Source organism: Pantoea sp. ABR1s, from assembly GCF_057812235.1.
This window is the reverse complement of sequence record NZ_CM173823.1, coordinates 1,203,603-1,434,288: the sequence shown is the minus strand read 5'-3', so window position 1 is coordinate 1,434,288 and position 230,686 is coordinate 1,203,603. Positions and strand designations below refer to the sequence as shown.

Here is a 230,686-nt window from a genome sequence, read left to right as displayed (position 1 = left end):
GGATACGCGATGCGGCCTGTGTTGCATCGTTGATACCTGCGATGGTCGGTATCAACTGCCCAATCACTCGGTTCCAGCGCGTCAGCGGCGTAGAGGTGACATAAACGATGTCGTAAGGCTGGAGCTGGAAATCGGTTCCCATCACCATGGATGCCGCATCTTTGGTGTTCAACTGATAGATGTTGGCAATCTTGTTGCGATCGGTGCCGTGCAGTGGACGGATAACGAATACACCGGTGGCGTCAGAGGTGGTTTGATCCATCCCGGCCGCATTGCCCAGTGCTTCCGCCAGCGTCATGCCGCTACGGTCCATTTTCAGGGTGGTCTGCTGCTTCACTTCACCCATCACGAAGATTTTCAGATCATCGTTACGCGGAACGTAAAGAATATCGCCTGGATAGAGGAGGTGGTTCTGGCTCAGGTCACCATTCTGCATCAATGCCTGCAGAGAGATACGCTGTTCACGACCGTTGTGCGTCAGCACCACGTTGCGCCAGTCAGCATCAGCGGCCAGGCCGCCAGCGGCGTTGATCGCATCCAGCACCGTCAACGGAACGTTGGTGATGGGCTGCTGACCAGAAGTGGTCACTGAACCCGTCACATAGGTTTTCTGTGATTTGAACGAGGCGATGCTGACATCAACCTGTGGGCTTTCAATGTACTGAGCCAGACGACGTGACACTTCGTCACGCACTTCGCCGACGGTACGGCCCGCTACACGCACACGACCGATGTAGGGATAGAAAATGGTACCGTCAGAATGCACCCAGTTACCGGTGTCGCTGGCGCTACGGTACTGACCCGCTGGGGTGGTCAGTTCCGGGTGGTCCCAGACCGTTACGGTCAGGACATCGCCCACACCGATACGGTATTCGTAGTTCTGAATTTCGTTCTGCAGGGCAGGATTCGTCTGAGCCACCAGTGGCTTCGGACGCATCCTTTCAACCAGTGAAGGCGTTAACGGGAAGACGTTGACATATTTATCGATGTCAAAGTTGCTATCCTGCTGTTCAACAACATCTTTTCCTGATGTAGAAAGGTGAGAACCTGGTTCGATCGTACACCCGCTAAGGAATGTGGCGGATACCAGCAAGGGTATCAATTTCATTTTGATTGTAATCATTTAGATCTTCGCTATCAGTTATTTATTGATAGAGGCGAAACCGCCGCTGTGTAAGCGTCCAACAAAAAGTAAATCCTACCTGACTTAAGCACTGAACCTGTCGTTCATTATCCTTGCTCCACTTGTTATAAGTAGCGGCCATCTACCAGGGTGTACCCTGAACGCCACGCATCATAGCGGACTATGGATGCACAGCGATATCCCTGATGATGGCCACTATCAACGACACGCCTGACAACGGCAAAACACCTCTGAGCGCGCATTAACGCGCTCATTCCGACTCACGATTAATAGGCACCATCGCGTTTCAACACCACGCCCACTGTCTTAAACAGAATCGCGATGTCGTTCCACAGTGACCAGTTTTTCACGTACCACGAGTCGAAATAGACGCGGGTTTCATAGTCAACATCATTACGACCGCTGACCTGCCACAATCCCGTCATGCCTGGCTTTGCCATCAGGTAATAATCAACATCACCGGCATAACGACAGAGTTCATCTTCAATGACCGGACGCGGTCCGACCAGACTCATATCACCGCGCACCACGTTCCAGAGCTGAGGGAGCTCATCGAGGCTTGTTTTACGGATGAAGTGGCCCACTTTAGTAATACGTGGATCATTTTTGAGTTTGAAATCTTTATCCCATTCCGCACGGGCAATCGGATCAGTGCGCAGCACCTCTTCCAGCACTTCTTTTGAATTAATGACCATCGAGCGGAATTTCAGGCATTTGAATTTACGGCCATTCATTCCCACACGCTCGTGACCATAAATCGGTGGTCCACCGTCACGACCCACCAGGAAGCCCAGTACCAGCAGCGCTGGCATCAGCATCAGGATAATCGAGAGCGCACCCACGATATCGAATGCCCGCTTCAGGAAGCGCGACGTGCGTTTAGCCAGGTTGTTCTGAACCCGCAGGATCATCACTTCATGGCTGAAGATATAGGCCATGTCGGTACCGTAGAGCGGTACACCACGCAGGGTTGGGATCACTGACACTGAACGGCAGTTGTGCATCGCCAGCGATTTAAGCCAGACATCACGGTACTGACTCTGCTCATACTCAACGGCAACGATAAACTGCGTTTCGCTGTTGGTGAGGCTCCAGAGTTCTTGCTCGTCGCGCAGCACCGGCACGCCGTTCATGATCTCCTGCGGACAGGTTCCATCAACGTCATAGAAGGCGATAACGTCAAAACCCATGACCTCTTCGCTTTGCAGTGCCTGCCAGGCTTCGTGCGCATTTTTGCTGCTGCCGATAATAATGGTCTGTTTTTTCCACAAGCCATTTTTATTCAGCAGACGTTTAGAAAGCGCGCGGCAGGTCGGAATTAAAATCAGCGCCAGGATCCAGGTCAGTAACCAGACGAAACGCGACATCTGCCACTGCGACAGGGCGGTAATCGACAGGTCGATAACAGAAAATATAAGAATGGTACGAAAAACTTCTTTTAATTCGAACCAGAAAGGTTTGCGGTAAGTGTAGTGACGCAGCCTTACCCAGAACCAGCCAATACAAATTACCGACAGACAAATGTGTGTGGCAATTTTTAAATTCATTTCTTTTTCAGAAATATCTGCCAGCGGCGAATCTGACTGCAAATTAATTAGCATCATCGCCAAAAAGAACGCTGCGTTGAAACAAATTAAGTCTGAACATGCCAGCATTAATTTGGTAATAAGACTTTTAAACGTAAATTCTGTATCGCGCATATTTAACTCTTTATTTTATTTCCTTAAACCCGCAACGGCTATCGCCTGTTTAATCATTAAGCGACGAAACCTCTCCAGAGTGAGCCGTTTCTAAGGGGAGCTCCTGCGGCGTTTACGCCAATGATCTTAACCATGAAACCAATAATATCGTGATGAATACCAACAGATTACTCTGACTTAACCACCGCCAGCGCTGCTCACTTTATCAACAAAAACGCGATTCGGGCACGCTACCGCCCTTGGCTGTCGCTGCCAATATCGCTGTCATCATTCATAATGCTCCCCGTAATGTGTTAGCGTTACCGCAACGCATCATACAGACGTTCACAGGCGAATTACTCATTCGTGACATTGCGATTAATGTCGAATAGGTACGCAGATTACGACTCTGGGGCAGAGTTTGCTAACTTGTTGCTATACTAGTTATTACTGGCTTGTTTACAAGCAGGTCCCGCCATCCCTGGACTATTTTAGGAAAAAGACTACCAGCAATTAGTATTGAGGCCTGACGGGCAGTGCAATCCTTTCTTCACAATTCGGATTAATGCCATACTCCCGATGAGATAAATCGCATAAGCCCGACAGGTGAATATCTCTTTCCTGTCAGCCAATGACTAAGAATTATCTCTACTGCGCCCTGTGAAGTTAATCAAAGCGTCACACTATTATGTTCATATTTTGCACGATATAGCGCGGTTATCTGAGAACATGCCCCCTGCCCTGCCATTTGTACGTGGCTTCGCACTCCACTATCATCAGAGAAAACTCAATTTAAGACATTCAGGTGAACAACGCATGCTGGAGGTAATTGCAGATCCCTCGCTATGGGCGGGATTAGTAACGCTAATCGTTCTGGAACTGGTTTTAGGCATCGACAATCTGATCTTCATCGCCATCCTGGTGGAGAAGCTTCCAGGGCCGCTTCGCGACCGCGCGCGCGTGATTGGACTGCTGCTGGCGTTATTGTGCCGATTATTGCTGCTGGCATCGCTTTCCTGGCTGGTTACGCTGAAAGAACCCTGGATTACGCTTATGGGCCACCCCTTCAGTGCGCGCGATTTACTGTTGCTGACAGGCGGGATTTTCCTGCTATTTAAAGCCACCACAGAGTTGAATGAGCGTCTTGAAGGGGATGATGAGGCGTCCGGTCAACAAAAAGGCGGCGCTAAATTCTGGCCGGTGGTGGCGCAAATCGTGGTGCTGGATGCCATCTTCTCGCTGGATGCGGTGATTACTGCCGTCGGCATAGTTAATGACTTACCGGTCATGATGATTGCGGTCACCATCGCCATTCTGCTGATGCTGCTCGCCAGCAAGCCGTTAACCCGCTTCGTGAACAACCATCCGACGATTGTGATCCTCTGCTTAAGCTTTCTGCTGATGATCGGCTTCAGCCTGGTGGCGGAAGGCTTTGGTTTTGTGATTCCCAAAGGCTACCTCTATGCGGCAATCGGCTTCTCGGTGGTGATTGAGGCACTGAACCAGCTGGCGCACTTTAATCGTCGTCGGGTGCTGTCGGCCGGTCGTCCGCTACGCCAGCGCACGGCGGAAGCGGTGTTACGCCTGCTGCGCGGCGCGGCAGAACCGGCCGAGCTGGATGCGAAAACTTCGTCACTGATTGCTGACAGCGATGACAGCATGCTGTTTAACCGGCAGGAACGGGTGATGATTGCCCGCGTACTGGGCATGGGTCAGCGCCACATTAACAGCATCATGACCTCGCGCCACGACGTCGAACATATCGATCTCAGTGATGATCCGGCAGAGATTATGTCGCGCCTCGACCGCAATCAGCACACGCGAATACTGATCACAGATCACTCCAGCGAACCGCTGGGCGTGGTTCATGTTATCGATCTGCTGCACCAGTCACTGCACCACAATTCCCTCGATTTACGCGCCCTGATTCGACAGCCGCTGGTCTTTCCTGAACGGCTGACGGTGCTGCAGGCGCTGGAACAGTTTCGTCAGGCCCATACTCACTTCGCCTTTGTGGTTGATGAGTTTGGTTCGGTGGAAGGCGTGGTGACGCTGAGCGATGTAATGGAGACCATCGCCGGCAATCTGCCGAATGAGGCGGGTGAAATCGATGCTCGCTACGATATTCAGATTCAGGATGAAGGTCACTGGATTGCTAACGGTCATATGCCGCTGGAAGATCTGGCGCTCTATGTGAAATTGCCGCTCGATGAGCAGGGTGACTATCATACGCTGGCGGGATTACTGATGGATAAGCTGCAACACATCCCTCAGGAAGGCGAAGTGTTGCAACTGGGTGACTATCTGCTGCGAACGCTGCAGGTCGAAAATCATCGGGTGCAGAAAGTCGAGATCCTGCTGCAGCACGATATCAGTTACGAGGTCTGAGCGATTAGCAGGCAGAAGGAAATGCGCCCGCTACGGGCGCATGATTTTCTTCAGGTTCTCTTTGTTCTCGCCATCTTTCTGGCGATCGATCCACTGATTCAGCCGTGATTTCGCCTCACTCTGCAGCCGGTTACGCAGAACGTCATCCACCGGCAGAGAGTATTGCAGGCTGTCCCAGCTACCATACATGCGCAGCGGAACCGGCTGACTGGAGAGCGCCTTCACCAGCGCATCATCGCCACGCCAGCCGCTGATTTTCAGCCCCAGGGTCATATCCAGCTGTTGCTGCACCATGTCAACTTTGCCCGCACCCTGCAGGCCCAGATTCTGTCCGTTGCCATTGATATCGCTGAAGCTGAGTACGCCCTTATTCAGCGCCACCTGTGCGCTAATCGACTCAATCCCCTCATCCACCGCCTGATCGCTGCTGACCTTATCGCTGACCCGCGCCACGGCACGCTGCACCATCTGCTGCAGATTCAGCTGTGCCAGCTTCAGGTTGCTGGCGCTGATGGTCGCCCTGCCCTGCCAGCGACGTTTGGCTGCTTCGACCGTCAGCGTATCGCCAGACAGGTCGCCATCCAGACTCAGGTTCCCCTGCACGCTTTCCGGCAGTTCAAACGCTTTAAGCAGCGGCTGAATCGCAATTAAACGGAGTTGGGGTTTAAGGCTGACCCGCGTCTCTGGCTGACGGATATCGATACTGCCGGGAATGGAGAAGCTGCCATTGCCCAGCTTGCCGCTGAGCGTCTTCAGCGTCATCACTCCCTGCTGATTGCTGGCGTTCACCGAAAGACTGGTCAGAGAGAGTCCGCGCCATACCGCATTGTCAGCCTGTAACTTCAGCGCCAGATCCAGATCATTCAGCGGAGAGTCGGCGTTGCTGCGTTCCCGCGGCGCAGCTATTACCGGCGAACGGGCCACGGTGGCGTGCTGCACGCCAGGTGCGTCAGAGACGGGCGCACTGGTGAGTAAATTATCGACGTTAAGGTTGCTGGCTTTCAGATCCAGCGCCAGCTGCTGCGGTGGCGCAATATGGCCACTGCCCTGCCCGGTCAGGGTGCTGTCATTGGCGGTGAGCTGCAGATTACTGAAGGAGAGCTGCTGGCGGTCACCATCCCACTCGCCCTGCAGGCTCAGCGAGCCTTTGATCCCCTGGGCCGGAATGTCGGCGCCGGACAAGGTGTAATCAAGCTGCTGCAACTGGCCGCTGAGGCGATGGGGATATTGCGCGGCATCCAGCTGGCCTTTGAGATTCAGTGTGGCGTTGCGCTGGTTGCGCATCAGCGTGGTGCTCAGCGACAGGGTGGCCAGCTTGTTCGCGTCCTGTTCCATATTAATGTTGAGGTCGCGGAAATTATATTCGTCGCCGCCTGGCTGCTGCCAGATCAACAGACTGTCTGCTACCCGCAGTTTAGCGATATCGAATGACCAGCCGCTGGAAGGCGAAGCCGGCTCCGCATCACGCGGACCCTGGGGCGCATTTCTGGCACGCTGCGCGCGGCTATCTGGCGTCACCCGCACTATCGCATTTTTCAGCATCACCTGGCTGACGCTGAGCTGATGGGATAACAGTGGCCAGAGATCAACATCCAGCCGCATGTTTTCCGCCGAGACCATTGGCTGGCTGGCGCCCGGCGCGGTAAGACTCATCCGGCCGGCCAGAATGCTGAGCTGAGGCCAGACGTGCCAGCGCAGATCGCTGCTGACCTCAAGGCGATAACCACTGCGTTGTTCGACCTGCTGCACCATATAGGCACGAAAGTCGTTGGGATTGACCAGCAGCACCAGCGCGCTCATTCCCGTTACGACCACCACTAACAGGATGGCCAGCGTGGTTATCACTCTTTTCATTACATCCTCAGATCAGTCTTTGTCGATACGGCTGGCATCAGCGCCCTGCTGACCGCGATATTTCGCATCTTCACGCCGGTTGTAGGGACGCGCAGCCGGGCCTGAAAGCGGTTCAAAACTCAGCGCGCCGATCAACATGCCGGGACGCAGAGCCAGCGGCAGTTTACCTGAATTGTAGAACTCCAGCACGATACGGCCCTGCCAGCCAGGATCGATGCGGTGAGCCGTAACGTGTACCATTAACCCAAGTCGCGCCAGCGATGAACGGCCATCCAGCCAGCCGACCAGATCGTCAGGCAGCGTCACGGACTCCAGCGTCACCGCCAGCGCCAGCTCTCCCGGATGGAGGAAAAAAGCTTCGCCATCAGGCAACACGATCTCATCGCTCATGACCCGATCCAGTGCCGCGCTCACTTCCTGTTTCGGGCCGCTCAGATCGATAAAGGCCGCGGTATGACCGCTGAAGGTGCGGAACTGATTACCCAGACGCACATCGACGGTCGCCCCGTTAATGCGCTCGACCGGCGGGCGTGGCTCAATGGCCAGTTTGCCATTGTCCAGCCAGGCTTCAATATCGCGATCGCATAATCTCATTGCGGTAACTCCATGGCATAAGTGTAGCAAACCGGCATGCGTGCCTGCCGCCGGTCTGCACCACGTCCGGACGGACGTGCGTTATTCAAAAAACTGGTTGATTTTCGCCTTGAGGATATCGATGGCGATACGGTTTTTTCCGCCGCGCGGCACAATGATATCGGCGTACTGTTTTGATGGCTCGATAAACTGCAGGAACATCGGACGCACGGTCTTCTGATACTGACTCATTACCGAATCCATTGAGCGGCCACGCTCATTGACGTCACGTTTCATTCGGCGCATCAGACAGATGTCGAGCGGCGTGTCCACGAAGATAGAGAAGTTGAGTTCCTGGCGCAGACGGGCATCGGTTAACAGCAGAATGCCTTCAAGGATGATGACCTTTTTTGCGCTCAGATGATGCGTTTGCTGGGTGCGGGTGTGCTCAACGTAGCTGTAAACCGGCAGCTCAATATCCTGACCGGCTTTGACCGCCTGCAGATGCTGCAACAGCAAATCATGATCCATCGCGCTCGGATGGTCATAATTGGTTTTAACCCTCTCTTCCATGGTGAGGTGACTTTGATCTTTGTAATAAGCATCTTCCGGGATGACCCCGATGTGCTCGCCACCTACCTGATCACGGATTTCACGATAGAGCGTGCTGGCAATTAAACTTTTACCGGATGCGGAAGCGCCGGCAATGCCTACAATCACGCACTGATGAGACTTGTCAGTCATACTTTTTTAAGACCTGATAACTGGAGCCTGCCACTGGTCACACATTACGCGGGCAGCGGACGGGCCGAAATGGAGAGGGTGTGTTCGCGCTAAGTATAGGGATTTCGGCCTTTTGATGCCAGAGAAATGGCGTCGGCGACTTTTCAGACTTTCTCCTTTGGACGCCACTCATTTCACCGATAAACTAACGGCACACCATACTATAAAAAAAATGGCCTGCGCGGCACGCTGTTCAGACAACGCGTGTCGCTAACGTGACGACCGAAGATGCATCAGGAGTGGTATGCACTGGAAGACTTTGACCTATTTTGGCGACAGCATGCTGTTGATTCCAACAGCGGTGATTATTGCGCTGATTTTGCCGTGGAAGAGTGATAATCGTCATACGGTCTTTTACTGGATTGTGGCATTTGGCCTGGCTGGCCTGACCGTCAGCATCTCTAAAATTCTGTTTCTGGGTTTTGGCATCGGCAGCGCCCGCTTTAATTTTACCGGTTTCAGCGGCCACAGCGCCATGTCCGCCACGCTGTGGCCGGTCATGCTATGGCTGATTTCCGGGCGCTGGTCCGCGATGTGGCGCATTGCGGCGATTGGGGTTGGTTATCTGATTCCCCTGATGGTCGGTTTCTCCCGCCTGGTCATCCACGCACACTCAAAAAGTGAGGTGGTCACCGGGCTGCTGCTGGGCTTCACGCTGAGCACGGCGTTTCTGATCTCCCAGCGTCGCACCTCGCTCAAAGGCTTCAGCTGGCCGCAGGTCGGTGCTGCGCTGTTAGTGCCGTTTGTATTGATGAGTCACGGTCGTGTCGCCACCACGCAGCAGTTCCTGGAGCGTTTCGCCGCCAGCCTTGCGGGCATGGAGAAACCCTATACCCGCGCCGATCTTTTCCGCCAGTAATCAACGTGCTGGCAATCAATCTTAGCGTGCCCGTCAATTCGCCGAATAACGGGCAATATTGATTTCACCCCTTTTTTCTTTGCCGGATGTGCTAGCATGCAGTGAGAGAATGACTGGTGCCTGATACGCCATTGTGGAGCGCTGCACCCTGCCGGAAGTCCGCATGACGATAGAGATCCTGTCCCCGCAAAATAGCACGCCAAACCGCTGGCTCTCGGCGCTGCTCCTTGGCTGCGTGGTGTTTGTCCTGACACTCTTCTGTCTGGAACTGATCGTCGTCAGCGGCAAAATCTCCCCGCTCTGGTTTCCGACTACGTTAATGACCGTCGTGGTTTTCCGCTGCCCGTCACGCCAGCTCCCGCTGCTGCTGACAGCCTGCGTGCTTGGCACCGCCGGGGCTAACGCCATCATCATCGGGCCTGCCCTCTCGAACATTAAATTCGCCCTGCTCAATCTTATCCAGGCCGGTGTGGGTGGCATGCTGCTGCGCGCCCTGCTGGATCGGCGCGCGCCGCTGGATTCACTGCATGACTGGGCACGGATGGTACTGTCGGTGGGCATCGTGACGCCGGTGCTCGGCGGCCTGCTGGCACTCTGGACGCTGCAGGTCAGCGGCCACGCCTCGTTTCCCTTCTTTTATACCTGGGTGATCTCCGAAATCATCGGCATGCTGGTGTTAGGCCCGATGCTGTTACTGCTGCCGTGGCCGCTGCGTCGCACGGGGTTCAGCAATCTGCGCCTGGCCGAAGCTCTGCTGACGCTTCTTCTCACCCTCGGGGCCAGTTATCTGGCGCTGCGCTTTTTGCCGTGGCCCTTTACCTTTATCGTGGTGATCCTCTTCTGGTGCGCGGTCCGCCTGCCCAAGCTGCAGGCGTTCGTGCTGTTCTTCCTGAACGCCAGTTTTATCTCGATACTGCTCGCCTTTGATCTGGTCAGCGTGGTGAACAACAACAGCGCGCTGGGCCCGGTCTCCAGCTGGCTGCCGTTCCTGCTGGTGCTAATCCCCAGTCACATTATGTCGCTGGTGATGGATGCGTTCCGGCGCGAAAAGCTCCATATCACTGACAGTGAAACCCGCTTCCGTCACGCCATGGAGTACTCCGCCATCGGGATGGCGCTGGTGGCGCCCCACGGCAGCTGGTTGCAGGTCAACCGCTCGCTGTGCCAGATCCTGGGCTACCCGGCTGAGGAGCTGAAGCGGCTGACTTTTCAGCAGATCACCCATCCCGACGATCTCAGCCTCGATTTGCAACATGCGAACCGACTGCTGGCGGGTGAGATTGATACCTACACCTTTGAGAAGCGCTATTTCCGCAAAGATGGCGAGATTGTCTGGGCGCGGCTGACGGTATCGCTGGTGCGCGATGGTAACCAGGAACCGCTCTACTTTATTGCGCAGATTATCGATATCTCTGAGCTGAAGCAGAGCGAGCAGGTGAATCGCCGGCTGATGGAGCGTATTACGCTGGCCAACGAAGCGGGTGGCATTGGCGTATGGGAGTGGAACCTGCTGACCGGCGAGATGTTATGGGACAAGCGCATGTACGCGCTGTTTGGTCTTGCCCCGCATGAGTCACCCAGCTATGACCTCTGGATCCATCTGCTGCATCCCGCCGATCGCGAGTATGCCGCACTGACGGTGCAACAGGCGATTGAGCTTCGCAGCGCGTTTCACATGGAGTACCGCGTGGTCGATGACCAGGGACATCGCTGGGTGCGCACTCAGGCCAACCGGCTGCTGAGTAAAGAAGGCCGCATTGAGCGTATGCTGGGCATCTGTCAGGACATCACGCCGCTACGCAATCTTAACGAGGCGCTGTTTCAGGAGAAAGAGCGCATGGCGATCACCCTGGATTCGATCGGCGAAGCGGTCATCAGCACCGATAAAGAGATGCGCGTTGCCTTTATGAACCCGGTGGCGGAGAAAATGAGTGGCTGGTCGCAGGAGCAGGCCGCCGGTCAGCCGCTGAGTGAGCTGCTGCATATCACGCAGGGACGAAACGGCCCTGAGGTAGAGAGTTTGCTGTTATGCCAGCTGCCGCCGGAAAAAGTCACCCCCGGTCTCGCTGAAGATCTGGTGCTGCATACCCCGGACGGCGGCCATATCGATATTCACTACAGCATCACGCCGCTGCGTTCGGAAGCGGGTCTGGAACAGGGGGCGGTGATGGTCATTCAGGATGTGAGTGAGTCACGCAAACTGATGAAGCGCCTGAGCTACAGCGCGCTGCATGACACCCTGACCCGTCTGCCTAACCGCGCCAGCTTCGAACTTCAGCTTAAGCGTCTGCTGTTTGATGCCGCTGAACATCAGCATCAGCATGTGCTGGTGTTTATCGACCTTGATAAGTTTAAAGCGGTCAATGACAGCGCCGGGCATGCTGCAGGCGATGCGTTACTGCGCGAACTCTCCGATCTGATGCAGCACCCTCTGCGCAGCAGCGATTTCCTTGCGCGACTGGGCGGTGATGAGTTTGCACTACTGATGCCCGATTGCGATATCGCACAGGCACATGATGTGGTGCAGCGCATTGTCGCCGCGGTAAATAATTACCGGTTCCAGTGGCTGGGACGCCTCTATCAGGTCGGTGCCAGCGCGGGCGTGACGCAGATTTCAGCAGAAAACTATCAGAGCAGCGACGTGCTTTCGCAGGCGGACATCGCCTGTTACAACGCCAAACGCAGCGGGCGCGGACGGCTGGTGGTCTACGAACAGCATCGCTTACCGCTGTCGGGCAACCATCAGGGCATGGATGCGGCGATGATTGATGCGCTGCAGATCGAACTGCCCGCCTGGGCCGTTGCCCCGCCAAAAACGCCGCAGGCAGCCTTTATCTGGCTGCTTGAGGTGCAGCTGTTAACCGCTGACGGATTGCTGCTGGATGAGACACTGCTGCGCAATAACCTGCCTGATGAAACGCTGCGTCGCCGGCTGGATAATAATATTCTTGAGGCTTTTTTCCGCCACGACGTGCAGCGGCTCAATAACAAAGGCATTCCGGTGATTCTGCCGCTCAATGCCCAGGTGCTGAGTGATGCCGCCTTTGTGCAGCAACTCTGCCAGCGCTTTGTTGCCGCCGGTCTCTCCAGCAGCGGCTGTGGTTTTGCTTTCCCTGCAGCCAGCGTGCTGAGCCAGGGTGATCAGCTCTATGCCGCGCTGCTGCAACTGCGGCAGTGCGGCTGCCGCATCGTATTGCAGCATTTTGGCCGTAATCTGGATGCTTTTAATCTGCTGAGTGACGAGGTGGTCGATTATCTGGTGCTGGCACCTGAACTGGTTGCCAACGTTCACAATAATCTGATGGATGAGATGCTGCTGACCATCATTCAGGGCCAGGCCACACAGCGCAATATCTCGGTGCTGGCCGGTCCGGTTTCGGTACCGGCCCTGCTCAGCACCCTGGCTAACCTCGATGTTAATGGCGTCTGGGGCAGTGCCGTGGCGGAGCGCCAGCCGTTGCGTTCACTGGCTGAAGATCACATCTTCGCTATTCGTTAATTCCGGCGCTGCCCGCTTGCCACCCTGCTGAAGCTGCGCTAAAGTCGCCCCCTTTTTTCCGGCATGGGGGCGAAAATGTTCATAGGATTCGATTACGGCACGGCTAACTGCTCTATTGCAGTCAGCGAAAATGGCACGCCACGTCTGTTAACGCTGGAAAATGATCAGCGCCTGCTGCCGTCGATGATCTGTGCGCCGACCCGCGAGTCGATCAGCGAATGGCTCTATCGTCATCATCAGGTCGCGACACCTGACAGCGAAACCACGGCGCTGCTGCAGCGCGCGCTGCGATATAACCGCGAAGAAGATATCGACGTCCAGCCCAATAGCGTGCAGTTTGGCCTCACCGCGCTGCAGCACTATATGGTCGATCCCGAAGATGTCTGGTTCGTTAAATCCCCCAAATCGTTCCTCGGTGCTACTGGCCTGAAGCCACAGCAGATTGCCCTGTTTGAAGATCTGGTCTGCGCCATGATGCTGCATATCCGCAAGCAGGGTGAAAGCCAGCTTGATCAGGCTATCGATCAGGCGGTAATCGGCCGACCAGTCAACTTCCAGGGTTTAGGCAGTGAAGAGTCTAACCAGCAGGCTGAAGGTATTCTGCTGCGCGCCGCTCACCGCGCCGGTTTCCGCGACGTGGAGTTTCAGTTCGAACCGGTGGCGGCCGGACTCGATTTCGAAGCCACGCTACAGCAGGAGACGCGGGTACTGGTGGTGGATATTGGCGGTGGTACTACCGACTGCTCAATGTTGCTGATGGGGCCGAAGTGGCGTGATAAAGCTGACCGCCGTGAAAGCCTGCTGGGCCACAGCGGTTGCCGTGTCGGCGGTAACGACCTGGACATCATGCTGACGTTTAAGACCCTGATGCCGCTACTCGGTCTGGGCGGTAACACCCAGAAAGGCACCGCCCTGCCTGCGCTGCCGTGGTGGAATGCGATCGCCATCAATGATGTGCCGGCACAAAGTGACTTTTACAGTCCCGCCTGCGGAAAGTGGCTGCGGGATTTAGTGCGTGATGCGGAACAGGGTGACGTAGTGGCTCGCCTGCTGAAAGTGTGGCAGCAGAAGCTCAGTTATCGCCTGGTACGCGCAGCGGAAGAGAGCAAGATTGCGCTGTCAGCCAGCCCGGCGCATACCGCTTCCCTGGACTTTATTGCCGCCGCATTAGAGACAGAGATTGGCGTGGATCAGCTGCAGGACGCCATCAGTCAGCCGCTGGAGAAAATTCTGGAACAGGTGCAGCTGGCATTAGCCACCAGCCAGATTAAGCCTGATGTGATTTACCTGACCGGCGGCAGTGCGCGTTCGCCGTTGCTGCGCGCGGCGCTGCAGCAGACGCTGCCGGATACACCGATTGCGGGCGGCGATGATTTCGCCTCCGTCACCGCAGGGCTGGCCCGCTGGGCGGAAGTGATGTTCCGCTAGGCTTGCACTGCAATAACAAAGACGGCACCTGAGGGTGTAATGCCAGTCAGTTAAGCGACAGGTGATAACGCAGTCTGGTGCCGGGCCCCGGCCTGCTCTGAAGCTTGAGTGCATGTTGTCAGAAAGGGCACGAGAGTGGAGGCCTGAGCGCCTCTGCTGCTGAAAGGGCTATCCGCAGCGCTGAGGCGTGACGCCGGGCCAGAAGTCCACGCCGGGAAGCGTGGACAGTTCGGGGCCGGCCAGGGAGGGCCGATCCCCGAACGGTTCGTCGGCACGACGTCAAAGCCGAAGGTACCGCGTGAGCGGCGCGAGGACGGCCCGGCAGCAGCAGAGGTGCTCAGGCCCGTACTGCGGCTCGCTCGCCCGGAAAATCAGAATGCAATATTGGCGCTGATACCGCCGATAAACGCATCTTTCACTTCACTGACTGCGCCTGGTGCAACCACATACTGCAGGTTAGGTCGCAGTGACATCCAGTTAGTTACTTTGGCGTTGTAGTAAACCTCATAGTTGTACTCTGAACCTTCCTGAATCGGCAGATAGGTCGGGCTGTCAAAGCGGCTCTCGCCATTAGCCTGATTCTGCTGACGCAGTGAGCGGGTATAGTCGCTGTTCACATGAATCCGTGACGCGCCCACGCCGATCTCATCCTGAGGACGGGCATCAAACGGGCCTGTCCAGGTAAACGCAATAGACTGGTAGTTGTCGGTCTTTGAGGTCTTGTGATCGTTCATCACCGCCTGCACCCGCACGCCCAGACCGCGATTCACATCGCCATCCTGCGCGGTCAGCTGTTGCTGTAACAGCAGATAGCCGCCATAGGAATGGGCCTGATCCTGATAGCCGCCGTTGCGCCAGCTGCCATAAACATCGCCATCCACTGAGGAATAGTAATAGCCGATGCGGTAGTTACCCGGTAATTTCTCCGGCCCGAAGGTTGGTTTCCAGCCCAGTTCGACCGGCACCAGATTCCCTTCTGAATTGCTGGTATCCAGACGGAAACCATCACCGCGATCGTAGTTAGCGCTGTTCTGATTATAGAAACCGACCTGGAAGAAAACGTCCGGCGTGATATTGAATTTCACCCGGCCGCCCCACTGCGAGACCGGCCAGTTAAACCAGCGATCGCCGCGCCAGTTACCCGCCTGCCCGCTGCCCAGAGCCAGGTTCTGGAACAGATTGCCATCGAAGTTATCGAAGTCTTCCCCTACCGTCACCCGCCCGGCTTTCACATCGACCACATCGTTAAACAATCCTTTGCGCAACCAGAACTGGGTCAGACGCCAGGTCTGGCCGCGACCGTAAACCTCCTGCACCGAGGAGAGCATACCGGTGCGTTGATCCGCGACCTGTTCAGAAAGATTCTGTCCGTTACGACTGGTCACGGTCATCTGGAACTCGGCATCCTGCCAGTCCAGCAACTTCTGCAGATCGAAATTGGTGCCAAACGACCACTGATCGCTGTAGCGCATGGTGGTATTGGTATCTGCCCCGCCGCCTAAATTCGCGGCGCTTTCCATGGTGTAGTTAACGTCAAACTTAATGCCGTCGTCCTGCAGCTGCGTTCGGTACCCGCCCCAGTCACCAAACATCCATTCGGAGTCCGGGCTCAGGGCGTCAGCGGCAAACGCCTGCGCGGAAAACATGGCCAGGATCAGGGTGCCGGTTGCCACACGGCGCAGCGGGAAACGCTGCTCTGCTTTTCTGTTTTTCATCTTGCTTATTCTTATGTAAGTTACGGAAAATGACGCGCAGAGGATAGTGCTGGATAACCTCTGTTTTTTGTAAATACGTGCGCATAATTACCCGTAACATCCGTTTATTAACGCATTTGTGATCGGGATCGCTGATTGGTTATTCTCTGGGCGGGGTGCCAATTTTTTGACAGGTGTAGCGTAAAAAGGGGCGCTATCGCCCCTTGTGTTTACTGGCTTGCCTGATTCAGTTGTTCAATCTGCGCCGGGGTCAGCGTCAGCTGCATCGCGCCAGTCAGATCGTCGAGCTGTTTCAGCGAGGTGGCACTGACAATCGGTGCGGTGATGCCGGGACGGGCGATCAGCCAGGCCAGCGCCACCTGCGTCGGCGTCACCTGATGCGCTTCGCTGATAGCGTCCAGTGCGTCCAGGATCCGCAAACCGCGCGGGTTAAGGTATTTATCTACGACACCCTGACCGCGCGCGCTTTTACCGGCATCCGCCGCCTCGCGGTATTTGCCACTGAGAAAGCCGCTGGCGAGTGAATAGTAGTTAATAACGCCCAGCCCCTGCGCCATCACCACCGGCTCCAGCTCCGATTCATAGGGCTGGCGGTCATAAAGGTTGTATTCAGGTTGCAGGGTTTCATAGCGCGCCAGCCCCTGCGTTTCACTGACCTGCAACGCCTCCTGCAGCCGTGCCGCGCTGTAATTGGAAGCACCAATCGCCCGCACTTTGCCCTCTCTGATCAGGCTGTCAAAGGCGCTCAGGGTTTCTGCCAGCGGCGTATCCTGATCGTCGCGGTGCGCCTGGTAGAGATCGATATAGTCGGTCTGCAACCGGCGCAGTGAATCTTCAACTGCCTGACGGATATATTGCGGTTTCAGCCCGGTTTTCTCCGGCGACAATTCCATGCCGACCTTGGTTGCCAGCACGATCTGGTCGCGTTTGCCGCTTTTTTTCAGCCATTCACCCATAATGGTTTCCGATTCACCGCCTTTATTGCCCGGTGCCCAGCGGGAATAGACGTCGGCGGTATCGATAAACCACAGGCCTCGATCCACCAGCGCATCCAGCAGAGAAAAGGAGGTGGTTTGATCCACTGTCCAGCCAAACACGTTGCCGCCAAACGTCAGCAACGGCACCGCGATACCACTGTCACCCAACTGCCGGGTTTGATTCTGACTCATTTCCTGCTCCTTATTTGCCTGAAAAAACCGTCTGTCTTTCAGCATAGCAAAGTGATTTCACGGCTTTATGACGATTGTGATGCGATTAATGAAAGAACAGGCATAATTACCCCGCCCTGACAGATATCCTTATTTCCTTCAACTTCTGCCCGTCAGAGGCGGCTACACTCTGTCGTTTGCAGGCTACCCATTTGATGCCTGCGCCTGGGACTACGTCACTGCTGGAGAGCACCAACAATCATGAGCACCCGACATCCTGTTATGAAGAAAACCCTTATCGTGCTGGCCCTGATCGCCGTAGCCGCTGGCGGCTATTATGCCTGGCAGCGCCATGCCCAGCCGCAGAGCAGCAGTCAGAGTGACGCACCTGCGCCACGTGGCGGCAAAGGCGGCGGTGACGGCGCCCGTCGTCCCCTCGCGCCGGTTCAGGCCGCTACGGCCACCAGCCAGAGCGTGCCGCACTATCTGAGTGGACTGGGTACGGTGACCGCGGCTAACACGGCCACGGTGCGCAGCCGGGTCAATGGCGATCTGCTGGCAATCCACTTCACCGAAGGGCAGCAGGTAAAAGCGGGCGAGCTACTGGCAGAAGTCGACCCACGGCCTTATCAGGTGGCGTTAACGCAGGCGCAGGGCCAGTTGGCGAAAGATCAGGCGACGCTGGCCAACGCCCGTCGTGACCTGGCGCGCTTCGAGAAGCTGGCAAAAAACTCGCTGGTGTCGCAACAGGAGCTGGATACCCAGCGCTCACTGGTCAGTGAAACGCTCGGCACGCTGAAAGCGGATGAAGGAAGCGTCGCCAGTGCGCAGCTCAATCTTACCTACAGCCGGATCACTGCGCCGATTGCCGGCCGGGTCGGGCTGAAACAGGTGGACGTCGGCAACTACGTCACCAGCGGCGACACCACCGGTATCGTGGTGATCACCCAGACGCACCCGATTGATGTGGTCTTTACCCTGGCTGAGAACAGCATCAGTTCCATACTCAAGGCGCAGAAGAGCGGTGAGTCGCTGCTGGTGGAGGCCTGGGATCGCAGTAATCAGAATCTGATCGCCAGCGGCAAACTGCTGAGCCTCGATAACCAGATTGATGTCACCACCGGCACCATCAAAATCAAAGCGCGTTTTGATAATCAGGACGACACGCTGTTTCCTAATCAGTTCTTGAATGTGCGGCTGAAGGTCAACACCCTGCAGGATGCGATTGTTATCCCACCTGCCGCGCTGCAGATGGGCAACGAAGGCAACTTTGTCTGGGTGGTTAACAGTGACAACAAGGTCAGCAAGAAAAGCGTGATTGCCGGCTTGCAGGATAGCGAGAAAGTGGTGGTCAGCGCCGGTCTGGAGGCGGGTGAACGCGTCGTGACCGATGGGCTGGATCGCCTCACGGAAGGCGCAAAAGTCGAGGTGGTCGCGCCGCAGAGCAACGCACCGCGCGCTACCCGCGCCACCCTGCCGTCAAAAGGAGAGCGTGAGTAATGCAGGTCATGCCTCCCGATCACAGTGGCGGACCGTCACGCCAGTTTATCCTGCGGCCGGTCGCCACCACGCTGTTGATGATTGCGATCCTGCTGGCCGGGGTGCTGGGCTACCGCTTCCTGCCGGTCTCGGCGCTGCCGGAAGTCGACTATCCGACTATCCAGGTCGTCACGCTCTATCCGGGTGCCAGCCCGGATGTGGTCACCTCCTCCATCACCGCGCCGCTTGAGCGCCAGTTTGGTCAGATGTCTGGCCTGAAACAGATGGCGTCGCAAAGCTCCGGCGGTGCCTCGGTGGTGACGCTGCAGTTCCAGCTGACGCTGCCGCTGGATGTGGCAGAGCAGGAGGTGCAGGCTGCCATTAACTCCGCCACTAACCTGCTGCCCAACGACCTGCCTAATCCGCCGGTCTACAGCAAGGTGAATCCTGCCGATCCACCGATCATGACGCTTGCCGTCACCACGCGCAGCATGCCGCTGACGCAGGTGCAGGACATGGTGGAAACGCGGGTGGCGCAGAAAATCTCTCAGGTCAGCGGCGTCGGACTGGTGACGCTATCGGGCGGTCAGCGTCCGGCGGTGCGGGTGAAAATGAATGCGCAGGCGCTGGCTGCGCTGGGTCTGACCAGCGAAACGGTGCGGACCGCCATCAGCAATGCCAACGTAAATTCGGCCAAAGGCAGCCTGGATGGTCCGACCCGCTCAGTTACCCTGTCAGCCAATGATCAGATGAAATCAGCGGAGGATTATCGCCAGCTGATTATCAGCTACAAAAACGGCGCACCGGTGCGCCTTGGCGACGTGGCGACCATAGAACAGGGAGCAGAAAACAGCTGGCTCGGCGCCTGGGCCAACCGCGATGCGGCGATTGTGCTCAACGTTCAGCGTCAGCCTGGTGCCAATATCATCGCCACAGCAGATAATATCCGTGCCATGTTGCCCGCCCTGACCGCAGCCCTGCCGAAGTCGGTGGAGGTTAAACTGCTCACCGACCGCACCACCAATATTCGTGCTTCGGTCAACGACACGCAGTATGAGCTGATGCTGGCGATGGCGCTGGTGGTGATGATCATCTATCTGTTTCTGCGCAACGTGCCCGCCACGCTGATCCCGGCGGTTGCGGTGCCTCTGTCGCTGATCGGCACCTTTGCGGCGATGTACTTCCTCGGCTTTTCAATTAACAACCTGACACTGATGGCGCTGACCATCGCAACCGGCTTTGTGGTCGATGATGCCATCGTGGTGATTGAGAACATCTCACGCTATATCGAGAAAGGGGAAAAGCCGCTCACCGCCGCGCTGAAAGGTGCCGGCGAGATCGGCTTTACCATTATCTCCCTCACCTTCTCGCTGATTGCGGTCCTGATCCCGCTGCTGTTTATGGGCGACGTGATCGGCCGTCTGTTCCGCGAATTTGCCGTGACGCTGGCGGTGGCGATTCTGATTTCAGCGGTGGTCTCACTGACCCTGACGCCGATGATGTGCGCCAGGATGCTGAGCGCGGAGTCGCTGCGCAAACAGAACCGCTTTTCGCGGGCCAGCGAAGCGATGTTTGATCGTATCGTGGCCGCCTATGGCCGCGGCCTGAAACGGGTACTTAATCATCCCTGGCTCACGCTGTCGGTGGCGCTTGGCACCCTGGTGCTGACGCTGTTGCTGTGGATGATCATCCCGAAAGGCTTTTTCCCGCAGCAGGACAACAGCATTATTCAGGGCACGCTGCAGGCACCGCAGTCAGTCTCCTATGCCAGCATGGCGCAGCGCACCCGCGACGTCGCCTCCATCATCATGAAAGATCCGGCAGTGGAGAGCATGACTTCGTTTGTCGGCGTGGATGGCACCAATGCCTCGCTGAACAGCGCGCGTCTGCAGATCAACCTCAAACCGCTGGATCAACGCGACGACCGCATTCCTGCCATTCAGCAGCGCCTGCAACAGCAGGTCAGTGAGGTACCGGGCGTGCAGCTGTGGCTGCAGGCGGTGCAGGATCTCACCATCGATACCCAGGCGAGCCGCACTCCCTATCAGTTCACGCTGCAATCGGGTTCACTGTCTTCACTCAGCACCTGGGTTCCGGCGCTGCTGACCCGGCTCAGCACCCTGCCACAGCTGCGCGATGTCAGCAGTGACTGGCAGGATCAGGGACTGGAAGCCTATGTCAAAGTGGACCGCGACAGCGCCAGCCGCCTCGGCATCAGCATGGCGGATGTCGATAACGCGCTGTACAACGCCTTTGGTCAGCGGCTCATCTCCACCATTTATACCCAGGCGAACCAGTATCGGGTGGTGCTGGAGCAGGACAATAGTGCCACTCCAGGCATGGAGAGCCTGAATGCGATTCGCCTTAACAGCAGCGACGGCGGCAGCGTACCGCTGAGCGCCATTGCCCGCATTGAACAGCGCAACACGCCGCTCAGCATTAATCATCTCGACCAGTTCCCGTCGGCGACCTTCTCCTTCAACGTGGCTGACGGCTATTCGCTGGAAGATGCGGTGAAAGCGGTGTCGCAGGCTGAAGCCGAGCTTGGCATGCCCGCAGAGCTGATGACGCAGTTCCAGGGCAGCACGCTGGCGTTTGAGGCGGCGCTGAGCAGCACCGTCTGGCTGATTGTGGCGGCCATTGTGGCGATGTACATCGTGCTGGGCGTGCTTTATGAAAGCTTTATTCACCCCATCACGATTCTCTCAACGCTGCCCACGGCGGGTGTCGGCGCGCTGCTGGCGCTGATGCTCAGCGGCAATGAGCTGGATATCGTAGCGATAATCGGCATCATCCTGCTGATCGGCATCGTGAAAAAGAACGCCATCATGATGATCGACTTTGCGCTGGCGGCCGAGCGTGAACAGGGTATGAAGCCTGTTGATGCCATTTATCAGGCCTGCCTGCTTCGCTTCCGCCCGATTCTGATGACCACGCTGGCCGCCCTGCTCGGCGCGCTGCCGCTGATGCTCAGCACCGGCGTCGGTGCCGAACTGCGTCATCCGCTGGGGATTGCCATGGTCGGCGGGCTGATTCTGAGCCAGGTGCTGACCCTGTTTACCACCCCGGTGATCTACCTGCTGTTTGATCGACTTGCGCACGCCACCCGCCGCCGCTTTGCCCGCACGGAGGCCGCAGAGTGAAGTTCTTTGCCCTGTTCATCAACCGGCCCGTCGCCACTACCCTGCTGACGCTGGCCATCGCACTGGCGGGGATGCTGGGTTTCCGGCTGCTGCCGGTGGCGCCGCTGCCGCAGGTTGATTTTCCGGTGATTGTTATCTCGGCTTCGCTGCCGGGTGCCGCACCGGAGATCATGGCGTCGTCGGTGGCCACGCCGCTGGAGCGCTCGCTGGGACGCATCGCGGGCGTCAGTGAAATGACCTCAACCAGTTCGCTGGGCAGCACCCGCATCATTCTGGTGTTTGATTTTGATCGCGACATCAACGGAGCCGCGCGCGATGTTCAGGCCGCGATTAACGCGGCGCAAAGCCTGCTGCCTACCGGGATGCCGTCGCGCCCGACCTATCGCAAAGTGAACCCTTCAGATGCGCCGATTATGATCATGACGCTGACTTCGGATACCTATAATCCGGGTCAGCTCTACGATTACGCCTCGACCCAGCTGGCGCAGAAACTGTCACAGATTGAGGGCGTGGGCGACGTCACCGTGGGCGGCAGCTCGCTGCCTGCGGTCCGCGTGGCCCTGAATCCACAGGCGCTGTTTAATCAGGGCGTCTCGCTGGATGCAGTGCGCACCGCCATTTCCAACGCCAATCAGCGACGGCCGCAGGGCGCACTGGATGATTCGCAGCAGCGCTGGCAGTTGCGTACCAATGACGCGCTGCAGACCGCCAGTGAGTATCAGCCGCTGATAGTGCATTACAACAACGGCGCGGCGGTCAGGCTGTCGGATGTGGCGACAGTCGAAGATTCAGTGCAGGACGTACGCAACGCCGGGATGTCGCGCGGTAAACCGGCGGTGCTGCTGCTGATCCGCAAAACGCCTGAAGCCAACGTCATCGATACGGTGGACCGCATCCGCGCCGAAATGCCGCTGCTGCATGAGGTGATCCCGGCCGCCATCGATCTGCAGATCGCTCAGGATCGCTCACCCACCATTCGCGCCTCGCTGCATGAGGTGGAGCAGTCGCTGGTGATCGCCGTGGCGCTGGTGATTCTGGTAGTGTTTGTTTTCCTGCGTTCAGGCCGCGCCACGCTGATCCCCGCCGTCGCGGTGCCGGTTTCACTGATCGGCACCTTCGCCGCAATGTACCTGTGCGGCTTCAGCCTCAACAATCTGTCGCTGATGGCGCTGACCATCGCCACCGGCTTTGTGGTGGATGATGCGATTGTAGTGCTGGAGAACATTGCCCGGCACGTGGAAGCGGGCATGAAGCCGCTGGCCGCCGCGCTGAAAGGGGTGCGGGAAGTCGGTTTTACCGTGTTGTCGATGAGCCTGTCACTGATTGCCGTGTTCCTGCCGCTGCTGATGATCGGCGGACTGATTGGCCGCTTCTTCTCAGAATTTGCCATTACGCTGTCGGTGGCTATCGTCATCTCGCTGTTTATCTCGGTTACCCTGACGCCGGTGATGTGCGCCTATCTGCTGAAGCCGCACGCGCCGCGCAGCCAGCCGCGTCAGCGCGGCGCGGGCCGCCTGCTGATGGCGATCCAGCAGGGCTATGGCCGCTCGCTTAGCGTGGTACTGAACCATGCGCGCTGGGTGATGGTGCTGTTTTTCGCCACCATCGTCCTGACCGGCTGGCTGTTTGTTCATATTCCAAAAACCTTTATGCCGGAGCAGGATACCGGACGACTTTCCGGTTTCATCTCTGCCGACCAGAGCATTTCGTTTCAGGCGATGCGCAGTAAGCTGCAGGATTTTATGGAGATTGTCGGGGCCGATCCGGCGGTAGAGAGCGTGGTGGGCTTCACCGGCGGGATGCGTACCAACAGTGGCTCCATGTTTATCTCGCTGAAGCCGCTGTCGGAGCGGAAAGAGAGCGCAGTGGAGATTATCGCCCGCCTGCGCAATAAGCTGGCGAAAGAACCCGGGGCGAGTCTCTATCTGAATGCGGTGCAGGATCTGCGCGTCGGCGGTCGGGAATCGAATGCCGGTTATCAATATTCCCTGCTGTCGGACGACCTTAAAGCCCTGCGTGAGTGGGAGCCAAAAATCCGTCAGGCGTTCTCTGCCCTGCCGCAGCTGGCGGATGTGAACTCCGATCAGCAGGATAAAGGCAGCGAGATGGCGCTGACCTATGACCGGGAAAGCATGGCGCGGCTTGGCATTGATGTCTCTCAGGCCAATGCCCTGCTGAATAACGCCTTTGGTCAGCGTCAGATCTCCACCATCTATCAGCCGCTTAACCAGTACAAAGTGGTGATGGAGGTCGATCCGCGCTACACCCAGGATATCAGCGCCCTGTCGCAGATGTTTGTGATAAACAGCGAAGGTAAAGCGATTCCGTTGTCGTGGTTCGCCCACTGGCAGCCCGCGAATGCGCCGCTCTCGGTCAACCATGAAGGGCTGTCTGCCGCCTCGACCATCTCATTTAACCTGCCGGAAGGTGTGTCGCTGTCGCAGGCGTCGGAGGCGATTGAACGCACCATGACCGCGATTGGCGTGCCCTCCAGCGTGCGCGGCAGCTTTGCCGGTACGGCGCAGGTGTTTCAGCAGTCGCAAAGTAATCAGCTCTGGCTGATGCTGGCGGCGATTGCGGCAGTCTATATCGTGCTGGGGATCCTCTATGAGAGCTATGTCCATCCGCTGACTATCCTCTCTACCCTGCCCTCGGCGGGTGTCGGTGCGCTGCTGGCGCTGGAGCTGTTCGATACGCCCTTCAGCCTGATTGCGCTGATCGGTATTCTGCTGCTGATCGGAATCGTGAAAAAGAACGCCATCATGATGGTCGATTTTGCGCTGGAGGCAGAGCGCAACGGCCAGCTCAGCGCGCGGGAGGCGATTTTCCAGGCGTGCCTGTTGCGCTTCCGGCCGATTATGATGACGACGCTGGCGGCGCTGTTTGGCGCGCTGCCGCTGGTGCTGACCAGCGGCGACGGCGCAGAGCTGCGTCAGCCGCTGGGGATTACCATTGCAGGCGGACTGGTGATGAGCCAGTTACTGACGCTCTACACCACGCCGGTGGTCTATTTAATGATGGATAAGTTGCGCCGTAAAAAACGCCCGCTGGCTGCCGCGCAGCAGCCGTAACAGATATGGCGGCAGCAGGCATCGGACGTGACGCCTTTATCGGGGGGATCGATGAGTACGCAAAGCACTAACGTCCGCTGGCAACTGTGGATTGTTGCCATCGGCTTCTTTATGCAGACGCTGGATACCACCATCGTGAATACCGCGATCCCGTCGATGGCGCACGATCTGGGTGTCAGCCCGCTGCACATGCACTCGGTCATCGTCTATTACGTGCTGACGGTCGCCGTCATGCTGCCGGTCAGCGGCTGGCTGGCCGATCGCTTTGGTGTGCGCAACATTTTCTTCTGCGCGATTGTGCTGTTCAGCCTGGGATCACTGCTGTGCGCCCTTTCCGGCACTCTGGATCAGCTGGTGCTGTCGCGGGTGGTTCAGGGGATTGGCGGGGCAATGATGGTGCCGGTGGGTCGCCTGACGGTGATGAAAATCGTGCCGCGCGAGCAGTATATGTCCGCCATGACGTTTGTCACTCTGCCCGGCCAGATCGGTCCGCTGCTGGGTCCGGCGCTGGGCGGTGTGCTGGTGGAGTACGCCAGCTGGCACTGGATCTTTCTAATCAATATCCCGGTCGGCATTGCAGGCGCTATCGCCACCCTGATGCTGATGCCCAACTACAGCATGCAGACGCGCCGCTTTGATTTCGGCGGTTTTATCCTGCTGGCCGCCGGAATGGCAACCCTGACCCTGGCGCTGGATGGTCAGCGCAGCAGTGGCGGCTCTCCGCTGCTGCTGGGTGCCATGATCCTCATTGGCATGTTCTCTCTGCTGTTCTACCTGATGCATGCGCGCGGCAATGATAATGCGCTGTTCAGCCTGAAGCTGTTTGATAATCGCATCTACTCCATCGGCCTGCTCGGCAGTTTTACCGGCCGCATCGGCAGCGGCATGCTGCCCTTTATGACGCCTATCTTTCTGCAGCTCGGCATGGGTTACAGCCCGTTTCACGCCGGTCTGATGATGATTCCGATGGTGCTGGGGAATATGGGGATGAAACGCATTGTGGTGCGCATCGTCAATCTTTATGGCTACCGCAACGTGCTGGTGATGTCGACCGTGGCGCTGGCGCTGGTGGTCCTGCTGTTCCCGCTGGTGGCAATTCTGGGCTGGGTCTGGCTGCTGCCACTGGTGCTGTTTCTGCAGGGCATGGTCAACGCCATCCGCTTCTCTTCAATGAATACCCTGACGCTGAAGGAGCTGCCCGATGAGCTGGCGTCCAGCGGCAACAGCCTGCTGTCGATGATTATGCAGCTGTCGATGAGTATCGGCGTGACCGTGGCCGGGCTGCTGCTGGGGGCATTTGCTCAGGAAAGCGCAGCGAACAGCACGGCGGAACATCAGATGTTTATTTATACCTACCTTTGCATGTCGCTGATTATCATCCTGCCCGCGCTGGTGTTCTGGCGCGTGCCGCCACAGGTGAGTACCAACGTTGATTTGCGACGCCGGAGAAAAAAATGAGAGATAACCTGCGCCTGGGCATCGGGGCCAAACTGTTTATGGCGATTTTCGCCACCTGCATGCTGGTGCTGATTACCATGCACTGGGGGGTTCGCCTCAGTTTCGAGCATGGCTTTGTCGACTACATTAAGCGCGGCAACGAGCAGCGGTTAAATCTGCTCAGCGATGCCCTGGCCGATCAGTATGAGCAGCACGGCAACTGGGATTTTTTGCGCCACAACGATCGGCTGGTGTTCACCATGCTGCGCTCGCTGGAGCAGAATCCCGACAGTAACAGTCAGCTGCCGCCGCACGGCTGGCGCACCCAGTTCTGGATCCTCGATCAGCAATATAAAGTGCTGGCCGGGCCAAAATCGCCGGTGCCGCCCGAAGGCACGCGACGCAATATCACCACCAGCAATAATAAAGTGGTCGGCTGGGTCATCGGCTCGCCGCCGGAGCGGCTGACGCGCAGCACCGACATTAACTTTGATCAGCAGCAGCGGCGCACCAGCTGGATTATCGTCGGGCTGTCTACGCTGCTGGCGGCACTGGCGACCTGGCTGATGGGGCGCGGTCTGCTGGCTCCGGTCAAACGTCTGGTCGACGGCACCCATCATCTGGCGGCCGGTAATTTTGCCACCCGCGTTGAGGTCAGCAGCCGGGATGAGCTGGGCCAGCTGGCCAGGGACTTTAACCTCCTTGCCAGCTCGCTGGAGAAAAATGAGAGCATGCGCCGCGCCTTTATGGCCGATATCTCCCATGAGTTACGCACACCACTGGCGATCCTGCGCGGTGAACTGGAAGCGATGCAGGATGGTGTGCGCAAACTGACGCCGGAAGCGATCGCCTCGCTACAAAGCGAAGTGGTGGTGCTGACCAAGCTGGTCGACGATCTGCACCAGCTGTCGCTGTCCGATGAGGGCGCCCTTGCCTACCGCAAACAGGCAACCGATCTGGTGCAATTGCTGGAAGTGACGGCAGGCAGCTTTGCCGAACGCTATCGTGCACACGGGCTGACGCTGAAACTCAATCTGCCCGATAACGCCCCCTTCTTTGGCGATCCCGACCGCCTGATGCAGTTGTTCACTAATCTGCTGGAGAACAGCCTGCGCTACACCGACAGCGGGGGCTGGGTTGAAGTGACGCTGAACTATGAGGCACCCAACTGGCGCATCGAGTTTGATGACAGCGCACCGGGCGTGGATGGGGAACATCAGGCCCAGATTTTTGAGCGCTTCTTCCGCACCGAAGGCTCGCGCAATCGCGCCAGCGGTGGCTCGGGCCTGGGCCTGGCCATCTGTAAAAATATCGCTGACGCGCATGGCGGCGATATTCATGCGGCGCACTCTGATTTAGGTGGACTGAAAATCGCGCTACACTTGCGCTATGTTCCCCTTGTGTAGACGCTTATGAGCCTGGAAAACCACGACCCGCTGATTCTGGTGGTCGAAGATGAGCCGAAACTGGCGCAGCTGATGATCGATTATCTGCATGCCTCGAACTACCGTACCCATCACATCGCCGACGGTAACGCGGTGCTGGAGTATGTGCGCCAGACGCCACCCGACCTGATGCTGCTGGATTTGATGCTGCCAGGCACCGACGGTTTAACGCTGTGCCGTGAAATCCGTCGTCATTCCGAACTGCCGATTATTATGGTCACCGCCCGCACCGAGGAGATCGATCGGCTGCTGGGGCTGGAGCTGGGCGCGGATGACTACATCTGTAAACCCTTCAGCCCGCGTGAAGTAGTGGCGCGAGTTAAAACGATTCTGCGCCGGGTAAAACGGTCGGCGGAAGAGCCGCAAAGCGCCTCGTTACTTCGCGTCGATGAGAGCCGCTTCTTCGCCAGCTGGCGCGACAAGCCGCTGGATCTCACGCCGGCGGAGTTCCGTCTGCTGAAAACGCTGTCGCTGGAGCCGGGCAAGGTCTTTTCACGCGAACAGCTGCTTAACCATCTCTATGATGACTACCGCGTGGTCACGGACCGCACCATCGACAGCCATATAAAGAACCTGCGGCGCAAGCTGGAGACTCTCGATAGCGAGCAACCTTTTATCCGCGCCGTCTACGGCATGGGCTATCGCTGGGAAGCCGATGCCTGTCATTTGATCTAGTTTGATCCCGATCAATTTACTTCCCTTTTCTCACTGCCTACAATTCCGCACCTTTTGCAGGGCTTAACTGCCCTGCACCTGCCGCCTGAGGCGACATGCTGACCTGACATCAGTGAGAAAATCATGAAACCCGAACTGCTTTCCCCCGCTGGCACCCTGAAGAACATGCGTTACGCGTTTGCTTATGGTGCCGATGCCGTTTATGCCGGCCAGCCGCGCTACAGCCTGCGGGTGCGCAACAACGAATTCACCCACGAAAACCTCGCACTGGGCATCAGTGAAGCGCACGCGCTGGGTAAAAAATTCTACGTGGTGGTGAACATTGCGCCGCACAACGCCAAGCTGAAAACCTTTATTCGTGACTTAGCGCCGGTAGTGGCGATGCAGCCCGACGCGCTGATCATGTCCGATCCCGGCCTGATCATGCTGGTGCGCGACGCTTTCCCGACGATGCCGGTTCATCTGTCGGTGCAGGCCAATGCGGTCAACTGGGCCACGGTAAAATTCTGGCAGCAGATGGGGCTGAGCCGGGTGATTCTGTCACGTGAGCTGTCGCTGGAGGAGATCGCCGAGATCCGCCAGCAGGTCCCGGAGATGGAGCTGGAAGTCTTTGTCCATGGCGCGCTCTGCATGGCCTACTCCGGTCGCTGCCTGCTCTCCGGCTATATGAACAAACGCGACCCGAATCAGGGAACCTGCACCAACGCCTGCCGCTGGGAGTATAAAGTGGCGGAGGGTCAGCAGGATGAGGTGGGGAATATCGTTGGTATCCACACGCCTGTCGCCGTACAGGATGTGACGCCAACGCTGGGCGTTGGTCAGCCCACCGACAAGGTGTTTCTGCTGGAAGAGAAGATGAAGCCCGGCGAGGTGATGAGCGCGTTCGAAGATGAGCACGGCACCTACATCATGAACTCGCGGGATCTTCGCGCGGTCGCGCACGTGGAGCGGCTCAGCGAGATGGGCGTTCATTCGCTGAAGATCGAGGGACGCACCAAGTCCTACTACTACTGCGCCCGCACCGCTCAGGTTTATCGCCGGGCGATTGATGATGCCGCTGCCGGTAAGCCGTTTGATCCCTCACTGCTGTTAACCCTGGAAGGCCTGGCACATCGTGGCTATACCGAAGGTTTCCTGCGCCGCCACACTCACGACAGCTACCAGAATTATCAGCAGGGCTTTTCGGTGTCCGACCGCCAGCAGTTTGTCGGCGAATTCACCGGCGAACGCCGGAGCGAATGGGCTGAAGTGGCGGTGAAGAATAAGTTTATGCTGCACGACAGCGTGGAGATCATGACGCCTCAGGGGAACCTGAATTGCCAGCTGGACGCGCTGCAGAATGCGCGCGGCGAACCCACTGAAGTTGCGCCGGGCGATGGCCATCGCGTCTGGCTGCGGGTGCCAGAGGAGGTGGATCTGCGTTTTGCACTGCTGCTGCGCAACTTTGATCATGGTGAAGATACCCGGGACCCTCATAATCGTTTACCAACGGAAACATTTTGAGGAAATCAGAACAGGATCACAGACCCCTGCGCGGCGCTGCTTTATAGTCCCGCCTGCTGCTAACGAGTAACAATAAACGGCAGAATTACCAGGAACCACCTCATTTACCCGCCCGGCTCCCCCGTGCGGGTTTTCTTTTTTCTCTCTTTCGCCAATAATTTACTGCTGGCAGCTGTGTTATAAATCCCTTCTTACTCTGTAGATCTTCAAGGAACGCAAAATGGATAATAAACCGCTTACGCTGCTCATCCTGAATGGGAAAGGCGCGGGTAATGATGATCTGCGCGAAGCTATTACGACCCTGCGTGAAGAAGGCTTCGACATTGCGGTGCGTGTCACGTTTGAAAAAGGTGACGGCGATCGGTACGTCAAAGAGGCCATTGCGCTGCAGGCCGCGACCGTGGTGGCCGGTGGTGGAGATGGTACCATCAATGAAATTGCGACAGCGCTGGCTTCTTCTGAAGCGGATCATCGCCCGGTGCTGGGCATCCTGCCGCTGGGTACCGCTAACGATTTTGCCACCAGCGTCGGCATCCCGGAAGAGATGGAACCGGCACTGCGACTGGCGATTCAGGGCAAAGCCAGTGCCATCGATCTGGCCAGGGTAAACCAGAGCCACTACTTCATCAATATGGCGACCGGCGGGTTTGGCACCCGTATCACGACTGAAACCCCGGAAAAGCTGAAGTCGGCGCTGGGTGGCGTCTCCTACTTTATTCACGGCCTGATGCGCATGGATACGCTGAAACCGGATACCTGCGAGATCAGCGGCCCCGATTTCGCCTGGCAGGGTGATGCGCTGGTGATCGGTATCGGTAATGGTCGTCAGGCAGGCGGCGGTCAGCGGTTATGCCCTTCTGCCCTGATCAACGATGGCCGACTGGACGTCAGTGTTGTCACCGCGCAGGAGTTGCTGCCTACCCTGCTGCACTCGCTGACCGGCGACGATGACAATCCCGGCATCGTCACCACGCAACTGGAGTCACTGACGATCCGTTCTCCGCATGAGATGACCTTTAATCTCGATGGCGAGCCGCTTTCCGGGCGCGAATTCGTGATTGAGGTGATGGCGGGCGCGCTGAGCTGCCGCCTGCCGCCGCAGTGCGCGCTGCTTGCCTGAACCGACATCAGGGGCGAAAGCCCCTTTTTCTTCTGCTCCCATTGGCGCCCATTTTCTCCGTAACATCCCTCCTGCTGCCTCGCTTTATCACGCCTTAACGGGCGTTTTCAGGCAATGTAAACACTCTGTGATTCCGTTCACAACTCTGCCACCCTAACTTGTATGGTAGTATTAAAGAGCGTACTTTTTCATCATTGAACGCTGACTTAAGGCAACCAGGATGAAAATTGTTAAGGCAGAAGTATTTGTAACCTGCGCAGGCAGAAACTTTGTCACCGTAAAGATCACCACCGATCAGGGTCTGACCGGCATTGGCGACGCAACGCTGAATGGCCGTGAATTACCGGTCGCCTCCTACCTGAAAGATCACGTCTGCCCGCAGCTGATTGGCCGCGATGCGCATCAGATCGAAGACATCTGGCAATATTTCTACAAGGGCGCTTACTGGCGTCGTGGCCCGGTCACCATGTCCGCTATCTCGGCCGTCGATATGGCACTGTGGGATATCAAAGGCAAAGCCGCCAATATGCCGGTGTATCAGCTGCTGGGTGGTGCATCCCGTACCGGCGTGATGGTCTATTGCCACACCACCGGTCACTCCATTGATGAAGTGATGGATGACTACGCGAAGCACAAAGAGCTGGGCTTCAAAGCGATTCGCGCGCAGTGCGGCGTTCCGGGCATGAAAACCACTTACGGCATGGCGAAAGGTAAAGGTCTGGCCTATGAGCCTGCAACCAAAGGTAACTGGCCGGAAGAGCAGCTCTGGTCAACCGAGAAATACCTCGATTTTACCCCGAAACTGTTCGCGGCCATCCGTGACAAGTTTGGTTTCGACGAGCACTTGCTGCATGACATGCATCATCGCCTGACGCCAATTGAAGCGGCGCGTTTTGGCAAGAGCGTGGAAGATTATCGCCTGTTCTGGATGGAAGATCCGACGCCTGCTGAGAATCAGGAGTGCTTCCGCCTGATCCGCCAGCATACCGTTACGCCGATTGCCGTGGGTGAAGTGTTCAACAGCATCTGGGATTGTAAGCAGCTGATTGAAGAACAGCTGATCGACTACATCCGCACCACCATTACGCATGCGGGCGGCATCACCGGTATGCGGCGTATTGCTGATTTTGCCTCGCTCTATCAGGTGCGCACCGGCTCGCACGGTCCTTCTGATCTCTCCCCTGTTTGCATGGCGGCTGCACTGCACTTTGACCTCTGGGTGCCGAACTTCGGTGTGCAGGAGTACATGGGCTTCTCCGAACAGATGATGGAGCTGTTTGATGCAAACTGGACCTTTGACCAGGGCTACATGCATCCAGGCGACAAACCCGGTCTCGGCATTGAATTCAACGAGAAACTGGCGTCGAAATTTCCCTATGAACCTGCCTATCTCCCGGTCGCCCGTCTTGAAGATGGCACCCTGTGGAACTGGTAAGGAGAAGCTGATGAAAAGCGTTGTTATTGAACAGCCGGGTGAACTGGTGGTGGCTGAACGTCCACTGCCACAACCTGCGGCGGGCGAAGTCCGGGTCAAAGTGGCTTATGCCAGTATCTGCGGCTCTGATGTGCATATCTGGCACGGGCATAACCCGTTCGCGAAATATCCACGGGTAATTGGTCACGAATTTTTCGGCGTCATTGACGCGGTGGGCGACGGTGTTGATACGGCCCGGCTGGGCGACCGCGTGGCGGTGGATCCGGTGGTGAGCTGCGGCAGCTGCTATCCCTGCTCGGTGGGCCGTCCCAATGTTTGTACCACACTGCAGGTGATTGGCGTGCACCGTGATGGCGGCTTCAGCGAGTTTGCGCTGGCTCCGGCAAAAAATGCCTTTTCCCTGCCGGACAGCATCCCCGATCGGCTCGCCAGTCTGGTTGAGCCTTTCACTATCGCCGCCAATATCACCGCGTTTCTCAAGCCGCAGCCAGACGATGTGGCGCTGATTTACGGTGCCGGTCCGATGGGGCTCACTGCGATTCAGGTGCTGAAGGGCGTCTATAAGGTTAAAAAGGTGATGGTGGTGGATCGCCTGCCGGAAAGGCTGGCACTTGCAGAGCAGAGCGGTGCGGATCAACTGTTCGATAACAGCGAAATCCCGCTGGCGGCACAGCTTGAGGGCGTGCAGCCTACGCTGATTATCGACGCGGCCTGCCATCCCACCATTCTGGCTGAAGCAGCTGCCCTCGCCTCACCGGCCGCGCGCATTGGCCTGCTGGGTTTCTCCGGCGAGCCGTGCAGCATTACTCAGCAGAGCCTGACCAGCAAGGAGCTGTCGCTGTTTACCTCACGTCTTAACAGCAATCGTTTCCCCCAGGTGATCGAATGGATGGAAAAAGGGTTAATCCAGCCAGAGAAACTGGTCACGCACTACTTCCCGCTGCAGGAGATTGAGCGTGCGATGACCCTGTTTGAAAAAGATCCGCGCACCTGCTGCAAAGTCATACTTCAGATGGGTTAATTATCCGCTGAACACCAGGTCTCCTCAGCCGGTGCGTACCCGCCGGCATGACTATAAAGATAAAACAGATCACGGAGTTTGTATGTTCAAGAATCTGCGCTGGACCCTCGTTTTGCTGCTGTTCCTGGTTTACATGATTAACTACCTCGATCGTGTCGCCCTGTCGCTGACGGTGCCGCTGGTGGAAAAAGATCTGGCGATCAATGCTGAGCAGTTTGGCATGATCTTCGGCAGCTTTTTCTTTGGCTATGCCCTGTTTAACTTCCTTGGCGGCCTTGCCACTGACCGCTATGGCCCTAAAATCGTGCTGGCCGTGGCGGTAGGTGCCTGGTCCATTTTCTGCGGCATGACCGCACTGGCCACCGGCTTCTGGTCACTGCTGATCCTGCGTGTGCTGTTCGGCATGGCTGAAGGCCCGATCTGCTCCTCGGCCAACAAAGCGATTAACGGCTGGTTCCCGAAAAAACAGGCCGCGACGGCCATGGGCTTACTGAGTGCCGGATCACCTTTAGGTGGTGCGGTCGCTGGCCCGATCATTGGTTATCTGGCGCTCGCCTATGGCTGGCGTCCGGCGTTCGTGATTGTCTGCTGCATCGGTCTGGTGTGGATGGCGTTCTGGCTCTTCTTCGCCGCTGACAATCCGGCGAAGAGCAAGCGCGTCAGCGAAGAGGAACGTCTGCTGATTGATCGCCTGAAAGCAACGAACCCGAATGATGAAGTTGATCTGTCGGAAACGTCACATCCGTTTGGCTACTACCTGCGCCAGCCGATTATCCTGGTCACCGCTTTTGCCTTCTTCTGCTACAACTACATTCTGTTCTTCTTCCTGAGCTGGTTCCCGGCCTACCTGGTGCAGGCGCACGGCCTGGATATCAAATCAATGAGCATCACCACCATGATCCCGTGGATCGTCGGTTTCGTTGGCCTGGCGCTGGGTGGCTGGATCTCCGATAAGATCTTTAACATCACCGGCAAGCTGTTGTTGTCCCGCAAAATTGTGCTGGTGGTCTCACTGCTGGCCGCCGCAATTTGTGTGGCGCTGGCGGGTACGATAAAAGATGTGGTGCCTGCGGTAATTATGATGTCGGTGTCGATTTTCTTTCTCTATATCACCGGCGCAATCTACTGGGCGATTATTCAGGATGTGGTGCACAAGAGCCGTATCGGCAGCATCAGCGGCTTTATCCATCTGGTGGGTAGCCTCTCCGGCATCATCGGGCCCATCGTCACCGGGTTTATTGTTCATCACACCGGTAAATTCGATAGCGCCTTTATCCTGGCGGGTTGTGTCGCCGCGCTGGGTGCCTTCCTGGTGTTATTTGTGATTCGCAGTCCGAAAACTCAGGATAAACCGGTTTCGGTCTGAGTGTTGTTTCGCTAACAGATGTATGATTTCGGGGCGCTTTGCGCCCCGTTTGCCATAAGGATGGACTATGTTACAGATTGATCGCCTGCCCGCTGAGGTCAAGCGCCCCGCTTACGACCGCAGCCAGTTAAAAACCCGCATGGTACATATCGGTTTTGGTGCATTTCACCGCGCCCATCAGGCGCTCTGCAGCGATAAGCTGGCTGAACAGGGCAGCGACTGGGGTTATTGTGAAGTGAACCTCAACAGCGGCGCGTTGATTGAGGCCCTGCGAGAGCAGCAGCTGCTTTATACCCTCACCGAGATGGCCGATGATTCATTGCATACCCGGGTGATTGGCGTCATTACTCAGGCACTGCACGGCAAAAGTGACGGTATTGAGGCGGTGATCAATGCCATGAGCCAGCCTGAGGTAGCCATTGTCTCCATGACCGTCACCGAGAAAGGCTATTGCCACCAGCCTGCCAGTGGCAATTTAAATCCCGATCACCCTGACATCGTGCATGACCTGCAGAATCCGCATTCGCCGCGTTCGCTGCCCGGTCTGATTCTGGCCGCGATTCGCCGCCGACGGGATCAGGGCTTACCCGCCTTTAGCGTGATGTCCTGTGACAACATGCCGGAAAACGGTCACGTGACCCGCAACGTTGTTGTACAACTGGCACAGCATCAGGATCCGGCACTGGCAGACTATATTCAGCAACACATTACCTTCCCCTCCACCATGGTGGATCGTATCGTTCCGGCCATGACCGATGCAGCGTTTGCGGCACTAAGCGAGCGTCTGGGTTCCGATGACCCGGTTGCGGTTGAAGCGGAGCCCTTCTTTCAGTGGGTGATTGAAGATAACTTCGTCAATGGCCGTCCGGCATGGGAAAAAGCGGGCGCAGAACTGGTCAGTGACGTTCTGCCCTATGAAGAGATGAAACTGCGCATGCTGAATGGCAGCCACTCTTTCCTGGCCTATCTCGGCTTTCTGGCCGGTTATGAGTACATCAGTGACTGCGTGGCCGATCCCCATTTCCGCGCAGCCACCCGTTCACTGATGATTGATGAGCAGGCGCCGACGCTGCGTACCCAGGGCGTGGATCTCAACGCCTATGCCGATTCGCTGATCGCCCGTTACGAAAACCGTGCCATTAAACATCGCACATATCAAATCGCCACTGACGGATCGCAAAAATTGCCACAACGCATGCTCGATAGTCTGCGCTGGCATCTGCAGCGCGGTAGCCGCTGCGACCTGCTGCTGCTGGGCGTGGCGGGCTGGATGCGCTATGTCGGCGGCATCGATGAACAGGGTCAACCGATTGAGATCCGCGATCCGCTGAAAGCCACGCTGTCAGAGACGGTTACCGGTAGCGAAGAAGGCGAAGCGCGTGTCCGTGCGCTATTGGGTCTGCGCGACATCTTTGGCGAAGATTTAGCGCAGAACGCCGATCTGGTGGCCCGACTGACGACGTATTACCAGCAGCTGACGACTCAGGGCGCGCGGGCGACGGTGCAACAGTGTATGAGCCAGGCATAACAGCCTGGTGACAAAGCGCTGGCGCAGATGCAGCGCGCTGATTAGACTGACACTTTCCCATCGCGCTGGCCCCTGCCAGCCGTAATATGGATATTGCTGCATGTCGATCGCCTATACCATTACTACCAGCGAACCGGTAAATCAGCAGATTTACCGGTATCTGCGCAAAGATATCGTCACCTGCGCAATTCAGCCGGGCTCGCTGCTCTCGGAAAAAGAGGTATCCGCGCGCTTCAACGTCTCACGCCAGCCGGTGCGCGAAGCGTTCATCAAGCTGGCCGAAGCCGGACTGGTACAGGTATTGCCGCAGCGTGGCACTTTCGTGCGCAAAATCTCCGCTAAGCGGGTGGCGGATGGCCGCTTTATCCGGGAGGCCGTTGAGGTGTCGGTGGTTCGCCGTGCGGCACTGGAGATTGATGATCCGGCTCTGATGGCGCTGGAGCATAACCTGCAGCTGCAGCGCATGGCCGCTGAGCGGCATGACAGCCAGGCTTTTCTCACTCTGGACGATGAGTTTCATCGCCTGATTGCTGAAAGCATTGACTGTAAGCTGGCCTGGGAAACGGTGGAGAACATCAAAGCGGCCATGGACCGGGTGCGGTTTCTGACGCTGAGTGAAGTCTCTCCACCGGACAAGCTGATTGAGCAGCATGAAGAGATTTTTGCGGCGCTGAAGCGTCATGACGCCGATGCAGCCGAAGCGGCAATGCGTCGTCATCTGCAGGAGATGATCTTCTCTATCACCCCGATTGCCGAGCGTAACAGCGCCTGGTTTGAAGCACCCTGAACCTGAAACCGCCCGCACCACCTGATTACCAGGTCGATGCGGGCCTTCGTCATTACCACCATTGATGAAAATGGTGAACCGGTCCGATACCCTTCCCGACCTCCAGCGAATCCGCCTGCAGCAGCGCCTGCTGTAACCAGTTTTTGGCTTCCCCAATCGTCTCTGCCCAGTCAGCATGACGTGGTCGCAACGCGGCTAAGGCTGCCGACAGCGTACAGCCGGTGCCGTGCGTATGACGGGTATTTACCCGCGGCGTACTGAATCGCTGCTCTGCTGAGTGCGTGATCAGCCAGTCCGGGCTCTCCGCCGCCGCAAGGTGACCGCCCTTCATCAGCACAGCCTGACAGCCCAGTGCCAGCAATGCCCGTCCCTGCTCGCGCATCTCCTCTTCATCTGCCGCAATGGCGCAGTCCAGCAACGCCGCCGCTTCCGGAAGATTAGGCGTGATCAGCGAGACCTGCGGCAATAACAGCTCTCGTACACTGGCTACGGCGTCTGGCGAGAGCAGCGCATCACCACTTTTCGCAACCATGACCGTGTCCAGCACGATAAACGGGATTGCCGCATTGCTCAGCCGGGCCGCAACCTGCTCCACGATAGCCGTTTCTGACAGCATGCCAATTTTTGCGCTGTCGATGCGCACATCACTGAGCACCGAATCGAGCTGGGCAGCAACAAAGTCAGGCGTAATGCGATAAACCGAATGCACGCCGCAGGTGTTCTGTGCCACCAGCGCGGTGATGACGCTGGTGCCATAGGCTCCCAGAGCCGAGAAGGTTTTGAGATCGGCCTGAATCCCTGCGCCGCCGCTGGGATCGGTACCCGCAATCGTCAGAGCGTTAATACGCTTCATGATTACCCTCCAGCGTCCAGAGTGCATCAATAAACGCCGTGGCAAAGCTGCCGGGTCCGGCAGCCTGCGCCGCCGCCTTTTCACCCGCCAGCGCCATCACCTGACAGGCGGCCGCGACATTCATCAGCCGATCGCCAGCCAGAGAGCTGAAACCCGCCACCACTGCCGAGAGGGCGCAGCCGGTCCCGACTATCCGTGTCATTAAGGGGCTTCCACCGTGTACAGCAAGGAGTCGCTGACCATCGGTGGCGTAGTCCACTTCACCGGTGACGACCACCAGCGTGCTCCAGGTTTCCGCGAGCTGTTGGGCCGCATCGAGTGCTGCATCCGCCTGATGCAGCGTGTCGACACCGCGCCCGCCGCTGGCCTGTTGTGCCAGCGCCAGAATCTCTGACGCATTCCCCCGAATCACCGCCGGTTGCTGGCTTAACAACTGCTGGCAGAAGTCACTGCGCAGCGTCAGCGCGCCGACGGCAACCGGATCCAGTGTCCAGGGCGTGCCCGCCTGATTAGCCGCGGTGACCGCAGCCTGCATCGCCTGCTGGCGATCGCGGGTTAAGGTGCCCACGTTAATCAGCAGTGCATCGGCCATGCTACTGAACTGGGCAGCCTCAGCGGCATCGATCACCATCGCCGGTGAGGCATGGAGTGCCAGCAACACGTTGGCGGTGAAGTTCTGGACCACGTCATTGGTCATACAGTGCACCAGCGGTGACTGGCGCCGGAAAGCGTGCAGAATGGGCGCGAAGTGCGCGGCAGAAAGGTGTTGAGATTGATGTGTCATCGTAGCTCCCAACCGGCGAACAAGAAGGCGAATGCGGTCAGGCATCAGACTTCCCTACGCTGGCATTATCCAGTTCAGGTCAGCGGGTTTTTCTCAGCCCTTTCCGTGTGGAAAGCGGCACCCCGAGTCGTGTTACGGCTTGCAGCATAGGCAAGCCGCGCAGCGAAAGCAAGCGACTCCCGCCTGGGAAATAATCAGAGCTGAAACAATTCACATGATCCCGATCAACGCCTGAGGGTGCAAAAAAAGGCTTAATGCTGCGGGTTAACGAGATACCTCTTTATAGGTAGCCCCGCTTATTACCCGGATGGGTAATATTTCCCGCAGTGACTCTGGTTACCCCATAATAATTAACCTGCTCGCAGCATCATCGTAAAAAACACTTTATTTCATGGAGTCAGAAAACTCCTGAAGCGGAACTTCATACTATTCAGGATGTATGATGCGATTTTTAGCGCTTATTCCACACCGCCATCGATGGCAGGATATTAATATTGAACGCAGGGGTGCCGTGGCACCCAATGGCAGACAGTACCTCTCCACCTATATCTCCGCCCGTTGCACAGGCTGTGGCGAAATTATTCATCGGGTCTATTATCGCGACATCAGCGATCGGCAGGCGCGCCGCTGGTTAGGTTAGCGTCCCGGCAACGGTCATTCCGGACACAGTTCAGGTTAACAGTTAGTTAGCAATTTGTTAGTCTGGTAACTAATCATCGTCTGACCAGACTCTCTCTATGCCACTGCTGTTTGAAAGCTTAAGCCATCAAATTTACCTGTCAGCCCCGCTGTTTATCCTCATCCTGCTGGGGTACTGCCTGACGCGCCTCGGGAAATGGCCCGCCAGCATCAGCGAAGGGATGAACCGCTTTGTGTTTAACGTTGCCCTGCCCTGCATGCTGTTTCGGGTGATGAGCACCTTCTCGCAAAGTCCGCCGGTGGATGCGCGCCTGTTGCTGGCCTTTTTCGGCAGTTGCCTGCTGGTGTTTATCGTGGGGCGACTGCTGGCAACAAGGCTGTTTAATCTGGATGGCGTAGCGGCGTCGGTTTTTGCGCTGGGCGGCATCTTTTCCAATAACGTCATGCTGGGGATCCCGGTGGCCACGGTGCTGCTGGGGCCAGAAGCCCTGCCCCCGGTGGCGCTGGTGCTGGTGTTTAACAGCCTGATCCTCTGGACCTTACTGACCGTTTCGGTCGAGTGGGCAAAACAGGGCAGCTTCTCGCTGGAAGGACTCTGGCGCACCCTGCTCGGCGTGCTGAAGAATCCGCTGATCATCGGTATTCTCAGCGGTACAGCCTGGAGCTTTCTGCAACGTCCCTTGCCGCTGCTGGCCGCTGAACCGCTAAAGATGCTGGCCTCACTGGCCGCACCCTTGTCGCTGGTGACGCTGGGCATGAGCCTGGCGCACTATCGGGTGCGGGATGGCTTAAAAGAGAGCTATACCATCTGCCTGCTGAAGCTGGTGCTGCAACCGATGACGGTATGGGCTATCGCGTGGCTGACCGATCTGCCGCCGCTGGAGAGTAAAGTGGTGGTGCTGCTGGGATCGATGGCAGTCGGGGTTAACGTCTATCTGATGTCGCAGAAGTTTAATGTCATTACCGGCCCGGCGGCGGCGAGCATGCTCTTTTCTACCGTGTTTGCGGCGGTCACAACGCCAATCTGGATGATGCTGATGACGCTGGCGGGCTATTAACAGCCTAAAAAAAGCCCCTCAGCACACGTGCTAAAGGGCTATTGTCTGAGTGGCGAAAATTTACTCTGCCGATTTGGTACGAATCAGATAGTCAAAAGCGCTCAGTGAGGCTTTAGCACCTTCGCCGCTGGCGATGATGATCTGCTTGTACGGTACGGTGGTGCAGTCGCCCGCGGCGAACACGCCTTTCAGGCTGGTTTCGCATTTACCATCGATGATGATCTCACCCATTTTGTTGCGCTCAACCGCACCTTCCAGCCATGGGGTGTTTGGCAACAGACCGATCTGAACGAAGATACCGGAGAGCGGCAGCTCATGAGTGGTCTGCGTCGTGCGATCGATATAGTGCAGGCCGGTGACTTTGGTGCCGTCGCCTTTCACTTCGGTGGTCTGGGCGTTCAGGATCACATCCACGTTCTTCAGGCTGCGCAGCTTATCCTGCAGCACCTGATCGGCGCGCATCTCACCAGCAAACTCCAGCAGCGTAACGTGTTCAACGATACCGGCCAGATCGATGGCCGCTTCCACGCCGGAGTTACCGCCGCCGATCACCGCCGTGCGTTTGCCTTTAAACAGCGGGCCATCGCAGTGCGGGCAGTAGGTCACGCCTTTGGTGCGATACTCTTCTTCACCCGGCACACCCATGTTACGCCAGCGTGCCCCGGTCGCCAGGATGATGCTGCGTGATTTCAATACTGCGCCAGAGGCGGTTTCGATGGCGTGCATTCCGCCCTCTTTCGCTGCCGGGATCAGTTTGATGGCGCTCTGGCTTTCAATGACGTCCACGTTGTAATCATCCACGTGTGCGCGCAGTGAACCGGCCAGTTTTGCCCCTTCGGTTTTCGGTACGGAGATATAGTTTTCGATATCGACCGTGTCCAGCACCTGGCCGCCAAAACGCTCACCCAGCAGGCCGGTACGGATACCTTTACGTGCTGAGTAGATGGCTGCCGCTGCGCCCGCCGGGCCGCTGCCGATAATCAGGACTTCATACGCGTCACGCTTGTTCAGCTCTTCCGCTGCACGTTTGTCGGCATTGGTATCCACTTTGCTGACGATTTCCGCCAGGCTCATGCGACCCTGACCAAACTCTTTACCATTGAGGTAAACCGCTGGCACGCCCATCACGTTACGTTCCTGAATCTCGTTCTGGAACAGGCCACCGTCGATAGCGGTGTGGCTGATGCGCGGGTTAATCACCGCCATCAGGTTCAGCGCCTGTACGACGTCAGGGCAGTTATGGCATGAGAGTGAATAGTAGGTTTCGAAATGGAAGTCGCTGTCCAGCGCGGCAATCTGATCCAGCAGGCTTTGTGCTTCTTTCGACGGATGCCCACCGGTCTGTAACAGTGCCAGCACCAGTGAGGTAAATTCGTGACCCAGAGGTGAACCGGCAAAACGCGGGCCGCTGTTCGAACCTGGGTTGGTGATCAGAAATGAGGGCTTACGCACCTGACGATCGTTCTCTTCGCGGAAGCTGACTTTGTCAGACAAACCGGCGATATCAACCAACAGTTCACGGATCTCGGTTGATTTTGCACCTTCGTCCAGCGTGGCAATCAACTCAACAGGTTTGGTTAATTTCTCAAGGTAAGCCTTGAGCTGGGTTTTCAGATTTGTGTCGAGCATAGTGATATCCTGGTCAAAAAATCGGGTGCCGCAGCACCCGATTGGAGAATGGTCGAAAGGCCGAAGCGGAATTAGATTTTGCCAACCAGGTCCAGAGACGGAGCCAGTGTTGCATCACCTTCTTTCCATTTAGCCGGGCACACTTCACCTGGGTGAGAAGCCACGTACTGAGCCGCTTTCACTTTGCGCAGCAGGTCAGAGGCGTCACGGCCAATGCCTTCAGCAGTGATTTCGATTGCCTGGATAACGCCTTCCGGGTCAACGATAAAGGTACCACGGTCAGCCAGACCTTCGTCTTCGCGCATGATTTCGAAGTTACGGGTCAGCGCGCCAGTCGGGTCACCGATCATCGTGTACTGGATTTTCGCGATGGTGTCAGAAGAACCGTGCCAGGCTTTGTGGGTAAAGTGGGTATCGGTAGAAACGGAGTAGATATCTACGCCCAGTTTCTGGAACTCTTCGTAGTGATCAGCCACGTCGCCCAGCTCGGTCGGGCAGACGAAGGTGAAGTCAGCTGGATAGAAGAAGAACACACTCCATTTACCTTCAACGTCTTTCTCGGTTACGTCGATGAATTCGCCGTTTTTGAATGCTGCGTTTTTGAACGGCTTGATTTTGGTATTGATAATAGACATCTGGTGGCCTCCGTTAAAATATGTGATGCAGGTTACATAATTTCCGGGCCAACATCTAATATGCAGTCGTTATCAATTTGATTAACGAAAGCTATCAAACGCTAAGAGCCTGATGCTCTCTGGCCCGGCAGGCAGTGTACAGCGATTTACGTGACATTTAACCCGCTTTATCTTTTCCGCCCCTCTCCGCGAATCGCTGCTAGTTTTGTAAGACCGGATTAAAAGGGAGCTGACTTGTGGAGATTCGTCCGTTTACTGAAGCCGATCGTCCTTTTCTGCGTACGCTGTTTCTGGCGGCGCGTCGGCATAACTGGCGCTGGCTGGACGGCAGCGAGTGGCAGCTGGAAGATTTTGATGGGGTAATCCTGGGTGAAACCGTGCTGGTCGCGGAAGCTGATGGACAGCGGGTCGGATTTGCCGGCCTGCTGGAGAACGATAACTTCCTGCACAGCCTCTATGTCGATCCTGACTGGCAGGGGCGCGGCGTGGGCAGCGCTTTGCTTAAGGCGGCAGAGGCGCGCTTTACCTCAACCGGTGCGCTGAAGTGCCTGCAGAAGAATAAAGCGGCGCAGGCCTTTTACCTGAAACATGGCTGGAAGATGATTTCACAGGGCGAAGGCGAACATGGCGGCTACGTGTTAATGCACTACCCGCTGGCCTCGCAATATGCCAGCGGGTCGGGTCGGGCTTAAAGCGCGCGGAACGCGATATCGCCGGGGATGACTTCGCCCTGCCAGTAAAGCTGGGCAGCAACGCGTCCGGCCAGCTGGCGATAAAGCGCAGTAAACTCGCTATCGGGCCGGCGAATCACCGTCGGCTGACCTTCATCGAGATCTTCGCGCAGGTCAATGTGCAGCGGCAGCTGGGCCAGCAGCTGCGTCTGGTAATCCTCTACCAGTTTTTGTGCGCCACCGGTGCCGAAAATCGGCTCATGGAAGCCACACTGACTGCAGACATGCAGGCTCATGTTTTCCACCACACCAAGTACCGGCACATTGACCTTTTCAAACATCACCAGCCCTTTGCGGGCATCAATCAGGGCGATATCCTGCGGCGTGGTCACCACCAGCGCGCCGGTGACTGGTACGTTCTGCGCCAGCGTCAGCTGAATGTCACCGGTACCGGGTGGCATATCCAGCACCAGATAATCCAGCTCAGGCCACAGCGTCTCGTTCAGCAACTGCATCAGCGCTTTGCTGGCCATCGGCCCGCGCCACACCATCGCATTATCGTCCGTGACCAGATAACCAATAGAGTTGGTTGCCAGCCCGTGCGCCATGATCGGCGCCATGTGGGTGCCATCCGGCGAGGTAGGCCGTTGATCCTGGGTGCCAAGCATGTTCGGCACTGACGGGCCATAAATGTCGGCGTCAAGAATGCCGACCCGCGCCCCCTCTGCTGCCAGCGCCAGCGCCATGTTCACGGCGGTGCTGGATTTACCCACGCCGCCTTTGCCAGAGCTGACCGCAATAATATTTTTCACGCCGTTGACGCCCGGCTGGTTTTTCACCCGTTTCAGGGTGGCAATGTCATGGCTGAGTCGCCAGTCGATGGCACCTGCACCGGTCTGACGCAGCAGTTCGGCGCTGACCTGCTCTTTCAGGACGTCGAACCCGCTGGCCCAGGCAAACGGCATCAGCAGCTCCACATGCAGCGTACCGTCAAGCTGTGCCACGTGATGTAACGCCTTCAGGGCGGTGAGATTCTGCTTAAGGGTCGGATGCTCAAAGCTTCTCAATACGCCAGCCACGATGGCGCGCAGGCCTTCTGGCGTCTGCGGTTCCCGGGATTGTGCTGTCATCCCCTACTCCTTATTTCTGCTGTGCTTACGCTGTGTTTCAGCGATGTATTGTCAATGATATCAGATGCTCGTGGATCTGCGGTGACCGGAGGGGGTGAATCCCTTGTGTTTACGCAGGAGAAGCCTTCAGTTACCATCTAAGCCCGTTTTTTCAATCAACAGAAAGCTACGCAAACTATGACTCAAGTCGCTAAAAAAATTCTGGTAACGTGCGCACTGCCTTACGCGAACGGATCAATCCATCTCGGCCATATGCTCGAGCATATCCAGGCCGACATTTGGGTGCGTTATCAGCGAATGCGTGGCAATCAGGTTTATTTCATCTGCGCCGATGATGCGCACGGCACGCCTATCATGCTGAAAGCTCAGCAGTTAGGGATTGCACCGGAGCAGATGATTGCAGAAATGAAAAGCGAGCATGAAGCCGACTTTGCCGGTTTCAACGTCAGCTATGACAACTATCACTCGACCCACGGCGACGAAAACCGTGAGCTTTCTGCGCTGATTTATGGCCGTCTGAAAGAGAACGGTTTTATTAAAAACCGCACCATCTCCCAGCTTTACGATCCGGAAAAAGGGATGTTCCTGCCTGACCGTTTTGTGAAAGGCACCTGCCCGAAATGTAAATCTGCCGATCAGTATGGCGATAACTGCGAAGTGTGTGGCGCGACCTACAGCCCGACCGAGCTGATCGAGCCAAAATCGGTGGTCTCTGGCGCGACACCGGTTCTGCGCGACTCTGAACACTTCTTCTTTGATCTGCCCTCGTTCAGCGCAATGCTGCAGGCCTGGACCCGCTCGGGTGCGCTGCAGGATCAGGTGGCGAACAAAATGCAGGAGTGGTTCGATTCGGGCCTGCAGCAGTGGGATATCTCCCGCGACGCGCCTTACTTCGGCTTTGAAATTCCGGACGCGCCAGGCAAATATTTTTATGTCTGGCTGGATGCGCCTATCGGCTACATGGGCTCGTTCAAGAACCTGTGCGACAAGCGCGGCGACATCGACTTCGACGAATTCTGGCGTAAAGACTCTACTACCGAGCTCTATCACTTCATCGGTAAAGATATCGTCTACTTCCACAGCCTGTTCTGGCCAGCGATGCTGGAAGGCAGTAACTTCCGCAAGCCGAACAACCTGTTTGTGCACGGCTATGTCACCGTCAACGGTGCCAAGATGTCGAAGTCGCGCGGCACCTTTATTAAAGCCAGCACCTGGCTGCAGCATCTGGATGCGGACAGCCTGCGTTACTACTACGCGGCGAAACTCTCTTCACGTATCGACGATATCGATCTGAATCTGGAAGATTTCGTCCAGCGCGTAAACGCCGACATCGTCAACAAAGTGGTTAACCTGGCGTCACGTAACGCGGGCTTTATCACCAAACGCTTTGACGGCAAACTGGCGGCTGAGCTGGCCGATCCGGCGCTCTATCAGACCTTTGTGGACGCGTCAGAGAAGATTGGTGAAGCCTGGGCCGGTCGTGAATACAGCCGTGCTATTCGTGAGATCATGGCGCTGGCTGACCTGGCGAACCGTTATGTCGATGAGCAGGCTCCGTGGGTGGTGGCGAAGCAGGAAGGCCGTGATGCCGATCTGCAGGCGATCTGCTCAATGGGCATTAACCTGTTCCGCATTCTGATGACCTGGCTGAAGCCGGTGCTGCCGTCACTGAGCGCCCGTGCAGAAGGCTTCCTGAACTGCGAACTGAGCTGGGATGCTATCGCGCAACCGCTGCTGGACCACCAGGTTGCGCCATTCAAAGCGCTCTACAGCCGCATTGAGATGGCAAAGGTTGAAGGACTGATTGAGGCCTCGAAAGAGGATGCCGCTGCCGCCAGTGCACCGGCCGCTAGCGGCCCGCTGGCAGATTCGCCGGTAGGTGACACCATCACCATCGACGATTTCGCCAAAGTTGATATGCGCGTGGCGCTGATTGAGCAGGCTGAACTGGTTGAGGGTTCAGACAAGCTGCTGCGCCTGCAGCTCGACCTGGGCGGTGAAAAGCGTCAGATCTTCTCGGGTATCCGCGCCGCCTATCCCGATCCCTCTGTGCTGGTCGGTAAAATGACCATTATCGTGGCCAACCTCGCGCCGCGTAAAATGCGCTTTGGTATCTCTGAAGGCATGGTGCTGTCAGCGGGTCCTGGCGGCAAAGATCTGTTTGTGCTGTCCGTCGACAGCGGTGCTGTACCGGGAATGCCCGTTAAGTAACACTCTGCATTCTGCGGCTTTAACCGCTTAGCGCAGTGCCGTTCTCAAACCCTTCGTGCCTCATCACGGGCGCGAAGGGTTATCACTCCTCGCTCTGAATGTGCACCGCTTCCATTCCACTCCCGCCCCTGAAAATCTGTATCTGCTACGGCCACACCGCTGCATAAATGTGATCGCTAGCACGCTAAGCGGTTAATGCGTATGATGAAGCTCAGTGAAAACAGGAGCCTGCCATGCTCACCGTGCTGTCTGTCTGCGGGCGCTATCTTCGCGCCTTTATCATCATTTATCTCTGTTTATACGCCGGAATCGGCATCGCCTCGCTGCTGCCCATCAAACTGCCCGGCAGCATCCTTGGGATGTTAATTCTGTTTGCCCTGCTCGCCTCGCAGATCCTGCCGGTCAGCTGGGTTAAACCGGGCTGCCATCTGCTGATTCGCTATATGGCGCTGCTGTTTGTGCCGATCAGCGTCGGGGTGATGAGCTACACCGATATTCTGACCGCGCAGTTTGGCCCTATCGTGATCTCCTGCGTCGTCAGCACCTTCCTGGTTCTCTCTATTGTTGGCGTAAGCGCCCACCAGCTTCATAGTCGCCGTCCGGCCGGGGAGTCAGGCGATGAGTGAAATATGGTGGTCACTGCCACTGACCCTGGCGGCATTTTTTCTGGCACGCAAACTGGCGATACGGCTGAAAATCTCGCTGCTCAATCCGCTGCTGGTGGCGATGGCGATTATTATCCCGATTCTGCTGCTGTTGCAGCTGCCCTATTCGCGCTATTTCGCGGGCAGTCAGATTCTTAATCAGCTGCTGCAACCGGCTGTTGTCGCGCTGGCACTGCCGCTGTATGAGCAGATGCATCAGATCCGTGCCCGGTGGAAATCGATTATTGGCGTCTGCTTTATCGGCAGTGTGACCGCCATGACCTCTGGCACCGCTATTGCTCTGTGGATGGGTGCCACGCCTGAGATCGCCGCTACCATCGTTCCTAAATCCGTTACCACGCCCATTGCGATGGCCGTCTCCGGTTCGCTGCACGGTATTCCCGCCATCAGCGCCATCTGCGTGCTGATTGCCGGGGTACTGGGTGCGGTGTTCGGACTTACCGTACTGAATCTGCTTGGCGTGAAATCTAAGGCAGCGCGCGGACTGGCGATAGGTAACGCGTCGCACGCACTCGGCACAGCGCGCGCCGCTGAACTCGACTATCAGGAAGGGGCATTCAGTTCACTGGCGTTGGTGATCTGCGGCATCATCACCTCACTGCTGGCGCCGTTTATTTTTCCGCTGCTGCTGCACTGGTTTGGCTGAAAGTTTGCGAGAGATCTCGCAAAGTTGAAACATGCAACACAGGTTACATTGTCAGAGCGATGTGGATCACATATAAACCGGTGACTGGCACATCGCCCTGCTGAATCTAATGAGGCTCACATGCAATCCCGTTTCCTCTCTGCCTTTGAGGCATTGCCGTCAACGCTGCAAACCGCACTCGCTCCGCTGCTGGACGATCCTGGCTTTCAGGCGGTGCTGAGCGCCGACCAGGTCGCCTCACTGCAGCAACAGACACAGATGGATGCCGATGCTCTGGCGCTGGCGCTGCTGCCTCTGGCGGCGGCCTGTGCCGTTGCTACCGTGTCGCATTTTAACGTCGGGGCTATCGCCCGTGGCGTCAGCGGCAACTGGTACTTCGGGGCCAACATGGAATTTATCGGTACGCCTTTGCAGCAGACGGTTCACGCCGAGCAGAGCGCCATTACTCATGCATGGCTGCGTGGCGAAAGTCAGCTTGAGACGATCACCGTTAACTACACGCCGTGCGGTCACTGCCGTCAGTTTATGAACGAGCTGAACAGCGGCACGAACATTCGCATCAGCCTGCCACAACGCGCGATCAGCACCCTGGCCGATTATCTGCCGGATGCCTTTGGACCGCGCGATCTGGACATCACGACCTTCCTGATGGACAGCGTGGATCACGGTTATGTAGCCGAAGGCGATGAACTAGTGCAGGCCGCGGTTGCCGCTGCCAATGCCAGCCACGCGCCTTACAGCCAGTCACACGCCGGTGTTGCGCTGCTGACCGCAAACGGCGCGATTGTCACCGGGCGCTATGCGGAAAATGCCGCCTTTAACCCGAGTTTCCCGCCCCTTCAGGCGGCGCTGGTCCTGCTGAACATGCAGGGTGGCGATGTTCGTCAGATAAAAAAAGCGGTATTAGCCGAAGTAGAAAATGCCACGCTAAGCCAGTTCGCCGCCACACAGGCGACACTTGAGACATTTGGTTGCGGTGAGCTGCTGCAGGTGACGCTGTACAAAGCATAACCCGCTGTCAGAGAGGCCACAGTTTTGTGAGCTTTTATGAACAAACGCTGTACTTCTGCGGGAAATTTCATAGGATCTGGCGCCAGAATTCACGTGATTACAAATTACTCTGAATAATTCAGGTTGCAGGATGGCAGCACGGTCGTGAATGTTTCTGCAGCGGTTACCCTGCCGCTGCCAGGCCTGCAGTCTGAGCTATAACGAGTAAGAAAACTGGCGCTACCTTTCCGGCGTGACGCCAGACAACACTGCAACCGGAGCATTACCGCATGGAACTCGACTACGAAAGTAAACGCCCGCTGTATATCCCTTATGCTGGCCCGATTTTGCTGGAATTTCCCCTGCTGAACAAAGGCAGCGCCTTTAGTATCGAAGAACGTAACGAATTCAACCTCAACGGTCTGCTGCCAGAAGCAGTGGAATCGATTGAAGAGCAGGCGCAGCGAGCCTGGCGTCAGTTCCAGGACTTCAAAAACAATAACGATAAGCATGTCTACCTGCGTAACATCCAGGACACCAACGAAACGCTGTTCTACCGCCTGCTGGATAACCATCTCGAAGAGATGATGCCCATCATCTACACCCCGACAGTCGGCGCAGCCTGCGAACACTTCTCTGAAATCTACCGTCGTGCGCGTGGCGTGTTCATCTCCTACCCTAACCGCGACCATATCGAAGATATGCTGCAAAACGCCACCAAGCAGAATGTGAAGGTGATCGTGGTGACTGATGGCGAGCGTATTCTGGGCCTCGGCGATCAGGGCATCGGTGGTATGGGTATCCCGATTGGTAAGCTTTCACTCTACACCGCCTGTGGCGGCATCAGTCCGGCTTACACCCTGCCGGTGGTGCTGGATGTTGGTACCAACAACCAGCAGTTGCTGAACGATCCGCTCTATATGGGCTGGCGTCATCCGCGCATCACTGGCGAAGAGTATGATGCGTTCGTGAACGATTTTATTCAGGCCGTTAAACGCCGCTGGCCGAAAGTGCTGTTGCAGTTTGAAGATTTCGCCCAGAAGAATGCCATGCCGCTGCTGAACCGCTATCGCGATGAAGTCTGCTGCTTTAACGATGATATTCAGGGCACTGCCGCCGTGACCGTGGGTACGCTGATTGCCGCCAGCCGCGCCGCCGGCAGCCGCCTGTGCGAGCAGAAAGTGGTGTTCCTGGGTGCCGGTTCCGCAGGTTGTGGTATCGCTGAACAGATCATCGCACAGATGAAATCCGAAGGTCTGAGTGACGAGGAAGCGCGTGGCCGGGTAATGATGGTGGATCGCTTTGGTCTGCTCACTGACAAGCTGCCTAACCTGCTCGATTTCCAGAGCAAGCTGGTGCAGAAGAGCGAAAACCTGCAGCAGTGGGATGTCACCAATGATTCCATCTCGCTGCTGGACGTGGTGCGCAATGCGCAGCCCGATATTCTGATTGGTGTCTCTGGCCAGCCGGGCCTGTTCACCGAAGAGATCATCCGCGAGATGCACAAGCACTGTAAGCGCCCTATTGTGATGCCACTGTCGAACCCGACATCACGCGTGGAAGCGACGCCAGCCGATATCATCGCCTGGACTGACGGTGCCGCGCTGGTCGCAACCGGCAGTCCGTTCTCGCCGGTGAGCTGGAACGGTAAAACCTATCCGATTGCGCAGTGCAACAACTCCTACATCTTCCCGGGCATTGGTCTGGGTGTGATTGCTTCGGGTGCCAGCCGCGTTACTGATACCATGCTGATGACCGCCAGCCGCGCGCTCGCTGACTGCTCTCCGCTGGTGAATGAAGGTGAAGGCCCGGTGCTGCCTGAGATTAAAGATATCCAGGGTGTATCGAAAATCATTGCGATGGAAGTCGGTAAAGCTGCTCAGCTGGCGGGTGTCGCCGTAGTGACCTCTGAAGATGTGTTGTCACAGGCTATCGCCAACAACTTCTGGCTGCCGCAGTACCGTCATTATCGTCGTACCTCGATTTAATCTTCAGACTGCCGGATTGCATCCGATCCGGCAGTGTTCAAAAAGAGCACAGCCAGCCGGCAGTAACTTGCTTCACAGTGACAGCTCAAGTAGCCTTGTCCCATCTCACTATTCTGACATCGAGTCTCCAGGCGCATGCTGAAACGCGTTTTCATTGGTCTGCTTTTCATCATCTTACTGATGATGGCAACGGCGCTCGGCCTTGATCGCTGGATCAGCTGGAAAACTGCGCCCTTTATCTACGAAAATGTCGCCTCTTTGCCACATCGTCAGGTCGGTGTGGTACTGGGTACGGCGAAATATTATCGCACCGGCGTCATCAATCAGTATTACCTCTATCGTATGCAGGGCGCGCTGAATGCCTACAACAGCGGCAAGGTCAATTATCTGCTGTTAAGCGGTGATAACGCGCTGCAAAGCTATAACGAGCCGATGACGATGCGCCGCGATCTCATCAAAGCCGGTGTCGATCCGGCTGATATCGTGCTGGACTATGCCGGTTTCCGCACGCTGGATTCGATTGTGCGCACCCGCAAAGTGTTTGATACCAACGACTTCATTATTATCACGCAGCGTTTCCATTGTGAGCGTGCCCTGTTTATCGCCTTACAGCTGGGTATTCAGGCGCAGTGTTATGCGGTGCCCTCACCGAAGAACATGCTTAGCGTGCGCTTCCGTGAGGTAGGTGCCCGGCTGGGCGCGCTGGTGGATCTCTTCCTGCTAAAGCGCGAACCCCGCTTCCTGGGCCCACTGGTGCCGATCCCCGCCGTGCGCGATGTCCCTGAAGATGCGCAGAGTTACCCGGCAGTGACGCCGGAGCAGCTGCTGGAGCTGGAACAGAAGCTGCGGAAATAGCTCACGCGCTGCGGCTTATTTATGCTGGTTACTGCTGTGCCGAAGTCTGGCAGTGACGTGCAGGGCTCAGGGAGCTGACGGTAATATGCTGGCTCAGGGAGCATACGTTTAGTCGCCGTCTGTTACTATGCAGCGATCATTAAGCTGATTAATTACATGACTACGGTAGATAATTCAGTGCTACTTCCCCTCTGAAAGCCGACTTAGACTGCTGAGAGATCTGAAGAGGGTGAATCTTATAACAATGAATAAGCTCAACGCGCAGGGAACACGGTCAGAAGAGGAAAGCGTCCCACGCCAGGGACAAAAACGCCGGGAGCGTTTTTGAACAACGCAAAGCGTTGGCCCGGAAACGGGCGCACCTCAGGGATGAGGTGCGTAATCGCGTGGGCCGAGCGTGTCATGGATGACGGCTTTTGCGACTTTCCGATCTGACCGTGTTCCCTACGCATACTCGATCTCACAGCAACGACCCCAGCACTCTCCGCTATAAAAAGCGTTCTGCGGGGGGAATGACACGGGCAGATCATTTACTGGCCTTAGCGTCTTTCCGATCTGACCGTGTTCCCTTCGCAGCCTCGACCTCATAGCAGCTCCCCCTTGACTCCCCATAAAAAAAGCGACCCGAAGGTCGCTTCTTTAGCGTGGAGTTGGACTTACTTCTTACGGGAATATTTCAGGGAATCCAGCGCCACGGCGAAGATGATGATGCCGCCTTTAATGATGTACTGCCAGTAAGGGTTAACGCCGATATAGGTCAGACCATAGTTGATGACGGTGAAGATCAACACACCGGTCACTACGCCCGCCACGCTACCCACACCACCGGCGAAGGAGACACCGCCGACCACACAGGCCGCAATCGCATCCAGCTCATACATAAAGCCAAGGTTGTTGGTGGCCGAACCGATACGACCCGCTTCCAGCATCCCGCCGAAGGCATAGAACACACCTGACAGGGCATAAATCATGATCAGGTTCAGGTTGACGTTAACGCCTGAGACTTTCGCCGCTTCCGGGTTACCGCCGATAGCAAAAATGTTCTTGCCGAAACGGGTTTTATTCCACAGCACCCAGACGAAAATAATGGCAATCACGGCGTAAAAGGTGATGAACGAAAGCTTGAAATCACCAAAGCGTAAGAAGCCCTGGGTAAATTTCGAGAACCCTGTATCAAAACCGGCAATCGGTGATGCGCCAACAAAGTCGTAATAGAGTGAGTTGATACCGTAAACGATGATCATGGTGCCCAGCGTGGTGATAAATGGCGTTACCTTGAGGTAAGCAATAATCACACCGTTGACCAGACCAATCACGCCGCCGATGATGCACACGGTCAGAATAACCAGTGGAATCGGCACCGTATCCAGCGTCGGGAAGACTTTGTTCGCGTTATCCATCGCCTGCAGCAGCGTCGCGGCGACCACCGCCGCCAGACCGACCTGACGTCCGGCTGACAGGTCAGTACCCTGCGTCACAATCAGACCCGCCACACCCAGTGCAATAATAATGCGCACCGAAGATTGGGTCAGAATATTACTCAGGTTCATTAAACTTAAAAATGAGGGGTCCTGGAAAATAATAATAGCCAGCAATACCAGCAGCACGACATAAATGCCGCCCTCTTTTAACCAGGTTAGCGCATTCTTTTTTGTAGTCGCTTTCATGTTAACAGCCCTTGCTTCATTAAAGGTGTAATGACGCTAAACGCAATATTTCGTTCTGCGTGGTCGTTTTGGTATCAACTATGCCTGCTACCAGACCATTACTCATTACCAGAATACGATCGGTAATGCCTAACAGCTCCGGCATTTCGGATGAGATAATAATGATGCCCTTTTCTCTTTTCGCCAGCTCAGCAATTAACTGGTAAATTTCGAATTTTGCACCAACATCAATACCGCGAGTGGGTTCATCAAGCATCAGGATTTCAGGCTGGGTCAATAACCAGCGGCCAATAATCACTTTTTGCTGGTTACCGCCCGAAAGCGAACCAATCTGAGTATGGTGGCCTGGCGTTTTTACACGCATAGAATCGATCACCCATTGGGTATCACTCTTCATGCGTTTATTATCCAGCAGTCCCATACTGTTTTTATATTTTTTGATATTGGAAATAAGCGAGTTAAAACCAATGTCGAGGAAAGCATAAATACCGGTTGAGCGACGCTCTTCAGTCACCAGCGCAAAACCGTGGTTAATGGCTTCATTGGCGCTGTGATTATTAATCGGTTTGCCATGCAGTTTAATGGTGCCGCCCGATTTTTCGCGAATGCCAAACAGCGTTTCGACGATATCGGTACGTTTGGCGCCCACCAGCCCGGCAATGCCGAGTATCTCCCCTTTACGCAAATCAAATGAGATGTCGCGAATCGATGGCTGACGCAGTGACGTCAGATGACGCACCTCAAGAATCGTCTCGCCTGGCACGTTGGTACGGTCAGGGAAACGCTGGTTCAGTGAACGGCCGACCATCATGGAGATGATCTTATCCATATCCAGCCCTTCCAGCGGCTGAGAGGTGATCCACTGACCATCACGCAGGATAGTGATCTCATCACACAGCTGGAAAATCTCTTCCATTTTGTGCGAAATATAAACAATGCCACAGCCGCGATCTTTCAGCTTACGAATAATCGTGAACAGGTGATTAACCTCTTTCTCGGTTAACGAGGAGGTCGGCTCATCCATAATCACAATTTTCGCGTCATAGGAAAACGCTTTGGCAATTTCAATCATCTGCATCTGCGATACAGAAAGATTGGCAACTTTGTCGCGCGGATCGATATCGATATCCAGCTCGTCAAAAATCGCTTTAGTATCCCGGTACATTTTATCCTGATCGACAAAGAAGCCTTTGCGCGGATAACGCCCAAGCCACATGTTATCCATCACGGTACGCTGCAGGACCAGGTTTAATTCCTGATGCACCATCGACACGCCATTTTCCAGCGCCTCTTTGGAACTTTTATAGTCGATCTCTTTACCCTGAAACAGGATACTGCCGGTATCTTTTTTATAAATACCAAACAGGCATTTTAATAAGGTGGATTTCCCGGCACCGTTCTCGCCCATTAATGCATGAACAGAGTGAGGCCGCACTTTTAAATTCACATTATCTAACGCTTTAACGCCGGGAAATGATTTTGAGACATCCGTCATTTCCAGCAGATATTCTCGCTGCGCGGTCGTATTATCACTGGCCATATTTTACCTGGCTAAAAAACGGTGGTGACATAAAAAAGGCGCGACAGCGGTCGCGCCCGTAATCGATCTTATTTCACGAACTGAGACAGATTTTCTTTATCAACCGGCACGTAAGGAACGCGGACGATCTTATCAACCATCTTGAAGTTTGTTCCGTCGGTGGCGGCTTTGCCGTTAGCCAGATTGTTGGCAATATCCAGCGTTGCTTTCGCCTGGTTTTCCGCATCGTTCAGCACGGTACCGGCCAGCGCACCGGATTTCACCAGCGCCAGCGCTTCTGGCAGTGCATCGACGCCGAAGACCGGGATTGAGGTCATGTTGTGCGCTTTCAGCGCTTCAACCGCACCCATCGCCATCGCATCGTTGTTGGCAATCACCACTTCGATTTTTTTGGCATTCGGGCCTGACAGCCACGCATCCATCTTATCTTTGGCCTGCGCGGTATCCCACATTGCAGTATCCATCGCTAACTGCTGGGTTTTCAGACCATCTTTGTTCAGGGTATCGATCACATATTTGGTACGGGCTTCTGCATCAGGATGGCCCGGCTCGCCTTTCAGCAGCACGAACTGAATCTGACCATCTTTGTTCAGATCCCACGCGGGTGTGGCTTTCCAGTGCTTCTCAATCAGCTGACCCTGAATGATGCCTGACTCTTTAGAGTCGGTACCGACATAGTAAGCTTTGTCATAACCGGCCAGCACTTTGGCGTTAGGTTCTTTGTTGAAGAAGACCACCGGCACGTCGTTGGCACGCGCTTTGTCTACTACCACCGCAGCCGCAGCCGGGTCAACCAGGTTAATCGCCAGCGCTTTCACGCCTTTTGCCATCAGCACGTCAATCTGATCGTTCTGTTTGGACTGGTCATTCTGTGAATCATTCATCAGCAACTGCACGCCACCGATCGCTTTCGCTTCTTTCTCGATGTCTTTGCGCACCATTGACATGAAGTTGTCATCATATTTGTAAATGGTCACGCCGATACGGGTGTCAGCTGCGTGAGCGGTTGCACCAAACATCATGCTGGCAACCAGTGCTGTAAGCGTGAAAACCTTCTTATTCATGGTATCTCCGGTTTTATTATGCAGGGTCTTTTTAGCGCTACCGCGCCATAAAGGCGGGAGAGCAATCGGTAAAACAGATCGGCGCGTCGGTTAACGTAATGAGGATGTTAAGCCATTGAACACCGTCTAAAACCTGACTTCCCTGTGACAGAATGCTTCCATGAAGAGGGTATAAACCCTTTAACCGGCTACTGAGACCACAACTGATGCCGTTACACTGGCGTTACATAATGTTTCAGTCCGGTAAGACGCTGCCATCATAGTGAGAGCAATGTTAATTAACTGTGAATGTAATCACAGATTGAAAACGGTTACATGGCTGAATCGCCTGAATTAGTGACGGACTCCACATTTTGCCGCTGCGCCACCGAATGACGCCGCACCAGCGTTGGCATAAAGATGTGCGTTGCCGTGTCATCCAGCAGTCCGGCTGCGCCCTGCAGCGCCAGTTCAGTGGCGATTTTTGCCATAGATACAATGGGATAGCGCACAGTGGTTAACTGCGGATCGGTGTAACGGGAAATGGGGATGTCATCAAAGCCAATGACAGAAAAATGCTGTGGCACCTGGATGCCGTTGTCTTTCAGCGCAGTGAGTGCACCAGCCGCCATGCCGTCGTTATAGGCAAACACCGCACTGAGGTTGAGATTGCGTCCCAGCAGCTCCACCATCGCCGCTTCGCCGCCCTGCATATCGGGCTCTGCGCTGGCTATCCAGCTCTCCTGGGGCCGGATGCCCTGCTCTGCCATCGCCTGAATCCACCCTTCACGGCGCTGCGCCACATCTTCGATGGGATGGCTTGAACAAAGGTAGCCAATCCGGCTATGCCCCTGCTGTAGCAGGGTTCGTGAAGCCATCAATGCACCCGTGACGTTATCCAGACTGACACTGCGGTGTTCAAATCCGGGCACGATGCGGTTAATCACCACCATGCCCGGAACGTGGCGCATAAAATCCGCCAGCTCAGCGTCAGGCAGCGTTTTCGCGTGCACCACCAGGGCGCTGCAACGCTGACGAATCAGCACTTCAATGGCATGACGCTCTTTCTCTTCCTGATGCCAGGAGTTGCTGATTAACACATGTTTGTGCACGCGCTGCGCCACGGTATCCACCGCTTTAACCAGTGCACCGAAGAAGGGATCCGAAACATCCATCACCACCACGCCAATGGTGTCACTGACCTGCGTCGCCAGCGCCTGCGCATTGGCGTTGGGGCGATAGCCCAGCGCTTCCACCGCCTGTAACACGGCGTCGCGGGTGTCAGAGGTGACGGCGCTGCTCTGATTGAGGACGCGCGACACGGTCGCCACCGACACGCCAGCCTGACGGGCAACATCACGAATTGTTATCATGCAGCAGTTCCACAGAGGAAAAATAAGGCATCACGCCGGGTTGAACACCGGCGCTATTTTGTCAGGGGCAGGAGGCGTACAGCGTGAATTGCGTCACATCAATGAAAACGGTTACATACAATTCTGTAACCTTTGTGATGGCGGTCATTATCTGGCGTTGTCAGTGATGCGCGATTTACCGGCTGAGATCAGCGTAAGCCGCCGCCACAGCCACTCCAGCGGACCCTGTGCGAAGAAATGTAACCAGATGAGTGAAAAGAGGATATTGATAAGCCAGACCGCAGGCACCATCAGCACCAGCTCCAGCCGGGTAAAGTGCATATAGAAGCCGAAGCGATAGAACAGCGTGGTGCAGATCAGCGACTGCAGCAGATAGTTGGTCAGCGCCATGCGGCCCACGCACTGAATGGCATAGCTGATGCGCCAGCGCGCTATCTGCGGCCAGTAAGCCAGACAGAGCGCGGCATAGCCCAGGCTAATCAGCGGGCTGGCGAGATCGCGCGGGGCTTGCAGATAAAAAGCGGTCCAGCGAAATTCCCAATGTAACAGCCATTGCGCTGCCACACCGGCCACCGCAATCAACAACCCCATCGTCAGCAGCAGCGCCGCCGCCTGACGGTAATGTTGCGCTGAAAACTCGCCGATCAGCCAGCCACTGCGCAGCAGTGCGCCACCGATCATCATCAGGCCCGCCAGCTGCCAGCCATACTGCGCCGCCAGCGCCATCAGTCCTGAAGAGAGATGATCCAGCCGGTTCTGTATCGCTTCCCAACCGCCGGTCAGTTTCCAGTACTGTTCATATTGCAGATCGGCAGCACCTGGCAGCCAGGATCGGGTCGGTTCAGGATCGGAGATTGACCCAAACACCAGCAGAACGCCACAGCCCACCAGATAGAGCAGAATGCCGGTATTCATCAGGCTGCGGGTGGAAGGGACATCGCGCACTACCCGCCAGACCACCAGCCCGATAATGCCGTAGTCCAGCAGGATATCGCCCTCCCAGAGAAAGACGCCGTGCAGAAAACCGATCAGCACCAGCAGTGAGAGCCGGGCAGTCAACCAGCGACTGCCGCGTGGCAGCTGCATTTGCAGACCTGCGCCAAACAGCAGCGCAAACAGGGTGAGGAATTTGAGCTGGGCAAAGGCGTCAGAGATCGCCCATGTCCAGACATCGGACAGGCTGACGCTGCCCTGCCATGCCGGATTAAGGTAGGCGGCAGAAGGCAGGCCGAAGCCGACAATATTGAGCAGCAGAATGCCGAGAATGGCACATCCACGAATGAAATCCAGCGTGTGATAGCGTTGCATGCGGCACCTGCACCATTGAGGCGGGCAACGTTATGCGCCCGCCGTAGACTCAACTATGGCGCACCGCGCGCAAAAATTCCTGGCGGGTATTCTGGCTGGACTTGAACAGACCGCCCAGAGAGGTCGTCGTGGTGGCGCTGGTGGCATCTTTTACGCCACGCGCTTTCACGCAGTAATGCACCGCATCAATAGAAACAGCCACATTGTTGGTGCCCAGCAGCGTCTGCAGTGCAACCAGAACCTGCTGCGTCAGACGCTCCTGCACCTGCGGGCGCTGGGCGAAGAACTGCACGATACGGTTGATTTTCGACAGGCCAATCACCTTTTCTTTGGGAATGTAGGCGACGGTCGCTTTGCCATCGATGATCACAAAGTGGTGTTCACAGGTGCTGGTCAGCGTGATATCACGCACGGTCACCATCTCATCAACCTTCATTTTATTCTCAATGACGGTGATTTTCGGGAAGTTGGCGTAGTCGAGACCGGAAAAGACTTCATCCACATACATTTTGGCGATGCGATGCGGCGTTTCCATCAGGCTGTCATCTTCAAGATCCAGATTCAGCAGCTGCATAATCTCGGTCATGTGCCCGGCAATCAGACTTTTACGTGTGTTGTCATCTATATCGCGCGTCGGTGCACGTAACGGCGTTTCCAGTCCACGCGCCAGCAGCGCTTCGTGAACCAGGGCAGCTTCCTGACTTAGGGTGCTCATCTTACTCTTCTCCGGCTGGTGTTGCGCCCGCCAGCTTTTGCCAGCGGGCCCTGTAATCAGGCGCGTATTGTGAAACTTTCTTTGCGGGGAATCCAGCAATCAATCAGATTGGTGATGAAAGCTTTTCACCCGGTTCGCCGCCACACTAGCAGGCCGGCCCAGACCAGGCTAACCCCTGCAACCCACAGGGCAGGCTCCAGCCGATGTAACAGGGCTGTGGAGAGAAAAGAGAGCAGCGGGCCGACCAGTTGTCCGACCGCATAGCCGGTGGTCAGCAGGCCAGCCATGTAGCGCAGATGATTGGGTGCCAGCTCACGGGCGCAGAGCAGCGACAGCTGCACCACGCTGAGGAAACCGCCCCCCACCAGCAGCGCACCGGCCAGCAGACCGCTAAAGCCTGGCAGCAGCGCCGCGGCAAATACGCCCAGCGCCTGCGCCCACAGCACCAGAGCCAGGCGGACGTGGCTGTGCCCCCAGCGCCGCGTCAGGATCCCCAGCAGGATGCCGATCATCGCCGCGCCGCCAAAAATCGGCCAGACAAACTGCGCGAAGATGCCGTCAGGAAACCGCGTGGCGGCCATCTGCGACAAAAAGGTGGCGGGCAGAATGTAGCCAAAGCCTGCCAGACTGTAACTCAGTACCAGCCGTTTAAGGTTGCGATCCAGCACCAGCGGCTCGGGTGCCTGATCCGGGCGATGCAGTTCGCCCCGACGCGGCAGATTACGGGTAATCAGCGCAATCAGCAGCAGCGCCAGCGCACCGTAAGCGGCCCAGGCAAGACCGGCAGAAACCTGCAATGTGTGCAGCGCTACCCCCAGCAGACCGCTGACAAAAATGCCGCAGCCTGGCCCGGCAAAAACGGCCGCCGACAGCCCTGCCCGGCCATGGCGATGCAGCTGTTCATTGCTCCAGGCCGCCACCAGCACCATCGCCCAGCCGCTGGACCAGCCAATCAGAAAGCGGATTGCGCCGTGCAGCCACGGTCCGCTGGCGAATGCTGAGAGCAGGGTCAGGATCACCGCGCCCCATACGCCCGCCTGCAATCGCAGCTCAACCCGCCGGTGTGCGCGCATGGCATCAAATGAGCCACACAGATAGCCAAGATAGTTAAGTGCCGCGACCAGGCTGGCACTGGTGAGTGTCAGCTGGTGTGCCTGAATCATCAACGGCACCTGGGGCGTAAAGGCAAACCGGCCAATGCCCATCGCGACAAATAAGGTTAAAAACGCGCTGAGCGCGACGCGTAACGCCATTGCTGAACTCCTGTTGTTCTGCCCTGAGATCTCTTCTGACTTGCTAACAGCATGCAGGATGATTAAACTCACGGAAAGTGAATAATTTTAACCAACTTGCTTACAGGAAGAGAAGATATGGATTTAGTTCAGCTGCGTATGTTCTGTTCCGTCGCCGAAACGGGTTCACTGGCGCGCGCAGCAGAACAGCTGCATCGCGTCCCCTCTAATCTCACCACGCGGCTGCGCCAGCTGGAAGAAGAATTAGGTGTGGATCTCTTTATTCGTGAGAAACAGCGCATTCGCCTGTCACCAATGGGCCATAATTTTCTGAATTATGCGCAGCGTATCCTGGCATTAAGTGAAGAAGCGATGAGCATGACCCGCACCGGTGAACCGGCGGGCAACTTTGCGCTGGGCTCAATGGAGAGCACCGCGGCGACGCGTCTGCCCGGCCTGCTCGCCGCCTATCACCAGCGCTTCCCCAAAGTGGCGCTGTCGCTGATTACCGGCACCTCGGGCGAAATCATCGATCGGGTGCGTGAAGGCACCCTGGCGGCCGCGCTGGTGGATGGCCCGGTCTCCCATGACGATCTCAATGGCTGCATCGCCTTTCGCGAAGAGATGATACTGATCACCGGCCTCGATCATGCGCCAATCGCCACCGCGCGCGACGTGCAGGACGATACCCTGTTTGCCTTTCGCAACAGCTGCTCTTACCGGGTGAAGCTGGAGAGCTGGTATCGGGACAGCCAGACCGCACCCAACAGTGTGATGGAGATTCAGTCCTATCACGCCATGCTGGCCTGCGTGGCAGGCGGTGCGGGCGTAGCGATGATCCCGGCCTCGGTGCTGAAGCAGATGGCGGATCGGTCACGGGTGCAGGCGCATACGTTACCTCCCGCTTATCGCGACACCGCCACCTGGCTGATGTGGCGACGCGACGCCTTTACGCCGAATGTTGAAGCACTGAAGTACCTGATTATTGAACAATTTGACGATCGTCCGCTCAACGATGAGCTGATTTACCCATTACAGGCGGCGGAATAAGCGTTCCACGCTATGTTTAAGAGCCTGACCCACCAGGCTTTGAATCATCACGACCACCCGGCGCCACTGCGCGTCACAATCTGACTGGAAGAGGGATTGCATGAATATGATCAAAACCCGTGCCGCTGTTGCCTGGGCTGCTGGCGAACCGCTGAAAATCGAAGAAGTTGATTTAATGCCACCGCAGAAAGGTGAAGTGCTGGTGCGTATCGTCGCGACCGGCGTCTGTCATACCGACGCCTACACCCTGTCCGGCACCGACCCGGAAGGCGTTTTCCCGGCGATTCTTGGCCATGAAGGCGGCGGCATCGTCGAAGCCGTGGGCGAAGGCGTGACCAGCGTTGAAGTGGGTGACCACGTCATTCCGCTCTACACCCCGGAGTGTGGCAAATGTAAATATTGTCTTTCAGGCAAAACTAACCTCTGCCAGGCGATCCGTACCACTCAGGGTAAAGGCCTGATGCCGGATGGCACCACCCGCTTCTTTAAAGATGGCAAACCCATTTTCCACTATATGGGCACCTCAACCTTCTCTGAGTACACGGTAATTCCGGAGATCTCGCTGGCGAAAATCAGTAAAGAAGCGCCGCTGGAAGAGGTTTGTCTGCTGGGCTGTGGCGTGACTACTGGCATGGGCGCGGTGATGAACACCGCCAAAGTGAAAGAAGGCGACACCGTGGCGATTTTCGGTCTCGGCGGCATTGGCCTCTCTGCGGTCATCGGCGCGAAGATGGCGAAAGCGGGCCGCATCATTGCCATCGACCTTAATACCAGCAAATTCGATCTGGCACGCAAACTGGGTGCCACCGATCTGATCAACCCGAAAGATTACGACAAGCCGATTCAGGATGTGATTGTCGAGCTGACCGACGGCGGCGTGGATTTCTCGTTTGAATGTATTGGTAACGTCAACGTGATGCGTTCCGCGCTGGAGTGCTGCCACAAAGGCTGGGGCGAGTCCGTGATTATCGGCGTCGCCGGTGCCGGTGAAGAGATCTCCACTCGTCCGTTCCAGCTGGTGACCGGCCGCGTCTGGCGCGGTTCCGCGTTTGGCGGCGTCAAAGGCCGCTCGCAGTTGCCTGGCATTGTGCAGGATTACCTCGACGGTAAATTTGCGCTGAACGACTTCATCACCCACACCATGCCGCTGGAAGAGATCAACGACGCCTTTGATTTGATGCACGAAGGAAAATCGATTCGCTCGGTCGTGCACTTTAACAAGTAATCAGGAGGCGTTATGGCATCCACTCTGGAGCTACTGGAAGAACACCGTATTTTTGGCGGCTGGCAACAGCGCTGGCGTCATCAGTCTTTGCTGCTGAACTGCCCGATGACCTTCAGCATCTATCTGCCCACCCCGCACGGTGATGCGCCGCCGCCGGTGGTCTGGTTTCTGGCCGGGCTGACCTGCAACGATGAGAACTTCACCAGCAAAGCCGGCGCACAGCGGGTTGCAGCGGAACTGGGTCTGGTGCTGATTATGCCGGATACCAGCCCGCGCGGCGAAGGAGTTGCGAATGATGAGGGATACGATCTGGGTCAGGGCGCGGGATTTTACCTCAATGCCACCCAACAGCCCTGGGCCAGCCATTTCCGCATGTTCGATTATCTGAGCAGCGAGTTACCCGCCCTGATTGCGGATAACTTCAAGGTCAGTGAACGTCAGTCGATTATGGGTCACTCGATGGGCGGACACGGCGCGCTGATGCTGGCGCTGCGTCTGGGTAACCGCTTTGCCTCGGCTTCCGCTTTTGCACCGATTGTGAATCCGATGCAGGTACCCTGGGGCCAGAAAGCGTTTCAGGCCTATCTGGGCGACGATCGTGCGACGTGGCGGGAATATGACAGCTGCCAGCTGATGGCGGAGGTGTCGCATCGGCTGCCAATGCTGATCGATCAGGGCGACAGCGATCAGTTCCTGGCCGATCAGCTGCAACCGGAGCGGTTACAAGAGGTCGCGAATGAGGTGGGTTTCCCGCTGACGTTGCGCATTCAGCCAGGTTATGACCATAGCTACTTCTTTATAGCCAGCTTTGTGGAAGATCATCTGCGCTTCCATGCGCAGCATCTGCTGGCGTAAACAATCAGGGCCGCAATCGCGGCCCTGAACTTTTATGCCTGCTCTGCTGGCTAACGCTCTGTCACAGAGCCAGCATACTGCCAGCCTGCCCTGTAAAAATTCCTTTATCAGAACAGTGATGCTCAGCGCCCTACCGGACGCCTCCTCAATATCAGACCAGTGCCGGGCCGGTCAGCCCGTCGATCATCACCTGCGGGATACCACGCGAGCAGTGTTCGATACGACCATCGACGCCATACACCTTTGCCAGAGTGGCAGGCGTGATCACCTTATCCGGCTGCCCTTCCGCCACCAGCGCGCCCTGCTTCAGCATCAGCGCATGTTGCGCATGACGCAGTGCAATATTGATGTCATGCACCACTACCACCGTCACGATGTTACGCTGAGCGGTTTCGCGCCGCACCAGATCCATCACGTGAAACTGGTAGTTGAGATCCAGCGCGCTCAGCGGTTCATCCAGCAGCAGCAGCTTAGGGCGACGGATCAGTGACTGCGCCAGCCCGACCAGCTGTTTCTGTCCGCCGGAGAGCTGATCGAGATATCGCATCGCCAGATGGGCAATGCCCAGTTGTTCCAGCAGATGCATGATTTCCGCTTCGCTGCTGGCGCTGTGCAGACCACCGGAGGCACGCTGCGCCACGATGATCGACTCCAGCACATGCAGATGCACGCCCGCAGGCAGCGACTGCGGCAGATAAACCACGTTCTTCGCACGCCGGGCAAACGGCTGGGTCATGAGATCCTCACCGTTGAGCCACATTTCGCCCTGGCCTTTGTTCAGCCCGGCCAGTGCACGCAGCAGCGTCGATTTACCACAGCCATTCGGCCCCAGCAGCACGGTGATCTCGCCGCGCGGCAGCGGCGCGATATTAAGATTATCAATGACTTTATTTTTTGGGTACCCGGCACTGAAGCCGCGTAACGTCAGACCCTGTTCCATCATACCGTCCCCCGATGACGCAGAATAATACTCAGGAAGAACGGCACGCCAATCAGTGAGGTGACAATGCCAACCGGGATGATTACACCAGGGAGCAGGTTTTTCGAGGCGACCGACGCCAGCGACAGCACCAGCGCGCCAACCAGCGCACTGGCGGGCAAATAGAAACGGTGATCTTCACCAAACATCATGCGGGCGATATGGGGAGCGACCAGCCCAATGAAACCGATCGGGCCGACAAACGCGACCGCCAGGGCAGAGAGGATGCTGATGCGCAGTAAGGTAGTCAGACGCAGACGACGCACATCAATGCCAAAGCTTACCGCGCGGTCTTCGCCCAGACGCAGCGCCGTCAGCTTCCAGCTGCTCATCATGGAAAACGGCACCAGAATGGCCAGCGCCACGCTCAGCACACCCAGCTTCTCCCAGGAGGCGCGCGCCAGGCTGCCCATGGTCCAGAACACCAGGCCCTGCAGGGTATCTTCGCTGGCGATGAACTGCATCATGGATACCAGGGCGTTAAAGGTGAAAACCAGCGCGATACCGAACAGCACCACGCCCGCCGAAGAGACCTGAGTCCAGCGGGTCACGGCATCCAGCATCAGCGCGGCAAACAGAGCAAAGACAAAGGCGTTGGCAGAAATTAACCACTGATCGGGAATGCCGGGAATACCCACGCCGAGGATGATGGCCAGCGCGGCACCAAACGCCGCCGCCGATGAGACACCGAGGGTAAACGGACTGGCCAGCGGGTTATTCAGGATGGTCTGCATTTCCGCGCCCGCCAGACCCAGCGACAGCCCCACCACCAGCGCCATCAGCGCATAGGGCAGACGAATGTCCCAGACAATGACGCGCGTGCCGGCATCGACGCTCTCGGGGCTGAGCAGCGTATTCCACAGCGTTTCAAGTGAGAGTCCCGCCGGACCCAGCGTGAAGTCGAGGATCAGCGAGGCGAGTATCGCCAGCAGCAGCACGCCAATCCAGATTAAGCGGCGGCGCAGCACCTGATGATAGTTCTGCATGGTGTGGTGAAGCGTCTCTTCCCCCGCCAGCAGCGAAGTTTCGGTAGTCATGTTTGAACCCTGTGTGGCTATCACGTCAGAAAACGCAGCCACAATAGTGCAGGTGATAATAATTATCAATTCGAGAACATAAGCGAGACGTGAAAAAACAGTAAAAAACGGTGTTGCAGGCGGGACAATGGCTCAGGGAGCCTGCGCCTTTCGCAATGACGCAGAACCCGCCATCCCTGGCGGGCTCAGCGTGGGCGATGACGCAGAGTTAATCTTTGTGAACCGGAAACTCCATTTCGCTGTACTTCACGAAACGGCTGCCGCGCGTCAGCTTGTAGCCGAACCAGATAATCAGGAACAGCGGAATGCCGATGTAGGTTGCCGCCACGCCGTACCAGTCGATGCTGTCGTTGAGGAATGCCTGGTAGTTCTGACCCAGCGTGATGATCAGGCAGAGCACAAAGGCGAAAATCGGACCCAGCGGGAAGAAGCCGGAACGGTAAGGCAGATCGTTCAGGTCACGTCCCTGGGCCACATAGCCCCGACGGAAGCGATAGTGACTGATGGCAATACCCAGCCAGGCAATAAACCCGGTCATGCCTGAGGTATTCAGCAGCCACAGATAGACTTCCTGATTACCAAATTTTGAGGTCAGGAAGCACAGTCCGGCCACCACGGTGGTGGCCCACAGGGCATTACGCGGCACGCCGCCCTTTGAGAGCTTCGCGAAAATCCGTGGCGCTTTACCTTCGCTGGCAAGGTTGTAAAGCATACGCGTTGACGCATACATCCCGGAGTTACCCGCTGACAGCACAGCCGTCAGGATCACCGCATTCATGACGGCGGCGGCAGAGAGCAGACCGGCGTTCTGGAACACCAGGGTGAACGGGCTGACGCTGATATCGTCGATATCATTGTGCAGCAACTGCGGATCGGTGTACGGCAGGATCAGGCTGATAATCAGGATAGCGAACACATAGAACAGCAGGATACGCCAGAAAATCTGCCGCACAGCGCGCGGAATATTTTTCGCCGGATCTTCAGATTCGCCCGCCGCGATACCGATCAGCTCGGTGCCCTGGAAGGAGAATCCCACAATCATCGCCACCCCAATCATGGCCGCGAAGCCGCCCGCAAACGGCGCGTCGCCCACCTGCCAGTTCTGCCAGCCCGCATGTTCAGCACCGCGCATAATGCCGGTGATCATCAGCACGCCAACGATGATAAAGATAATCACGGTGGCCACTTTAATCAGCGAGAACCAGTATTCCGCCTCGCCAAAGCCTTTGACCGAAATGTAGTTGAGCAGGAACATCAGCCCCAGGAACAGCGCGCTCCAGATCCAGCCAGGCGTGTCGGGGAACCAGTAGTTCATCACCAGCTGGGACGCTACCAGGTCAACCGCGATGGTCACCGCCCAGTTGTACCAGTAGTTCCAGCCGAGTGCGAAACCAAAGCCCTCTTCGACATATTTCGCGCCGTAGGTGGCGAAGGAACCCGATACCGGCATGAACGCAGCCAGTTCGCCGAGGCTGGTCATCAGGAAGTAGACCATCAGGCCGATGAGGATATAGGAGAGCAGTGCTCCGCCGGGGCCAGCCTGAGCGATGGTGGCACCGGAGGCGACAAACAGGCCGGTACCAATGGAGCCGCCGATGGCAATCATCGTCAGGTGACGGGCTTTTAACGCACGTCGTAATGCAGGTTGTTGTGTTGTATTTGAGTCATTATGCATGTGTTAACGCTACGCTGGGTAAAAATGAGGCGCGATTGTAGCAGCCAGATCGCCTCTGTATAGCGAATGCCAACCTGTTATTAGTTAACTTCATGATCGCGCCGGAATTATTAGTAATTACTCGCGACAATAGGAAAAAAAGCGCGTCAGTGCTTTGGAAATATGCTTCTGCCGGTGATGGATGCGATAGAGCGTGCGGATGAGACGCGGCAGCGGAATCGTCAGTTCAACCAGCGTGCCCGCCTCCAGCAGATCGGCAATCACCCGGCGCGAAAGACAGCTGATGCCCATGCCGTGCCGCACCGCATGTTTAATCGCCTCGGAATTGCCCAGCTCCATGCCCAGCTGAAAACTCGGCAGATGCGACAGCAGCAGATAATCGACAATTTCACGGGTGCCGGAGCCGCGTTCGCGCAGGATCCACGGGGCGTCAGCCAGGGTTTGCAGCGTCACCGGCTGTTGCAGAATCGCCGCGTCTGGCGCGGCAAACACCACCAGCTCATCTTCGAGCCAGGGCTCGCTGACCAGCTCGGTCATATGGCACGGCCCTTCAATTAATCCGACATCGACGCGGAAATCGGAAACCGCCTGAATCACATCCTGACTGTTGCCGACACTCAGCTCCAGCGGCAGGCGGGGAAAATCGCGACGATAAGCGGCCATCATGCCTGGCAGCAGATAGTTACCGATGGTGCTGCTGGCAAAGATGCGGATCGCGCCGTTATCCTCTTTAAACAGCTGCTCGATTTCGCCCGCCTGCTCCAGCAGCCCTACTGCACGGGGATAGAGCAGCCGTCCATGCTCATTCAGCACCAGCCGTTTGCCAACCCGGTCAAACAGTTGCACGCCGAGCTGACTCTCCAGATCGGCCAGCGCTGCACTCACCGCCGACTGCGACAGCGCCAGCAGTTGCGAAGCCTGAGTGGTGGAGCCGCTCTTAAGCACTTCGGTGAAAACTTCAATTTGCCGCAGCGTAATGTGCATCGTTGCCTCTTAACTCAGTGACTGCCTGACCAGGTAAATGATTAATGCCAGCCAGATCAGCCCTATCGCCACCAGCCAGCCTGCAATCTTTTTGCCACGCGAACGTTGAGACTGCGCCCGCTCGCTGCTGCTGATGCGCACCTCTCTCGGCAGTAAACGCAGCAGCACCATGACGCCCGTCGGAATAATCACCGCGTCATCCAGCAGACCGACAAAGGGGATGACATCAGGAATGATATCGATCGGGCTGATGCCATAGGCGACCAGCCCCAGCATCCCCAGCTTGTTCCACCAGGGTGTGCGGGGATCGCGGAAGGCAAACCCCAGCACAAACACATCTCTTTTGATCAGCGTCGCCCAGCGGCGCAGACGAGAAACTATCATGATTGCTGCCTTATCGTTTATTCTGGTTAATTATAAATATATTATCAATTTCACTTTTAAGCCAGTCGCCGTCATGATCGGGTCTCAACCAGGAGGAGTGACCACCATGACTGAACTGAGCATCGCTAAACCGCATCATCCCGTTCCGCTCTGGATCCCGGGTCTGCTGCTGACCGCCGTGATTGCCGGGGCAGCCAGCTGGCTGGCGCAGCAACCGATGATTGCCGCCCTGGGGCTGGGTTCACTGACTCTGGCGATTATGCTGGGCATCCTGGTCGGTAACAGCATCTATTCGCCGCTGGCGTCACGCTGCGACAACGGCGTGCTGCTGGCTAAGCAGAAACTGCTGCGGCTGGGGATCATCCTGTTTGGCTTTCGCATCACTTTACAACAAATCGCTGACGTCGGTTTCAGCGGCATCCTGATTGATGCGCTGACCCTGACCAGCACCTTCCTGATAACCTGCCTGCTGGGCATGCGGCTGCTGAAGCTGGATCGCGATACCGTCTGGTTGATTGGTGCGGGCAGCAGTATCTGCGGTGCTGCGGCTGTACTGGCGACCGAGCCGGTAGTGAAAGCCGCGCCGTCGAAAGTTGCGGTGGCTATCGCGACCGTGGTGCTGTTCGGCACGCTGGCGATCTTTATCTATCCGCTGCTGTGGCCGCTGGCGCATGAGCTGTTCCCGGATCTCAGTGCATCGCAGTTTGGTGTTTTTACCGGCTCAACCATCCATGAAGTGGCGCAGGTGGTGGCCGCCGGACACAGCATCAGCCCGGAAGCCGAGAACAGCGCGGTCATTGCCAAAATGCTGCGGGTAATGATGCTGGCTCCCTTTCTGCTCTGCCTGAGCGCCGTGATACGCGGTAAACGTCAAGGGAGCAACGCGCGTCAGGCTGTGACATTTCCCTGGTTCGCCCTGCTGTTTATTGCCGTCGCACTGTTTAACTCGCTGCAGCTGCTGCCTGCCGCGGTGGTGGCGACGCTGAATCAGCTGGCGGGTCTGCTGCTGGCGATGGCGATGGCGGCGCTGGGATTGACCACCCGTTTCGGGGCATTGCGTGAGGCAGGCGTTAAACCGCTGCTGCTGGGTGCGATGGTGTTTGCCTGGTTAATCGCGGGCGGCGGTGCAATCAATCTGCTGGTGCAACATTTCATGGGCTAGCGGCATCGGGTATCATGCCGTCTCACCCGTGCACAGCCCCAGGAGAAAGGCATGAAATATATTGGCGCACACGTGAGTGCGGCAGGTGGCGTGGATCAGGCAGTGATCCGCGCCCATGAAATAGAAGCCACCGCCTTCGCGCTCTTTACTAAAAATCAACGTCAGTGGAAGGCTGCCCCGCTCTCGACTGAGGTGATTGATGCTTTTCGCGCCGCCTGCGAGACGTACAAATTCGGTCCGCAGCAAATCCTGCCGCACGACAGTTTCCTGATAAACCTGGGTCATCCGGTTGAAGAGGCGCTGGAGAAATCCCGCGCGGCTTTTATTGATGAGCTGCGACGTGCCGACCAGCTCGGCCTGACCTTGCTTAACTTCCATCCGGGCAGCCATCTGCATCAGATTGATGAGGAGGCCTGTCTGAAGCGGATTGCGGAGTCGATCAACATCGCTCTCGACCAGAGCCAGAATGTCACCGCCGTCATTGAGAATACCGCCGGTCAGGGCAGTAATCTGGGTTTCCGCTTCGAGCATCTCGCCACCATTATTGAGCATGTTGAAGATAAGGCGCGTGTCGGCGTCTGTATTGATACCTGCCATGCGTTTGCCGGTGGTTATGACCTGCGTACCGAAGCGGATTGCGAAGCGACTTTCGCCGAATTTGAGCGCATTGTCGGCTTTAACTATCTGCGCGGCATGCACCTTAACGATGCTAAAAGCGCCTTCGACAGTCGCGTCGACCGCCATCACAGCCTGGGTGAAGGCAATATCGGCAAAACAGCGTTTAGCTGGCTGATGAAAGATCCGCGGTTTGATGGCATCCCGTTGATTCTGGAAACCATTAATCCCGATATCTGGAAAGATGAGATTGCCTGGCTGAAAGCCGAACAGCAGGGATAGAAAAGGGAGCCAGCTGGCTTAATGCTGGTCAGTTAAGATTAGATTTGTAAAGGCTGTCACGGTCAAACGTGGCAGCTTTTTTGTCAGTGCGAGCGAGCCGCAGTGCGGGCCAGAGCACCTCTGCTGCTGCCGGGCCGTCCTCGCGCCGCTCACGCGGTACCTTCGGCTTTGACGTCGTGCCGACGAACCGTTCGGGGATCGGCCCTCCCTGGCCGGCCCCGAACTGTCCACGCTTCCCGGCGTGGACTTCTGGCCCACCGTCACGCCTCAGCGCTGCGGATAGCCCTTTCAGCAGCAGAGGCGCTCAGGCCTCCACTCTCGTGCCCTTTTTAACAGTACGCACCAGAAGCTTCAGAGCAGGCCGGTGGCGATCAGGAGCAGGCAATCCGCAGCGCTGAACAGAATGAGTCTGCCAGGAGAGCCCGCAGAACGCGGGCGAAAGGCGGGGCGGCACAGGATGTGCCATCCCCGGCGGTCCGTCAGGCAGGCGAATGAAGTGAAGGAACCACGCAGCGGCGCGAGGACCGCCAGCCCCTGAGCGGCACCAGACTGCGTTATCACCTGTCGCTTAACTGGCTGGCATGCTCCCTTTTCGTTTAGAGAGAACGCTGGCTCAGGGAGCATACGCCTTCCGTAAAGACGCAAAAAAACGCCATCCCTGGCAGGCGCAGCGCGGGCGATTACGCACCTCATCCCTGAGGTGCGCCCGCAGCCGGGCCAACGCTTTGCGTTGTTCAAAAACGCTCCCGGCTTTTTGTCCATGGCCCGCGATGCTTTACTCCAGTCGTATGCTCCCGTCGCTTTGACTTCGGGAACCGTCTGTAAAAGCAAACAGGGAGCCATCCGGCTCCCTGTTATTTTCACTTCAGCAGATTATGCACTTCTGCACATCAGGCTTTCGCCAGCTGCTCTTCCGGACGTTTCAGTACCGCATAGCTCAGACCCGCAATCGCAGTACCGATGATGATCGCCATCAGATAGCCGATAACCGGGGTAATCGCGCCAGGGATCAGCAGCACGAACAGTCCACCGTGCGGAGCCATCAGTTTTGCGCCAATCGCCATGGAGATCGCGCCGGTGGTTGCACCGCCAACGATACAGCAAGGCAGAACGCGCATCGGGTCACGGGCAGCGAACGGAATCGCGCCTTCAGAGATAAAGCAGAGACCCAGAACCAGTGCCGCTTTACCGCCTTCCTGCTGACCTTTATTGAATTTACGACGGGCAACCAGCGTCGCCAGCCCCATCGCCAGCGGTGGCACCATACCGGCTGCCATAATGGCTGCCATTGGCGCATAGGTCTGCGAACTCAGTAACCCGACGCCAAACGCGTAAGCCACTTTGTTTACCGGACCGCCCATATCGGTACACATCATGCCGCCCAGAATGGCACCCAGCAGGACCGCATTCGCCGTTCCCATGTTGGCCAGCCAGTGCGTCAGGCCGTTCATGATGCCAGCAACCGGTTTACCCACTACGTAGATCATCAGCAGACCGGTGATCAGACTGGCGAACAGGGGAATAATCAGTATCGGTTTCAGCGCTTCCATACTCTGCGGCAGTTTAACTTTGCCGCTGATCAGCTTCGCCGCATAACCGGCAATAAAGCCCGCGATAATACCGCCTAAGAAACCTGCGTTGATGCTGGTGGCGATCATACCGCCAATCAGACCCGGCGTCAGACCCGGACGATCAGCGATGGAGAAGGCGATAAAGCCCGCCAGCACCGGCACCATCAGGGCAAAGGCGCTGCCACCACCAATTTGCATCAGCGCCGCAGCCAGCGTGCCCTGCTCTTTAAACGCCGTGATACCAAAGGCAAACGACAGCGCGATGCTCAGACCACCTGCGACCACCATCGGCAGCATGTAAGAAACACCGGTCAGCAGATGACGATAAGCCCCTGCTCCGCCTTTCTTCTCTTCTTCACTGCTATTGTTCTGTCCGCCAGCCGCCGCTTTATACGGCTTCGCTTCTGCTACCGCTTTATCCAGCTCCTGCGCGGTTTTCTTCAGCGCCAGACCGGTTGAGGTACGGTACATCGGCTTACCGGCAAATTTCGCCAGATCGACTTCGATATCAGCTGCGACGATCACCAGATCGGCGGCAGCGACTTCTTCCGGAGTGATCGCGTTACCGGCGCCCACTGAACCACGGGTTTCAACTTTCACCCACCAGCCGCGACGGGTCGCTTCAGCCTGAATGGCCTCGGCAGCCATAAAGGTATGCGCCACGCCGGTCGGACAGGCGGTCACCGCGACGACACGTTTCTGTGCACCAGCCTGAGCCGGTGCAGCAGGTGCGCCTGCTGCAGGCGTTGCTACCGCAGCCGGAGCCTGCCAGGTTTTCGCTTCTGCTTTCGCGCGGTTCAGGAAGGTTTCTGGCTCACGTACTGCCAGCTGGATATCGCCCAGCCAGACCGCTTTGCCGTTCAGCGCCGCATCGTCCGGCACGTTTTTGCCCAGCACAATCGCCAGCTCAGCGTCGGCAGGATTATCAGTCAGGGTCAGGCCCGCCGCAGCGGCGGCAGCCGCCAGACGCTGTTGTGCCATATATGCGGAAGCCAGTCCCAGTGTAGGGTCTTTAATCAGCAGCGTTTTCATTATCGCTCTCCTGCTGTCAGTTAACGGGTTGTAAGTCGACGCGCGCCATCATTGCGGCCAACTGAGTACGATCGGAAACGCCAACATTGCTCTGGCTGACGGCCATCGCCGCCACGGCAGTCGCAAGACGCAGCGTGTGTTCGCTGGATTCGCGCATCAGCAGGCCATAAATCAGGCCGCCAACCATTGAGTCGCCTGCACCCACGGTGCTGACCACTTCGCACACCGGCGGTTTAGCGATCCATTCGCCAGAAGCGTTGACCCACAGAGCGCCTTCTGCGCCCAGCGAAATCACCACATGGGCGATACCCTGCTCGCGCAGTTCGTGCGCAGCGCCAATCACATCCTGCAGGGTTGGCAGTTTGCGACCGGCCCAGATTTCCAGCTCACGGCGGTTAGGTTTAACCAGCCACGGTGCCGCCTTCAGTCCTGCCACCAGCGCCTCGCGGCTGCTGTCAAAGATGATGCATGGGCAGTGGGTGCGAAGTTCGGTCATCCAGCGGGTAAAGGCATCGTGGTCGACGCCCTCAGGCAGGCTACCGCTGACGCAGACCATATCGAACTGGCCCAGCCAGGTCAGAGAATCGGTAGTAAAACGATCCCAGTCCTGCGCCGTCACCTGAAAACCGGAGAAATTCAGATCGGTGACGTCACCGGTCTGTTCAGTGAGTTTAACGTTGATACGGGTACGGCCAGGCACGATATGGAAACGGTTGGCTATGCCCAGCTCACTGAACAACTGCTGGAAACCGTCCTGATTCTCTTTCCCCATGAAGCCACCGACGGTGACATCGATACCCAGATCCTTAAGTACTTTGGCTACGTTGATGCCCTTGCCCGCAGCATGCAGCCCGGTGGTTTTCACCAGGTTAACTTCGCCACGTTCAATTTCAGGGGTATATCCCACCAGGTCATACGCCGGATTCAGCGTAATGGTGGCGACGCGTCTGCTCATGATGCCCCCTCACCCAGACCACTGGTGATCGCTTCTTCAATCGCGTTCAGTGCCTGCTGTGCATCTTCACCGCTGGCGGTGAAGCGCAGGCGATGACCTTTCTTCACGCCCAGCGCAACCACTTTCATCAGGCTGCGGCCATTAGCGGGTTTGCCGCTGCCGTCGAGATTGGTCACGGTGATGTCGCTGTTGAACTGCTTGATCACGCTGACCAGCGCCGTGCCTGGACGGGCGTGCAGGCCGTGTTCGTTGCGAATGGTAAATTCAGCCGTCAGCACGTCAGCCTGCTCATCGACTTCGCTGGTGAGCAGTGCGTATACGCCTGCAGCATCCGCTTTCAACAGACGATCCGCTTTGCCCTGCTGCAGCAAGGCGCTGAGGTAACCCAGCACTTCCAGCGGACGTTCATCGGTCGCCGAAACGCTGATTAACATCGCAGCCGATTCGCCCTGATGGTCGAAGGCATGTTCAGCGCGGCTGATAGCCACGCCGCTGCGCAGGTTGCCGAGGCTGCTGTCGCTGAGCCAGATGCCCTGACCCAGATTCAGCGGAGGCGTTGAAACCACGTCTGCGACGTAGCTGGCATCCACCACACCAGCGGACTGCAGCCGACCGGCGTTCATCGCCTGGAGGGTGATCAGATCACTGGCAGCCACGTTGAGCGTGATTAATGAGGTGTCGAAGCTGAATTCAGCGGCTTGTTTCTCGCCCATCAGCAACGCACGAAGATCTTCAGCAGAGGCGGTTTTTAGCTGTTCTGCAATGGTGTCATCGCTCAGCACATGGGTCAGCTGACGCAGCAGCGCCAGATGTTCATCCGACTTAGCGGCAATCCCGATGGCAACATAGGCTGTCTGATCGTCACCCCAGGCAATGCCCTGCGGAAACTGGAAAACCTGAACGCCGGTTTTCAGCACCAGATCGCGGGTATCGGTGGTGCCATGAGGGATTGCGATGCCGTTGCCAAGAAAGGTTGAGGTCTGCTGTTCGCGCGCCAGCATGCCGTTGACGTATCCTTCGGTCACATTGCCCGCCGCGGTTAACGCGGCAGCAACCTGACGAATGGCCTCTTCTTTATTCTGGGCGCTGGCTCCGGTATGGATGGCCTGCAATTCGAGCTGGAACATAATTCTCCTCGCTTGCTGAGATTGAATCGTTTCAGCTAGTGGGAAAGATTTTACGCCATGCTGAGGAAAACAGATGGCGCAGTCACCGCTGAAACGTTTCAGGGATTGTGGTACAGCCGCTTTCGCCAGGCAAGAAAATGCGCAAACGGCGTAGCAGATTTTTGACGTTACGCACATTTCGGGCAGGTTTAGGTGATTAGCGGGCGAACAGGCTGACGCTGCTGCTGTAAAGTGAGAATGGGTGGACCGAAAAACTTCAGCAGCGTCAGCGCCTCAGGGCGCGGTATCCGCTTCGGTTTACAGCAGATACGTTTGCAATTGGTGGATGCATTCTGCGCACGTCCTGATGCTGTACTTTCATGGGATCGCGCAGCGGTAGATGCAACCACTGAAATCAAAGCGGCGCTGGCTGCTGCCGGAATGCCCATTGGTCTCAACGACACCGCGATTGCCGGGCATGCCATTGCGGCCAGGGCTATTCTGGTGACCAATAACACACGCGAGTTTGAACGGGTACCCGGATTGCAGCTGGAAGAGTGGGTCAGCTAACTGCTGACGCTGGGCTGAATCTAAGCGGTGGGAGGGTTCTCAGGCACGAGTGCTGGCTTCAAGCTCAATCAGGTAGGTCATGGCTGAGGTACGGTCTGTAAGACACATATCAACTGAAGGTTGCAGACTTCCGCATACTTTCGGCCTTAAATCTGAACCGAAAATCATGCACAAATTTTCATCCGATAACTGAATGCATCGGACATTCGCGGGTTTACCCTGCGGCATTCCGGGGATGGGGCTGGAGATTGACGGCGCGATGCAGCAGGCTCCACAATCAATACGACACTGCATTAACACCTCTCACGCGACCTTCAGGATACAACAGACGGTAACAGAACCTCAGAGGGAGCGACACCACACCCTTCAGCTCTTAACTTCCTGCTTAAATCGTTCACTGTCACTCATGTCAGAAATCGGTGAAGAGATAGGGGGCGATGTGCAACAGGCAACGCCCTGGCTACGGCATTGCATGCTGTGCTCCGGCAGAGAAAGTCGCGGCGACAATAGCAGTCCGGGGCGGCAATTGCCATGAAAGCCGCGGCCTGAGACAAAATTTCACGCCGGTGATATTGCCAGTTTTCATCGGCGCGAGTAACGTTGCGCGCACTTCACTCTCAAGATAGCGAGAACAGCAATGCCAAAAGCCAATGAAATCAAAAAAGGGATGGCCGTCACGCACAACGGTAAACTGCTGCTGGTTAAAGATATTGATGTCCAGAGCCCCAGCGCACGCGGTGCCGCCACCCTGTATAAAATGCGCTTTACCGATGTCCGCACCGGTTTAAAAGTGGAAGAGCGCTTTAAAGGCGACGAGATTATTGATGCAATTTCGCTCAGCCGTCGCAGCGTGACCTTCTCTTATATAGATGGTGACGAATATATTTTTATGGATGATGAGGATTACACCCCCTACTCCTTTAAACAGGAGCAGATTGAAGAAGAGCTGCTGTTTATCCCTGAAGGCGGTATCCCTGGCATTCACGTGCTGACGATGGAAGGTCAGGTGCTGGCGCTGGAACTGCCACAAACCGTGGATATGGAGATTGTGGATACTTCACCAGGCATTAAAGGTGCTTCCGCCAGCGCCCGCACCAAACCCGCCGGTATGAGTACAGGCCTCTCGATTCAGGTACCGGAATACCTCAGCAACGGTGACCGCATCCGCATCCACATTGCTGAACGCCGCTATATGGGCCGTGCAGACTAAATCAGAAGCCTGCTGCCGATCGTGATAGTGTTATATTATTACATTATCACGTTATTCCCCGGCAGGAGTCACTCCCATGACACGCGTTAATCTGATTACCGGTTTTTTGGGCAGCGGCAAAACCACGCTGCTCTGCCATCTGCTGGCTGCCAGGCCGTCCGGGGAAAACTGGGCGGTGCTGGTTAATGAATTTGGCGAGATCGGGATCGACGGCACCCTGCTGGCCGATCGCGGTGCCACGCTGAAAGAGATCCCCGGCGGCTGCCTGTGCTGTGTTAATGGCCTGCCGATGCAGGTCGGGCTGAATATGCTGCTGAAGAGTAAACCCGATCGGCTGCTGATCGAGCCAACCGGCCTGGGCCATCCTCGTCAGGTGCTGGAGATGTTGAGTGCGCCCGTCTATCAGTCGTGGCTGCAACTGAATGCCACACTGACGCTGCTGGATGCGCGTCAGCTGGCCGATCCTCGTATCGTTGCCAATGAAAACTTCCGCGATCAGCTGGCTGCCGCCGACCTTATTATCGCTAATAAGCGCGACTGCTGGGATCAGGCGGATCGTCAGCGCCTGGCTGACTGGCAGCAGCAGATGCAGCCTGCGCGCCCTCTGATAGAGACAGAATTTGGTCAGATCCCCCTTTCTCTGCTGGATACACCCCGGCAGCCGCGCGAGCTTCCCGTGCCGCAGCACCATCATTCGTCGGGTCCCACCAGCGGTCTGGCGGCGTTGCGACTGAATGGCGAGGCGCGCTGGCGTCGGGCGCTGAACCACGGACAGGGCTATAGCGCCTGCGGCTGGCTGTTTGATGGTGATACGCTGTTCGACAGCGGCACGCTGCTGGAATGGGTTCGGCAGGCGCCGGTAGATCGCGTTAAAGGAGTGATGCGCACGAAAGAAGGCGCTCTGCGCATCAATCGCCAGGCAAATGAGCTGCAGAGTGAAACACTCCCCTCACCGCCATCCGATAGCCGCATTGAGATCATTCATTCTCAACAGGCTGACTGGAATCGACTACAATCGGCATTGTTGAAGTGCCGTTTACGCTGACAGAGGTATTGTCGGCGGTTATTTTTAATAATAATGAGTTTAACTATGCGCGTAACTCGCCTTATTACTATCCTGCTGCTTAATGCACTGGGCGTGGTGCTATTTCTGTCATGGTATCTGCCCCCGGAACATGGCTTCTGGTTCGGCGTCGATAAATCTATTTTCTTTGGCTTCAATAGCCAGATGGTGACCCATCCGCTGTTCGCGCTGATCGTCGCTATCACGAATTACCGTGGTTTTGATGCGGTGTCATTGCTGGCGATGGGTCTGCTTTACCTGTCGATCTGGCGGCGCGAAACGCCACAGGCGCAGCGCCGGATGCTGGCAATCGGCATCACCATGCTGCTGACCGCCGTCGTTCTCAATCAGCTGGGCCATTTATTGCCGGTTAAACACTCCAGTCCGACACTGTTCTTCGAAAACGTGCATCGCGTCAGTGAACTGACCGGTATTCCCGCAAAAGATGCTTCAAAAGATAGCTTCCCCGGAGACCACGGTATGATGCTGATCATTTTCGCCTGCTTTATCTGGCGTTATTTTGGTTTCAGCCGCTTTTTAATTGCCACGGCTATTGTGGTGATATTTTCACTGCCACGCATCATGGCCGGTGCGCACTGGTTTACAGATGTTGCTGTCGGTTCAATGTCGGTGGTATTAGTGGGTCTGAGCTGGTGGCTATTAACGCCAGCCAGTGACGTATTGGTTAACTGGTTTTATCGCAAATTGCCGGGTAAATATAAGCCCGTGACGTAAATGTTAAGCGCGGGTGATTTAAACCCCTGGTTTGAACCGCCCGTGCTTATAAAAAACACCCCATCACTATTAGCCTGCTAATTAAATGCACGAAAAGAAAAGGTTATGACCCTGCTGGCAGGTTAAATAGTCGCCAATATCCTCTGTCAATAAAGAAAACTCTAAAAATAGCGGCTATGCCCCGAATTAGCCCCCCTTTAACTCCCTGTTCTCACCATCATTTGACCACAATTGTAGCTAAAGTAGTCAGTGTGTTACGGTTTGATTTCACATCAAAAAAACCTATATGAAATTGATTAAAAGCACTCGCCACGGCGTCTGTAATCAGTTAACCTCAGTCGCAGTGAGGCAAAAGCGGCAGAAAATTCGGATTTTTTACCGTTAAAATGTGTCCATTAACACATTTTAGTAATTAAGGATTTGTCTTAGTCTGTTTCGCTTATTAATCTCCCTGTTTTGTCATCTGGCTGGCGACAATCTTGTCGTAAGGAAATCGAAGGAAAACCCGAATAATGGTCAAGTCTCAACCAATACTGAGATATATCTTGCGGATCGTGCCCGCAGTGGCGCTGGCAACACTCCTCTCAGCTTGTAGCAGTACCCATAGCAGTCAAAACGCGAATAACGAGAATCATGAAGTTAACAACCACAATGGTTTTTTACTTCAGGCGTCTCAGGATGAGTTTGAAGAAATGGTGCGTAATGTCGACGTTAAGTCGCGCATCATGGAACAATACGCCGTCTGGAAAGGTGTGCGCTATCGCCTCGGTGGCGATACCAAACGCGGGATCGATTGTTCCGCCTTTGTACAACGCACCTTCCGCGATCAGTTTGGCTTAGAATTACCGCGTTCTACCTCGCAGCAGCAGGACACCGGTAAAGAGATTACCCGCAGTAAACTGCGTCCCGGCGATCTGGTGATGTTCCGTGCAGGCTCTACGGGCCGTCACGTTGGCATCTATCTTGGCAACGATAACTTCGTTCATGCCTCGACCAGCAGTGGCGTGATGATCTCCAGTCTGAATGATGATTACTGGAAAAAGCGCTACCGTGAAGGACGCCGTGTATTAAGTCGTAACCCGACCTGATAACCACTTTCGATCTTCTCTCAGCCAGAGAACATGAAACGCTGCTTATGCAGCGTTTTTTTTCGCCTTTAATCATTTTTACCAGCAGTTATATAAGATAAAAGCATTCTGACTCAGATTAATAGCAAGACATTTCCCGCCGTCTCGTTATATTCTCGGTCGCTTAAACCGAAGCCGTCGTGCGCAATAACATAATAATAATTTGATTAGGGGAAGCTCCTCATGCCACTGTCGGAGGCGCTACGGCGCCATGCCACCTATCCTCGCCGTATCGCATGGAGTAGTGCGATGGCTGGCGGCTTATTCTTTCTGTTATTTGCTGCACTCTCGCTTCACCAGACCTGGCAGAAGCGCGAACGACAGCATCAGCAACTGCTGGAGAACAGCCGCACGGCATTACAGCAAACGCTCTCCAGCCTGATTAACAGTACTCTCAGTCCCCTGCTTCCGTTTACCCACACTGCCTGCAATACCATCAATCGTGAACTCACCTCACGCGCCGCCTTTGCCGGAAATCTTCGTGCCATCCTGCTGGTTAAAGAAGGTAATGCCTTTTGCTCCTCGGCCACCGGCAGTTTTAATCTGCCGCTCAATGTAATTGCGCCCCTGAGTGATATTTCGCGTGATATCGATCTGCAGCTGATGCCGGGCACGCCGTTGCAGCCCAATAAACCGGCGCTGGCGTTGTGGATCAAAAATCCCGGCAGCGTGCAGTCAGGCGTTTTCGCGACGCTGAATATTACCCTGGCACCCTATCAGCTGCTGGCGTCCGGGCATCCGGAAATCACCGGTATGGCACTGGTGGCACAACGCAGTGCCTTAACCAGCTGGCAGTCCGTCGTCATGCAGAATAAAAACCTGCCGACGCCGCTGCACCGGCAGGCGCTGACAGGCTATCCGCTGCAGTTTGTGTTGTACGGTTCCACTCTGGCGTTCAGCGATTATCAGAATATCCTGCTGAGCGGCCTGCTACTGTCGCTGCTGGTTTCAGGCGCTTGCTGGCTGCTGTTGTCGGTTTATCAGCGCCCTGGTAAAGAGCTGATTCGGGGCATGAAGCGCGGTGAATTTCACGTTGAATATCAGCCGCTGGTCACCTCCCATGATGGTCAGCCGTATGGGATGGAAGCGTTACTGCGCTGGACCCACCCGACGAAAGGCCCGATTCCACCCGATGTGTTTATTCACTATGCCGAGGCGCAGAACCTGATTATTCCCCTGACCCGACATCTGTTTCAGCTGGTTTCCCGTGATGCCCACCTGCTGTGTCATACCATTCCCCGTCATGCCTGCCTCAGCCTCAACATTTCGCCCCTGCATCTGGCTGACAGCGGTTTCCGTCAGGATGTACTGCGCTGGCTTGATACCATGCCTGCGGACCACTTTACTTACGTGTTTGAGATCACCGAGCGAGCCATGGTGCGCGACGAAAACGTCGGAGAACTGTTTGACTGGTTGCATCAGCAGCAGATCCATATCGCCATTGATGATTTCGGTACCGGTCACAGCGCGCTGATCTATCTGGAACGTTATGACTTTGATTATCTGAAAATCGATCGCGGCTTTGTTCAGAGCATCGGTACGGATAGCCTGACCTCGCCGGTGCTCGATACCGTGCTGCAGCTGGCGAAGAAGCTGAACCTGAAAAGTGTGGCCGAAGGGGTAGAAACCGGCGAGCAGGCTGCCTGGCTGATTAACCGCGGTGTGACCCATCTGCAGGGTTACATCTTTAGCCGTCCGCTGCGGCCGGAAACGCTGATAGACTATTTCCGGCGTCATAACGCCTGACACTACCTGGCCCGAACTGCGCCAGACATCTGACAGGAGAGTGCATGCTGTTTCGTTCCGGACTTCTGCTGCTGTGCGGCCTGCTCAGCGCCCCGCTGCTGGCAGCTTCTGTGCAGCAAAGCTACGCGTTCACCCAGGCCGGTGAAGCGAAATATCCGCCCGGCTTCAGCCATTACGACTACGCCGATCCCCGCGCACCCAAAGGCGGCAGCATCACCATGGCGGTAGTGGGCACTTACGACAACTTCAACCGCTACGCTTCTCGCGGTAATCCGGGCATTAACACCGGCACGCTTTATGATGGGCTTTACACCAGCTCAGACGATGAACCTGGCAGTTATTATCCGCTGATTGCCGAGTCAGCGCGCTACGCCAGCGATTTTACATGGATTGAGATCCGCCTTAATCCCCGCGCCCGTTTTCAGAATGGCACACCAATAACCGCCCGCGACGTGGCGTTCACCTATCAGAAATTCATGACCGAGGGCGTGCCTCAATTTCGCGTCGCCTACCGTGGCGTGACCGTTAAAGCGCTGAACGATCTCACTGTACGCATCGAGGCACAGAAGCCGGATAAAGATCTGCTGCTTGGCTTACTGACGCTGCCGGTTATCGCAGAGTCGTTCTGGCGCGATAAGAAGTTTAATGAGCCGTTAAGCGAGCCACCCTTGTCGAGCGGACCCTATCGCATCACCCGCTGGAAGCTGGGACAGTTTATTGAGTTCAGCCGGGTAAAAGATTACTGGGCCGCTGTTCTGCCGGTCAATCGCGGACGCTTTAATTTTGATCGAATGCGCTATGACTACTATCTGGATGACAATGTGGCATTTGAAGCCTTCAAGGCGGGTGCTTACGATCTGCGTGAAGAGACATCGGCAAAGAAATGGGCTACCCAGTATCGCGGCCGCAATTTTGACGATGGCAGCATCGTTAAAGAGACCACGCCTAACGATGCCGCTATCGATACCCGCTGGCTGGCATTCAACAATGAAAAACCGCTGTTCCAGGATCGCCGCGTGCGTCAGGCGCTGTCACTGATGTTCAATTTCGAGTGGATGAACAAGGCGCTCTATTACGGTGCCTGGCAGCGCGCCAGCAGCTATTTCCAGAACACGGCGTATGCGGCCAGCGGCGTGCCGGATGCACAGCAGCAGGCCCTGCTTGAACCCTGGCGCGCGCAACTGCCGCCTGAGCTGTTCAGCCAGCCTTATCAGCCACACAAAACCGACGGCAGCGGCTATGACCGCGCCAGCCTGTTAAAAGCGTCTGACCTGCTGAAACAGGCGGGCTGGCAGATAAAAAATCGCCGTCTGGTCAATGATAAAACCGGTCAGCCGTTTACCATAGAACTCCTGCTGCGCGGTGGCACCAATACCGACTGGGCGTTACCGTTCCAGCACAATCTTTCCCGGCTTGGCATTACGCTGAACCTGCGGCAGATCGACAACTCGCAGTATCTGCGGCGCTGGCGCGAAGGCGACTATGACATGATTGCCACGGTCTATGGTGCAATGCCGATCCCGACCTCCAGTCTGCAGATCCTGTGGCAGTCTGACTTTATTGCCTCGTCGTGGAATACCGCGCGGGTCAAAGAGCCTGTAGTCGATCATTTCGTGAAACAGATTGTGGCGCATCAGGGTGATCCCGCCGCGCTGCGGCCGCTGGCCCAGGCGCTGGACCGGGTGCTGCTGTGGAATGCGTATATGATCCCGATGTGGTACAACGCAGAGCAGCGGCTGGCGTACTGGGATAAGTTTTCTCACCCTGCCCGCAAGCCAGCCTACAGCGTCGGACTGGAAAACTGGTGGTACGACACAAACAAAGCCGGACGCCTGCCGGCCAGCAAACGCTAAGGAGATCACCGTTGGCCGCTTACTTTCTGCGCAGATTGCTGCTGATCATCCCGACGTTATGGGCGATCATCACGCTTAATTTTTTTATCGTGCAAATCGCGCCCGGCGGACCGGTCGATCAGGCGCTGGCTAACATTCAGTTTGGTCAGACAACCGGTCTGCCCGGCAGCGGCGCAGACAGCGCCGGTTCACGCGCCAGCGTCAGTCATCTCAATCCTGCCGATAATCAGTATCGTGGCGCACGCGGGCTGGATCCCGAAGTGATTGCCGAGATTAAACAGCGTTATGGTTTCGATAAACCTCTCTGGCAGCGTTACGGCGAGATGCTGTGGAATTACCTGCGTCTGGATTTTGGCGACAGCCTGTTTCGCAGTGCCTCGGTGATTGGGCTGATTAAAGAGAGCCTGCCGGTTTCGATCAGTCTGGGATTATGGAGCACACTGATTATCTACCTGGTGTCGATCCCGCTGGGGATCCGCAAAGCGGTGCGCAATGGCAGCGCTTTTGATGTCTGGAGCAGCGCTTTTATCATCATTGGCTACTCCATCCCGGCTTTTCTGTTTGGCATCATGTTAATCGTGCTGTTTGCGGGTGGCAGCTATCTGGACTGGTTTCCGCTGCGCGGCCTCACCTCTGCGCAGCACGACACACTGCCCTGGTATGGCAAAGTGCTGGACTACTTCTGGCATATCGCTCTGCCGGTGCTGGCGACAGTGATCGGCGGCTTCGCCACGCTGACCATGCTGACGAAAAACGCGTTTCTGGATGAGATCCGCAAGCTCTATGTGGTGACTGCGCGCGCCAAAGGGGTGCCGGAGCGCCGTATTCTCTATCACCATGTGTTTCGCAATGCGATGCTGCTGGTGATCGCCAGCTTCCCCGCCACCTTCATCAGCATGTTCTTTACCAGTTCAGTGCTGATCGAGGTCATGTTCTCGCTCAACGGGCTTGGACTACTCGGCTATGATGCGACTCTGCAACGTGACTATCCGGTGATGTTTGGCACGCTCTATATTTTTACGCTGATAGGTTTGCTGATGAATATTCTCAGTGATCTCACCTATACGCTGGTCGATCCGCGCATCGATTTCGGGAGCCGCTCATGAGGCTCTCTCCGCTGAATCAACAGCGCTGGCAGCGCTTTCGTCATAACCGGCGCGGCTACTGGTCGCTGTGGATCTTTCTGATCATCTTTCTGCTGTCGATGGGTGCCGAACTGATTGCCAATGACAAGCCACTGCTGGTGCATTACCAGCAGCGCTGGACAGTGCCGCTGCTGTTTGACTACAGCGAGACCGACTATGGCGGCGTACTGGCGACAGCGGCGGATTATCAGGATCCCTGGTTGCGGCAGCGCATTGAGCAGAATGGCTGGGCCATATGGGCACCGATTCGTTTCAGCGACAGCACTATCAACTTTGCCACCGAAGTGCCCTTCCCCTCTCCGCCCTCTGCGCAGAACTGGCTCGGCACGGATGCCAACGGCGGCGACGTGATGGCACGCCTGCTCTATGGCACGCGCATTTCTCTGCTGTTCGGACTGATGCTGACGCTCTTCTCCAGCGTCATCGGGATTGTGGTCGGCGCGCTGCAGGGCTATTTCGGCGGCAGGATTGACCTGATTGGGCAGCGGCTGATTGAAGTCTGGTCCGGCATGCCTGCGCTGTTTCTTCTGATTCTCCTCTCCAGCGTGATCCAGCCGGGTTTCTGGTGGCTGCTGCTGGTCACCGTGGCTTTCGGCTGGATGAGCCTGGTCAGCGTGGTCCGGGCCGAGTTTCTGCGTACCCGAAACTTTGATTACATCCGTGCGGCGCAGGCGCTGGGGGTCAGCGACGGCCGGATTATGCTGCGCCACATGCTGCCTAACGCCATGGTCGCCACCCTGACCTTTCTTCCATTTATTCTGTGCGGATCGATTACCACGCTGACCTCACTCGACTTTCTCGGCTTTGGCCTGCCGCTGGGTTCGCCCTCGCTGGGCGAGTTACTGCTGCAGGGCAAAAATAACCTGCAGGCACCCTGGTTAGGCCTGGCGGGCTTTTTCACCCTGGCGATCCTGCTTTCGCTGCTGATTTTTATTGGCGAAGCGGTACGCGACGCTTTTGATCCGGGCAAAGGAGCCTGAATGAACACGCCATTGCTTGCCATCAATCATCTCTCGGTCGCCTTTCGTCAGGGCGAGACGCTTCGCCAGGTGGTGAATGACGTTTCACTACGCATTGACGCGGGCGAAACGCTGGCGCTGGTGGGCGAGTCGGGTTCCGGTAAGAGCGTCACGGCACTGTCGGTGATGCGACTGCTGCATGAGGCTGCGGTGGCTTATCCCAGCGGGGAGATTCTGTTTAACGGTGAAGATCTGCTGCGCGCACGTGAGCAGCGCCTGCGCGGGATCCGCGGCAACCAGATCGCGATGATTTTTCAGGAGCCGATGGTATCGCTTAATCCGCTGCACACCGTGGAGAAGCAGCTGTATGAAGTGCTGTCGCTGCATCGCGGGCTGCGTCGTCCGGCGGCACGCGGTGAAATTCTCAGCGTGCTTGATCGGGTCGGAATACGACAGCCCGCCACCCGGCTCAATGATTTCCCCCACCAGCTTTCGGGTGGGGAACGTCAGCGGGTGATGATCGCCATGGCGCTGCTGACCGAGCCTCAGCTGCTGATTGCCGATGAGCCAACCACCGCGCTGGATGTGACGGTGCAGGCGCAGATCCTGACGCTGCTTCGTGAACTGCAGCGAGAGCTGAATATGGGCATGCTGTTTATCACCCATAATCTGAATATCGTGCGTCAGCTGGCGGATAACGTCAGCGTGATGCGCAATGGTCACATCGTCGAACAGAACCGCTGCCAGGTCCTGTTGAATCAGCCGCAACACCCTTACAGCCAGCAGTTGCTGGCCGCCGAACCGGAAGGAAAAGCGCTGCCGCTGCCCGCAGACGCGCCGGTCATTCTTCGGGTCGATAATCTTCAGGTCAGCTTTCCGCTGCGGCGCGGGCTGTTCCGCCGGCAGAGTGGTGAGAAACAGGTGCTCTCCGGCCTGAGCTTTAGCCTGCGACGCGGCGAAAGTCTGGGGCTGGTGGGCGAGTCCGGATCAGGTAAAAGCACTACCGGGCTGGCACTGCTGCGGCTGATTGCCTCACGCGGCGAAGTCTGGTTTGACGGCCAGCAGCTGCATCAGCTGTCAAGTCGTCAGTTATTGCCGCTGCGTCAGCGCATTCAGGTGGTGTTTCAGGATCCCAACTCTTCACTGAATCCGCGTATGACAGTGCAGCAGATCATTGCGGAAGGCCTGGCGGTGCATCAGCCCGAACTTAGCCGTGCGCAACAGGAGCAGCGGGTCATCGCGGTGATGGCGGAGGTGGGGCTTGAAGCGGAAAGTCGCCACCGTTATCCGGCCGAATTTTCGGGCGGTCAGCGACAGCGTATTGCCATTGCGCGTGCACTGATTCTGGAACCGGAGTTGCTGGTGCTGGATGAACCAACCTCATCGCTGGATCGCACGGTGCAGAAGCAGATTCTGACGCTGTTGCGCCGCTTACAGCAGCAGCGGCAGCTCAGCTATCTGTTTATCAGTCACGATCTGGATGTGGTACGCGCCCTGTGTCACCAGCTTATTGTGCTGCGTCAGGGAGAAGTGGTGGAACAGGGAGAGTGTGAAAGGTTGTTTGCTTCACCCGCGGCCGGATATACCCGCGAGCTGCTGCAGTCGGCGCAACTCAACCTGCGATAAAGGTTTCGGCAATCGCTACGCCCTGATTTTTCAGGCAGCAGTTGGTGGCGCTTTCGTCACGACGCTGAATGAACAGGCAGGGCTGTCCTTCGCACTCGGCCACTTTACAATCGACCTGAATATCCGCCAGAACCTCTTTTAGCTGCTGAAGAATCTCCCACGCCGGAATGCCGTCATGGCTGATCAAGCGCAGCGCAACGAAATCCTGCTCGTCCAGCGTGGTGTCATCGGATTCGATAGCACTGTGGTGATCGCTGGCCCAGCGAAAATGCTGTGGCAGACGATGCACAATCGAAAGTTGCAGCATAGTTTACTCTCCCCGGATGAGTTTATGTCGCAACACAAAGCAGCCCAGCTGGAAGCGGCCTGATAACCGCTGAGTCCGGACAGGATTTAATGGCCCGTCCGTGTGGATTGCAGAAGCGCATTTTTTGCGACTCACATCGCACTTCAGCCTATATGTACCGCGTTCACACGCCGTTAACAATCATTTTAGCTGCATTGTGATTACTTTTTTAACTAAATATTTTCACAATATCGAAACAAAGTCAGGAGGCGTGCAAGTCGGCAGGTCATTGCAGAGGGAAACCACTGCGCCCGATTACCGGGACGCAGTGCGGGGACGTGAAGCGTAGAAAAAGAGCAGCAGAGAGATTGTCGCGCACAGTGCAATCGTGCCGACCATTGGCCAGGCGCTGTTGAAACTCACCAGCGACAGCAGTGCGCCAACAAATGCCCCGACGCCAAAACGCAGGGTGCCCGCCAGCGACGATGCCGTACCCGCCATATGCGGAAACTCATCCAGAATCACCGCCATCGCATTCGATGAGACCATCGACACGCAACCGATAAACATCGCGATCCCCATCACCAGCGGCAAAAAGCCGAGGCTGAAGGCGCTGACCAGCAGCAGCCAGACCCCCATACAGAACTGTATCAGCAGTCCCATCCGGAACATCGCCACCGGGCCAAAGCGGCGCACGGCGCGGCTGTTAATCAGCGTCAGGACAAACAGAAACACCACATTGAGGCCAAAGTAGTAGCCAAAGTTTTGCGGTGAAACGTGATTCAGTTCGATGTAAACAAAGGGACCGGCATTGAGAAAGGTAAACAGCCCGGCAAAGGAGAAACCGCTCGACAGCATGTAACTGAACGCGCGCTTGTGGCGAAACAGCGTTACGAAATTGCCCAGCGTAGTACGCAGATGAAACCGCTGTCGCTGCTCCGGCTTCAGGGTTTCACGGATCTGCGTGGTCACCAGCACGGTCGTCACTAACGCCGCGCCCGCGAGCGCCCAGAAGATGGCGTGCCAGCTCCAGAGCACCAGCAGCCAGCCGCCGATGATCGGCGCCAGCAGCGGCGCAATGGTGGTAATCAGCATCACAAAGGACATCATGCGGGAGAAGTCCTCTTTCGAGTAACTGTCACGCATTAACGCGTTGATCACCACACTGGCTGCGGCAGCCGACAGGCCATGCAGAAAGCGCATCGTAATCAGCTGATCGATGGTTTGCGACAGCGCACAGGCCGCGGCGGCGCAGGCAAAGATCAGGGTGCCGAGCGCAATCACCGGCTTTCGCCCATAGCTGTCTGCCAGCGGCCCATAGATGAGCTGCCCAATCGCGAAGCCAAGAATGTAGAGGTTGAGCGACATCTGCACGCTACCGGCTGAAACGCCAAATTCGCGTGCAATCTGCGGCATGGCAGGCAGATACATGTCGATCGACAACGGCATCAGCATGGCTAACAGACCGAGGATGACCACCAGTCCTGTTGGCGAATTCTTTTCCTTACGCACACCCTCTCCTGCCCTTATGATCGTGATGCGGGCCGCCCGGCCCGTCGGTTATTTTGTCTGCAGCTCTTTCGGCAGACCGATGCTGGCGATCTCTTCTTCTGTCAGCGCACGATATTCGCCCGGTTCCAGATCGGCGTCCAGTACGATGTCACCGATGCGCTCGCGATGCAGCTCAAGGACCCGATTGCCTACTGCCGCAAACATCCGTTTTACCTGATGATAACGGCCTTCGCTCAGTGTCAGCCGGACGTCTGTCGGGGTGATCACCTCCAGCTGAGCCGGTTTAGTCAGGCTCTTCTCATTGTGCAGCTGCACGCCCGCCGTAAACTGCGCGGCGGTATCGTCACTGACCGGTGATTCCAGGGTCACACGGTAGGTTTTCTCGCAGTGATGACGTGGCGAGGTAATACGGTGTGACCACTGGCCATCATCTGTCAGCAGCACCAGTCCGGTGGTGTCGATATCAAGACGCCCCGCCGCGTGCAGTTTGAATGACATCGGTTCTTCAATGAAATAGATGATGGTGGGATGATCGGGATCGTCGGTTGAGCAGACGTAACCCTGCGGTTTGTTCAGCATAAAGTAGCGTGGACCAGTCTGCATCTGCAGTACGTTGCCGTCATAGACGACTTCGTGGTCGGGCAGCAGTTTAAACGCGGTATCGCGTACGATTTCCCCGTTAACGGTGACACGCTGGCCACGGATCTCGCGATGGGCGATGGCGCGGCTGATTTCCAGTTGCTGAGAGATGAATTTGTCGAGTCGCATGAATTCGTTTTGCCTGTTACTGCGGAGGGAATCTGAAACGGCCTGGTTAACCGTTGAAAATGTGCGGGAAGTATAACGTGATCCGCGCCAGCCTGACAGCGCGTTTACCGCACTTTCATGGCATAATTACCCCCAGTTTTGCAAAAGTGAGCATCATGTCTTTTACCTTACGCCCCTATCAACAGGATGCGGTGAATGCCACCGTGGCGCATTTCCGTCGTCATCAACAGCCTGCAGTCATTGTGCTGCCGACCGGGGCCGGAAAGAGCCTGGTCATTGCCGAGCTGGCACGGCTGGCGCGTGGCCGGGTGCTGGTGCTGGCGCACGTCAAAGAGCTGGTAGCGCAGAACCACAGTAAATATCAGGCTTACGGGCTGGAGGCGGATATCTTTGCCGCCGGACTTCAGCGTAAAGAGAGTCAGCGCAAAGTGGTGTTTGGCAGCGTGCAGTCAGTGGCGCGTAACCTCGACCAGTTCGACAGCGCCTTTTCACTGGTGATTGTCGATGAGTGCCACCGTATCGGTGATGATAAAGAGAGTCAGTATCAGCAGATCTTCAATCATCTGCGTCAGCATAATCCACAACTGCGTTTACTGGGCCTGACCGCCACGCCTTTCCGGCTGGGTAAGGGCTGGATTTATCAGTTCCACTATCACGGCATGGTGCGTGGCGACGAAAAATCGCTGTTTCGCGACTGTATCTATGAACTGCCGCTGCGCTACATGATCAAACATCAGTTTCTGGTGCCGCCGGAGCGACTGGATATGCCGGTGGTGCAGTATGACTTCAGCCGCCTGACGGCACAAAGCAGCGGCTTGTTCAGCGAAGCCGATCTTAATCGTGAACTGAAACAGCAGCAGCGCGTGACGCCCCATATTATCCGTCAGATCGTGGAGTTCGCTGAAGATCGGCTGGGGGTGATGATTTTTGCCTCAACGGTGGAGCATGCGCATGAAATTTTGCGGCTGCTGCCCGCTAACAGCGCGCTGGTATCAGCCGAAACGCCTGCCAGAGAGCGCGATGCTCTGATTCTGGCCTTTAAGGCGCAGCAGCTGAAATTCCTGGTTAACGTGGCGGTGCTGACCACCGGGTTTGATGCTCCGCACGTTGATCTGATTGCGATTCTGCGCCCGACCGAGTCGGTCAGCCTCTATCAGCAAATCGTCGGACGCGGCCTGCGGCTCTCGCCCGGGAAAACCGACTGTCTGATTCTCGATTATGCCGGTAATCCGCACGATCTTTTTACGCCCGAGGTCGGCGCGCCCAAAGGGGCCAGCGACAATCAGCCGGTACAGGTTTTTTGTCCCGCCTGCGGTTTCGCCAACACCTTCTGGGGCAAGGCGACCGAAGATGGCATGGTTATCGAACATTTTGGCCGACGCTGTCAGGGCGTGCTGGAAGATGATGAGGGCGAGCGCGAACAGTGTGACTTCCGCTTCCGCTTTAAAAGCTGCCCCGACTGTGGCGCAGAGAATGATATTGCCGCCCGGCGTTGTCACCAGTGCGACAAAATTCTGGTCGATCCTGACGATATGCTCAAAGCGGCGCTGAAGCTTAAAGATGCGCTGGTGCTGCGCTGTGGCGGCATGACGCTGGAACAGGGCCGTGACGCCAAAGGTGAATGGCTCAAGGCGACCTATTATGACGAGGAAGGCACCAGCGTCAGCGAACGGTTTCGTCTGCAGACACCGGCCCAGCGCAAAGCGTTTGAACAGCTCTTTATGCGCCCGCATCAGCGCGCGCCCGGCGTGCCGCTGGGCTGGCAAAGCGCCGCTGACGTGCTGGCGCTGCAGCCGCTGCTGCGTCATCCCGACTTTGTGGTGGCGCGGGCCAAAGGTCAGTTCTGGCAGATCCGCGAAAAAATGTTCGATTATCAGGGTCGCTATCGCCGTGCCAATGAGCTGCGCTAATGAGCGCTATCGGGTCCGGCTAACCGGATGCCGAGCCCGGCTGGCGGGTATATCGTTTGCTACCACCCGGCATAACGGCTATACTGCCGCCCGCTTTTGCATGTGCATCAGCGGTATTGAATAACCAGCCTGTTACTGGGTCGCCTGTAGCAGGAATTAAATAAAGAGATATATTAATGCTCACTATCAATGCAGTAGAACGTAAAGAGCAGGGTAAGGGTGCGAGCCGCCGCCTGCGTACAGCAAACCGTTTCCCGGCCATCATCTACGGTGGTTCTGAAGCGGCTGTTGCCATCGACCTGGATCACGACTCCGTAATGAACCTGCAATCTAAGCCAGGTTTCTACGACGAAGTGCTGACCCTGTCAGTTGACGGTAAAGAAACTAAAGTGAAAGTTCAGGCTGTTCAGCGTCACCCGTTCAAGCCAAAACTGTTCCACATCGACTTCGTTCGCGCTTAATCGCGAACTTCGTTGAAAGCAGAAGGGCCGGTTGCGAAACCGGCCCTTTTCTTTTGGCGCTGCCCGGTGAAATGATCGCCGCGTGCAGGGAATGAAAGCCGGGCTAATCCCGGCTTTTTTATTTGCTGCTGGTACGGCGCTGCAGCTGATCGCGCAGATTGGGTGGTGTGCCCTTAATCGTCAGGGTGTCCGTTGCCGGATCCCAGAAAATGCGTTCGCCCAGCAACATCGCATCGAAGTTCAGGGTCAGGCCCCCGCCGCTTCCGGCAAACTTCGTCAGCTGGCGCAGAGTACTGCGATCCGCCGGGAAACTCTCTTCCAGTTCATACCCCTGCTCCTGGGTAAAGGCCTGGAACGTTTTTTCACCCAGTGGTGGCAGTTCGCTCGACAACTCTTCCAGCGCAATCTCCTCGCCCGCCTGCAACTGCTCGTTGCAGTAGCTGTAGACCTGCTGGCGATAGTTCTGCCGCTCCTGCTTATCCAGTTCCGATTCGTTGCAGTAGTCATCTACCGCCTGCAACAGACCGCGGTTCTGCGCCTTGGTGTCTAATCCCACTTCGGCACCCAGGAAGTCCATAAAGAAGTCAGCCACTTTACGTCCGACGCGGCCACGCAGGAAAGTCAGATAACGGGTCGATTCCGGGTTAGTTTCCCACTCGGTTAAATCGATGCGTGCCACGATATCGGCATGATTGATGTCAAGATAGTGGGTGCTGCTGATATCCATCTGCTCGTTGACGCGCATGCTGGACTGGCTGTTCAGCACCGCAATCAGCAGGTATTCCACCGCCAGATAGCGGTAGTGAATAAACAGCACCACGCCGCCTTCAGCGAAGGGGTATTTTGCAAGCTCATCGCGCAGACGACCGGTCGCGGCACGGCTAAAAGCGAGAAAATCATCGTTGCCCTTACGACAATTACGCAGCGCTTCTGCCAGTTCACTCTCTGCATTGAACAGGCCATAGGCTTTGCTTTTTGCGCTATAGACCCGGTGTAACTCCTCCACCATCGCGTTGACCGTGTTGGTGGCAGGCAGCAGCGAATCGCGCAGCGCCAGTTCAAGCTGGTTTTCATCGCGTTTAATTAACTGATGCAGGGCAATCTGGTCGATATCCAGACTCATGGTAGACTCTCCTTTTAGCACAGGCGCGTATTCAAACACCGCCAGCATCGGCTTTCAACTCCATGCGTATAGCGAACGCGCGGCTTTCGATAAAATTGCGGTAAAAAGTGCGCTGTTCCGGTAATATATCGCCTTTTGAAATGAGCTTAGACGACGATATGGCACAATCATCCCGTTACAGTGACGAACGCGTGGAACAACTCCTCGCGGAAATGGCCCAAATCCTGCACAAGGATAAAGCCCCCACCGATCTCTCCCTGATGGTTCTGGGAAATATGGTGACCAACTTAATTAACAGCGATGTCGCTCCGGCGCAACGTCGTTCACTGGCACGATCTTTCGCCGATGCCCTTCAGGCGTCTGTGCGTGACGATAACGCCCATTAATTGGCTGATTTGACTTCATAATATGGTAACCAACCGGCAGCGCTACCGCGAAAAAGTTTCCCAGATGATCAGTTGGGGTCACTGGTTTGCTCTGTTTAACATCTTATTCGCGCTGATTTTAGGCAGTCGCTACCTGTTGGTCGCCGACTGGCCTTCTTCGCTGGCGGGGCGCATCTACGCCTATACCAGCTGGGTTGGCCACTTCAGTTTTGTTGTTTTTGCCGCCTATCTGCTGATTATCTTCCCGCTGACCTTTGTGGTGATGTCGCAACGGCTGATGCGGGTGTTGTCCGCGGTGGTCGCTACCGCCGGGCTGACGCTGGTGATGGTCGACAGTGCAGTGTTCAGCCGCTTCCACCTGCACCTGAATCCGGTGGTGTGGGAGCTGGTCATTAACCCTGATCAGAGCGAGATGGCGCGCGACTGGCAGCTGATGTTTATCAGCGTGCCGCTGATTTTCCTGGTTGAGATGCTGTTTGCGACCTGGAGCTGGCAGAAGCTTCGCAGCCTGAATCGCCGTTCATTTGGCAAGCCTGTCGCCGCCCTGTTTATCAGCGCCTTCTTTGCCAGCCACCTGATGTATATCTGGGCCGATGCGAATTTCTATCGCCCGATTACCATGCAGCGTGCCAACCTGCCGCTCTCCTACCCGATGACTGCCCGCCGCTTCCTTGAGCGTCATGGTCTGCTGGATGCCCAGGAGTATCAGCGTCGGCTGATTCAGCAGGGCGACCCGGAAGCAGTGGCGGTGGAATATCCGCTGAGCGAGATTACTTTCCGTGATGCCGGCACACGCAACAACCTGCTGGTTCTGACGGTCGATGGTCTGAACAACGCCACGCTGGCCAAAGCGCTGCCGGAGCTTAATCAGTTCGCCAGCGAGAACGTGCGTTTTACCCAGCACTACAGCGCGGGTGATACGCCGGAGAAAGGGTTGTTTGGCCTGTTCTATGGGATCTCATCCAGCTACATGAACGGTATTCTGGCATCCCGAACGCCGTCGGCGCTGCTGGGCGCGCTTAGCACCCAGGGTTACCAGTTTGGCCTCTTCTCCTCGGAAGGCTTTAATCCGCCGCTCTACCGGCAGGCGTTGCTGACTGATTATTCACTGCCTGCAACCACCAGCCAGCCCAACGCCAGTACTGTGGCGCAATGGCAGAACTGGCTGGAGAAACAGAACGGTTCACAGGCACCGTGGTTCTCATGGATTGCCCTGAACGGCCCGGACGTCACCGGCGACAGTGCAAAAGCGCGTCAGCGCAGCTATCTGCGCCAGGCTCCTGTCGTTGATGAGCAGATCCACGCGGTGCTCAGCAGCCTGCAGGCGCGTGATTTACTGAAGAACACGGTGGTGGTGATTACGGCGCAGCGTGGACTGGCACTGGATGGCAATCCTGACAGCGCTGGAAACCGCCAGACTCTGCAGGTGCCGTTAGTGATTCACTGGCCTGATACGCCCGCGCAGACCGTTGATCGCCTTTCTGATCATCAGGATGTGATGTCGACGCTGATGCAGCGACTGCTGCATGTGCGGACCAATCCAGTGAACTACTCTCAGGGTGAAGATCTGTTTGCTGCGCGCCGTCGCCATGACTGGGTCGTCAGCAGCGAAGAGAATAAGCTGGTGATTACCACGCCGCAGGTGACGCTGGTACTCAACAATAACGGCAGCTATCGCGCTTATGATGCGCAGGGCAACGCCCTGAAAGATCACAAGCCAGAACTGGCGCTGCTGTTGCAGGTATTAACTGAAGAGAAGCGGTTTATCGCTAACTGATTAATAATCAGGCAAATAGTCGGCAGGTATCTTGCATTAATGGTGATAACCAGTAGACTAATCCTCCAGTGTTCGGCACGTAGCGCAGCCTGGTAGCGCACGGTCATGGGGTGTCCGGGGTCGGAGGTTCAAATCCTCTCGTGCCGACCAAATTCCCTGAAAAGCAGCCCTAAAGGCTGCTTTTTTCGTTTCTGTCATCAAACCTTAACTTACCTCGCACCTTCCACAATTCGTTCTATACTTAACTGCGTGTGGGTAACAAGAGGAGAGTTCATGACATATATTGAAAAAGACGATCCAACAGAAGCACCCGAGTCAGGCGATAAGCAACCTTCCCCGCCAGACCAGAAGTAACCCACGGGGCCGCGTCTGACGCGGCCTTTCTATCTCAGCTTACCTCTCCGTTTAACATTCAGAATAGTCCCGTGTGGCAGTTAACATTCCTCTTACAATCAGCAGGTTAACAGTTGCATTATAATCTGATCTGCTTCACAAAATCGGCTACCGGCTGCGCTTATTCATCAAACTGAAACAAAAATGTCACATAAAATGCCTACCCTGAAATCCCCAGAAATTGACGGATAATTTTTATGGCGATCAAAGCGAAAAGCCTGAAAGATGCAGAAGCATTGCTGCATTCAGGCATTAGCAAAGTGGAACTGGCGTATGACATTGGCAGCGACGATTTCTTTCGTCTGGCAAGCCACTGGTGCGACCGAGGTGCACGCATCAGCAGGGGTCACCACCATTTCGTTGTTTCTCTGAAGAGTTTTGCCATTCCTCCCAACGACTGATTCCGGCGGGCTGCTTGCCCTGATCCATCGCGCCTGATTTAATGCCTTTTTGGTTTTGATGATGGTCCCGCATGCGCTATCCCGACCTGCCGCTGCCGCCTGTTGCAGGCGGCTTTATCCTTTCCCGACACCTTAACCGCAGCGATCCCTTGCTGGCGGTGAGTCACTTCGATCCGCAAAAGTATCATGACGGGCTGGCTGTCGAATGGGATATTCCGCTGCCCGCCCGACTGCAGCAGGCTGTCAGTAAACGGCGTGCTGAATACCTCGCCAGCCGTCTGCTGGTCCGGTCAGTGATGGCAGAACTGGGTATTGCTGATTTCATTCTGACCAATGCAGCTGATCGATCCCCCTGCTGGCCCGCTGGCATTCAGGCGTCACTGTCGCACAGTGCAGGCATCGTTGTGGTAGCGGCAACCCGTCAGCCCTGCGCTGTTGGGGTGGATGTCGAGCAGTTCATGTCGGAGACGACGGCGCATGAAACGGCTGAGTTGCTGATGAACGAGCAGGAACAACACCTGTTACGGACGCTGCCCGTCTCTTTTCGCGCTGCCGCTACCCTGCTCTTCTCCCTCAAAGAGAGCGTTTATAAAGCCATCTGGCCGCAACTGCTTCAGCCGATGGACTTTCCGGATGCGGAACTGGTGTCGGTAGATTTCGCGCAGCAGCGGGCGACGTTGCGACTGACTCAGCACTTCAGCGGGTGTTTTGCGATGGGAACGTTACTGGAGGCAAGCTTTGTGTGGCGGGATACTCAGGTAATCACGCTAATCACACAACGGCTTTAAAAAAACCGGCTAAACAATACGCGTTAAAACTTTGCGGTTTAGCCGGGGGTAACACAGACGAAAGAAAAGGTTCAGAATGGCAGAAACCGGAGTTTCTGCTGATCGCTAACGTAGCCTGGTTCAGGCGAAACACGCCACTACGCTTTTTTGCTAAGCTTTGCCAGCTGCCGTTAAAGCCCGGTGTCGGTGCGTTTTACCGAGTCGAGCGTGGCAAGATCGCGCTCATTACCGGTCAGCTCCGTCAACTTGCCTTCACGCATCTCCAGCAACCGATCGGCATGAATGAAGTAGTGATCGTCATGGCTGATAGCAAACACCGTTTTACCCGCCTGCTGTAGCCACGGCAGCAGCTCGCGGTAGAAGATACGGCGAAAATGGGGATCCTGATCCGCCGCCCACTCATCCAGTAGCAGCACATCGCGCTCTTCTGCCACCGCCAGCAGCAGCGCCAGTCGCTTACTCTGTCCTTTAGAAAGCTGCAGATTCAGCACTTTGTTGCCTTCAATCTTCAGCTTATCCTGCATCTTCAGTCTCTCCAGCCAGAGCTGAACCAGCGCAGGGTTGGCTGCAACCCCTTCCCGCCCCATTAACCGGTCAAACAGGTGTAAGTCGGTAAAGACCGCCGAGAACTGACTGCGCCACACATCAAGCTCATCCGCCGTTATCGGCTTGCCATCCAGCAGCAGCGTGCCGGACTGAGGCTGATAAAGACCGGTCAGCAGCATCGCCAGCGTCGATTTCCCGCTGCCGTTGCCGCCAATCAGAAAGACCAGTTCGCCCCGGCTCAGCGTCAGGTTAACCGGCCCGACCTGGAAGCCGTTATCACCATAGTGAAAAGAGACGTCGCGCAACTCCAGCGTTTGCCAGTCTGAGGACGTGGAGGCGGAGTGGAATCCTGACTGATAAGGAGCGAGGTCAAAGGCATTGAGCTTACGGAATGCGACCTGGGCACTGAGCAACGTCGGTAACGCGCCCACCGCGGAGAGCAGCGGCGTGCGTAAAAACAGCAGCGTCAGGGAAAAGGTAGCGGCGACGGCGGTATTGGCCCAGCCCAGGCTGTTGGCCATAAAAAAGACCATGCCGATAGCGCCTAACGTCATGATATTTGACCAGTTGACCGCACTGAGATGATAAGTATCGGCGCGGACAATGTGGTGTCGCCAGGCGCGGGCATCTTCCTGATAAACCGTGTCGTAGACCTGCTGAGCGCGTGAGCGGTTAAGCTGTAGCTCTTTGCGCCCTTCAATCACCGTCTGATAATCACGATAGAGGTTATCTTCGATTTCCCGCAGCTTTGCCATGTGCTGGTAAACCCGCGAGACCAGCAGCCAGCCGCCAACCAGCGTGACACCCAGCCAGACACTGGTTACCAGCAGCATTTTAGGCGACAGCCACGCAAGATAAATCGCCGAGCCAAGCGTAATAATCACACCCTGAAAGAGCTCCGGCAGGCGCACAAAGGCCAGAGTAATGGCCCGCACGTCGCTGGTCAGGCCCGCCAGCAGCTGCGCACTGCCGAGTTGCTCGATGCGTTCAATGCGGGTATCGAGGATACGCTTGATAAATTCGCCGCGCAGTCGCCAGACAAACTGATGGCCAAGCATGGTCAGCGCCAGTTGCGAGGCCAGCGTCACCGCCATCAGCACCACCAGCTGCAACAGAAACTGCGGCAGTACCGCAAATGAGGTGTTAATGGCGACAATCATTTCGCGATTGATAAAGGCGATCATGCCGATACCCAGCACGGCGCTTAACAACGTGAGCGCAATCACCCCGATAAAAGGCCAGCGGAACTGGCGAAAAACAACGCTTAGCAACGTCATGCAGGCAATCCAGCAGTCAAAAAACAGCCTGCAGTGTAATGGGATGCAAAATGATAGCAATAGTTATTCGTACCACGCCGTAACCGGCGTGGTGGGTCAGAAAGCGCGTCGAAACGTCAGGTTAAAACGCCAGGCACCCACCAGGGGATGAACGCCTGGCTTAAGTGGCAGGATGCCGTGGTAGCGCAGGCGCGACGGCCCGCCCCACACCACAATATCACCATGTTCCAGCAGCACACGCTGGGTACTGTCACCCCGCTCGAAGCCGCCAAACTGAAAGACCGCCGGTAAACCCAGCGACACCGAAACGATAGGCTGACGCAGATCTTTCTCATCTTTATCCTGATGCAGCGTCAGCTTCGCGCCCGGCTCATAGCGATTAAGCAGGCAGGCATCCGGATTAAAGCCAGGGAACCCCGCCTCAGACGCCGCCTGCTGCGCCAGAGTACGAAACAGCGGCGGCATAGCCGGCCATTTACGCCCGTTCAGGTTGTCCTGCTGCTGATACTGGTAGCCGCGTGAATCCACCGACCAGCCGAAATCGCCACAGTTGGTCATCGCCACCGACATGCGATGGCCACCGGGCGTAATGCGATGGGCAAACGGATTCTGCTCCGCAATTGCCATTATTTGCTGATAAAGCGCCTCTGCATCCTCACGTGCGCGACGCCGCAGGATCACCGCGCCCTCAGCCAGCGTCTCCTGCCAGGGTTGTTCTTCACTAAACAGATCTAACATCAGGGTTCTCCGGATTCAGCGGGGATCAGGAAAGCAGCGAACTGCGGCGACATCCAGCTGACAAATTTATCGCCCTGCTTGCTGATCAGATAGACCGCCAGATGCTGTTCGATCGCCAGCGCCTGGGCTTTTTCCGTGCCAAGTACCATCAGTCCGGTATCCCAGCCATCGGCTTCCAGCGCCGTGGTGGCGATCACCGTGGCGGAAACCAGTTTATGCTCAATTGGCCGTCCGGTAACGGGATCGATCACATGAGAAATGCGCTTGCCGTCCAGTTCATAATAGTTGCGATAGCTGCCGGAGGTACTGATGCCGTGTCCCTGCAGATTAACGCGCGCCTGAACCGCATTCTCACGATCGGTCGGTTTCTGAATCGCCACCCGCCACGGCTGCTGCTGCGCATTAAGGCCGCGGCTCAGAACGGCGCCGCCCACAGACACCAGATAGTTATTGATGCCGAGCTGCTCCATCAGTCGCGCCAGATGATCGGTGGCAAAGCCCTCGCCCACCGTCGAGAGATCGACATAGAGACCTGGCAGATCTTTCTGCAGCCACTGTCCATCTGCGCCCTGCACCACCCGCAGATGCTGCAATCCGGTCTGCGCCCGGGCGACGGCGATTTGTGCCGCATCCGGCGTATGGCCGGGCTGTTTCATCGGGCCAAAGCCCCATAAGTTGACCAGTGGCCCGACGGTAATATCCATCGCCCCGCCAGTTTTACGGCCAATCCGCAGTGAGGTCGTGACAATATCCGCCATGTTTTCACTCACCGGCTGCGGTGACAGGTCACGGCTTTGGTTGAAGCGCGACAAGGCGGAGTCGGGCTTCCAGGTAGAGAGTTCCGCATCGTCCGCATCCAGCTGCTGCTGAATCCGCTGTTGCAGTTCCGCTCTGCGCTCACTCGCCACACCGGCCAGGCTCACACGCCAGACGGTTCCCATGGTTTTTCCTTCCAGCACCAGCGCGGATGTGGTCGCTGGCTTATCACAGGCCGTTAACATCAACGTTAACATCGCTATAAACAGCAGATTAATCTGAGAACGCATCTTTCCTCACTTGTAACACTTTATTCAGCTCTGCTACAAAGCATAAACTTCGGGTAAAGACGCTTAAAGAGAGTTGAATATTTCTCTGAAACCTATCAGTATTCACCGGTCATCTACCCTGTATCCGCCTTTTATCAGGCGACTAACGTTAATCAAAGTAAGGAGCGGCAGATGATCTATCTGATTCTCGTCATTGCCCTGGGGCTGTTTATCTTCAGTAGCTATAAAGTCTTGCATCAACGTCGTCATCGTCACATGACACCCTCACGCCCGCGCCAATAAAAGGCTTAACTGCACCTGATTGGGGCAAGATCGCCCTGACGCGCGCGGCAAGTGTACCAAAGTGCGCGCGAGGTCTGTGGCTATGAGAGCGGTAAAGCTGGCATGAATTCTGCACTGTTGAAACAGTGTTTATCTCTGAGAGGTGCAGAATGAAAAATTCACAGAAGTGGCAGTCAGCATGGCATCACTGGCTGAGCTTTTCAGCCTTCACCCTGGCAGGCGTGGCATTTGAAGGCGCGCGATTCGGCAGCGTGGTGTCGTCAGTGACAACCGCGCCGGAAGCCACCAAGTGGCGAAAGGCTGAAGCGCTCAGCCCGAAAGGTGACGCAGGAGCGCAGCGGTAACTGCGCTCCCGTACAACTCAGAACTGGTAAACCAGACCCAGTGCCACCACGTCGTCGGTATTGATACCGGCTGCGTCGGTGAAAGCGTTGTCGTCCAGCAGGTTGATCTGGTAATCAACATAGGTGGACATGTTTTTGTTGAAGTAGTAGGTCGCGCCAACGTCGATATATTTTTTCAGATTCTGTTTACCCCAGTTCTGAACATCGGTGCCGCGTGAGGTGACGTACGCCAGGGATGGACGCAGGCCAAAGTCAAACTGATACTGCGCAACCAGTTCCCAGTTGTCCGCTTTATCCGCATAGCCATAAGCTGAAGAGTCGTTGGTGCTGTCGCCGAAGCGGGTCGCATTGTACGAGCGTGAGTACATAGCCGCCAGATAGACGTTGTTCGCGTCATATTTCAGACCGCCAGTATAGACTTCCGCTTTATCGCCACTCCCGAGGATGCCTGATGTTGCGCTGTTCTGGTCGTTGGTACGGTCAGACTGGAAAGCAGCCGCACCAATGCCGAAACCTGAACCCAGATCATAAGTGGTGCTCAGACCCCAGCCGTCGCCATTCTGACCCAGTACGTCACGGCCATTCGGAGACTCGGTGCTGTTGCCATTCTTGCCCTGATACTGGACTGCAAAGTTCCAGCCATCCACCAGACCGAAGAAGTTATTGTTACGGTAGGTCGCCATGCCGTTACCGCGCTGATACATAAAGTTATCTGCGCCGTAGGTGTCGCCGCCGAACTCTGGCAGCACGTCGGTCCATGCGCCGATGTCGTAAGCTACGCCGTAGTTACGACCATAGTCGAACGAACCTGCATCACCAAATTTCACACCGGCAAAGCCAACACGGGTGAAGCTGTCAGCCGTACCTTCAGACTCGGCGTTGTTCAGCGCCGCCTGGTATTCCCACTGGCCGTAACCGGTCAGCTCATTGCTGATTTCGGTTTCGCCCTTAAAGCCGAAGCGAACGTAAGACTGATCGCCATCAGAACCATCGTTATCAGAGAAGTAGTGCAGACCGTCAACTTTACCAAAGAGATCTAATTTGTTGCCGTCTTTGTTATAGATTTCAGCTGCGTTTGCTGATCCTGCTGCAACCAGCAACGCAGGGATCATCAGGGAGAGAACGCGACGTTTCATTTTATTACCCTCTGTTATGTGCCTTTATTATTTGCCACTGCTAACTGAATGATTAAAAATTCAGCCGGCAGGCCATTGTTGTTTTATAACGGGCAATAATCCACCAGGAAAATGCTACTAAATTTCCAAAAGTGTTTCATACGTCGAAACAGTTATTTCATAATGTAAATAACGGGGAACTAATAACCAGCACGGATCGATAAAAAATGGCGCACAAATCGATAAACCGATTCAGAGAGCTATGTTATCAATGGGTTACATCAGAGTATTCCGAAGCACTGAATGATAAAACTTATACGGAATCTGGTAATAGAATAGACCCCGCTATCATCATTTATTCCATTATTACCTTCATTCTCCCCGAATGAGATGTACAACTTATTATTTCCCGCCGGACAAGTTGTCCGGCATTTTTTTGCCTGCTGTTTGCCGTTCCGTTATATCTTCGTAAACTTTCTTAACCGGGTTAAATTAACTACGGCCTGTTTCCGCACATATTGTTAAAATACGCACACTTTGCGCCCTGACTGCCCAAATATCCGCCATGTTAATTTATCACCGTAATTAAGCAGGCGGATATTTTAGCTGGTGCGGATTTTCAGCGCTCGCGCATCGATTCTTTGACTTTATTCAGGGGCTTAATCAGATAATCCATAACCGATTTCTGACCGGTTTTAATCTCTACATTGGCCACCATACCGGGCACGATCGGGAATTTTCGTCCGGCACGGTTAGTCAGCTCGGCTTTCTGGGTACGAACATAAACACGATAGTAATATTGATCACGTTTTACCTCATCCTGCAGGGTATCTGGCGAGACCGTTTCAACTTCGCCGTGCAGATCGCCATAGATGGAGGAGTCATAGGCGGTCACTTTGACGGTAGCCGCCAGACCGGGCCGGATATAAGCGATATCGCGTGGATTGATGCGCGTCTCAATCAGCAGCTGATCCTCCAGCGGGACGATTTCCATCAGTTTACCGCCAGGCTCCAGTACCCCACCGACCGTGGTGACCTGAATATCTTTAACAATGCCGCGCACCGGTGAATAGAGCGTGGCACGCGTCAGCTGATCCTCTTTGCCTGCAGCAACCTGCAGTTGCGCATCCAGTTCGGCATTATTTTTTACCTGCTCTTCGTGGGCGCGCACCAGATAGTCATTGCGCGCCTCATCGATTTTGCCGCGCAGATCGCTGACCTGACGACGCAGTCGAATCACCTCGACCTGCCCTGCTGCGCCTTTGGCAACCAGCGGTTCCGTCAGGCGCAGTTCATCCTGCACCAGTCGCAGCGACTGCTGCAGATTACTGATGGTTTCGGTGAGATTACGGCGTCGCGACTCGTAGAGCTGCCGTTCGCGCGTCACCAGGTTCGGCTCCTTCAGCGTTTCGGCGCTGAATGTCAGCGGCGTGCCCGACAGCTCCGCCTCCAGCCGCTCGGACGAGGCGCGCAGGGTGCGCACTTTGGCCTGCGCCTCGCCGAAGTTCGACTGGAAGCGTGTCGGATCGAGGGTCGCCAGCACCTGCCCTTTTTCGACAATGTCGCCCTCATGCACGTTAAGCTGTTTGACGATGCCGCCATCCAGGCTGTCGATCACCTGCGCGCGGCTGGAAGGGGTGACTTTACCGGTGCCGACCGTGACCTCATCCAGAATGGCAAAGTGCGCCCAGATGAGAAAAATCGCCAGCGCGGCGGTGCAGAGCCAGATAATCGCCGATGTCCGGCGCTCATGACGAGCAAGATCTTTATCAACAATAACCAGACTCATGCGGTGTCTCCTTTACCTGGCGACGGTGCCGGCGCGGGTGTCGTCGCGCGGCGCAGGATCTCGTCGCGCGGGCCGTCGGCCACAATCCGGCCGTTATCCATCACCACAATACGATCGACCATCTTCAGCAGCGCCGGACGGTGCGTCACCAGCACCAGCGTCCGGCCGCTGATCCAGCCCTGTAGCTGACGGATCACATGCTCCTCCAGCTGTTCATCCATCGCCGCGGTGGGTTCATCCAGCAACACCACCTGCGGCTGACGCAGGATCAACCGGCTCAGCATCACCATCTGACGCTGGCCGCCCGAAAGTCCACGCCCGCCTTCATTGATAATGCGGTCCAGGCTGGCGGCATCCTGCTGGACCAGCGACAGCGCGCCGCTGATGCGCAGCGCCTGCAGCATCTCCTGTTCGCTGGCATGGGGATTGCCCAGCATCAGATTCTGCCGCAGCGTGCCAAAAAAGAGACGAGAGTCGTGCGACAGCCAGCCAAGCTGACGACGTAAATCGGTGGGATCGATACGCTCAATATCGACGCCATCGACAATCACTTTGCCCTGGGTAGCCTGCGCCTGACCGGCGAGGATCTTCAGCAGCGTCGATTTCCCTGCTCCGACTTTGCCCAGAATGGCAATCTTCTCGCCGGGCTTAATCTGCAGCTGCTGAACGTTGAGTACATTCTTTTCATTCTCTTCGTCATAGCTGTAGTGCACATTGCGCAGATCGTACTGGCCGGTGAGCGTCGGGCAGTGTGCCAGCGTCGTCGCTTCAGGTTGATCAAGCGGCTTTTTCAGCAACTCATCCAGTCCTTTCATCGCCATTTTGGCGTGCTGCCAGCGCGAGAAGACCATGGTCAGCTGCATCAGCGGGGCGATGGTGCGTGATGAGAGCAGGCTGCAGGCAACCAGCGTACCGGTAGTGATTTGCGAATCGAGCACCAGATAGACACCAAATACCAGCATGCCCGCATAGGTGAGCTGCTGCACAGTCGAGGCCCAGCCGGTGAGACGCGCGCCCCACAACCGCTGCTGGTTACTGATTGAGGCGCTGACTTCGTGCGTCTGCTCCCACTGACGCTGAAAATAGGGTTCCGCCTGCAGCGCCTTGATATCCTCAATCCCTTCAATGGTCTCTACCAGCACCGCATTGCGCAGCGCGCCCTCGCGCAGCCCCTCTTTGGCCAGCCGCGCCATCGGGATCTGCACCAGCAGACCGGGAATGACGATCAGCGGGATCGCCGCCAGCGGAATCAGCACCAGCCAGCCGCCAACAAACGACATAATAAACAGGAACAGGATAACAAACGGCAGATCGGCCGCTGCGCCTACCGTGGTCGAGGTGAGCAGCTCACGCACCTGGTCGATCTCACGCAGCTGCGAGATAAACGAACCGGTCGACTTCGGACGCGCCTCATTACGTATGCTCATCGCCCGGGCAAACAGCATGGCCGAGACTTTCAGGTCGATGCGTTTGCCCATTAAGTCTGACACCTGGGTCCGCATCAGCCGGATCAGATACTCAATGGCCGCAGCGATCAGCACGCCGACAAACAGTACCCACAGCGTGGACTGCGACTGGGCCGGAATGACCCGATCGTAGACCTGCATCGAAAAGAGAATACCGGCCAGTGCCAGCACATTACTGATCACCGAGGCCAGCGAAATTTCCGTGATACGGCGGCCCATACCGCGAAAGTTTTTCCAGAACCAGTGTGGTTCATAAGGCTGAACGAATTCGTCGATGCGCGCATCACGGCCACGCGCCGCTACGCCAATCACGCCGACATCGCCCTGGGCGCGTGCCAGCAGTTCTGATAACGCGCTTTCACGCACCACATCGCCGCCCTCACTGAGCCAGTAGCGCGCGCTGTTGTCTGAATCGATGCTCTCCAGCACCGCCACGCTGGCATTCTCCAGCACCAGCACCACCGGGGTGATCTCCTGACGCCAGCGCAGTTTGTTCTGCGGCACCATGGTCAGATGCAGTCCCAGCAGGCCGGAGAGTCGTTCCAGCTGCTGTGACACCGGCAGATGTTCAAACCAGCGCATCTGCTGACGCAGGGTTTTGCCATCGGCAGGTTTACCGAATCGCGCGGCTACGCGCAGCATGGCGGCAATCCAGTTATCGGTATTCAGGGTTGATGTACTCATTATTAATGCCTTATCGCTATTGCAGCGAAGGAAGGAGATCGCCGCTGCTTTGCTGGCGATCGATACCCATGATATCGAGCAGATTGTCTACCGCGGCGGCATAACGCACGGTGGCGTCCCAGCCATCGTAAAGCGCGGTGATACGTGAGCTGTCAGCCTGAAACACATCCTGTTCCACGCTAAGCAGATCGTTCAGGCTGCGCTTACTCAGGCGATATTCATCGGCGTAGACATTACGGGTATGGTCGGCGCTGGCCAGCTGCACTTCCCCGGCAGCCTGCCGCTGCTGCGCGCCAATCATGTCGGCATAGGCGGTAGAAGCGTTTTGATTGATGGCGAGCTTGGCCTGCTGAATAGCGGCCTGCGCCGCTTCACGATCGCCCTCTGCTGACTGGGTTTTCGCATTCACCAGGCCGCCCTGATAAAGCGGTGCTTCCACCTGCAGCTGTACTTCATCATCCCAGTAAGATTGACGATCGTTTTCATAGCGGGTCCGGCCCGCCTGCACTTTAATCGTCGGCCAGTGACCGGACTCTGCCTGGCGCACCCGTTCACGAGCGGCTTCCTGCTTCGACTGCGCGCTGCGCACTGCCGCGCTGCTTTCATAGGCGATTTTGTCGAGGGTGATCTGCTGCTTAAGCAGCGCCTGTGGCAGTTCAGGCAGCGTGGCGGGGACCACGCCGGTCAGCACGGTCAGTTGCGCGGTGGCGGAACGATGCTGGGCACGATATTGCTCCAGCGTGGCCTGCATGGCGGCGATGCGGGTTTCTGCCTGCAGCACGTCGGACTGGGAATTGAGGCCGGCATCGGCGCGCAGCTTCGCGATATCCCGCACGCGCTTCAGTGAGGCAATATTGGTATGCGCCGTTTCTGCCAGCGCCTGGTAACGTTTGACTTCGAGGTAGGCCTGCAGCGTATCTTCCGCCACGGTGGTCATGGAGTCGAACAGGCTGTAACGATAAGCATCCGACAGCGCGTGCTGCTCATCGATGGCGCTGCCGGTGCGGCCAAAGTCGTAGAGCAGCTGGCTGAGCGTGATGCCACCGGAGCCGTTGTTGTTCAGGCTCCCGGCGGAGTCGGTCTGATGAGAGCGTCCCGCCGCGCCCTGCAGTGAGATCTGCGGATACCAGGCGCTGCGGGCGGCATCAAGATCCCCCTCACCGATGTGGATCTGTGCCGCCGCTTCCGAGATTTTCGGATTGCGGGCAAAGGCCCGAAGAATGGCGTCACGCAGGGTTAAGCTGGCAATCTGCTCTTCGGTGGGCGCGGCGCGCCAGTTAAATTCGGCTTTAGGTAACGGTGCGGCAAAGGCCGCGTGCACTGCAACGCCACTCAGGGCGCACAACAAAAAAGTTAATCGCGCTTTGTTCATTATCCATACCAACAGGGGTTCTTATCATCATGGTGTTTTTCCTGGTGAACAAAGCGAGCAAAAAGGGGTGCTACTCAGCGTCTGACAGATTTAATGCATTATTTTATTTATGGTTCGCAAGCGAGACGCTAAACGACCTTTAACATTATTAGATCAGATCCCGCGCTTATTCCTGCTAAAAACAGATGAAATCGTTAATATTTCTGCTGAACGAACGAAAAGCAACCACTGAGCGAGCTCGCGCCAATCCAGACAGGCTTAACAGACCTGTCCGGAAGGCAGTGCGTTTACTAATGTGTCAGCGTCAGACCAGGGGGTGTGCCGCAGGATGCTGCAGCAGGTGGTCGGCGAGCGTATAAGGAATATCAGAGAACAGATGACTTTCCTGCGGTGCGGCGGCGGCAGAAGATGCCTGCGCCACATGCGCGGTTTCCGCCTGCTGGGTCGGGCTGACCGTCTCCAGCAGTTGGTCCACCGTCTGACCCTCCAGCGGGTTGGCACTTTCGGTATGTGATGCCACCTGCACCGTCTGGCTGGCACTGGCCAGATTACCGGCGCTGTCTTTACCGCTGACTGTCATCTGGTACTCACCATCGTCCAGCGGTGCCAGCTGCCCGGCCAGAATGGTCAGCGCCCAGCCGCCATCGGCTTTTACACTGGCGCTGTAGTGCTGATCGCCCAGCGTTAATTCCACCAGGCTGCCCGGTTGCAGATGACTGGAGCTGCCCTGAATCAGATGCCAGCTGTTGACATCGGCAGCATCAATTTTGTTATCACCAAAAGCCGTGTCCAGGGTCAGCGTCGGCCGCTGGTGCACGGCTACTGTAAACAGTTTATCGCTGGTCTGGGTGTCGCTGTTGCCATATTCATCCCAGCGGTGAAAGGTGGCGGCGACCGGGCCATCCGGCAGCGCCAGCAGCTCGCTGGAGGTCAGTGTTACCATACCTTTGGCATCGGGCTGGTAGGTTTTACCGTTGATCTCCAGGGTGTTGGCACCTTCAACGTAGAAGCTCAGATCGTGCTGCGCCTCCTGATAGTTGAGCGTCATGTCACCGCCGATATCCATTTCGGTGTAGATCGGAATAAAACCGGTGTGGATATTCAGCTCATGCGTGACGTCGATGTAGTTTTTGGCCCCGTCGATCGACCAGGCGCGGATTTCCCCAACGTTGATAAAGGCGTGCACATCCGCTGCCGGGATCACCACCTGCCAGTGTCCATCATCGCCTATGGTGGCGGCATAATCTTTCTGGTTGGCACCCGTGATCACCAGGCGATGGCCCGGCATGACGGTGGAGAGCGTGCCGCTCAGTAGCAGGTCCTGCTGGCTTTCTGCCAGGTTTATCACATCGTCCGCAGTGATCTTATCGAAGCTAATTTTTGGCAGGCTACTCAGATGGGTGATCAGCGTCAGATCGTGATATTCGGTGGCGGTTTTTCCATTGGGATCGGTCGCCGTGACTTTCAGGCTGTAGACCCCGTCTTTCAGCGCCTGCATATCGCTTTCATGAAATGAGCCATACCACTTACCGTCATTTCCCATGCTGGCGGTGGTGGTTTGCGTACCCAGCGTCAGTTTCAGCACCGACCCCACCGGCAAGTGCGTTGCGCTGCCGCTAATCTCGACGCCATAAATGCTCTCAGCAATACTCACCGCGTTGTCACCACTGACCGTGTCCACGGTCAGGGTAGGTTTGATCGTGCGGTCGGTATAGAGACCAAAATCAACGGTAGTTGCCGTGCTTTGCCCTGCTTTATCGGTAATGGTCAGCGTCAGCGTGTGATTGCCATCCGCTACGCCTTTCAGCGCATCAGCCGGCATGGAGGCGTTCCAGTAGCCCCACTTATTGACGGTGCTGTGCCAGCTTTGATCGTTGAAGGTCAGCGTTACGGTGGAGCCCGCTTCACCTTCAGCACGACCGCGCAGATGCACCGGCTTTTGCGCTTCCCAGCCGGCGATCACGCCATCACTGGCGATCGGTTCATAGGGTCGCAGCATAGCGGGCGGCGAACTTTTCACCGCGCTGACAGCCAGTGTGCTGTCGTTGAGCGGGCTGCCATGCAGTGACTCGGTGGAGAGCGTAGTGATCGGCAGGCTCTGGCCCGGCGTGGCGAAAGGAAGGCTCAGACTTTGCGTAGCGGCTGGCGCAATGGCGGGCACTGCGCTATCGGCGACGGCAAAATCGCTCACCGCCGTCTGAAAAATGGATTCAAGCCGGATGGTACGAAGCGTATCGCGTGATGACATAGGTAACCTCAGTTCAGAACAGAAACGCAGACAAAAACTATCGGATAAACCGATCGTTTAGTCTGACGACATGGTAGTGGGACAGCTGAAGCTGCCCGTTTCCGCTGGTCGGAACCGGTTACCCGCAGGTAACAAGGATTGATAAACAGGACGCTAATAAAAGCGCCAAATAGAGTCAGAATGCTGATTTTACGGCGTGACGCCGTTTGTTGCGCCTACCCTAATCTTTCATCCTGCTAATGAATAGTGGCGATAATCTGGAAAATGCAATTATCACGTGACTAAAACAAAAAAAGCGGGTGCTTTCGCACCCGCTTTATTCATCTTCTGAACAGACCTTTCAGTCACTACACAACATGAACCTGAAGGTTCTGCTGCACCAGCACATCGCCCAGGGTGTTATCACTGGTCAGCGCCGAGTTGTGGTAGATCTCAAAGACTCTGCCCTCAACGGTACGCTCGCCCGTCACTTCCCAGATTCCGCCGTTGCTGTTAGCCAGTGTCACCTGGCTGCCATCTGCGCCTTTGATCAGCAAATCGTCACTCTGCTTATCCGTGATATTGAGTGCTTCATTGAGATCGAGCTTCACGGAGTTGGTTCCGGTTTTACCCAAATCGAGCACCTCAATGTGTTCGACCTTCAGGCCCAGCGCGGTGAGATCCAGACTGAGATGCTCACCATTCAGCACCAGGGTATCGGTGCCTGCGCCGCCATCAATATGGGTAAAGTTAAGGTCACTGACCGTCACGATATCCGCCCCGCTGCTGCCGGTCACTGTCGCCCCCTCAATGGTGCTGCCATCGGCCAGCGTAATCACGACGCCGCCGATGGTGTACCCCGCCTCCTCTGCCGGTGCCGGTGCCACCGCGGCGTCATTTGCCGCCGCGTTTTCACTGCTGCCGACGGGTGTCACGGTATCCGCTTCGGTGATCAGCGTGGAAGCCACTGCCACATGGGCGCTGCTCTCGTCGCTGCTGGTGCTGCTGTTATGCTGCGTCTCCGCGCTGGCGACAGTAGCGCTGTCATCCGCCACCGAGAACAGGGCAACCGATTCGTTTGCCGCCAGCGTCACCGGTAGCACGGCACCCAGTAACAGGGTATTGGTGGTCGAGTAGCTGTTACCGGCCGCGTCGGTAATCGTGACTTTCGCCAGCGTTCCCAGCGACAGCAGCAGGCCCCCCACCGACAGCAGTGAAGGTGAGAAGTTAACCGCGTAACGCCCCAGCGCATCGGTCGTGGTGTTTAGCGTCGGGCCGTTGTTGCCGTTGGAGAGCAGCAGCGTAACGCTCACTTTCGAGCCCTGCGCGGCATTCAGCGATCCCCCCTGCACCACCAGACCCGCCAGTAAGGAACCGACGATGCTCAGCACCGGATCGACTCCGACCAGCGGCTGATTGTGCGACAGCGCGGTAAAGCTGCTGGTACTGGTTGCGGTGTTGCCGCCAATGTCCGCCACCGTAACGGTGAGTGGATGGCTGCCATCGGCGATCCCTTTCAGCGTCGCTGACGGCACGCTGATGCTCCATGCGCCATTCGCACCAATGGTCGTGGTAAGGATATTACCCGCCACGTTCACCGTCACCGTGCCGCCCGCCGCGTTGGTGCTGGTTCCTCTGATGGTTTCAGTACTGTTGGCTTCCGCAATATTGAGGTAGCCATCGCCGCCAAAGAAGCTGTTGACGCTGACCGTCGGCGTGGTGTGACTGACCACACCCAGCGACGCCGAGGTGTTGCCAATGCTGCCCGCACCGTTGGTCACGCTGGCGGTGACGGTCTGCAGACCGTCAGTAATGGCAGCAAGGTTAGCCGCCGGAACAGAGAGGCTCCAGTTGCCGTTGCTGCTCACCGTGGTGCTGTAAGTCTGGCCGCCCAGCGTGACGCGCACGACCGATCCCTCGGCGTTGCTGGCGGTGCCGCTAATAGTCTGCGCCGTTTTGACATCTGCCGCACTCAGCGCACTGTCACCAAACAGCGAGGTAATGGCGACCACCGGCGTCGACTGACTGATGACGCTCAGCGTTCCGCTGCTGTTTGCCACGTTACCGTAGGCATCGGTGCCGGTGACTGTGACGGTTTTACTGCCGTCAGTGATAGCAACAAGATCCGCTTTCGGGACGGTAATACTCCAGTTGCCGCCGCTGACCACTTTGGTGGTGTAGGTCAGGCCATTCAGCGTGGCGCTGACGGTTGAACCGGCAGAGAGGCTGGACGTCCCGCTCAGGGTCTGGTTAGAGGCCAGATCCGCGGCGCTCAGCACGCCATCGCCAAACACCGTATTCACCGACAGGGTCGGCTGGAACAGTCCCAGTGACACGCCCGCGCTGGTGCTGCTGACGTTTCCGACCGGATCGGTGACGGCCGCGCTGACGGTGAAGTTACCGTTCAGCAGCGTAGACAGAATCGCTGGCGAGACGGCGGTTGAGAAACTGCCATCCGCGTTGACCTGCGCGTCGACGATAGTGTTGCCAATTGCCAGCCTGACGCTGCTACCCGCAGCCAGCCCGGAGACCGTGCCGCTGATGGTCTGAGTCACCAGCGACTCCGCCAGGTTCAGCACGCCGTCGCCAAACAGCGGATTGAGGGTGACTTTCGGCAGGTTGTGAATACCGACCAGTGCCCCGGCCGTGGTGCTGTTAGTGTTACCCGCGCTGTCGGTGACGCTGATGCCCACGGTCAGATTGCCATCTGCAATCCCCTGCAACAGCGCTGGCGTCAGCGAGACGTTAAAGTTGCCATTGGCATCGGTCGCCGTCACCAACTGCTGTGAACCTACCGACACCACCACGCGCGATCCCGGTTCCGCGCCGCCAATCACCCCACCGATCACCTGGGTGACCAGCGAATCCGCCACGTTCAGCAAACCGTCGCCAAACAGCGGATTCACGGTGATGGTCGGCAGCAGCGTATCGACCCGGATACCGGCGCTGGTGCTGGCGGTATTGCCCGCCGCATCCGTTACCGACGCGCCCACCGTCAGGTTGCCCTGCGCCAGCGTGCCCAGAATATCTGGCGTCACTGTGGCGCTGAACGCCCCGCCCGCACCCACGGTGGCGGTCACCTGGCTGTTGCCAACCGAGAGCGTCACCACACTGCCCTGCGCGACGTTGTTCACCACCCCGCTGATCACCTGTCCGGTGGCGATATCGGCCAGGTTCAGCACCCCATCACCAAACAGTGAGGTCAGCGAGATTGATGGCGTCTGAGTAAAGATGCCGATGGATGCGCTGCTGGAGGCGACATTACCCGCCACGTCTCTGACGCTGACGCCCAGCGTCAGATTGCCATCCAGCAGAGAGGTCAGATCGCTGCCCGGCAGGCTAACGCTCCACACTCCACCCGCCTGTACCGTCGTACTGTAACTCTTGCTGCCAAAGGTGACCGTCACCTGGGAACCCACAGCCGCATTTTCTATCACGCCACTGACGAGCTGTCCGGCAGCGGCTTCCGCAATGTTCAGCAGGTTATCACCGCCAAACAGCCCGGTGAGCGCGCCAACCACCGGCACCGCATCGACAATCGCGGTGACGGTTTCACCGACGGTACGGGTGTTGCCCGCGGCATCGGTCAGGGTGACGTCAAGCGCAAGATTGCCATCGCTTAACAGGCCCAGCACCGAAGGCGGCACCACGATGGCCCATTTACCATCCTGGCCCACTGACGCAGAGAGCGTTGTGCCGCCCAGCACTACCGATACCGTGGCACCCACGCCCGCCGAGGTCGCAACCCCGGAGATAGTCTGCGCCACCGTAGTATCCAGCGCGCTGAGCGCGCCGTCGCCGAACACCGAATCGACCACCAGCGTCAGCGCACTGTTGACCACTTTGTTGACCGTCAGCGTGGCGTCGGTCTGGTTTCCGGCTACATCATTGACCCGCACGCCAAACACCAGCGCACCTTCAGTGAGGCTCGCCAGGACATCCGGCGCGAGATCGATGCTCCAGCGTCCGTCAGCACCCACCGTCGCGGTGGCGATCGGCGCGGCATCGCCCAGATAGAGACCGATGGTCTGGCCTTCTGCTCCCTGCGCGCTGCCGGTCAGCACCTGGCTTAGCACCAGGTCAGCGGCGTTGATCACGTTGTCGCCGAGGAACGCGTCGACCAGGACCAGCGGCGCGGCGGTATCGACCGTCACCGTCTGGGTGGTCGTCGTCACGTTACCAGCCGCATCCGCCAGCTGCGCGGTGATCACCGGCGAGCTGCCATCGGGAAGAGCCTGCATCGCGCTGGCAGGAACCGTTGTGGACCAGGTGCCGTTGCTCTGCACCACGGCGTTGTAGGTCTGATTATTGAAGGTCACCACCACCGTGCGACCCACTTCGCTGAGATCGGCGGTGCCACTGATGGCCTGGCTGGTGGCACTTTCATTGCCATTGACCTGGTTGTCACCGGTAAACGGATTGAGAGTCAGTGCCGGTGGCGTAAGGTCGATCAGCACGTTACCGCTGGTGGTTACAGGATTAGTGCCGTCGGTAGCATTCACCGTGATGGCGACGCTGCCGTCCGCATTGCCAAAGGCGCTGACCGGCAATGCCGCCGTTGACCAGTTGCCCGACCCATCCAGCGTAGTCGCGTACTCCTGACCATTGATCGACACCGTCACTACCCCACCCGCGCCGAGGTTAGCGGAGGTGCCACTCACTACCACACCGCCCGCTACATCCTGAGTGCTGATGATGTTGTCGCCCGACACCGTGCCCAGCGTGACCAGCGGCCCTGGCGGTGGGGTAAGATCTACCGTCAGCGCAACCGTGCCGTTGGCGGTATTGCCTGCCAGATCGGTCACTGCCAGCGCCAGAGTCGTCGATGGACCAAAGGTGGCCATCTGTTCTGGCGTCAGCGTTACACTCCAGTTGCCGTTGGCTGTCACTATCGCGGTGCCAAGCAGCGAGTCATTCAGCGAGATCGAAACCACTGATCCCGGCTCGGCTCCCGCTGCGGTGCCGCTGAGACTCTGCGGCTGAATGCTCTCGGCGTAGTTCAGCGCATTGTCACCGGTAAAGGCGGCAACATTAAGCACCGGTGGTGTGGTGTCGAGCACCAGCGAACTGTTAATGGTGGTGCTGTTGCCTGCCGCATCGGTTGCCGTCACGGTAACCGGATAGGTGGCATCCGGCAGCAGTGAAAGCTCCGCCGTTGTCAGTGGCACCGTCCAGTTCCCATTGGCATCCACTGTCGCAGAATAGGTTGTGCCGCCAAGCGTAAGCTGCACAGTCTGATTCGCACCCGCCTCACCGGTGGTTCCGCTCAGCGTCACTCCCGCGGCCACATCGCCGCCATTCACATAACTGCCAAGGAATTCCGGATTGACCGCAGGCTGCGGCGCGCTGAGATCTGCGGTGAACGGCAGCTGCGCCGATGCGCTGTTGCCCGCCGCATCCACGACGTTAACCGTCAGTGATTGCGCACCGTCACCCAGTGAACTCAGGGCGTTGGCAGGAATGTTAACAGTCCAGTTACCGTTGCTTGCCACCGTGCCAGAATAGAGGCTGCCGTTGACATCCACGGTAATGCTGACCGCCTGGTTCGCCCCGACACTGCCGGTGGTGCCGGTCAGGGTCACCCCTGCCGCGGCTTCACTGATGTTCAGCAGGTTGTCGCCGCCAAATGCGCCTGGGTTGAAGGTCGGCACAGGCAGCGCCACCTCTGTCACCACGTTCTGCGCCGTCGCGTCGCTGTTACCCGCGATATCGGTCGCCGTCACGGTAATGGTGTGGGTGCCGCTGGTGAAGGTGGCTAACTGCGCTGGCGACAGGGCCAGAGACCAGCTGCCGTCGGTCTGCACCGTGGCTGCCAGCGGCTGACCGTTGTTAAAGCCGGAGATGAGCACCGTTACCGTCTGTCCGGCACCGGTAATGCCGGTTGTGCCACTGAGGATCTGTTCACCGGCCGCCTCTGCTGCGTTCAGCGCACCGTCTCCAAACGGCAGGTTCAGCGTCACGTCCGGCAGCGCATTCACGGCCACCAGCACAGTGCCACTGGTGCTGCCGACGTTGCCGTTCGCATCGGTAACCGTCACGCTCACCGGCCAGTTGCCATCCGGCAATGACTGCAATACAGAAGGCGGCAGATCCAGCGACCAGCGCGAACCATCCGCACTGAGCGTAGCGGAATAGACCGTGCCATTAACGGCTACCGTGACCGAGGCGGCGTTATTAATATTCACCGCACCAGTCAGGGATCCGCCTGAGGCGGCCTCTTCAGCATTGATACGGCCATCAATAAATGGCGTATCCAGCGTTGGATTAGCAATCGGCGTAATCGCAGCGACGAACGTTTTGGTCGTTTCAATGCTGTTACCGGCCCGATCCGTGGTGGTGAGGGTCAGGGTATGTTCACCGGTTCCCAGGCTGGCAATGAACTCTGGGGGCAGGCTGGCAGTCCAGTTGCCATTGGCATCGACCGTCACCGACAGCGGGATATTGTCATCGCCTACCGTGACGCTCAGGGTCTGGCCCGGCACGACGGTGGAGGTGCCGGTGACCAGCTGAACGGAGCCTGCTTCGCTGATATTAATGATGTTATCGCCGAACAGTGTCGTGTCGAAGGCGGCTGAAACAGGATCACTCTGCAGGATCTCAACGCCTGCGGTAACCTGCGCCGGATTACCGGCACCATCCGCGGCGCTGACCACCACCTGTGTCAATCCATCGGCCAGGCCCGTCAGCGCGCCCGGTGCCAGGTTCAGCGTCCAGTTGCCGCTGACATCCGTGGTGGTGCTGAAGTTCTGCCCGCCTACAGAGATGTTCACCACGCTGCCTTCCGGCAGATTGGTACTGTCACCACTCAGCGTTAACGCCCCTTCCGCATCTGCCGCACTGATCAGCGCATCGCCAAACGGCGTATTCAGCGTCAGCGCTGGCAGGGTATTAAACGCTACGTCCAGTGTCGTGGTGCTATCCGTGGTGATATTGCCCGCCGCGTCGGTGACCGAAACGGTAATCGCATTGGGGCCGTCCGCCAGCTGCTGCAGGTCAGCGGTCGGAATAGTAAGTGACCAGTTACCGTCGGCATCTGCCGTGGTGGTATAGCTGACGTTATTCAGCGTCACCGTCACCGGCAATGCGCCCGTGGTGCTGCCGCTGATGGTGAGATCCTGCAGCGACTCCGCCAGGTTAAGGGTATCTCCCGCATCGACCGTGATATTCGTCAGCGCAGGCGGTGTGGTAATGAAACTAACCTCCTGAGTGGCGGTCGCCGGATTGCCTGCGACATCAGTGGCGGTCACGGTAAAGATTTGCGTGCTGCCCGGAGCCACGCTGGTAAAGGCAGCTGACGGGACATTCACCGTCCAGTTGCCGTCAGCGTCGAGCGTGGTGCTGTAGTCAGTGCCGTTAAACGACACCGTCACCAGCGTACCCGCTGCCAGCAGGGTGCTGCTGCCGCTGACCGCGACATCCGCTGTGGCCTCGGTGGCGTTAATCACATCATCGCCGGCTACCACGTTCATGGTCAGCGTCGGCTGAACCTGCTCGCTGGCCAGCACGACCAGGCTGGTGCTGGCGCTGGCCGGATTGCCAGACGTATCCGCTGAGACCACGACCAGCAGCTGATCGCCATCCGGCAGATTACCCAGATCGGCGGCCGGAACGGTCACCGTCCAGCTGCCGTCGGCTGCCACCGTGCCGCTGTACTGAATGTTATTCAGCGTCACCGTCACCAGCTGGCCTTCCACCAGGTTGTTACTGGTGCCGCCGATGTTCAGATCCTGTAGCGACTCCGCCTGGTTAAGGAAGTTATCGTCACTGATGGTCCCGATGGTCAGGGTTGGCAGGTTCAGAGTGTCAGCATCACGCGTCAGGGTCTGGGTGGCCGTGGCCGGGTTCCCCGCCGCATCGGTCATCGAGACAGCAACGGTGTAGCTGCCGTCTGCCAGCCCCTGCACGACGCTGGCTGGCAGTGTCACCTCCCAGGTGCCGTCAGAGAGCACCTGAGTGGTGTAATCGACGTTCTGGAAGCTGACGGTGACTGTCTGTCCGGCATCCGCTACCGACGCACTGCCGCTGATAGCGACCGCTTCCAGCACCTCTACCGAATTGATGATGTTGTCGCCGCCGATGGCATTGACGGTCAGCACTGGCGGTGTGAGATCGACCGTAACGGCGCTGGTCAGCGAACCACTGTTACCGGCGGCATCGCTGGCATTGACCACCAGCGTAGTAACCCCCTCGCCCAGCGTCTGCACCTGATCTGCTGTTAAGGTCAGCGTCCAGTTACCCTGCGCATCCACCGTAGCGGAATAATCATTCCCGCCCAGCGTCACGCTGACGGTCTGGCCGTTGCCCGCTACACCGGTGCTGCCGGTCAGCGTCTGACCGACCCCCTGTTCCGCCAGGTTCAGATAACCATCGCCAAACGGGGTGTCTATGCTGACGGCCAGCGACGCCGTCGCCACGGTGATTTCACGGGTTTCGGTTACCGGGTTACCCGCCGCATCGCTGACCGTCACGGTCAGAATGTACGCCCCGGCCGGAATGCCGGCCAGCGAACCCGCAGGCAGCGTCAGATTCCACTCGCCGTTCTGGTCAACCGTGGTGGTCCAGGTCTGATTGTTCAGGGTAATGGTGACCTGCTGTCCGGCTTCGGCATTGCTGTTGCCGCTGAGAACAATCGGCGCGGTGCTTTCGGCAATATTGATACTGTTATCGCCCGCAACCGTATTCAGTGTCAGGGTCGGTGGCGTCAGATCCACCGTCACGCTGCCCTGGCTGCTGCCGGTGTTACCCGCTGCATCCTGGACTGTGACGGTATAGTTCAGGAGATCTTCCGGCAGGCCGGCCAGCGCGGAAGCCGGCACGCTGATCTGCCAGTTGCCATTGCCGTCGACGGTGCCGTTGTAGGTTGCGCCATTCAGCAGCACGCTCACCGTCTGGCCGTCACCGGTTATGCCGGTGGTGCCGCTCAGGGTTTGTGCTGTGGCGATCTCGCTGCTGTTGAGCAGGCCATCGCCAAAGGCCGAGACGAGCTGCGGTGCTGGCAGCGTCGCCAGCACGCTGAGCGCTGCCTCGCTGCTCAGGGTCGCCCCGCCGCTGTCCGTTGCGGTGACCGTCAGGGTGTAAGGCCCATCGGCGAGCGCCGTCAGTGCCTCAGCCGGAACGATCACTGTCCAGCGGCCGCTGGCCGAGACCTGCGCGGTGTAGCTGATGTTGTTAAACAGCAACGTGACCGTGCTGCCCTCTGCCACATTCACCGACGTACCGGTGACGACCAGGGCCTGACCCAGCTCCTGCGCATTCAGGTAGTTGTCTTCGCTGATGGCATCCATCGCCAGGCCAGAGGCATTGCTGTTGACGTCAAAGGTGAGATTGCTGGTGGTGGTGTTGCCCGCCACATCGCTGACCGCCACGGTAAAACTGGCGCTGCCATCATTAATCGCGGCCAGCGCACCGGCTGGCACGATCAGGCTCCATGCCCCGCTCGCCTGCACGGCGGCGCTGTAGACTGTGCCGTCAACGGTGACGGTGACCAGCTGACCCGCTTCGACGTTGGTGGTGGTGCCGGAGAGACGTTGATCGGTGAGGCGCTCCGCGCCATCGACCACGTTGTTACCGGCAAAGGCATCCAGCGTCAGGGTCGGCAGTGTGCCTGGCTCCACTTTCAGCGCGAGGTCGCGGCTGGTGGTGGTGGCATTTCCTGCCGCATCGCTGGCGGTCACGGTCAGCGGATAGCTGCCGTTGCCCAGCCCGGTGTAAACCGTGGCGGGCAGCTCCAGCGACCAGACGCCGTTAACGTCTGCGGTGGTGCTCAGGGTGGTGCCGTTGATGCTGGCCACAATCAGGGCGTTAGCTTCGCTGCTGCCGGTCAGCGTCAGCGGCTGCTGACTTTCAGCGGCGTTAATGATGCCATCGGATGGCGTAATGAAGTTCAGCACCGGAGGCAGCGTATCCACCACGAGGTTGCCATCCGCCTGGCTGTTGTTGCCCGCCACATCACTGACGACCACGGTGTAGCCACTATTGCCCTGTGGCAGCGCAGACAAGACATCGGCCGGAACGGCGACCTGCCAGTTGCCTGCGGCATCGACCGTGCCGCTGTAGTTGTTGCCGCCCAGCGTCACGACGACGGTCTGGCCGTCGCCGGTCACGCCCGTGTTACCGGTGATCGTGCCACCGGCGGCGGCTTCCTCACCGTTCAGAATGCCATCATCAAAGGCCACGCCCGGGGTCGCCACCGGCAATGCGCTGGCGATCACCGTCAGGGTAGCGTCGCTGGTCGCCAGCGGCTGTCCGTTAGCGTCGCTGGCGGTGGCGGTGATGGTCTGCGGGCCATCTGCCGTTCCGGTAAAGGTGCCTGCCGGTAAGGTCAGGCTCCAGCTTCCATCTGCCGTCACGGTGGTGCTGACCGTGGTGCCGTTGGCCAGCACGGTGACAATGCTGCCGTCAGGCAGACCGCTGGTGCTGCCGCTGACTACAACGGCGCCACCCAATTCCTGCGCATTGAGGTAGTTGTCGTCACTGACGGGTGCCAGCGCGATCGACGGCAGGGTGTTGTCCACACTGAAGTCAAGCGGGCTGCTGGCGGTGTTACCCACGGCGTTGATGACGCTGACGTTCAGTGTCTGGTTGCCTTCTCCCAGTTCAGCCAGGGCGCCCGCAGGCAGAATAATGCTCCAGTTGCCGCTGGCCTCAACCACACCGCTGTATTCGATGCCATTCAGGGAGATGATCACCTGCTGGCCCGGTTCGACATTCGTGCTGCTGCCGCGCACCGTTATCGGCTGCAGCTGCTCCGCTGCCGTGACGATGCCGTCACCGGCGAAGGTGCTGCTGTCGATGGTCAGTACAGGTTGCACGTCCGGCGCGGTTGCCACATTCAGATCAACCACCTGGCTGCTCTGATTCCCGTTAGCACTGGTTTCCGTCACCGTCACCAGATTACTGCCTGGAGGCAGTGCCGCCAGCGCTTCAGGGGCGATCTGCAGCGTCCACTGGCCGTTAACGCCAACGGTGGTGCTGTAGAGCTGGTCATTGAGCTGGACTGTGACCACGTCACCATTCTGACCACTGCCACTTACCACCAGCGGCTCTGCCAGTTCCCCGACGTTCAGCGCGTTATCACCGCTGACCGGCGCGACGACCAGCGGAGGCGGCGTAGTCGCAACCGTCAGGGCACTGTTCTGGCTGCTGCTGTTACCGGCTGCGTCGGTGACGGTGACCACCACCGGATAGCTGCTGCCATTGGTCAGACCGGCAAGCGCCGCTGGCGGAACAGCCAGCGCCCAGTTTCCGTCACCATCAACGGTGCCGGTGTAGGTCACACCATTCAGCGTCACACTGACGCGATCGCCTTCACTGCCTGCGCCGCTGAAACTGAACCCTGCCGCCTGCTCAGCGATGTTCAGCACGCCATCACCCGCGGGCGCAGCGATACTGAAGTCTGGTGCCGTGGTATCCACGGTAACCGACACTGGCGTAGTGGCGACGTTGCCGCTGACGGTGGTGACGGTCACGTTGAGATCGTAACGGCCATCTGGCAACTGTTGCAGATTCGCAGCAGACACGGTGGCGGTCCAGCTGCCATCGGCGGCAACCACTGCGTCATAGGTCTGGCCATTCAGCGCAAGGCTGACGCTGCTGCCCGGCGTAACGGTGCCGCTGAGGGTCAGATCGGTGGCGGTTTCAGCCTCATTAATCGTGCCATCGGTAGCAATCGGGTTAACGGTCAGCGCCGGTACGCCGGTATCAACAATCAGCGGCTCGCTGATGCTGGTGCTGTTACCTGCTTCATCACTCACCGTCACGGTAATCGGATTGCTGCCCTGCGCAAGTGCCTGCAGTCTGTCTGCGGGTATCGTCACGCTCCATTCACCATTCGCGTCTACAGTGGCCGGATAGCTGGCACCGCCCAGGGTCACGCTGACGGCCTGGCCTGGCAGCACTGTGCCGGTCAGCGTCTGCGCCGCGCTGGCTTCATCGGTATTGAGTATGCCGTCAGTGAATGGCGTGTTGATTTGCGGGTCTGCCAGCGGCGCGGTCGCCACCAGCAGCGGCAGGCTGTTCTGCACATCACCCGAAGAGACGGTAACGCTGGTCGTGCCCTGCGGCAGCGTCGCCAGATCGGCAGCCGGCACGGTCAGGGTCCACGCACCGGTTTCATCGGTTGTGGTGGTGTAGACGGTGCCGCCAGTCACCAGCGTTACGCTGATCGGGCTGTTAGCCGGCAGGTTCGCTGAACCGCCGCTGAGGATAAGATCGCTCTGCGCCTCCAGGGCACTCAGCGCATTGTCGTCACTGATTGGGGCAATCGACAGCGACGGTACGGGTGAAGTAACCACGCTGAACTGCCCTTCAGCAGGCAGCGCCGGGTTACCGGCCACATCGGTAATCGCCACGGTGAAGGTTTTATCGCCTGCACCGCCCAGCGATCCGGCTGGCAGCGACACACTCCAGCTACCGTTCGCCTGTACTACGCCATCGTAAGACTGGCCATTGATGGTCAGCAATACCGGCTGACCTGCCGGTACGCCGGTGACGTTACCGGTGACCAGAATGTCGGTGAGCTGTTCAGCGCTGTCGACCTGATTATCGCCGGTCACGGGATTAATGGTCAGCGCCGGCGACGTTGCCGCCAGCACAGTGACGCTGGTCGGTACGGTGCTGCTGTTACCATATGCATCGCTGAGTACCACATCCACCGGATAGGTTGCGTCACCCAGCTGGCTGATAATCGCGGCGGGCACCGTAACACTCCACGCGCCATCAGTATCCACGGTGGCGGTGTAGGTCTCGCCATTGAAACTCACCGTGACGGTGTCGCCCTGGGCCCCCCCGCGTCCGTCGAGTGTGAGATCCTGAGTGTGTTCAGCGATATTGATATAACCATCACTGCCCGGCGTGGAGACTTCCAGCAACGGCGGTGTGGTGGCGAAAATCAGTGAACTGCTGGCTGGCGTGGTATTACCATCGGCGTCTGTCGCCACTACCGATACCGGTTGGGTACCGTTGGGCACATTTGCCAGGTCGGATGCCGGAACGGTGACACTCCAGCTGCCACCCTGCGCCACCACGGCGCTGTAGGCCACGTTATTCAGCGTGACGCGGATGATGTCGCCTTCGTCGCCGGTTCCGCTGACGATTAGCGGCTGCTGCGCGTCGCTGACGTTGATCACGCCATCATCGCTGAGATCGTTGAGCGTCAGAGCGGGCACCGCGGTAGCCACCCGCAGTTCCGTATTCTGAGTGCTGATGTTACCGGCCGGATCGGTCACGGTGACGGTCACCGGATAGGTCTGATTGGTCAGCGTGCCGAGATCGGCCACCGGGACGGATGCACTCCAGTTACTGTTTTCGTCAACAATGGCGGTGTAGGACTTACCGTTTAACTCCACCGTCACGCTGTCACCCGGTGTGCCGGTTCCGCTGATTTGCAGCGGCGTAGTGAGTTCGTTGTTGGTCAGGACGCCATCACCGCCCGGAGCGGTAACGGTTGCAACCGGAGGCTGCGTGCTGACCGCCAGGGGCTGCGTCTGCGTGGTGGTGTTACCGCTGGCATCAGTCAGCGTAACTACCAGCGTATAGCTGCTGCCATCTGACAGGGCCTGCAGCGCCGCTGGCGGCACATCCACCGTCCAGTTACCCTGCCCATCTACGGTGGCGCTGTAACTCTCGTTATTCAGCGAGACAGACACCACTTCGCCCGGCAACGCACCTGAACCGCTGACCGGCAGACCGGCAGCCACTTCGCTGCTGTTGAGAATGCCATCGCCGCCTGCGACCTCTGCCACAATCAGATTCGGTGGCAGCGTGTCGACGCTGAAGTTGAGCGTCTCATCCACGCGGTTGCCTGCTTCATCAATCGCGGTAATGATCAGGCTGTTGGCGCCCTGTGGTAGTAAGGCGAGATCGGCGGCCGGCAGCGCCAGGCTCCAGCTGCCGTCTGCATTGACCGTGGTGCTGTAGGTTTTACCGTTAAGTTCCAGTTCAACCTGCTGGCCCGGCACGGCTTTGCCGGTGCTGCCGCCGATCAGCAGATCGCTGCCCGCTTCCACCCGGTTGAGAAGGCCGTCGGTGATCGCGCTCTCCTCCAGCGTGATTTGCGGCAGCGTGGCTGCGACCACATTCAGCTGAGCGGAGTCGGTCAGCAGTGCGCCGGTGGCGTCGGTGGTGGTGACCGAAATCAGTTTTACGCCGTCGGTGATAGTGGTGAGATTGCCTGCCGGAACAGTGACGCTCCAGAAGCCATTGCTGTTCACTACCGCGCTGTAATTGCTGCCGTTAAAGTTAACCTGCACCGCCTGGCCCGGGTTAACGCCCACTGCAGAGCCGCTGATGATCAGATCGCTGCTCAGCTCCTGCTGATTCAGGAAACCATCAAGGCTGACAGGTTCACTAATGGAAACCACGCCAGGTTCGCCTGCCGCTGGGGCGACGTTAATATCGCGGGTGTCGGTGGCTGAGGCACCTGCCGCCGTTGTGACGCTGACCGCGATGGTGCTGCTGCCCGCCGCCAGTGCGCTGAGCGCCGAAGAGGGGATCTGCGTGCTCCAGCTGCCATCCGCGTTGACCAGCGCAGTGTAATTTTGGCCGCCCAGGGTAATGGTGACCGTCTGGCCCGCCTCCACGTTGCTGGTGCTGCCGGACAGCGTCTGGTCCAGCGCTTTTTCGCTGTTATCCAGCAGATCGTCACCGGCAAACAGGGCGATCGTCACCGTCGGCGTACCCGGTTCCGCTGGCGCTTCCACCGCAATCACCCGATCTTCGCTGACTGTTACGCCCGCCTGATTGGTGACTGTGGCCGCGATAGTCGCGTTGCCCGCCGTCAGTGCCGCCAGCGCGCTGGCCGGGACGCTCAGGCTCCAGCTGCCATCCGCGCCGACCGTGGCGCTGTAAGTCTGGTCGCCCAGCGTAACGGTCACGACCTGACCCGCCTCGACATTGGTTGAGCTGCCGCTCAGCAGCTGATCGCTGGTTTTCTCATCGTTGCTCAGCACGTCATCCACGGCGAACTGATCGAGCGTGATAGTGGGCTGGCCCGGCTCGGTAACCGGCGGCTCAACCGTGATCGGCAGCGTGTCACTGACGGTGGTGCCTGCCGCGTTGCTGACCGTGACCACCAGCGAGGCAGAACCGGCTGCCAGCGCACCGAGTGCATCGGCCGGAATGGCAATGTTCCAGCTGCCGTCGGCGCCAACCGTTCCGCTGTAGCTCTGGCCGCCCAGCGTCACCGTGACAATCTGGCCCGCCTCGACGTTGGTGGTGCTGCCGGAGACCGCCTGCGCTTCCAGCTTCTCATCGTTGCTCAGGATGTTGTCGTCAGCAAAGGCATTGAGGGTTAGCGTCGGGGTGCCTGGCCCGGTGCCCGAGGACTCCACCAGGAAGTCGCGGGTTTCAGTGATCTGAGTACCAGACTGATCTGTCACCGTCACATTCAGGGCTGCGCTACCGGCTGTCAGCGCAGCCAGTGAACTGGCAGGAATCGACACGCTCCAGCTGCCATCCGCGCCGACCGTGGCGGTAAAAGTCTCTCCGTTCAGAGTGACTGTGACCTGCTGGCCTTCACCGATATTGGTGGTGGTGCCGCTCAGCAGCTGATCGCTGGCTTTCTCGCTGTTGCTGAGGATGTCATCCCCGGCAAAGGCGTCGATGGTTACGGTGGCTTCACCCGGCTGCGTTACCGGGGCTTCGACAGTGACTGGCTGCGTTGAAGTGACTGTGTCGCCCGCTGCATTACTGACCGAGACGGTCAGTGTGGTGGTGCCTGCTGCCAGCGCATTCAGCGCGGCTGACGGCACGGCGACGCTCCAGCTGCCATCACCCTGCACGCTGGCACTGTAGGTCTGACCGCCCAGGGTAACCGTCACGGTCTGCCCGGTTTCGATATTACTGGTGTTACCGCTGACAAGCTGATCGACCGCTTTTTCGTCGTTGCTCAGAAGGTTGTCGCCGGCGAAATCATTCAGGGTCAGAGACGGCACGCCCGGTTCCGTAACTGGCGTCTCAACCGCAATATCGCGGATTTCGGTAGTGCTCACGCCATCGGCATTGCTGACGGTAACGCTGATGGTATTAGCTCCCGCCGGCAGATTACCCAGCGAGGCTGCCGGAACAATTACACTCCAGTTACCACTGCCATCGACGGTGCCGAGGTAAGTCTGGCCACCGAAGGTGACTGTCACCGTCTGGCCCGCTTCGATGTTGGTGGTGGAGCCGGAGAGCGTCTGGGCCGTCCCTTTTTCATCGTTGCTGAGGATGTCATCCCCGGCAAACTGACCAATGGTGACGGTGGGTTCGCCCGGCAATGTGACAGGCGCTTCCACGGTGATGGGCAGCGTGCCGGTCACGGTATCACCGGCCACATTGCTGACTGAAACCGTCAGCGTCGTTTCACCTGCCGCCAGGGCGCTCAGGGCCGCCGATGGCAAAGTAACGCTCCAGTTGCCCTGAGCATCAACGCTGCCGCTGTAAGTCTGGCCGCCCAGGGTGACGGTTACCAGCTGACCGGGTTCAACATTGCTGGTGCTGCCGGTGAGTGTCTGATCGGTGGCTTTCTCCACGTTACTCAGCACGTTGTCCCCGGCAAAATCATCCAGCGCGACGGATGGCGGGCCCGGAACGACCGGCGTATCAATGCTGATCGCGCGGTTTTCACTGGCTTCAATGCCAGCCTGGCTGGTGACGACCGCGGAAATCGCCACCGAACCGGCTGCCAGCGCATTCAGTGCCGCAGGCGAGAGCGTGACGCTCCAGTTGCCCTGTGTATCCACTACTGCGCTGTAGGTCTGATCGCCCAGCGTGATGGTGACAATCTGGCCCGCTTCCACATTAGTGGTGGTGCCGCTAAGAACCTGATCGCTGCTTTTCTCGGCATTGCTGAGAATGTCATCACCGGCAAACTGATCGATGGTGATAACGGGCGTACCCGGCTGAGTCAGTGGTGGTTCTACGTTTACGGTCAGGCTACCGCTGGCGGCGGTTCCTGCCTGGTTAGCAACGGTGGCAGTCACCGTGGTGGTGCCGGATGCCAGTGCGGTCAGCGCATCAGCAGGCACGGTAATGCTCCAGCTACCGTCGCCTGCCACGCTGCCGCTGTAGCTCTGGCCGCCCAGTGTAACCGTGACGATCTGCCCGGCTTCGACGTTGGTGGTGCTGCCGCTAAGAATCTGATCGCTGGTTTTTTCTGCGTTGCTCAGCACGTCGTCGCCGGTAAACGGGGCGATCGTCAGGGCTGGCACGCCAGGGGTGGTGTCAGGTGCCTGCACCTGGATACCCAGGCTGGCGGAAGCCGCCGTGCCCGCTGCGCTGGTCACACTGACCGAAATGGTGCTGCTGCCTGCAGCCAGCGCCGAGAGTGCGGCAGCCGGTATTGAGACGCTCCAGCTGCCATCCGCCCCCACAGTGGCGTTATAGCTCTGTCCGCCCAATGTCACACTGACCTGCTGGCCCGCTTCGACATTGCTGGTGCTGCCGGACAACGTTTGTGGCGTGGTTTTTTCGCTGTTATCCAGCAGGTTATCGCCCGCAAACGGGTTCAGGCTAATGGACGGCGCAGCCGGTGTACCGGGATCGGCGGCCGCGACGGTAATGGGCAGGCTGCCGGTGGTCGTCGTGCCCGCCGCGTTAGTGACGCTGACGTCGATGGTGGTGGTGCCTGCGGCGAGTCCCGCCAGCGCGGCAGCAGGGATAGTAACGCTCCAGCTGCCGTCAGCACCGACGGTGGCGTTGTAGGTCTGGCCGCCCAGCGTGACAGTGACAATCTGACCCGCTTCGACATTACTGGTGGTGCCGCTCAGTACCTGATCGCTGCTTTTTTCCGCGTTATCCAGAACATCATCGCCAGCGAATGCATTGAGCGTGATAGCAGGCGTCCCCGGCGTGACCGGTGTTCCAGGATCGGTGCCACCATCATTGCCGCCACCGTTACCCCCACCGCCGCCACCACCACCACCGCCGACGCCAACGGCCAGACCGGCTAAGCCGAGCACACCCAGACCGCCCGCCGTTATCACACCCATCGAGGTGTTGGCGTTATCTGCCAGCAGCAGCGGCTCTACGCTGTCGAGTGATTCATAGGTTGGCGTTACCGACGTGGAAGCGAGTTCAGCCCCTTCTGCGGTCTGGGGAAAGAGCGCGTGTTCTGGTGGGTTGACGCCATCATCGAACACCAGTTCGCTGTGCTGGCCATCGGCGTCGTCGAGGAAGAATTTCTGATAGCGGACAGTCTTGCCGTCGCGCATATGCAGCACCAGATCGTTACCCTGGCGCTCATACTGCGTCACCATGTCGCGGGTGCCGCTGATGCGCACGACGCTGGGCTCGGTGAGGTTAATGGATTGTGACGAACCGCTGACGGACTGCGAGATGAGTGTGCCGTTTTCGCGCGAGATAATGTCTACACGGCCTTGCGTGAGTTCTGCCATTTGTAACCTCTACTCCACCAGATTAGCTAATATACTGAACCCATAAACATAAAATTATTTTATGCTTACAGTGTTCACACATAGTTTCACCTTCTAAAGATCAGAAGATGTCTTAACCTGGTGTATGTCGAAACGGCAAAGCCAAAGCTGGTCGCACGCCCCTAATCAGAGTGGCGAGTGACGCTATTATTGTTAGTTTTACTTGTACAGACTCACGCAAAATGTAACGTTTCTGACAGATTAAGTTTTAGCGTAGCCGTGTTAAAAAACAATTTCAATGTACAGATTTCATTATGGTTTAATCTTCATTACATAAGCATCACTTGAAAAAAGGTTTTCATAAAATCCGCTTTGCCTTTGTTTTTACATGTCAATTTATTGCTGACTGTTTCCGGAAATGATGCGGAAAGGTTAAAAAACCACCACTACCGGAACATCAGGGCTGTAAAAAAAATTTGTTCATTAAGCGATTCAGCCATCATTTATCACTGGACCTGATCCGATTTTTCAGCAGCAAGTCGTTGAAAAACGACAGTGAAATTTGAGTTAAGTCATTCTGCGGGGCGGTGGTCATGCCAGGAAAGTTCTGGAAAAAATTCGCAGCGCGACAAAAGTCGGTAAACTCCCGGTTTTGCCATTTATGCCATGTTGCAATCCCCTTCCTGATAAGAGGCGCAACGACCACTGACTCACGGCCAGTGCTACACTTTTCCGCTTTACCATTGATGAATCTGACCTATGACCGCACTGGACGCTGCACAACAAAACAAACATCAGAGCCGCCTGAACTGGGGCACGCGCACCATCTTTTTGATCAATGGCTTAGGAATGTCAGCCTGGGCTCCGCTGGTGCCGTTTGCCCGCGATCGTCTGCAGCTCAGCGGCGCATCACTGGGCGCGTTACTGCTCTGTCTGGGTATTGGTTCGCTGACCGCGATGCCGGTGACCGGCACACTGGTGGCGCGGTTTGGCTGCCGTCGGGTGATGTGCTTCTCTACCCTGTTAGTGCTGATGATGATGCCGCTACTGGCCACGGCTGATTCTCATCTGGTTATGGCGGCTGCGCTGATGCTGTTTGGCGCCGGGCTGGGCATGCTGGATGTGGCGATGAATTATCAGGCGGTTCAGGTTGAGCAGGCGGCGGATAAACCGATGATGTCCGGCTTCCATGGCTTCTTCAGTCTTGGCGGGATTCTGGGTGCGGGCACGGTCAGCCTGTTGCTGAGCCAGTCTTTTACACCCCTGGCCGCCACGCTGGTGGTGATGGCAGTGATGTTATTGCTGTTGCTGTGGCGACTGCCGGTCTTAATGAATGAACGCCTGCATCAGCCCGATCAACCCTGGCTGGTGATCCCACGCGGCTGGGTCGCGTTTCTTGGCCTGCTCTGCTTTATCCTGTTCCTGGCGGAAGGGGCCGTGCTGGACTGGGGCGCGCTGCTGTTGCTGCAGAACCCGGAGATGTCACCCGCCTGGGCCGGGCTGGGCTATGCGGTCTTTTCCGTGGCGATGACGCTGGGCCGTTTTAGCGGCGATAAGATCATCCAGCGTTTTGGTCGCTACCCGGTGATGCTGACCGGCGCGCTGACCGCCGCCGCGGGCATGAGTCTGGCCGTCTGGCTGCCGTGGCCGGAGATCGCCCTGCTGGCTTTCCTGCTGGTCGGCTTTGGTTTATCTAACACGGTGCCGATGTTGTTCAATGCTGCCGGGAATCAACAGGATATGCCTGCGAACCTGGCGATTTCTGCCATGACAACGCTGGGATATGCGGGTATTCTCTCAGGTCCGGCTTTAATCGGATTCATTTCGCAATGGATCAGCCTCAGCGGCGCATTTTTAGCGATCGCCCTGTTGCTGTTAGCGGTAGCCGCCAGTGCGCGAAAAGTTGCGCAATAATTCAGGTACCTGACACGCTATGTTGTATAAGTTTCCACTGACCTCCGGCAACGTCACCCGCTTTTTTGTGGTTTTCAATCTGGTGCTCCTGCTGGCGCTGGGCTTTATGGTGCATAACTCGGTGAATGCCTGGCTGACCGGGAAGCGCTATGCCATGGACGATCTGGCTCGTGACGTTCAGAAGCGCATTGATGCCTATCGCTTTGCCACCTGGCAGATCTATGAAAACCTCTCTACCAGTGCGGCAGGTGCAACACCCGGCAGTAACCTGCAGGAAACGCGACTGCGTCCCGACGTCTACTACCTGGAAAAAACCCGGCGTAAAACGGAAGCGCTGATTTTCGGCTCACATGACAGCAGCACGCTGGATATGACCATGCGGATGTCGAACTATCTCGACACGCTGTGGGGCGCAGAAAATCCCACCTGGTCGATGTACTTTTTAAATGGTCAGGACAATAGCCTGATTATGATCTCGACCCTGCCGCTGAAAGATATGGCGACGCGTTATAAAGAGAGTGCCATCAGTTCAATGGTTGATGGCCGTCGTGCTGAGATGTTGCAGCAGGCGAATGCGCTCGATGAGCGCGAGAGTTTCTCACCGCTGCGCCACCTCGCCTTCCAGAACGATCACTATTTCACGCTGCGTACCACCTTTAATCAGCCAGGCCATCTGGCCACGGTGGTCGCCTTTGATCTGCCGGTTAACGATATTGTTCCGCAGAACATGCCGCTGGAAAATTTCCAGCTGCGTCAGGACAGCTCAATGCCTGCCAGCAGCAGTGAACAGCAGGAGGTGGAAAATACCCGCATCTCACTGGTTAATCCCAATATCGAGATTACGGCCACCCTGCCCAGCACCTCGCTGCAGCTGGTTTATCAGGTGCCGATTGGCCGTCTGATTATCGACACCCTGCATAATCTGCTCTGGCCGCTGCTGATTAACCTGCTGCTGTTCCTGCTTTCACTGGCGGGTATCGTACTGCTGCGCCAGCAGTCGCTGCGTCCCAGCGAGAACCAGAGCGCTGAACTCGATTCGCTGCGGGTATTGAATGAAGAGATTGTGGCCAGTCTGCCGGTCGGCCTGCTGGTGTATGACTTTGCCAGCAACCGCACCCTATTGAGCAATAAGATTGCTGAACATCTTTTGCCTCACCTCAATCTGCAGAAGATCATTAATATGTCCGACCAGCATCAGGGCGTGCTGCAGGCCACCATCAATAACGAAGTGTATGAGATTCGCCACGCCCGCAGCGTGCTGTCGCCGCATACCCAGCTGTTTATGATGCGTGACCAGGATCGCGAGCTGCTGGTGAATAAGAAGCTGCAAAAAGCGCAGCAGGTGCTGGATCGTAACCATCAGATGCGACAGCAGCTGCTGCACAATCTGGGCCACGCGCTGAATCAGCCCCTGGAGAAGATGGTGACGCAGCTGGTACAGCTCAGCCAGCGTGATGCCGATGAGACCGTGCTGGACCTGCTCGATGAGAGTCAGGGGCTGGCGCGGCTGGTGGATGATATTGTGCTGCTGAACCGGCTTGAGGCGCACGACTGGTCACCCGATGCGACCGTCTTTAACCTGCAGGAACTGCTGGATGAGATCGCGCTGGAAAGCCTGCCGCTGATGCGCCGCAAAGGGCTGTCGCTGGTGGTGAATAATCACCTGGCTAATGATGAGACGCGCTTTGGCGACCGTCGCGCCCTGCGTAAAGTGCTGACCACGCTGATGCACTACGCCCTGACCACCACCCGCTGGGGGAAAATCACCCTGGAAGTTAAGGCTGCGGACAAGCAGGCCGATAGATTGATTATCGAGCTGGTGGATACCGGTGCGGGCCTGACGGTGGATGAACTGGCCAATGTCGACTTCCCGTTCCTGGGCGATACCAGTCAGGATCGCTACGGACAGGCTTCTGGCATGGCGTTCTTCCTCTGTAAGCAGCTCTGCAAGCAGATGGGCGGCAGCCTGGATATCGTGGCAAAAGCGGATATCGGCACGCGCTATAACATGCAGTTGCCGCTGGTGCTGGAGCAGAAGCGCGAAGAAGAAGAGGAAAAAATTCTGGATGGCGTTACCGCGCTGGTGGAGATCACCGTGGAGGACGTGCATAAAATTGTCTGCCGCCATCTGGAAAACTGGGGAGCGCGTTGTCTGACACCCGACGAGCGCATTTCCGGTCAGGATCACGATGTGCTGGTGACCGATGATCCATCAAAGCTTAGCGGCTGGGCACTGCTGCTGGCGGAAGATGAACTGGGGCACCATGCACTGAACGACCAGCAGTATCGGGTCAATTTCAATCTCAGTAATGCGCTGCTGGATGCATTGCTGGCACTGATAGAGAAGCAACTGTCGCATGATGTGATGGATAACGACACGGAAGACGACGCGGCCACGCCATTGATGAGCGGCGGCTATTTCCAGCTGTTTACGGAGACAGTACCGGTTGATGTGAAGAGGCTGTATACTGAGTCGGCGGAAAAGGACTACGCCTCGCTTGCTCAGACAGCGCATCGCCTAAAGGGCGTGTTTGCCATGCTCAATCTGACTCCCGGCAAACAGCTTTGTGAAGAGTTAGAACACCACATTAAAGCGTGTGACGATTCAAACATTACAAATACCACCAGTGATATTGACGCTTACGTCAATCAACTGCTGCAGCAAGGTAACCAATAAGATGAATAACTTAAACGTAATTATTGCCGATGACCATCCAATTGTCCTTTTCGGTATCCGAAAATCTCTGGAACAAATTGAATGGGTTAACGTTGTAGGTGAGTTCGAAGACTCAACAGCACTGATCAATAATCTGTCCAAGCTTGACGCCAACGTCCTGATCACCGACCTCTCTATGCCAGGTGAGAAGTATGGCGATGGTATTACGCTGATTAAATATATTAAACGCCACTACCCGGATCTCTCGATTATTGTTCTGACCATGAACAATAACCCGGCGATTCTGAGTTCAGTGCTTGATCTAGATATTGAAGGGATTGTACTGAAACAGGGCGCGCCAACCGATTTGCCAAAGGCACTGGCTGCACTGCAGAAAGGCAAGAAATATACGCCGGAAAGCGTTGCGAAACTGCTGGAGAAAATCAGCGCGGGTGGTTATGGCGACAAACGCCTGTCACCAAAAGAGAGCGAAGTGCTGCGTCTGTTTGCAGAAGGTTTCCTGGTCACCGAGATTGCCAAGAAGCTGAACCGCAGTATCAAAACCATCAGTAGCCAGAAGAAATCAGCGATGATGAAACTGGGCGTGGATAACGATATCGCACTGCTGAACTACCTGTCGTCTGTCAGCCAGACTCAGGTCGAAAGAGACTAAGTTACTTCCTGAGGCGGTGCAGCCTGCACCGCCTCGCCTCTGCCCTTTCCTGCCCTACCCCATCCGCGTTTTACGTACCCGATCAGCATAGATTGCCAGCGTCACTTTCAGCACATCTAACGTCACCGGTTTCGACAGGCAGTTATCCATGCCCGCATCCATGCAACGCTGTTTCTCTTCCGCCAGCGCATTCGCCGTCACGCCAACGACCGGGAAGAGATGGCCCAGCTGACGCAACCGCTGCGTCAGGCGATAACCATCCATATTCGGCATGTTCACGTCGGTCAGTACGATATCAATCTCATTACGACTCAGTACATTAAGTGCATCAACGCCATCCTGCGCAGTCTTCACCTGATAGCCCAGCGTGCCGAGCTGTTCCGACAGCAGCATGCGATTAATCGGATGGTCATCGACAATCAGCACCATGATGTCATCGTTATGCACTTTCTCTTCTACCGGTGCGGCCAGCAACAGCGCATCTGCGGCGTCGTTGCCCAGTGCGATCCGATAGATGCGCGCCAGCAGCGCCGGAACCTCATGCAGCGTGGCGGTAGAGTGGATCCAGCGGCCAGGCTGACGTTCACGCGGCATATCCACATGCGATCCATCGAAAGTGACCAGTGCCCGCAACGGAACATCAATATCCAGTTCGTAATCGGTCATCACCACATCGTCATGGCCGGGCTTACCGTTATATTCTGCGACCTGAATGCCCTGCTGCTGAATCTGACGCGTGATAAATTCCGCGAGGTACTCGTTGCGCATCGCCAGCCAGATTTTCTTATCCTGTAAATCCTCCAGCAGCATCAGTGACGGCTTCTGCCCTTTGTAGATTGGAATACGCACAATAAACTGGCTGCCCATGCCTGGCTCTGAGTCGACCTCAATGTCGCCGTCCATCATATTGATCAGCTTTTCACAGATCGCCAGTCCCAGCCCGGTGCCCTGGAAATTACGCTGCACGCCATTTCCCACCTGGAAGAAAGGATCAAACAGGCGTGGCAGCTCTTTCGCCGGAATGCCGACGCCAGTATCACGGACGCGGAATGCCAGATAGCCCTGCGCAACGTAAGCGTGGAGGATAATACAGCCCGTATGCGTGAACTTAATCGCGTTATTCAGCAGGTTAGAGATCACCTGCTGCAGACGCAGCGGATCGCCGTCCAGCACCTGCGGAACGTCATGCTCAATAAAGCAGTAGAGCGTAAGCCGCTTCTTCACCACCAGCGACAGATAGTTGCCGACGATGTGGGTCACGATTTCACGAGGTGCAAACGGACGCGGCTCAATTTTCAGCTGCTCTGACTCGATTTTTGAGAAGTCGAGAATATCGCTGATGATTTTCAGCAGCAGGCTGGAGGAGTTGTTCATCGCCGTCACCAGCGAGTCGATACCGCTGGGCAGCTCTTTGGTCTGCAGCAGATCGAGATTACCAATAATGCCATAAAGCGGCGTGCGCAGTTCGTGACTGACCGTGGCAAGGAACATCGATTTTGACTGGCTCGCCTGCTCTGCCGCGTGGGCCATCTCCTGCAGCGACTGCTCCATCCGCACGCGCGCCGAGACATCGACCAGCACACAAATCGCCACGTTCTCATTACGATAGCGCGAATGCACAAAGCTGATTTGCAGGTTGGTATTACTGCCGGTGAGCACATCGACAAAGTTGACCTGCTGCCCGCCAATAATCTCATTCAGCCGCAGGCGATCTTCCTGCGTCAGCAACGTCAGATAATTGTGCGCCAGCTCGTTACTCAGAATATTGGTGCCGTCGCTGGTGCGTAAAATACAGATCCCGACCGGCGCAGAGGCGACAATCTTACGGTTAAACTGCTCATGCTCTTCCAGCCGGTGCGCGTTCTCCTCCGCCGGCAGGAACATCCGGCGCTCAAACAGCCAGGCGAGGGTAAACAGAATGACAGCGCTGAAAATATTGAGCAGCAGCGCATTAATGATCATCAGCTTGAGCTGATCCACCATCACGTCGGTAGATATCGACCACACCACGTTAAGATCGGAAGGCGGCAGCGGCTTTTTCAGAACCAGCTGACGATAACCATTCAGGTATCCGAACCAGGTTTTATCATCAGGAAGACTATCGAGCGAGAAGCCCAGCCCGCCGCGCCGCGAATTTAGCAGTGGACGATAATTTTCATCGGTAATGGACGCGATAATCGGCAGGCTGCCCGGCTGAATAAACTCATCCAGCCGGATATTCTGTTCGACGCCCAGCAGCGCCTGTAACTTATTAGCAACGTAGACGGGCACCACCATAAAGAAGGTTCCGACGCCTGGCTGAGCACTGCTATTAATCCAGTACATCGGATTGCGGCGATCTTCTTCGCTGCTATTGCGATAGCGCAGCACATTATCACGCAGCGATTTCAGGCTGCGTTCCCGGTCAGCATTGCTGCTGCCAATCGTGAAGTCGGCCAGACACTGACTCTCGCCACCGATAAAGAACACCCGATTCAGCTCATACGATGAGGCGAAGTTACTTTTCCAGTAATTGATGTAGTAACTGAGTGAATCGAGCGAGTTGCGCCAGGTATTGCTCATCGAGGTACAGTCGCCATCCGAAAACAGGGGCGTAAACTGCGGCTGGGATGTTTTGCCTGCCATCATACCGGTCAGCACATCCAGACCGCTGCTGGCGTTGGTTAAGCGGTTCTCGGTGATATATTTCAGCTCACGCATCATGTCCGCCGAATGGCGCACATACCACTGTATCGTGCCGTAGTTGCTGGCAAACTCCTGCCGAACCTGCGTCTCTTTATTGTGCAGCACGCTGATAATGTAAAACGCAGTAAGAACGGCGCCCAGCGTCCAGATTAGCAGCGCCAGCGCGCGGAAAAGATAGCGCGAGATGCGAAGCGTAGTGCGGAAAGAGACAGGATATTTCAAAGGTAACTCGCAGTTGGCAAGGTTAGTCGCATCATCGATTTTTAATGCCCATACACTAGCTTTATCGGGCGTAAAAAGCCAGCCAGCCGCAGGCTTAGCGGGCGGTTTGGGAATCTTTTAAGACAGCCAAAGCAACATCTTTATCTTAGGAAGAAGTCGCCGCCTCTCCCCCTCAAACAAATGCACGCACACATCTCCTTAAAGCGACACCACAACCCCAACAAGAAAGGCCTGCTATGCCCGAAGAGCAAAGCGTCTGGCCCGCGATGGCGTGGCCGATCCGCATGGATGCGGGAACCCTTTGCGATCGGGCACAGCAGTCCTTTCGACGGCTCCCATCTGACTGCCATCAGCCAGCCATTTTCCCGCCCCGCCTCTAAGACCTCAAACAACACGCCCATCCCCTCAAAGCGACACCCAAATCCCACCAAGAAAGGCCTGCTATGCCCGAAGAGCAAAGCGTCTGGCCCGCGATGGCGTGGCCGATCCGCATGGATGCGGGAATACTTTGCGATCGGGCATAGTGGGCCTTTCGGCGGCTCCCGACTCACAGCCACCAGCCATTTTCCCGACCCGCCTCTAAGACCTCAAACAACACGCCCATCCCATCAAAGCGACATCACAACCCCAACAAGAAAGGCCTGCTGTGCCCGAAGAGCAAAGCGTCTGGCCCGCGATGGCGTGGCCGATCCGCATGGATGCGGGAATCCTTTGCGATCGGGCATAGTGGGCCTTTCGGCGGCTCCCAACTCACAGCAACCAGCAACCAGCAACCAGCCTCCAGCCCTGAGCTCCCTGCTCCCTCCCCATCACACACAAAAAAACGGCAGGCCGGGTTTCCCCTGACCTGCCGTTTTTGCAACGAACTTCAGCTCACGCCAGACAAATTACTCTTCGTCTTCAGCCGCGTCGTCTTCGTCTTCTGCATCCGCTTCCGGCGCAATCTCTTCATCGTCGTTCTCTGCTTCCGGCGCGATATCTTCCTCGCCTTCCGCCACGCTACCGTCGATTGAATCCAGCTCTTCTTCTTCAACCGGCTCGGCAACACGCTGCAGACCCACGACGTTCTCATCCTCTGCGGTACGAATCAGAATCACACCCTGGGTATTACGACCCACGACGCTGACTTCTGAAACGCGGGTACGCACCAGCGTACCGGCATCGGTGATCATCATAATCTGATCGCCATCAACGACCTGAACGGCGCCAATCACCGGACCATTACGTTCGGTCACTTTGATTGAAATAACACCCTGAGTCGCACGCGACTTGGTCGGGTATTCGCTGTTGGCCGTACGCTTGCCGTAACCATTCTGCGTCACGGTCATAATTGCACCCTCTTCACGCGGCACAATCAATGACACAACGCGATCGCCTTCAGCCAGCCTGATGCCGCGTACGCCAGAGGCGGTACGGCCCATCGCACGGACTGCGGTTTCTGCAAAGCGCACCACTTTACCGGCCGCTGAGAACAGCATCGCTTCATCGTTACCGTTGGTCAGCGCCACACCGATCAGCTCATCGTCGTCACGCAGATTCACGGCAATAATGCCCGCGCTGCGTGGACGGCTGAACTCTTTCAGTGCGGTCTTCTTCACGGTACCGAGCGCGGTCGCCATAAAGATATTAAAGCCTTCGGTATACTCACGTACCGGCAGAATCGCCGTAATACGCTCGTTGGCTTCCAGCGGCAGCAGGTTGACGATTGGACGTCCACGTGCGCCACGGCTTGCTTCCGGCAGCTGGTAAACCTTCATCCAGTAGAGACGGCCACGGCTGGAGAAGCAAAGAATCGTGTCATGCGTATTGGCGACCAGCAGACGATCAATGAAATCCTCTTCTTTGATACGTGCGGCTGACTTGCCCTTACCACCACGACGCTGCGCTTCATAGTCGGTCAGCGGCTGATACTTCACATAGCCCTGATGCGACAATGTCACCACAACATCTTCCTGATTGATCAGGTCTTCGATATTAATGTCAGCCGTGTTGGCAGTAATCTCTGTGCGACGCTCATCACCGAACTGATCACGCATCAGCTCCAGCTCTTCGCGGATCACTTCCATCAGACGGTCCGCGTTCGACAGAATGCGCAGCAACTCAGCGATCTGCTCCAGCAGCGCTTTATACTCATCCAGCAGCTTCTCGTGCTCAAGACCGGTCAGTTTCTGCAGACGCAGATCCAGAATCGCCTGAGCCTGCTGCTCGGTCAGATAGTATTGACCATCACGGATGCCATATTGTGGATCCAGCCACTCCGGACGCGCGGCGTCATCACCAGCACGTTCCAGCATCGCTGACACGTTACCGAGATCCCACGACTGCGCAATCAGACCCGCTTTTGCTTCTGCCGGGTTTGGTGCACGACGAATCAGCTCGATGATAGGATCGATATTCGCCAGCGCAATCGCCAGACCTTCCAGGATATGCGCACGATCGCGTGCTTTACGCAGTTCAAAGATAGTACGACGCGTCACAACTTCACGACGATGGCGAACAAAGGCGTCCAGAATCTCCTTCAGCGCCATGATCTTCGGCTGACCCTGATGCAGGGCTACCATGTTGATACCAAACGAGGTCTGCAGCTGGGTCAGTGAATAGAGATTATTCAGCACGACTTCGCCGACCGCATCGCGCTTGATCTCAATCACGATACGCATGCCGTCTTTATCAGACTCATCGCGCAGTGCGCTGATGCCTTCGACACGCTTCTCTTTCACCAGCTCCGCAATCTTCTCAATCAGGCGTGCCTTGTTAACCTGATACGGCAGCTCATGAATGATGATGGTCTCGCGGCCCGTTTTAGCATCAGCTTCCACTTCGCCACGCGCACGAATATAAATTTTACCGCGTCCGGTGCGGTACGCTTCTTCGATGCCACGGCGACCATTGATAATAGCGGCGGTCGGGAAATCAGGCCCCGGAATGTGCTCCATCAGCTCTTCAATGCTGATGTCTTCATTTTCAATGTAAGCCAGGCAGCCGTTAATCACTTCACGCAGGTTATGCGGCGGAATGTTGGTTGCCATACCCACGGCGATACCGGAAGAGCCGTTCACCAGCAGGTTAGGAATTTTGGTCGGCAGAACTTCAGGGATCTGCTCAGTGCCGTCGTAGTTCGGTACGAAATCGACGGTCTCTTTTTCCAGGTCAGCTAACAGGTCGTGGGCGATTTTCGACATGCGAATTTCGGTATAACGCATCGCCGCGGCGGAGTCGCCGTCGATGGAACCGAAGTTGCCTTGTCCGTCCACCAGCATGTAACGCAGGGAGAAAGGCTGGGCCATACGTACAATGGTGTCGTATACGGCGGAATCACCATGCGGGTGATATTTACCGATAACGTCACCGACGACGCGGGCAGATTTTTTATAGGGTTTGTTCCAGTCGTTACCCAGTACGCTCATCGCAAAAAGTACGCGACGATGAACCGGCTTCAGGCCATCACGCACATCGGGTAAAGCTCGGCCAACGATGACCGACATGGCGTAACCGAGGTAAGAATTTTTTAATTCTTCTTCGATATTGACCGGTGTAATTTCTCTCGCAAGGTCGCTCATGGAGCCGCTATCCCTCTACTTAATCCCGGATTTTAAAGGTGCGAAAGTATATCACACTGCAATGCTCTGGTGAACGCTAACCACCGATTTCACCCGCTTTTCCTTGCGCCTGAAAGGTGTGCCATCTGCGGTTAAGCGTTTATACTGTGGGCACATTTTGTCAGGAGTTACGATTCAATGAATGCACAACCGCAGAATCATCAGCAGAACGTCGATGCGCAGGAAATTGCCAAGTTTGAGGCCGTTGCCTCGCGCTGGTGGGATCTGGAGGGTGAATTTAAACCGTTGCACCGCATTAACCCGCTGCGCCTGGGCTATATCGCGCAGCACAGCAACGGCTTATTCGGTAAAACCGTGCTCGACGTCGGATGCGGCGGCGGCATATTAGCCGAAAGTATGGCGCGCGAAGGCGCCGTGGTCACGGGTCTGGACATGGGCGCGGAACCGCTGGCCGTGGCGCGCCTGCATGCTCTGGAGAGCGGAGTGACGCTGGACTACGTGCAGCAGACCGTCGAAGAGCATGCGGAGCAGCACGCCGGAAAATATGATGTGGTGACCTGCATGGAGATGCTGGAGCACGTGCCGGATCCGCGCTCAGTCGTTCACGCCTGTGCGAAGCTGGTCAAACCCGGCGGCGAAGTCTTCTTCTCGACGCTGAACCGCAATCCAAAAGCCTGGCTGCTGGCGATATTTGGTGCGGAATATGTGTTGCGCATGCTGCCGCGCGGCACTCACGACGTGAAGAAATTTATCCGTCCTTCCGAACTGCTGGGCTGGGTCGATGAAACGGCCCTGCGTGAACGCCACATCATTGGCCTGCATTACAACCCGGTGACTAACCGATTCAAACTGGCTCCCGGCACTGACGTGAATTATATGGTGCACACCCACCGCGCCGTCTGAGTGACCCGCCCGCCTGAATCAGGGCGGGCATCTCCTCTTCTGCGCCCGTTCTCCCTGTGCCGGTCACAGCACTCACCGCGCCAGAGGCATTCTGATGTCTGCCAATAGGTTACATCAGCCCGGTTCCATCCTCTTCAGCGTTACCGCATCCGATTCTCTGCTGACCAGCAACCCGCTAGCGGCTTTTAGCCATTTTTCATCCCTTTTCCTGCTGAATCCTGAGGATTGAATAAGAAACACGCGCCCGATCATAATAAGAAAAAAAAGTGTGATCTGGTTGACATGATGCCAGGCCTTACAAGGCGTGGGCTAAGAAATTTCGCAAGAATTACAACCCCTCCAGCCATCATTTTTTGCTCTTGTTAAGCGGCCGTAAAATACTAAAATATGCCCCCATGTAGTTATGGCTTTTCCCATCACCCCCTAGATGTAGTGTTTATCCACACATTATTCACAATGAATAGGCTGTGTATAAACCGGGATTTCTTTTAATTTTTGGATACTCACGCAAAGGTAAAAACGCGACATGAACCAGAGTCTGCTCGTTACTAAACGCGATGGCCGCCAGGAGCGCATTGATCTCGACAAAATTCACCGTGTGCTGGACTGGGCAGCTGAAGGGCTGAACAACGTCTCAGTTTCACAGGTTGAGCTGCGCTCTCACATTCAGTTCTATGATGGCATCAGAACCTCTGACATTCATGAGACCATCATCAAGGCCGCAGCAGACCTCATCTCCCGCGATGCCCCTGACTATCAGTACCTGGCTGCCCGCCTGGCGATCTTCCACCTGCGCAAAAAAGCGTATGGTCAGTTTGAGCCGCCAAAGCTCTATGACCAGGTCGTTAAGATGGTCGACATGGGCAAATATGATCGTCACCTGCTGGAAGATTACAGCCAGGAAGAGTTTGCGCAGATGGACGAGTTCCTCGACCACTGGCGTGACATGAACTTCTCCTATGCCGCTGTGAAGCAGCTGGAAGGCAAATATCTGGTGCAGAACCGCGTTTCGGGTGAAATCTACGAAAGCGCGCAGTTCCTCTACATACTGGTCGCCGCCTGCCTCTTCTCCGGCTACCCGCGCGACACGCGTATGGATTACATCAAGCGTTTCTATGATGCGATCTCGACGTTTAAAATCTCCCTGCCGACGCCAATCATGTCTGGCGTACGCACCCCAACACGTCAGTTCAGCTCCTGTGTGCTGATCGAATGCGGCGACAGCCTGGACTCCATCAACGCCACCTCCAGCGCGATTGTGAAATATGTCTCTCAGCGTGCCGGCATCGGTATCAACGCCGGTCGTATCCGTGCGCTGGGCAGCCCGATTCGCGGCGGTGAAGCGTTCCATACCGGCTGTATCCCGTTCTACAAGCATTTCCAGACCGCGGTGAAGTCCTGTTCTCAGGGCGGCGTTCGTGGCGGCGCAGCCACCCTGTTCTACCCGATGTGGCATCTGGAAATCGAAAGCCTGCTGGTGCTGAAGAACAACCGTGGTGTTGAAGGCAACCGCGTGCGTCACATGGACTATGGTGTACAGCTCAACAAGCTGATGTATCAGCGCCTGCTGAAAGGCGAAGATATCACCCTGTTCAGCCCGTCTGACGTGCCTGGCCTGTATGACGCATTCTTCGCCAATCAGGATGAGTTTGAGCGCCTCTATACCAAATATGAGCAGGATCAGAGCATCCGTAAGCAGCGTGTTAAAGCGGTCGATCTCTTCTCACTGATGATGCAGGAACGCGCCTCTACCGGCCGTATCTACATTCAGAACGTCGATCACTGCAACACCCACAGCCCGTTTGACCCGAGCATTGCGCCGGTTCGCCAGTCTAACCTCTGCCTGGAAATCGCCCTGCCGACCAAACCGCTGGAAGATGTTAACGACGAAAACGGTGAGATTGCCCTGTGTACGCTCTCTGCGTTCAACCTCGGCGCCATCGAAAGCCTCGACGATCTGGAAGAGCTGGCTACCCTGGCCGTACGTGCGCTTGATGCGCTGCTCGACTATCAGGACTACCCGATTCCGGCTGCCCAGCGTGGCGCAATGGGTCGTCGTACCCTGGGTATCGGCGTCATTAACTACGCCTACTATCTGGCGAAGCATGGTGTGCGCTACTCCGATGGCAGCGCCAATGGCCTGACGCACAAGACCTTTGAAGCGATTCAGTATTACCTGCTGAAAGCCTCAAACGAGCTGGCGAAAGAGCAAGGTGCCTGCCCGTGGTTCAATGAAACCACCTATGCGCAGGGCATTCTGCCTATCGACACCTACAAGAAAGATCTGGACGCGATCAGCAACGAACCGCTGCATCTCGACTGGGAAAGCCTGCGTGAAGAGATTAAAACGCACGGCCTGCGCAACTCGACCCTGTCTGCGCTGATGCCGTCTGAAACCTCGTCGCAGATCTCCAATGCCACCAACGGTATTGAGCCTCCGCGCGGCCACATCAGCATCAAAGCGTCGAAAGATGGCATCCTGCGTCAGGTCGTGCCGGAGTATGAGCGTCTGAAAGATCAGTACGAACTGCTGTGGGAGATGCCGAACAACGACGGCTACCTGCAACTGGTGGGTCTGATGCAGAAATTCATCGACCAGGCGATTTCGTCCAACACCAACTACGATCCGTCGCGCTTCACCAACGGTAAAGTGCCGATGAAACAGCTGCTGAAAGATCTGCTGACGGCGTATAAGTTCGGCGTGAAAACGCTCTACTATCAAAACACCCGTGACGGTGCTGAAGATGCGCAGGATGACCTGGCACCTTCCATCCAGGATGATGGCTGCGAGAGCGGCGCCTGTAAGATCTAATGGTCAGGCGGGAGAATCTCCCGCCTCATTCATTTCACGAGGCCTGGCTTCGTCTACTTTTGGACAACTTTTATGGCTTACTCCACTTTCTCACAGAACAAAAATGATCAGCTGAAAGAGCCGATGTTTTTCGGTCAGTCCGTAAACGTGGCGCGCTTCGACCAGCAAAAATATGACATCTTTGAAAAGCTGATCGAAAAGCAGCTCTCCTTCTTCTGGCGTCCGGAAGAGGTCGACGTTTCACGCGATCGCATCGATTACCAGGCGCTGCCGGATCATGAAAAACATATCTTTATCAGCAACCTGAAGTATCAGACGCTGCTGGATTCGATTCAGGGCCGCAGCCCGAACGTCGCGCTGCTGCCGCTGATCTCGATTCCTGAACTGGAAACCTGGATTGAAACCTGGGCGTTCTCAGAGACGATTCACTCCCGTTCTTACACCCACATCATCCGTAACATTGTTAACGATCCGGCGGTAGTTTTTGACGATATCGTTACCAATGAGCAGATTCTGGCGCGTGCTCAGGATATCTCACGCTATTACGACGATCTGATTGAGATGACCAACTACTGGCATCAGCTGGGTGAAGGCACGCATCAGGTCAACGGCAAACCGGTTGTCGTCAGCCTGCGCGCCCTGAAGAAGCAGCTCTATATCTGCCTGATGAGCGTCAATGCGCTGGAAGCGATCCGTTTCTATGTCAGCTTCGCCTGTTCCTTCGCGTTCGCTGAGCGTGAGCTGATGGAAGGCAATGCCAAAATCATCAAGCTGATTGCCCGCGATGAAGCGCTGCACCTGACCGGCACCCAGCACATGCTGAATCTGCTGCGCAGCGGTGAAGACGATCCGGAGATGAAAGAGATTGCGGCAGAGTGCCGTGAAGAGTGCTTCGAGCTGTTTAAGAAAGCAGCGCTGCAGGAGAAAGAGTGGGCAGAATATCTGTTCAGCGGCGGCTCAATGATCGGCCTGAACAAAGATATTCTCTGCCAGTACATTGAGTACATCACCAATATCCGTATGCAGGCTGTTGGCCTTGATTTGCCGTTCCAGACGCGCTCAAACCCAATCCCATGGATTAACTCCTGGCTGGTCTCTGACAACGTTCAGGTTGCGCCACAGGAAGTGGAAGTGAGCTCCTATCTGGTGGGTCAGATCGATTCTGAAGTAGGCGCTAACGACTTCGACGACTTCCAGCTTTAATTATGAGCCGCGACGTTGTTATTCTGCGCAGTTCCGGCACCCGGCTGGAATGCACAGACGAGCATACCAATCTGCTGACGCTGCTGGAAGCCAACAATCTCTGCGTGGAGTTTCAGTGCCGCGAAGGTTATTGCGGCTCCTGCCGGATGCGGCTGCTGAAAGGCGAAGTGCATTACCCACAACGGCCGCTGGCTTTTGTGCAGCAAGATGAGATTCTGCCCTGCTGCTGCAAAGCCAAAGGCGAGATTGAGCTGGAGTTATAACTGAGGTGGCGTTTGTCAGATTGCTGCCCAAGTTAAATACGGGTAAACCTGACAGCAATTGATCAGCCAGAAGCGCAGGGAACACGGTCAGAATAGGAAAGCGTCCCGCCGCCCGGATAAAAACGCCGGGAGCGTTTTTGAACAACGCAAAGCGTTGGCCCGGCTACGGGCGCACCTCAGGGATGAGGTGCGTAATCGCGCGGGCCGAGCAGTCAGGGATGACGCTTTTGCGTCTTTCCGATCTGACCGTGTTCCCTTCGCAGGCTCGATCTAAAAGCCACCAAGGCTAAGTTGGTCAGTATTCTGAAACGAAACGGGCGCCTCAGGCGCCCGTTTTATTTTCACTGATATTACTGTCTGACAGTTTCGACCACATCAATCCAGCCGTGACCGGTGCTCACTTCGCTGCCGTGTAACCAGCGGCGCAGCATGTTCATCGCCATCATTGCCACCACCTTCTGCCGCGTCTCCAGATTATGGCGACCGGTACTGAACTTTACGCGCTGACCAAAGCTGCCATCCGGCGTATGCAGCGCCACCGAAATCTCTTCCTGCTCCAGGCTGCCAACAGAGAGCGCCAGCGCGGCCTGCTGCTGTGCAGCAAGTTCGCGGGTGCGGATCACCTGCTGCTCCAGCGTCTCCTGCCCGGATGGCAGGATGTCAGCGCCACGCAGCGGCACGCTGGCGCCAGCCAACTGCCAGTAGAGCAGTCCGGCGGTGTATTGCTCACTGATTGCCAGCTGCTCACCGCGCTGCTCCAGCTCACGTGCCAGCAGCGCCGGTAAGCCTTCGGTGCCTTCGAAAATGGTGCACTCCGCCAGTTGCAGGCGCACCTGCTGCCACACCTGCTCCATCGCTACCCGCTGACTGGCCGGGCCGGTGAGCTTGATCTCAATGATCGGCATGGACGAGCGATATCCCATGACCACGCCTTCCGGCAGCGCCAGCGGCTCCAGTTCGGCGGCAATATCGCTTTCACCGCGACCAAAGGTGGTCAGCCGCAGACAAATCGGTGGCTCGGGCGGCGAAAATTTCGCTTTCAGACGGGGGATGATCTGCTGCTCCACCATCACTTTAAATTCAGACGGCACACCAGGCGTGAAGAACATCCAGCAGCGATTGAGTTGCAGGGCAAAGCCACAGGCGGTACCGACCGGATTATCAATCAGCTCCGCATTGGCCGGGATTTCCGCCTGCTTGCGATTGCTGGCCGCCATCACGCGTCCCCGGCTGGCGAACCAGGCTTCCATCTGTTCCAGCCACTCCTGCTGCACCTCAAGCTCAACGCCACAGGCTCTGGCGGCTGCCAGCGCACTGAGATCGTCACTGGTCGGCCCCAGACCGCCATTCACAATCAGCACATCTGCCTCATGGCTGCGCGCCTGTAGCGTGGCGATTAGCGATTCGAGTGAATCTCCTACCGTGGTACGGCTGGTCATAGGCAACCCTTGCTGGAACAACATATCCGCCAGCCAGGCTGCGTTGGTATCGACGATTTGGCCATGCAGCACCTCATCCCCGGTCGACAGCATCTCTACTCTAATCACGTTGAGTTCTCCTTTTCACGTTTGCTTTACTGTACGAACTCCTCCCGCCAGACACAATCGGCATCACCAGGGATTGTGACCATTGCGTCTCAGGCACGTTGCACATAAAGATAGCGAGGGTGAAGCAGGATAAAGGGAGGTGAAGGTGTTCAGGGAGTTAAAAACCAATAAAAACGGCGGGATTGCCCCGCCGCTTTTTTATTACTGTTGTCTGCTACAACTGAGTCAGCAAGTCGCGATTAACGACGCGCCAGCAGCAGACCAAGTACCAGACCGGCTGTTGCGCCGATACCGACACCCTGCCACGGTTTTTCGTGCACGTAGTCGTCTGCACGGTAAGCCGCTTGTTTAGCGCGATAGTAGTAGCTATCGGACGCCTGGCTGACACGGGATTTCACATCGTTCAGCGCCTGTTCGGCTTTGCTTTTAAGCTCAATGTACTTCTGATCGGCCGGATCACCTGATGCCTTAAGAACTTCTTCCAGCGTTTCAGTCAGTAACGCAATATCGTCATCGAGGCCCGTTTCGAATTGATTTGTCTGATTTACCATCGTTTCCTCCGTGTGAATTGCAAAGCAGTTCATTAACTATAGTCATAATCTGGCGCTCTGCTGATTTCCTGCTCCAGGAATCACCTGATTTTTCATCTGTTAATCTTGCTCAGTGCAGGCTGTGCGCCGTTTCGCTACGCAAAGAAGTGTAAGACGCAGCGGCAACCGCGGAATTTCGCTTCGCTTCTTTGATTAATCTGATAAATTTTGTCGTGACTGAATTTTCCAGTAACCCTACTGTCGTACCCCTCTGTTGCCTGTGATTATCGGGCCATGAAAGTGCATTTTGCACGACAGTCACGACACCCTCGAACAGCTAAGGAATAATCTCTGGCATGAATCGAAGAATGTTTATGAAAGCGTCAATGGCCTTCTCCGCCGTCAGCGGCATGACCGGCCTGTCAACGCTGTTTGCGCAATCCGCATGGGCAGAAGATGGCATTGCTGACGGAACCGCCGTACGCTTCGATTTCGACGTATTGAAGAAAAACGCGGCTGCGCTGGCGAAAAAACCCTGGGGCGGAGCACCGGGCGCGCTGCCGGAGACGCTGGCCACACTGACCCCGCAGGCGTACAACGAAATTCAGTATGACGCCAACCACTCACTCTGGAACAACCTGCCCGATCGTCAACTGGACGTTCAGTTCTTCCATGTCGGTATGGGCTTCAAGCGGCGCATCCGCATGTTCTCTGTTGACGGTGAGAGTCGCGAAGCACGCGAAATTCACTTCCGTCCCGAATTGTTCAACTACAACGACGCCAGGGTCGATACGAAGCAACTGGAGGGCAAAACTGACCTCGGCTTCGCCGGGTTCCGCGCCTTTAAAAAACCGGAACTGGCCCGTCGCGACATCGTCTCCTTCCTTGGCGCAAGCTACTTCCGTGCCGTTGACGATACTTTCCAGTACGGCCTCTCGGCGCGTGGCGTAGCGATCAACACCTTCAGCAATGGCCAGGAAGAGTTTCCCGATTTCACCGCCTTCTGGTTTGAAACGCCAAAAGCGGAAGATACCACCTTTACCTGCTACGCCCTGCTGGATGGTGCCAGCGTCACCGGTGCTTATAAATTCATCATCCATTGCGAAGAGAAACGCGTGGTGATGGAGGTGGAAAACCACCTGTTTGCCCGTAAAGAGATCCGTCAGATTGGCATCTCGCCAATGACCAGTATGTTCAGCTGCGGCACCAACGAACGCCGTATGTGTAACACTTACCATCCGCAGATCCATGACTCCGATCGTCTGGCGATGTGGACCGGTAAAGGCGAATGGATTGCCCGCCCGCTGAATAATCCTCAGCGTCTGCAGTTCAACGCCTATGAAGATGAGAATCCGCGTGGGTTTGGCCTGCTGCAGCTTAATCACGACTTCAAAGATTATCAGGATGTGATTGGCTGGTATGACAAACGTCCCAGCCTGTGGGTTGAGCCGGTCGGTAAGTGGGGCAAAGGCGCGATCAACCTGATGGAGATCCCGACCACGGGTGAAACGCTGGATAACGTGGTCTGCTTCTGGCAACCGGCTGAGCCGGTCAAAGCGGGCAGCGAGCTGAACTTCTCCTACAAGCTTTACTGGAGTGGTCTGCCGCCGGTGCGTAGCGGTCTGGCGCGCGTGGATGCAACCCGTACCGGTATCGGTGGTTTCCCGGAAGGCTGGGCGCCAGGCGAACACTTCCCGGAAACCTGGTGCCGCCGCTTCGCCATCGATTTTATTGGTGGCGATCTGCAGGCTGCTGCGCCGAAAGGGATTGAGCCGGTGATTACCGTTTCATCCGGCAGCGTGAAGCAGGTTGAGATTCTGTATGTCGATCCGCTTAAGGGCTATCGCATCCTGTTTGACTGGTATCCGAACAGCGATTCCACCGAGCCGGTAGAGATGCGTCTGTTCCTGCGCAGCAAAGATGAGACGCTGAGTGAAACCTGGCTCTATCAATATTTCCCGCCTGCGCCGGATCAGCGTAAATATGTCGACGACCGCCAGATGACGGTGGGTTGATGTAAAAAAGGCGAGGCTCAGGCCTCGCCTTTTTTATGGCGCGTTCTTCAGCATATCAACGTGAGGGATCCCATCTTCCAGGTAGTTCTCCCCCACCGCGACAAAGCCATGCTGCCCATAGAAACTTTCCAGATGCGCCTGCGCGGAGAGAAACAGATCGCGGCCCGGCCAGTGCTGCTGACAACTGTTGATTGCCTGCTCCATCAGACGATTCCCCAGCCGCGCACCACGAACCCGATCTGAAACAATCACCCGTCCGATTTTCACCGGGCTGGTCTCATCCTCCGGGGAGAGCAGTCGCGCATAGGCCACCAGCTGGTCATCCGCCATTCCCAGCAGATGCCGGTTTTCCGCCTGCAAATCTTTGCCATCCACATCAAGGTAAGCGCACTGCTGTTCCACCACAAACACGGCACTGCGCAACGCCAGCAGTGCATAGAGCTGTGAGGGGGTCAGTTCGCTATGGTGTTTATCCTGCCAGTTAATGTCCATGGTATCTCCTTTAAACCACACACTCTACATCAGCGCGGTGTCGCCAGCACCTGCTGGAGACACTCTCTTACAGGCAAAAAAAAATCAGGCCCGGAGGCCTGATTCGTCAGTCGCAGCAACGCGCTTACATCAGCGGCTGAGCCATCTGCACCAGTCTGATCAGCGGCTGCGGGTAAACCCCTAACAGCAGCACCAGAATGGCAGAGATCAGTACCACCACACCACCGGCCGTAAATGCCCAGTTAGCCGGGGTATCACGGGTATGCAGTTCCGGCGGGCTGAGGTAGAGACTCACCGTCACGCGCAGATAGTAGTAGAGGCCAATCGCACTACCCGCGACTACAGCACCGGTGAGCCACCACAGGTGCGCACTGACGCCTGAAGCGATAACATAAAATTTACCGATAAAGCCCAGCGTCATCGGGATACCCGCCAGTGACAGCATCATCACCGTCATCACCGCTGACAGAATAGGACGATGCCAGAACAGACCGCGGTAGGAGTAGAGCGAGTCAGCATCCGGGCCACGATACGGGCTGGACATCAGACTCACCACACCAAAGGCACCCAGGCTGCTAAACAGATAACCGGCCAGGTAAACGCCCGACGTTTCCAGCGACAGCTGATGATCTTTCACCGCAATCAGCGCCACCAGCAGATAACCGAGGTGGGCGATAGAGGAGTAACCCAGCAGACGCTTGATGTTGCTCTGCGAAATCGCCATCAGGTTACCGAACAGAATCGACACGAAGGCGATCATGGCCAGCACTGTGCGCACCGCTTCGCTGTCGGTCACCGGCGCATACATAAACAGACGCATGATGACACCGAAGATAGCAATCTTGCTGGCGGTGGCCAGGAAGGTTGAAACCGGCGCAGGCGCACCCTGATAAACATCGGGGGTCCAGAGGTGGAACGGAACCAGTGAGAGCTTAAAGCCCAGACCGATAATCATCATACCCAGACCCACCAGCAGCAACGGCTCGTGGATCATGCTGTCAGTCAGGCTCTGGCCCAGCGCCACAAAGCTCAGGTTACCGGAGTCGGCGTAGATCAGCGCAATACCAAACAGCAGGAACGACGAGGCCGCCGCCGAAAGAATGGTGTACTTCAGCGCGGCTTCCAGTGAACGTTTCTGGCGGAAGGCGTAACCAATCAGACCAAACAGCGGCAGCGAAAGCAGCTCAATGCCGATGAACAGCGAAGCCAGATGGTTAGCACTGGCCAGCACGATGCCACCAAGTGCCGCAATCAGCACCAGCAGGTAGAACTCATCTTTGTTGTCCGGGAAGCCTGCCAGCCATGGATAGGCAAAGGTACAGGTCGCCAGACTCGCCAGCATGACCAGCGCGGTATAGAACATCGAATAGCCATCGACGCGCAGCAGCGGCGTGACATCCATCGCTCCGACCTGACCGACAAAGTACAGCGAGAGCAGCGCCAGGTTCAGGCCAACTACCGTTAGCGTGGCGTTAACGAAGTGGTTGCGTCGCCAGGCAATGGACAGCATCACAACCACCACCGTCAATCCGACGATTAACAGCGGTAGCAACGCAATCAATTGGTGAGGAGTTATTGTCATGGCGAATTACGGCCTTGTAGTTGAAATTGAAGCGGTAAACCACTGCTGAATATTGCTCATGGCAGCGTGCGAAGTATCCAGAATCGGCTGTGGATAGACGCCCAGCAGCACCAGCAGCACCACCAGAACACCGATGGTCATAAACTCACGCGGTGACATGCCTGGCAGCGGATCTTTCGATTTCGCTTCGCCGTAATAAGCGCGCTGCATCATCACCAGCGAGTAAATCGAGGCAAACACCAGACCAAAGGTCGCGATGATGATAATCATCGGCACCACCTGGAAGCTGCCGGTCAGAATCATAAATTCGCCGACGAAGTTACCGGTGCCTGGCATACCGAGGTTGGCAACAGCAAAGAACAGCGACAGACCCGGAATCCATTTGATGCGCGACCACAGGCCACCCATCTGACGCATATCACGAGTATGCAGACGCTCATACAGCTGACCACACAGAATGAAGAGTGCTGCAGCGGAGAGACCGTGCGCAATCATCTGAATCACCGCGCCCTGCAGCGCCAGCTGGCTGCCGGTGTAGATGGCAATCAGCACAAAGCCCATGTGCGAAATCGAGGTGTAAGCAATCAGACGTTTGATATCAGTCTGCGAGAAGGCCATCCAGGCACCGTAGAAGATACCGATGATGCCTAACCACATGGCGATTGGCGCAAACTCGGCTGACGCATTCGGGAACAGTGGCAGACTGAAACGCAGTAAACCGTAAGCTGCGGTTTTCAGCAGGATACCCGCCAGGTCGACAGAACCAGCCGTTGGCGCCTGGCTGTGCGCATCCGGCAGCCAGCCGTGCAACGGTACCACCGGCATCTTCACCGCAAAGGCGATAAAGAAGCCCAGCATCAGCAGATATTCAACACCGCTCGACATTGGGGTCTGCAGCAGCTGTTCGTAGTTGAATGTCCAGACGCCAGTCGCGTTGTAGTGGACAAACACCAGGCCCAGAATCGCAATCAGCATCACCAGACCTGAAGCCTGGGTGTAGATGAAGAATTTGGTCGCGGCGGAAATACGGGTTTTGCCGTCCGATGCTTTATGACCCCAGAGCGCGATGAGGAAGTACATCGGCACCAGCATCATTTCCCAGAAGAAGAAGAACAGGAACAGGTCGATGGAGAGGAAAACACCGATTACGCCGCCCAGGATCCACATCAGGTTCAGGTGGAAGAAGCCCTGATACTTTGAAATCTCATTCCAGGAACAGAGCACCGCCATCAGACCGAGCAGGCCGGTCAGCACCACCATCAGCAGCGACAGGCCATCAATGGCTAAATGGAAGCTGATGCCGAAGCGTGGGATCCACGGAACGGAGAAACTTGACTGCCACTGCGGAATGCCCGCTGCCTGCGTCAGTGAATAGCCTCCCTGCAACCAGAGTTGCAGTGAAAGCGCCAACGTCAGCCCCATAGTGATCAGTGCGATCCAGCGTGGCACCTTCGCGCCGAGGCGCTCAGTGAGCCAGCAGATCAGACCACCGACGAAGGGTATGATAATTAGCCAAGGTAATAACACGGCACACTTCCCTTTTCTTTGTCTTAGTTCGGGCTATCTTACTTGCCATTTTGGCTCCCGGCAGTGCTCGCAATCCTCACATACCTCGGTATGCTCCGGTTGCTGTGCGCTGGCGGTAACCAAACTAGCCGCGACGATAACGCCCTTGCTCAGGACAATTTTTGACATTCTCAATGGGCAGATTAGCTAACCTGCCCCGCTCATCAATCTTTAAATCACCAGCAGCAGAGCCAGCACCAGCACGGCGCCCACGCTCATTGACGCAACGTACCAGCGCAGGTAGCCATTCTCACTGACTACCAGGCCTTTGTTGGCAATACGTGACAGCAGCGCAGGCAGGTTCATCAGGCCATTCAGTGGGTCGCGCTTCAGCAGCCACGCAATACCCAGATAAGGTTTGACGAACACTTTATCGTAGAGCCAGTCGAAGCCCCAGGCCGCAAACCACCAGGTGCCGAAGAAACGGCCTGGTGCACTGTTTGCGATACGGGTAACCAGCTCACGTTTGCCCAGCCACAGCGCGGCAGCGATCAGAATGCCGACAATCGCTACAACGCCCGAGGTGATTTCAAGTCCCACTTTGCCCGCTTCACCGAACTCATTGGCTGGCAGTACACCTGCCAGCGGCGGCGTGATCAGCGCACCAATAAAGGTGGAGAGCAGCAGCAGCACAATCAGCGGCAGATGATGGGTAATGCCCTTACCGGCGTGCGCATGAATTTTCTCTTCGCCGTGGAACACGATGAAGATCATACGGAAGGTATAGATAGAGGTCAGGAACGCCCCCACCAGACCCGCAACCATCAGGTTGATGTGACCGTTAGCCAGTGCGCCAAACAGGATCTCATCTTTACTGTAGAAGCCCGCCGTAATCAGCGGCAGTGCCGCCAGCGCCGCGCCGCCCACCAGGAAGCAGGTGTAGACCAGCGGAATGCTCTTACGCAGGCCACCCATTTTGAAAATGTTCTGCTCGTGATGGCAGGCCAGAATCACTGAACCCGAAGAGAGGAACAGCAACGCTTTAAAGAAGGCGTGCGTCATCAGATGGAAAATCGCCGCATCCCACGCCTGAACACCCAGCGCCAGGAACATGTAGCCAATCTGGCTCATGGTGGAGTAAGCGAGAACACGTTTGATGTCGGTCTGTACCAGCGCGGCAAAGCCTGCCAGCACCAGGGTTATCGCCCCGATAATCCCGACCAGATGCAGCACTTCCGGCGTCAGCAGGAAGAGACCGTGGCTACGGGCAATCAGGTAGACACCTGCTGTCACCATGGTCGCGGCGTGGATCAGTGCCGAAACCGGTGTCGGACCAGCCATCGCATCTGCCAGCCAGGTCTGTAACGGCAGCTGAGCCGATTTACCGACCGCGCCACCCAGCAGCATCAGCGTTGCCCACTGCAGCATATGGTTATCTGCGGCAAAGTGCGCAGGTGCCAGCTCCATCATCTCGCGGAAGTTCAGCGTGCCCAGCTCGTTGTAGAGGATGAACAGACCAAATGCCAGGAAGACGTCGCCCACGCGGGTAATGATGAACGCTTTCATCGCCGCTTTGCCGTTTTCCGGATTGCTGTAGTAGAAACCGATCAGCAGATAAGAGCAGAGGCCTACCCCTTCCCAGCCCAGATACATCAGCATCAGGTTATCGGCCAGCACCAGAACAACCATGCTGGCGATAAACAGGTTGGTGTAGGCGAAGAAGCGGGAGTAGCCCTCTTCTCCACGCATGTACCAGGAGGCGAACATGTGAATGAAGAAACCGACACCGGTCACGACAGACAGCATGGTCAGCGACAGGCCATCCAGCGTCAGGTTCACCTTCATGTCGAAGTTGCCGACATGCATCCAGGTCCAGAGCGCCTGCGTGTAGGCTTGCTGACCGTTGGCGAAGAAGTCAAAACCGACCATCGCCGTGGTCAGGGCCGCCAGACCCACGGATCCCATACCAATCGTGGCCGACAGGTTCTCTGACCAGCGACCGCGCGAAAACGCTAACAGCAGAAAGCCGATCAGCGGAAACAAGACAGTTAAATAGAGAAGATTCATCCGCGCATCTCGCTCACAGTATCAATGTTCAGCGTCTGACGACGACGATAGAGCTGAAGCAGCAGTGCCAGACCAATACTGGCTTCCGCTGCCGCCAGGCTGATCGCCAGGATATACATCACCTGTCCATCGGCCTGACCCCAATAGCTCCCGGCAACCACCAGGGCTAAGGCGGCGGCGTTGATCATGATTTCAAGGCCGATCAGCATAAACAGCAGATTGCGGCGTATTACCAGCGACGTCAGTCCAAGGACAAACAGCACGGCAGCAAGAATCAATCCATGTTGTAACGGGATCATGCGTTCTCCTTTTTCACCTGAGCGGCGTCAGCATTACGGTTACTCAGGACTTCGCCCTGACGCTCTTCACGACCGATATGGAACGCCACGACCAGACCCGCCAGCAGCAGCATTGAGGCCAGTTCAACCGCCAGTACGTAAGGACCAAACAGGCTGATGCCGACCGCTTTGGCGTCGATGATGGTGCCATCGATGCCCTGATCGTTGGCGGTCAGGATGGCGTAGACCATTACGACCAGCAGCAGCAACGAGACGATACCCGGGCCAATCCACAGTGACGGGCTGAGCCACTCACGCTCCTGCTTCTCGGTCTGCTTGCCTAAGTTCAGCATCATGACCACGAAGACGAACAACACCATAATGGCACCGGCGTAGACGATGATCTCCAGCGCACCGGCAAAATAGGCTCCCATAGAGAAGAAGACGCCCGCGATCGATAACAGCGAAACGATCAGGTACAGCAACGCATGTACCGGATTAGTGTGGGTAATGACGCGCAACGTCGTCAGCACCGCCACCAGTCCGCAAAGATAAAACGCAAATTCCATGCCTTGCTCCTTAAGGTAATAAGCCTTTGACGTCGATAGGCTTCGCTTCGTTTTCTGCTTCGCCCTTATCTTTACCGTCAATCGCCATACCTGCCATGCGGTAGAAGTTGTACTCCGGATATTTACCCGGCCCCGAAATCAGCAGATCGTCCTTCTCATACACCAGATCCTGACGCTTAAACTCACCCAGTTCGAAATCGGGGGTCAGCTGAATCGCCGTGGTTGGACAGGCTTCCTCACACATGCCGCAGAAGATGCAGCGTGAGAAGTTGATGCGGAAGAACTCCGGATACCAGCGGCCATCTTTGGTTTCGGCTTTCTGCAGCGAGATACAGCCAACCGGGCAGGCAACCGCACACAGGTTACAGGCGACGCAACGCTCCTGACCATCCGGATCGCGGGTTAATACGATACGGCCACGATAGCGGGGTGGCAGATAAACCGGCTCTTCCGGATACATCTGAGTTTCACGTTTGGCGAAGGCGTGCAGCCCGATCAGCCAGATACTGCGAACTGTCGTGCCAAAGCCTACGACAATATCTTTCAAAGTCATTTGTTAACCCCTTACGGCGCTGTGTAGAGAATCACTGCGGCAGTCGCCAGCAGGTTCAACAGCGTCAACGGCAGACACACTTTCCAGCCGAATGACAGCACCTGGTCGTAGCGTGGGCGCGGAAGCGCAGCACGAATCAGGATGAACATCATCATAAAGAACGCCGTTTTCAGGGCGAACCAGATGAACGGCGGCAGGAATGGGCCGTGCCAGCCACCAAAGAACAGCGTCACAATCAGCGCTGAAACGGTGGTGATCGCCACATATTCGCCGACAAAGAACAGGCCGAACTTCATACCGGCATATTCGATGTGATAACCGTCCGCCAGTTCCTGCTCCGCTTCTGGCTGGTCAAACGGATGACGGTGACACACCGCCACGCCAGCAATACAGAAGGTCACGAAACCGAAGAACTGCGGAATGATGTTCCACAGGTGCGTCTGGCTGTTGACGATATCGTTCATATTGAACGAGCCCGCCTGCGCTACCACGCCCATCAGCGACAGACCCAGGAACACTTCGTAGCTCAGGGTCTGCGCCGAGGCGCGCATCGCACCCAGCAGCGAGTATTTGTTATTACTCGACCAGCCGGCAAACAGCACCGCGTAGACCGCAAGGCCCGCCATCATCAGGAAGAACAGCAGACCGATATTCAGGTCTGTCACCATCCAGGTTGGCGAAACCGGCACGATAGCAAAGGCCAGCAGCAGTGAAACAAAGGCGATAACCGGCGCAAGGGTAAAGATAAAGCGGTCGGTAAACGGCGGAACCCAGTCCTCTTTAAAGAACATTTTGATCATGTCCGCTACCAGCTGGAGCGAGCCGCCCCAGCCTACGCGGTTTGGTCCGTAACGGTTCTGGAACAGGCCGAGCAGACGACGCTCGGCGAAGCTCATGAACGCGCCGCAGGCCACAACCACCAGCAGAATCACGATGGCTTTAACAATGGCCAGCAGAATGTCGATAACGTCCGGTGTTAACCAGCTCATTGCGCCGCCTCCTGCAGAGTGTCGATTTTACCGTTCGCCAGGAATGGCGGAACGCCCGGCATGCCCAGCGGCAGACCAATCTGTCCCGCCTGCAGTGACGCCGAGAAACGGACCGGCAGACGCACTGTCTCACCGGCACAGATGAACTCAACCGCCGCGCCATTGTTGACGCCCAGCTTCGCTGCATCTTCCGGGTTAATCACCAGTGCAGGCGGTGCCATACGCTGCTGGAAGACCGGTGAACGCTGTGACATCTCTTCGCTACCAAACAGCTGGTAGAGAGGGGCCACGCGCCACTGCGCTTCACTGACGAATGCCGCCGGAACGTTGCTGAACCAGGGCAGACTGGCTGCGCTGGCTTCAAACAGCCGTACACCCGGATCGCCATTACGCAGTTTGCCGCCCACTTCAACCTGGAACTTGTTCCACGCCTGCGGTGAGTTCCAGCCCGGTGCCCAGGCAAACGGAATCTGCGAACGCGGTGCGCCTGGCTGGTTGTTCCCTTCCATTGAGAAGGCGAACATCGTGTCCTGATCCTGCGGCTGACGCGGTTCGTGCACGCTGATATTGGCGCGCGCCGCGGTACGGCCACTGGCACGGTGCGGTGAACGCGACAGTTTCTGTCCGCGAATACGGAAGCTGGCATCCGGTGCCGCATCCTTGATTCCGGCCAGCTGTGGCAGATGACTGACCACCGCATCGATCACGTGGTCCAGCTGCGTCCAGTCGACGTGACGGCTTTCCAGCGTGCTGTGCAGCGAATGCAGCCAGCGCCAGCTCTCCAGCATCACTACGTTGTTGTCATAGTAAGAAGGATCGTAAACCTGGAAGAAACGCTGTGCGCGGCCTTCATGGTTGATCGAGGTGCCATCACTTTCGGCGAAGCTGGCGGTTGATAACACCAGACCCGCTTTCTCCAGCGTCGCGGTGCGCTGATGATCAACCACAATCACGTTAGTGGTCTGGGCCAGCGCCGCATCAACCAGCGCTTTCGGTGCATGGCGATAGAGGTCATTTTCCAGTACCACCAGCGCATCGGCTTCACCGTTGCTCAGTTGCTCCAGCGCGCTCTCCAGAGGATTGCCGCCCATCAGGCCAAGACCCACGCTGTTGGCGTGTCCCGCCAGCAGCGTAATCCCGACGTCGGCACCGCGCGCTTTGAGCGCTTTGGCCACGTTGGCAGCCGCTTCGATCATCGCGCTGCTGCCGGAATGGGTCCCGGAAATAATTAACGGTTTTTTCGCGCCGGCCAGCGCCTGCACGATGACATCCATTTTGCCGTTCAGTTTGCTGTCGAAATCGGTCACCGCCGGGGCAGTTTCATCCAGCGCACTGGCGATAGCGAAACCGAGACGCGCCTGATCTTCAACCGGTGCGCGATAGCTCCATGCCGCGATATCATCCAGACGGGTTTCATCGACGTTAGTGATAAACAGCGGATGTTTCGCATTCTGACCGATGTTCAGGATCGCGGCGATCTGCCAGTCTGCCACTTTCTGAGCGGCAGCCATGTCGCGCGCTTTGCCTTTCACGGCCTGACGCACTGACAGCGCCACGCGTGCGCCAACCTGGGTCAGATCTTCGCCCAGCACCAGCACCGCATCGTAGCTTTCAATTTCACGCAGCGATGGCGTATAGATACCGCCCTCACGCAGAATTTTCAGCATCAGTTCAAGCCGGGCCTGCTCGCCCGCTGGCATGCCGGTAGAGAAGTTCTCTGCACCGACCAGTTCACGCAGCGCGAAGTTACTTTCGATGCTGGCGCGCGGCGAGCCGATACCGATCACTTTTTTCGCCTGACGCAGCAAATCTGCACCGGCATTGACCGCCTGCTCTGCGTTCAGCGTCACCCAGTCGTTGCCGCGCAGCAGCATCGGCTGGCGTGGGCGATCTTTACGGTTCACGTAGCCATAGCCAAAGCGGCCACGGTCACACAGGAAATAGTGATTTACGGTGCCGTTATAACGGTTTTCGATACGGCGTAACTCACCATAACGCTCACCCGGGCTGGTGTTACAGCCCACACTGCACTGCTGGCAGATGCTCGGCGCAAACTGCATATCCCATTTACGGTTATAGCGTTCGGAGTGCGTTTTATCGGTGAAGACGCCAGTCGGGCAGATTTCAACCAGGTTACCGGAGAATTCGCTCTCCAGCGTGCCATCTTCCGGACGACCGAAGTAGACGTTGTCGTGTGCGCCGTAGACACCCAGATCCTTGCCATCGGCATAATCTTTGTAGTAACGCACGCAGCGGTAACAGGCGATACAGCGGTTCATCTCATGGGAGATGAACGGGCCGAGATCCTGATTACGGTGGGTACGTTTGGTGAAGCGATAGCGGCGGAAGCTGTGGCCGGTCATTACTGTCATATCCTGCAGGTGACAGTTACCGCCCTCTTCACACACCGGACAGTCGTGCGGGTGGTTGGTCATCAGCCACTCCACCACGCTTTCGCGGAACTCTTTCGCTTCGCCATCATCGATGGAGATGAATGTGCCGTCAGAGGCCGGCGTCATGCAGGACATGACAAGACGGCCGCGGGTATCTTCGGCATTCTGGAATTGCTTTACCGCACACTGGCGGCAGGCCCCAACGCTTCCCAGCGCCGGATGCCAGCAAAAGTAAGGAATATCAAGGCCCAGAGAGAGACATGCCTGTAGCAGGTTGTCCGCTCCGTTCACATCATACTCTTTACCGTCTACATGAATTGTAGCCATAGTGACATGCTTCCGTAAGGCTCGTCAGAGACGAGCGTTAATCATATTCTTGCCCCGACGCACGACATTGTCGGGGCGGCGGCACCAGGCCTGTTCCGTGTTCTTCGGCGAATTACCAGCGCGCTTTCAGCAGGTTTGGCTGGATCCCGCCAATGGCGCGGGTATTGCCAAACACCTGCGGTGCCATGCCGGCTTCAAACTCTTCACGGAAATATTTAATCGCACTCTGCAGGGGCTCAACCGCACCCGGCGCATGCGCACAGAAGGTTTTACCCGGGCCAAGCTGACGGCAGAGTTGCAGTAAGGTTTCGATATCGCCTGGCTGACCCTGCTTCTGCTCCAGCGCGCGCAGAATTTTGACGCTCCACGGCAGGCCATCGCGACACGGTGTACACCAGCCGCACGACTCACGGGCAAAGAACTCTTCCAGGTTACGCACCAGCGAGACCATGTTGATCTCGTGATCGACCGCCATCGCCAGCGCCGTACCCAGACGACTGCCCGCTTTGCCGATGCTGGCAAACTCCATGGGCAGATCCAGGTGCTGGTCGGTCAGGAAGTCAGTCCCTGCCCCGCCGGGCTGCCAGGCTTTGAACTTCAGTCCGTCACGCATACCGCCCGCATAATCTTCAAGGATTTCACGTGCGGTGATACCGAATGGCAGCTCCCAGACGCCGGGATTTTTAACCCGTCCGGAGAAGCCCATCATTTTGGTACCGGCATCTTCGCTTTTAGAGATGTTTTTGTACCACTCCACGCCGTTGGCCAGAATCGCCGGAACGTTGGAGAGGGTTTCCACGTTGTTCACGCAGGTCGGTTTGCCCCACGCGCCCGCACTCGCCGGGAATGGCGGTTTCGAACGCGGATTGGCACGACGGCCTTCCAGTGAGTTAATCAGTGCCGTCTCTTCGCCGCAGATATAACGACCTGCGCCGGTGTGGACAATCAACTCAAAGTCAAAGCCGGTACCGAGAATATTTTTACCGATATAGCCCGCTTCCGTCGCTTCAGCAATCGCACGACGCAGATGCACCGCGGCTTCAATGTATTCGCCACGTAAGAAGATATAGCCACGGTAAGCCTTCAGCGCAAAGGCGCTGATCAGCATTCCTTCCACCAGCTGGTGAGGCATCTGCTCCATCAGCAGGCGGTCTTTATAGGTGCCCGGCTCCATCTCATCGGCGTTACACAGCAGGTAACGGATATTCATCGACTCATCTTTCGGCATCAGGCTCCACTTCAGCCCGGTGGAGAAGCCCGCACCGCCGCGCCCTTTCAGGCCTGAATCTTTGACTGCCGCAACGATTTCATCCTGCGACATGCTTTTCAGCGCTTTTTCCGCACCGGCATAGCCGTTTTTACTGCGATATTCGTCAAGCCAGACAGGTTGCTTGTCGTCACGCATCCGCCAGGTCAGCGGATGCGTTTCTGCAGTGCGAATGATCTGTTTAATTGTCATTGATACTGCTCCAGCAAACCAGGGATGCCTTCCGGCGTCAGATGCACATGCGTGTCTTCATCCACCATCATCGTTGGCCCCTTATCGCAGTTACCCAGACAGCAGGTTGGCAGCAGTGTAAAGCGGCCATCGGCAGTGGTCTGACCCGGTTTGATATTCAGTTGCTGTTCCAGTGCTGACTGGATGCCCTGATAACCGGTGATATGACAGACCACGCTGTCACAGTAACGGATCACATGACGGCCAACCGGCTGACGGAAGATCTGGCTGTAAAATGTTGCCACACCTTCAACATCACTCGCCGGGATACCCAGTACCTCGGCAATCGCATTGATGGCGCCGTCCGGCACCCATCCGCGCTGTTTCTGCACGATCTTCAGCGCTTCAATGGAGGCTGCACGCGCATCTTCGTAGTGGTGTTTTTCGTGCTCAATGGCGTGATGCTCTTCCGCGCTCAGCACGAAGACCTCGTTAGGGTCGATCGTTTTAATGGCAATGTGTTGATCGTGCATAATTAGCGGTCCACGTCTGACATAACAAAATCGATACTACCCAGATATACGATCAGGTCGGATACCAGGCTGCCACGGATTACTGAAGGAATCTGCTGCAGATGCGGGAAGCTCGGCGTACGCACGCGGGTGCGGTAGCTCATGGTGCTGCCATCGCTGGTCAGGTAGTAGCTGTTGATCCCTTTCGTCGCTTCAATCATCTGGAACGACTCATTGGCTGGCATCACCGGCCCCCACGAAACCTGCAGGAAGTGCGTGATCAGCGTTTCAATGTGCTGCAGCGTGCGCTCTTTCGGTGGCGGCGTGGTCAGCGGATGATCCGCTTTAAACGGACCCTCTGGCATGTTGTTGAGACACTGCTCAAGAATGCGCAGCGACTGCCACATCTCTTCCATTTTCAGCATGACGCGGCTGTAAGCATCGCTGATGCCGTCGCCGACCGGGATTTCAAAATCGAAGTTTTCGTAGCCGGAGTAGGGACGCCATTTACGTACGTCAAAGTCGAGACCGGTAGCACGCAGACCGGCACCGGTAGTGCCCCACGCCAGCGCCTCTTCCATGTTGTAAGCAGCAACGCCTTTGGAACGGCCAACCAGTACGCTGTTGCGCAGTGCCGCTTTGTCATACTCTTTAAGACGTTTTGGCATCCAGTCGAGGAAGTCACGCAGCAGACGTTCCCAGCCTCGCGGCAGGTCATGCGCGACACCACCGATGCGGAACCACGCCGGGTGCATACGGAAACCGGTAATCGCCTCAACCACGTCATAGATTTTCTGACGGTCGGTAAAGGCAAAGAACACCGGCGTCATGGCCCCGACGTCCTGAATAAAGGTGGAGATATAAAGCAGGTGGCTGTTGATGCGGAACAGCTCAGAGAGCATCACGCGGATCACATTAACGCGATCGGGCACCACGATACCGGCCAGTTTCTCCACCGCCAGTACGTACGGCATTTCGTTTACGCAGCCGCCGAGGTACTCGATGCGGTCAGTGTAAGGAATGTAGCTGTGCCACGACTGACGCTCGCCCATCTTTTCGGCACCACGATGGTGATAGCCGATGTCAGGCACGCAGTCGACAATCTCTTCACCATCCAGCTGCAGAATGATGCGGAATGCCCCGTGCGCCGACGGGTGGTTAGGCCCGAGGTTCAGGAACATGAAGTCTTCGTTGGTGGTGCTGCGCTTCATGCCCCAGTCTTCAGGCTTAAAGGTCAGCGCTTCCATCTCCAGATCTTCTTTCTGTTTGGTCAGCGTAAACGGATCGAATTCGGTGGCGCGCGCCGGGTAATCTTTACGCAGCGGATGGCCTTCCCAGGTCGACGGCATCATGATGCGCGTCAGATGCGGGTGACCATCAAAGGTGATACCAAACATCTCCCAGGTTTCACGCTCATACCAGTTGGCATTCGGGAAAAGGCGGGTGATGGTCGGCAGATGCATATCGTTTTCAGAGAGTGCCACCTTGAGCATGATGTCGCGGTTGCGTTCAATCGACAGCAGGTGGTAGAAAACGGAAAAATCCGCCGCAGGCAGGCCTGCACGGTGGGTACGTAAACGCTCATCCACGCCATGCAGGTCATACAGCATGACGTAAGGTTTGGGTAATTTACGCAGGAACTCGATAATTTCCAGTATCTGTTCACGCTTCACCCACACCACCGGAATACCGGTACGGGTTGGCTGAACAGTGAAGGCATCCGGCCCAAAACGGTTACGCAACTCGCCGATCACCGGGTCATCAAGGTGATCACGGGTTTGCCATGAAGGCTGAGCGAGATCTTGCGTGGTCAAATCTGTCATACGTTACTCACCATTCCGGCCTGGTCTCAGGCACTCAAATGAAGGCGTCAGGATGGGGCCATGCATTAAATTGTGATGTTCTGCTGCAGGCGCTGTTTTCCATCCATACGGTTTTAAACTTCGTCCGGGCTGCGCAGGTTTGTGACTGCAATGCGCTCGCCGCGTTTTCTTTCACGCTCAGATGGCATGTTGGCGCGATAAACGCCCTGATCGCCAACCACCCATGAGAGCGGACGGCGCTCTTTGCCGATCGACTCCTGCAACAGCAGCAGTGCCTGCATATACGCTTCAGGACGTGGCGGACATCCAGGAATATAAACATCGACCGGCAGGAATTTATCGACACCCTGCACCACGGAATAGATGTCATACATGCCGCCAGAGTTAGCGCAGGCACCCATGGAGATCACCCATTTGGGTTCCAGCATCTGATCGTACAAACGCTGAATAACCGGGGCCATTTTGGTGAACGGCGTACCGGCAATGACCATGAAATCGGCCTGACGTGGCGAAGCGCGCATAACTTCGGCGCCAAAACGTGCCACGTCGTGGACCGCGGTGAACGATGTTGTCATCTCAACGTAACAACAGGACAGGCCAAAGTTATAAGGCCAGAGGGAGTTTTTACGTCCCCAGTTCACCATGTCATGCAGGGCATTTTCGAGTTTGCCCATATAAACGCTGCGATGAACGTGCTGCTCCAGCGGATCGCTGACGATTTCCTGCTTTTGCAGAGGATAACGGTCGTTCTCACCACCGTTCGGGTCTATGCGGGTGAGCGTATAGTCCATCTTATTGCCTCTCTTTTACTGCTTATGAGGATTGGTGTGGCTGACCGTAGTGGTTTTGACCACCACGCGACGGCGAGCTGGAGCCCAGTCCAGTGCGCCAATGCGTACCAGATAGACCAGACCCGCCAGGAGCACCAAAATGAAAATTGCGGCTTCCACAAAGCCGATCCAACCGCTTTCACGGATTGAAGTCGCCCATGCGTATAAAAAGAGGGCTTCGACGTCGAAGATGACGAAAAACATCGCAACCAGATAAAATTTCGCCGACAGGCGGATATGGGTATCACCAACGGATTCAATGCCCGATTCGAATGGCGTGTCTTTGTAGCGGGCGCGCGCTCTGCCGCCAAGCAGCCATCCTCCGGTCAGCATGAAAGCACACAGGCCAAAGGCAATAACGATAAATACGATAAACGCCCAGTGCTGAGCGATGATTTCGGTGGTAGTTGACATACTCATTGCTTACTCATCAAAAGTGGCGCTGGCATCCTGCACGCGTTTCCCGCAGCAAACTGACCACATCGATTCAAGGGAAGGATAAAAACCTTTCAAATGTCGCTGTTATTACGTAATAAGCAGCTATTTTATGGGGTTTTTTACTCCTTTCTATAACCTTTTGTCAACTTTGACAAAAGTATCCAAACATTATTTCACACCTGCATCATATTATTAACAAATGATGCCCCGCTTTCCAGCTAAATCGCTTCAGTCTGTAGGGTTAATTTTAGTGTAGCGGGTATTCACATGCATGGATCGTGCATTTAACAAACATATTTTGACAGGTATCACTGAATTTTCCCTCCCCTTTCCAGGGCTATTTTTTTGATCCAGAACACACTTTTGCCCTTTATGCGTTAATTTTCCCCACCTGAAACGGTGATTCGGAACAAAGCGTTCGGTTTTTTGGTCTGGAAATTTCAATTCAGTAGGTGGTGAAATTTTTTTAGTCGGGTCTGAAGAGGCAGATGAGTCAGTAAGGGACATCGGGCGGGGTTCAGGCATAAAAAAAGCCTCTCGTTCTTTTCAGGGAAGGAGAGGCTTATTTATAAGCGTTTATTAAGGCAATCACGCAGGTATTGAGTACAACACGTTAGCGAAATTACTCTTCGTCATCCAGCAACAGTGAACCGTCGGGATTATTGCTCAGGTTATAAGGATCATTGGTGGACTGCATGGCATTGAAGATGGCCAGCGCCAGCTCATTATCGCTGTCAGGATTACGGCACAGCAGATATTGCGTATCCGGCAGTACCGGCAGTCCTTCAGCTGCACCCATAACACGCAGTTCCGGGCTCATCATCTCGACCGGACGTGCCGTCACGCCCAGTCCCGCTTTCACCGCAGCGCGTACTGCAGCCAGTGTGGAAGCGACATAAGAGATACGCCACGGGATGCCCGCTTCGTTGAGATGATCGATTGCCATATCACGATAAGGACTTGGCTCATCCAGCAACACCAATGGAATGGCTTCGCCACGCTGGAAGATATAATCCGCTGCGCAGTACCACAAGGTAGGTGAAGTACGCAGTACCTGATAGGTAAAATTGCCCGGGCTGGAAGTCGTCACAACCAGGTCCACTTCACCCTGATTGAGCATTTCCATCATAAACGGATTACGTTTAACCCGCACATCGATTGCCAGTTTCGGATAAACCGAGGTCACCCGGTTTAGCAGGAACGGCAGAATAGTGTCAGAGGTGTCATCAGAGGCGCCAATAGTCAGCACGCCCTGAATGTTGCTGTACATCAGAGATGTGCAGGCTTCGTCGTTAAAACGAAGAATTTTTCTCGCATAGCCTAAAAGCTGGATACCGTGCTCTGTCAGAAGCTTATTACGTCCATGTCTGGCAAACAGCTCTTTACCTACCAATTGTTCCAGACGTTGCATCTGCTGACTGACTGCTGACTGGGTTCTGCAGACCGCTGCAGCGGCTGCTGCAAAGGTATTCAAATCCGCAACGGCAACGAAGGTTCTCAGCAGATCGAGGTCGAGATTCAGTATCGGACGATTTGCATTAGTCATGTTTTTTCTTCACTTATAAGATTTTTACGAACTACTACCCTGGTGTTATCACAAGCTTATCAAAGTGATAAGCAGTAATGGTGCTCAATGACAGTCCTGTGTGAAGACTGACACAAAAAAAGTTTATGTGGATCCTGCACTGTTTACTCCCCTGAAAGGGCCATAGCGCTATTCAAGCCATAGTACTATTCAAGACAGATACAACTTCTGAACCGATGGCGCTGGGTGCGCAAATGCAGGAAGCTGCGTAGTTGTCTTATTCCCACCAGAAAGAATCGTGTGGGATAGAAAGCGCACTTTACGGGCTATCAAAGCGAAGCGGCAAAGTGCACTAAATAATAAATTATACTTAATCATTTTTGACTTCAAAATGGAAATGATTTTGTGAAAAGCGCTGTAAATTTTGTGCTAAAGGCATTTCCAGACCCTTATGCCACATTATTGATCACTTTTTAAGCCTTCAGCGTTCTGAAATTTAGTGAGGAAGTGTTAAGTACGGCTCACAATCCTGCAATAAAGGTGCCATATGAAGCTCGGCTTTTGGCACTTTTCCGGCGAACACAAGGCCTTAAACGCGCCACTCTTAAGCAGCGTTAAGGCGTAATCTTCAGGCACGTTATAAAATCGTCCATAATTTGAACATTTATAAAATATCCTTTAACTATTTCTCTAAGTGTATATTTCAGGTGCAAAGAAAAGTTCCATTTCAATAACTTCCAGATAGCGTTCATGATGCTAAAGCCATATGTCGGTTCAGCAGCGCTTTGGACAAGTTAAAATCCTGCATTAATACCAATTTATGGTTTTATTAACCAGTTTACGCGACAACAAATATTTTTTACGCTGCGCACCGGGCAAAAAGTTGTTGAACCCGCCAAAACGGGGCGGCACCCTTCTTTTGTGACTGTCAGGAGAGTACATTGTGCTGGTTGGATTTCTGTGGCAGCCAAAAGGATTCTGCCCATTAAGGCGGTAACAATGACTTTTCAAATTGATAAATCCGGAAAACTCGATAACGTCTGCTATGACATCCGTGGCCCGGTACTGAAAGAGGCTAAGCGCCTCGAAGAAGAAGGTAACAAAGTACTGAAGCTGAACATCGGCAATCCGGCGCCGTTTGGTTTTGAAGCACCGGATGAGATACTGGTCGATGTTATTCGTAACCTTCCCAGCTCTCAGGGCTATTGTGACTCCAAGGGTCTCTATTCCGCCCGTAAAGCGATCATGCAGCACTACCAGGCGCGCGACATGCGCGATGTCACCGTAGAAGATATCTACATTGGCAACGGTGTTTCAGAACTCATCGTGCAGGCGATGCAGGCGTTACTGAACAGCGGCGACGAAATGCTGGTGCCGGCACCCGACTATCCGTTATGGACGGCTGCGGTTTCCCTCTCCAGCGGTAAAGCAGTGCACTATCTTTGTGACGAATCAGCAGGCTGGTTCCCTGACCTCGATGATATCCGCAGCAAGATAACGCCTCGTACCCGCGGCATCGTGATTATCAACCCGAATAACCCCACTGGCGCGGTCTACAGCAAAGAGCTGCTGTTAGAGGTGGTTGAAATTGCGCGTCAGCATAACCTGATTATTTTCGCCGATGAGATCTACGACAAGATCCTCTATGACGATGCACAGCATCACTGCATCGCAGCGCTGGCACCCGATCTGCTGACTGTTACCTTTAATGGCCTTTCTAAAACCTATCGCGTTGCCGGTTTCCGTCAGGGCTGGATGGTACTGAACGGGCCAAAGAAACATGCTAAAGGCTATATAGAAGGACTGGAGATGCTCGCCTCGATGCGCCTGTGTGCCAACGTACCGGCACAGCATGCGATTCAGACGGCGCTGGGCGGCTACCAGAGCATTAGCGAATTTATCATGCCGGGTGGTCGTCTCTACGAGCAGCGGCAGCGCGCCTGGGAGTTGATTAATGATATCCCAGGCGTCAGCTGTGTGAAGCCGCAGGGCGCGCTTTATATGTTCCCGAAAATCGATGCCAAAAAATTCAACATTTTCGACGATCAGAAGATGGTGCTGGATTTTCTGTTACAGGAGAAGGTGCTACTGGTTCAGGGCAGTGCCTTTAACTGGCCATGGCCCGATCACCTGCGCATTGTTACGCTGCCTCGTGTGGATGATCTTGAGATGGCGATCAATAAATTTGGCCGCTTCCTGCAAGGCTATCGTCAATAATCAGGCCCGCGTATACTGACGCTATTTGGGGAGAGCCAGAGCCTGTCTCTCCCCCGCCAGCCAACAGGAACGCTCATGACACAAAGTCACTTCTTTGCTCATCTCTCCCGTCTTAAGCTGATCAATCGCTGGCCGCTGATGCGCAATGTGCGCACCGAAAATGTCTCCGAACACAGTCTGCAGGTCGCTATGGTGGCGCATGCCCTGGCCGTGATCAAAAACCTTAAATTCAACGGGTCGCTTAATGCCGATCACATTGCCATGCTGGCGCTTTACCACGATGCCAGTGAAGTGCTCACCGGCGATTTACCGACTCCGGTAAAGTATTACAACGCGCAGATCGCCCACGAATACAAGAAAATCGAGAAGATTGCTCAGCAGAAGCTGATTGAGATGCTGCCTGAAGAGTTTCAGGCGATCTATCGCCCGTTGATCGATGAGCATCTGCACAGCGAAGAGGAGCAGGCGGTTGTGAAACAGGCGGATGCGCTCTGTGCATATGTAAAATGTCTTGAGGAGTTGTCTGCCGGGAACAACGAATTTTTACTGGCCAAAGCGCGGCTGGAAAAGACCCTGGCACTTCGGCGTTCACCGGAGATGGATTACTTCGTTGAGGTGTTTATTCCGAGCTTCAGCCTGTCACTGGATGAAATCTCGCAGGATACGCCACTCTAAGCCCGGCGGTCTGGCCGCCGGGCCAGCCCTTAAGCCTGCTGACGGAAGGTAAAGCTGCCGTCAGACTCGCGGGTTATCACCAGTGACGCCAGTGAGTCGAGCTGAAGCGCTACCTCATCCAGCCGGGGTGTCTCCGCCGGCGCATTGATGGCAATCACCGCACAGCCAGCATTCAGGCCGGATAAGATTCCGGCAGGTGCATCTTCTGCAACCACGCACGATGTCGCCGCTAATCCCAGCTTCTCCGCGCCAAGCAGGTAGGGATCGGGCTCCGGTTTGCCCTTAGCCACCTGTTCAGCGGTAATAAACACGGCAGGCTTCGGTAAGCCTGCGGCTTTATGACGTGCATGTGCGACCGGCACTGAACCGGAAGTGACAATCGCCCAGGGAATCTGCAGTTCGTTCAGCCGGTTCAGCAACGCGTTGGCCCCTGGCAGCGCCTGCACACCGTCGGTGTCCGCCGCTTCAGCCTGCTCCAGCGCAACAAACTCTGCCTGAATAGCCTCTTCCGACTGGCCTGCCATGAAATGACGCAGAGAGGTGATCGCCTGTTTGCCATGAATGAAATCCAGAATCTCATCAGCCGCGATGCCATGACGGGCACCCCACTGGCTCCAGGCTCGTTCAACCGCTGGCAGTGAATCCACCAGCGTGCCGTCTAAATCAAATAGAAAACCTCTGTAGGTCACGCGCTACTCCTCATCAGGCATTAATCACTTGCGCAATTTCGTTTGCACTTAAATGGTACTGGCGCGGACAAGTCTGCCACAAAGCTAACATCCGTTGATACTTTTCCCACATCGGGGTCTGCGCATTAAAACCATGGGTGCCGGAATCGAAGTGGGTATAACGCCCTTCTGTATTGACCATAAAACGGACATAACCCAGCAGGCGCGCTTCCGTTGCCGCATCGAAGCCCAGAAAGGCCAGACGCCGCTCTTCAAGCTCACCTTTCTCTTTAAGGTTCGACCAGGAGACGTGGAGAGCGTGATGCATTTCCATAATATCGATCACCGTCCGGCAGATCGCTTCGCTGAGTTCGCCAAACTCTTTGTCCAGCTCCCGCATCTGCAGCGCATAACCGCGTTCGATGATGGTCTGGTAACGACGAAAACGCTCCGCATTTTCCGGCTCAAGCATGGCCATCATTTTGTACTGATTAGTGAGAATCAAACGCTGCGCATGGGTCATTTCCATCATTTACTCCCGGTCAGAGACCGCTCAGTTAATCGACAATGGAGAAATCATTGCACAGCGTTAGCGACACGGAAATCGCCGTATCACCATTCTTTGATTTGGCCGCAGGTTAGCGGTAAATATTTTACCGCCAGCCCGGGATAGGTCAGAGATCGTCGAGGAAAGTGCGGTCGAGTTGTTTGAACGCCCGCTTTAGCAGATCGGCCAGCGCCTGATAGGTCGGCTTGCCTTCTACTGGCGCTGTCGCCTGCCCCGCTTCTTCCAGCCGGGCACGAACTTCATGAAACCAGTTAAGCAGCGTCGGCGGCAGCGGCGTTACAGAACGCTTTCCCAGCCACCATAATCCCTGCATCGGCAGGGTACAGGCAAACAGCGCGGTCGCCACGGCCGGGCCTAACTGACCGCCCATCGCGATCTGCCAGGTCAGCGTAAAAATCGCCAAAGGGGGCATAAAGCGAATAGCAAAACGCGTTGCCGATGAAACACGGTTTTCCGGGAACATGGGTGCCAGGCGCTTATCAGCCGGCCAGGTCTTCATATAGTGTTGGCCGCGCTGAAACATCCGAAACCAATTGGTACTGCCAGATTCATTCGCCATGGCTCACCTCAACTAATGCTGTAAAAATTAAAAAATAGTTATAACTACACAACTTTACGTGACATCCTTCAATTATTTTTGTCTTTAAAGGTGACTCCAGCTATTCTGACGCCGTTTTACCCCCTTTCCGGAAGCGGATTGCGCTTTTGGGAAGAGGCCTGAGCCAGGTTCAGACAAGGCAATCTTCAAATTTTCGCGTAAGATTGCCGAAATTTTTTGCGGAAATGCAGAATTCTGTCTACCGCATGATGTTTGTCATTAATCTACCAGCTTTCATGGGCTACGCTGTTAGTCTGATTGCGTTTTATTTAGCCACTCTCAAAAAATAGGTACTTCCATGTCGAGTAAGTTAGTTCTGGTTCTGAACTGTGGCAGCTCTTCCCTTAAGTTTGCCATCCTCAACCCTGCCAGCGGTGAAGAATTCCTGTCTGGCCTGGCGGAATGTTTCCACCTTCCTGAAGCCCGCATCAAATGGAAGCTGGAAGGCGAAAAACAGGAAGCGCCTCTGGGTGCTGGCGCAGCGCATAGTGAAGCGCTGAACTTTATCGTTAAAACCATTCTGGCACAAAAACCTGAGCTTTCGGCACAAATTGCTGCAATCGGCCATCGTATCGTTCATGGCGGCGAGAAGCTGACTCAGTCAGTCATCATCACTGAAGAAGTGGTACAGGGCATCAAAGACGCCTCTTCTTTTGCACCGCTGCACAATCCGGCTCATCTGATCGGTATTGATGAAGCGATGAAAAACTTCCCGCACCTGTCAGATAAGAATGTCGCGGTATTTGACACCGCTTTCCATCAGACAATGCCGGAAGAGTCTTATCTCTATGCGCTGCCGTACAAATTGTATAAAGAGCATGGCGTTCGTCGCTATGGCGCGCATGGTACCAGCCACTTCTATGTGACCCATGAAGCGGCCAAAATGCTCAACAAGCCGCTTGAGTCACTGAATATTATTACCTGCCACCTCGGTAACGGCGGTTCTGTCTCTGCCATTCGCAACGGCGAGTGTGTGGACACCTCAATGGGCCTGACCCCACTGGAAGGCCTGGTGATGGGTACCCGCAGTGGCGACATCGACCCGGCAATTATCTTCTTCCTGCACGATACGCTGGGTATGAGCGTCGATGCCATCAATAAACTGCTGACCAAAGAGTCTGGCCTGTTAGGTCTGACTGAAGTCACCAGCGACTGCCGCTACGTGGAAGATAACTACACCACCAAAGAAGATGCGAAGCGCGCAATGGATGTCTTCTGTCATCGCCTGGCGAAATATATCGGCAGCTACACTGCGCTGATGGATGGCCGCCTGGACGCCGTGGTATTTACTGGCGGCATCGGTGAAAACGCCGCGATGGTTCGTGAACTCTCACTGAAAAAACTGGCACTGCTGGGCTTTGACGTCGATCACGATCGCAACCTGGCGGCCCGTTTCGGCAAGTCTGGTTACATCAATAAAGAAGGCACCCGCCCGGCGCTGGTGATCCCGACCAACGAAGAGCTGGTCATCGCCCAGGACGCCGCGCGTCTGACTGCGTAAACACTTCTCTCCGTCAGCTCAGGCTGACGGAGTTGTTTTTGACACCCTGCCATTACTGAGAGGTTCAAACGTGTCACGTACAATTATGCTCATTCCGACCGGCACCAGCGTCGGCCTGACCAGCGTCAGCCTCGGCGTTATCCGCGCCATGGAGCGCAAAGGCGTTCGACTTAGCGTCTTTAAGCCGATTGCTCAGCCGCGTACCGGCGGCGATACGCCGGATCAAACCACCACTATTATCCGTAAGAACTCTTCGATTCCTGCCGCTGAACCGCTGCAGATGTCACGTGTTGAATCACTGCTGGGATCGAACCAGCAGGATGTGCTGATGGAAGAGATCATCTCCCGTTACCATGCCAACACGCAGAATGCGGAAGTAGTGCTGGTTGAAGGTCTGGTCCCTACCCGTAAGCATCAGTTCGCCAACGCGCTGAACTATGAAATCGCGAAAACCCTGAATGCGGAAATCGTCTTCGTGATGGCGCTGGGCAATGACTCTCCGGCACAGCTGAAAGAGCGCATTGAACTGACGCAGAGCAGCTTCGGCGGTCAGAAGAATAAAAATATCACTGGCGTGATCATCAATAAACTCAACGCGCCGGTCGATGATCAGGGGCGTACCCGCCCTGATCTGTCAGAAATTTTTGATGACTCGTCAAAAGCCAGCATCGCCAATATCGATCCTAAGCAGCTGTTCTCAGACAGCCCGCTGCCGGTGCTGGGCTGCGTGCCGTGGAGCTTTGATCTGATCGCCACCCGCGCAATCGATATGTGCCGCCACCTGGATGCGCGCATCATCAACGAAGGTGAGATTCAGACCCGCCGGGTTAAATCGGTCACCTTCTGCGCCCGTAGTATCCCGCACATGCTGGAGCATTTCCGTCCAGGCTCACTGCTGGTGACTTCCGCAGACCGCCCGGATGTACTGGTCGCCGCCTGTCTGGCCGCCATGAACGGCATTGAGATTGGCGCTATCCTGCTGACCGGTAATTACGAGATTGACGATCGCATCGCGCGCCTCTGTGACCGTGCCTTCCAGACCGGCCTGCCGGTGTTTATGGTGAAAACCAATACCTGGCAGACCTCTCTGAGCCTGCAGAGCTTTAATCTTGAAGTGCCCGCTGACGATACGCAGCGCATCGAGAAAGTGCAGGAATATGTTGCCAGCTACATTAATGCTGACTGGATTGAGTCACTGACCGCCACGTCAGAGCGCAGCCGTCGCCTGTCGCCACCGGCCTTCCGCTATCAGCTGACTGAGCTGGCGCGCAAAGCGGGCAAACGCGTCGTGCTGCCAGAGGGTGATGAGCCGCGTACGGTTAAAGCGGCCGCTATCTGTGCTGAACGCGGTATCGCCACCTGCGTACTGTTAGGCAACCCGGATGAGATTCAGCGTGTTGCTGCGGCTCAGGGTGTCGAACTGGGCAAAGGGGTTGAGATTGTTGATCCGGAACAGGTGCGTGAAAACTACGTGCCGCGTCTGGTTGAGCTGCGTAAGAGCAAAGGGATGACCGAAGTGGTCGCCCAGGAACAACTGGAAGATAACGTGGTGCTGGGCACCATGATGCTGGAGAGCGGCGAAGTGGATGGCCTGGTTTCAGGTGCGGTTCACACCACCGCCAACACCATTCGTCCGCCTCTGCAGCTGATCAAAACTGCGCCTAACAGCTCACTGGTTTCATCGGTGTTCTTTATGCTGCTGCCGGAGCAGGTGCTGGTTTACGGTGACTGCGCGATTAACCCGGATCCCACCGCTGAGCAGCTGGCTGAGATCGCTATTCAGTCAGCCGACTCTGCTAAAGCCTTTGGAATCGATCCACGTGTTGCGATGATCTCCTACTCTACCGGCACGTCAGGTGCAGGCAGCGACGTTGAAAAAGTGCGTGAAGCAACGCGTATCGCGCAGGAAAAACGTCCTGATCTGGTTATTGATGGTCCGCTGCAGTATGACGCCGCGATCATGGAAGATGTGGCGAAGTCGAAAGCGCCAGATTCACAGGTTGCCGGTCGCGCCACCGTCTTTATCTTCCCGGATCTGAACACCGGTAACACCACGTATAAAGCGGTACAGCGTTCAGCCGATCTGATCTCAATCGGGCCGATGCTGCAGGGTATGCGTAAGCCGGTTAACGACCTGTCGCGCGGTGCGCTGGTTGATGACATCGTCTATACCATCGCCTTAACCGCCATTCAGTCTCAGCAGGCTGAACAAGGCTAAGTGTCAGGTAAGAACGAAAAAGGCATGCCCAGGGCATGCCTTTTTTTCGCCGGTAACAGAGCCGGAGGCTTTAATGCGGATCGCTGAGACGCGTTAAAGCGCCCGTTTTCAGGCCCGGTTATCGCCGTTACGGCTCATCCACAGAGAGAGCGCTTTAAGCGAATCGTCAGTGAACTCATCACAACGTGCGGTGATCTCATCGGGCGTCATCCAGATAATCTCATCGACTTCCGATTCCTGCATGGCGAATGGCCCGTGTGACACACAACTGAACAGTCCGCCCCAGACGCGACAGTGCTGATCTTCGAAGTAGAATTTGCCATGCTCAGCAAACGGCACCGCGGCAATCCCTAACTCCTCTTCCGCTTCACGTCGCGCAGACTCCAGCATATCTTCACCGCTCTGCACCACGCCGCCTGCGGTTGCATCCAGTTTGCCCGGCATAAAATCTTTTATCTCAGTACGACGCTGCACCAGAATCTTGCCCATACCGTCATGAACCACAATATAGGTAGCGCGGTGACGCAGGCACTCAGCGCGCATCTGCGCACGTGTTGCCTGAGCAACAACTTCATTCTCTTCGTTTACGATATCGACCCACTCGATGCCGTCACCCGCAGTTTGATCCACCATCCGTAACCCTTTCCTGTTTGGCGTACACTTGGGTACGCAGTTTGCCACGTCTTTATTTTTATGTGGCGTAAGGTAATCACTTCCGGCAGCCTGAGCAAGCCCTGGCTGTTACCGATTTTTACCACTTTCTGCTAACCACAGCTGTACTGAGGCTCGCTGCCACTGAAACTCAGCATAATCCCGCAGACGCGCGGGCAAAGGATCGCCATGCAATACCAGCCGGTTAAGCATCACCGCCAGATCGGTATCCGCAATTGACCACTCGCCAAACAGGTTCTGTTGCCCGTCCGGTAGCAGGCGATCGACGGCCATAACCAGTTTATCCACCGCCTGCTGCGCTGATGCGGTCAGCGGCGCAAAGCGCTCACCGGCAAACAGCACTTCTGTGGGACGCTCCTGACGTATCCACAGGAAGTCACTGCGCAGCCAGGCCTGGATCTCTCTGGCGCGGGCACGCTTCTCGCGGTCGCGGGGATAGAGGCGCTCAAATTCGGGCGCCGCAAAGCGCTCTTCAAGATATTCGGTAATCGCCGAGGATTCGCTTAACAGGAACGCATCAATCTGCAGGGTCGGGACCCGGCAGGTCAGCGACAGCTCGCGGTAAGCCGCGGCGTATTGCTGATTCTGCGACAAATCGACGCGCTTCAGCTGGAAAGGGATCCCTTTTTCGGTAAGAGCAACATAGGCCGACATGGCGTAAGGACTGAAAAATGATGAATCTGACCACAGGGTGATGGACGGATAATTCATCGGTTACCTCAATTGGCTGTCAGGGTTGCATCATGTTTACCGATTTTTATTTGGGAAGGCAACGCTGAGCTGATCCGATCTCTGCCTCCGGAATAAGAAAGCGCGACGCGACTCACGATAGAGTGGCTCGACTCTTCTATGCTGAAAGATGCAAATAACAAAAACATCAAGGGAGCCGCAACATGCACATTCTTATTACCGGTGGCACGGGACTGATTGGCCGTCACCTGATTCCGCGCCTGCAACAGCTGGGGCATCAGATCAGTGTGGTGACGCGTGACGTGGTCAGCGCACGTGAAAAACTGGGCGAAGAGGTCGCGCTCTGGTCAGGGCTGGCGCAACAGTCGAACCTGGATACGATCGATGCGGTCATTAATCTGGCGGGAGAACCTATTGCCGACAAACGCTGGACGGAGCCGCATAAACAGCAGCTGTGTGAAAGCCGCTGGCAGATAACCGAGCAGATCGTCTCACTGATCAACGCCAGCGCCACACCACCGTCCGTGTTGATCTCAGGTTCGGCAACCGGCTTTTATGGCAACACCGGCGATCTGGTACTGACTGAAGAGGATCAGGGTCAGGATGAGTTTACTCATCAGCTCTGCGCCCGCTGGGAGCAGCTGGCGCTCGCGGCTGAAAGCGAACGCACCCGCGTCTGCCTGCTGCGAACCGGCGTGGTGCTGGCGTCTGAGGGCGGCGCACTCAGCAAAATGAAGCTGCCCTTTAAACTCGGCATCGGCGGGCCGATTGGCAGTGGTAAACAGTACATGCCGTGGATTCACATTGATGACATGCTAAACGCCATTATCTGGCTGCTGGAGCATGACGATCTGCGGGGTCCGTTCAATATGGTCGCTCCCTACGCGGTGCGTAACGAGCAGTTTGCCGCCACGCTGGGCCGGGTGATGCATCGTCCGGCCTTTATGCGCACGCCTGCCAGCGCCATTAAACTGATGATGGGCGAATCGTCGGTGCTGGTGCTGGGAGGACAGCATGTGCTGCCAAAACGGCTGGAAGCCTCAGGCTTTGGTTTCCGCTGGTACGATTTGCAGGAGGCGTTGCAGGATGTCGCAGGATAAACATACGGCGGCCCTGGGCCGCCGTATGTTTCGTTAGTTACGCTGCTCTGCTACACGCGACTTCACTACCTTCTCTTCACGCGTATGCCCCGGTTGTGGCACACGAATAATAAAGGTCAGCACGCCAGCGAACACGTATAGCCCGGTATAGGCCCATACCACACCGACAATGTCGAAGAATGGCAGCATGACTGAGGCGATAGCCGGTGCCACAAAGTTACTGAGTCCTGCGGAGAGGTTGTAAATAGAGACCGCAGCGCCTTTATGATGCGGTTCCAGCGTGGGAAATACAGCGGTCATCGGTACAAACGCGGCGACAAAAATGCCCAGCATTACCGCAGGGATTAATGCGACCCAGAAGTTATGACCCGCATACAGCGGCAGATAATAAAAGGTCAGGCTGGAGATGGCCATCCCCAGGCAACCAAACCAGCGCACCTGACGGATCCAGCCCAGCTTCTCTCCCGTGAGGCCCCAGAAGATATTCGTAAATATAGTGACAAAGAAGAACACCGCCCAGATTTGTAGCCATTCAGAGATGGTAAAGCCGAGACGATCGACAAACAGCAGTGGCATGATAATGGCGAAACCAAACAGCGACAGCGTGTTGATGATGCGAATCAGGCAGGCATAAAACACATTCTGATTGGTGAACAGGATGGTCACGGCACGCGCCATCTCTGTCATCTTGTCACGCATCGGCAAATTCACACGAGAGCGATCCACCGGTACCTTGCGCAGGCTGAAGTATGCGAGGATCCCACCACATGCCACCCAGATAATAGCCAGCCACAGCGTCCCCGTTTCCCCCAGCATCGGAATGGTGAGACTTGGCAGATAGCTGCCAATCACCCCGATGCCGACAGAATACATCGCCCAGAACCAGCCGGTCGCCGCCGCCAGTTTTTCGCGCGGTAAGACCTGCACCAGCATCATCATGAAAGAGTAGATAAACAGCGGATAAGCCAGCCCGCGAATGCCGTAGAACAGCACCATCAGCGGATAGTTGCGCAGGCCAAGCCCCAGCGACATAAACAGCGTATGCATCACGATCCATAACACAAAGCCAATCATCATCGCGCGCTGCGGTGTGATCAACTCGGCTACCACGCCAGATGCCCAGGCCGCCAGGGCTGCCGCTAAGCCATAGAAGGTGAATACGACTGCAGACTGCGCGGGCGTAAAGCCCATATCGGTGATATGGCGCGACAGAAACGCCATTTCAAAGCCATCACCCGCCATAAAGATTGCGATAGCGAGGAAACCCCAGAACATCTTTTTCGGTAAGCCAAACCAGTATTCGTTCGATTGCATCACAATTACCTTCTGTCTGGTTATTCGTTATGCAGGCAGCAAACTGCGCACCTGTTGTTGCTGGACGTAGAGTTCCCGGAACAGACATAGCCGCTTTTGCAGCACGGCACCGCGCGTCTCGTCCGGTTGGTAGCACGCCTGCACAGCCGGCTTCAGACACACCTCATGCTCAAGGCCGCCATCAGCCAGCCACGCTAAACGTGCAGCACCCAGCGCGCCAGATGCGCTGGCGGGATGGGTAACAATGGGCAGTTGCAGCACATCGGCAATCAATTGAGCCCACAATGTGCTACGTGCGCCACCACCGGTCAGGCTGCACTGCTGAATGTGATGCCTGGCATCGCCGAGCACACTCAACCCATCAGCCAGCCCAAATGCCACGCCTTCAACCACCGCATAGCCCAGCAAGGCGCGCGGGGTTTCATGGCGCAGATTGAAGAAAGAACCGGATGCGTCAGGATCGTTATGTGGTGTGCGTTCACCAGACAGATAGGGCAGGAAAACCGGGGCGCTACGCACTTGCTCATCACTGAGCTGGACCATCTCCTCCATCAGCTGGCTTTCACTGACCGACAGCAGATTGCACAACCAGCGCAGACAACTGGCGGCGCTAAGCATCACACTCATCTGGTGCCAGCGGCCCGGTAACGCATGGCAAAAGGCGTGCACCCCGCATTGAGGGTCAGCCCGTAAGCGGTCGTTTACGACAAAAATCACACCGGAGGTACCCAATGAGATAAACGCATCACCGGGATTCACCGCCCCCACACCGACTGCCGATGCGGCATTGTCACCGCCGCCTCCCGCGACAGTAACCGCAGTAGATAAACCCCACTCGCTCGCCAGCGTCGGCTGCAGGCGTCCACTTATGGCACTGCCTTCTACCAGTTCAGGCATTTGGGCACGCTTCAGTCCGGTGATGGCCAGCAGTTCTTCCGACCAGTCACGCCGGGAGACATCGAGCCACAGCGTTCCGGCAGCATCCGAAGGCTCACTGACAAAGCGCCCGGTAAGACGCCAGCGCAGGTAATCTTTCGGCAGCAGGACCTTATCGATGCGGCTGAAAATTTCTGGCTCATTTTCCGCGACCCAGTGCAGTTTCGGCAAAGTGAAGCCGGGCATAATCATATTGCCGCTAATTTCCATTATCCGGGGATTGCTCTTCCGTAGCCTTTCACACTGCGGTGCACTGCGCGTGTCGTTCCAGAGGATACACGGACGCAGCACCTTCCCCCCGGCATCCAGCAACACGGCCCCGTGCATCTGTCCCGATAATCCAATAGCGCGAATCGCGGCCCATGCCAGAGGAAACTGATGACGTAATCCCGCCAGAACCTCGCTGCAGGCTTGCCACCAGCATTCAGGATCCTGTTCAGCCCAGTGGGGATGGGGACGCTGCACGCTCAGCGTGGCGTGCTGAGCCGCCACAATCTCACCGTGCGTATTAATGATCAGCGCTTTAAGCTCTGAGGTACCAATATCAATGCCGAGATACATAATTACACCGCCGCCAGTTCAGGCTGTTTCAGCCACTGCTGCAAACTCGCAACACGGCGGGTGACTAATTCATGAAACGCCTTATCAGATGCCAGTTCCGCAAACAGCGCGCTATCACTCAGGTATGCATGGAGCGGATCGGCGCTGGCGAACTGCTTACGCAGCGTATCGACCTGTAGCGCACCGTCCTGATAGCAATAGGGTAAATTGTCATCGGCCCATCGCTGCATAAACAGGAAGAACAGTGCCGGAATCACCGCCGTTGCGGTGGGCTGCGCACCGCGCTGGTAGCACTGTTGCAGGGTTGGCGTCACCATGCCGGGAATTTTGGATAAACCATCGGCACCGACGCGCTGATTGGTATCTTTAATGTAAGGATTACTGAAGCGGGCCAGCACCACGTCACGATAATCCGCTAAATCAAGCGGGCTGGGAGACAGAGAAGGAATGACATCCTGGGTCACATAGTCGTGAGCCAGTTGATAAATCGCCGGATGGCTGGTGCTCTCATCGATATAGTTCAGACCAATCAGTGTGCCCGCCCAGGCAATCGCAGCATGTGTCGCATTGAGGATGCGAATTTTCGCCTCTTCCCACGGCAGTACCGATTCCACCAGTTCAACACCGACCTTTTCCAGCGCCGGGCGCCCGGCAATAAAATCATCCTCAATGACCCACTGAATAAAAGATTCGGCCATTACTGCTGCGCCATCCTGTTTGCCGGTCGCCGCCTGCACGCGTTCTGCCACCTCCGGAGTAGGACGGGGTGTAATGCGATCAACCATGGTATTCGGTGAGCGGGTTTGCGTGCGCACCCAGTCGGCCAGCGCGGTATCGCCTTTGGCCGTAAGAAACGCCAGGAAGGCGTCACGGAAACGCTCACCATTGTGCCGCAGATTGTCGCAGTTCAGCAGCGTAACCGGCGGACCGCCTTGCGCAACACGCTGTGTCAGAATATGGCTGAGTGCGCCGTAGAGGGTGCGGATATCGCCACCCAGATCGGCCTTCACATCTGCCTGATTGAGATCCAGGGTAAACGCGGGCGTCAGGTAGTAACCCGCTTCGGTCACGGTAAAGCTAATCACACGTGTTTCCGCGCTGGCCCCCTGCTCGATCAACGCACTGATATCACTGTCCCAGGGCAAAATTTTGCGCAGCGAAGTGATGGTTTCGTAGTCGCGCTTACCTGCAGGCGTCACGGTTTCCAGCACATATTCTCCCTGCTGCGCCGCGAGCTGATTGAGCAGCGGCACTGCGTCATTACGGATATTGCCGAGCGCGATGCTCCAGCTTTCATCACCCTGCTCACGCAGTTTATGCAGATACCACGCCTGATGTGCACGATGAAAAGATCCCGCGCCGATGTGCATCCACACTGATTGGTTGTTCATAATCGCCTCATTTAAACATTTGCCACACCTAAGGGCATTTGCCCGATGACCTGTAGCATAGTGCCTATTACGAAGATCCTTCTGCGAGCTGAGTCACAAATAATATTTTTGCTCCCATTCCGGGCTTTTGCTCAGTTAGTGCTTTTCGACCCGCACGGCGTTAAGATGTCCCCTCAAATTCGACGGAACATCGTGATGAGCAGAGAAGAAAAAAAGCAGGAGCTGGCCGCACGTGCCGCATGGATGTATTACGTCGCAGGCGTGACACAGCAGGAGATTGCGCAGGCATTGGGATTGTCACGACAGGTAGCGCAGCGGCTGGTATCCAGTGCACGTGAAATGGGCATGGTGAACGTAAAAATTGATCATCCCGTCACACACTGTCTGCAGCTGGCGCGTGAGGTACAGGCGAAGTTTGGTCTGGATTTGTGTCGCGTTGTGCCATCGGCCAGTCTGAATGATGAGGCTATTCAACAAATGCTGGCAGTTGAAGGCGCGGCGGTGATGACACAATTCATCAATGAGGAAACGCCTCAGGTGTTCGGTATTGGTTCCGGTAAAACCCTGCGCTCAATGATCGATGCGCTACCCTGGGTTGATCGCCCGCAGCATCATTGCGTTTCCATGATTGGTGCCATCGCGCGGGATGATTCCGGTACACGCTATGACGTACCGTTGAAGATGGCCGAAAAGATGCAAGGTAAGTATTTCTTTATCCCTGCGCCCTTATACGCCGACACCCCAGAGGATAAAGCGATGTGGGTTCAGCATAAGGTTTACCAGCGCGTCATTGATCGCGCATTACAGGCGGACGTGGCTTTTGTGGGTATTGGCGAAGTGATGCCGGGCTGTCCTTTGAATGCCGAGGGATTCATCACAGATGCGCAGGTCGAGGCGCTAAATGGGCGCGGCGTGGTGGGCGAAATGCTCGGTCACTTTTTCAATCAGCAGGGTGAGCGGGTATGGGGCGAAACGGATGAGCTACTGACCAGCGTGCGACTGGAAAGCCGGACTCAGCGTAAAATTATTGGCTTTGCGGGTAGCGAGCGCAAGTATCCAGCAATCCGTGCCGCATTACAGGGCGGCTGGGTATCGGGACTGGTGACCGATGAGGATACGGCGCTGAAGCTACTGCAAAAGTGATATCTCAGCATGGATGCAGAGTGCGAGGGCAGAACGCAGAGATGACGCAAAATCTCAAACGCGGCTCGCACTTATTCTGCGCAGGGCACGTTACGCCGGTGCCCTGATTCCCTCACCTTAACTAACATCTAACCGTTACTTCAGCGATCCCTTGAGGAACTGCTGTAAACGCGGGCTTTTCGGACTGCCGAACAGTTCCGCAGGCGGTCCCTGCTCTTCGATTTTACCCTGATGCAGGAAAATGACATGGCTGGAGACGTGACGGGCAAACTCCATCTCGTGGGTCACGACCACCATGGTTTTGCCCTCCTCAGCCAGCTTCTGCATGATGCGCAGTACTTCCCCGACCAGCTCCGGATCAAGCGCCGAAGTGGGTTCGTCAAACAGCAACACCTCTGGCTCCATCGCCAGCGCGCGCGCAATCGACACACGCTGCTGCTGACCGCCGGAGAGGTGAACCGGATATTTTGCCTGTGCCCGCGCATCAATCCCGACTTTATCGAGGTATTTGATGGCACGCTCACGCGCCGCCGCTTTACTCAGCCCCAGCACCTGAATCGGGGCTTCCATCACGTTTTCCAGCACGGTCATGTGACTCCACAGATTAAAATGCTGGAACACCATGGTCAGGCTGGTACGTAACGCGCGCAGCTGCTCTTTGTCAGCCACTTTGAGCTGACCATCTTTGTCACGGACTAAGGTGATTTGTTGGTTATTCACCATGATGCTGCCTTCACTCGGTTTTTCGAGGAAGTTGATGCAGCGTAAAAAGGTACTTTTCCCTGAGCCGGACGATCCAATGATACTGATCACATCGCCCGCTTTAGCAGTTAACGAGACCCCTTTCAGCACTTCATGTTCACCGTAACGCTTATGCAATTCGGTGACGCTTAATTTATTGTCAGCCATAGTTCTACTCAATGCGATGAAGAGGGTTTCACGTGGGCCAGCCAGCGACGTTCCGCCAGGCGGAACAGGCTGATCAACACGTAAGAGATAATCAGGTACAACACAGCCGCCAGACCAAAGGCGGTAAACGGCTGATAGGTCGCCGAGTTAATATCCCGCGCGATTTTCAGCAGATCCGGCACGGTGGCGGTGAAGGCCAGCGCCGTGGAGTGCAGCATCAGAATCACTTCGTTGCTGTAGGCCGGCAGTGCCGTTCGCAGCGCCGATGGCAGGATAATGCAGCGATAGAGTTTAAAAGTAGAGAAGCCGTACGCCCGTGCCGCCTCAATTTCACCGTGTGGCACCGAGCGAATCGCACCGGCAAAAATTTCCGTGGTGTAGGCGCAGGTGTTGAGGGTGAAGGCGAGCAGCGTACAGTTCAGACCACTGCGGAAAAAGGCATTCAGCAGTTCAGTGCCTTTCACAATCTCCAGCGTGTACATGCCGGAGTAGAACACCAGCAGCTGCACATAGAGCGGCGTGCCGCGAAAGACGTAGGTGAAGAGCCAGACCGGAAAGCTGATAAACCGGTTAGGGGAAACCCGCGCTATCGCCAGCAGGATTGCCAGACATCCGCCAATGGTGACCGAGAGGATCAGCAGCCACAGGGTGATAGCTACACCGGTAAAACGATAACCGTCAGTCCAGAGCAGCGATTTCCAGTATTCCTGAATAATATCAATCATAACTCGCCCTCTTCACACCCACCGTATAGCGCCGGTTCAGCCACCACAGCACACCGTTTGACAGCGTGGTAAATACCAGATAAATCACACCGGCCACAATGGCGAAGTAGAACGGCTGCCAGGTACTTTTTCCTGCCAGCTGCGTCGCCTTCACCACATCTTCCAGCCCCAGCAGCGAGACCAGCGCAGTGGCTTTCAGAATCACCTGCCAGTTGTTGCCGATGCCTGGCAGCGCGTAGCGCATCATGGCCGGAAACAGAATGCGGCGGAACACCTGCGCGCCGGTAAAGCCAAACGCGGTTGCTGCTTCAATCTGCCCCTGAGGCACGGCCATAAAGGCGCCGCGGAACGTTTCGGTGAAGTAGGCACCATAGATAAAGCCGAGCGTGATGATACCGGCAACCATCGGGTCGATATCAAACTGCGCCATACCCAGCGCATCGGTTATCTGGTTGAGGACAATCTGCAGACCGTAGAAGATCAGCAGCATCAGTACAAGGTCTGGCACGCCACGAATCAGCGTGGTGTAGCCTTCAAAAATCATCGCCAGTGGCCGGCTGCGCGACAGTTTCGCGCCTGCGCCAATCAGGCCCAGCAGCACTGCCAGCACGACGGAAGTGAGCGCCAGTTCCAGCGTCACCAGCGTGCCCCGAAGAATTACATCAGAATAGCCATACAGCATCGAGAGGGTCCTGTCGTGGGGTGAAAACGAAACGCTGCCCGCAAGCGAGACGGGCAGTTTAGCTTTACCTCTCTGTTGCAGATGCCATCCGCCATTAGCGGAAAAGAACCCGATTCTGCACCTGGCAGAACCGGCTCAGACCCGGCAAAACGGACACAGAGGGTAAAGCGACAGGATGGTTAGTCGCCGTACACGTTGAAATCGAAGTATTTCTTCGCAATCTTGTCGTAGGTGCCATCTTTACGCATGTCAGCAAAGGCTTTGTCGATGGCGGCTTTCAGTTCGCTGTCATCTTTACGCAGTCCCATGCCGGTACCGACGCCAAAAATCTTGTCATCTTTCACGGCCGGACCGGCGAAGGCGTAATTTTTACCGACCGGCTGCTTCAGGAATCCTTCGCTGGCCTGCACTTCATCCTGGAAGGCAGCATCAATACGACCGGCATTCAGATCCTGATAGACCAGATCCTGGTTTGCATAAGGTGTGACGTTCACCCCTTTTGGCCGCCAGTTCTGATTGGCGTAAGTTTCCTGGGTGGTGCCCTGCAGCAGACCGATGTTTTTGCCTTTCAGGGACTCAATGGTCGGCTCAATTTTCGATCCCTTCGGCGCGACTAAACGCGCGTTAGCGGCGTAGAGTTTTTCCGAGAAGGCGATCTCTTCCTGACGTTTCGCTGTGATGGAAAGTGAGGAGATGATGGCATCAATTTTCTTCGCTTTCAGCGAAGGGATCAGCGCATCAAAGTCGCTCTCAACATAGGTACATTGGGTATGAATACGTTTACAGATTTCGTTAGCGAGGTCGATATCGAAGCCCACTAACTTGCCTTGCGCGTTTTTCGACTCAAACGGTGGGTAAGTTGGATCTGTGCCGATACGGATTGAACCCGGAACCGCCGCGAAGACGCTGGCAGCACTGGATAAGCCCAGCATCAGGGAAAGAGCCAGAACACGCTTTTTCATAGATTACCCTCAAGTGAAGTGCTTTTTGTTATGTGGTTCGTGATGTGTTTGCGCAAAGTAATTTGCATGTTTCATGCCAGTTCTGCAAGTTAACCACGCTGTTAGCGTGATGTCAGACAGGCGAAAACGCTGTGTTTGTGAGGGGAATATAGCAGTGAAGTAAAAGAGAAAAAGCGACGTTGTTAACTTTTGGTGCGTCAAATGCACGAAGAGTGATCCGAGGCGCGCTTATGCACTAAATAAGTGCGCCAGCGGAACTTTATGCACCCTGCCAGCGCGTGAAGAGATCTTCCGATAATTCGATATCAAACTGGTCGATAACCCGGTTAACGGTCTGATCGATCAACTGATCGATCGTTTCAGGCCGATGATAAAATGCCGGCACGGGTGGCATGATAATGGCACCCAGCTCTGCGGCGGTGGTCATCATTCGCAGATGCCCAACATGCAGCGGGGTTTCGCGCACGCACAGCACCAGCTTACGCTGCTCTTTTAACACCACGTCAGCCGCACGGGTCAGCAACGAGTCACTGTAACTGTGGACGATGCCAGAGAGCGTTTTCATTGAGCAGGGTAAAATCGCCATGCCCAGCGTTTTAAACGATCCAGATGAGATATTTGCTGCAATATCGCGCACGTCATGCACCACATCGGCCAGCGCCTGCACGTCACGCAGCGAATAATCGCTCTCCAGTCCCAGCGTCTGACGCGCCGCCTGACTCATAACCAGATGCGTTTCTACTTCTTCCACCTGCTGCAACACCTGCAGCATGCGCACGCCATAGATCACCCCGCTTGCGCCAGAGATGCCAATGATGAGTCGTTTCATATTCCAACCTTATTTCAGCCAATGGGCCATCATACGCGGCCTGCGGGTTTCTGAAAACAAACAGGGCGGGATTGCTCCCGCCCTGTTTTATGCTGCCCGCCTGCTGAAGGTATCAGCCTTCGTTGTGCAGCTCGAGGTTTTCGACTTCGTTCTGCCGCTGAAGCGCTTTGGCATCATCATTACGCAGCGACTCGAGATACTCCAGATATTGCTGATCGACATCTTTCGTCACGTAAATGCCGTTGAACACCGAGCACTCAAATTGTGCAATGTCCGGATTCTCTTCGCGAACCGCTTCGATCAGATCGTCCAGATCCTGGAAGATCAGCGCATCGGCTTTAATCAGCTGGCGAATCTCTTCCACTTCACGGCCATGCGCAATCAGTTCCGTGGCGCTGGGCATATCGATACCGTAGACGTTCGGGAAACGAATTTCCGGCGCCGCTGACGCCAGATAAACCCTTTTTGCGCCCGCTTCACGCGCCATCTCAATAATCTGCTCTGAGGTGGTACCGCGAACAATAGAGTCATCCACCAGCAGCACGTTTTTATCACGGAATTCGGCGCGGTTAGCGTTGAGCTTGCGGCGCACCGCGCTGCGGCGTAACTGCTGGCCCGGCATGATAAAAGTACGGCCAACGTACCGGTTCTTCACGAAGCCCTGGCGATAGGGTTTGTCGAGAATACGTGCAATTTCCAGCGCGATATCGGTGGAGGTTTCAGGAATCGGAATCACAACGTCGATATCGAGATCTTCCCACTCGCGCGCAATTTTCTCACCCAGCTTGGTGCCCATACGAACACGGGCGCTGTAGACCGAGATTTTGTCGAGGAAGGAGTCGGGACGCGCAAAATAGACATACTCGAACAGGCACGGATTGCTTTTCGGATTTTCAGCGCACTGGCGGGTAGACAGCTGGCCCGCCTCAGTCACATAAACCGCTTCACCCGGTGCAACGTCACGGATGAACTCAAAGCCCAGCGTATCCAGCGCCACGCTCTCGGAGGCGACCATATATTCGGTGCGGCCATCAGTGATAACGCGCTTGCCCAGCACCAGCGGACGGATACCGTTAGGATCACGGAAGGCGACCATGCCGTGGCCGATAATCATCGACACTACCGCATAGGCTCCGCGCACCTGCTGATGCACGGCAGCAACCGCAGCAAAGATGTTGTCGGCTGTCAGCGGATCGTTTTGGAAACGATCTAACTCCTGCGCAAAGATGTTCAGCAGGATTTCAGAATCTGAGGTGGTATTAACGTGACGGCGGCCCTTTTCAAACAGGTGCTTACGCAGCACATGGGCGTTGGTCAGGTTACCGTTGTGCGCCAGGGTGATGCCATACGGGGAGTTTACATAGAATGGCTGCGCTTCAGAGGCACTGGAGCTTCCCGCGGTTGGATAACGCGCGTGACCGATCCCCATATTGCCCTGCAGACGCTGCATGTGGCGTGCTTCGAAAACGTCGCTGACCAGGCCGTTTGCCTTTCGCAGGCGAAAACATTTCAGCGCATCGATAGTACAAATGCCTGCGGCATCCTGCCCGCGGTGCTGGAGCACCGTTAACGCGTCATAGATCGACTGGTTGACCGGCATGAAACCGGTGATACCGACAATACCGCACATGTTGTCATTTCCTCATTAAGCCGCACTCCCGGTCACATCACCGGGGTAAAAAACTCGACGTGCTTTTCAGGTAATCAAAAAACCACCTGATTATATAACTGAACTCGGGAATGAGTTGAGACTGTTGCCAGTCCGGACTTTTGGAAAACCCAGTGAATGTATCGAGGAAGAACAGCAAAGCGGCTACGATCAGCACACCACGCAATGCCCCGAAACAGACGCCCAACACCCGGTCGGTTCCCGACAGGCCGGTTTTTTCCACCAGCGTGCCGATAACGTAGTTCACAATGGCCCCCACAATCAGGGTTGCCACAAACAGCACACCGATGGCGATACCGTTACGAACCAGTTCGTCGTCAAAACCTGTAAACCAGACTGCAAGGTAGGCGTAGTAATGACTGGCGACAAAAAACGCGCATCCCCAGGTAACAAGAGATAAGGCTTCACGGACAAACCCACGGACCAGGCTGACCAGAGCCGAAAAACCAACTACCGCAATAATGACGTAATCAATCCAGATCATGAACTCTTCCAGCGCCAGTGCAATTGCACCCCTGCATCCAGTTCGGGGCGCATTCTAACAGAAAAAGAAAACGTTTGCGTAGCGGTTTTCTTTTTCTGCATCCATAAAAAAGGCGATGAAAAAAAACGCTATCGCCCGGGTGATTCTCAGCCGGACAGGCCGTTGAAAATCGTCAATTTTTTTCGCGGCAGCGCGCATTAAACGCGCTGCCTGAGGGGTAAAAGACGCTGCCTGTTACTGCTATCGGCAGCGCCAATCGCCCGTTTTAGCGGGCGCTGTAGGGTTTCACGACACCGCCCAGTCCTGAGATACTTTTCAGCTCGCCAACCGCACTCTGCATTTTGGCTTTCGACGCATCAGGCCCAACGTAAATGCGGGTGATCTGACCCTGTACTGGCGTTGAAGGAACGGTAAAGGCGCGATAGCCCGACAGCCGCAGCTGCGCGACAATCTCATTCACTTTGCTGGCGTTTTTCAGCGCACCTAACTGCACCACATAAGCCTGCCCTGCCGGCGCTGTCGTCTCTGCAGTTTTCGGCGGCTCTTCCTGCTTCGGCTGTTCGACCACTTTAGGCTGTTCAACCGGTTTAGGTTTAGGCTGCTCCACGACTTTTGGCTTCTGCTGTTCGACCGGCTTCTGCTTAGGCTGCTCTGTTACTTTCGGTTTCTGCTGCTCAACGACCTTCGGCTTCGTCACCGTCTGTGCGGGCACAGACTGATGGACCGGCGGCGGCGAGACCACTACCGGATCGCTCTCGTCTTCCGGTTGAGTCCGACCCTGCTCTGCCGTAGCGTTGGTTTTACCGTTGCCATTGCTGCTGCTGACCGCATTGCCCGCGCCTTCCGGCGGCTGTGCCGGCAGCGACTGGGTTACCGGCGGCACCATTTCGCTGTCCTGCTGATCGTCAGGTTTCGGCACCAGCGGAATGGCGGCGAACTCCTCTTTGTAATGCTTTTTCTGACCATCCAGCAGCCCTGGCAGCACAATCACGCCAACGGCGACCAGAATAACGGTGCCGACTAAACGGTTCTGAAACTTACTTGCCACGTCCTTTCTCCGTTTCAATCGATTCCATGACCTGTGCAACGGTGTGGAATGAACCACAGACCAGCACAATGTCCTGCGGCGCTGCCCTCTGGCGTGCCTGCTGCCAGGCGAGCTCAACCGAACTAAAAGCCTCGCCCTGCGGCAGGTTGTTCAGCAGTTGCTCAGCACTGGCGCCGCGCGGACCCTCGAGGGGCGCGCAGTACCAGGCATCGACCACCGGTGCCAGCGCCGCCAGCGTTCCGGCGATATCTTTATCATGCAGCATGCCCACCACGGCATGCACTTTGCCGCGTTTCGGCAGTGCAGCCAGCCGCGACGCCAGATATGCTGCCGCATGCGGGTTATGGGCGACATCCAGAATAACGCGCGGTGATTCGCTGAGGGTCTGAAAACGGCCTGGCAGCATCGCCAGCGGCAGGCTGGCGCGAATCTGCGCCTCACTGACCTCAAGCCCGGAGACCCGCAGCGCCACCAGCGCGGTCGCCGCGTTAGGCAGCGGCACCTGCGGCAGCGGCAGATCGTTCAGCTCACCTGTCGCATCACGCAGTGACCAGCTTTCTGCCTGCGCATGCCACGACCAGTCACGGTTGCGCTGCAACAGCTGCGCACCTTTTTCCTGTGCGACCACGGCAATACTCTGCGGCATATCTGGTTCACCCACTACCGCAGGTTTTCCCGCCCGGAACACACCGGCTTTTTCACGCCCGATGCTTTCGCGATCCGGGCCAAGCCAGTCGGTGTGATCGAGTGCAATGCTGGTGACCACCGCGACATCGGCATCCACAATGTTTGTCGCATCCAGCCGTCCACCGAGGCCGACTTCGAGGATCACGACATCCAGCTGCGACTGGCGGAACAGATTCAACGCAGAGAGCGTGCCAAATTCAAAATAGGTCAGCGAAATATCTGCACGTCCGGCTTCAATCTCCGCAAAACTGGCGCAGTGCTGCGCTTCACTCAGCTCCTCTCCCTGAACCCGAACGCGCTCGGTATAGCGCACCAGATGCGGTGAGCTGTACACGCCAACGCGGTAACCCGCGGTGATCAGCAGCGTTTCCAGGGTGCGACAGGTGGTGCCTTTGCCATTAGTACCGGCCACGGTAAAGACAAAAGGAGCGGGTTTCAGCAGGTCGAGACGAAGCGCTACCTGACGAATACGGTCCAGACCCAGTTCAATGGCCTGAGTATGCAGGTGCTCAAGATAATAAAGCCACGTGGCCAAAGGCGACGTGGCTTGGGGAAGGTGAAGATTGTCCATATGTCCCGTTTTGCTTATTTATACCTGGCAGGCTGCTGCTGCGGTATACGGTGCATTGGTAAGAGGTGCTTTGGACGCACCTCTCTATCTCCTGTCAGGCCTCGTTGCTTTCCGATTCAGTCGTCGCCGGAGCGGACTGTTCACCATCATGCAGCGGTGCCGGCAGGTTCATCATTTTTGCCAGCAGGCTTGCCAGTTTGTAGCGCATTTCCGGACGGCGAATGATCATATCAATCGCGCCCTTTTCAATCAGGAACTCACTGCGCTGGAAGCCCGGCGGCAGTTTTTCACGCACGGTCTGCTCAATAACGCGTGGGCCGGCAAAGCCAATCAGTGCTTTAGGTTCCGCAATATTGAGGTCGCCCAGCATGGCAAAACTGGCCGAAACACCACCCATAGTCGGGTCAGTCAGCACGGAAATATAAGGCAGACCGCGCTCACGCATTTTTGCCAGTGCCGCACTGGTTTTCGCCATCTGCATCAGCGACTGCAGCGCTTCCTGCATACGCGCCCCGCCGCTGGCGGAGAAGCAGATCAGCGGGCAGTTATCTTCTAACGCCTGCTCAACCGCACGTACAAAACGCGCACCGACCACAGAGCCCATTGAACCGCCCATAAAGGCAAACTCAAAGGCTGCCGCAACAACCGGCATGCCGTGCAGCTGACCTTTCATGACCACCAGCGCATCTTTCTCACCGGTGTCTTTCTGGGCCGCGATCAGACGATCTTTGTACTTTTTGGAGTCACGGAACTTGAGCAGATCTTTAGGTTCAAGTTCACTACCCAGCTCAACCATCGTGCCCTGATCGAGGACACTGCCGAGGCGCTCACGGGCGTGCATCCGCATGTGATGGTCACACTTCGGGCAGACCTCAAGATTACGCTCCAGCTCGGCGCGGTAGAGCACCTGACCACAGCTGTCACACTTGGTCCAGACCCCTTCCGGGATACTGGCTTTGCGCACAGGCGTTCCGGTGCTTTTATTAAGAATGCGTTCAATCCAGCTCATTGATGACCTTTCTGTTTAAAACTGACCTGGTCCAGTCGTCTTGATACTGCTGAAAACCGCTTCAGCAGACGGTAAATGTCGCTCATTAAACCACAACCTGTTCAGACTGTGGATAAAAATCTGGTCTTACCCCTGAGCGCAGCCTTACGGCTGCTTCTGCTGCTTAGCCTGACGGCGATGACGCCAGACTTCAATCACACCTGGCAGAATCGAGACCAGGATAATGCCCACAATCAGCAGCTTCAGGTTTTCCTGCACCACCGGCAGATCGCCAAACAGGTAGCCGGCATAGGAGAACAGCAGCACCCAGAGCAGCGCACCCGTTACGTTGAACAGCGCGAAGTGGCGATAGGACATATGGCCCATACCGGCAACAAACGGCGCAAAGGTTCGCACGATCGGCACGAAGCGCGCCAGGATAATGGTTTTTCCGCCGTGACGGGCATAAAACGCATGGGTTTTATCCAGATGGCTGCGACGGAAAATCTTCGAGTTCGGGTTACTGAACAACCGTTCGCCAAACAGGCGGCCAATGGTGTAGTTCACTGCGTCGCCCAGAACCGCGGCCACCACTAATAATGCCACCATCACATGCACATTAAGATCGTTACCCGGCAACGCCGCCAGTGCGCCCGCCACAAACAGCAACGAGTCACCCGGCAGGAAGGGCGTCACCACCAGACCGGTTTCGCAGAACAAAATCAGGAACAAAATAGCGTAAATCCAGATACCGTACTGTGCAACCAGTTCGGCAAGATGCACATCAATGTGCAGAATAAAATCAACCAGAAAATGGAGAAACTCCATGGCGCGCCCTTTTAAGTCCTGAAAGTGAATTAATCCGCGAGGAACAACGGTCCCATCGACGGCTGTGGTAACGCAAAGTGGGATGGGTAATCCACCGCCACCAGATACAACCCCTCTGCCCGGGCTGTGGCTGCGGCTAATGTCCGATCCTTCGCCGCCAGCAGCGTTGCCATCCATGACTCCGGCTTATTGCCGCAGCCTATCTCCATCAGGCTGCCCACGATATTGCGCACCATGTGATGCACAAAGGCATTGGCTTTGATATCCACAATCACGTAGGGACCCTGACGCGTCACGTTGAGGTGAATCACGTTGCGCCACGGTGTACGCGACTGGCACTGCACGGCTCGGAATGAGGTGAAATCATTCTCGCCTAACAAACACTGCCCGGCGCGCTGCATCTTCTCTGCATCCAGAGGATGGTAAAAGTGCGTCACGCCCTGCGCCAGCACCGCCGGACGCAGACGCTGATTGTAGATCAGGTAGCGATAGCGTCGGGCCGTGGCGCTGAAGCGGGCATGAAATTCATCCGGCACCGCTTTCACCCAGCGCACCGCAATATCCGGCGGCAGATTAGCGTTGACGCCCAGCGTCCAGGCGCCATCAGGCCGCTGCGAGGTGGTCTCGAAATGGACCACCTGCCCCGTCCCGTGTACACCTGCATCGGTGCGGCCAGCACAAAAAATACTGACCGGATGATCGGCGACTTTCGACAGCGCGCGTTCTACCTTCTCCTGCACGCTGCGGACTTCATTCTGACGCTGCCAGCCGTAGTAACGGCTGCCGTCATACTCGATGCCGAGCGCCAGTTTTTGCGTCTGACCATCGGACATGGTTACAGATACTCCTGAACCAGTTTCTCAGCGGTTTTCACCGCCATCAGTGCGCCGCCAAAACGAATGTTGTCCGCCACTGACCAGAACTGCAGCATTTCGGGGATACCGTAGTCGTTGCGCACAGCGCCGATGCTCAGTTCGCCGTTGCCTGAGGCATCCGTGACCGGCGTCGGCACTTCATCCTCTTCGCTCAGACGAATATCTGACGCCAGCGCCAGTTCGGCACGCGCTTCTTCAGCAGAGAGCGGGCGCAGGTTTTCGATATGCACAATCTGCGCATTACCGTAGAACACCGGAGCCTGTACGCTGCTGACCGCAATCGGTAAGCCTTCGTCCTGCAATACCTTACGCACCTGATCAATCAGGCGACGCTCACTCTCCACGCTGCCTTCTGCGTCGGCCTGTTGTGGCATCAGATTAAACGCCAGCTGACGACCAAAATGGTGTTCATCGGCCGGAAGACCGTTCAGCAGGCGGGCACTTTCCCCGGCCAGCGCATCAACAGCCACTTTGCCGTAGCTGGAGACTGAGATCAGGTTAGTCACCTGTAAACGACTCAATCCGGCCGCATCCACCAGCGGTTTAATTGCGGTCAGCAGCTGGCTTACCAGGTTGTCCGCCACGCTGATGATGTTGCGATTGCGATAATCTGCCAGCACCTGCGGATTCACATCTGGCACCACCAGCGGCACATCGGGTTCCAGCGCAAACAGCTCGCTGCTGTCGATCACCAGACAACCGGCATTGGCCGCTTCCTCGGCAAAGCGCGCCGAGGCGTCACGTCCCGCCACGAAAAAGGCCAGCTGCGCCTGTGACCAGTCGAACGTCTCCGCATTTTCGACCCGCACCGAGCGGCCTTCGAAACGTTTGATTTCGCCCGCGCTGTTTTCGCTGGCCAGCAAATATAATTCACCAACCGGGAACTGGCGTTCCGCCAGCAGTTCCAGTACAGCGTTCCCTACTGCGCCTGTCGCGCCAAGTAGCGCAATATTCCAGCCGTCAGACATGTTGGTTTACTCCAGACAATGACATAAAAACAGAAGGCGGTGATATTCACCGCCCAGGGATTCAGATTTATCCCCGTCGTCTTTCACGTTGCATCTTTGTTGGCTGCGTTCACTCACCCGAATCACTTACCTGAGTAAGCTCATCGGGATTCGTTCTCTTGCCGCCTCAATGCAACCCGAAATCCATTGGGTATATCCCCCCAGAACCCGCCGTCATGCAGACATGCCAGCAGCGCGCGCCTTCCGTTCACTGATTAATTCAGTGCGGAAACCGCGCCAGAGCGCCTGACCTGCAGCGCCCGCTATTTCGGGGAGATGATTGCGTTAAAGCCCAGCTGGTTCAGCAGCTCAGCGGTTGTGGCGTCATCGCAGTTCACCTGCAGCGATGACCACTCGCGGCGCTCCTGATACTGCTTGCGCAGGCGATCAAACTCGCCGGGTTTCGCCGCCACTTTACGCAGGGGGGCATCATCGCGGCGCACATCATACACCAGATGCGCCAGGCGTTTCAGCGTTGGCTGATCCAGCGGGCCATTCAGGGTGATTTCACTGAATTCCGGCACCGGCAGTAAGGTACTGAGCGGCACCTGCTGCGGCTGACCAATAAAGTCGCACCAGGCTTCAAACACCTGGGTGGTGCCGCGCGCTTTGCCTTCCAGCGTGTAGCCCGCGATGTGCGGCGTGGCGATATCGACCTTATCCAGCAGCGCCAGCGACAGATCCGGCTCCGGCTCCCAGACATCCAGCACGACGCTAAGATCGTGCCGCATTTTCAGCACCTCCAGCAGCGCGCTGTTGTCCACCACCGGGCCGCGACAGGCGTTGATCAGGATAGTATTAGGCTTTAGCGCCATCAGCAGCGCCGCATCCGCCAGATGCCAGCTTTTATACGGGCCCTCTTTAAACAGCGGCGTATGGAACGTCAGAATATCAGCCTGCTCTGTCACAGCCTCCAGCGACAGGAAATCCCCCTCGTCACCGCGATCGGCGCGCGGCGGATCGCACAGCAGGGTTTTGATGCCCCAGGCCTCAAGACGCTTTTGCAGTCGCCCACCGACGTTACCGACGCCAACGATGCCGACAGTGCGGTCACGCAGCTGGAAACCATCGCGTTCCGCCAGCAGCAGCAGCGCAGAGAAAACATATTCCACCACCGCAATGGCGTTACAGCCGGGTGCGGCAGAGAACGCAATGCCCGCCTGCTGCAGCCAGTTCTCGTCGACATGATCGGTGCCCGCCGTGGCGGTTCCGACAAATTTCACCGGCTTTCCTGCCAGCAGGGCCTCATTAACCTGGGTGACTGAGCGCACCATCAGGCCATCGGCATCGGCCAGTTCAGCCACCGGCAGCGGACGCCCCGGCACCGCGACCACGTCGCCGGTAAGGCTGAATAGCTCACGGGCATAAGGCATATTTTCATCGACCAGAATTTTCACCACGGCTTTCCTGTCAGTTACATATCAGGCAATTATTCTGGCACAAAGCGACGCGTTAGCCTAACCGTGCACGGTAGCGTTCGGGCGTGGTTCCCGCCTGTTGCTGGAACATCACAATCAGCGCCGAAGCTGAACTGTATCCCAGCTCATGGGCGATGCTCTGCACGCTTTCCCCCTGCTCCAGCAGCACAATGGCGCGCAGAAACCGCAGCCGCTGCCGCCACTCGCCAAAAGTCATATGAAGCTGCTGCTGGCAGCGCCGCGCCAGCGTCCGTTCAGTGGTAAAGACCCGCGCCGCCCAGCCTGCCAGCGTGGTGTTATCGCCCGGATGCGCTTCCAGCGCATGTAAGACCGGCGCCAGAAATTTATCGTCAGAGGTGGGCAGATAGCTCTCCTGTACCTGCGCCAGCTGCAGGCGATCGCGCAGCACCTCGCACAGCCGCCACTGCGCATCCGTTTCGGGTTGCTCGATTTGCTGCTCAGCAAACTCATCCATAATGGCATGTGCAATGGGATCGACCAGCAGCAGGCAGGCGCGCCGGGGCAGATCGGCGCATAACGGGGCCGCCAGATTAAAGGTACGGAACTGTGCCTGACGATGGTTATAGCTACTATGAAGCTGACCCGGTGGGATCCAGACCGGAATATCTGCCGGTGTCAGCAATCGCTCACCCTCGACCTGCATCTCCAGTACGTGGCTTTTCACCATAATGAGCTGACCCCAGGCATGCGCATGCGGCAAATATTCGGTGCGGGCATTGGCCTGCTCATAACGCATAAAGTAGCGCAGTTGCGGCGCGTCAAGGGGCGGCTGGTAGATCACTTTCAGGGTCATTCTGTCCGCTCCACAACTAATTTTGTCCGATATTAACTATCTGAATAAATCCGGACAAGCGTACACTGCGCCTCATTATGGCGTGTGGAGAGTCAGCATGTTTTTCCTGTACCCGCTCTTTGCGGTAATAATCTGGTCGATCAACTCAATTGTCAGCAAACTCTCGGCGGATGCGATCGATCCGGCGGCGATCTCATTCTACCGCTGGTTACTGGCGCTGCTGGTGCTGACGCCCTTTGTGCTGCCCGGCGTGTGGCGCACGCGTCAGGTCATTAAACCGCACCTCTGGCGGCTGGCGATCCTTGGCCTGCTCGGCATGGTGCTCTATCAGAGTCTCGCCTACTACGCAGCACACAGTGTCAGCGCACTCTTTATGGGCATTATCGGCGCCCTCATCCCCCTGCTCACCGTACTGCTGAGCGTGGTGATCCTGCGGATTGCGCCGACGCTGGGCATCCTGCTCGGCAGCATCATCTCCTTTACCGGTCTGGTGTGGCTGGTCAGTGAGGGCAACGTGATGCAGCTGCTGAATCACGGTCTGGGCAAAGGTGAACTGCTGATGCTGGCCGCCTCCGCCGCCTATGCGCTGTATGGCGTGCTGACACGACGCTGGGCACTGCCGCTGCCGATCTGGCAAAGCCTGTATGTGCAGATTTTATTTGGTGTCGTACTGCTGTTGCCTGGTTTTCTGCTGGCCCCCGAGGTGGCGCTTAACCGGCACAACCTGCCGCTGGTGGCCTTTGCCGGTCTGTTTGCTTCGATCATCGCGCCGTTCCTGTGGATCCACGGTGTGCAGCGTCTGGGTGCCAGCACCACCAGTATCTTTATGAATCTGATCCCGGTATTTACCGCGGTGATCGCGGTGATTTTCCTGCATGAGCAACTACACAGTTACCACTGGATTGGCGGTGGTCTGACGCTTGGCGGTGTGATACTGGCTCAGCGGCTGCGTACCCCCTTATCCCGCCGTAAACCGGTGAGCCACCCACAGGCCTGAATAGCGCGGCTGTGGCGAGTGAGGGTGCTGTTGAGGATGGCAGTGAAGAAAGGCTACAGCTGAAGCGTAAATCTCGCGCCGAAACGCATGTCCCCCGTGGGATTTCCCGGGGGCTTTTGCTATCATGGCCTATTCATTTTCCGGCGCACCCCACGCTGTTCTGTTTTCCCAAGGAATCCGCCATGCAACCACTCAGCGGCCCCGGTGTGCCGGTCGGCGATCGTTCATCTGTCAATCCGCAAACTGGCGTAACGCGTCACGGTTCAGTGGCCGGTGAACAGCCCCTCTCCCCTGCGCAGCGCACGACGTTAGAACGCCTGATCGTGCGTATCTCATCGCTCAGTAATCTTAAAGCGCCTGAACTGTGGGCGGGCGTACGCCATGAAGTGGGCGTAAAGAGTGAAGCGGAGTTGCAGTCGCGTCATTTTCCGGCAGCGGAACAGTACCTTAATGGCCGCCTTACGCAGACGCAAAATGGGCATGCCACACGCCAGCTGATGACCCAGCTCACCGATCTGCTGCCGAAAGGGAATAACCGTCAGGCCGTCAGCGACTTTATCCGTCAGCAATTTGGTCAGACCGTACTGAGCGCGCTGAGCCAGGATCAGCTGCGCCAGGTGCTGACGATGCTGCAGAACGGGCAGATGACGATTCCTCAGCCGCAGCAGATCCGCGTCAGCGATCGCACGCTGCTGCCTGCCGAGCACCATACGCTGAATCAGCAGGTGGTACGCCTGGCCGCTGCCACGGGCGAATCCACCGGTAAGCTGTGGACGGCTGCGCTGAAACTGGTCAACCTCACCAGCGGTGATCCCATCCCGTCGCGCCACTTCCCGCTGCTGACCCAGTATCTGCAGGTGCGCCAGACGTTGAGTCAGCACAGTGCACCGACGCTGCAATTGCTGGAAGCGTCCCTGAAACAGCCGCTTGATCAGCAGGAGCGGCAGCAACTGGAGGATTACAGCCAGCAGCGTTTCCAGGCGACACCGCAGACGGTGCTCACCGTAACGCAGACCCAGGATCTGCTGAACTTCCTGTTCAGCCGGCGCGCCGACCGGGCAGAAAAACTTCTCGAACAGCCGCTGGCTGCCAGCGAGATAAAACCCCAGCCGATCTGGTCACCCTTTGTTGCGTCGCTGCCGCCCGCGATTCAGCCTCTGGCAGAGCGCCCCCTGCTGGGCTTCTTTGTCGCACTGATCGTCATCACCCTTTTACTCTGGGTGGTCCTCTGAGTTAACAGCCACAGAATGCTTTGGGCGCGGCGACTGGCCATTCGCCCGGTGCATCACCCCAGGTCAGCGGATGACCGTCACGTTTCCAGAAATCCAGCCCGCCAATCAACTCCTTCACCTGAAATCCCAGCGAGGCCAGTTTCCAGGCCGCTTTCGTCGAGCCGTTACAGCCAATGCCGTCACAATACGTGACATAAACTTTGCTGCGATCGAGCCGGGCCGTCGTAGTGGCATCCATCTCGCGATGCGGAAAGTTGATCGCGCCGCAAATATGCCCGGCGCGATAAGCCTCCGGCGCGCGAGCATCGATTACCACGATATCCGGGATTTGCCGTTCCAGATCTTCCGCCAGATCCCAGGCGTCGGTGTAAAAAGCGAGTTTTGCCTGCAGATAGTCGAGGCTTTGCTGCGGGGTGGCAGCCGGAATTCGTAAAACCGATGACATAGCGATTCTCCTGTTGTGGTGAGTCTGCAGTTTACGGCAAAGTGGACTGCTTACTGATACCCATTCCCCATCAGGTATAAGACCCATATGTCTTCACCGTTATTACAACTTTTCCAGCATCAGACCAGTGGCGGCGTGCGCGAGCGGCTCTGCTCTACCCTGCGACTGGCGATCAACCGGCACCATCTGCATGCTGGTCAGCAGTTGCCGTCCAGTCGGCAGCTGGCGCAGGATCTGCGTCTGTCACGTGTGACGGTGGAAGCGGCCTACGGACAGCTGGAAAGTGAAGGCTATCTGCGACGCGAGACCGGTCGCGGTACTTTTGTTGCCATCATCATCCCCACCCACTCATCATCATTTCCGGCCCGGCCTCAGCCCGTCCGTTTCTCAGCGCGGGGCCAGCAGGTACTGGCAACCGGTGGCTGTCAGAATCCCCCTTTTCCCCATGCATTCGCCGCCGGTTCACCGGAGTTACGCGCTTTTCCCCATGACACGTGGCGACGCCTCGGCAGCAGCGTGCAGCGTTCACTGGGCAGTGCCGCAATGGGATACGGCGATCCCTGCGGCTACCTGCCGTTACGCAGCGCACTCGCGGATTATCTGGCACTTTCCCGGGGCGTGGCATGCCAGCCGGAACAGGTGATCATTCTGACCAGTTCACAACAGGCACTGCAGTTACTGGCAATGATGTTCGTCGATCCCGGTGATGAGGTATGGATGGAGGAGCCGGGCTATCCTGGTGCGCGTAACGCCTTTCTGGCTGCCGGCGCACAGGTGCGCGGGATTGAGGTCGATGCCGAAGGTGCCATCCCCGCCAGCGGCAGTGCAAAACTGATGTATCTGACGCCATCGCATCATTATCCTACCGGCGTGACGCTGAGCCTGACGCGACGCCTGGCGTGGCTGGACTGGGCGCAGCGCAACCGGTGCTGGCTGATCGAAGACGATTATGACAGCGAATTTCACTACGACGAACGTCCTATCCCTGCGCTACAGGGACTGGATCGCCATCAGCGGGTGATTACGCTGGGCACCTTCTCGAAGTCGCTGTTTCCCTCCCTGCGGCTGGCCTGGATGGTGGTCCCGCCCGCGCTGATTACCCCCATAGGCCAGGCACGCAGCGTGCTGGATGGACACAGCGCCCTGCTGCCGCAGGCTGTCACCGCCGCCTTTCTGCAACAGGGACATTTCGCCAGCCATCTGCGGCTGATGCGTCAGCTCTATCGCAGCCGTCGCGATCTGCTGCTGACGCTAATCGCTCAGCAACTGTCGCCGTGGATCACGCCGATTGTCAGCAGCGGCGGATTACAGGTAACTGTCAGACTGCAACAGGATGAAGCGCGATTAAGCGCACTGGCGGCTCAACAGGGTTTGCTGCTGCCGCGTCTGAGTCCGCTTTATGCCGGGCCTTCGTCTCAGCAAGGCTGGATGCTGGGCTTTGCCGCACTGACGCCTGACGAGATTGTGGCAGGATGCGATACATTGCTGCGGCTGCTGCAGCGTGAGGGCTAAAACGGAGGGTTGAACGAGGTAAAGCGGATGGGCTGTAAAACAAAAAGGGCCGGCAAGCCGGCCCTTCAGAGTGCTGACGTAATAATTACGCCTGATATTTACGCATGGTCAATGTGGCGTTGGTACCGCCAAAACCAAAGCTGTTAGACATCACGGTAGTCAGCTCTTTTTCCATCGGCTCAGTGACGATGTTCATACCGGTTGCTGCCGCATCAAGCGAGGTGATGTTGATGCTTGGCGCGATAAAACCATGCTCCAGCATCAGCAGCGAGTAGATCGCTTCCTGCACGCCAGCCGCACCCAGAGAGTGGCCGGTCATCGCTTTCGTTGCTGAAATGTATGGCGTGTTATCGCCAAACACTTCACGAATCGCACCCAGCTCTTTCACATCACCCACCGGGGTAGAGGTTCCGTGGCTGTTCAGATAGTCAATCGGGGTATCGACACCGTGCATCGCCATCTTCATGCAGCGCACTGCGCCTTCACCTGATGGAGCAACCATGTCTGCACCGTCTGAAGTGGCACCATAACCGACGATTTCGGCATAGATATGCGCACCACGTGCCAGCGCATGCTCCAGCTCTTCAACGACGACCATGCCACCGCCACCGGCGATAACAAAGCCGTCGCGCTCATTGTCATAAGTGCGTGACGCTTTTTCTGGCGTGTCGTTGTAACGGGTAGAGAGCGCGCCCATGGCGTCGAACTCACAGGCCATTTCCCAGCACAGCTCTTCGCCGCCGCCCGCAAAAACGATATCCTGTTTGCCAAGCTGGATCTGCTCAACGGCGTTACCGATACAGTGCGCAGAGGTGGCACAGGCGGAGCTAATCGAGTAGTTTACGCCATGAATTTTGAATGGCGTTGCGAGGCAGGCAGAGACGCCAGAGGCCATCGCTTTGGTGACAACATAAGGGCCAACCGCTTTCAGGCCGCGTGGGCTGCGCATTGCGTCAGCACCAAATACCTGGAAACGTGGGGAGCCGCCGCCTGAACCCGCAATCAGACCCACACGTGGGTTGCTCTGATACGCTTCAGCGCTGAGGCCAGAATCTTTAATCGCTTCTTCCATGGAAAGATAAGCATAGATGGACGCATCACTCATAAAGCGCACAACTTTGCGATCGATGAGGCCGGTGGTATCTAATTTAACGTTACCCCAGACGTGACTACGCATGCCGGAATCTTTCATCTCTTCAGAAAAGGTGATGCCAGAGCGTCCTTCACGCAGAGATGACAGCACCTCCTGCTGGTTATTACCAATACTGGAAACGATCCCTAAGCCAGTAATCACAGCACGTTTCATTCAATCTTCCTCATCCACTTCTTCTTAATTGGCATGCACTCTAGCGTACACTTGTACGCCGAACAAGTCCGATCAGCTATTTCCTTTTGTAAATTTGCGTCATGTCACGCGGGTCGCTAGAATCGCGCCACTGCCTGAAAAACGAGCCTTTACCGTGAAATTGACCCCGGTTGAACATGCAAAGCTAAACTGGAATGAACAGGGTACACCTGTTTCCCGAGCGTTTGGCGATGTCTATTTCTCTAATGACAACGGTCTGGAAGAGACACGCTATGTCTTCCTTGGCGGCAACGGTTTTCCCCAGCGTTTTACTGAGCATCCGCGCGATCTGCTGATCGTGGCGGAGAGCGGTTTTGGCACCGGTCTTAATTTCCTGACGCTGTGGCAGGCGTTCGATGCGTTTCAGCGCGAACAGCCCGACGCCACTTTAAAACGTCTGCATTTCATCAGCTTTGAGAAATTTCCGTTAACCCGTGAAGATTTAACCGCAGCGCAGCAGCACTGGCCCGAACTGGCCCCCTGGGCGGAGGCGCTGCAGGCGCAGTGGCCCGCTGCCCTGCCCGGCTGTCAGCGTCTGCTGTTTGATGGCGGCCGCATCACGCTCGACCTGTGGCTGGGCGATATTAACCTGCTGATGGGCCAGCTGGATGAGAGCCTGAATCGTCAGGTAGATGCCTGGTTTTTGGATGGGTTCGCGCCCTCAAAGAACCCGGATATGTGGACGCCGGAGCTGTTCGGCATGATGGCAAAACTGGCGCGGCCGCAGGGGACCTTCGCGACTTTTACGGCTGCAGGTATTGTCCGGCGCGGTCTGCAGCAGGCGGGCTTTGCGGTCATCCGCCGCAAAGGATTTGGTCCGAAGCGCGAAATGCTATGCGGGCCGTTGCAGGATGCGCCTCCGCTGCCCGCCGCACAGCCCTGGTATCATCGTCAGGCTGCGGAGCAGCGTGATGTAGCCCTGATTGGCGGCGGCGTCGCGAGTGCCACCCTGGCGCTGGCGCTGCTGCGTCGCGGCTGGCGGGTAACGCTTTATTGCGCCGATGAGGCGCCCGCGCTGGGCGCATCCGGCAACCGTCAGGGAGCGCTCTATCCGCTGCTCAATCAGCACGACCCGGCACTTGCCACTTTTTTCCCCTCGGCATTCAGCTTTGCCCGGCGGCTCTATGATCAATTAACCGTCACCTATGAGCATCACTGGAGCGGTGTGCTGCAGCTGGGCTGGGATGAGAAAAGCCGTAAGAAGATCGATCAGATGCTGGCGATGGACCTGCCTGAAATCATCGCCTGTGGCGTCGATGTGGCAGAAGCTGAAAAACTGGCAAATGTTGAACATGGCTGTGGCGGCATTTTCTATCCGCAAGGCGGCTGGCTCTCACCGGCAGAGCTGACCACCGCGATGCTGGCGCATGGCGAGACCCAGGGATTGCGCATTCACTGGCTGCACCGGGTGAGCGCGCTTTCCCGTGAGGATGATCACTGGATGCTGACGTTCAGCGATCGTCCGGCGGTACGTCATCCGACCGTCGTACTGGCAAACGGTCATGCGATTGCTGACTTTGCGCAAAGCGCCCCGCTGCCGACCTATCCGGTGGCCGGTCAGGTAAGCCATGTTCCCTCCACGCCGGGCCTCAACGCGCTGCAAACGGTGCTCTGTTACGACGGCTATCTGACGCCTGTCAGCCCGCAGTTTGGTACGCACTGTATCGGGGCCAGCTATCACCGTGGCGATACCGCAACCGCGTATCGGGAGGAGGATCAGCAGGAGAACCGCAGCCGCCTGCTGCATTGCCTGCCTGACAGCAGCTGGGCCGAAACGGTGGATGTCAGTGACGGAGAGGCAAGAATGGGGGTGCGCTGCGCCACCCGGGATCACCTGCCGATGGTGGGCGGCGTGCCGGATTATGCTGCTACGCTGGCGCAGTATGCTGATTTACCGGCACAGCAGGCGGCAGGCGGCGATATCGCTGACGCACCCGATCTTGCGGGCTTGTATCTGTTTGGGGCGCTGGGATCGCGCGGCCTGTGCAGTGCGCCGCTGGCGGCCGAAGTGCTGGCAGCTCAGCTGGCGGGCGAGCCGCAACCTCTGGATGCCAGTACACTGGCAGCACTCAATCCGAATCGTTACTGGGTGAGGAAATTACTGAAGGGAAAAGCCGTTTAGCGGACGCTAAGGGCGGCACGCCGCCCTGCACCATTACGCGGAGAGCTGGCGGGCCTGAACAAACAGGTTATCCCACATCCCGACCACTAATGCCTGGTCGCGCGGCGAGAGTTCTCCGGCAGCTATGGCATTTTGCAGACTGCGGGTCACCTGAATCTGCAGCGCTTCTGGCGTATGTTCGCCCAGTTGCTCCACTTCAGCGACGGCCAGTGTCAGATGCCCGCGCAGATAACCGCTGGCGAACAGCTCATCGTCACTGGCATGCTCGACCATGTCGTCAATCAGGGCCAGAATACGCGCTTCAAATTCTGCGATCATCTCAATTCCTCTTTTAATAATGCCTTTCTGCATCACAGATCGTCCGGCCAGGGAAACTGCGATGCTGTTAATGAAGGCCTGCCATAAAATTCCGCCAGGGCGGTAATAAAACGCGCGGGACGGTCGGGAATGCCCGACGTCAGATAGCTCATGACCTGAGCATGCACTTTACGCTGGAACGCAATGCGATCCGGCTCACAATCCCCGTCGAGATTGTCACAACTCACGTTGAAGGGAAAGCCTGCCGCCGTACAAAACATCCACTCCAGCGCCTGTGGCTTCACTTCCACCGCTTCAAACTGACTCTGGGTCAGCGCATCGCGGCCATCCGGACAGTACCAGTAGCCAAAATCGACCAGTTTGCGGCGCGCTTCACCGGCGATGCACCAGTGAGAGATCTCATGCAGGGCGCTGGCGTAGAAGCCGTGAGCAAAGACCACACGATTCCACGGCGATTCAGCATCAGCAGGAAGATAGATCGGTTCATCATCGCCTTTAATTAGACGGGTCTGAAATTCATCGCTGAAACAGCGATCAAACAGCGTGATCAGCTGTTCATAATGATGAGTCGGGTTCATGACGGTATCAGGTTTTAGGTTACGATTGCAGCGTGGCAAGCCAGGCCATAACGGCGCTGCCATGGCTGTCCCACAGTAATTTAATGCTCATGACGGCAGACACAATCACCACCATCGGGCGGATCAGCTTCTGTCCGCGGCTCAGCACCAGTCTTGCGCCCAGACGCGCGCCGCAGAAAGCGCCGAGCATCATGATCAGGCCGGTTCCCCACACTACTTTGCCGCCGAACATAAAGAACAGCAGGCTGCCGAGGTTCGAGGTGAAGTTGAGGACCTTGGCATGGGCGGTCGCTTTGGCAAGGTTGTAGCCGCAGAGCGTGACGAAAGCCAGCGCATAAAAAGATCCTGCGCCCGGTCCGAAAAATCCGTCATAAAATCCCACTGCCCCGCCGCCGACCAGTGCAAAGGCCAGACCATGCAGACGGCGCGCGCGATCCACTTCGCCGAGTCGCGGCATCAGCAGGAACCACAGACCGATAGCGATTAAAAACAGCGGCAGCATCTGGCGCAGAAAGTCTGCCTGCAAGCGCTGAATCAGTATCGCGCCCAGCACGGAACCCAGCAGCGTCATGGCAATGTTCAGCCACTGTTCATTAAGATTGACCGCACCACGCCGGATAAAGTAGAGACTGGCGGAAAACGATCCACCGACCGATTGCAGTTTATTGGTCGCCAGCGCCTGGGCCGGAGAGAGGCCCGCCGCCAGCAACGAAGGTACCGTAAGTAATCCCCCGCCACCCGCGATTGAATCAATAAAACCGGCGAGCATGGCGATTAAAAACAGCAGCCCGACGAGCAGCGGGCTGACCACAAACCAATCCATGGAATCCCTTACAGTAGATGTTTATCCAGCAGGGCCTGACAGGCAGGCGGTAATGGCGGCGGCTCACGTTTCACCGGCGCGCCCGAGCCAGGCTGTTTTGGCAGGAACCAGCTCTGCAGCTCTGCGCCACAGCCATCGCCAGCAGGCGGTGCAGGCTGATCTTCACAGCCGATACTGCCCGCCGGGCAGCGCAGGCGCACATGCATATGGGCCCGGTGAGCAAACCACGGGCGCACTTTACGCAGCCAGTCACGATCGTTACCTGCATCGGCACAAAGCTGCTTTTTAATCGCCGGATTGACGAAGATGCGTGTCACATCATCATCTTTGGCGGCCAGTTTAATCAGGCTATCAATTTCCGGCTGCCAGTGGCGCGCAATCACATTTTTGTCACCCGGCCCGACCAGATCGAGCGGCTGCGGCTTCAGCAGTTGCTGGGCGCTCCAGCGGGTTTTCGGCAGTTGCAGCCAGATATCGACATCCAGTCCGGTCTGATGGCTGGCGTGACCACTGCTGAAACGTCCGCCTGCTGCCATGCCCATGTCACCAATCAGCACGTTGCCCAGTTGCAGGTTATGCACCTGCGTACTGAGACGCTGAATAAACTGAATCAGATCGGGATGACCAAAGTAGCGCCGCTGATCCTGACGCATCACCTGATAGTGCGGTGAATTCAGCGGCAGCGCCTCGGCGCCAACAATACAGCCGTTGGCAAAGCCGCCGATTGACTGCGGTGCACCGGTAATCGGCTGCTGGATGCGTTGCCACGGCGTCGCCGCCAGGCTGGAGGCGCTGATCAACAGCGCACTCAGGGTAAGCAGAAGAGCCTTCATGGCATCACCAGCGCGGTACGGAGCTGTTAACGTCACCGTTCTGCGCCCGCTGGCGCAGCAGATGATCCATCAGGACGATCGCCATCATCGCCTCGGCGATCGGCACTGCGCGGATCCCGACGCAGGGATCGTGGCGGCCTTTGGTGATCATCTCCACTTCTTCGCCGTCGCGGGTAATGGTTTTACCCGGCACGGTGATGCTGGAGGTTGGTTTCATCGCCAGATTGGCGCTGATGGTCTGGCCGCTGCTGATGCCGCCCAGAATCCCCCCGGCGTGGTTGCTCTGGAAACCATCGTGGCGGATCTCGTCGCGATGCTGGCTGCCGCGCTGGTTAACCACCGCAAAGCCGTCGCCGATTTCAACGCCTTTAACGGCATTGATGCTCATCAGCGCATGTGCCAGATCGGCATCCAGCCGGTCAAATACCGGCTCGCCCAGGCCTGGCGGCACGTGATCTGCCATGACCGTGACTTTGGCGCCAATGGAGTCGCCCTCTTTTTTCAGGCCGCGCATCAGTTCATCCAGCGCCTCCAGCTTGTCCGCATCCGGGCAGAAGAACGGATTCTCTTCCACGATGCTCCAGTCTTTCAGCTCACAGGCGATGTCACCAATCTGTGACAGATAGCCGCGCACCACGACACCGTGTTTCATCTGCAGGTATTTCTTGGCAATCGCACCGGCCGCCACGCGCATCGCGGTTTCGCGCGCCGACGAGCGGCCACCGCCACGGTAGTCGCGCTGACCATATTTCTGCTCGTAGGTGTAATCAGCATGGCCCGGACGGAAGAGATCTTTGATAGCGCCGTAATCCTGCGAACGCTGATCGGTATTTTCAATCAGCAGGCCAATCGAAGTACCGGTGGTCACACCCTCAAAGACGCCGGACAAAATTTTCACCTGATCCGGCTCGCGGCGCTGCGTGGTATAGCGCGATGTGCCAGGACGACGGCGATCGAGGTCATGCTGAATATCCGCTTCGGTCAGCGGGATGCCTGGCGGCACGCCGTCAACGATACAGCCCAGCGCAAGCCCATGGGACTCGCCAAAGGTCGTTACTCGAAAAAATTGCCCGATGCTGTTTCCGGCCATGCTATTTCCTTCTCAGGGTTCGGCGGGCGATGCTTCGCCCCACTTTTAGTCTTTGTAAAAAGAGAAATGGTGTTTTGCGTCGACAATCTGCTGGCGCGTCAGCGTAAAGACGCCATCACCGCCGTTGTCGAATTCCAGCCAGGTAAAGGGCACGTCGGGATACTGCTCGATCATGTGCACCATGCTGTTGCCCACTTCGCAGACCAGTACGCCCTGCTCGCTGAGATAATCCGGTGCACAGGCCAGAATGCGGCGTACCAGCTTCAGGCCGTCGCTGCCTGCCGCCAGCCCGAGCTCTGGTTCGTGGCGATATTCGTTCGGCAGATCATCCATATCTTCCGCATCAACATACGGCGGATTGGTGACGATCAGATCATATTTCAGCGGTGGCAGTTCGCGGAACAGGTCAGCGCGAATCGGCGTAACCTGATGAATCAGGCCATGTTCTTCAATGTTCTGCTCGGCAACCGCCAGCGCACCGGTAGAGATATCCACCGCGTCCACCTCCGCTTCCGGGAAGGCATAGGCGCAGGCAATCGCGATGCAGCCGCTGCCGGTACACATATCCAGAATATGATGAGGTGGCGTGCTGACCAGACCGGCAAAGCGGTTCTCAATCAGTTCGCCAATCGGTGAACGCGGCACCAGCACGCGCTCATCAACAAAGAACTCGTGGCCGCAGAACCAGGCTTTATTAGTAAGATAGGCGACCGGAATGCGCTCGTTAACGCGACGAATGACGCGCTCAACGATCAGAAGACGTTCGCTGGCGGTCAGACGCGCATTGCGCATATCTTCAGGAATATCCAGCGGCAGCCAGAGTGACGGCAGGACCAGTTGAACGGCTTCGTCCCAGGGATTGTCTGTGCCATGTCCGTACCAGATTCCGGCAGCGGAAAAGCGGCTGACCGCCCAGCGCAGCATGTCCTGAATGGTGTGCAGCTCGCTCACTGCCTCATCGACGAAAATTTTGTCCACGTAGCCCTCCGCAGGCCTTTTGCTAAATCGGCCAGTAGTGTGCCATGAAGCCGGGGAGAATTCAGCGCAGCGAGGTGAAAAAGCTGACATTTAATGACGCTTAACGGTAAGGTATCGGCTCTGCTGTGTGACAGCCTTTTCTGATATGACTGACCTGCCATGAGTAAAAAAACACCACTAAGCCCGGATGACCAGGCGCTATTTCGCCAGTTGATGACGGGTACACGCCAGTTAAAACAGGACACGTTTGTCCACAAAGCGCCGGTTAAAACCCGCCACATACCGGTAAAGCGTCTGCTTTCAGAGCAGGCGGACAACAGTCATTACTTTTCGGATGAGTTTCAGCCGCTGCTCTCAACGGAAGGTGCTACCCGTTATGTGCGCGCCGATGTCAGCCATTTTGAGCTGAAAAAATTACGTCGTGGCGACTATACGCCGGAGATTTTCCTCGATCTGCACGGCTTAACGCAGCAGCAGGCCAAGCAGGAACTGGGGGCACTGATCGCCGCCTGCCGCCGTGAACATCTGTTCTGCGCCAGCGTCATGACCGGTCATGGAAAGCATATCCTGAAGCAGCAGACGCCGCTGTGGCTGGCCCAGCATCCGTGGGTGATGGCTTTTCATCAGGCACCCAAAATGTTCGGCGGTGACGCCGCGCTGCTGGTTTTGATTGAGATTGAGGAGTGGCAACCGCCTGAATTGCCCTGAGAGGGGCCGGAATGATCGGCCCACAGACGTCAGATTGCTTTAGCCAGCTTTTTGGGACTGACCTGCCACAGCAGTTTACCGGCACTCGCTGCGGGATCGAATTCCACGCAGGCAATAGCGGAAGTGGCGAACATTGGCGGTGCTTCCTGCGGGCACAGTTCAGAGACTAAATACCCCACCAACGGTAAATGTGAAATCACCAGAGCCGATTTCACCCCTTCATTCGCCAGGGCCTGCAGATAGCACCCGACCATCTCCGGATCGCCGCCCGGCGTTAATTCCGGCAGAACGTCCTGGCTTTCCGGCAGGGGAAAGGCTTCACGCACGGTCGCGAGCGTTTGCTGCGCGCGTAAATAGGGACTCACCAGGACACGCTCAATGTCCGGCGTCTGGCTGTTAAGCCAGTTGGCCATCTGACGTGATTCATTGCAGCCACATAAGGTTAAAGGCCTGACTGAATCACTGGCTGCTTCCAGAGCCGCATCGCCGTGACGCATGATAAAAACTTGCATAAAGCACCGCTGTTGTTTGTCGACATCGCCCGACGCGTAGCGCCTGACTCTTCACTCTGCGAATGAACGCTGTGTTTTACCCTAATGGCTTTAGTATAGTCAACCGGTTGTTTATTAAATAAGCACTTCTCAGAATCATGCTGCGCCGCACACTCTGGCGGCGCTTTTCTAAGCCGCTGAATCGGATTGGTTATTCCATTTTCAGCAGAAATGTAAAATTTCGTCTATTTTGCAGCCGCCTGAATGAGCGCCTCACAGGGTGTGAATCGTTCGCCATGCTGCTGCGCAAGCCGGGTTAATCTGTTGACCACGTCCGCCGCGCCCAGTTTGTCCATGTAGTGGAACGGGCCGCCTAAGAAAGGCGGAAAGCCGATGCCAAACACCGCACCGATATCCCCATCGCGGGCGCAGCGAACCACCTGCTCATCAAGACAGCGAGCCGCTTCGTTCAGCATCATCATCACGCAGCGTTCAGCAATCTGCGCTTCACTCTGCCTGGCCTGCGGCGAGATTTTCAGCAACGTATACAGCGAAGCGTCCGGTTTTTTACGCTGCCAGCGCGGCTGGTCATAGCGATAAAAGCCTTTACTGTTTTTACGTCCCTTGCGGCCATCTTTCAGCACCGCATCAAAAGCGGCTGGCGCGGCAAAGCGTTCACCATAAGCCTGATACAGGATGGGACTGATTTTGCTGCCAACGTCGATACCGACCTCATCCAGCAGCTGAATCGGGCCGACCGGAAAACCAAACTTCACCAGCGCCCGATCAATATGGTCAATCGGCTCGCCCTCCAGCAGGCAGCGCATCGCTTCATTTATATAGGGCGTCAGGATGCGGTTAACATAGAAGCCAGGCTTGTCCGCCACCACAATCGGAGTTTTACCCTGGCTGCGCGCCAGCGCCACAATCGTCACCAGCGTCGCGGTAGAGGTATTCAGATGAGGAATCACCTCCACCAGCGGCATTTTCTCTACCGGACTGAAATAGTGCAGCCCGATGACGTTCTCAGGACGCTGGGCGCCGGCGGCGATCGCCTCAATCGGCAGCGAAGAGGTATTTGAGGCAAACAGCGTATGCGGCTGACAGTGTGCCTCCACTTCGCTGACCATCTGCTGCTTCAGGGCTAAATCTTCGAATACGGCTTCAATTACCACGTCGCGCTGTGAGAAGCCCTGATAATCGATGCCGCCCGTGATACGTGCCATCTGCTGCTGACGCTGTGCCGGAGTGAGCTGGCGGCGTTTAACCTTTTTGCTCAGCAGTTCCCAGCTGGTTTTCAGCGCATGGTTCACCCCTTCCAGGCTGATATCTTTAATGCGTACCGGCAACCCGGCGTTGATTGCAGTGACGCTGGCGATGCCGCCGCCCATCAGGCCGCCGCCGAGGATACCAACACGCTTAACGGTGCCGGGTTCCGCTTCACCGCCCCGCTCCTTTTTCATAGCCGTAGTCGCGAAAAAGATCCCGCGCAGCGCAACAGATTCTGGCGTCATCGCCAGCTCACCAAAAGCGCGTGCTTCAGCCTCATGTCCGGCCCGACTGCCCTGCTCCAGCCCGATGCGCACCACCTCAATAATGCGTTTTGCTGCCGGATAGTTACCCTGCGTTTTGGCTGCGGTCTGTCGGGTCGCCAGCGCAAACAGCGCCTGACGGCCAACCGGACCATGCAGCAGACGATCGCGCAGCGGCAGCGTTCGTCCACTAACCTTGCCCTTTTTCACCCGGGCAATGGCGGTCTCCAGCAGAATCGCCTGCGGCACCGCGTCATCGACCACGCCCAGCTTACGGGCCTGTTTCGCCCGCAGGGCTTTGCCGGTAAGAATCAGTGGCAGTGCCTGCTGCACGCCGATTAAGCGTGGCAGCCGCTGAGTGCCGCCAGAGCCAGGCAGTAAGCCGAGTTGCACTTCCGGCAAACCGAGGCGGGTTTTATCATCCAGCGAGCAGATACGGGCATCACAGGCCAGCGCCAGTTCCAGTCCGCCTCCCAGGCAGGCGCCGTGGATCGCCGCGACCACAGGGAACGGCAGCGCGTCGAGCGCAGCCATCACTTCCTGGCCCTGTTTTGCCAGCGCTTCGGCTTCCTGCGCGCTCTTACAGCGGTCAATCATGCTGATGTCTGCGCCCGCGATGAAGTTGTCCGCTTTACCGGAAATCAGCACCAGGCCAGCCAGTTGCGGATCGCGTCGCGCTTCCGCAATGATGGCGGTGATCTGCCCGGCAAATTCCGCTTTCAGGGTGTTCATCTTCTCACCAGGGACATCGATCGTAATGATGCCGACGTGATCCAGTCGCATCTTCAGATGAAACGCATTCTGCTCCATTATTCGGCCTCCAGAATCATTGCCGCACCCAGGCCGCCTGCCGCGCAGGCTGTTACCAGTCCTAACCCGCCACCGCGACGGCGTAATTCATTCAGCGTCTGGGTGATCATGCGCGCGCCCGTGGCGGCAAAAGGATGACCATAGGCGATCGATCCGCCCAGCACGTTAAAGCGCTCTTCATTCACTTCGCCCAGCGCGTGTGGCCGATTCAGCACCTCACGGGCAAAACGCTCGTCGCGAAACATGTGCAGGTTGCTCAGCGTCTGGGCAGCAAAAGCTTCATGCATATCGATCAGCGTCAGATCGGCCAGGGTTATGCCGGCGCGATCCAGTGCCAGTGGTGAAGCGTAAGCCGGGCCCAGCAGCATATCCTGCTGCACACCAATGGCGGTAAAGGCGTAGCTGCGCAGATAGCCCAGCGGCCTGATGCCCAGTTCACGGGCGCGGCCCTCGCGCATCAGAATCACTGCCGCCGCGCCGTCGGTGAGAGGCGTGCTGTTGGCCGCGGTGACGCTGCCGTGCTGGCGATCAAATGCCGGACGCAGTCGGGCGTAATCCTCCGCTTTGGCGTTCATCCGCACGTTATTGTCCTGATCGATGGCGCTTTTCCACGGCGGCACAAAGGCTGCCATGACTTCCTGATTCAGTACCCCGGATTGCCAGGCCCTTGCGGCATGCTGATGGGATCGCAGCGCCAGCGCATCCTGTGCTTCGCGCGTGATGCCGTGACTCTTAGCCATCTGCTCCGCAGTGTCGCCCATGCGCAGGCCGGTCGAATACTCCGCCACTGCGGGCGGGACCGGCAGCAGATCACGCGGGCGCAGACGCCGCAGGATGTGCAGTTTTTGACCGAAGCTGCGGGCTTTATTGAGATCCACCAACGCGCGGGCCAGCGTTTTACTGACCCCAATCGGCAACACCGACGAAGAGTCTGCGCCACCGGCAATACCGGCAGAGATGGTGCCCGCCAGCAGACTTTCTGCCACATTCGCTACCGCCTGAAAGCTGGTGGCGCAGGCACGGCTGACGCTGTAGGCATCGGTATGCACACTCAACCCGCTGCTTAATACAATTTCACGCGCAATGTTCGGCGCTTCCGGCATCTGCACCACCTGCCCAAAGACCAGTTGCTCGATCACCTCAGCCGGCAGTTCACTGCGCGCCATTAATTCGCTGACCACCATGCGTCCCAGCTCAATGGCGGGAATGCCATGGAAGCCGGTCGCCTGGCGTAAGAAAGGGGTGCGTAATCCGTGGGTTATTGCGATGCGTTCACCATCACGCGTCAGCAGCGGCTGCGCTTTGCTCATTGTTCTCACCTGTGGCTGGGACTGTGGCATCATTGCCTGAAGAGGTCTGACCTGATCAGTGTTAACCACAAGCGGGTGAGCCGCCAATATCGGAAGGGAAAAAGTGCGAAGGGAAACACGAAAATGAAAAACGCCGCAGTGACGCGGCGTAATGGGACTTAACGCAAACCGAGCTGAAAAATCATGGTTTCCGCCTGGCAGCTGAAGGTGAAATCGATATCCAGCTGCACTCCCTGATCCACTTCGCTGAAGCGCGATTCAATCAGACAGGGTTCTGATTCAACCTCGCGGGCACGTTCGGTCAGTTGCGCTAATTTCGCTTCCGCATCGGCACGCTGAGCAAACCATTCTGACCAGCTGGCGGTGCAATCGGTGTTATCCATTACCGTGCCGACATCAACACAACAACAGGCTGCGGTTTCGGTCGCACTGCATTTTTTAATGGCATCAGTCATTTCATTCTCCAGACCAGCAATTGCATAGGTTGAGCGATTTTATGGACGAAATCTTACCTGCTCGCTGAAAGATGCGCCACGCACCTGTTGCTAAGTGACGAATATCACAATAAAAATTGATCCAGAACAAACTGGAATGGTTATGCTGTCCAGGATCAGGGGCTTTTTGTTATGCAGATCGAATTTTAAGCGATCAAACCTGAAATATTTTAAAAACAATATTGCAACATGCACACAGGTCGGACCTATACTCTCCGCACTGGTCTGATATGTGCGCTTTACATCAGTCCCTACAATCCGCCGTCCTTTGTTACGCGACGTTATAGCGTTAAATAATAATTCACATGAGGTTGTGGTCATGAACCATAAAAACCTGTTTGCAAAGTCAGCCGTGGCGGCTGCAGTGGCGCTTGTCTCTTCCCACGTTTACGCTGCTGGGTTTCAGTTAAATGAATTCTCTTCGATTGGTTTAGGTCGCGCATATTCAGGCGAAGGGGCAATGGGTGATACCGCGGCGTCTGCCAGCCGTAACCCGGCGACAATGGCGTTAATGGATCGCCCGGAATTTTCTATCGGGGCTGTCTATATTGCGCCGGATGTAAATATCAGTGGTCGCAGTCCCAGTGGCCGCAGCCTGGATGCGAATAATATTGCCCCTAATCAGTGGGTACCCAATATTCATTACGTCCAGCCCATCAACGATCAGTGGTGGATTGGCGCATCTGCAACCTCAAACTACGGCTTAGCAACAGAGTTTAATAATGGCTACACCGCTGGCGGTTACGGCGGTAAAACTGACCTGATGACCGGCAATTTAAATCTCAGCACCGCTTATCGGTTTAATGAACATTTTAGTGCAGGCATCGGTTTTGATGCGGTTTACGCTAAAGCCAAAATTGAGCGTTATGCCGGTGAGTCAGGCGCGCGTCTGGGGGTTCCGGCTGATACGCAGGTTGCCCATCTGAAAGGCGATGAGTGGGGCTACGGCTGGAATGCTGGCATCCTGTATGAAGTGGATGAAAATAACCGCTTCGGCTTTACCTATCGTTCAGAAGTGAAAGTTGATTTTGATGGCGATTACAAAAGTAATCTCTCATCCCGGCTGAATGCGGTGAATAATCCGGAAGTGTCAGGCGTACCTTTTGGCACCAACGGCACCACCGTTCCTGGCGCGTTAACGCTGAATCTGCCAGAGATGTGGGAAGTGTCGGGCTGGCATAAAGTGGCACCGCAGTGGGCGGTTCACTACAGCATGGCTTACACCAGCTGGAGCCAGTTCCAGGAGCTGAAAGCCACTGGCTCTAACGGCCAGACGCTGTTCTATAAAGATGAAAGCTTCCACGATGCCTACCGCATTGCACTGGGCACAACCTATTCCTACGACAAGAACTGGACGTTCCGTACCGGTATTGCGTTTGATGACAGTCCGGTTCCGGCCGATAAGCGCTCTATCTCCATCCCGGACCAGGATCGTTTATGGCTGAGTGCCGGTACTTCTTACGCCTTTAACGATGATGCCTCGGTGGATTTAGGCATCTCTTATATGCACGGACAGAAAGTGACGGTGAAAGAAGGTCCTTATACCTTTACCTCTGAAGGCAAGGCCTGGCTCTACGGCGCGAACTTTAACTATAAGTTCTGACTGGCTGGTACGAACAAAAAGGGCGACTCTGGTGAGTCGCCCTTTTTTGTGGCCGTGGATCGCTTAATGGCTCAGCGAGGATACGCGCTGCGCAAAGAGGCAAAAACCGCCATCTCTGGCGGCGCATCGCGGGCGATTACTCGGCGTCAATATCCTTCAGGTCATCCTGAATCGCGGCTGCGTTAGGATTATCTTCCGGCTTGAGCTTGCCGCCGCGCGCCAGGAAGTCGTGACGCTGGAAGTAAGCATTACGGATAAAGGCGTACGGATCGCTCTGCTGTTTCAGGATTGCATCAGAGTCCAGCAGCTGCGCGCGGGTCTCAATCCCTTCAAGCGTCCATTTACCAATCGACATTGGCCAGGTCAGCCAGCCAAGGATCGGATAAAGCGTATCGACGTAGTCGCCGCCATCCTGACGCACCGTGAAGCTGCCGTAAGCAGGCAACTCAACGTAAGGCCCGTAGCCGACGCCATAGTGACCCAGCGTGGTACCGAAACGGTGCGGCTCTTCACGCGCCAGTTCCGGATTCGCCTTACCGGCAACGTCAATGAAACCGCCCAGTCCCAGCACGCTGTTCAGGAAGAAACGGGTAAAGTGCACACCCGCATCGCGCCCGTTGCCGACCAGGATGGCGTTGACCATGCTGGCAGGTTCTTCCAGGTTGCCGAGGAAGTTGCTCAGGCCGGTACGTGCCGGCACCGGCACATAATCACGCCAGGCCACAGCGACCGGACGCAATACATACGGATCCAGCACGTTGTAGTTAAAGTTAAACATCGTGCGGTTAAAGCCTTCGAACGGATCGCTGCGCTGAGCAGGATCGCTATTCGCCGGCTTTGAACTGGCACAACCTACCAGAAGGACGCTGGCGACAGCCAGGCTGGTCAGGCGATAATTCATTCCAATCTCCCTGTGCGGATGAAAAAGGTCTACCCATCGTTCAGGTCACAGCCCGGTATCGTATCGACTTACCCGATGAGCATAGCTGACTTTGTGCCAGAGGCAGCAGGCAATGGCACGCATCATCCTGAACGCGGTCAGTTGATGCGTTCAGGGAAGCTGCTGATTAATCTCTACCGCGATCGGCTGATGCCCATCCCAGGGCGTCACTGCGCTCAGGCCCAGCCAGTCACCCGGCCGGGGATTGGCGCTTCCGTCGCGGGAGATTCGCACCCGGACCTCGACCTGATGCTGCGCCGAAAGCAGGCGATCCGGCATCATGGCGTTGCTGTCATCCAGCGTCAGCGACAACGGGAAGTGACTGAGCGGCATCCGCTTAACAGCCACCGGCACCGGTGAAGCACCGTCAGAAACCGAAATATACAACACTCCGTCCTGCGGTAACATTTTTTCTGCCTTAGGTGCCAGCGTCACGGTCAGCGCCAGTTGACGACTCTGTTGCCCGGCGGCACTTCTGGCCTTTTCGATGCTGCGGGCGATCATCGCCTGTCGCGAATCACCGGCCGGCAACAGACCCAGCAGGGTCTGCCATGCGTCGATAGCCTGATCATATTGCTGCTGTCCGTAAGCATTAAATGCCAGCAGGCTCAGCGTACGCAGGTTTTGCGGATCCGCTTTTAGCAATGCCTGCAGCAGCAGTGACGCCTGACGGTTATCCTGCGGGTCGGGGGATCGCGTCAGGACTTCGGCATAATCCTGTTTTAGCGCCAGATCGTTGGGAGCAAGCTGTAGCGCATGCTCAAATGCCTGGCTGGCCGTATCGGCATTATTCAGCACCATGCCGAGCCGTCCCAGCATCGTCCAGTCAGCCAGATTATCCGGTTCCGTTTGCAACGCGGTACGCAATCCGAGCTGTAAACGCGCCAGCTCCTCCATGCTCAGCGGTTTAGCGCCAGGGTCCATCAGTCGGGCACGCAGCTCAGGATACGCCTGCTGCACCTGCTTCCAGCCCGTGAGCTGTGCCAGGCCACCGGTTTTCAGGTAAGTCCCCAGCGATACCCCAATCAGCACGATCAGGCCTGGCAGCAAAATCCAGCGACCGCTGCTGTGTGATTTCATCGTCTGTGCCGGTGGAATATCCGCCAGCAGTGTCTGCTGTAACTCCCGCTCCATCAGTGGACGCTCAGCGACGACGCCCTGATCTTCATCCTGTGCCAGCTCATCTATCCGCTGATGGTAGAAGCGCTGATTAAGGCGATCGCGATCGCCTGTGCTGGCCTGACGTTGCCGCCAGCCCGCCGCCAGGAACAGCGTACAGGCCGCCAGCAGTAACAGAAAAAGGGTAATCCAAAATGCACTCATTACGGCTTCCTGTCTGACTTCAGTAGCGCATTAAGACGCTGTTGCTCATCTTCATCCAGCTCACTGCGGGTTTTGCGCTGACGGCTGCGCAGGATAATCACCGCACCGCCCATCAGCGCAAACAGCGCCGGACCAGCCCACAAAACCAAAGTTGAGGGCGTGACCGGTGGCGAATAGCTGACGAAGTTGCCATAGCGCGCCACCATGTAGTCGATGATCTGCTGGCGACTCTGGCCCTGCTTCATCAGCTGATAAACTTTCAGCCGCATATCGGCGGCAATCATGGCGTTTGAGTCGGCGATGCTGTTGTTCTGGCACTTCGGACAGCGCAGTGAAGCGGTCAGATCGCGGTATTGTTCTTCCTGGGCCACCGAGTCAAATTGCAGCGTGTCGATGCTTGCCCATAGGTTGATGCTGAACAGCAGGCCGCACAGCAGTAACAGCATTCTCATGATCCCGCCTCCGCGCTGTATTTCACCCACAAGGGTTTCACTTCCTGATCCCAGACGCGCGCATTGAGATCGCCCGCGTGGCGATAACGGATGATCCCCTTACCGTCGATCAGAAAAGTTTCCGGCGCGCCATAGACGCCGAGATCCAGTCCCAGCATGCCGTTGCCATCATAGAGGCTCAGCGCGTAGGGGTTGCCCAGCGTATTCAGCCAGTTAACCGCCTTATGACGATCGTCTTTGTAGTTCAGCCCGACGACGCGAATGCCCTGCTCCGCCAGCGTATTCAGATACTGATGCTCGGCGCGACAGGTCGGACACCAGGTCGCCCAGACGTTCAGCAGTATCGGTTTACCATCCGTCAGCACGCGCTGGTCGTAGGTTTTGCCTGGCTGGTCGAGAGCTTCCAGCCGGAACAGCGGCACCGGCTTGCCGATCAGAGCGGATTCGAGACGGGTCGGATCGTCGCCATCGGCATTACGTGTCAGCTGCCACAGCAGCGCCGCCGCCAGCAACAGAAACAGCATCAGGGGAATAAACAGGATTTTCTTGTTCATGTCCGCTCCTCAATTCCCGCTTTTTTGCGCGAACGATAACGGGGATCAAACAGGCAGAACAGCCCACCCAGCGCCATCAGCGCGCCACCGAACCAGATCCAGCGGACAAAGGGTTTGTAGTAGATGCGCACGGCCCAGCCGCCATCCTCCAGCTCTTCGCCCAGCGCCGCATAGAGATCGCGGCTGAAACCCCCATCAATCGCCGCTTCGGTCATCATGGTGCGGGCGGCCGTATAAAAGCGTTTCTCTGCCTGCAGCGTCGCTTCATGTTTGCCGTTGCGCGTGACATCGATGATGCCCATGCCACCGCTGTAGTTAGGCCCCTGCAGATTCTGCACGCCGCGGAAGACAAAGTGATAGTGATGAATATCGATGCTATCACCCGCCTTCATCCGCACATCGCGTTCCACGCTGTACTGGGTGCTGAATGCAATACCGATCACCGTCACCCCTACCCCAAGATGGCCCAGTACCATGCCCCAGTGACTGCGCGACAGGTGACGTAAACCGGCAAAGAACGGATGACGGTGAGTGGCACGCTCATGCAGTTCCAGCAGCGTCAGCACGATAATCCAGAGTGACATCAGCAGGCCAACCACGGTCATCGCCTCAATGCGATCCTGCAGCCACCAGGGAATGATGACGGAACAGGCCAGGGTCGCGATCAGTGCCAGCGCCAGCCGCTTTGCCAGCTTCTGCGGCTCATCGCGACGCCAGCGCACCAGTGGCCCGATCCCCATCAGCAAAGCAAACGGCGCCATCAGCCAGCTGAACATCGTGTTGAAGAACGGCTCACCGACCGAAATGCTGCCCAGGCCCAGTTGCTTGTGCACCAGCGGCAACAACGTGCCGAGCAGAACCACCAGCATCGCGGCAATCAGCAGCACGTTATTACCCAGCAAAAACGATTCGCGCGACCAGGTTTCATTCTGCACCCGGCCACGTACCTGCCCGCCTTTAATTGCATAGAGCAGGAGCGAACTGCCGATAACAATCACCAGAAACGCGAGGATAAACATCCCGCGTGCCGGATCCGAGGCGAAGGAATGCACCGACACCAGTACCCCGGATCGCACCAGGAACGTCCCCAGCAGGCTCAGCGAAAACGCGGTAATCGCCAGCAGCACGGTCCAGGCCTTAAAGGTGCCTCGCTTTTCCGTGACCGCCAGCGAGTGCATCAGGGCGGTGCCTGCCAGCCACGGCATAAACGACGCATTTTCAACCGGGTCCCAGAACCACCAGCCGCCCCAGCCCAGCTCGTAATAGGCCCAGGCCGAGCCAAGGACAATACCAATCGTCAGAAAGACCCAGGCCGCAGTGGTCCAGGGACGCGACCAGCGCGCCCAGGCCGTATCCAGCCGTCCGGCCATCAGCGAGGCGATAGCAAAAGCAAACGCCACCGAAAAGCCGACATAACCCATATAGAGCAGCGGCGGATGGAAGATCAGGCCGATATCCTGCAGCATCGGATTCAGGTCGTGCCCGTCTATCGGAAAGTCCGGCAGCGTGCGGCCAAATGGATTCGAGGTCAGCAGGATAAACAGCAGGAAGCCGAGATTGATCATCCCCATGACCGCCAGCACGCGTGCCAGCGCATCCTGCGGCATACCGCGACTGAATATCGCCACCGCCAATGTCCAGGTGCTGAGCAGCAACACCCACAGCAGCAGCGATCCTTCATGCGCGCCCCAGGTGGCGGCGATGCGATAATAAATCGGCAGCAGGCTGTTGGAGTTTGTGACGACATAGGCAACGGTAAAATCGTTGCTGATAAAGGCCCAGACCAGCAGCGCGAAAGCCGCCGCGATGCAGATAAACAGACCGCAGGCCAGCGGACGCGCCATCGCCATCAGGCGGGCATCCTGGCGCACTGCGCCCCACAGCGGATAGCTGCTCAGCAGCAGGGAGAGTCCCAGTGCCAGGCAGAGCAGAAAAGTACCAATCTCGGGCATCATGATGATTTATTTCCCGCCTGATACAGCGACTGCGGGCCGGTGTGATTACTCTTCATCGCGTCTTCAATCTCCGGCGGCGTATATTTCTCATCATGTTTCGCCAGCACTTCTTTGGCGATTACCTGGTTGCCCGCCGCCAGCACGCCCTGTGCGACGACGCCCTGCCCTTCACGGAACAGATCCGGCAGGATGCCTTCAAAACTGACGCTGACCACGCCGCGGGCATCATAAAGTTTGAACGACACGGCAAGCGTATTCGGATCGCGCCGGACACTGCCGGGCATCACCATGCCGCCGACGCGCAGCCGCTGACCCGCTTCGGGCTTCTCGTGCGCTTCGCCTTTGCCGTAAAGGATTTCACCTGGGGTATAGAACAGATCGATGTTTGAGCGCAGCGCATACATCACCAGCGCGGTGGCCAGGCCGAGGCCGAGCAGAATCGCCACTGCCGCATAGAGGCGGTTGCGTCGACGGGTATTCACAATATCTCTCCTGCCGCTTCAGCCGCGGCTTTTTTAGATTTCGCTGCCCGGATGCGGCGTTCCCGCGCGTCGTGCTGGCGGATCTCAGCCAGCAGGCGGCGGCGCAGCAACAGGGTATGCAGCGTCAGCCCGACAAGCGGAATCAGCGTGCAGGCAACCGCCAGCCAGACATAGAAGGCGTAGCCCCCCATCTCAAAGAAAGCGTGCCAGGAGGAAAAGGCAGGTGTCATGCCTGCTCTCCCCGCTTCGCCACATCAATCGCCCAGGGACGATGACGTTCGGTTAACAGAATCAGGTTGCGCAGCCGCATCAGGGTCAGCGTGATAAACACCAGAAGATAACCGATGATTGCCCAGCGCAGCGGCGTTCGCATCACTGGCGCAATCGCCTGCTGGAGAATGCCCGACGAGCCCTGATGCAGGGTATTCCACCACTGTACTGAAAAGTGAATGATCGGCAGATTAACTACGCCGACCAGAATGAGAACACCCGCGGCCCGCCCTGCGGTGCGGCGGTCATCAAAAGCATGCCAGAGCGCAATCACGCCCATATAGAGGAACAGCAGCACCAGCTCCGAAGTGAGGCGCGCATCCCAGATCCACCAGGTCCCCCACATCGGCTTACCCCATGCGGATCCGGTGACCAGCGCAATAAAGGTAAAGACCGCGCCCACCGGTGCCATGGCGGCGGAAACCAGATCGGCCATTTTCATCTGCCACACCAGACCGATAAAGGCGGCGATGGCCATCGAGGCATAAATGCCCATCGACCACATCGCGGCGGGCACATGAATGTACATGATGCGGAAACTGTCGCCCTGCTGATAGTCAGCGGGAGCAAATCCAAAGCCCCAGGCCCAGCCCAGCAGCAACGCCGCCAGTCCTGAGATGGCGAACCACGGCACCAGTCGCCCCGAAAACTGATAGAGCCGTTCGGGCCTGGCCAGCTGATGTAACGCTTTCCACATATCAAATGCTCACATTAACGATAAAAGAGTGTTGCCGCGTCTTTTACGCGCGGTTATTTCAACGGCTGTTATTGCAAAGTAATTCTTAGCGCTGCCGCCGTGGCAAACGGGGAGAGCGTGGCGCTGCCCAGCAGCATCGCGCCGAGAATCGCCAGATAGCCATTAATCGGCAACCCCTGACTGGCCGCCTCCATCGCCGCACTGGCGAAGATCAAGACCGGAATAGCCAGCGGCAGCACCAGCAGGCTAAGCAGTACGCCACCGCGCCGTAAACCCACCGTGAGACCTACACCAATCGCGCCGAGAAAACTCAGGGTTGGCGTGCCGAGCAGCAGCGTCAGGGCCATCGCCCGCCAGCCATTAAAATCCAGTGACAGCAGCAGCGCGGCCAGCGGCGACAGGATTATCAGCGGCACGCCTGTGACCAGCCAGTGCGCCACTACTTTGCCGATAACCGTTACCGGCAGCGGCGTCGGCAGCAGTACCAGTTGCTCCAGCGAACCATCGCTGAAGTCATCGCGAAACAGCCGCTCCAGCGCCAGCAGCGACGCCAGCAGCGCGGCAACCCAGGCTACGCCCGGTGCAATGCGCGCCAGCTGTTGCGGGTCAGGTCCGATGCCCAGCGGAAACAGGGTAATAACAATCAGGAAAAACCAGAGCGGATTGATCACATCAGCCCCGCTGCGAAAGGCGATGCGTAATTCACGCTGGATGAGGCGAAACAGCATCAGCCTTCCTCCCCGTCGCCGAGGCGAATTTTACGCACCCGCGCAGCATCCGCGGGCAAATCCTGATGGGTTGTCAGGATCACTGCGCCACCGTTATCGGCATGCCGGGCGAATTTCGCCATTAATTTTTTAACACCCGCTTTGTCGATGGCGGTCAGCGGCTCGTCGAGAATCCATATGCGGGCCTGGCTGAGCCACAGACGCGCCAGCGCTACCCGACGCTGCTGGCCCGCCGATAACCGGCTAACCGGCACCTCTTCGTCGCCCGTGAGATCGACGCTTTCCAGCGCAGCAAAGATCTGCGCATCACTGCAATCAGGATGGTAGAAACGCAGGTTTTCCAGCGGTGTAAGCACGCCTTTGACACCGGGATGATGGCCCAGATAGAGCATCGCCTGATGCCAGGCTTCGCGCTGCCGCAGGATTGGCTGCTGCTGCCAGCGTATTTCACCCTGTTCAGGACGGCTCAGGCCAGCCAGCAGGCGTAAGAGTGAGGTCTTACCGGCACCATTGGGGCCTTCAATCTGCACAATGTCGCCTGCAGAGACGCGAAATGAGAGCTGCCGGAACAGCGCACGTTCGTCGTATGCACAAGTGAGCGTAATGATTTCCAACATCGAGGGGGGAATCGCACCAGCTAAAAGTGGCCGGGATATTACCACAATGTTGCTGTGGGCCGAAGTGTGAGCCACCGCTCAGTTTCGATGCCATGGGTTTATTCGTGCGGTATCGCCCGCAGTCTGAATAAAAATGCAGTTCCGAAAAACGTTGTTACGCTTATTCGCATCGATCGTTACATTATCGGCAAATAAAAAACGGCTACGCTTATTACGCGACAGCACTATCACCAGGAGAAAATATGAAGCCTTCATCAGGTAATGAACAGGGTCCTAACGACGTCGAGAGTGAAGAGAAGGATAAGGGCACTGACATCGAAGTCGATGAGGAGGCTTTACCCTCCCGCGCCGCCGCCATCCATGAAGAGATACGCCAGGATGGGGAAAAAGAGCTGGAGCGCGACGGTATGGCGCTGCTCTGGTCAGCCATTGCGGCGGGCTTATCCATGGGCGCCTCGCTGATGGCGAAGGGGATATTTCAGGTGCATCTGGATGGCGTACCAGGGGCATTCCTGCTTGAAAACCTGGGTTATACCTTTGGTTTTGTTATCGTCATCATGGCGCGTCAGCAGCTGTTTACCGAAAATACCGTCACGGCAGTCCTGCCGGTTATGCACAAACCGACCTGGAGTAATGGCGCTCTGCTATTACGTTTATGGGGCATCGTCTTGCTGGGTAACCTGATCGGGACGGCGCTGGGTGCGCTGGCGTTTAATGAGATGCCGATATTTGACGAAGCTACCCGCCAGGCATTTACCAACATCAGTATGAAGGTGATGGAAAATACGCCCGGCGAGATGTTTGCCAATGCGGTGATCTCCGGCTGGATTATCGCCACCATGGTCTGGATGTTCCCCTCGGCGGGGGGTGCCAAACTGCTGGTGATTGTAATGATGACCTGGCTGGTTGCGCTGGGCGATCTGGCGCATATCGTGGTGGGATCGGTGGAAGTGCTCTATCTGGTCTTTAATGGCAGCATCAGCTGGTATGAATTCTTCTGGCCGTTTGCCCTGCCGACGCTGCTCGGCAATATTACCGGCGGCACGCTGATTTTTGCCCTGATCAGCCACGCGCAGATCCGCAACGACATGAGTGAAGCGGCTGTGGCTAAAGCGAAGGCTGAGAAGAAGAAGCAGGAGAAACGTCGCCAGCGTGAAGAGCAGGAAAAAGCTGAGTAAGAGGAAAGGCAGACAGTTTACCCTGTCTGCCTTTCTGGTCTGTTTGCTGAAGGCGATTTGCCAGGCGGGCGTCTGAAAAACGTTTACTGGAAGTGTCTGCTGTAAAGAGGGAGTGAAGATTTTAGAGTCGGGGTGCCGCTTCAGTCTGGATGACATCCCGGACTTCAGTACAGCTGTTTTCGCTTTCTGCACGTAACGTTAGCGCGCGCAGAAAACCGGGATTGCTGGCGGAATGAGCAAACGGACGACGACGTAGTGAATCTCACTGCCTGTTTGCGCTATACTGCGCGCCGCTGTCCTCTTAGTTAAATGGATATAACGAGCCCCTCCTAAGGGCTAGTTGCAGGTTCGATTCCTGCAGGGGACACCAGGCCTGCCCTGTACTTAAACCCGCCCAGTCAATTAAAACTCTTAATAATCAATAACAAGCCATTACTGACGGCTATCCCCCTTTGCCCTTTTTCTTCTCAGAATCAATAATCATTTGCCGGCCCTGACTATGTTCTTTGGTCAAATCCATCAACACCAGTGAATGAGTTGTGATTATGACCTGCCAGGTCTGGGTTATTAGCTGGATACCTGTGCTTCGAATATCTTTTTTATTTTAATGAATCCTGTTTTATTTCTGCATAACGGGCAATCAGTTGCTTCAGATGCATCTCCAGCTGAGCTCTGACAGCCGCAGGCACAGGTTCGCCTGCTGGATTTTGTGATAATACCCTTAGCTGCTCTTCAGCCGGTATGGATTGATTAAAGGACTGCATAGCGGAAAAAACGACTGACTTCAGCTCACTGACCGTCAGGTATTTTCCTTTCTGCACATCCAGTTCGTTAAGCCTGTCACTCAGTTTTTGTAGTGTCGCCATTCCCTGAGACCAGCCATTCAGCTGTTCTGTTGGCAATGCGGCAGCATTAAGCTGTTGCTGCCACTGCTGGATTAGTGGCTTAGCCTGCTCCGGCCAAAGTACCCGGACCTGTTCCAGCAACTGTCGACTGTATTCAATATTCCAGTCAGGAGGCAATTTACCCAGCCGGGCAAGCTGCTGCTGTGTTTGTGTTATTAAAACCTGTGGTAACGGAGCTTGCTGACGCGACATATCCAGCTGTTCAGACGTAAGAGGTGCAGGCAATGGAGCCAGTGAGGCTGCAAGCTGAGTCTGCAACGGGACTGGCCGATTAAGAAACTGCCAGCTCCATAGTGTGACTGTGCTTACCACCAGCATGGTACACATCCCGGCAGCGAAGAATTTCCATTTTTTTACCTGATTGGGTATTGCCGCCAATGCTTCTGCATTCGCCTGGTGTTCCGGCAGCGCCGCATAAACCCACTTCACTACGCTTGCTGACGTATCTTCAGGCGGACTACCAGCAAGGTCCTTCGTGGATGCTGCGGCACTATTCATCGCGGTGGCAGGCAACCTGATACCTGGCTGAATGTCCGGCCTGGTGCTGGTTATGCCATCGCTGTTTTCCAGCCTGGCAGCACTGTTGTGCATCAAGGTACGTAACGTATCGAGCTGGCTCAGATGCTTAAGCTCCAGGCCCTGCAGCACCTCACCCAGAGCGGTAAGCTGTTGCTCCGCCCGATACAGCTGGCTGAGGTCGCTGTGATTTAGCGGGAGCGAGCGAATCAGTTGCTGTAAACGCTGACTCAGACTGCTGAGGATTTTCATGCGGGCATGGACAGGCTGCGGCCAGAGTGCGCCCCACTGATGGCTTATCAGTGCCTCGAGTATCGCCAGCCCTTCATTGAGCCCCAATAAACCAGCCAGTTGCGTACGGGCAAGCGTATACCAGGACAGCGTCTGTAGCTCCACACCATTCTGCTCAAACAGTGAGAGACAGCGTTTTTCGGCATAACGCCAGTTCACATCCGGACGAGCCGGATGTGTCAGCTTACTCAGTTCATCACGCAGGGCGGCATAATCCGGTAGCGTGCGCGGGTCACCACCGGTTTTGATTTTATGTGGGGGGATGTGATCCATGACCAGTTGTCCATTTTGACGCGTACGGAAAAATTGAGGATTAACGCTTATGCGGGCATATTCAGAGGAACGGGTACTGCAATACCAGCAGTTATGGCAGAAGCGCCAGAATCAGACTAAAAAAGGTGCTTTCATCAAAACTCTGTCCGGGACGGGATAATGCTCCCGGCGGAGTAAAGGACCAGTCACTGAAATGACCTGCCCGCATGAAAAGGCGCCCCACAGACGTCACACTGCCTTCTGCATGAAGGGTCACTTCCACGCATCCTGTCACGCCCTGACCGTACAAAAATACCGGTGTAAATTATACAGAGCGGTCGTCGTAACGCAGGTTGATAGCGGCAATCTCAAAAGTCCTGTCCTCCACCAGCAGGTCCGTAACAGAGACGATAAATGTTTCCACATTCAATCCGGTACCCACCAGCCACGCATCCATCTGTTCCTGAAGCTGCACCATTCGCAGGCGAAACGCTGCAATATCGGCCTGAGTCTTGCTGGTAGATAAGATCGGGGCTGGCTCTCTGGCCTGTAGTTTTTCGAGGAACTGTGATTTTACTGACATGGTATTAACTGGCCTTACAGCCGGGTTGCTGTGTCGAGATACTGCTGTTGCTTCAGGTGTCGCAGGAGAACCCGCCCTTCTGGCATAAACTCGGTGCCATAGCGTACGAGGCCAATGCCGTTAAGTTCTGCATCAATGGCATAGCGCAGCTCGCCGGGGATATGCTGGTCGAGCAGGATGACGTTGATATTTTTCAGACGCGGCTCGTATTTGAGCAACACGTCGGAAAACGTCTTCAGCAACTGATGCGCGGTACCCGGCATGCCCTGCAGTGTTTTGGTCATATCGGGCAGGCCATAGTCCGGCAAATGCGCCAGCGTGCCCGCACGGCAGTTAAGGATCCGTTGCATATTATCCAGCACCGAAAGGATGACCTGATTTTGTTCACTGACCTGATGGAGGCTCAGGCCACCAGAAAAATTCCCGCTCAGCATTTCATACAGCGATGGCGTGTTGTGTCCCTGAGGCATTAATCGTCCTTGAGCGATTGCAGTGTCAGATGGTTATTCCCCGCTTCCAGAATACGCGGTTTATCCGGGTCAAGGTCTTCACGCTCTGTCACCAGCTTCCAGGTGTTGTTGACCATATCCGGGTGACGGAACAGACCCACCACCGCCACATACTTCGCCTCTTCTTCCATCGGCATACTCAGGTTCGCATCGCCGCCTGGCTTCACCACCACATCCCGGGTGGCCAGCAGGTCAGCTTTCAGAATGGTTTCTCCGTCTTTCAGCAACTGCTGGTAGACCATTTTGTCGAAGGTTTTACGGTCTTTTAACTGGTAGACGCGAACCACCACCGGCTCAGACAGCGAGTTACTCTCGCGGGAATCGGTGTTCAGCGCTTCACGGGCGGTGAAATCGAGGTGCAGCACCTTGATTTTTTTGTAGAACACGGCATTAAACGCCGATTTAGTGCCATCGGTGACGCTCTGCGTCACGCCACAGCTAGCCAGGCTGAATGCCAGCAGCGGTAGCAGCCAGCGCGTGGTTTTAGTTAAACTTGTACGTAACACGTCGGTTTCCTTGTTGTGGTGTTGCGGGCTGCAGGCCGGTGTAATAGCCCAGTTCCGTCGTAAAGGTCTGCGGAATATCGTCCGGGAGGCCTTCGTCTTCCGCGCCCAGAACGCCATTCATCCCCAGCCAGAAGGGGCCTTCACCGAGCGGCGGCGCGGCCAGCAGACGGGTCCGGGTGGTCAGAGAGATTGTTGCCTTAAAGCGCCAGCCCAGATACACCCGCAGCATCACGAGAAAGTCCTGATACAGCAGACCATCAGGTTTCCAGCCCTGTGATTCCTGTTCGCTGTCTGTCGCAAGCGCAATCAGCAACTGGCTGTTAGCATCCATGGCTTCTTCACCCAGCGGCGTGTTGCCATCCAGAAGAACATCGTCATCATCGTAAAAGCCCAGTGGCTGGCTGACCTCTACCGGGCGCAGACAGTAGGGGCTGACCTTCACAGTAGTATCCGGGGCCAGCAGCGTCACCAGCGCCTGCATCCCCTCCTGGGTTTTACCTGGCTGCTGCAGTACGCCCAGCAGTGACAGAAAACGGGATACCGGGGTGGCGATATGCTCTGCAGTGCCCGGAATGCCCAGCCCCACCAGGCCCAGCAGCGACTGCGAAATACTGTCGGTGCCGCCGGGCTCAAACGTGGCCGGGTACGAGTATTTACGCCAGATGCGATAAAACTGCGTCAGGATGCGGTGGCTGAAGATATCCAGAAAGCCCTGAAGCGCCTCGTGCCCTTCGCGACGCTGGGTGATGTCATCCAGGTAGGCCGTTGGTAAGGGGGAATCGACACCGTACATCCCCATAAAGGTCGTGCGGATGAGCGGTGGCTTGCTGTCATTATCCTCGTCATATTCGACAGCCTTCAGTTCACTGGCAGGGAAACCCATCCCGGGATGCGGTGCAAATCGCACCGGGTCATCACCGGGATGGCTGGTTGAGCCCATCAGCGGCCGGTC

At 56.6% G+C, this 230,686-nt stretch carries 178 protein-coding genes, 2 tRNA genes, 2 pseudogenes and 1 riboswitch (2 of these 183 only partly in view); of the genes and pseudogenes, 72 read left to right on the top strand and 110 right to left on the bottom strand.

Annotation, left to right across the window (positions count from 1 at the left end):
- Both ACXKZD_RS06570 and wbaP read right to left on the bottom strand, forming a co-directional pair.
- Nucleotides 1–1,123, bottom strand: partial view of a polysaccharide export protein gene (locus ACXKZD_RS06570; protein WP_010248145.1) — the 5' portion only. The gene continues 17 nt to the left of window position 1, outside the view; the window shows 1,123 of its 1,140 coding nt (coding positions 1–1,123); it begins with the start codon at nucleotides 1,121–1,123; its stop codon lies beyond the left edge, outside the window.
- Between the two features lie 287 nt (nucleotides 1,124–1,410).
- The gene (wbaP, locus tag ACXKZD_RS06565) at nucleotides 1,411–2,844 is read right to left on the bottom strand and encodes an undecaprenyl-phosphate galactose phosphotransferase WbaP (RefSeq protein WP_010248148.1); all 1,434 of its coding nucleotides are present in this window, start codon (nucleotides 2,842–2,844) and stop codon (nucleotides 1,411–1,413) included.
- Between the two features lie 795 nt (nucleotides 2,845–3,639).
- Here wbaP and ACXKZD_RS06560 point away from each other — a divergent pair.
- Nucleotides 3,640–5,211 carry a TerC family protein gene (locus ACXKZD_RS06560; protein ID WP_488981953.1) on the top strand — a complete coding sequence of 524 codons (1,572 nt, stop codon included), beginning with the start codon at nucleotides 3,640–3,642 and terminating at the stop codon, nucleotides 5,209–5,211.
- A 30-nt stretch (nucleotides 5,212–5,241) separates the two neighbouring features.
- Here ACXKZD_RS06560 and asmA read toward each other — a convergent pair whose 3' ends face one another.
- The 3 genes from asmA to udk all read right to left on the bottom strand — a co-directional run bounded on the left by asmA (nucleotide 5,242) and on the right by udk (nucleotide 8,382).
- Complete coding sequence (gene asmA / locus ACXKZD_RS06555; protein ID WP_427052858.1) at nucleotides 5,242–7,065, bottom strand: outer membrane assembly protein AsmA; 1,824 nt, start codon at nucleotides 7,063–7,065, stop codon at nucleotides 5,242–5,244.
- A gap of 12 nt (nucleotides 7,066–7,077) precedes the next feature.
- A complete protein-coding gene (gene dcd, locus ACXKZD_RS06550) occupies nucleotides 7,078–7,659 on the bottom strand; it encodes a dCTP deaminase (RefSeq protein WP_004571280.1) in 582 nt (193 codons plus the stop codon).
- An 81-nt stretch (nucleotides 7,660–7,740) separates the two neighbouring features.
- The gene (gene udk / locus ACXKZD_RS06545) at nucleotides 7,741–8,382 is read right to left on the bottom strand and encodes a uridine kinase (protein WP_010670982.1); all 642 of its coding nucleotides are present in this window, start codon (nucleotides 8,380–8,382) and stop codon (nucleotides 7,741–7,743) included.
- A 283-nt stretch (nucleotides 8,383–8,665) separates the two neighbouring features.
- Between udk and ACXKZD_RS06540 the strand changes: the two genes are divergently transcribed.
- The 3 genes from ACXKZD_RS06540 (at nucleotide 8,666) to yegD (ending at nucleotide 14,207) form a co-directional block, all read left to right on the top strand.
- Nucleotides 8,666–9,280: a phosphatase PAP2 family protein gene (locus ACXKZD_RS06540; RefSeq protein ID WP_010248160.1), complete on the top strand. Its 615-nt coding sequence runs from the start codon at nucleotides 8,666–8,668 to the stop codon at nucleotides 9,278–9,280.
- Between the two features lie 163 nt (nucleotides 9,281–9,443).
- Complete coding sequence (locus ACXKZD_RS06535; RefSeq protein ID WP_407162970.1) at nucleotides 9,444–12,779, top strand: diguanylate cyclase; 3,336 nt, start codon at nucleotides 9,444–9,446, stop codon at nucleotides 12,777–12,779.
- A gap of 75 nt (nucleotides 12,780–12,854) precedes the next feature.
- On the top strand, nucleotides 12,855–14,207 hold the full coding sequence (gene yegD, locus ACXKZD_RS06530) for a molecular chaperone (protein ID WP_010248167.1): 1,353 nt from the start codon (nucleotides 12,855–12,857) through the stop codon (nucleotides 14,205–14,207).
- 371 nt (nucleotides 14,208–14,578) lie between these two features.
- On the opposite strand, the gene ACXKZD_RS06525 is transcribed toward yegD, so the two are convergent.
- Nucleotides 14,579–15,922 (bottom strand): carbohydrate porin, encoded by a 1,344-nt coding sequence (locus tag ACXKZD_RS06525; RefSeq protein ID WP_033772209.1) that lies wholly within the window; start codon nucleotides 15,920–15,922, stop codon nucleotides 14,579–14,581.
- 209 nt (nucleotides 15,923–16,131) lie between these two features.
- Nucleotides 16,132–17,091, bottom strand: coding sequence for an aldo/keto reductase (locus ACXKZD_RS06520; protein ID WP_010670985.1), 960 nt, complete (start codon nucleotides 17,089–17,091; stop codon nucleotides 16,132–16,134).
- Between the two features lie 240 nt (nucleotides 17,092–17,331).
- Here ACXKZD_RS06520 and ACXKZD_RS06515 point away from each other — a divergent pair, with 240 nt between their 5' ends.
- From ACXKZD_RS06515 to ACXKZD_RS06455, 13 genes are all read left to right on the top strand, one after another.
- Entirely contained in the window at nucleotides 17,332–18,570 is a 1,239-nt protein-coding gene (locus ACXKZD_RS06515; RefSeq protein ID WP_488981952.1) for an MdtA/MuxA family multidrug efflux RND transporter periplasmic adaptor subunit, read from the top strand.
- Nucleotides 18,570–21,692, top strand: a complete 3,123-nt coding sequence (locus tag ACXKZD_RS06510) for an MdtB/MuxB family multidrug efflux RND transporter permease subunit (protein WP_033772219.1) — start codon at nucleotides 18,570–18,572, stop codon at nucleotides 21,690–21,692. The genes ACXKZD_RS06515 and ACXKZD_RS06510 overlap by 1 nt, the downstream gene beginning before the upstream one ends.
- Entirely contained in the window at nucleotides 21,689–24,763 is a 3,075-nt protein-coding gene (gene mdtC / locus ACXKZD_RS06505; RefSeq protein WP_480251315.1) for a multidrug efflux RND transporter permease subunit MdtC, read from the top strand. The genes ACXKZD_RS06510 and mdtC overlap by 4 nt, the downstream gene beginning before the upstream one ends.
- A gap of 51 nt (nucleotides 24,764–24,814) precedes the next feature.
- On the top strand, nucleotides 24,815–26,221 hold the full coding sequence (locus ACXKZD_RS06500; protein ID WP_033767823.1) for an MFS transporter: 1,407 nt from the start codon (nucleotides 24,815–24,817) through the stop codon (nucleotides 26,219–26,221).
- Complete coding sequence (gene baeS / locus ACXKZD_RS06495; RefSeq protein WP_488981951.1) at nucleotides 26,218–27,606, top strand: envelope stress sensor histidine kinase BaeS; 1,389 nt, start codon at nucleotides 26,218–26,220, stop codon at nucleotides 27,604–27,606. Before ACXKZD_RS06500 ends, baeS begins: the two co-directional genes overlap by 4 nt.
- A gap of 6 nt (nucleotides 27,607–27,612) precedes the next feature.
- Nucleotides 27,613–28,320 carry an envelope stress response regulator BaeR gene (gene baeR / locus ACXKZD_RS06490; RefSeq protein WP_010248188.1) on the top strand — a complete coding sequence of 236 codons (708 nt, stop codon included), beginning with the start codon at nucleotides 27,613–27,615 and terminating at the stop codon, nucleotides 28,318–28,320.
- A gap of 120 nt (nucleotides 28,321–28,440) precedes the next feature.
- Nucleotides 28,441–29,823 (top strand): prephenate-dependent tRNA uridine(34) hydroxylase TrhP, encoded by a 1,383-nt coding sequence (trhP, locus tag ACXKZD_RS06485; RefSeq protein ID WP_052272082.1) that lies wholly within the window; start codon nucleotides 28,441–28,443, stop codon nucleotides 29,821–29,823.
- 220 nt (nucleotides 29,824–30,043) lie between these two features.
- Nucleotides 30,044–30,943 (top strand): lipid kinase YegS, encoded by a 900-nt coding sequence (yegS, locus tag ACXKZD_RS06480; RefSeq protein WP_033772226.1) that lies wholly within the window; start codon nucleotides 30,044–30,046, stop codon nucleotides 30,941–30,943.
- A 220-nt stretch (nucleotides 30,944–31,163) separates the two neighbouring features.
- A complete protein-coding gene (gene manD / locus ACXKZD_RS06475) occupies nucleotides 31,164–32,378 on the top strand; it encodes a D-mannonate dehydratase ManD (protein WP_488981950.1) in 1,215 nt (404 codons plus the stop codon).
- 10 nt (nucleotides 32,379–32,388) lie between these two features.
- On the top strand, nucleotides 32,389–33,399 hold the full coding sequence (locus tag ACXKZD_RS06470) for a Zn-dependent oxidoreductase (protein WP_418796634.1): 1,011 nt from the start codon (nucleotides 32,389–32,391) through the stop codon (nucleotides 33,397–33,399).
- 82 nt (nucleotides 33,400–33,481) lie between these two features.
- A complete protein-coding gene (locus ACXKZD_RS06465) occupies nucleotides 33,482–34,765 on the top strand; it encodes an MFS transporter (RefSeq protein WP_010248200.1) in 1,284 nt (427 codons plus the stop codon).
- Nucleotides 34,766–34,832: 67 nt separating this feature from the next.
- Nucleotides 34,833–36,293 (top strand): mannitol dehydrogenase family protein, encoded by a 1,461-nt coding sequence (locus ACXKZD_RS06460; protein ID WP_488981949.1) that lies wholly within the window; start codon nucleotides 34,833–34,835, stop codon nucleotides 36,291–36,293.
- A 100-nt stretch (nucleotides 36,294–36,393) separates the two neighbouring features.
- Entirely contained in the window at nucleotides 36,394–37,080 is a 687-nt protein-coding gene (locus ACXKZD_RS06455; protein ID WP_010248206.1) for a GntR family transcriptional regulator, read from the top strand.
- A 52-nt stretch (nucleotides 37,081–37,132) separates the two neighbouring features.
- On the opposite strand, the gene thiD is transcribed toward ACXKZD_RS06455, so the two are convergent.
- Together thiD and thiM are read right to left on the bottom strand one after the other, a co-directional pair.
- Nucleotides 37,133–37,933 carry a bifunctional hydroxymethylpyrimidine kinase/phosphomethylpyrimidine kinase gene (gene thiD, locus ACXKZD_RS06450; RefSeq protein ID WP_488981948.1) on the bottom strand — a complete coding sequence of 267 codons (801 nt, stop codon included), beginning with the start codon at nucleotides 37,931–37,933 and terminating at the stop codon, nucleotides 37,133–37,135.
- Nucleotides 37,920–38,717, bottom strand: coding sequence for a hydroxyethylthiazole kinase (gene thiM / locus ACXKZD_RS06445; protein WP_488981947.1), 798 nt, complete (start codon nucleotides 38,715–38,717; stop codon nucleotides 37,920–37,922). Before thiM ends, thiD begins: the two co-directional genes overlap by 14 nt.
- Before the next feature lie 34 nt (nucleotides 38,718–38,751).
- Nucleotides 38,752–38,852: riboswitch (TPP riboswitch) on the bottom strand.
- Between the two features lie 307 nt (nucleotides 38,853–39,159).
- On the opposite strand from thiM, the gene ACXKZD_RS06440 reads away from it, so the two are divergent.
- Nucleotides 39,160–39,357, top strand: coding sequence for a hypothetical protein (locus tag ACXKZD_RS06440; protein WP_010670995.1), 198 nt, complete (start codon nucleotides 39,160–39,162; stop codon nucleotides 39,355–39,357).
- A 97-nt stretch (nucleotides 39,358–39,454) separates the two neighbouring features.
- Nucleotides 39,455–40,414: an AEC family transporter gene (locus ACXKZD_RS06435; protein WP_022625034.1), complete on the top strand. Its 960-nt coding sequence runs from the start codon at nucleotides 39,455–39,457 to the stop codon at nucleotides 40,412–40,414.
- Between the two features lie 60 nt (nucleotides 40,415–40,474).
- Here ACXKZD_RS06435 and ahpF read toward each other — a convergent pair whose 3' ends face one another.
- Together ahpF and ahpC are read right to left on the bottom strand one after the other, a co-directional pair.
- The gene (gene ahpF / locus ACXKZD_RS06430; protein ID WP_010248223.1) at nucleotides 40,475–42,043 is read right to left on the bottom strand and encodes an alkyl hydroperoxide reductase subunit F; all 1,569 of its coding nucleotides are present in this window, start codon (nucleotides 42,041–42,043) and stop codon (nucleotides 40,475–40,477) included.
- 71 nt (nucleotides 42,044–42,114) lie between these two features.
- Nucleotides 42,115–42,678 carry an alkyl hydroperoxide reductase subunit C gene (gene ahpC / locus ACXKZD_RS06425; protein WP_010248225.1) on the bottom strand — a complete coding sequence of 188 codons (564 nt, stop codon included), beginning with the start codon at nucleotides 42,676–42,678 and terminating at the stop codon, nucleotides 42,115–42,117.
- 236 nt (nucleotides 42,679–42,914) lie between these two features.
- Between ahpC and ACXKZD_RS06420 the strand changes: the two genes are divergently transcribed.
- Entirely contained in the window at nucleotides 42,915–43,370 is a 456-nt protein-coding gene (locus ACXKZD_RS06420) for a GNAT family N-acetyltransferase (protein WP_010670997.1), read from the top strand.
- Here the strand turns inward: ACXKZD_RS06420 and apbC are convergent.
- Nucleotides 43,367–44,479, bottom strand: a complete 1,113-nt coding sequence (gene apbC, locus ACXKZD_RS06415; RefSeq protein WP_010248231.1) for an iron-sulfur cluster carrier protein ApbC — start codon at nucleotides 44,477–44,479, stop codon at nucleotides 43,367–43,369. The genes ACXKZD_RS06420 and apbC overlap by 4 nt on opposite strands.
- 177 nt (nucleotides 44,480–44,656) lie before the next feature.
- On the opposite strand from apbC, the gene metG reads away from it, so the two are divergent.
- The 6 genes from metG (at nucleotide 44,657) to sanA (ending at nucleotide 51,834) form a co-directional block, all read left to right on the top strand.
- Entirely contained in the window at nucleotides 44,657–46,690 is a 2,034-nt protein-coding gene (gene metG / locus ACXKZD_RS06410; protein WP_488981946.1) for a methionine--tRNA ligase, read from the top strand.
- A 233-nt stretch (nucleotides 46,691–46,923) separates the two neighbouring features.
- A complete protein-coding gene (locus ACXKZD_RS06405; RefSeq protein WP_010248237.1) occupies nucleotides 46,924–47,316 on the top strand; it encodes a CidA/LrgA family protein in 393 nt (130 codons plus the stop codon).
- A complete protein-coding gene (locus ACXKZD_RS06400; protein ID WP_488981945.1) occupies nucleotides 47,309–48,001 on the top strand; it encodes a CidB/LrgB family autolysis modulator in 693 nt (230 codons plus the stop codon). The genes ACXKZD_RS06405 and ACXKZD_RS06400 overlap by 8 nt, the downstream gene beginning before the upstream one ends.
- Before the next feature lie 120 nt (nucleotides 48,002–48,121).
- Entirely contained in the window at nucleotides 48,122–49,012 is an 891-nt protein-coding gene (cdd, locus tag ACXKZD_RS06395) for a cytidine deaminase (protein WP_187495304.1), read from the top strand.
- Between the two features lie 269 nt (nucleotides 49,013–49,281).
- Nucleotides 49,282–50,979, top strand: a complete 1,698-nt coding sequence (locus ACXKZD_RS06390; RefSeq protein ID WP_010248245.1) for an NAD-dependent malic enzyme — start codon at nucleotides 49,282–49,284, stop codon at nucleotides 50,977–50,979.
- Nucleotides 50,980–51,114: 135 nt separating this feature from the next.
- Nucleotides 51,115–51,834 (top strand): outer membrane permeability protein SanA, encoded by a 720-nt coding sequence (gene sanA / locus ACXKZD_RS06385; protein WP_010248246.1) that lies wholly within the window; start codon nucleotides 51,115–51,117, stop codon nucleotides 51,832–51,834.
- 656 nt (nucleotides 51,835–52,490) lie between these two features.
- Here sanA and mglC read toward each other — a convergent pair.
- The 7 genes from mglC to ACXKZD_RS06350 all read right to left on the bottom strand — a co-directional run bounded on the left by mglC (nucleotide 52,491) and on the right by ACXKZD_RS06350 (nucleotide 60,733).
- Nucleotides 52,491–53,501, bottom strand: a complete 1,011-nt coding sequence (mglC, locus tag ACXKZD_RS06380) for a galactose/methyl galactoside ABC transporter permease MglC (protein ID WP_010248248.1) — start codon at nucleotides 53,499–53,501, stop codon at nucleotides 52,491–52,493.
- Nucleotides 53,502–53,520: 19 nt separating this feature from the next.
- Nucleotides 53,521–55,041, bottom strand: coding sequence for a galactose/methyl galactoside ABC transporter ATP-binding protein MglA (mglA, locus tag ACXKZD_RS06375; protein ID WP_010248250.1), 1,521 nt, complete (start codon nucleotides 55,039–55,041; stop codon nucleotides 53,521–53,523).
- Nucleotides 55,042–55,109: 68 nt separating this feature from the next.
- The gene (gene mglB, locus ACXKZD_RS06370; RefSeq protein ID WP_010248252.1) at nucleotides 55,110–56,105 is read right to left on the bottom strand and encodes a galactose/glucose ABC transporter substrate-binding protein MglB; all 996 of its coding nucleotides are present in this window, start codon (nucleotides 56,103–56,105) and stop codon (nucleotides 55,110–55,112) included.
- A 311-nt stretch (nucleotides 56,106–56,416) separates the two neighbouring features.
- On the bottom strand, nucleotides 56,417–57,457 hold the full coding sequence (gene galS, locus ACXKZD_RS06365) for an HTH-type transcriptional regulator GalS (RefSeq protein WP_022625039.1): 1,041 nt from the start codon (nucleotides 57,455–57,457) through the stop codon (nucleotides 56,417–56,419).
- Between the two features lie 147 nt (nucleotides 57,458–57,604).
- Nucleotides 57,605–58,765, bottom strand: coding sequence for a DUF418 domain-containing protein YeiB (gene yeiB / locus ACXKZD_RS06360; protein WP_488981944.1), 1,161 nt, complete (start codon nucleotides 58,763–58,765; stop codon nucleotides 57,605–57,607).
- Nucleotides 58,766–58,814: 49 nt separating this feature from the next.
- The gene (gene folE, locus ACXKZD_RS06355) at nucleotides 58,815–59,480 is read right to left on the bottom strand and encodes a GTP cyclohydrolase I FolE (protein ID WP_010248259.1); all 666 of its coding nucleotides are present in this window, start codon (nucleotides 59,478–59,480) and stop codon (nucleotides 58,815–58,817) included.
- Nucleotides 59,481–59,605: 125 nt separating this feature from the next.
- A complete protein-coding gene (locus ACXKZD_RS06350; protein WP_010248262.1) occupies nucleotides 59,606–60,733 on the bottom strand; it encodes a YbfB/YjiJ family MFS transporter in 1,128 nt (375 codons plus the stop codon).
- Between the two features lie 117 nt (nucleotides 60,734–60,850).
- Here ACXKZD_RS06350 and ptrR point away from each other — a divergent pair, with 117 nt between their 5' ends.
- From ptrR to fghA, 3 genes are all read left to right on the top strand, one after another.
- On the top strand, nucleotides 60,851–61,762 hold the full coding sequence (gene ptrR, locus ACXKZD_RS06345; protein WP_010248266.1) for a putrescine utilization regulator PtrR: 912 nt from the start codon (nucleotides 60,851–60,853) through the stop codon (nucleotides 61,760–61,762).
- A 100-nt stretch (nucleotides 61,763–61,862) separates the two neighbouring features.
- On the top strand, nucleotides 61,863–62,987 hold the full coding sequence (locus tag ACXKZD_RS06340; RefSeq protein WP_010248270.1) for an S-(hydroxymethyl)glutathione dehydrogenase/class III alcohol dehydrogenase: 1,125 nt from the start codon (nucleotides 61,863–61,865) through the stop codon (nucleotides 62,985–62,987).
- A 12-nt stretch (nucleotides 62,988–62,999) separates the two neighbouring features.
- Nucleotides 63,000–63,842, top strand: a complete 843-nt coding sequence (gene fghA, locus ACXKZD_RS06335; RefSeq protein WP_336999473.1) for an S-formylglutathione hydrolase — start codon at nucleotides 63,000–63,002, stop codon at nucleotides 63,840–63,842.
- Between the two features lie 151 nt (nucleotides 63,843–63,993).
- Here the strand turns inward: fghA and ACXKZD_RS06330 are convergent, their stop codons facing one another.
- The 5 genes from ACXKZD_RS06330 to ACXKZD_RS06310 form a co-directional block, all read right to left on the bottom strand.
- On the bottom strand, nucleotides 63,994–64,782 hold the full coding sequence (locus ACXKZD_RS06330; protein WP_010248276.1) for an ABC transporter ATP-binding protein: 789 nt from the start codon (nucleotides 64,780–64,782) through the stop codon (nucleotides 63,994–63,996).
- The gene (locus tag ACXKZD_RS06325; RefSeq protein ID WP_010248280.1) at nucleotides 64,782–65,858 is read right to left on the bottom strand and encodes a FecCD family ABC transporter permease; all 1,077 of its coding nucleotides are present in this window, start codon (nucleotides 65,856–65,858) and stop codon (nucleotides 64,782–64,784) included. The genes ACXKZD_RS06330 and ACXKZD_RS06325 overlap by 1 nt, the downstream gene beginning before the upstream one ends.
- Nucleotides 65,859–66,066: 208 nt before the next feature.
- The gene (locus ACXKZD_RS06320; protein WP_022625044.1) at nucleotides 66,067–67,533 is read right to left on the bottom strand and encodes an amino acid permease; all 1,467 of its coding nucleotides are present in this window, start codon (nucleotides 67,531–67,533) and stop codon (nucleotides 66,067–66,069) included.
- Between the two features lie 117 nt (nucleotides 67,534–67,650).
- Nucleotides 67,651–68,517: a DNA-binding transcriptional regulator YeiE gene (gene yieE / locus ACXKZD_RS06315; RefSeq protein WP_010248285.1), complete on the bottom strand. Its 867-nt coding sequence runs from the start codon at nucleotides 68,515–68,517 to the stop codon at nucleotides 67,651–67,653.
- Between the two features lie 9 nt (nucleotides 68,518–68,526).
- On the bottom strand, nucleotides 68,527–68,901 hold the full coding sequence (locus tag ACXKZD_RS06310; protein WP_010248287.1) for a YkvA family protein: 375 nt from the start codon (nucleotides 68,899–68,901) through the stop codon (nucleotides 68,527–68,529).
- Between the two features lie 106 nt (nucleotides 68,902–69,007).
- On the opposite strand from ACXKZD_RS06310, the gene ACXKZD_RS06305 reads away from it, so the two are divergent.
- Nucleotides 69,008–70,063, top strand: a complete 1,056-nt coding sequence (locus ACXKZD_RS06305; RefSeq protein ID WP_488981943.1) for a YeiH family protein — start codon at nucleotides 69,008–69,010, stop codon at nucleotides 70,061–70,063.
- Nucleotides 70,064–70,114: 51 nt separating this feature from the next.
- Nucleotides 70,115–70,960 carry a deoxyribonuclease IV gene (gene nfo, locus ACXKZD_RS06300; RefSeq protein ID WP_033778751.1) on the top strand — a complete coding sequence of 282 codons (846 nt, stop codon included), beginning with the start codon at nucleotides 70,115–70,117 and terminating at the stop codon, nucleotides 70,958–70,960.
- Between the two features lie 890 nt (nucleotides 70,961–71,850).
- Here nfo and fruA read toward each other — a convergent pair.
- Genes fruA through fruB form a run of 3 tightly spaced genes read right to left on the bottom strand, consistent with a single transcriptional unit; the run spans nucleotide 71,851 to nucleotide 75,645 of the window.
- Nucleotides 71,851–73,563 carry a PTS fructose transporter subunit IIBC gene (gene fruA, locus ACXKZD_RS06295; RefSeq protein WP_045140638.1) on the bottom strand — a complete coding sequence of 571 codons (1,713 nt, stop codon included), beginning with the start codon at nucleotides 73,561–73,563 and terminating at the stop codon, nucleotides 71,851–71,853.
- A gap of 16 nt (nucleotides 73,564–73,579) precedes the next feature.
- Nucleotides 73,580–74,518: a 1-phosphofructokinase gene (fruK, locus tag ACXKZD_RS06290; RefSeq protein WP_187484447.1), complete on the bottom strand. Its 939-nt coding sequence runs from the start codon at nucleotides 74,516–74,518 to the stop codon at nucleotides 73,580–73,582.
- Nucleotides 74,515–75,645, bottom strand: coding sequence for a fused PTS fructose transporter subunit IIA/HPr protein (gene fruB, locus ACXKZD_RS06285; RefSeq protein ID WP_010248303.1), 1,131 nt, complete (start codon nucleotides 75,643–75,645; stop codon nucleotides 74,515–74,517). The genes fruK and fruB overlap by 4 nt, the downstream gene beginning before the upstream one ends.
- A gap of 312 nt (nucleotides 75,646–75,957) precedes the next feature.
- On the opposite strand from fruB, the pseudogene ACXKZD_RS06280 reads away from it, so the two are divergent.
- Nucleotides 75,958–76,194 (top strand): annotated as a pseudogene (locus tag ACXKZD_RS06280) (type II toxin-antitoxin system VapC family toxin); the annotation flags it as partial.
- Between the two features lie 39 nt (nucleotides 76,195–76,233).
- Here ACXKZD_RS06280 and ACXKZD_RS06275 read toward each other — a convergent pair.
- Nucleotides 76,234–76,488 (bottom strand): YkgJ family cysteine cluster protein, encoded by a 255-nt coding sequence (locus ACXKZD_RS06275; RefSeq protein ID WP_031292689.1) that lies wholly within the window; start codon nucleotides 76,486–76,488, stop codon nucleotides 76,234–76,236.
- Between the two features lie 343 nt (nucleotides 76,489–76,831).
- Here ACXKZD_RS06275 and yeiP point away from each other — a divergent pair, with 343 nt between their 5' ends.
- The 9 genes from yeiP (at nucleotide 76,832) to yejF (ending at nucleotide 87,658) form a co-directional block, all read left to right on the top strand.
- Entirely contained in the window at nucleotides 76,832–77,404 is a 573-nt protein-coding gene (yeiP, locus tag ACXKZD_RS06270; RefSeq protein WP_003854146.1) for an elongation factor P-like protein YeiP, read from the top strand.
- Between the two features lie 76 nt (nucleotides 77,405–77,480).
- Nucleotides 77,481–78,449, top strand: a complete 969-nt coding sequence (locus ACXKZD_RS06265; protein WP_033758447.1) for a CobW family GTP-binding protein — start codon at nucleotides 77,481–77,483, stop codon at nucleotides 78,447–78,449.
- 45 nt (nucleotides 78,450–78,494) lie between these two features.
- On the top strand, nucleotides 78,495–79,202 hold the full coding sequence (locus ACXKZD_RS06260) for a phosphatase PAP2 family protein (RefSeq protein WP_010671014.1): 708 nt from the start codon (nucleotides 78,495–78,497) through the stop codon (nucleotides 79,200–79,202).
- Nucleotides 79,203–79,714: 512 nt separating this feature from the next.
- Complete coding sequence (mepS, locus tag ACXKZD_RS06255; protein WP_010248316.1) at nucleotides 79,715–80,290, top strand: bifunctional murein DD-endopeptidase/murein LD-carboxypeptidase; 576 nt, start codon at nucleotides 79,715–79,717, stop codon at nucleotides 80,288–80,290.
- Nucleotides 80,291–80,512: 222 nt separating this feature from the next.
- On the top strand, nucleotides 80,513–82,075 hold the full coding sequence (locus ACXKZD_RS06250; protein WP_458142458.1) for a cyclic di-GMP phosphodiesterase: 1,563 nt from the start codon (nucleotides 80,513–80,515) through the stop codon (nucleotides 82,073–82,075).
- A 44-nt stretch (nucleotides 82,076–82,119) separates the two neighbouring features.
- The gene (locus tag ACXKZD_RS06245) at nucleotides 82,120–83,928 is read left to right on the top strand and encodes an extracellular solute-binding protein (RefSeq protein WP_488981942.1); all 1,809 of its coding nucleotides are present in this window, start codon (nucleotides 82,120–82,122) and stop codon (nucleotides 83,926–83,928) included.
- Between the two features lie 11 nt (nucleotides 83,929–83,939).
- Nucleotides 83,940–85,034, top strand: a complete 1,095-nt coding sequence (locus tag ACXKZD_RS06240) for a microcin C ABC transporter permease YejB (protein WP_010248326.1) — start codon at nucleotides 83,940–83,942, stop codon at nucleotides 85,032–85,034.
- Nucleotides 85,031–86,053 carry an ABC transporter permease gene (locus ACXKZD_RS06235; RefSeq protein WP_010671018.1) on the top strand — a complete coding sequence of 341 codons (1,023 nt, stop codon included), beginning with the start codon at nucleotides 85,031–85,033 and terminating at the stop codon, nucleotides 86,051–86,053. The genes ACXKZD_RS06240 and ACXKZD_RS06235 overlap by 4 nt, the downstream gene beginning before the upstream one ends.
- Nucleotides 86,054–87,658: a microcin C ABC transporter ATP-binding protein YejF gene (gene yejF, locus ACXKZD_RS06230; RefSeq protein WP_346457606.1), complete on the top strand. Its 1,605-nt coding sequence runs from the start codon at nucleotides 86,054–86,056 to the stop codon at nucleotides 87,656–87,658.
- Here yejF and ACXKZD_RS06225 read toward each other — a convergent pair.
- From ACXKZD_RS06225 to rsuA, 3 genes are all read right to left on the bottom strand, one after another.
- Nucleotides 87,645–87,965: a YejG family protein gene (locus ACXKZD_RS06225; protein WP_010248336.1), complete on the bottom strand. Its 321-nt coding sequence runs from the start codon at nucleotides 87,963–87,965 to the stop codon at nucleotides 87,645–87,647. The genes yejF and ACXKZD_RS06225 overlap by 14 nt on opposite strands.
- Nucleotides 87,966–88,259: 294 nt before the next feature.
- Nucleotides 88,260–89,456 (bottom strand): Bcr/CflA family multidrug efflux MFS transporter, encoded by a 1,197-nt coding sequence (locus ACXKZD_RS06220; protein ID WP_062758589.1) that lies wholly within the window; start codon nucleotides 89,454–89,456, stop codon nucleotides 88,260–88,262.
- 48 nt (nucleotides 89,457–89,504) lie between these two features.
- Nucleotides 89,505–90,224 carry a 16S rRNA pseudouridine(516) synthase RsuA gene (rsuA, locus tag ACXKZD_RS06215; protein ID WP_010248342.1) on the bottom strand — a complete coding sequence of 240 codons (720 nt, stop codon included), beginning with the start codon at nucleotides 90,222–90,224 and terminating at the stop codon, nucleotides 89,505–89,507.
- A gap of 155 nt (nucleotides 90,225–90,379) precedes the next feature.
- Here rsuA and radD point away from each other — a divergent pair, with 155 nt between their 5' ends.
- Together radD and rplY are read left to right on the top strand one after the other, a co-directional pair.
- On the top strand, nucleotides 90,380–92,134 hold the full coding sequence (gene radD / locus ACXKZD_RS06210) for a DNA repair helicase RadD (RefSeq protein WP_010248344.1): 1,755 nt from the start codon (nucleotides 90,380–90,382) through the stop codon (nucleotides 92,132–92,134).
- Nucleotides 92,135–92,310: 176 nt separating this feature from the next.
- Nucleotides 92,311–92,595 (top strand): 50S ribosomal protein L25, encoded by a 285-nt coding sequence (gene rplY, locus ACXKZD_RS06205; protein WP_003854168.1) that lies wholly within the window; start codon nucleotides 92,311–92,313, stop codon nucleotides 92,593–92,595.
- A 118-nt stretch (nucleotides 92,596–92,713) separates the two neighbouring features.
- Here the strand turns inward: rplY and yejK are convergent, their stop codons facing one another.
- Complete coding sequence (gene yejK, locus ACXKZD_RS06200) at nucleotides 92,714–93,718, bottom strand: nucleoid-associated protein YejK (RefSeq protein ID WP_010248346.1); 1,005 nt, start codon at nucleotides 93,716–93,718, stop codon at nucleotides 92,714–92,716.
- 158 nt (nucleotides 93,719–93,876) lie between these two features.
- Between yejK and ACXKZD_RS06195 the strand changes: the two genes are divergently transcribed.
- The 5 genes from ACXKZD_RS06195 to ACXKZD_RS06175 all read left to right on the top strand — a co-directional run bounded on the left by ACXKZD_RS06195 (nucleotide 93,877) and on the right by ACXKZD_RS06175 (nucleotide 97,463).
- Nucleotides 93,877–94,104, top strand: a complete 228-nt coding sequence (locus ACXKZD_RS06195) for a YejL family protein (RefSeq protein ID WP_010248348.1) — start codon at nucleotides 93,877–93,879, stop codon at nucleotides 94,102–94,104.
- A 22-nt stretch (nucleotides 94,105–94,126) separates the two neighbouring features.
- Nucleotides 94,127–95,881 carry an LPS biosynthesis-modulating metalloenzyme YejM gene (yejM, locus tag ACXKZD_RS06190; RefSeq protein WP_488981941.1) on the top strand — a complete coding sequence of 585 codons (1,755 nt, stop codon included), beginning with the start codon at nucleotides 94,127–94,129 and terminating at the stop codon, nucleotides 95,879–95,881.
- 73 nt (nucleotides 95,882–95,954) lie between these two features.
- Nucleotides 95,955–96,031: transfer RNA gene (locus ACXKZD_RS06185), tRNA-Pro, on the top strand.
- 440 nt (nucleotides 96,032–96,471) lie between these two features.
- On the top strand, nucleotides 96,472–96,675 hold the full coding sequence (locus ACXKZD_RS06180; RefSeq protein ID WP_003854174.1) for a hypothetical protein: 204 nt from the start codon (nucleotides 96,472–96,474) through the stop codon (nucleotides 96,673–96,675).
- Between the two features lie 71 nt (nucleotides 96,676–96,746).
- Nucleotides 96,747–97,463, top strand: a complete 717-nt coding sequence (locus ACXKZD_RS06175; protein ID WP_061703755.1) for a 4'-phosphopantetheinyl transferase family protein — start codon at nucleotides 96,747–96,749, stop codon at nucleotides 97,461–97,463.
- Nucleotides 97,464–97,633: 170 nt separating this feature from the next.
- Here the strand turns inward: ACXKZD_RS06175 and ACXKZD_RS06170 are convergent, their stop codons facing one another.
- From ACXKZD_RS06170 to apbE, 3 genes are all read right to left on the bottom strand, one after another.
- Nucleotides 97,634–99,286 carry a multidrug ABC transporter permease/ATP-binding protein gene (locus ACXKZD_RS06170; protein WP_182500219.1) on the bottom strand — a complete coding sequence of 551 codons (1,653 nt, stop codon included), beginning with the start codon at nucleotides 99,284–99,286 and terminating at the stop codon, nucleotides 97,634–97,636.
- 96 nt (nucleotides 99,287–99,382) lie between these two features.
- Complete coding sequence (gene alkB, locus ACXKZD_RS06165) at nucleotides 99,383–100,024, bottom strand: DNA oxidative demethylase AlkB (protein WP_182500220.1); 642 nt, start codon at nucleotides 100,022–100,024, stop codon at nucleotides 99,383–99,385.
- Nucleotides 100,024–101,070 carry an FAD:protein FMN transferase ApbE gene (gene apbE / locus ACXKZD_RS06160; RefSeq protein ID WP_159226600.1) on the bottom strand — a complete coding sequence of 349 codons (1,047 nt, stop codon included), beginning with the start codon at nucleotides 101,068–101,070 and terminating at the stop codon, nucleotides 100,024–100,026. The genes alkB and apbE overlap by 1 nt, the downstream gene beginning before the upstream one ends.
- Nucleotides 101,071–101,241: 171 nt before the next feature.
- On the opposite strand from apbE, the gene ACXKZD_RS06155 reads away from it, so the two are divergent.
- Nucleotides 101,242–101,352: a hypothetical protein gene (locus ACXKZD_RS06155; RefSeq protein ID WP_010248361.1), complete on the top strand. Its 111-nt coding sequence runs from the start codon at nucleotides 101,242–101,244 to the stop codon at nucleotides 101,350–101,352.
- Nucleotides 101,353–101,501: 149 nt separating this feature from the next.
- On the top strand, nucleotides 101,502–101,696 hold the full coding sequence (locus ACXKZD_RS06150) for a hypothetical protein (protein ID WP_010248364.1): 195 nt from the start codon (nucleotides 101,502–101,504) through the stop codon (nucleotides 101,694–101,696).
- 17 nt (nucleotides 101,697–101,713) lie between these two features.
- Here the strand turns inward: ACXKZD_RS06150 and ompC are convergent, their stop codons facing one another.
- The 6 genes from ompC to ACXKZD_RS06120 form a co-directional block, all read right to left on the bottom strand.
- Nucleotides 101,714–102,832, bottom strand: a complete 1,119-nt coding sequence (ompC, locus tag ACXKZD_RS06145; RefSeq protein WP_031292696.1) for a porin OmpC — start codon at nucleotides 102,830–102,832, stop codon at nucleotides 101,714–101,716.
- Between the two features lie 598 nt (nucleotides 102,833–103,430).
- Nucleotides 103,431–104,600, bottom strand: coding sequence for a beta-barrel domain-containing protein (locus ACXKZD_RS06140; protein ID WP_010248368.1), 1,170 nt, complete (start codon nucleotides 104,598–104,600; stop codon nucleotides 103,431–103,433).
- Nucleotides 104,597–106,750 carry a type I secretion system permease/ATPase gene (locus tag ACXKZD_RS06135; RefSeq protein WP_488981940.1) on the bottom strand — a complete coding sequence of 718 codons (2,154 nt, stop codon included), beginning with the start codon at nucleotides 106,748–106,750 and terminating at the stop codon, nucleotides 104,597–104,599. The genes ACXKZD_RS06140 and ACXKZD_RS06135 overlap by 4 nt, the downstream gene beginning before the upstream one ends.
- Before the next feature lie 16 nt (nucleotides 106,751–106,766).
- Nucleotides 106,767–108,122 (bottom strand): TolC family outer membrane protein, encoded by a 1,356-nt coding sequence (locus ACXKZD_RS06130; protein ID WP_010248373.1) that lies wholly within the window; start codon nucleotides 108,120–108,122, stop codon nucleotides 106,767–106,769.
- Between the two features lie 304 nt (nucleotides 108,123–108,426).
- A complete protein-coding gene (locus tag ACXKZD_RS06125; RefSeq protein ID WP_061703753.1) occupies nucleotides 108,427–110,370 on the bottom strand; it encodes an Ig-like domain-containing protein in 1,944 nt (647 codons plus the stop codon).
- Nucleotides 110,371–110,717: 347 nt separating this feature from the next.
- Nucleotides 110,718–128,723: an Ig-like domain-containing protein gene (locus ACXKZD_RS06120; RefSeq protein ID WP_488981939.1), complete on the bottom strand. Its 18,006-nt coding sequence runs from the start codon at nucleotides 128,721–128,723 to the stop codon at nucleotides 110,718–110,720.
- Nucleotides 128,724–129,461: 738 nt separating this feature from the next.
- On the opposite strand from ACXKZD_RS06120, the gene ACXKZD_RS06115 reads away from it, so the two are divergent.
- Genes ACXKZD_RS06115 through rcsB form a run of 3 tightly spaced genes read left to right on the top strand, consistent with a single transcriptional unit; the run spans nucleotide 129,462 to nucleotide 133,945 of the window.
- Nucleotides 129,462–130,616: an MFS transporter gene (locus tag ACXKZD_RS06115; protein ID WP_050680391.1), complete on the top strand. Its 1,155-nt coding sequence runs from the start codon at nucleotides 129,462–129,464 to the stop codon at nucleotides 130,614–130,616.
- Between the two features lie 19 nt (nucleotides 130,617–130,635).
- Entirely contained in the window at nucleotides 130,636–133,293 is a 2,658-nt protein-coding gene (gene rcsD, locus ACXKZD_RS06110; protein WP_010248389.1) for a phosphotransferase RcsD, read from the top strand.
- Between the two features lies 1 nt (nucleotide 133,294).
- Nucleotides 133,295–133,945 carry a response regulator transcription factor RcsB gene (gene rcsB, locus ACXKZD_RS06105; RefSeq protein WP_009089068.1) on the top strand — a complete coding sequence of 217 codons (651 nt, stop codon included), beginning with the start codon at nucleotides 133,295–133,297 and terminating at the stop codon, nucleotides 133,943–133,945.
- A gap of 54 nt (nucleotides 133,946–133,999) precedes the next feature.
- Here the strand turns inward: rcsB and rcsC are convergent, their stop codons facing one another.
- Together rcsC and gyrA are read right to left on the bottom strand one after the other, a co-directional pair.
- Nucleotides 134,000–136,852, bottom strand: a complete 2,853-nt coding sequence (gene rcsC, locus ACXKZD_RS06100) for a two-component system sensor histidine kinase RcsC (RefSeq protein WP_187484436.1) — start codon at nucleotides 136,850–136,852, stop codon at nucleotides 134,000–134,002.
- 887 nt (nucleotides 136,853–137,739) lie between these two features.
- Nucleotides 137,740–140,412 carry a DNA topoisomerase (ATP-hydrolyzing) subunit A gene (gyrA, locus tag ACXKZD_RS06095; protein ID WP_010258103.1) on the bottom strand — a complete coding sequence of 891 codons (2,673 nt, stop codon included), beginning with the start codon at nucleotides 140,410–140,412 and terminating at the stop codon, nucleotides 137,740–137,742.
- A 177-nt stretch (nucleotides 140,413–140,589) separates the two neighbouring features.
- Here gyrA and ubiG point away from each other — a divergent pair, with 177 nt between their 5' ends.
- The 4 genes from ubiG to yfaE all read left to right on the top strand — a co-directional run bounded on the left by ubiG (nucleotide 140,590) and on the right by yfaE (nucleotide 145,593).
- On the top strand, nucleotides 140,590–141,315 hold the full coding sequence (ubiG, locus tag ACXKZD_RS06090) for a bifunctional 2-polyprenyl-6-hydroxyphenol methylase/3-demethylubiquinol 3-O-methyltransferase UbiG (RefSeq protein ID WP_010671459.1): 726 nt from the start codon (nucleotides 140,590–140,592) through the stop codon (nucleotides 141,313–141,315).
- A 526-nt stretch (nucleotides 141,316–141,841) separates the two neighbouring features.
- On the top strand, nucleotides 141,842–144,127 hold the full coding sequence (nrdA, locus tag ACXKZD_RS06085) for a class 1a ribonucleoside-diphosphate reductase subunit alpha (protein ID WP_010258098.1): 2,286 nt from the start codon (nucleotides 141,842–141,844) through the stop codon (nucleotides 144,125–144,127).
- A gap of 72 nt (nucleotides 144,128–144,199) precedes the next feature.
- Nucleotides 144,200–145,330: a class Ia ribonucleoside-diphosphate reductase subunit beta gene (gene nrdB / locus ACXKZD_RS06080; RefSeq protein WP_010258096.1), complete on the top strand. Its 1,131-nt coding sequence runs from the start codon at nucleotides 144,200–144,202 to the stop codon at nucleotides 145,328–145,330.
- Between the two features lie 2 nt (nucleotides 145,331–145,332).
- Nucleotides 145,333–145,593, top strand: coding sequence for a class I ribonucleotide reductase maintenance protein YfaE (gene yfaE, locus ACXKZD_RS06075; protein ID WP_010258095.1), 261 nt, complete (start codon nucleotides 145,333–145,335; stop codon nucleotides 145,591–145,593).
- A 350-nt stretch (nucleotides 145,594–145,943) separates the two neighbouring features.
- Here yfaE and ACXKZD_RS06070 read toward each other — a convergent pair whose 3' ends face one another.
- On the bottom strand, nucleotides 145,944–147,140 hold the full coding sequence (locus tag ACXKZD_RS06070) for a nicotinamide mononucleotide deamidase-related protein YfaY (protein ID WP_124890143.1): 1,197 nt from the start codon (nucleotides 147,138–147,140) through the stop codon (nucleotides 145,944–145,946).
- Between the two features lie 239 nt (nucleotides 147,141–147,379).
- Entirely contained in the window at nucleotides 147,380–147,691 is a 312-nt protein-coding gene (gene elaB, locus ACXKZD_RS06065; RefSeq protein WP_010258091.1) for a stress response protein ElaB, read from the bottom strand.
- Nucleotides 147,692–148,026: 335 nt separating this feature from the next.
- Here elaB and ACXKZD_RS06060 point away from each other — a divergent pair, with 335 nt between their 5' ends.
- Nucleotides 148,027–149,685 carry a glucan biosynthesis protein D gene (locus tag ACXKZD_RS06060; RefSeq protein ID WP_022625071.1) on the top strand — a complete coding sequence of 553 codons (1,659 nt, stop codon included), beginning with the start codon at nucleotides 148,027–148,029 and terminating at the stop codon, nucleotides 149,683–149,685.
- A gap of 33 nt (nucleotides 149,686–149,718) precedes the next feature.
- Here the strand turns inward: ACXKZD_RS06060 and ACXKZD_RS06055 are convergent, their stop codons facing one another.
- The 15 genes from ACXKZD_RS06055 to lrhA all read right to left on the bottom strand — a co-directional run bounded on the left by ACXKZD_RS06055 (nucleotide 149,719) and on the right by lrhA (nucleotide 167,028).
- Nucleotides 149,719–150,177, bottom strand: a complete 459-nt coding sequence (locus tag ACXKZD_RS06055; protein ID WP_010258085.1) for a GNAT family N-acetyltransferase — start codon at nucleotides 150,175–150,177, stop codon at nucleotides 149,719–149,721.
- Between the two features lie 124 nt (nucleotides 150,178–150,301).
- Nucleotides 150,302–151,759: an NADH-quinone oxidoreductase subunit NuoN gene (gene nuoN, locus ACXKZD_RS06050; RefSeq protein ID WP_010258083.1), complete on the bottom strand. Its 1,458-nt coding sequence runs from the start codon at nucleotides 151,757–151,759 to the stop codon at nucleotides 150,302–150,304.
- A 6-nt stretch (nucleotides 151,760–151,765) separates the two neighbouring features.
- Nucleotides 151,766–153,286 (bottom strand): NADH-quinone oxidoreductase subunit M, encoded by a 1,521-nt coding sequence (nuoM, locus tag ACXKZD_RS06045; RefSeq protein ID WP_010258081.1) that lies wholly within the window; start codon nucleotides 153,284–153,286, stop codon nucleotides 151,766–151,768.
- A gap of 210 nt (nucleotides 153,287–153,496) precedes the next feature.
- Nucleotides 153,497–155,332, bottom strand: coding sequence for an NADH-quinone oxidoreductase subunit L (nuoL, locus tag ACXKZD_RS06040; RefSeq protein ID WP_010258078.1), 1,836 nt, complete (start codon nucleotides 155,330–155,332; stop codon nucleotides 153,497–153,499).
- A complete protein-coding gene (gene nuoK / locus ACXKZD_RS06035) occupies nucleotides 155,329–155,631 on the bottom strand; it encodes an NADH-quinone oxidoreductase subunit NuoK (protein WP_003854236.1) in 303 nt (100 codons plus the stop codon). Before nuoK ends, nuoL begins: the two co-directional genes overlap by 4 nt.
- Nucleotides 155,628–156,179, bottom strand: coding sequence for an NADH-quinone oxidoreductase subunit J (nuoJ, locus tag ACXKZD_RS06030; RefSeq protein WP_010258075.1), 552 nt, complete (start codon nucleotides 156,177–156,179; stop codon nucleotides 155,628–155,630). The genes nuoK and nuoJ overlap by 4 nt, the downstream gene beginning before the upstream one ends.
- Before the next feature lie 10 nt (nucleotides 156,180–156,189).
- Entirely contained in the window at nucleotides 156,190–156,732 is a 543-nt protein-coding gene (gene nuoI / locus ACXKZD_RS06025) for an NADH-quinone oxidoreductase subunit NuoI (protein WP_003854239.1), read from the bottom strand.
- 11 nt (nucleotides 156,733–156,743) lie between these two features.
- Nucleotides 156,744–157,721, bottom strand: a complete 978-nt coding sequence (nuoH, locus tag ACXKZD_RS06020; protein WP_003854240.1) for an NADH-quinone oxidoreductase subunit NuoH — start codon at nucleotides 157,719–157,721, stop codon at nucleotides 156,744–156,746.
- Nucleotides 157,718–160,441 carry an NADH-quinone oxidoreductase subunit NuoG gene (nuoG, locus tag ACXKZD_RS06015; protein WP_022625073.1) on the bottom strand — a complete coding sequence of 908 codons (2,724 nt, stop codon included), beginning with the start codon at nucleotides 160,439–160,441 and terminating at the stop codon, nucleotides 157,718–157,720. Before nuoG ends, nuoH begins: the two co-directional genes overlap by 4 nt.
- A gap of 112 nt (nucleotides 160,442–160,553) precedes the next feature.
- Nucleotides 160,554–161,894, bottom strand: coding sequence for an NADH-quinone oxidoreductase subunit NuoF (gene nuoF, locus ACXKZD_RS06010; RefSeq protein ID WP_029519446.1), 1,341 nt, complete (start codon nucleotides 161,892–161,894; stop codon nucleotides 160,554–160,556).
- A 2-nt stretch (nucleotides 161,895–161,896) separates the two neighbouring features.
- Nucleotides 161,897–162,412, bottom strand: a complete 516-nt coding sequence (gene nuoE / locus ACXKZD_RS06005) for an NADH-quinone oxidoreductase subunit NuoE (RefSeq protein WP_010258066.1) — start codon at nucleotides 162,410–162,412, stop codon at nucleotides 161,897–161,899.
- Between the two features lie 2 nt (nucleotides 162,413–162,414).
- On the bottom strand, nucleotides 162,415–164,214 hold the full coding sequence (nuoC, locus tag ACXKZD_RS06000; protein WP_187495768.1) for an NADH-quinone oxidoreductase subunit C/D: 1,800 nt from the start codon (nucleotides 164,212–164,214) through the stop codon (nucleotides 162,415–162,417).
- 113 nt (nucleotides 164,215–164,327) lie between these two features.
- A complete protein-coding gene (locus tag ACXKZD_RS05995) occupies nucleotides 164,328–165,005 on the bottom strand; it encodes a NuoB/complex I 20 kDa subunit family protein (protein WP_003854245.1) in 678 nt (225 codons plus the stop codon).
- A gap of 15 nt (nucleotides 165,006–165,020) precedes the next feature.
- Nucleotides 165,021–165,464, bottom strand: coding sequence for an NADH-quinone oxidoreductase subunit A (locus ACXKZD_RS05990; RefSeq protein WP_010258058.1), 444 nt, complete (start codon nucleotides 165,462–165,464; stop codon nucleotides 165,021–165,023).
- Nucleotides 165,465–166,104: 640 nt separating this feature from the next.
- Nucleotides 166,105–167,028 (bottom strand): transcriptional regulator LrhA, encoded by a 924-nt coding sequence (lrhA, locus tag ACXKZD_RS05985; protein ID WP_010258055.1) that lies wholly within the window; start codon nucleotides 167,026–167,028, stop codon nucleotides 166,105–166,107.
- Between the two features lie 978 nt (nucleotides 167,029–168,006).
- Between lrhA and ACXKZD_RS05980 the strand changes: the two genes are divergently transcribed.
- Nucleotides 168,007–169,224 carry a pyridoxal phosphate-dependent aminotransferase gene (locus ACXKZD_RS05980; RefSeq protein WP_010258051.1) on the top strand — a complete coding sequence of 406 codons (1,218 nt, stop codon included), beginning with the start codon at nucleotides 168,007–168,009 and terminating at the stop codon, nucleotides 169,222–169,224.
- A 75-nt stretch (nucleotides 169,225–169,299) separates the two neighbouring features.
- Nucleotides 169,300–169,899 (top strand): 5'-deoxynucleotidase, encoded by a 600-nt coding sequence (gene yfbR / locus ACXKZD_RS05975; protein WP_010258048.1) that lies wholly within the window; start codon nucleotides 169,300–169,302, stop codon nucleotides 169,897–169,899.
- A gap of 29 nt (nucleotides 169,900–169,928) precedes the next feature.
- On the opposite strand, the gene ACXKZD_RS05970 is transcribed toward yfbR, so the two are convergent.
- The 3 genes from ACXKZD_RS05970 to yfbV all read right to left on the bottom strand — a co-directional run bounded on the left by ACXKZD_RS05970 (nucleotide 169,929) and on the right by yfbV (nucleotide 171,694).
- Nucleotides 169,929–170,588, bottom strand: a complete 660-nt coding sequence (locus ACXKZD_RS05970; RefSeq protein WP_010258046.1) for a sugar phosphatase — start codon at nucleotides 170,586–170,588, stop codon at nucleotides 169,929–169,931.
- Nucleotides 170,589–170,601: 13 nt separating this feature from the next.
- Nucleotides 170,602–171,096: a YfbU family protein gene (locus tag ACXKZD_RS05965; protein ID WP_010671451.1), complete on the bottom strand. Its 495-nt coding sequence runs from the start codon at nucleotides 171,094–171,096 to the stop codon at nucleotides 170,602–170,604.
- Nucleotides 171,097–171,241: 145 nt separating this feature from the next.
- Entirely contained in the window at nucleotides 171,242–171,694 is a 453-nt protein-coding gene (yfbV, locus tag ACXKZD_RS05960; protein WP_010258042.1) for a terminus macrodomain insulation protein YfbV, read from the bottom strand.
- Nucleotides 171,695–172,031: 337 nt separating this feature from the next.
- Here yfbV and ackA point away from each other — a divergent pair, with 337 nt between their 5' ends.
- On the top strand, nucleotides 172,032–173,234 hold the full coding sequence (gene ackA, locus ACXKZD_RS05955) for an acetate kinase (RefSeq protein ID WP_010258040.1): 1,203 nt from the start codon (nucleotides 172,032–172,034) through the stop codon (nucleotides 173,232–173,234).
- 85 nt (nucleotides 173,235–173,319) lie between these two features.
- Nucleotides 173,320–175,452: a phosphate acetyltransferase gene (gene pta / locus ACXKZD_RS05950; RefSeq protein WP_031292718.1), complete on the top strand. Its 2,133-nt coding sequence runs from the start codon at nucleotides 173,320–173,322 to the stop codon at nucleotides 175,450–175,452.
- A gap of 108 nt (nucleotides 175,453–175,560) precedes the next feature.
- On the opposite strand, the gene yfcD is transcribed toward pta, so the two are convergent.
- Both yfcD and yfcF read right to left on the bottom strand, forming a co-directional pair.
- On the bottom strand, nucleotides 175,561–176,085 hold the full coding sequence (yfcD, locus tag ACXKZD_RS05945) for an NUDIX hydrolase YfcD (RefSeq protein WP_010258035.1): 525 nt from the start codon (nucleotides 176,083–176,085) through the stop codon (nucleotides 175,561–175,563).
- 108 nt (nucleotides 176,086–176,193) lie between these two features.
- Nucleotides 176,194–176,835 (bottom strand): glutathione transferase, encoded by a 642-nt coding sequence (gene yfcF / locus ACXKZD_RS05940; RefSeq protein WP_033767474.1) that lies wholly within the window; start codon nucleotides 176,833–176,835, stop codon nucleotides 176,194–176,196.
- Between the two features lie 182 nt (nucleotides 176,836–177,017).
- Between yfcF and ACXKZD_RS05935 the strand changes: the two genes are divergently transcribed.
- Entirely contained in the window at nucleotides 177,018–177,914 is an 897-nt protein-coding gene (locus ACXKZD_RS05935; protein ID WP_010258028.1) for a TIGR01777 family oxidoreductase, read from the top strand.
- 33 nt (nucleotides 177,915–177,947) lie between these two features.
- Here the strand turns inward: ACXKZD_RS05935 and ACXKZD_RS05930 are convergent, their stop codons facing one another.
- Genes ACXKZD_RS05930 through dalD form a run of 3 tightly spaced genes read right to left on the bottom strand, consistent with a single transcriptional unit; the run spans nucleotide 177,948 to nucleotide 182,116 of the window.
- Nucleotides 177,948–179,228, bottom strand: coding sequence for an MFS transporter (locus ACXKZD_RS05930; RefSeq protein WP_010258025.1), 1,281 nt, complete (start codon nucleotides 179,226–179,228; stop codon nucleotides 177,948–177,950).
- A 27-nt stretch (nucleotides 179,229–179,255) separates the two neighbouring features.
- Nucleotides 179,256–180,725: a xylulokinase gene (xylB, locus tag ACXKZD_RS05925; RefSeq protein ID WP_033778732.1), complete on the bottom strand. Its 1,470-nt coding sequence runs from the start codon at nucleotides 180,723–180,725 to the stop codon at nucleotides 179,256–179,258.
- 2 nt (nucleotides 180,726–180,727) lie between these two features.
- Nucleotides 180,728–182,116, bottom strand: coding sequence for a D-arabinitol 4-dehydrogenase (gene dalD, locus ACXKZD_RS05920; protein WP_010258020.1), 1,389 nt, complete (start codon nucleotides 182,114–182,116; stop codon nucleotides 180,728–180,730).
- A 195-nt stretch (nucleotides 182,117–182,311) separates the two neighbouring features.
- Between dalD and ACXKZD_RS05915 the strand changes: the two genes are divergently transcribed.
- A complete protein-coding gene (locus ACXKZD_RS05915) occupies nucleotides 182,312–183,259 on the top strand; it encodes a sugar-binding transcriptional regulator (RefSeq protein WP_010258017.1) in 948 nt (315 codons plus the stop codon).
- Between the two features lie 135 nt (nucleotides 183,260–183,394).
- On the opposite strand, the gene hisP is transcribed toward ACXKZD_RS05915, so the two are convergent.
- From hisP to ACXKZD_RS05840, 15 genes are all read right to left on the bottom strand, one after another.
- The gene (gene hisP / locus ACXKZD_RS05910; protein WP_010258014.1) at nucleotides 183,395–184,168 is read right to left on the bottom strand and encodes a histidine ABC transporter ATP-binding protein HisP; all 774 of its coding nucleotides are present in this window, start codon (nucleotides 184,166–184,168) and stop codon (nucleotides 183,395–183,397) included.
- Nucleotides 184,169–184,176: 8 nt separating this feature from the next.
- The gene (locus tag ACXKZD_RS05905; protein ID WP_010258010.1) at nucleotides 184,177–184,893 is read right to left on the bottom strand and encodes an ABC transporter permease; all 717 of its coding nucleotides are present in this window, start codon (nucleotides 184,891–184,893) and stop codon (nucleotides 184,177–184,179) included.
- Nucleotides 184,886–185,575: a histidine ABC transporter permease HisQ gene (locus ACXKZD_RS05900; protein WP_010258006.1), complete on the bottom strand. Its 690-nt coding sequence runs from the start codon at nucleotides 185,573–185,575 to the stop codon at nucleotides 184,886–184,888. Before ACXKZD_RS05900 ends, ACXKZD_RS05905 begins: the two co-directional genes overlap by 8 nt.
- A gap of 179 nt (nucleotides 185,576–185,754) precedes the next feature.
- Nucleotides 185,755–186,537, bottom strand: a complete 783-nt coding sequence (gene argT / locus ACXKZD_RS05895) for a lysine/arginine/ornithine ABC transporter substrate-binding protein ArgT (protein WP_010258004.1) — start codon at nucleotides 186,535–186,537, stop codon at nucleotides 185,755–185,757.
- Nucleotides 186,538–186,796: 259 nt separating this feature from the next.
- Complete coding sequence (locus tag ACXKZD_RS05890) at nucleotides 186,797–187,366, bottom strand: UbiX family flavin prenyltransferase (RefSeq protein WP_010258003.1); 570 nt, start codon at nucleotides 187,364–187,366, stop codon at nucleotides 186,797–186,799.
- 112 nt (nucleotides 187,367–187,478) lie between these two features.
- Nucleotides 187,479–188,996, bottom strand: coding sequence for an amidophosphoribosyltransferase (gene purF, locus ACXKZD_RS05885; protein ID WP_488981938.1), 1,518 nt, complete (start codon nucleotides 188,994–188,996; stop codon nucleotides 187,479–187,481).
- Between the two features lie 37 nt (nucleotides 188,997–189,033).
- Entirely contained in the window at nucleotides 189,034–189,519 is a 486-nt protein-coding gene (gene cvpA, locus ACXKZD_RS05880) for a colicin V production protein (protein WP_003854265.1), read from the bottom strand.
- A 265-nt stretch (nucleotides 189,520–189,784) separates the two neighbouring features.
- Entirely contained in the window at nucleotides 189,785–190,567 is a 783-nt protein-coding gene (gene dedD / locus ACXKZD_RS05875) for a cell division protein DedD (RefSeq protein WP_010257997.1), read from the bottom strand.
- Nucleotides 190,557–191,825, bottom strand: a complete 1,269-nt coding sequence (folC, locus tag ACXKZD_RS05870) for a bifunctional tetrahydrofolate synthase/dihydrofolate synthase (RefSeq protein WP_488981937.1) — start codon at nucleotides 191,823–191,825, stop codon at nucleotides 190,557–190,559. Before folC ends, dedD begins: the two co-directional genes overlap by 11 nt.
- Nucleotides 191,826–191,919: 94 nt before the next feature.
- A complete protein-coding gene (accD, locus tag ACXKZD_RS05865; RefSeq protein WP_010257992.1) occupies nucleotides 191,920–192,834 on the bottom strand; it encodes an acetyl-CoA carboxylase, carboxyltransferase subunit beta in 915 nt (304 codons plus the stop codon).
- 144 nt (nucleotides 192,835–192,978) lie between these two features.
- Nucleotides 192,979–193,641 (bottom strand): DedA family protein, encoded by a 663-nt coding sequence (locus tag ACXKZD_RS05860; RefSeq protein ID WP_010257990.1) that lies wholly within the window; start codon nucleotides 193,639–193,641, stop codon nucleotides 192,979–192,981.
- Between the two features lie 29 nt (nucleotides 193,642–193,670).
- Entirely contained in the window at nucleotides 193,671–194,474 is an 804-nt protein-coding gene (gene truA / locus ACXKZD_RS05855) for a tRNA pseudouridine(38-40) synthase TruA (protein WP_008926481.1), read from the bottom strand.
- Between the two features lie 2 nt (nucleotides 194,475–194,476).
- On the bottom strand, nucleotides 194,477–195,484 hold the full coding sequence (locus ACXKZD_RS05850) for an aspartate-semialdehyde dehydrogenase (RefSeq protein WP_346464864.1): 1,008 nt from the start codon (nucleotides 195,482–195,484) through the stop codon (nucleotides 194,477–194,479).
- Between the two features lie 302 nt (nucleotides 195,485–195,786).
- On the bottom strand, nucleotides 195,787–196,920 hold the full coding sequence (gene pdxB, locus ACXKZD_RS05845) for a 4-phosphoerythronate dehydrogenase PdxB (protein ID WP_488981936.1): 1,134 nt from the start codon (nucleotides 196,918–196,920) through the stop codon (nucleotides 195,787–195,789).
- 55 nt (nucleotides 196,921–196,975) lie between these two features.
- A complete protein-coding gene (locus ACXKZD_RS05840; protein WP_010257982.1) occupies nucleotides 196,976–197,755 on the bottom strand; it encodes an AraC family transcriptional regulator in 780 nt (259 codons plus the stop codon).
- Between the two features lie 97 nt (nucleotides 197,756–197,852).
- Between ACXKZD_RS05840 and ACXKZD_RS05835 the strand changes: the two genes are divergently transcribed.
- Together ACXKZD_RS05835 and flk are read left to right on the top strand one after the other, a co-directional pair.
- Nucleotides 197,853–198,752, top strand: coding sequence for a DMT family transporter (locus tag ACXKZD_RS05835; protein ID WP_064690259.1), 900 nt, complete (start codon nucleotides 197,853–197,855; stop codon nucleotides 198,750–198,752).
- Nucleotides 198,753–198,934: 182 nt separating this feature from the next.
- Nucleotides 198,935–199,984: a flagella biosynthesis regulator Flk gene (gene flk / locus ACXKZD_RS05830; protein ID WP_488981935.1), complete on the top strand. Its 1,050-nt coding sequence runs from the start codon at nucleotides 198,935–198,937 to the stop codon at nucleotides 199,982–199,984.
- A gap of 1 nt (nucleotide 199,985) precedes the next feature.
- Here flk and ACXKZD_RS05825 read toward each other — a convergent pair whose 3' ends face one another.
- Entirely contained in the window at nucleotides 199,986–200,429 is a 444-nt protein-coding gene (locus ACXKZD_RS05825; protein WP_010257974.1) for a rhodanese-like domain-containing protein, read from the bottom strand.
- A gap of 87 nt (nucleotides 200,430–200,516) precedes the next feature.
- On the opposite strand from ACXKZD_RS05825, the gene pdxR reads away from it, so the two are divergent.
- Nucleotides 200,517–201,941: a MocR-like pyridoxine biosynthesis transcription factor PdxR gene (gene pdxR / locus ACXKZD_RS05820; RefSeq protein ID WP_488981934.1), complete on the top strand. Its 1,425-nt coding sequence runs from the start codon at nucleotides 200,517–200,519 to the stop codon at nucleotides 201,939–201,941.
- Nucleotides 201,942–202,026: 85 nt separating this feature from the next.
- Here pdxR and fabB read toward each other — a convergent pair whose 3' ends face one another.
- Nucleotides 202,027–203,247, bottom strand: a complete 1,221-nt coding sequence (gene fabB / locus ACXKZD_RS05815) for a beta-ketoacyl-ACP synthase I (protein ID WP_010257968.1) — start codon at nucleotides 203,245–203,247, stop codon at nucleotides 202,027–202,029.
- A gap of 154 nt (nucleotides 203,248–203,401) precedes the next feature.
- On the opposite strand from fabB, the gene mnmC reads away from it, so the two are divergent.
- Nucleotides 203,402–205,408, top strand: a complete 2,007-nt coding sequence (mnmC, locus tag ACXKZD_RS05810) for a bifunctional tRNA (5-methylaminomethyl-2-thiouridine)(34)-methyltransferase MnmC2/FAD-dependent 5-carboxymethylaminomethyl-2-thiouridine(34) oxidoreductase MnmC1 (RefSeq protein ID WP_311979144.1) — start codon at nucleotides 203,402–203,404, stop codon at nucleotides 205,406–205,408.
- A 33-nt stretch (nucleotides 205,409–205,441) separates the two neighbouring features.
- On the opposite strand, the gene ACXKZD_RS05805 is transcribed toward mnmC, so the two are convergent.
- From ACXKZD_RS05805 to prmB, 6 genes are read right to left on the bottom strand one after another with little or no spacing between them, the layout of a single operon-like run.
- Nucleotides 205,442–205,726 (bottom strand): YfcL family protein, encoded by a 285-nt coding sequence (locus ACXKZD_RS05805; protein WP_010257960.1) that lies wholly within the window; start codon nucleotides 205,724–205,726, stop codon nucleotides 205,442–205,444.
- A gap of 32 nt (nucleotides 205,727–205,758) precedes the next feature.
- Nucleotides 205,759–206,304, bottom strand: coding sequence for an elongation factor P hydroxylase (locus ACXKZD_RS05800; RefSeq protein ID WP_003854284.1), 546 nt, complete (start codon nucleotides 206,302–206,304; stop codon nucleotides 205,759–205,761).
- Nucleotides 206,305–206,323: 19 nt separating this feature from the next.
- A complete protein-coding gene (locus tag ACXKZD_RS05795; protein ID WP_010257955.1) occupies nucleotides 206,324–207,127 on the bottom strand; it encodes a sulfite exporter TauE/SafE family protein in 804 nt (267 codons plus the stop codon).
- Between the two features lie 8 nt (nucleotides 207,128–207,135).
- A complete protein-coding gene (gene mepA, locus ACXKZD_RS05790) occupies nucleotides 207,136–207,960 on the bottom strand; it encodes a penicillin-insensitive murein endopeptidase (RefSeq protein WP_010257953.1) in 825 nt (274 codons plus the stop codon).
- A 4-nt stretch (nucleotides 207,961–207,964) separates the two neighbouring features.
- Nucleotides 207,965–209,050, bottom strand: a complete 1,086-nt coding sequence (aroC, locus tag ACXKZD_RS05785; RefSeq protein WP_010257950.1) for a chorismate synthase — start codon at nucleotides 209,048–209,050, stop codon at nucleotides 207,965–207,967.
- Between the two features lie 45 nt (nucleotides 209,051–209,095).
- Nucleotides 209,096–210,028, bottom strand: a complete 933-nt coding sequence (gene prmB / locus ACXKZD_RS05780) for a 50S ribosomal protein L3 N(5)-glutamine methyltransferase (RefSeq protein WP_158131530.1) — start codon at nucleotides 210,026–210,028, stop codon at nucleotides 209,096–209,098.
- Between the two features lie 159 nt (nucleotides 210,029–210,187).
- Between prmB and smrB the strand changes: the two genes are divergently transcribed.
- Nucleotides 210,188–210,736: an endonuclease SmrB gene (gene smrB / locus ACXKZD_RS05775; RefSeq protein ID WP_010257944.1), complete on the top strand. Its 549-nt coding sequence runs from the start codon at nucleotides 210,188–210,190 to the stop codon at nucleotides 210,734–210,736.
- 29 nt (nucleotides 210,737–210,765) lie between these two features.
- Here smrB and sixA read toward each other — a convergent pair whose 3' ends face one another.
- From sixA to ACXKZD_RS05755, 4 genes are all read right to left on the bottom strand, one after another.
- Entirely contained in the window at nucleotides 210,766–211,248 is a 483-nt protein-coding gene (gene sixA / locus ACXKZD_RS05770; protein ID WP_010257941.1) for a phosphohistidine phosphatase SixA, read from the bottom strand.
- Nucleotides 211,249–211,472: 224 nt separating this feature from the next.
- On the bottom strand, nucleotides 211,473–213,569 hold the full coding sequence (gene fadJ / locus ACXKZD_RS05765; RefSeq protein WP_122457996.1) for a fatty acid oxidation complex subunit alpha FadJ: 2,097 nt from the start codon (nucleotides 213,567–213,569) through the stop codon (nucleotides 211,473–211,475).
- Nucleotides 213,569–214,879: an acetyl-CoA C-acyltransferase FadI gene (gene fadI, locus ACXKZD_RS05760; RefSeq protein ID WP_033767497.1), complete on the bottom strand. Its 1,311-nt coding sequence runs from the start codon at nucleotides 214,877–214,879 to the stop codon at nucleotides 213,569–213,571. The genes fadJ and fadI overlap by 1 nt, the downstream gene beginning before the upstream one ends.
- A 158-nt stretch (nucleotides 214,880–215,037) precedes the next feature.
- Nucleotides 215,038–215,334 (bottom strand): YfcZ/YiiS family protein, encoded by a 297-nt coding sequence (locus ACXKZD_RS05755; RefSeq protein WP_010671435.1) that lies wholly within the window; start codon nucleotides 215,332–215,334, stop codon nucleotides 215,038–215,040.
- A gap of 358 nt (nucleotides 215,335–215,692) precedes the next feature.
- Here ACXKZD_RS05755 and fadL point away from each other — a divergent pair, with 358 nt between their 5' ends.
- The gene (gene fadL / locus ACXKZD_RS05750) at nucleotides 215,693–216,976 is read left to right on the top strand and encodes a long-chain fatty acid transporter FadL (protein WP_010671434.1); all 1,284 of its coding nucleotides are present in this window, start codon (nucleotides 215,693–215,695) and stop codon (nucleotides 216,974–216,976) included.
- A 136-nt stretch (nucleotides 216,977–217,112) separates the two neighbouring features.
- Here the strand turns inward: fadL and mlaA are convergent, their stop codons facing one another.
- The 10 genes from mlaA to ccmA all read right to left on the bottom strand — a co-directional run bounded on the left by mlaA (nucleotide 217,113) and on the right by ccmA (nucleotide 224,994).
- A complete protein-coding gene (gene mlaA, locus ACXKZD_RS05745; protein WP_022625091.1) occupies nucleotides 217,113–217,877 on the bottom strand; it encodes a phospholipid-binding lipoprotein MlaA in 765 nt (254 codons plus the stop codon).
- Nucleotides 217,878–218,027: 150 nt separating this feature from the next.
- Nucleotides 218,028–219,239 (bottom strand): c-type cytochrome biogenesis protein CcmI, encoded by a 1,212-nt coding sequence (gene ccmI / locus ACXKZD_RS05740; protein ID WP_324700725.1) that lies wholly within the window; start codon nucleotides 219,237–219,239, stop codon nucleotides 218,028–218,030.
- Complete coding sequence (locus tag ACXKZD_RS05735) at nucleotides 219,239–219,691, bottom strand: cytochrome c-type biogenesis protein (RefSeq protein WP_029519443.1); 453 nt, start codon at nucleotides 219,689–219,691, stop codon at nucleotides 219,239–219,241. Before ACXKZD_RS05735 ends, ccmI begins: the two co-directional genes overlap by 1 nt.
- Entirely contained in the window at nucleotides 219,688–220,245 is a 558-nt protein-coding gene (locus tag ACXKZD_RS05730) for a DsbE family thiol:disulfide interchange protein (protein ID WP_010257920.1), read from the bottom strand. Before ACXKZD_RS05730 ends, ACXKZD_RS05735 begins: the two co-directional genes overlap by 4 nt.
- Entirely contained in the window at nucleotides 220,242–222,200 is a 1,959-nt protein-coding gene (locus ACXKZD_RS05725; protein WP_488981933.1) for a heme lyase CcmF/NrfE family subunit, read from the bottom strand. Before ACXKZD_RS05725 ends, ACXKZD_RS05730 begins: the two co-directional genes overlap by 4 nt.
- A complete protein-coding gene (gene ccmE, locus ACXKZD_RS05720; protein WP_010671430.1) occupies nucleotides 222,197–222,682 on the bottom strand; it encodes a cytochrome c maturation protein CcmE in 486 nt (161 codons plus the stop codon). The genes ACXKZD_RS05725 and ccmE overlap by 4 nt, the downstream gene beginning before the upstream one ends.
- A complete protein-coding gene (gene ccmD / locus ACXKZD_RS05715) occupies nucleotides 222,679–222,912 on the bottom strand; it encodes a heme exporter protein CcmD (RefSeq protein ID WP_060680658.1) in 234 nt (77 codons plus the stop codon). Before ccmD ends, ccmE begins: the two co-directional genes overlap by 4 nt.
- Nucleotides 222,909–223,649: a heme ABC transporter permease gene (locus tag ACXKZD_RS05710; RefSeq protein ID WP_010257913.1), complete on the bottom strand. Its 741-nt coding sequence runs from the start codon at nucleotides 223,647–223,649 to the stop codon at nucleotides 222,909–222,911. The genes ccmD and ACXKZD_RS05710 overlap by 4 nt, the downstream gene beginning before the upstream one ends.
- 68 nt (nucleotides 223,650–223,717) lie before the next feature.
- Nucleotides 223,718–224,377, bottom strand: a complete 660-nt coding sequence (gene ccmB, locus ACXKZD_RS05705) for a heme exporter protein CcmB (RefSeq protein WP_010257910.1) — start codon at nucleotides 224,375–224,377, stop codon at nucleotides 223,718–223,720.
- Nucleotides 224,377–224,994 (bottom strand): cytochrome c biogenesis heme-transporting ATPase CcmA, encoded by a 618-nt coding sequence (gene ccmA, locus ACXKZD_RS05700; protein ID WP_010257907.1) that lies wholly within the window; start codon nucleotides 224,992–224,994, stop codon nucleotides 224,377–224,379. The genes ccmB and ccmA overlap by 1 nt, the downstream gene beginning before the upstream one ends.
- 242 nt (nucleotides 224,995–225,236) lie before the next feature.
- Between ccmA and ACXKZD_RS05695 the strand changes: the two genes are divergently transcribed.
- Together ACXKZD_RS05695 and ACXKZD_RS05690 are read left to right on the top strand one after the other, a co-directional pair.
- A complete protein-coding gene (locus tag ACXKZD_RS05695) occupies nucleotides 225,237–226,172 on the top strand; it encodes a formate/nitrite transporter family protein (protein ID WP_010671426.1) in 936 nt (311 codons plus the stop codon).
- Between the two features lie 295 nt (nucleotides 226,173–226,467).
- A tRNA-Arg gene (locus ACXKZD_RS05690) sits at nucleotides 226,468–226,542 on the top strand.
- A 229-nt stretch (nucleotides 226,543–226,771) separates the two neighbouring features.
- On the opposite strand, the gene ACXKZD_RS05685 is transcribed toward ACXKZD_RS05690, so the two are convergent.
- From ACXKZD_RS05685 to tssG, 5 genes and pseudogenes are all read right to left on the bottom strand, one after another.
- A complete protein-coding gene (locus ACXKZD_RS05685; protein ID WP_488981932.1) occupies nucleotides 226,772–228,157 on the bottom strand; it encodes a VasL domain-containing protein in 1,386 nt (461 codons plus the stop codon).
- A gap of 91 nt (nucleotides 228,158–228,248) precedes the next feature.
- A pseudogene (locus ACXKZD_RS05680) lies at nucleotides 228,249–228,719 on the bottom strand (hypothetical protein).
- A gap of 14 nt (nucleotides 228,720–228,733) precedes the next feature.
- On the bottom strand, nucleotides 228,734–229,189 hold the full coding sequence (gene tssE, locus ACXKZD_RS05675; RefSeq protein WP_488981931.1) for a type VI secretion system baseplate subunit TssE: 456 nt from the start codon (nucleotides 229,187–229,189) through the stop codon (nucleotides 228,734–228,736).
- On the bottom strand, nucleotides 229,189–229,734 hold the full coding sequence (tssJ, locus tag ACXKZD_RS05670; protein WP_033758526.1) for a type VI secretion system lipoprotein TssJ: 546 nt from the start codon (nucleotides 229,732–229,734) through the stop codon (nucleotides 229,189–229,191). Before tssJ ends, tssE begins: the two co-directional genes overlap by 1 nt.
- A protein-coding gene (tssG, locus tag ACXKZD_RS05665; RefSeq protein WP_033758527.1) for a type VI secretion system baseplate subunit TssG crosses the window boundary here: on the bottom strand, nucleotides 229,712–230,686 show its 3' portion. It continues 111 nt past the right edge of the window; 975 of the gene's 1,086 nt are visible here — the last part of the coding sequence; its start codon lies off the right edge, out of view; the stop codon is at nucleotides 229,712–229,714. Before tssG ends, tssJ begins: the two co-directional genes overlap by 23 nt.

Excerpts from the sequence above, each read along its gene's own strand:
- sanA (WP_010248246.1), top strand. The coding sequence starts at position 51,115 with ATGCTGAAACGCGTTTTCATTGGTCTGCTTTTCATCATCTTACTGATG.
- aroC (WP_010257950.1), bottom strand. The coding sequence starts at position 209,050 with ATGGCCGGAAACAGCATCGGGCAATTTTTTCGAGTAACGACCTTTGGC.
- tssE (WP_488981931.1), bottom strand. The coding sequence starts at position 229,189 with ATGCCTCAGGGACACAACACGCCATCGCTGTATGAAATGCTGAGCGGG.
- ACXKZD_RS05935 (WP_010258028.1), top strand. The coding sequence starts at position 177,018 with ATGCACATTCTTATTACCGGTGGCACGGGACTGATTGGCCGTCACCTG.
- ACXKZD_RS05710 (WP_010257913.1), bottom strand. The coding sequence starts at position 223,649 with ATGTGGAAAGCGTTACATCAGCTGGCCAGGCCCGAACGGCTCTATCAG.
- ACXKZD_RS06515 (WP_488981952.1), top strand. The coding sequence starts at position 17,332 with ATGAGCACCCGACATCCTGTTATGAAGAAAACCCTTATCGTGCTGGCC.
- pdxR (WP_488981934.1), top strand. The coding sequence starts at position 200,517 with ATGTCTTCACCGTTATTACAACTTTTCCAGCATCAGACCAGTGGCGGC.
- xylB (WP_033778732.1), bottom strand. The coding sequence starts at position 180,725 with ATGTATCTCGGCATTGATATTGGTACCTCAGAGCTTAAAGCGCTGATC.
- nuoN (WP_010258083.1), bottom strand. The coding sequence starts at position 151,759 with ATGACAATAACTCCTCACCAATTGATTGCGTTGCTACCGCTGTTAATC.
- ACXKZD_RS06440 (WP_010670995.1), top strand. The coding sequence starts at position 39,160 with ATGCGATTTTTAGCGCTTATTCCACACCGCCATCGATGGCAGGATATT.
- flk (WP_488981935.1), top strand. The coding sequence starts at position 198,935 with ATGCAACCACTCAGCGGCCCCGGTGTGCCGGTCGGCGATCGTTCATCT.
- nuoG (WP_022625073.1), bottom strand. The coding sequence starts at position 160,441 with ATGGCTACAATTCATGTAGACGGTAAAGAGTATGATGTGAACGGAGCG.
- truA (WP_008926481.1), bottom strand. The coding sequence starts at position 194,474 with ATGTCCGATGGTCAGACGCAAAAACTGGCGCTCGGCATCGAGTATGAC.
- ccmI (WP_324700725.1), bottom strand. The coding sequence starts at position 219,239 with ATGAGTGCATTTTGGATTACCCTTTTTCTGTTACTGCTGGCGGCCTGT.
- yfcD (WP_010258035.1), bottom strand. The coding sequence starts at position 176,085 with ATGGTGGATCAAACTGCGGGTGACGGCATCGAGTGGGTCGATATCGTA.
- ACXKZD_RS06400 (WP_488981945.1), top strand. The coding sequence starts at position 47,309 with ATGAGTGAAATATGGTGGTCACTGCCACTGACCCTGGCGGCATTTTTT.
- ACXKZD_RS05795 (WP_010257955.1), bottom strand. The coding sequence starts at position 207,127 with ATGGATTGGTTTGTGGTCAGCCCGCTGCTCGTCGGGCTGCTGTTTTTA.
- ACXKZD_RS05965 (WP_010671451.1), bottom strand. The coding sequence starts at position 171,096 with ATGGAAATGACCCATGCGCAGCGTTTGATTCTCACTAATCAGTACAAA.
- ACXKZD_RS05725 (WP_488981933.1), bottom strand. The coding sequence starts at position 222,200 with ATGATGCCCGAGATTGGTACTTTTCTGCTCTGCCTGGCACTGGGACTC.
- ccmD (WP_060680658.1), bottom strand. The coding sequence starts at position 222,912 with ATGACACCTGCCTTTTCCTCCTGGCACGCTTTCTTTGAGATGGGGGGC.
- ACXKZD_RS06460 (WP_488981949.1), top strand. The coding sequence starts at position 34,833 with ATGTTACAGATTGATCGCCTGCCCGCTGAGGTCAAGCGCCCCGCTTAC.
- ubiG (WP_010671459.1), top strand. The coding sequence starts at position 140,590 with ATGAATGCACAACCGCAGAATCATCAGCAGAACGTCGATGCGCAGGAA.
- ACXKZD_RS06500 (WP_033767823.1), top strand. The coding sequence starts at position 24,815 with ATGAGTACGCAAAGCACTAACGTCCGCTGGCAACTGTGGATTGTTGCC.
- yejK (WP_010248346.1), bottom strand. The coding sequence starts at position 93,718 with ATGAGTCTGGATATCGACCAGATTGCCCTGCATCAGTTAATTAAACGC.
- ACXKZD_RS06560 (WP_488981953.1), top strand. The coding sequence starts at position 3,640 with ATGCTGGAGGTAATTGCAGATCCCTCGCTATGGGCGGGATTAGTAACG.
- ACXKZD_RS05805 (WP_010257960.1), bottom strand. The coding sequence starts at position 205,726 with ATGATCGCAGAATTTGAAGCGCGTATTCTGGCCCTGATTGACGACATG.
- nuoE (WP_010258066.1), bottom strand. The coding sequence starts at position 162,412 with ATGCACGATCAACACATTGCCATTAAAACGATCGACCCTAACGAGGTC.
- ACXKZD_RS06350 (WP_010248262.1), bottom strand. The coding sequence starts at position 60,733 with ATGGCGTTACGCGTCGCGCTCAGCGCGTTTTTAACCTTATTTGTCGCG.
- manD (WP_488981950.1), top strand. The coding sequence starts at position 31,164 with ATGAAAATTGTTAAGGCAGAAGTATTTGTAACCTGCGCAGGCAGAAAC.
- ptrR (WP_010248266.1), top strand. The coding sequence starts at position 60,851 with ATGGATTTAGTTCAGCTGCGTATGTTCTGTTCCGTCGCCGAAACGGGT.
- ACXKZD_RS05850 (WP_346464864.1), bottom strand. The coding sequence starts at position 195,484 with ATGTCTGACGGCTGGAATATTGCGCTACTTGGCGCGACAGGCGCAGTA.
- folE (WP_010248259.1), bottom strand. The coding sequence starts at position 59,480 with ATGAGCACCCTAAGTCAGGAAGCTGCCCTGGTTCACGAAGCGCTGCTG.
- mlaA (WP_022625091.1), bottom strand. The coding sequence starts at position 217,877 with ATGAATTATCGCCTGACCAGCCTGGCTGTCGCCAGCGTCCTTCTGGTA.
- nuoL (WP_010258078.1), bottom strand. The coding sequence starts at position 155,332 with ATGAATCTTCTCTATTTAACTGTCTTGTTTCCGCTGATCGGCTTTCTG.
- yfcF (WP_033767474.1), bottom strand. The coding sequence starts at position 176,835 with ATGAATTATCCGTCCATCACCCTGTGGTCAGATTCATCATTTTTCAGT.
- ahpF (WP_010248223.1), bottom strand. The coding sequence starts at position 42,043 with ATGCTCGACACAAATCTGAAAACCCAGCTCAAGGCTTACCTTGAGAAA.
- ACXKZD_RS05695 (WP_010671426.1), top strand. The coding sequence starts at position 225,237 with ATGAAGCCTTCATCAGGTAATGAACAGGGTCCTAACGACGTCGAGAGT.
- ACXKZD_RS05980 (WP_010258051.1), top strand. The coding sequence starts at position 168,007 with ATGACTTTTCAAATTGATAAATCCGGAAAACTCGATAACGTCTGCTAT.
- ACXKZD_RS06340 (WP_010248270.1), top strand. The coding sequence starts at position 61,863 with ATGAATATGATCAAAACCCGTGCCGCTGTTGCCTGGGCTGCTGGCGAA.
- apbE (WP_159226600.1), bottom strand. The coding sequence starts at position 101,070 with ATGCGTTCTCAGATTAATCTGCTGTTTATAGCGATGTTAACGTTGATG.
- dalD (WP_010258020.1), bottom strand. The coding sequence starts at position 182,116 with ATGAACAACCAATCAGTGTGGATGCACATCGGCGCGGGATCTTTTCAT.
- alkB (WP_182500220.1), bottom strand. The coding sequence starts at position 100,024 with ATGTTAGATCTGTTTAGTGAAGAACAACCCTGGCAGGAGACGCTGGCT.
- elaB (WP_010258091.1), bottom strand. The coding sequence starts at position 147,691 with ATGGTAAATCAGACAAATCAATTCGAAACGGGCCTCGATGACGATATT.
- ACXKZD_RS05685 (WP_488981932.1), bottom strand. The coding sequence starts at position 228,157 with ATGGATCACATCCCCCCACATAAAATCAAAACCGGTGGTGACCCGCGC.
- yejM (WP_488981941.1), top strand. The coding sequence starts at position 94,127 with ATGGTAACCAACCGGCAGCGCTACCGCGAAAAAGTTTCCCAGATGATC.
- nuoH (WP_003854240.1), bottom strand. The coding sequence starts at position 157,721 with ATGAGCTGGTTAACACCGGACGTTATCGACATTCTGCTGGCCATTGTT.
- yieE (WP_010248285.1), bottom strand. The coding sequence starts at position 68,517 with ATGCACATTACGCTGCGGCAAATTGAAGTTTTCACCGAAGTGCTTAAG.
- ACXKZD_RS06130 (WP_010248373.1), bottom strand. The coding sequence starts at position 108,122 with ATGAACAAAGCGCGATTAACTTTTTTGTTGTGCGCCCTGAGTGGCGTT.
- mglC (WP_010248248.1), bottom strand. The coding sequence starts at position 53,501 with ATGAAAGCGACTACAAAAAAGAATGCGCTAACCTGGTTAAAAGAGGGC.
- ahpC (WP_010248225.1), bottom strand. The coding sequence starts at position 42,678 with ATGTCTATTATCAATACCAAAATCAAGCCGTTCAAAAACGCAGCATTC.
- fadL (WP_010671434.1), top strand. The coding sequence starts at position 215,693 with ATGAACCATAAAAACCTGTTTGCAAAGTCAGCCGTGGCGGCTGCAGTG.
- fruB (WP_010248303.1), bottom strand. The coding sequence starts at position 75,645 with ATGTTCCAGCTCGAATTGCAGGCCATCCATACCGGAGCCAGCGCCCAG.
- argT (WP_010258004.1), bottom strand. The coding sequence starts at position 186,537 with ATGAAAAAGCGTGTTCTGGCTCTTTCCCTGATGCTGGGCTTATCCAGT.
- ACXKZD_RS06465 (WP_010248200.1), top strand. The coding sequence starts at position 33,482 with ATGTTCAAGAATCTGCGCTGGACCCTCGTTTTGCTGCTGTTCCTGGTT.
- ACXKZD_RS05860 (WP_010257990.1), bottom strand. The coding sequence starts at position 193,641 with ATGGAGTTTCTCCATTTTCTGGTTGATTTTATTCTGCACATTGATGTG.
- ACXKZD_RS06260 (WP_010671014.1), top strand. The coding sequence starts at position 78,495 with ATGCGCGTAACTCGCCTTATTACTATCCTGCTGCTTAATGCACTGGGC.
- nuoJ (WP_010258075.1), bottom strand. The coding sequence starts at position 156,179 with ATGGAATTTGCGTTTTATCTTTGCGGACTGGTGGCGGTGCTGACGACG.
- thiD (WP_488981948.1), bottom strand. The coding sequence starts at position 37,933 with ATGAAGCGTATTAACGCTCTGACGATTGCGGGTACCGATCCCAGCGGC.
- ACXKZD_RS06305 (WP_488981943.1), top strand. The coding sequence starts at position 69,008 with ATGACTGAACTGAGCATCGCTAAACCGCATCATCCCGTTCCGCTCTGG.
- mglA (WP_010248250.1), bottom strand. The coding sequence starts at position 55,041 with ATGGCCAGTGATAATACGACCGCGCAGCGAGAATATCTGCTGGAAATG.
- ACXKZD_RS06250 (WP_458142458.1), top strand. The coding sequence starts at position 80,513 with ATGCCACTGTCGGAGGCGCTACGGCGCCATGCCACCTATCCTCGCCGT.
- ACXKZD_RS06540 (WP_010248160.1), top strand. The coding sequence starts at position 8,666 with ATGCACTGGAAGACTTTGACCTATTTTGGCGACAGCATGCTGTTGATT.
- baeS (WP_488981951.1), top strand. The coding sequence starts at position 26,218 with ATGAGAGATAACCTGCGCCTGGGCATCGGGGCCAAACTGTTTATGGCG.
- udk (WP_010670982.1), bottom strand. The coding sequence starts at position 8,382 with ATGACTGACAAGTCTCATCAGTGCGTGATTGTAGGCATTGCCGGCGCT.
- hisP (WP_010258014.1), bottom strand. The coding sequence starts at position 184,168 with ATGGCTGACAATAAATTAAGCGTCACCGAATTGCATAAGCGTTACGGT.
- ACXKZD_RS06455 (WP_010248206.1), top strand. The coding sequence starts at position 36,394 with ATGTCGATCGCCTATACCATTACTACCAGCGAACCGGTAAATCAGCAG.
- ACXKZD_RS06510 (WP_033772219.1), top strand. The coding sequence starts at position 18,570 with ATGCAGGTCATGCCTCCCGATCACAGTGGCGGACCGTCACGCCAGTTT.
- ACXKZD_RS06320 (WP_022625044.1), bottom strand. The coding sequence starts at position 67,533 with ATGCATAATGACTCAAATACAACACAACAACCTGCATTACGACGTGCG.
- ACXKZD_RS05735 (WP_029519443.1), bottom strand. The coding sequence starts at position 219,691 with ATGAGAATGCTGTTACTGCTGTGCGGCCTGCTGTTCAGCATCAACCTA.
- sixA (WP_010257941.1), bottom strand. The coding sequence starts at position 211,248 with ATGCAAGTTTTTATCATGCGTCACGGCGATGCGGCTCTGGAAGCAGCC.
- ompC (WP_031292696.1), bottom strand. The coding sequence starts at position 102,832 with ATGAAACGTCGCGTTCTCTCCCTGATGATCCCTGCGTTGCTGGTTGCA.
- ACXKZD_RS06275 (WP_031292689.1), bottom strand. The coding sequence starts at position 76,488 with ATGCAGTGTCGTATTGATTGTGGAGCCTGCTGCATCGCGCCGTCAATC.
- ACXKZD_RS06235 (WP_010671018.1), top strand. The coding sequence starts at position 85,031 with ATGAGGCTCTCTCCGCTGAATCAACAGCGCTGGCAGCGCTTTCGTCAT.
- ACXKZD_RS06125 (WP_061703753.1), bottom strand. The coding sequence starts at position 110,370 with ATGTCATCACGCGATACGCTTCGTACCATCCGGCTTGAATCCATTTTT.
- ACXKZD_RS05730 (WP_010257920.1), bottom strand. The coding sequence starts at position 220,245 with ATGAACAAGAAAATCCTGTTTATTCCCCTGATGCTGTTTCTGTTGCTG.
- ACXKZD_RS06195 (WP_010248348.1), top strand. The coding sequence starts at position 93,877 with ATGGCACAATCATCCCGTTACAGTGACGAACGCGTGGAACAACTCCTC.
- ACXKZD_RS05755 (WP_010671435.1), bottom strand. The coding sequence starts at position 215,334 with ATGACTGATGCCATTAAAAAATGCAGTGCGACCGAAACCGCAGCCTGT.
- purF (WP_488981938.1), bottom strand. The coding sequence starts at position 188,996 with ATGTGCGGTATTGTCGGTATCACCGGTTTCATGCCGGTCAACCAGTCG.
- metG (WP_488981946.1), top strand. The coding sequence starts at position 44,657 with ATGACTCAAGTCGCTAAAAAAATTCTGGTAACGTGCGCACTGCCTTAC.
- ACXKZD_RS06170 (WP_182500219.1), bottom strand. The coding sequence starts at position 99,286 with ATGACGTTGCTAAGCGTTGTTTTTCGCCAGTTCCGCTGGCCTTTTATC.
- yegD (WP_010248167.1), top strand. The coding sequence starts at position 12,855 with ATGTTCATAGGATTCGATTACGGCACGGCTAACTGCTCTATTGCAGTC.
- dcd (WP_004571280.1), bottom strand. The coding sequence starts at position 7,659 with ATGAGATTATGCGATCGCGATATTGAAGCCTGGCTGGACAATGGCAAA.
- cdd (WP_187495304.1), top strand. The coding sequence starts at position 48,122 with ATGCAATCCCGTTTCCTCTCTGCCTTTGAGGCATTGCCGTCAACGCTG.
- nfo (WP_033778751.1), top strand. The coding sequence starts at position 70,115 with ATGAAATATATTGGCGCACACGTGAGTGCGGCAGGTGGCGTGGATCAG.
- ACXKZD_RS06535 (WP_407162970.1), top strand. The coding sequence starts at position 9,444 with ATGACGATAGAGATCCTGTCCCCGCAAAATAGCACGCCAAACCGCTGG.
- ackA (WP_010258040.1), top strand. The coding sequence starts at position 172,032 with ATGTCGAGTAAGTTAGTTCTGGTTCTGAACTGTGGCAGCTCTTCCCTT.
- ccmB (WP_010257910.1), bottom strand. The coding sequence starts at position 224,377 with ATGCTGTTTCGCCTCATCCAGCGTGAATTACGCATCGCCTTTCGCAGC.
- ACXKZD_RS06325 (WP_010248280.1), bottom strand. The coding sequence starts at position 65,858 with ATGACTACCGAAACTTCGCTGCTGGCGGGGGAAGAGACGCTTCACCAC.
- pta (WP_031292718.1), top strand. The coding sequence starts at position 173,320 with ATGCTCATTCCGACCGGCACCAGCGTCGGCCTGACCAGCGTCAGCCTC.
- apbC (WP_010248231.1), bottom strand. The coding sequence starts at position 44,479 with ATGACAGCACAATCCCGGGAACCGCAGACGCCAGAAGGCCTGCGCGCC.
- ACXKZD_RS05905 (WP_010258010.1), bottom strand. The coding sequence starts at position 184,893 with ATGATTGATATTATTCAGGAATACTGGAAATCGCTGCTCTGGACTGAC.
- rcsB (WP_009089068.1), top strand. The coding sequence starts at position 133,295 with ATGAATAACTTAAACGTAATTATTGCCGATGACCATCCAATTGTCCTT.
- rcsD (WP_010248389.1), top strand. The coding sequence starts at position 130,636 with ATGTTGTATAAGTTTCCACTGACCTCCGGCAACGTCACCCGCTTTTTT.
- ACXKZD_RS05800 (WP_003854284.1), bottom strand. The coding sequence starts at position 206,304 with ATGAACCCGACTCATCATTATGAACAGCTGATCACGCTGTTTGATCGC.
- ACXKZD_RS06155 (WP_010248361.1), top strand. The coding sequence starts at position 101,242 with ATGATCTATCTGATTCTCGTCATTGCCCTGGGGCTGTTTATCTTCAGT.
- folC (WP_488981937.1), bottom strand. The coding sequence starts at position 191,825 with ATGGACAATCTTCACCTTCCCCAAGCCACGTCGCCTTTGGCCACGTGG.
- smrB (WP_010257944.1), top strand. The coding sequence starts at position 210,188 with ATGAGTAAAAAAACACCACTAAGCCCGGATGACCAGGCGCTATTTCGC.
- ACXKZD_RS05825 (WP_010257974.1), bottom strand. The coding sequence starts at position 200,429 with ATGTCATCGGTTTTACGAATTCCGGCTGCCACCCCGCAGCAAAGCCTC.
- rplY (WP_003854168.1), top strand. The coding sequence starts at position 92,311 with ATGCTCACTATCAATGCAGTAGAACGTAAAGAGCAGGGTAAGGGTGCG.
- ACXKZD_RS05915 (WP_010258017.1), top strand. The coding sequence starts at position 182,312 with ATGAGCAGAGAAGAAAAAAAGCAGGAGCTGGCCGCACGTGCCGCATGG.
- gyrA (WP_010258103.1), bottom strand. The coding sequence starts at position 140,412 with ATGAGCGACCTTGCGAGAGAAATTACACCGGTCAATATCGAAGAAGAA.
- ACXKZD_RS06245 (WP_488981942.1), top strand. The coding sequence starts at position 82,120 with ATGCTGTTTCGTTCCGGACTTCTGCTGCTGTGCGGCCTGCTCAGCGCC.
- fadJ (WP_122457996.1), bottom strand. The coding sequence starts at position 213,569 with ATGGAGCAGAATGCGTTTCATCTGAAGATGCGACTGGATCACGTCGGC.
- ACXKZD_RS05890 (WP_010258003.1), bottom strand. The coding sequence starts at position 187,366 with ATGAAACGACTCATCATTGGCATCTCTGGCGCAAGCGGGGTGATCTAT.
- yfaE (WP_010258095.1), top strand. The coding sequence starts at position 145,333 with ATGAGCCGCGACGTTGTTATTCTGCGCAGTTCCGGCACCCGGCTGGAA.
- yegS (WP_033772226.1), top strand. The coding sequence starts at position 30,044 with ATGGATAATAAACCGCTTACGCTGCTCATCCTGAATGGGAAAGGCGCG.
- ACXKZD_RS05990 (WP_010258058.1), bottom strand. The coding sequence starts at position 165,464 with ATGAGTATGTCAACTACCACCGAAATCATCGCTCAGCACTGGGCGTTT.
- thiM (WP_488981947.1), bottom strand. The coding sequence starts at position 38,717 with ATGACACATCAATCTCAACACCTTTCTGCCGCGCACTTCGCGCCCATT.
- ACXKZD_RS06120 (WP_488981939.1), bottom strand. The coding sequence starts at position 128,723 with ATGGCAGAACTCACGCAAGGCCGTGTAGACATTATCTCGCGCGAAAAC.
- fruK (WP_187484447.1), bottom strand. The coding sequence starts at position 74,518 with ATGAGCAGACGCGTCGCCACCATTACGCTGAATCCGGCGTATGACCTG.
- ACXKZD_RS06330 (WP_010248276.1), bottom strand. The coding sequence starts at position 64,782 with ATGGAACAGGGTCTGACGTTACGCGGCTTCAGTGCCGGGTACCCAAAA.
- accD (WP_010257992.1), bottom strand. The coding sequence starts at position 192,834 with ATGAGCTGGATTGAACGCATTCTTAATAAAAGCACCGGAACGCCTGTG.
- ACXKZD_RS05840 (WP_010257982.1), bottom strand. The coding sequence starts at position 197,755 with ATGACCCTGAAAGTGATCTACCAGCCGCCCCTTGACGCGCCGCAACTG.
- ACXKZD_RS06135 (WP_488981940.1), bottom strand. The coding sequence starts at position 106,750 with ATGAGTACATCAACCCTGAATACCGATAACTGGATTGCCGCCATGCTG.
- fruA (WP_045140638.1), bottom strand. The coding sequence starts at position 73,563 with ATGAAAACGCTGCTGATTAAAGACCCTACACTGGGACTGGCTTCCGCA.
- ACXKZD_RS06310 (WP_010248287.1), bottom strand. The coding sequence starts at position 68,901 with ATGATAGTTTCTCGTCTGCGCCGCTGGGCGACGCTGATCAAAAGAGAT.
- ACXKZD_RS06520 (WP_010670985.1), bottom strand. The coding sequence starts at position 17,091 with ATGAGTCAGAATCAAACCCGGCAGTTGGGTGACAGTGGTATCGCGGTG.
- yfbR (WP_010258048.1), top strand. The coding sequence starts at position 169,300 with ATGACACAAAGTCACTTCTTTGCTCATCTCTCCCGTCTTAAGCTGATC.
- yeiB (WP_488981944.1), bottom strand. The coding sequence starts at position 58,765 with ATGCAACGCTATCACACGCTGGATTTCATTCGTGGATGTGCCATTCTC.
- rsuA (WP_010248342.1), bottom strand. The coding sequence starts at position 90,224 with ATGCGACTCGACAAATTCATCTCTCAGCAACTGGAAATCAGCCGCGCC.
- fghA (WP_336999473.1), top strand. The coding sequence starts at position 63,000 with ATGGCATCCACTCTGGAGCTACTGGAAGAACACCGTATTTTTGGCGGC.
- mglB (WP_010248252.1), bottom strand. The coding sequence starts at position 56,105 with ATGAATAAGAAGGTTTTCACGCTTACAGCACTGGTTGCCAGCATGATG.
- ACXKZD_RS05900 (WP_010258006.1), bottom strand. The coding sequence starts at position 185,575 with ATGCTGTATGGCTATTCTGATGTAATTCTTCGGGGCACGCTGGTGACG.
- mepS (WP_010248316.1), top strand. The coding sequence starts at position 79,715 with ATGGTCAAGTCTCAACCAATACTGAGATATATCTTGCGGATCGTGCCC.
- ACXKZD_RS06435 (WP_022625034.1), top strand. The coding sequence starts at position 39,455 with ATGCCACTGCTGTTTGAAAGCTTAAGCCATCAAATTTACCTGTCAGCC.
- ccmA (WP_010257907.1), bottom strand. The coding sequence starts at position 224,994 with ATGTTGGAAATCATTACGCTCACTTGTGCATACGACGAACGTGCGCTG.
- nuoK (WP_003854236.1), bottom strand. The coding sequence starts at position 155,631 with ATGATCCCGTTACAACATGGATTGATTCTTGCTGCCGTGCTGTTTGTC.
- asmA (WP_427052858.1), bottom strand. The coding sequence starts at position 7,065 with ATGAAAAGAGTGATAACCACGCTGGCCATCCTGTTAGTGGTGGTCGTA.
- ACXKZD_RS05835 (WP_064690259.1), top strand. The coding sequence starts at position 197,853 with ATGTTTTTCCTGTACCCGCTCTTTGCGGTAATAATCTGGTCGATCAAC.
- ACXKZD_RS06405 (WP_010248237.1), top strand. The coding sequence starts at position 46,924 with ATGCTCACCGTGCTGTCTGTCTGCGGGCGCTATCTTCGCGCCTTTATC.
- ACXKZD_RS06525 (WP_033772209.1), bottom strand. The coding sequence starts at position 15,922 with ATGAAAAACAGAAAAGCAGAGCAGCGTTTCCCGCTGCGCCGTGTGGCA.
- ACXKZD_RS06180 (WP_003854174.1), top strand. The coding sequence starts at position 96,472 with ATGGCGATCAAAGCGAAAAGCCTGAAAGATGCAGAAGCATTGCTGCAT.
- ACXKZD_RS06265 (WP_033758447.1), top strand. The coding sequence starts at position 77,481 with ATGACACGCGTTAATCTGATTACCGGTTTTTTGGGCAGCGGCAAAACC.
- ACXKZD_RS05930 (WP_010258025.1), bottom strand. The coding sequence starts at position 179,228 with ATGCAATCGAACGAATACTGGTTTGGCTTACCGAAAAAGATGTTCTGG.
- baeR (WP_010248188.1), top strand. The coding sequence starts at position 27,613 with ATGAGCCTGGAAAACCACGACCCGCTGATTCTGGTGGTCGAAGATGAG.
- ACXKZD_RS06055 (WP_010258085.1), bottom strand. The coding sequence starts at position 150,177 with ATGGACATTAACTGGCAGGATAAACACCATAGCGAACTGACCCCCTCA.
- yejF (WP_346457606.1), top strand. The coding sequence starts at position 86,054 with ATGAACACGCCATTGCTTGCCATCAATCATCTCTCGGTCGCCTTTCGT.
- nuoI (WP_003854239.1), bottom strand. The coding sequence starts at position 156,732 with ATGACTTTGAAAGATATTGTCGTAGGCTTTGGCACGACAGTTCGCAGT.
- ACXKZD_RS06150 (WP_010248364.1), top strand. The coding sequence starts at position 101,502 with ATGAAAAATTCACAGAAGTGGCAGTCAGCATGGCATCACTGGCTGAGC.
- ACXKZD_RS06115 (WP_050680391.1), top strand. The coding sequence starts at position 129,462 with ATGACCGCACTGGACGCTGCACAACAAAACAAACATCAGAGCCGCCTG.
- radD (WP_010248344.1), top strand. The coding sequence starts at position 90,380 with ATGTCTTTTACCTTACGCCCCTATCAACAGGATGCGGTGAATGCCACC.
- ACXKZD_RS06390 (WP_010248245.1), top strand. The coding sequence starts at position 49,282 with ATGGAACTCGACTACGAAAGTAAACGCCCGCTGTATATCCCTTATGCT.
- ACXKZD_RS06060 (WP_022625071.1), top strand. The coding sequence starts at position 148,027 with ATGAATCGAAGAATGTTTATGAAAGCGTCAATGGCCTTCTCCGCCGTC.
- ACXKZD_RS06470 (WP_418796634.1), top strand. The coding sequence starts at position 32,389 with ATGAAAAGCGTTGTTATTGAACAGCCGGGTGAACTGGTGGTGGCTGAA.
- ACXKZD_RS06225 (WP_010248336.1), bottom strand. The coding sequence starts at position 87,965 with ATGCTGCAACTTTCGATTGTGCATCGTCTGCCACAGCATTTTCGCTGG.
- nrdB (WP_010258096.1), top strand. The coding sequence starts at position 144,200 with ATGGCTTACTCCACTTTCTCACAGAACAAAAATGATCAGCTGAAAGAG.
- ACXKZD_RS05995 (WP_003854245.1), bottom strand. The coding sequence starts at position 165,005 with ATGGACTATACGCTCACCCGCATAGACCCGAACGGTGGTGAGAACGAC.
- ACXKZD_RS06140 (WP_010248368.1), bottom strand. The coding sequence starts at position 104,600 with ATGAGTCTGGTTATTGTTGATAAAGATCTTGCTCGTCATGAGCGCCGG.
- lrhA (WP_010258055.1), bottom strand. The coding sequence starts at position 167,028 with ATGACTAATGCAAATCGTCCGATACTGAATCTCGACCTCGATCTGCTG.
- ACXKZD_RS06175 (WP_061703755.1), top strand. The coding sequence starts at position 96,747 with ATGCGCTATCCCGACCTGCCGCTGCCGCCTGTTGCAGGCGGCTTTATC.
- nuoC (WP_187495768.1), bottom strand. The coding sequence starts at position 164,214 with ATGACAGATTTGACCACGCAAGATCTCGCTCAGCCTTCATGGCAAACC.
- yeiP (WP_003854146.1), top strand. The coding sequence starts at position 76,832 with ATGCCAAAAGCCAATGAAATCAAAAAAGGGATGGCCGTCACGCACAAC.
- mepA (WP_010257953.1), bottom strand. The coding sequence starts at position 207,960 with ATGAAGGCTCTTCTGCTTACCCTGAGTGCGCTGTTGATCAGCGCCTCC.
- wbaP (WP_010248148.1), bottom strand. The coding sequence starts at position 2,844 with ATGCGCGATACAGAATTTACGTTTAAAAGTCTTATTACCAAATTAATG.
- fadI (WP_033767497.1), bottom strand. The coding sequence starts at position 214,879 with ATGAGCAAAGCGCAGCCGCTGCTGACGCGTGATGGTGAACGCATCGCA.
- fabB (WP_010257968.1), bottom strand. The coding sequence starts at position 203,247 with ATGAAACGTGCTGTGATTACTGGCTTAGGGATCGTTTCCAGTATTGGT.
- yfbV (WP_010258042.1), bottom strand. The coding sequence starts at position 171,694 with ATGGCGAATGAATCTGGCAGTACCAATTGGTTTCGGATGTTTCAGCGC.
- nrdA (WP_010258098.1), top strand. The coding sequence starts at position 141,842 with ATGAACCAGAGTCTGCTCGTTACTAAACGCGATGGCCGCCAGGAGCGC.
- galS (WP_022625039.1), bottom strand. The coding sequence starts at position 57,457 with ATGATAACAATTCGTGATGTTGCCCGTCAGGCTGGCGTGTCGGTGGCG.
- cvpA (WP_003854265.1), bottom strand. The coding sequence starts at position 189,519 with ATGATCTGGATTGATTACGTCATTATTGCGGTAGTTGGTTTTTCGGCT.